Annotated in this window: 209 protein-coding genes, 13 tRNA genes, 1 rRNA gene, 4 pseudogenes and 1 riboswitch (1 of these 228 cut by a window edge); of the genes and pseudogenes, 82 read left to right on the top strand and 145 right to left on the bottom strand. The window is 53.0% G+C overall.

Annotated features, from left to right (window positions below; genetic code table 11):
- Positions 1-52 precede the first annotated feature (52 nt).
- The gene (locus tag ACTID9_RS06025) at positions 53-313 is read right to left on the bottom strand and encodes a metal-sensitive transcriptional regulator (RefSeq protein WP_441072433.1); all 261 of its coding nucleotides are present in this window, start codon (positions 311-313) and stop codon (positions 53-55) included.
- Positions 314-372: 59 nt separating this feature from the next.
- The gene (locus ACTID9_RS06020; RefSeq protein ID WP_441070337.1) at positions 373-2046 is read right to left on the bottom strand and encodes a CoA-disulfide reductase; all 1674 of its coding nucleotides are present in this window, start codon (positions 2044-2046) and stop codon (positions 373-375) included.
- 222 nt (positions 2047-2268) lie between these two features.
- On the opposite strand from ACTID9_RS06020, the gene ACTID9_RS06015 reads away from it, so the two are divergent.
- On the top strand, positions 2269-2505 hold the full coding sequence (locus ACTID9_RS06015) for a hypothetical protein (RefSeq protein WP_441070336.1): 237 nt from the start codon (positions 2269-2271) through the stop codon (positions 2503-2505).
- 63 nt (positions 2506-2568) lie between these two features.
- Here the strand turns inward: ACTID9_RS06015 and ACTID9_RS06010 are convergent, their stop codons facing one another.
- A complete protein-coding gene (locus tag ACTID9_RS06010) occupies positions 2569-3195 on the bottom strand; it encodes an HD-GYP domain-containing protein (RefSeq protein WP_441070335.1) in 627 nt (208 codons plus the stop codon).
- Between the two features lie 103 nt (positions 3196-3298).
- Between ACTID9_RS06010 and ACTID9_RS06005 the strand changes: the two genes are divergently transcribed.
- Both ACTID9_RS06005 and ACTID9_RS06000 read left to right on the top strand, forming a co-directional pair.
- Positions 3299-3520, top strand: a complete 222-nt coding sequence (locus ACTID9_RS06005; RefSeq protein ID WP_441070334.1) for a hypothetical protein — start codon at positions 3299-3301, stop codon at positions 3518-3520.
- A 125-nt stretch (positions 3521-3645) separates the two neighbouring features.
- Positions 3646-3795 (top strand): annotated as a pseudogene (locus tag ACTID9_RS06000) (type II toxin-antitoxin system RelE/ParE family toxin); the annotation flags it as partial.
- Between the two features lie 186 nt (positions 3796-3981).
- On the opposite strand, the gene ACTID9_RS05995 reads toward ACTID9_RS06000, so the two are convergent.
- The 3 genes from ACTID9_RS05995 to ACTID9_RS05985 all read right to left on the bottom strand — a co-directional run bounded on the left by ACTID9_RS05995 (position 3982) and on the right by ACTID9_RS05985 (position 6717).
- Entirely contained in the window at positions 3982-4329 is a 348-nt protein-coding gene (locus ACTID9_RS05995; protein ID WP_441070333.1) for a hypothetical protein, read from the bottom strand.
- Positions 4330-4421: 92 nt separating this feature from the next.
- On the bottom strand, positions 4422-5894 hold the full coding sequence (locus tag ACTID9_RS05990) for an aldehyde dehydrogenase family protein (protein WP_441070332.1): 1473 nt from the start codon (positions 5892-5894) through the stop codon (positions 4422-4424).
- A 1-nt stretch (position 5895) separates the two neighbouring features.
- Positions 5896-6717 carry a carbon-nitrogen hydrolase family protein gene (locus tag ACTID9_RS05985; RefSeq protein ID WP_441070331.1) on the bottom strand — a complete coding sequence of 274 codons (822 nt, stop codon included), beginning with the start codon at positions 6715-6717 and terminating at the stop codon, positions 5896-5898.
- A 270-nt stretch (positions 6718-6987) separates the two neighbouring features.
- Here ACTID9_RS05985 and ACTID9_RS05980 point away from each other — a divergent pair, with 270 nt between their 5' ends.
- The 3 genes from ACTID9_RS05980 (at position 6988) to ACTID9_RS05970 (ending at position 9913) form a co-directional block, all read left to right on the top strand.
- The gene (locus tag ACTID9_RS05980; RefSeq protein ID WP_441070330.1) at positions 6988-8295 is read left to right on the top strand and encodes a sigma-54 interaction domain-containing protein; all 1308 of its coding nucleotides are present in this window, start codon (positions 6988-6990) and stop codon (positions 8293-8295) included.
- Positions 8296-8309: 14 nt separating this feature from the next.
- Complete coding sequence (locus tag ACTID9_RS05975; protein WP_441070329.1) at positions 8310-9086, top strand: carbon-nitrogen hydrolase family protein; 777 nt, start codon at positions 8310-8312, stop codon at positions 9084-9086.
- 167 nt (positions 9087-9253) lie between these two features.
- Positions 9254-9913, top strand: a complete 660-nt coding sequence (locus tag ACTID9_RS05970) for a hypothetical protein (RefSeq protein ID WP_441070328.1) — start codon at positions 9254-9256, stop codon at positions 9911-9913.
- Between the two features lie 69 nt (positions 9914-9982).
- Here ACTID9_RS05970 and ACTID9_RS05965 read toward each other — a convergent pair whose 3' ends face one another.
- Positions 9983-11203 carry a M20 metallopeptidase family protein gene (locus ACTID9_RS05965; RefSeq protein ID WP_441070327.1) on the bottom strand — a complete coding sequence of 407 codons (1221 nt, stop codon included), beginning with the start codon at positions 11201-11203 and terminating at the stop codon, positions 9983-9985.
- Between the two features lie 138 nt (positions 11204-11341).
- Here ACTID9_RS05965 and ACTID9_RS05960 point away from each other — a divergent pair, with 138 nt between their 5' ends.
- A complete protein-coding gene (locus tag ACTID9_RS05960) occupies positions 11342-11662 on the top strand; it encodes a hypothetical protein (protein ID WP_441070326.1) in 321 nt (106 codons plus the stop codon).
- A gap of 167 nt (positions 11663-11829) precedes the next feature.
- Positions 11830-12387, top strand: coding sequence for a DUF3267 domain-containing protein (locus ACTID9_RS05955; protein ID WP_441070325.1), 558 nt, complete (start codon positions 11830-11832; stop codon positions 12385-12387).
- Between the two features lie 68 nt (positions 12388-12455).
- On the opposite strand, the gene ACTID9_RS05950 is transcribed toward ACTID9_RS05955, so the two are convergent.
- Entirely contained in the window at positions 12456-13739 is a 1284-nt protein-coding gene (locus tag ACTID9_RS05950; protein WP_441070324.1) for a transcriptional regulator, read from the bottom strand.
- Positions 13740-13962: 223 nt separating this feature from the next.
- Between ACTID9_RS05950 and ACTID9_RS05945 the strand changes: the two genes are divergently transcribed.
- The 10 genes from ACTID9_RS05945 to ACTID9_RS05900 all read left to right on the top strand — a co-directional run bounded on the left by ACTID9_RS05945 (position 13963) and on the right by ACTID9_RS05900 (position 23467).
- Positions 13963-15177, top strand: coding sequence for an MFS transporter (locus tag ACTID9_RS05945; RefSeq protein WP_441070323.1), 1215 nt, complete (start codon positions 13963-13965; stop codon positions 15175-15177).
- Positions 15174-16604 carry a M20 family metallopeptidase gene (locus ACTID9_RS05940; RefSeq protein ID WP_441070322.1) on the top strand — a complete coding sequence of 477 codons (1431 nt, stop codon included), beginning with the start codon at positions 15174-15176 and terminating at the stop codon, positions 16602-16604. Before ACTID9_RS05945 ends, ACTID9_RS05940 begins: the two co-directional genes overlap by 4 nt.
- A 498-nt stretch (positions 16605-17102) precedes the next feature.
- A complete protein-coding gene (gene deoD / locus ACTID9_RS05935; RefSeq protein ID WP_122918026.1) occupies positions 17103-17807 on the top strand; it encodes a purine-nucleoside phosphorylase in 705 nt (234 codons plus the stop codon).
- A gap of 165 nt (positions 17808-17972) precedes the next feature.
- Entirely contained in the window at positions 17973-18587 is a 615-nt protein-coding gene (locus ACTID9_RS05930; RefSeq protein WP_441070321.1) for a TetR/AcrR family transcriptional regulator, read from the top strand.
- Positions 18584-18895, top strand: a complete 312-nt coding sequence (locus tag ACTID9_RS05925) for an EthD family reductase (protein WP_441070320.1) — start codon at positions 18584-18586, stop codon at positions 18893-18895. Before ACTID9_RS05930 ends, ACTID9_RS05925 begins: the two co-directional genes overlap by 4 nt.
- A 365-nt stretch (positions 18896-19260) precedes the next feature.
- Positions 19261-20346, top strand: coding sequence for an endospore germination permease (locus ACTID9_RS05920; RefSeq protein ID WP_441070319.1), 1086 nt, complete (start codon positions 19261-19263; stop codon positions 20344-20346).
- Positions 20343-21761, top strand: coding sequence for a spore germination protein (locus ACTID9_RS05915; protein WP_441070318.1), 1419 nt, complete (start codon positions 20343-20345; stop codon positions 21759-21761). The genes ACTID9_RS05920 and ACTID9_RS05915 overlap by 4 nt, the downstream gene beginning before the upstream one ends.
- Complete coding sequence (locus ACTID9_RS05910) at positions 21758-22912, top strand: Ger(x)C family spore germination protein (RefSeq protein ID WP_441070317.1); 1155 nt, start codon at positions 21758-21760, stop codon at positions 22910-22912. Before ACTID9_RS05915 ends, ACTID9_RS05910 begins: the two co-directional genes overlap by 4 nt.
- A gap of 137 nt (positions 22913-23049) precedes the next feature.
- Positions 23050-23175, top strand: coding sequence for a DUF1731 domain-containing protein (locus ACTID9_RS05905; RefSeq protein WP_441070316.1), 126 nt, complete (start codon positions 23050-23052; stop codon positions 23173-23175).
- A 67-nt stretch (positions 23176-23242) separates the two neighbouring features.
- Entirely contained in the window at positions 23243-23467 is a 225-nt protein-coding gene (locus ACTID9_RS05900) for a hypothetical protein (protein WP_441070315.1), read from the top strand.
- Positions 23468-23508: 41 nt separating this feature from the next.
- Here the strand turns inward: ACTID9_RS05900 and ACTID9_RS05895 are convergent, their stop codons facing one another.
- Together ACTID9_RS05895 and ACTID9_RS05890 are read right to left on the bottom strand one after the other, a co-directional pair.
- Positions 23509-23673 carry a hypothetical protein gene (locus ACTID9_RS05895; protein ID WP_441070314.1) on the bottom strand — a complete coding sequence of 55 codons (165 nt, stop codon included), beginning with the start codon at positions 23671-23673 and terminating at the stop codon, positions 23509-23511.
- 36 nt (positions 23674-23709) lie between these two features.
- Positions 23710-24606, bottom strand: a complete 897-nt coding sequence (locus ACTID9_RS05890) for a DMT family transporter (RefSeq protein WP_441070313.1) — start codon at positions 24604-24606, stop codon at positions 23710-23712.
- Between the two features lie 116 nt (positions 24607-24722).
- On the opposite strand from ACTID9_RS05890, the gene ACTID9_RS05885 reads away from it, so the two are divergent.
- Together ACTID9_RS05885 and ACTID9_RS05880 are read left to right on the top strand one after the other, a co-directional pair.
- The gene (locus tag ACTID9_RS05885; protein WP_441070312.1) at positions 24723-25589 is read left to right on the top strand and encodes a LysR family transcriptional regulator; all 867 of its coding nucleotides are present in this window, start codon (positions 24723-24725) and stop codon (positions 25587-25589) included.
- A 69-nt stretch (positions 25590-25658) separates the two neighbouring features.
- Positions 25659-25991 carry a DUF2834 domain-containing protein gene (locus ACTID9_RS05880; RefSeq protein WP_441070311.1) on the top strand — a complete coding sequence of 111 codons (333 nt, stop codon included), beginning with the start codon at positions 25659-25661 and terminating at the stop codon, positions 25989-25991.
- 59 nt (positions 25992-26050) lie between these two features.
- On the opposite strand, the gene ACTID9_RS05875 is transcribed toward ACTID9_RS05880, so the two are convergent.
- The 6 genes and pseudogenes from ACTID9_RS05875 to mdcH form a co-directional block, all read right to left on the bottom strand.
- Complete coding sequence (locus tag ACTID9_RS05875) at positions 26051-26680, bottom strand: malonate decarboxylase holo-ACP synthase (protein WP_441070310.1); 630 nt, start codon at positions 26678-26680, stop codon at positions 26051-26053.
- On the bottom strand, positions 26671-28368 hold the full coding sequence (mdcD, locus tag ACTID9_RS05870; RefSeq protein ID WP_441070309.1) for a biotin-independent malonate decarboxylase subunit beta: 1698 nt from the start codon (positions 28366-28368) through the stop codon (positions 26671-26673). The genes ACTID9_RS05875 and mdcD overlap by 10 nt, the downstream gene beginning before the upstream one ends.
- On the bottom strand, positions 28355-28657 hold the full coding sequence (locus ACTID9_RS05865) for a malonate decarboxylase subunit delta (RefSeq protein WP_441070308.1): 303 nt from the start codon (positions 28655-28657) through the stop codon (positions 28355-28357). The genes mdcD and ACTID9_RS05865 overlap by 14 nt, the downstream gene beginning before the upstream one ends.
- Position 28658: 1 nt before the next feature.
- Entirely contained in the window at positions 28659-29522 is an 864-nt protein-coding gene (locus tag ACTID9_RS05860; protein ID WP_441070307.1) for a triphosphoribosyl-dephospho-CoA synthase, read from the bottom strand.
- Positions 29523-29524: 2 nt separating this feature from the next.
- Positions 29525-31187 (bottom strand): annotated as a pseudogene (mdcA, locus tag ACTID9_RS05855) (malonate decarboxylase subunit alpha).
- Between the two features lie 36 nt (positions 31188-31223).
- Positions 31224-32156, bottom strand: coding sequence for a malonate decarboxylase subunit epsilon (mdcH, locus tag ACTID9_RS05850; RefSeq protein ID WP_441070306.1), 933 nt, complete (start codon positions 32154-32156; stop codon positions 31224-31226).
- A gap of 921 nt (positions 32157-33077) precedes the next feature.
- Between mdcH and ACTID9_RS05845 the strand changes: the two genes are divergently transcribed.
- Entirely contained in the window at positions 33078-34061 is a 984-nt protein-coding gene (locus ACTID9_RS05845; protein WP_441070305.1) for a DUF4855 domain-containing protein, read from the top strand.
- Positions 34062-34105: 44 nt separating this feature from the next.
- Here ACTID9_RS05845 and ACTID9_RS05840 read toward each other — a convergent pair whose 3' ends face one another.
- The 4 genes and pseudogenes from ACTID9_RS05840 to ACTID9_RS05825 all read right to left on the bottom strand — a co-directional run bounded on the left by ACTID9_RS05840 (position 34106) and on the right by ACTID9_RS05825 (position 38836).
- Positions 34106-34771 (bottom strand): hypothetical protein, encoded by a 666-nt coding sequence (locus ACTID9_RS05840; RefSeq protein ID WP_441070304.1) that lies wholly within the window; start codon positions 34769-34771, stop codon positions 34106-34108.
- 642 nt (positions 34772-35413) lie between these two features.
- Positions 35414-36418, bottom strand: a pseudogene (locus tag ACTID9_RS05835) (APC family permease); the annotation flags it as partial.
- A 528-nt stretch (positions 36419-36946) separates the two neighbouring features.
- Positions 36947-37612 (bottom strand): GntR family transcriptional regulator, encoded by a 666-nt coding sequence (locus tag ACTID9_RS05830; protein ID WP_441070303.1) that lies wholly within the window; start codon positions 37610-37612, stop codon positions 36947-36949.
- 90 nt (positions 37613-37702) lie between these two features.
- Positions 37703-38836: a M42 family metallopeptidase gene (locus ACTID9_RS05825; protein ID WP_441070302.1), complete on the bottom strand. Its 1134-nt coding sequence runs from the start codon at positions 38834-38836 to the stop codon at positions 37703-37705.
- 242 nt (positions 38837-39078) lie between these two features.
- Here ACTID9_RS05825 and ACTID9_RS05820 point away from each other — a divergent pair, with 242 nt between their 5' ends.
- Positions 39079-39564: a hypothetical protein gene (locus tag ACTID9_RS05820; RefSeq protein WP_441070301.1), complete on the top strand. Its 486-nt coding sequence runs from the start codon at positions 39079-39081 to the stop codon at positions 39562-39564.
- A 59-nt stretch (positions 39565-39623) separates the two neighbouring features.
- Here ACTID9_RS05820 and ACTID9_RS05815 read toward each other — a convergent pair whose 3' ends face one another.
- Positions 39624-40250 carry a type 1 glutamine amidotransferase family protein gene (locus ACTID9_RS05815; protein ID WP_441070300.1) on the bottom strand — a complete coding sequence of 209 codons (627 nt, stop codon included), beginning with the start codon at positions 40248-40250 and terminating at the stop codon, positions 39624-39626.
- Positions 40251-40461: 211 nt separating this feature from the next.
- On the opposite strand from ACTID9_RS05815, the gene ACTID9_RS05810 reads away from it, so the two are divergent.
- Entirely contained in the window at positions 40462-40953 is a 492-nt protein-coding gene (locus ACTID9_RS05810) for a hypothetical protein (RefSeq protein WP_441070299.1), read from the top strand.
- 69 nt (positions 40954-41022) lie between these two features.
- On the opposite strand, the gene ACTID9_RS05805 is transcribed toward ACTID9_RS05810, so the two are convergent.
- The 4 genes from ACTID9_RS05805 to ACTID9_RS05790 all read right to left on the bottom strand — a co-directional run bounded on the left by ACTID9_RS05805 (position 41023) and on the right by ACTID9_RS05790 (position 48466).
- Entirely contained in the window at positions 41023-43575 is a 2553-nt protein-coding gene (locus ACTID9_RS05805; RefSeq protein ID WP_441070298.1) for an Ig-like domain-containing protein, read from the bottom strand.
- A gap of 146 nt (positions 43576-43721) precedes the next feature.
- Complete coding sequence (locus tag ACTID9_RS05800) at positions 43722-46244, bottom strand: LuxR C-terminal-related transcriptional regulator (RefSeq protein WP_441070297.1); 2523 nt, start codon at positions 46242-46244, stop codon at positions 43722-43724.
- Between the two features lie 388 nt (positions 46245-46632).
- Positions 46633-47106, bottom strand: a complete 474-nt coding sequence (locus ACTID9_RS05795; protein ID WP_441070296.1) for an SRPBCC family protein — start codon at positions 47104-47106, stop codon at positions 46633-46635.
- 40 nt (positions 47107-47146) lie between these two features.
- On the bottom strand, positions 47147-48466 hold the full coding sequence (locus ACTID9_RS05790; protein WP_441070295.1) for a GNAT family N-acetyltransferase: 1320 nt from the start codon (positions 48464-48466) through the stop codon (positions 47147-47149).
- A 266-nt stretch (positions 48467-48732) separates the two neighbouring features.
- Here ACTID9_RS05790 and ACTID9_RS05785 point away from each other — a divergent pair, with 266 nt between their 5' ends.
- From ACTID9_RS05785 to ACTID9_RS05775, 3 genes are all read left to right on the top strand, one after another.
- Positions 48733-49284: an MOSC domain-containing protein gene (locus ACTID9_RS05785; protein ID WP_441070294.1), complete on the top strand. Its 552-nt coding sequence runs from the start codon at positions 48733-48735 to the stop codon at positions 49282-49284.
- 171 nt (positions 49285-49455) lie between these two features.
- The gene (locus tag ACTID9_RS05780; RefSeq protein ID WP_441070293.1) at positions 49456-50271 is read left to right on the top strand and encodes a hypothetical protein; all 816 of its coding nucleotides are present in this window, start codon (positions 49456-49458) and stop codon (positions 50269-50271) included.
- Positions 50272-50298: 27 nt separating this feature from the next.
- Positions 50299-51222 carry an ADP-ribosylglycohydrolase family protein gene (locus tag ACTID9_RS05775; RefSeq protein ID WP_441070292.1) on the top strand — a complete coding sequence of 308 codons (924 nt, stop codon included), beginning with the start codon at positions 50299-50301 and terminating at the stop codon, positions 51220-51222.
- 46 nt (positions 51223-51268) lie between these two features.
- On the opposite strand, the gene ACTID9_RS05770 is transcribed toward ACTID9_RS05775, so the two are convergent.
- Positions 51269-52693 (bottom strand): SpoVR family protein, encoded by a 1425-nt coding sequence (locus ACTID9_RS05770; protein ID WP_441070291.1) that lies wholly within the window; start codon positions 52691-52693, stop codon positions 51269-51271.
- A 156-nt stretch (positions 52694-52849) separates the two neighbouring features.
- On the opposite strand from ACTID9_RS05770, the gene ACTID9_RS05765 reads away from it, so the two are divergent.
- Positions 52850-53233: a VOC family protein gene (locus ACTID9_RS05765; protein ID WP_441072431.1), complete on the top strand. Its 384-nt coding sequence runs from the start codon at positions 52850-52852 to the stop codon at positions 53231-53233.
- Positions 53234-53323: 90 nt separating this feature from the next.
- Here the strand turns inward: ACTID9_RS05765 and ACTID9_RS05760 are convergent, their stop codons facing one another.
- From ACTID9_RS05760 to ACTID9_RS05735, 6 genes are all read right to left on the bottom strand, one after another.
- Positions 53324-53980, bottom strand: a complete 657-nt coding sequence (locus ACTID9_RS05760; RefSeq protein WP_441070290.1) for a response regulator — start codon at positions 53978-53980, stop codon at positions 53324-53326.
- On the bottom strand, positions 53955-55046 hold the full coding sequence (locus ACTID9_RS05755; RefSeq protein WP_441070289.1) for an ATP-binding protein: 1092 nt from the start codon (positions 55044-55046) through the stop codon (positions 53955-53957). The genes ACTID9_RS05760 and ACTID9_RS05755 overlap by 26 nt, the downstream gene beginning before the upstream one ends.
- Before the next feature lie 81 nt (positions 55047-55127).
- The gene (locus ACTID9_RS05750; RefSeq protein WP_441070288.1) at positions 55128-55556 is read right to left on the bottom strand and encodes a GAF domain-containing protein; all 429 of its coding nucleotides are present in this window, start codon (positions 55554-55556) and stop codon (positions 55128-55130) included.
- Positions 55557-55667: 111 nt separating this feature from the next.
- Positions 55668-57338, bottom strand: coding sequence for a b(o/a)3-type cytochrome-c oxidase subunit 1 (locus ACTID9_RS05745; RefSeq protein WP_441070287.1), 1671 nt, complete (start codon positions 57336-57338; stop codon positions 55668-55670).
- Between the two features lie 19 nt (positions 57339-57357).
- Complete coding sequence (locus ACTID9_RS05740; RefSeq protein ID WP_441070286.1) at positions 57358-57825, bottom strand: cytochrome c oxidase subunit II; 468 nt, start codon at positions 57823-57825, stop codon at positions 57358-57360.
- A gap of 42 nt (positions 57826-57867) precedes the next feature.
- The gene (locus tag ACTID9_RS05735) at positions 57868-58008 is read right to left on the bottom strand and encodes a cytochrome c oxidase subunit 2A (RefSeq protein WP_122918073.1); all 141 of its coding nucleotides are present in this window, start codon (positions 58006-58008) and stop codon (positions 57868-57870) included.
- Between the two features lie 262 nt (positions 58009-58270).
- Between ACTID9_RS05735 and ACTID9_RS05730 the strand changes: the two genes are divergently transcribed.
- Positions 58271-59878, top strand: coding sequence for an MDR family MFS transporter (locus ACTID9_RS05730; RefSeq protein WP_441070285.1), 1608 nt, complete (start codon positions 58271-58273; stop codon positions 59876-59878).
- A gap of 78 nt (positions 59879-59956) precedes the next feature.
- On the opposite strand, the gene ACTID9_RS05725 is transcribed toward ACTID9_RS05730, so the two are convergent.
- From ACTID9_RS05725 to ACTID9_RS05680, 10 genes are all read right to left on the bottom strand, one after another.
- Positions 59957-60277 carry a GRAM domain-containing protein gene (locus tag ACTID9_RS05725; protein ID WP_441070284.1) on the bottom strand — a complete coding sequence of 107 codons (321 nt, stop codon included), beginning with the start codon at positions 60275-60277 and terminating at the stop codon, positions 59957-59959.
- Positions 60247-60459 (bottom strand): hypothetical protein, encoded by a 213-nt coding sequence (locus ACTID9_RS05720; protein WP_441070283.1) that lies wholly within the window; start codon positions 60457-60459, stop codon positions 60247-60249. Before ACTID9_RS05720 ends, ACTID9_RS05725 begins: the two co-directional genes overlap by 31 nt.
- A 382-nt stretch (positions 60460-60841) precedes the next feature.
- A complete protein-coding gene (locus tag ACTID9_RS05715) occupies positions 60842-61066 on the bottom strand; it encodes a hypothetical protein (RefSeq protein WP_441070282.1) in 225 nt (74 codons plus the stop codon).
- A complete protein-coding gene (locus ACTID9_RS05710) occupies positions 61047-61538 on the bottom strand; it encodes a dihydrofolate reductase (protein WP_441070281.1) in 492 nt (163 codons plus the stop codon). The genes ACTID9_RS05715 and ACTID9_RS05710 overlap by 20 nt, the downstream gene beginning before the upstream one ends.
- 143 nt (positions 61539-61681) lie before the next feature.
- Positions 61682-62563, bottom strand: a complete 882-nt coding sequence (locus ACTID9_RS05705) for an AraC family transcriptional regulator (RefSeq protein ID WP_441070280.1) — start codon at positions 62561-62563, stop codon at positions 61682-61684.
- Between the two features lie 142 nt (positions 62564-62705).
- Complete coding sequence (locus ACTID9_RS05700; protein WP_441070279.1) at positions 62706-64496, bottom strand: M3 family oligoendopeptidase; 1791 nt, start codon at positions 64494-64496, stop codon at positions 62706-62708.
- 24 nt (positions 64497-64520) lie between these two features.
- The gene (locus ACTID9_RS05695) at positions 64521-66245 is read right to left on the bottom strand and encodes a methyl-accepting chemotaxis protein (protein WP_441070278.1); all 1725 of its coding nucleotides are present in this window, start codon (positions 66243-66245) and stop codon (positions 64521-64523) included.
- A 50-nt stretch (positions 66246-66295) separates the two neighbouring features.
- Positions 66296-66670 carry a hypothetical protein gene (locus ACTID9_RS05690; RefSeq protein ID WP_441070277.1) on the bottom strand — a complete coding sequence of 125 codons (375 nt, stop codon included), beginning with the start codon at positions 66668-66670 and terminating at the stop codon, positions 66296-66298.
- A gap of 69 nt (positions 66671-66739) precedes the next feature.
- Positions 66740-67402 carry a LysE family translocator gene (locus tag ACTID9_RS05685; RefSeq protein WP_441070276.1) on the bottom strand — a complete coding sequence of 221 codons (663 nt, stop codon included), beginning with the start codon at positions 67400-67402 and terminating at the stop codon, positions 66740-66742.
- Positions 67403-67406: 4 nt separating this feature from the next.
- Positions 67407-67958, bottom strand: a complete 552-nt coding sequence (locus ACTID9_RS05680) for a cysteine hydrolase family protein (RefSeq protein ID WP_441070275.1) — start codon at positions 67956-67958, stop codon at positions 67407-67409.
- Between the two features lie 139 nt (positions 67959-68097).
- On the opposite strand from ACTID9_RS05680, the gene ACTID9_RS05675 reads away from it, so the two are divergent.
- The gene (locus ACTID9_RS05675; protein WP_441070274.1) at positions 68098-68976 is read left to right on the top strand and encodes a LysR family transcriptional regulator; all 879 of its coding nucleotides are present in this window, start codon (positions 68098-68100) and stop codon (positions 68974-68976) included.
- A 372-nt stretch (positions 68977-69348) separates the two neighbouring features.
- On the opposite strand, the gene ACTID9_RS05670 is transcribed toward ACTID9_RS05675, so the two are convergent.
- The gene (locus tag ACTID9_RS05670; RefSeq protein WP_441070273.1) at positions 69349-73374 is read right to left on the bottom strand and encodes a S8 family serine peptidase; all 4026 of its coding nucleotides are present in this window, start codon (positions 73372-73374) and stop codon (positions 69349-69351) included.
- A 69-nt stretch (positions 73375-73443) separates the two neighbouring features.
- The gene (locus ACTID9_RS05665) at positions 73444-73923 is read right to left on the bottom strand and encodes a GNAT family N-acetyltransferase (RefSeq protein WP_441070272.1); all 480 of its coding nucleotides are present in this window, start codon (positions 73921-73923) and stop codon (positions 73444-73446) included.
- A 130-nt stretch (positions 73924-74053) separates the two neighbouring features.
- Between ACTID9_RS05665 and pdxR the strand changes: the two genes are divergently transcribed.
- The 4 genes from pdxR (at position 74054) to ACTID9_RS05645 (ending at position 77679) form a co-directional block, all read left to right on the top strand.
- A complete protein-coding gene (pdxR, locus tag ACTID9_RS05660) occupies positions 74054-75481 on the top strand; it encodes a MocR-like pyridoxine biosynthesis transcription factor PdxR (RefSeq protein WP_441070271.1) in 1428 nt (475 codons plus the stop codon).
- 42 nt (positions 75482-75523) lie between these two features.
- Positions 75524-76393 (top strand): leucine-rich repeat domain-containing protein, encoded by an 870-nt coding sequence (locus ACTID9_RS05655; protein ID WP_441070270.1) that lies wholly within the window; start codon positions 75524-75526, stop codon positions 76391-76393.
- A 120-nt stretch (positions 76394-76513) separates the two neighbouring features.
- Complete coding sequence (locus ACTID9_RS05650; protein ID WP_441070269.1) at positions 76514-77158, top strand: hypothetical protein; 645 nt, start codon at positions 76514-76516, stop codon at positions 77156-77158.
- Between the two features lie 32 nt (positions 77159-77190).
- Entirely contained in the window at positions 77191-77679 is a 489-nt protein-coding gene (locus tag ACTID9_RS05645) for a DUF4365 domain-containing protein (RefSeq protein ID WP_441070268.1), read from the top strand.
- A 104-nt stretch (positions 77680-77783) separates the two neighbouring features.
- Here ACTID9_RS05645 and ACTID9_RS05640 read toward each other — a convergent pair whose 3' ends face one another.
- Positions 77784-77921, bottom strand: coding sequence for a hypothetical protein (locus tag ACTID9_RS05640; RefSeq protein ID WP_441070267.1), 138 nt, complete (start codon positions 77919-77921; stop codon positions 77784-77786).
- A 14-nt stretch (positions 77922-77935) separates the two neighbouring features.
- Positions 77936-79270: an Nramp family divalent metal transporter gene (locus ACTID9_RS05635; RefSeq protein ID WP_441070266.1), complete on the bottom strand. Its 1335-nt coding sequence runs from the start codon at positions 79268-79270 to the stop codon at positions 77936-77938.
- A 434-nt stretch (positions 79271-79704) separates the two neighbouring features.
- Here ACTID9_RS05635 and ACTID9_RS05630 point away from each other — a divergent pair, with 434 nt between their 5' ends.
- Positions 79705-80382, top strand: a complete 678-nt coding sequence (locus ACTID9_RS05630) for an MBL fold metallo-hydrolase (protein WP_441070265.1) — start codon at positions 79705-79707, stop codon at positions 80380-80382.
- A 185-nt stretch (positions 80383-80567) separates the two neighbouring features.
- On the opposite strand, the gene deoC is transcribed toward ACTID9_RS05630, so the two are convergent.
- From deoC to ACTID9_RS05550, 16 genes are all read right to left on the bottom strand, one after another.
- Positions 80568-81209, bottom strand: coding sequence for a deoxyribose-phosphate aldolase (gene deoC, locus ACTID9_RS05625; protein WP_441070264.1), 642 nt, complete (start codon positions 81207-81209; stop codon positions 80568-80570).
- 15 nt (positions 81210-81224) lie between these two features.
- Entirely contained in the window at positions 81225-82232 is a 1008-nt protein-coding gene (locus ACTID9_RS05620; RefSeq protein WP_441070263.1) for a substrate-binding domain-containing protein, read from the bottom strand.
- Positions 82233-82283: 51 nt separating this feature from the next.
- Positions 82284-83276: an ABC transporter permease gene (locus tag ACTID9_RS05615; RefSeq protein WP_441070262.1), complete on the bottom strand. Its 993-nt coding sequence runs from the start codon at positions 83274-83276 to the stop codon at positions 82284-82286.
- Positions 83264-84766 carry a sugar ABC transporter ATP-binding protein gene (locus tag ACTID9_RS05610; protein ID WP_441070261.1) on the bottom strand — a complete coding sequence of 501 codons (1503 nt, stop codon included), beginning with the start codon at positions 84764-84766 and terminating at the stop codon, positions 83264-83266. The genes ACTID9_RS05615 and ACTID9_RS05610 overlap by 13 nt, the downstream gene beginning before the upstream one ends.
- Positions 84767-84786: 20 nt before the next feature.
- The gene (locus tag ACTID9_RS05605) at positions 84787-86313 is read right to left on the bottom strand and encodes an FGGY-family carbohydrate kinase (protein ID WP_441070260.1); all 1527 of its coding nucleotides are present in this window, start codon (positions 86311-86313) and stop codon (positions 84787-84789) included.
- Positions 86314-86328: 15 nt separating this feature from the next.
- A complete protein-coding gene (locus tag ACTID9_RS05600; protein WP_441070259.1) occupies positions 86329-87366 on the bottom strand; it encodes a galactitol-1-phosphate 5-dehydrogenase in 1038 nt (345 codons plus the stop codon).
- Positions 87363-88334, bottom strand: coding sequence for a sugar-binding transcriptional regulator (locus ACTID9_RS05595; protein WP_441070258.1), 972 nt, complete (start codon positions 88332-88334; stop codon positions 87363-87365). Before ACTID9_RS05595 ends, ACTID9_RS05600 begins: the two co-directional genes overlap by 4 nt.
- A gap of 219 nt (positions 88335-88553) precedes the next feature.
- Entirely contained in the window at positions 88554-89978 is a 1425-nt protein-coding gene (locus ACTID9_RS05590; protein WP_441070257.1) for an aldehyde dehydrogenase family protein, read from the bottom strand.
- A gap of 22 nt (positions 89979-90000) precedes the next feature.
- Positions 90001-91350 carry a 4-aminobutyrate--2-oxoglutarate transaminase gene (gene gabT / locus ACTID9_RS05585; protein WP_441070256.1) on the bottom strand — a complete coding sequence of 450 codons (1350 nt, stop codon included), beginning with the start codon at positions 91348-91350 and terminating at the stop codon, positions 90001-90003.
- 212 nt (positions 91351-91562) lie between these two features.
- Positions 91563-92963, bottom strand: coding sequence for a sigma-54 interaction domain-containing protein (locus ACTID9_RS05580; protein ID WP_441070255.1), 1401 nt, complete (start codon positions 92961-92963; stop codon positions 91563-91565).
- 158 nt (positions 92964-93121) lie between these two features.
- Positions 93122-94816 carry a methyl-accepting chemotaxis protein gene (locus ACTID9_RS05575; protein ID WP_441070254.1) on the bottom strand — a complete coding sequence of 565 codons (1695 nt, stop codon included), beginning with the start codon at positions 94814-94816 and terminating at the stop codon, positions 93122-93124.
- Positions 94817-94951: 135 nt separating this feature from the next.
- Positions 94952-96025 (bottom strand): M42 family metallopeptidase, encoded by a 1074-nt coding sequence (locus ACTID9_RS05570; RefSeq protein ID WP_441070253.1) that lies wholly within the window; start codon positions 96023-96025, stop codon positions 94952-94954.
- 239 nt (positions 96026-96264) lie between these two features.
- Positions 96265-96720, bottom strand: coding sequence for a MarR family winged helix-turn-helix transcriptional regulator (locus ACTID9_RS05565; RefSeq protein ID WP_441070252.1), 456 nt, complete (start codon positions 96718-96720; stop codon positions 96265-96267).
- Complete coding sequence (locus ACTID9_RS05560; RefSeq protein WP_441070251.1) at positions 96720-97211, bottom strand: glutathione peroxidase; 492 nt, start codon at positions 97209-97211, stop codon at positions 96720-96722. Before ACTID9_RS05560 ends, ACTID9_RS05565 begins: the two co-directional genes overlap by 1 nt.
- Positions 97212-97453: 242 nt before the next feature.
- Positions 97454-97630: a hypothetical protein gene (locus ACTID9_RS05555; RefSeq protein WP_441070250.1), complete on the bottom strand. Its 177-nt coding sequence runs from the start codon at positions 97628-97630 to the stop codon at positions 97454-97456.
- A 167-nt stretch (positions 97631-97797) separates the two neighbouring features.
- Entirely contained in the window at positions 97798-98649 is an 852-nt protein-coding gene (locus ACTID9_RS05550; RefSeq protein WP_441070249.1) for an aldo/keto reductase, read from the bottom strand.
- 500 nt (positions 98650-99149) lie between these two features.
- Between ACTID9_RS05550 and ACTID9_RS05545 the strand changes: the two genes are divergently transcribed.
- Positions 99150-100043 (top strand): AraC family transcriptional regulator N-terminal domain-containing protein, encoded by an 894-nt coding sequence (locus tag ACTID9_RS05545; protein ID WP_441070248.1) that lies wholly within the window; start codon positions 99150-99152, stop codon positions 100041-100043.
- A 228-nt stretch (positions 100044-100271) separates the two neighbouring features.
- Here the strand turns inward: ACTID9_RS05545 and ACTID9_RS05540 are convergent, their stop codons facing one another.
- The gene (locus ACTID9_RS05540; RefSeq protein WP_441070247.1) at positions 100272-101024 is read right to left on the bottom strand and encodes an alpha/beta fold hydrolase; all 753 of its coding nucleotides are present in this window, start codon (positions 101022-101024) and stop codon (positions 100272-100274) included.
- Positions 101025-101168: 144 nt separating this feature from the next.
- Here ACTID9_RS05540 and ACTID9_RS05535 point away from each other — a divergent pair, with 144 nt between their 5' ends.
- Positions 101169-102077, top strand: a complete 909-nt coding sequence (locus ACTID9_RS05535) for a LysR family transcriptional regulator (protein WP_441070246.1) — start codon at positions 101169-101171, stop codon at positions 102075-102077.
- Between the two features lie 123 nt (positions 102078-102200).
- Positions 102201-104006 carry an oligoendopeptidase F gene (gene pepF / locus ACTID9_RS05530; RefSeq protein WP_441070245.1) on the top strand — a complete coding sequence of 602 codons (1806 nt, stop codon included), beginning with the start codon at positions 102201-102203 and terminating at the stop codon, positions 104004-104006.
- Positions 104007-104064: 58 nt separating this feature from the next.
- On the opposite strand, the gene ACTID9_RS05525 is transcribed toward pepF, so the two are convergent.
- Positions 104065-105636 carry a glutamate synthase-related protein gene (locus tag ACTID9_RS05525; protein ID WP_441070244.1) on the bottom strand — a complete coding sequence of 524 codons (1572 nt, stop codon included), beginning with the start codon at positions 105634-105636 and terminating at the stop codon, positions 104065-104067.
- Between the two features lie 166 nt (positions 105637-105802).
- The gene (locus ACTID9_RS05520) at positions 105803-106600 is read right to left on the bottom strand and encodes a glycosyltransferase family 2 protein (protein WP_441070243.1); all 798 of its coding nucleotides are present in this window, start codon (positions 106598-106600) and stop codon (positions 105803-105805) included.
- 255 nt (positions 106601-106855) lie between these two features.
- Here ACTID9_RS05520 and ACTID9_RS05515 point away from each other — a divergent pair, with 255 nt between their 5' ends.
- On the top strand, positions 106856-107215 hold the full coding sequence (locus tag ACTID9_RS05515) for an STAS/SEC14 domain-containing protein (protein WP_441070242.1): 360 nt from the start codon (positions 106856-106858) through the stop codon (positions 107213-107215).
- A gap of 133 nt (positions 107216-107348) precedes the next feature.
- Here ACTID9_RS05515 and ACTID9_RS05510 read toward each other — a convergent pair whose 3' ends face one another.
- The gene (locus ACTID9_RS05510) at positions 107349-108200 is read right to left on the bottom strand and encodes an alpha/beta hydrolase (protein ID WP_441070241.1); all 852 of its coding nucleotides are present in this window, start codon (positions 108198-108200) and stop codon (positions 107349-107351) included.
- Positions 108201-108354: 154 nt separating this feature from the next.
- Here ACTID9_RS05510 and ACTID9_RS05505 point away from each other — a divergent pair, with 154 nt between their 5' ends.
- A complete protein-coding gene (locus ACTID9_RS05505; protein WP_441070240.1) occupies positions 108355-108921 on the top strand; it encodes a GNAT family N-acetyltransferase in 567 nt (188 codons plus the stop codon).
- Between the two features lie 317 nt (positions 108922-109238).
- On the opposite strand, the gene ACTID9_RS05500 is transcribed toward ACTID9_RS05505, so the two are convergent.
- The 16 genes from ACTID9_RS05500 to ACTID9_RS05425 all read right to left on the bottom strand — a co-directional run bounded on the left by ACTID9_RS05500 (position 109239) and on the right by ACTID9_RS05425 (position 127278).
- Positions 109239-110270: a fatty acid desaturase gene (locus ACTID9_RS05500; RefSeq protein WP_441070239.1), complete on the bottom strand. Its 1032-nt coding sequence runs from the start codon at positions 110268-110270 to the stop codon at positions 109239-109241.
- A 335-nt stretch (positions 110271-110605) separates the two neighbouring features.
- Positions 110606-111679, bottom strand: a complete 1074-nt coding sequence (locus tag ACTID9_RS05495) for a M42 family metallopeptidase (RefSeq protein WP_441070238.1) — start codon at positions 111677-111679, stop codon at positions 110606-110608.
- Between the two features lie 25 nt (positions 111680-111704).
- Positions 111705-112601, bottom strand: a complete 897-nt coding sequence (locus ACTID9_RS05490) for an acetamidase/formamidase family protein (protein WP_441070237.1) — start codon at positions 112599-112601, stop codon at positions 111705-111707.
- Positions 112602-112618: 17 nt separating this feature from the next.
- Positions 112619-113590, bottom strand: coding sequence for an ABC transporter ATP-binding protein (locus ACTID9_RS05485; protein ID WP_441070236.1), 972 nt, complete (start codon positions 113588-113590; stop codon positions 112619-112621).
- Positions 113568-114581, bottom strand: a complete 1014-nt coding sequence (locus ACTID9_RS05480; protein WP_354094136.1) for an ABC transporter ATP-binding protein — start codon at positions 114579-114581, stop codon at positions 113568-113570. The genes ACTID9_RS05485 and ACTID9_RS05480 overlap by 23 nt, the downstream gene beginning before the upstream one ends.
- Positions 114574-115839, bottom strand: a complete 1266-nt coding sequence (locus tag ACTID9_RS05475; protein WP_441070235.1) for a hypothetical protein — start codon at positions 115837-115839, stop codon at positions 114574-114576. Before ACTID9_RS05475 ends, ACTID9_RS05480 begins: the two co-directional genes overlap by 8 nt.
- Positions 115840-115845: 6 nt before the next feature.
- On the bottom strand, positions 115846-116973 hold the full coding sequence (locus tag ACTID9_RS05470; protein ID WP_441070234.1) for a response regulator transcription factor: 1128 nt from the start codon (positions 116971-116973) through the stop codon (positions 115846-115848).
- A complete protein-coding gene (locus ACTID9_RS05465; protein ID WP_441070233.1) occupies positions 116970-117758 on the bottom strand; it encodes a sensor histidine kinase in 789 nt (262 codons plus the stop codon). Before ACTID9_RS05465 ends, ACTID9_RS05470 begins: the two co-directional genes overlap by 4 nt.
- Before the next feature lie 58 nt (positions 117759-117816).
- Complete coding sequence (locus ACTID9_RS05460) at positions 117817-118707, bottom strand: ABC transporter permease (protein ID WP_441070232.1); 891 nt, start codon at positions 118705-118707, stop codon at positions 117817-117819.
- 19 nt (positions 118708-118726) lie between these two features.
- Positions 118727-119665 (bottom strand): ABC transporter permease, encoded by a 939-nt coding sequence (locus ACTID9_RS05455; RefSeq protein ID WP_441070231.1) that lies wholly within the window; start codon positions 119663-119665, stop codon positions 118727-118729.
- Between the two features lie 114 nt (positions 119666-119779).
- The gene (locus ACTID9_RS05450) at positions 119780-121435 is read right to left on the bottom strand and encodes an ABC transporter substrate-binding protein (protein ID WP_441070230.1); all 1656 of its coding nucleotides are present in this window, start codon (positions 121433-121435) and stop codon (positions 119780-119782) included.
- A gap of 134 nt (positions 121436-121569) precedes the next feature.
- Positions 121570-122421 (bottom strand): carbon-nitrogen hydrolase family protein, encoded by an 852-nt coding sequence (locus ACTID9_RS05445; protein ID WP_441070229.1) that lies wholly within the window; start codon positions 122419-122421, stop codon positions 121570-121572.
- Positions 122422-122688: 267 nt separating this feature from the next.
- Positions 122689-123159, bottom strand: coding sequence for an IS200/IS605 family transposase (tnpA, locus tag ACTID9_RS05440; protein WP_441065058.1), 471 nt, complete (start codon positions 123157-123159; stop codon positions 122689-122691).
- 206 nt (positions 123160-123365) lie between these two features.
- Positions 123366-124151 carry a 3-hydroxybutyrate dehydrogenase gene (locus ACTID9_RS05435; protein WP_441070228.1) on the bottom strand — a complete coding sequence of 262 codons (786 nt, stop codon included), beginning with the start codon at positions 124149-124151 and terminating at the stop codon, positions 123366-123368.
- A 54-nt stretch (positions 124152-124205) separates the two neighbouring features.
- The gene (locus tag ACTID9_RS05430) at positions 124206-125594 is read right to left on the bottom strand and encodes a GntP family permease (protein ID WP_441070227.1); all 1389 of its coding nucleotides are present in this window, start codon (positions 125592-125594) and stop codon (positions 124206-124208) included.
- A 250-nt stretch (positions 125595-125844) separates the two neighbouring features.
- A complete protein-coding gene (locus tag ACTID9_RS05425) occupies positions 125845-127278 on the bottom strand; it encodes a sigma-54 interaction domain-containing protein (protein WP_441070226.1) in 1434 nt (477 codons plus the stop codon).
- Positions 127279-127630: 352 nt separating this feature from the next.
- Here ACTID9_RS05425 and ACTID9_RS05420 point away from each other — a divergent pair, with 352 nt between their 5' ends.
- From ACTID9_RS05420 to ACTID9_RS05410, 3 genes are all read left to right on the top strand, one after another.
- Positions 127631-128428, top strand: a complete 798-nt coding sequence (locus ACTID9_RS05420) for a helix-turn-helix domain-containing protein (protein WP_441070225.1) — start codon at positions 127631-127633, stop codon at positions 128426-128428.
- Positions 128429-128565: 137 nt separating this feature from the next.
- Positions 128566-128997: a VOC family protein gene (locus ACTID9_RS05415; protein ID WP_441070224.1), complete on the top strand. Its 432-nt coding sequence runs from the start codon at positions 128566-128568 to the stop codon at positions 128995-128997.
- A 212-nt stretch (positions 128998-129209) separates the two neighbouring features.
- Complete coding sequence (locus ACTID9_RS05410; RefSeq protein WP_441070223.1) at positions 129210-130115, top strand: EamA family transporter; 906 nt, start codon at positions 129210-129212, stop codon at positions 130113-130115.
- Between the two features lie 50 nt (positions 130116-130165).
- On the opposite strand, the gene ACTID9_RS05405 is transcribed toward ACTID9_RS05410, so the two are convergent.
- On the bottom strand, positions 130166-130714 hold the full coding sequence (locus tag ACTID9_RS05405) for a TetR/AcrR family transcriptional regulator (protein ID WP_441070222.1): 549 nt from the start codon (positions 130712-130714) through the stop codon (positions 130166-130168).
- Positions 130715-130955: 241 nt separating this feature from the next.
- On the opposite strand from ACTID9_RS05405, the gene ACTID9_RS05400 reads away from it, so the two are divergent.
- The 8 genes from ACTID9_RS05400 to ACTID9_RS05365 all read left to right on the top strand — a co-directional run bounded on the left by ACTID9_RS05400 (position 130956) and on the right by ACTID9_RS05365 (position 137738).
- Positions 130956-132005 carry an NAD(P)-dependent alcohol dehydrogenase gene (locus ACTID9_RS05400; protein ID WP_441070221.1) on the top strand — a complete coding sequence of 350 codons (1050 nt, stop codon included), beginning with the start codon at positions 130956-130958 and terminating at the stop codon, positions 132003-132005.
- A gap of 108 nt (positions 132006-132113) precedes the next feature.
- Positions 132114-132821 carry an SDR family oxidoreductase gene (locus ACTID9_RS05395; RefSeq protein WP_441070220.1) on the top strand — a complete coding sequence of 236 codons (708 nt, stop codon included), beginning with the start codon at positions 132114-132116 and terminating at the stop codon, positions 132819-132821.
- 76 nt (positions 132822-132897) lie between these two features.
- On the top strand, positions 132898-133293 hold the full coding sequence (locus ACTID9_RS05390; protein WP_354094120.1) for a (R)-mandelonitrile lyase: 396 nt from the start codon (positions 132898-132900) through the stop codon (positions 133291-133293).
- 291 nt (positions 133294-133584) lie between these two features.
- Positions 133585-134688 (top strand): DmpA family aminopeptidase, encoded by a 1104-nt coding sequence (locus ACTID9_RS05385; protein WP_441070219.1) that lies wholly within the window; start codon positions 133585-133587, stop codon positions 134686-134688.
- 21 nt (positions 134689-134709) lie between these two features.
- On the top strand, positions 134710-135009 hold the full coding sequence (locus ACTID9_RS05380; RefSeq protein ID WP_441070218.1) for an amino acid permease: 300 nt from the start codon (positions 134710-134712) through the stop codon (positions 135007-135009).
- Positions 135010-135095: 86 nt separating this feature from the next.
- Positions 135096-136472, top strand: a complete 1377-nt coding sequence (locus ACTID9_RS05375) for a sigma-54 interaction domain-containing protein (protein ID WP_441070217.1) — start codon at positions 135096-135098, stop codon at positions 136470-136472.
- Between the two features lie 144 nt (positions 136473-136616).
- Entirely contained in the window at positions 136617-137177 is a 561-nt protein-coding gene (locus ACTID9_RS05370) for a GNAT family N-acetyltransferase (RefSeq protein WP_441070216.1), read from the top strand.
- 15 nt (positions 137178-137192) lie between these two features.
- Complete coding sequence (locus ACTID9_RS05365; RefSeq protein WP_441070215.1) at positions 137193-137738, top strand: GNAT family N-acetyltransferase; 546 nt, start codon at positions 137193-137195, stop codon at positions 137736-137738.
- Between the two features lie 232 nt (positions 137739-137970).
- Here the strand turns inward: ACTID9_RS05365 and ACTID9_RS05360 are convergent, their stop codons facing one another.
- Positions 137971-138906 (bottom strand): cation diffusion facilitator family transporter, encoded by a 936-nt coding sequence (locus tag ACTID9_RS05360; RefSeq protein ID WP_441070214.1) that lies wholly within the window; start codon positions 138904-138906, stop codon positions 137971-137973.
- Positions 138907-139255: 349 nt separating this feature from the next.
- Between ACTID9_RS05360 and ACTID9_RS05355 the strand changes: the two genes are divergently transcribed.
- The 6 genes from ACTID9_RS05355 to ACTID9_RS05330 all read left to right on the top strand — a co-directional run bounded on the left by ACTID9_RS05355 (position 139256) and on the right by ACTID9_RS05330 (position 143149).
- The gene (locus tag ACTID9_RS05355) at positions 139256-139483 is read left to right on the top strand and encodes a DUF1450 domain-containing protein (RefSeq protein ID WP_441070213.1); all 228 of its coding nucleotides are present in this window, start codon (positions 139256-139258) and stop codon (positions 139481-139483) included.
- Positions 139484-139644: 161 nt separating this feature from the next.
- Positions 139645-140454, top strand: a complete 810-nt coding sequence (locus tag ACTID9_RS05350; protein WP_441070212.1) for a TrmB family transcriptional regulator — start codon at positions 139645-139647, stop codon at positions 140452-140454.
- A gap of 67 nt (positions 140455-140521) precedes the next feature.
- Positions 140522-141259 carry an AzlC family ABC transporter permease gene (locus tag ACTID9_RS05345; RefSeq protein ID WP_441070211.1) on the top strand — a complete coding sequence of 246 codons (738 nt, stop codon included), beginning with the start codon at positions 140522-140524 and terminating at the stop codon, positions 141257-141259.
- Positions 141250-141582, top strand: a complete 333-nt coding sequence (locus ACTID9_RS05340) for an AzlD domain-containing protein (RefSeq protein ID WP_441070210.1) — start codon at positions 141250-141252, stop codon at positions 141580-141582. The genes ACTID9_RS05345 and ACTID9_RS05340 overlap by 10 nt, the downstream gene beginning before the upstream one ends.
- 208 nt (positions 141583-141790) lie before the next feature.
- A complete protein-coding gene (locus tag ACTID9_RS05335; protein ID WP_441070209.1) occupies positions 141791-142246 on the top strand; it encodes an N-acetyltransferase family protein in 456 nt (151 codons plus the stop codon).
- A gap of 6 nt (positions 142247-142252) precedes the next feature.
- Positions 142253-143149: a DMT family transporter gene (locus ACTID9_RS05330; RefSeq protein WP_441070208.1), complete on the top strand. Its 897-nt coding sequence runs from the start codon at positions 142253-142255 to the stop codon at positions 143147-143149.
- A gap of 51 nt (positions 143150-143200) precedes the next feature.
- On the opposite strand, the gene ACTID9_RS05325 is transcribed toward ACTID9_RS05330, so the two are convergent.
- Positions 143201-144625, bottom strand: a complete 1425-nt coding sequence (locus ACTID9_RS05325) for a sigma-54 interaction domain-containing protein (RefSeq protein WP_441070207.1) — start codon at positions 144623-144625, stop codon at positions 143201-143203.
- Between the two features lie 211 nt (positions 144626-144836).
- On the opposite strand from ACTID9_RS05325, the gene ACTID9_RS05320 reads away from it, so the two are divergent.
- A complete protein-coding gene (locus tag ACTID9_RS05320) occupies positions 144837-146030 on the top strand; it encodes an ornithine--oxo-acid transaminase (protein ID WP_441070206.1) in 1194 nt (397 codons plus the stop codon).
- Between the two features lie 144 nt (positions 146031-146174).
- Here ACTID9_RS05320 and ACTID9_RS05315 read toward each other — a convergent pair whose 3' ends face one another.
- The 9 genes from ACTID9_RS05315 to ACTID9_RS05275 form a co-directional block, all read right to left on the bottom strand.
- Complete coding sequence (locus ACTID9_RS05315; protein ID WP_441070205.1) at positions 146175-146738, bottom strand: NADPH-dependent FMN reductase; 564 nt, start codon at positions 146736-146738, stop codon at positions 146175-146177.
- A gap of 38 nt (positions 146739-146776) precedes the next feature.
- Complete coding sequence (locus ACTID9_RS05310; protein ID WP_441070204.1) at positions 146777-147949, bottom strand: hypothetical protein; 1173 nt, start codon at positions 147947-147949, stop codon at positions 146777-146779.
- A 106-nt stretch (positions 147950-148055) separates the two neighbouring features.
- The gene (locus ACTID9_RS05305) at positions 148056-149519 is read right to left on the bottom strand and encodes an amidohydrolase family protein (protein ID WP_441070203.1); all 1464 of its coding nucleotides are present in this window, start codon (positions 149517-149519) and stop codon (positions 148056-148058) included.
- Positions 149520-149610: 91 nt separating this feature from the next.
- A complete protein-coding gene (locus ACTID9_RS05300; protein WP_441070202.1) occupies positions 149611-150435 on the bottom strand; it encodes an alpha/beta fold hydrolase in 825 nt (274 codons plus the stop codon).
- A gap of 915 nt (positions 150436-151350) precedes the next feature.
- On the bottom strand, positions 151351-151701 hold the full coding sequence (locus tag ACTID9_RS05295) for a Na-translocating system protein MpsC family protein (RefSeq protein ID WP_441070201.1): 351 nt from the start codon (positions 151699-151701) through the stop codon (positions 151351-151353).
- Between the two features lie 261 nt (positions 151702-151962).
- On the bottom strand, positions 151963-154005 hold the full coding sequence (locus ACTID9_RS05290) for a methyl-accepting chemotaxis protein (protein WP_441070200.1): 2043 nt from the start codon (positions 154003-154005) through the stop codon (positions 151963-151965).
- A gap of 201 nt (positions 154006-154206) precedes the next feature.
- Positions 154207-154626: an Rpn family recombination-promoting nuclease/putative transposase gene (locus ACTID9_RS05285; RefSeq protein WP_441072429.1), complete on the bottom strand. Its 420-nt coding sequence runs from the start codon at positions 154624-154626 to the stop codon at positions 154207-154209.
- A 156-nt stretch (positions 154627-154782) separates the two neighbouring features.
- A complete protein-coding gene (locus tag ACTID9_RS05280) occupies positions 154783-155751 on the bottom strand; it encodes an acetylxylan esterase (protein ID WP_441070199.1) in 969 nt (322 codons plus the stop codon).
- A 28-nt stretch (positions 155752-155779) separates the two neighbouring features.
- Positions 155780-156718 (bottom strand): NAD(P)-dependent oxidoreductase, encoded by a 939-nt coding sequence (locus ACTID9_RS05275; protein WP_441072427.1) that lies wholly within the window; start codon positions 156716-156718, stop codon positions 155780-155782.
- Between the two features lie 333 nt (positions 156719-157051).
- Here ACTID9_RS05275 and ACTID9_RS05270 point away from each other — a divergent pair, with 333 nt between their 5' ends.
- Entirely contained in the window at positions 157052-157687 is a 636-nt protein-coding gene (locus tag ACTID9_RS05270) for a flavin reductase family protein (RefSeq protein ID WP_441070198.1), read from the top strand.
- Positions 157688-157728: 41 nt separating this feature from the next.
- Here ACTID9_RS05270 and ligD read toward each other — a convergent pair whose 3' ends face one another.
- Positions 157729-158649, bottom strand: a complete 921-nt coding sequence (ligD, locus tag ACTID9_RS05265) for a non-homologous end-joining DNA ligase (protein ID WP_441070197.1) — start codon at positions 158647-158649, stop codon at positions 157729-157731.
- A 267-nt stretch (positions 158650-158916) separates the two neighbouring features.
- Between ligD and ACTID9_RS05260 the strand changes: the two genes are divergently transcribed.
- The 6 genes from ACTID9_RS05260 (at position 158917) to ACTID9_RS05235 (ending at position 166117) form a co-directional block, all read left to right on the top strand.
- A complete protein-coding gene (locus ACTID9_RS05260) occupies positions 158917-159456 on the top strand; it encodes a DUF2642 domain-containing protein (protein ID WP_441070196.1) in 540 nt (179 codons plus the stop codon).
- Between the two features lie 223 nt (positions 159457-159679).
- Complete coding sequence (locus ACTID9_RS05255) at positions 159680-161209, top strand: glycosyltransferase (protein ID WP_441070195.1); 1530 nt, start codon at positions 159680-159682, stop codon at positions 161207-161209.
- Positions 161210-162460, top strand: a complete 1251-nt coding sequence (locus tag ACTID9_RS05250; protein WP_441070194.1) for a nucleotide sugar dehydrogenase — start codon at positions 161210-161212, stop codon at positions 162458-162460.
- The gene (locus ACTID9_RS05245) at positions 162457-163437 is read left to right on the top strand and encodes an NAD-dependent epimerase/dehydratase family protein (protein ID WP_441070193.1); all 981 of its coding nucleotides are present in this window, start codon (positions 162457-162459) and stop codon (positions 163435-163437) included. Before ACTID9_RS05250 ends, ACTID9_RS05245 begins: the two co-directional genes overlap by 4 nt.
- A 4-nt stretch (positions 163438-163441) precedes the next feature.
- Positions 163442-165025, top strand: coding sequence for a glycosyltransferase family 2 protein (locus ACTID9_RS05240; RefSeq protein WP_441070192.1), 1584 nt, complete (start codon positions 163442-163444; stop codon positions 165023-165025).
- 123 nt (positions 165026-165148) lie between these two features.
- Positions 165149-166117, top strand: coding sequence for an ATP-dependent DNA ligase (locus ACTID9_RS05235; protein ID WP_441070191.1), 969 nt, complete (start codon positions 165149-165151; stop codon positions 166115-166117).
- Here ACTID9_RS05235 and ACTID9_RS05230 read toward each other — a convergent pair.
- The 3 genes from ACTID9_RS05230 to ACTID9_RS05220 are packed head-to-tail and all read right to left on the bottom strand — an operon-like array spanning position 166095 to position 169368.
- Positions 166095-167207 (bottom strand): SEC-C metal-binding domain-containing protein, encoded by a 1113-nt coding sequence (locus tag ACTID9_RS05230; protein WP_441070190.1) that lies wholly within the window; start codon positions 167205-167207, stop codon positions 166095-166097. The genes ACTID9_RS05235 and ACTID9_RS05230 overlap by 23 nt on opposite strands.
- A 50-nt stretch (positions 167208-167257) precedes the next feature.
- Entirely contained in the window at positions 167258-168052 is a 795-nt protein-coding gene (locus ACTID9_RS05225) for a carbon-nitrogen hydrolase family protein (RefSeq protein ID WP_441070189.1), read from the bottom strand.
- Positions 168049-169368, bottom strand: coding sequence for a sigma-54 interaction domain-containing protein (locus ACTID9_RS05220; protein WP_441072425.1), 1320 nt, complete (start codon positions 169366-169368; stop codon positions 168049-168051). The genes ACTID9_RS05225 and ACTID9_RS05220 overlap by 4 nt, the downstream gene beginning before the upstream one ends.
- A gap of 279 nt (positions 169369-169647) precedes the next feature.
- Between ACTID9_RS05220 and ACTID9_RS05215 the strand changes: the two genes are divergently transcribed.
- The 3 genes from ACTID9_RS05215 (at position 169648) to ACTID9_RS05205 (ending at position 173745) form a co-directional block, all read left to right on the top strand.
- Positions 169648-170442: a carbon-nitrogen hydrolase family protein gene (locus ACTID9_RS05215; RefSeq protein WP_441070188.1), complete on the top strand. Its 795-nt coding sequence runs from the start codon at positions 169648-169650 to the stop codon at positions 170440-170442.
- 21 nt (positions 170443-170463) lie between these two features.
- On the top strand, positions 170464-171810 hold the full coding sequence (locus ACTID9_RS05210; RefSeq protein WP_441070187.1) for an APC family permease: 1347 nt from the start codon (positions 170464-170466) through the stop codon (positions 171808-171810).
- A gap of 150 nt (positions 171811-171960) precedes the next feature.
- A riboswitch (Lysine riboswitch) is annotated at positions 171961-172155 on the top strand.
- Between the two features lie 117 nt (positions 172156-172272).
- Positions 172273-173745, top strand: coding sequence for an amino acid permease (locus ACTID9_RS05205; protein WP_441070186.1), 1473 nt, complete (start codon positions 172273-172275; stop codon positions 173743-173745).
- 72 nt (positions 173746-173817) lie between these two features.
- Here the strand turns inward: ACTID9_RS05205 and ACTID9_RS05200 are convergent, their stop codons facing one another.
- Positions 173818-175200, bottom strand: coding sequence for a putative bifunctional diguanylate cyclase/phosphodiesterase (locus ACTID9_RS05200; protein ID WP_441070185.1), 1383 nt, complete (start codon positions 175198-175200; stop codon positions 173818-173820).
- A 198-nt stretch (positions 175201-175398) separates the two neighbouring features.
- On the opposite strand from ACTID9_RS05200, the gene ACTID9_RS05195 reads away from it, so the two are divergent.
- Positions 175399-175788 carry a hypothetical protein gene (locus ACTID9_RS05195; RefSeq protein WP_441070184.1) on the top strand — a complete coding sequence of 130 codons (390 nt, stop codon included), beginning with the start codon at positions 175399-175401 and terminating at the stop codon, positions 175786-175788.
- Between the two features lie 70 nt (positions 175789-175858).
- Here ACTID9_RS05195 and pstB read toward each other — a convergent pair whose 3' ends face one another.
- The 6 genes from pstB to ACTID9_RS05165 form a co-directional block, all read right to left on the bottom strand.
- Positions 175859-176611: a phosphate ABC transporter ATP-binding protein PstB gene (pstB, locus tag ACTID9_RS05190; RefSeq protein ID WP_441070183.1), complete on the bottom strand. Its 753-nt coding sequence runs from the start codon at positions 176609-176611 to the stop codon at positions 175859-175861.
- Between the two features lie 15 nt (positions 176612-176626).
- The gene (gene pstA / locus ACTID9_RS05185) at positions 176627-177511 is read right to left on the bottom strand and encodes a phosphate ABC transporter permease PstA (RefSeq protein ID WP_441070182.1); all 885 of its coding nucleotides are present in this window, start codon (positions 177509-177511) and stop codon (positions 176627-176629) included.
- Positions 177512-178468 (bottom strand): phosphate ABC transporter permease subunit PstC, encoded by a 957-nt coding sequence (pstC, locus tag ACTID9_RS05180; RefSeq protein ID WP_441070181.1) that lies wholly within the window; start codon positions 178466-178468, stop codon positions 177512-177514.
- Positions 178469-178573: 105 nt separating this feature from the next.
- On the bottom strand, positions 178574-179434 hold the full coding sequence (locus ACTID9_RS05175; protein WP_441070180.1) for a phosphate ABC transporter substrate-binding protein: 861 nt from the start codon (positions 179432-179434) through the stop codon (positions 178574-178576).
- A 27-nt stretch (positions 179435-179461) separates the two neighbouring features.
- A complete protein-coding gene (locus ACTID9_RS05170) occupies positions 179462-180610 on the bottom strand; it encodes a TolB family protein (protein WP_441070179.1) in 1149 nt (382 codons plus the stop codon).
- A 135-nt stretch (positions 180611-180745) separates the two neighbouring features.
- Positions 180746-181408 carry a response regulator transcription factor gene (locus ACTID9_RS05165; protein ID WP_441070178.1) on the bottom strand — a complete coding sequence of 221 codons (663 nt, stop codon included), beginning with the start codon at positions 181406-181408 and terminating at the stop codon, positions 180746-180748.
- A gap of 426 nt (positions 181409-181834) precedes the next feature.
- On the opposite strand from ACTID9_RS05165, the gene ACTID9_RS05160 reads away from it, so the two are divergent.
- Positions 181835-185032: an Ig-like domain-containing protein gene (locus tag ACTID9_RS05160; RefSeq protein WP_441072423.1), complete on the top strand. Its 3198-nt coding sequence runs from the start codon at positions 181835-181837 to the stop codon at positions 185030-185032.
- An 80-nt stretch (positions 185033-185112) separates the two neighbouring features.
- On the opposite strand, the gene ACTID9_RS05155 is transcribed toward ACTID9_RS05160, so the two are convergent.
- From ACTID9_RS05155 to ACTID9_RS05145, 3 genes are read right to left on the bottom strand one after another with little or no spacing between them, the layout of a single operon-like run.
- Entirely contained in the window at positions 185113-186330 is a 1218-nt protein-coding gene (locus tag ACTID9_RS05155) for an ABC transporter permease (protein ID WP_441070177.1), read from the bottom strand.
- A complete protein-coding gene (locus ACTID9_RS05150; protein WP_122918205.1) occupies positions 186327-187049 on the bottom strand; it encodes an ABC transporter ATP-binding protein in 723 nt (240 codons plus the stop codon). The genes ACTID9_RS05155 and ACTID9_RS05150 overlap by 4 nt, the downstream gene beginning before the upstream one ends.
- Position 187050: 1 nt before the next feature.
- Positions 187051-188676 (bottom strand): efflux RND transporter periplasmic adaptor subunit, encoded by a 1626-nt coding sequence (locus tag ACTID9_RS05145; protein ID WP_441070176.1) that lies wholly within the window; start codon positions 188674-188676, stop codon positions 187051-187053.
- A 123-nt stretch (positions 188677-188799) separates the two neighbouring features.
- Between ACTID9_RS05145 and ACTID9_RS05140 the strand changes: the two genes are divergently transcribed.
- On the top strand, positions 188800-189519 hold the full coding sequence (locus ACTID9_RS05140) for a hypothetical protein (RefSeq protein ID WP_441070175.1): 720 nt from the start codon (positions 188800-188802) through the stop codon (positions 189517-189519).
- Here ACTID9_RS05140 and ACTID9_RS05135 read toward each other — a convergent pair.
- The 4 genes from ACTID9_RS05135 to ACTID9_RS05120 all read right to left on the bottom strand — a co-directional run bounded on the left by ACTID9_RS05135 (position 189427) and on the right by ACTID9_RS05120 (position 193659).
- On the bottom strand, positions 189427-190842 hold the full coding sequence (locus ACTID9_RS05135; protein ID WP_441072421.1) for a HAMP domain-containing sensor histidine kinase: 1416 nt from the start codon (positions 190840-190842) through the stop codon (positions 189427-189429). The two genes, ACTID9_RS05140 and ACTID9_RS05135, sit on opposite strands and share 93 nt — an antisense overlap.
- Positions 190835-191518, bottom strand: a complete 684-nt coding sequence (locus ACTID9_RS05130) for a response regulator transcription factor (RefSeq protein ID WP_441070174.1) — start codon at positions 191516-191518, stop codon at positions 190835-190837. The genes ACTID9_RS05135 and ACTID9_RS05130 overlap by 8 nt, the downstream gene beginning before the upstream one ends.
- A gap of 114 nt (positions 191519-191632) precedes the next feature.
- Entirely contained in the window at positions 191633-192466 is an 834-nt protein-coding gene (locus ACTID9_RS05125; RefSeq protein WP_441070173.1) for a hypothetical protein, read from the bottom strand.
- A gap of 170 nt (positions 192467-192636) precedes the next feature.
- Positions 192637-193659, bottom strand: a complete 1023-nt coding sequence (locus ACTID9_RS05120) for a LacI family DNA-binding transcriptional regulator (RefSeq protein ID WP_441070172.1) — start codon at positions 193657-193659, stop codon at positions 192637-192639.
- Positions 193660-193860: 201 nt separating this feature from the next.
- Between ACTID9_RS05120 and ACTID9_RS05115 the strand changes: the two genes are divergently transcribed.
- Entirely contained in the window at positions 193861-194214 is a 354-nt protein-coding gene (locus ACTID9_RS05115) for a hypothetical protein (RefSeq protein ID WP_441070171.1), read from the top strand.
- Between the two features lie 36 nt (positions 194215-194250).
- On the opposite strand, the gene ACTID9_RS05110 is transcribed toward ACTID9_RS05115, so the two are convergent.
- Both ACTID9_RS05110 and ACTID9_RS05105 read right to left on the bottom strand, forming a co-directional pair.
- The gene (locus ACTID9_RS05110) at positions 194251-195951 is read right to left on the bottom strand and encodes a methyl-accepting chemotaxis protein (RefSeq protein ID WP_441070170.1); all 1701 of its coding nucleotides are present in this window, start codon (positions 195949-195951) and stop codon (positions 194251-194253) included.
- Between the two features lie 179 nt (positions 195952-196130).
- Complete coding sequence (locus ACTID9_RS05105) at positions 196131-197312, bottom strand: response regulator (RefSeq protein WP_441070169.1); 1182 nt, start codon at positions 197310-197312, stop codon at positions 196131-196133.
- Positions 197313-197570: 258 nt separating this feature from the next.
- On the opposite strand from ACTID9_RS05105, the gene ACTID9_RS05100 reads away from it, so the two are divergent.
- From ACTID9_RS05100 to ACTID9_RS05085, 4 genes are all read left to right on the top strand, one after another.
- The gene (locus ACTID9_RS05100) at positions 197571-198410 is read left to right on the top strand and encodes an MBL fold metallo-hydrolase (RefSeq protein WP_441070168.1); all 840 of its coding nucleotides are present in this window, start codon (positions 197571-197573) and stop codon (positions 198408-198410) included.
- Between the two features lie 132 nt (positions 198411-198542).
- A complete protein-coding gene (locus tag ACTID9_RS05095) occupies positions 198543-199016 on the top strand; it encodes a DinB family protein (RefSeq protein ID WP_441070167.1) in 474 nt (157 codons plus the stop codon).
- A 58-nt stretch (positions 199017-199074) separates the two neighbouring features.
- Positions 199075-199467 (top strand): VOC family protein, encoded by a 393-nt coding sequence (locus ACTID9_RS05090; protein ID WP_441070166.1) that lies wholly within the window; start codon positions 199075-199077, stop codon positions 199465-199467.
- Between the two features lie 221 nt (positions 199468-199688).
- The gene (locus tag ACTID9_RS05085) at positions 199689-201065 is read left to right on the top strand and encodes an IS110 family transposase (protein WP_441070165.1); all 1377 of its coding nucleotides are present in this window, start codon (positions 199689-199691) and stop codon (positions 201063-201065) included.
- Positions 201066-201453: 388 nt separating this feature from the next.
- Here the strand turns inward: ACTID9_RS05085 and ACTID9_RS05080 are convergent, their stop codons facing one another.
- The 3 genes from ACTID9_RS05080 to ACTID9_RS05070 all read right to left on the bottom strand — a co-directional run bounded on the left by ACTID9_RS05080 (position 201454) and on the right by ACTID9_RS05070 (position 205969).
- Positions 201454-202731, bottom strand: a complete 1278-nt coding sequence (locus tag ACTID9_RS05080; RefSeq protein WP_441070164.1) for an MFS transporter — start codon at positions 202729-202731, stop codon at positions 201454-201456.
- 53 nt (positions 202732-202784) lie between these two features.
- Positions 202785-203213: a MarR family winged helix-turn-helix transcriptional regulator gene (locus ACTID9_RS05075; protein ID WP_441070163.1), complete on the bottom strand. Its 429-nt coding sequence runs from the start codon at positions 203211-203213 to the stop codon at positions 202785-202787.
- A gap of 89 nt (positions 203214-203302) precedes the next feature.
- Complete coding sequence (locus tag ACTID9_RS05070) at positions 203303-205969, bottom strand: bifunctional diguanylate cyclase/phosphodiesterase (RefSeq protein ID WP_441070162.1); 2667 nt, start codon at positions 205967-205969, stop codon at positions 203303-203305.
- 348 nt (positions 205970-206317) lie between these two features.
- On the opposite strand from ACTID9_RS05070, the gene ACTID9_RS05065 reads away from it, so the two are divergent.
- Positions 206318-206824: a hypothetical protein gene (locus tag ACTID9_RS05065; protein ID WP_441070161.1), complete on the top strand. Its 507-nt coding sequence runs from the start codon at positions 206318-206320 to the stop codon at positions 206822-206824.
- Here ACTID9_RS05065 and ACTID9_RS05060 read toward each other — a convergent pair.
- The gene (locus tag ACTID9_RS05060; RefSeq protein WP_441070160.1) at positions 206789-207685 is read right to left on the bottom strand and encodes a cation diffusion facilitator family transporter; all 897 of its coding nucleotides are present in this window, start codon (positions 207683-207685) and stop codon (positions 206789-206791) included. The genes ACTID9_RS05065 and ACTID9_RS05060 overlap by 36 nt on opposite strands.
- A gap of 380 nt (positions 207686-208065) precedes the next feature.
- Here ACTID9_RS05060 and ACTID9_RS05055 point away from each other — a divergent pair, with 380 nt between their 5' ends.
- A complete protein-coding gene (locus ACTID9_RS05055) occupies positions 208066-208857 on the top strand; it encodes a DUF2935 domain-containing protein (protein ID WP_441072419.1) in 792 nt (263 codons plus the stop codon).
- 25 nt (positions 208858-208882) lie between these two features.
- Here ACTID9_RS05055 and ACTID9_RS05050 read toward each other — a convergent pair whose 3' ends face one another.
- Positions 208883-209221: a YmaF family protein gene (locus ACTID9_RS05050; protein ID WP_441070159.1), complete on the bottom strand. Its 339-nt coding sequence runs from the start codon at positions 209219-209221 to the stop codon at positions 208883-208885.
- A 538-nt stretch (positions 209222-209759) separates the two neighbouring features.
- A complete protein-coding gene (locus ACTID9_RS05045; RefSeq protein ID WP_441070158.1) occupies positions 209760-211139 on the bottom strand; it encodes a DJ-1/PfpI family protein in 1380 nt (459 codons plus the stop codon).
- A gap of 99 nt (positions 211140-211238) precedes the next feature.
- Here ACTID9_RS05045 and ACTID9_RS05040 point away from each other — a divergent pair, with 99 nt between their 5' ends.
- A complete protein-coding gene (locus tag ACTID9_RS05040) occupies positions 211239-211616 on the top strand; it encodes a hypothetical protein (RefSeq protein WP_441070157.1) in 378 nt (125 codons plus the stop codon).
- Positions 211617-211755: 139 nt separating this feature from the next.
- Here the strand turns inward: ACTID9_RS05040 and ACTID9_RS05035 are convergent, their stop codons facing one another.
- On the bottom strand, positions 211756-211890 hold the full coding sequence (locus tag ACTID9_RS05035) for a DUF4023 domain-containing protein (protein ID WP_354094059.1): 135 nt from the start codon (positions 211888-211890) through the stop codon (positions 211756-211758).
- Positions 211891-212359: 469 nt separating this feature from the next.
- On the opposite strand from ACTID9_RS05035, the gene ACTID9_RS05030 reads away from it, so the two are divergent.
- On the top strand, positions 212360-214303 hold the full coding sequence (locus ACTID9_RS05030) for a clostripain-related cysteine peptidase (protein ID WP_441070156.1): 1944 nt from the start codon (positions 212360-212362) through the stop codon (positions 214301-214303).
- A 182-nt stretch (positions 214304-214485) separates the two neighbouring features.
- On the opposite strand, the gene yhbH is transcribed toward ACTID9_RS05030, so the two are convergent.
- Positions 214486-215643, bottom strand: coding sequence for a sporulation protein YhbH (gene yhbH / locus ACTID9_RS05025; RefSeq protein WP_441070155.1), 1158 nt, complete (start codon positions 215641-215643; stop codon positions 214486-214488).
- 12 nt (positions 215644-215655) lie between these two features.
- Positions 215656-217554 (bottom strand): PrkA family serine protein kinase, encoded by a 1899-nt coding sequence (locus ACTID9_RS05020; RefSeq protein ID WP_441070154.1) that lies wholly within the window; start codon positions 217552-217554, stop codon positions 215656-215658.
- Positions 217555-217742: 188 nt separating this feature from the next.
- Between ACTID9_RS05020 and ACTID9_RS05015 the strand changes: the two genes are divergently transcribed.
- Complete coding sequence (locus ACTID9_RS05015) at positions 217743-218054, top strand: hypothetical protein (protein WP_441070153.1); 312 nt, start codon at positions 217743-217745, stop codon at positions 218052-218054.
- On the opposite strand, the gene ACTID9_RS05010 is transcribed toward ACTID9_RS05015, so the two are convergent.
- The 6 genes from ACTID9_RS05010 to rnhA all read right to left on the bottom strand — a co-directional run bounded on the left by ACTID9_RS05010 (position 218051) and on the right by rnhA (position 222719).
- Positions 218051-218776: an HAD family hydrolase gene (locus ACTID9_RS05010; protein WP_441070152.1), complete on the bottom strand. Its 726-nt coding sequence runs from the start codon at positions 218774-218776 to the stop codon at positions 218051-218053. The two genes, ACTID9_RS05015 and ACTID9_RS05010, sit on opposite strands and share 4 nt — an antisense overlap.
- A 76-nt stretch (positions 218777-218852) precedes the next feature.
- A complete protein-coding gene (locus tag ACTID9_RS05005) occupies positions 218853-219323 on the bottom strand; it encodes a tRNA (cytidine(34)-2'-O)-methyltransferase (RefSeq protein WP_441070151.1) in 471 nt (156 codons plus the stop codon).
- A gap of 131 nt (positions 219324-219454) precedes the next feature.
- Entirely contained in the window at positions 219455-220480 is a 1026-nt protein-coding gene (locus ACTID9_RS05000) for an amidase domain-containing protein (protein ID WP_441070150.1), read from the bottom strand.
- A 65-nt stretch (positions 220481-220545) separates the two neighbouring features.
- Complete coding sequence (locus ACTID9_RS04995) at positions 220546-221094, bottom strand: methylated-DNA--[protein]-cysteine S-methyltransferase (RefSeq protein ID WP_441070149.1); 549 nt, start codon at positions 221092-221094, stop codon at positions 220546-220548.
- Positions 221095-221127: 33 nt separating this feature from the next.
- Positions 221128-222243, bottom strand: coding sequence for a tRNA epoxyqueuosine(34) reductase QueG (queG, locus tag ACTID9_RS04990; RefSeq protein WP_441072417.1), 1116 nt, complete (start codon positions 222241-222243; stop codon positions 221128-221130).
- A gap of 41 nt (positions 222244-222284) precedes the next feature.
- A complete protein-coding gene (gene rnhA / locus ACTID9_RS04985; RefSeq protein WP_441070148.1) occupies positions 222285-222719 on the bottom strand; it encodes a ribonuclease HI in 435 nt (144 codons plus the stop codon).
- A 176-nt stretch (positions 222720-222895) separates the two neighbouring features.
- Between rnhA and ACTID9_RS04980 the strand changes: the two genes are divergently transcribed.
- Positions 222896-223567 carry a B3/B4 domain-containing protein gene (locus tag ACTID9_RS04980; RefSeq protein WP_441070147.1) on the top strand — a complete coding sequence of 224 codons (672 nt, stop codon included), beginning with the start codon at positions 222896-222898 and terminating at the stop codon, positions 223565-223567.
- Positions 223568-223709: 142 nt separating this feature from the next.
- Complete coding sequence (locus tag ACTID9_RS04975) at positions 223710-224225, top strand: stalk domain-containing protein (protein WP_441070146.1); 516 nt, start codon at positions 223710-223712, stop codon at positions 224223-224225.
- A gap of 63 nt (positions 224226-224288) precedes the next feature.
- On the opposite strand, the gene ACTID9_RS04970 is transcribed toward ACTID9_RS04975, so the two are convergent.
- The 16 genes and pseudogenes from ACTID9_RS04970 to ACTID9_RS04895 form a co-directional block, all read right to left on the bottom strand.
- Positions 224289-225185: a purine/pyrimidine permease gene (locus tag ACTID9_RS04970; protein ID WP_441070145.1), complete on the bottom strand. Its 897-nt coding sequence runs from the start codon at positions 225183-225185 to the stop codon at positions 224289-224291.
- A gap of 88 nt (positions 225186-225273) precedes the next feature.
- Positions 225274-225612: pseudogene (locus ACTID9_RS04965) on the bottom strand (purine/pyrimidine permease); the annotation flags it as partial.
- A gap of 238 nt (positions 225613-225850) precedes the next feature.
- Positions 225851-225932, bottom strand: a tRNA-Leu gene (locus ACTID9_RS04960).
- A gap of 9 nt (positions 225933-225941) precedes the next feature.
- Positions 225942-226015 (bottom strand) — tRNA-Cys (locus ACTID9_RS04955).
- A 34-nt stretch (positions 226016-226049) separates the two neighbouring features.
- Positions 226050-226125 (bottom strand) — tRNA-Gly (locus ACTID9_RS04950).
- A gap of 13 nt (positions 226126-226138) precedes the next feature.
- A tRNA-Gln gene (locus ACTID9_RS04945) sits at positions 226139-226213 on the bottom strand.
- A gap of 10 nt (positions 226214-226223) precedes the next feature.
- Positions 226224-226299, bottom strand: a tRNA-His gene (locus tag ACTID9_RS04940).
- Positions 226300-226322: 23 nt separating this feature from the next.
- Positions 226323-226396, bottom strand: a tRNA-Trp gene (locus tag ACTID9_RS04935).
- 12 nt (positions 226397-226408) lie between these two features.
- Positions 226409-226484, bottom strand: a tRNA-Phe gene (locus ACTID9_RS04930).
- 184 nt (positions 226485-226668) lie between these two features.
- Positions 226669-226745, bottom strand: a tRNA-Asp gene (locus ACTID9_RS04925).
- Positions 226746-226821: 76 nt separating this feature from the next.
- A tRNA-Met gene (locus tag ACTID9_RS04920) sits at positions 226822-226898 on the bottom strand.
- 176 nt (positions 226899-227074) lie between these two features.
- A tRNA-Val gene (locus ACTID9_RS04915) sits at positions 227075-227150 on the bottom strand.
- Between the two features lie 8 nt (positions 227151-227158).
- Positions 227159-227235: transfer RNA gene (locus ACTID9_RS04910), tRNA-Glu, on the bottom strand.
- Positions 227236-227239: 4 nt separating this feature from the next.
- Positions 227240-227332: transfer RNA gene (locus tag ACTID9_RS04905), tRNA-Ser, on the bottom strand.
- Positions 227333-227336: 4 nt separating this feature from the next.
- Positions 227337-227411 (bottom strand) — tRNA-Asn (locus tag ACTID9_RS04900).
- Between the two features lie 62 nt (positions 227412-227473).
- Positions 227474-229868 (bottom strand): 23S ribosomal RNA (locus tag ACTID9_RS04895); it runs 534 nt beyond the window's last position.

Raw genomic sequence — 229868 nt, 5'->3', positions numbered from 1 at the left:
ATCCGGCAGTTTTGCGCCTGATTTCCGGCACCAAACCACTCCCACCAAACGACTATCTGCTCTTTACCAGCAGCTCGACGGCTTCCTTGATCACCTGGTCAGGATCATTGCCCTTTTCCAGTTCTTCGCGAATGCACGCTTGCAGATGGTTGGCGATCACAAGCCCGATGGACCGGTCGATCGCGGTGCGGATTGCGGACAGTTGTGCGACGACCTCCCGGCATTCTTTGCCTTCCTCCATCATTTTCAGGACACCGCGTACTTGTCCTTCTGCGCGACGCAATCGATTTTTTACATCCGTACCATATTCAATCATCAGCAGCCCCACCTTTTTTACAGACTTTACGCTCTACTCCTCTTCTGCCTAGCTGTCTAGTCAACTTTGGCCAAGAGCGCCTTCTCCCGTGCAGCGGCAGCATATGTCTTGTAACCGCCATCGACATTTTTGACAGCAAAGCCGTTCTCAGCCAAAATTCGCGCGGCCTGGTATCCGCGCAGCCCTACCTGGCAGGAGACATGGACGGTTTGGTCTTTGGGCAGATCGCGCAAACGTTCGCGAATCTCGCCCAGCGGAATATTGACCGTGCCCGGGATGAATCCGGCCTCGCGCTCATGCGGCTCGCGCACATCGATCACCAGACCGCCGGCCCCGATGATCGCATCGATTTCGTGCCACTGGACGATGTCGACCAAGCCGTCGGCGACATTGGACGCGACATACCCTGCCAGGTTGACCGGATCTTTTGCCGAGGAATAGGGCGGCGCATACGCCAGCTCCAAATCCGGCAGATCGAAAACGGTCAGGCCGCCCTTGATCGCCGTCGCGATCACATCGATCCGCTTGTCTGCGCCATCTCCTGCAATGGCCTGTGCGCCCAAAATCTTGCCGCTGTCACGATCAAACAGCAGTTTCAGGGCGATCGGCGCCGCCCCCGGATAATACCCGGCATGAGAGACGGGATGGACGTGGATCGCTTCATACGGGATACCCAATCGCTGCAACGTTTTCTCATTGTTGCCCGTCACCGCAGCGGTCAGATCGAAAACCTTGGCGATTGCGGTGCCAAGAGCCCCGTTGTAGCGAACATCCCGCCCGTTGATATGGTCCGCTGCCAGCCTGCCCTGGCGATTGGCTCCCCATGCGAGCGGCACCACCGTGGGCTGGCCGTTGATCCAGTCGATGACCTCGATCGCATCGCCGACCGCATAAATGGACGGATCGCTTGTCTGCAAGGTCGGGGAAACCTTGATCGCGCCGCGCACTCCCAGCTCAAGCCCGGCTTCCCGCGCCAGATTGCTCTCCGGCTGTACGCCGATGGCGAGGATGATCATGTCGGCCGCGATTTGCCGGCCGCTGTTCAGCGTAATTATTGTTCCTTCTTCCTCAAATGACTCGACGCCGTCTGCTAGAATCAGCTCCACGCCTTTTTGACGCATATGCTGGTGGACAATCGCTGCCATTTCGTAATCAAGCGGCGCCATCACTTGGTTGGACATCTCGACCAAAGTGACTTCCAGACCTTGATCACGCAGGTTTTCCGCCATCTCGACGCCGATGAACCCACCGCCGATCACGACGGCCCGCTGCGGCTTTGCTTGTTCCAAATATTGTTTGATCGCATCGGTATCCGGGATGTTGCGCAAGGTGAACAGCGCTTTTGCCGTCTCGATCCCTTTGATCGGCGGCACAATCGGCTTGGCTCCTGGCGAGAGCAGCAAAATATCATACGATTCCACGTACGATTCGCCAGTCGTCACGCTTTGGATCGTGACGGTCTTGTTTTCGCGATCGATCGCGGTCACCTCGCTCAAATTGCGGATGTCCATGTTGAATTTTTTGGCCATGCCGTCCACCGTTTGGACGAACAGCTTTTTGCGGTCCGCGATCGTTCCGCCAATATAGTAAGGCAGGCCGCAGTTTGCGAACGAAATGTACGCGCCGCGCTCCACCATGATGATCTGGTCTTGTTCAGAAAGGCGGCGCAAGCGGGCAGCAGCACTGGCTCCGCCTGCAACGCCACCGACGATGACGATTTTTTTGCCCATCCGGTTCTCCCCCTCTTCGATTCTCTGCTCTATTCAAATACCCCTAAGGGTATTATCGAGAGGACAGGAAGAAAAGTCAAGAAACGATCTGGATTGTTCCGGCGATTCGACGAATGTGACGGGTATACACCACGGACGGATGCAGGTAGACTGGAGAGGAATCGCTTCACCCAGGTGAACGCAAGAAAATCGAACGGACATGCGAGGAAAAGAGGGGATCTTATGAAAAAACGCATCGGATTGATCGGGCTTGGCGATACTGCCCAAAAGGTGTACCTGCCGATATTGGCGCAGCATGAAGCCGGACAGCTCCTTCAGGCCTCCGGCACCTTGTCATCCGCCGCCGCTTCCGCGCAAACGCCGGAATCGTGCAGCATCCGCGCCGATCTCGTGCTCCCTTCCCACGCGCTGATCGAGCAGTTGCTCTCAAGCCGCATCAACGGCCCCAGGATGCTGTGAGGCAGGATTTTGTTGTTCCCCGTCCACAGCCATGCGACCATCCGGACGATCGTGCAAACATCTTCAACCAGGCTGCATTTTGCCATAATTCAGCACCCTCTCGCAAAACATCGTTACCAATGCGGGATCAAACTGGGTATGTGCGTGCAAATAAAGCTGTTGGACAGCCCTGTCGACCGTCATGCTTTCGCGATAGGCGCGGTTCGTGGTCATAGCCGAAAAAGCGTCGACGACTTGCAAGATCCGCCCGATCAGCCGGATGTCGGAATTGGGCAAGGCGAACGGGTATCCTTTGCCATCCATTCGCTCGTGATGGGTCAAGATTCCTTCCAGCACGTGCGGCGAGTAGCCTTCCTGATGGATCAGGGCGGCGGAGTGGATCGGGTGCAGCTTGATGGCGGCGAATTCGCTGTCCGCAAGCTTCGTCGTCTTTTGCAAAATTTCCACCGGGATGCGTAACTTTCCGAGATCATGCAACCATCCGGCGACATACAGATCAGCGAGCGTCCGCTCGTTTGCCCCCCACGCTTTTCCCAGCTCGACGGCATAGCATGCAACCTGATGGGAATGCATGTATGTGTCGTGATCCCATTGTTTCAGCTCCTGCAGCAGCCGGATGCTTCGCTGCGAGAGGCGCTCATCCGGCTGGACGTCTGTTTCATACTCATTTGCGTTTAAATGAAGCTCCAATCCGACTCACCCTCTTCTCCGTAATCAGATGTCTCCCGCGCCTATGCAAAACGCATCCCCATCATAGGAAAGATAATGGCTGGCAAGCTAGGGGATTTTGTTCATGACGAAAAGCCAGAGTGCCGTGATTGCCGGTTCTTTTCACCCATGTCCTCCCTCTTTTGTGCGAGAAAATACGACCTTCCTCTCCATTCGCGCGTTTCGAGCAAAAACAAACGTCCATAACCAACGCATCGTCAGCACAGAAAAAAATACTCGATGGTCGAATGTGCCGAAAAATCGGCACATCTTCACCCAACGATTCACCTACGCTGCAGAATGGTAGCTGGGCTGATAGCTTGATCCCGCGGCGACAAGGGCGCTTTCTCCAAGAATGTGCTTTTCGATTGGGATTAGCCGGTGAAACAAGTTGTACGTTTTATGCCGAATATGGTATAGGAACTCCGCCCGGATGATCATCGAGTGATGTTCTTCCAAGTCAAAGGTGGAAAGTTTGTTCTCTTAAACCACTTTAGAAAAGAGACGAAAAAAACGCCACCCAAAGAAATCAAGAAGGCCATCAAGATGAGAGATGACTGGAATGCTCGAAACCCGCAATAAGGCGAGGCGGAAGCTGCTGCAACAGCAGAACCAACATTGGCACCCGCCTAACGTCTCTTTTCCCAATCTTGTACACTGTATGTAACCAAAAGGAGCCTACCGGTTCCTTTTTTCTTTCGCGACCCCATGAAATGGCCGTACGACCCGCAGCAGATCAAGCGTCAAATGTATGTACCCAACCGCACGCTAAAAAACAGTGCCCCCTTCTCCTACCGAATGGGCACTGTTTTTTACTCGCGACGCTATGCAGGCAGCAATCCCCATGCACTCCCTCCCGCGCGATCGCGCCAGGCTCGCCTGGCGTGTCGAGCAGGTTGCTGGGTTCAGCGCCTTCGCCACATCGCTCGACACGATGATCCGATCGTAAACCGAGCCCCCGCCGCCTTTTGTTTTCGCGATGATTTCATCGGTGGAACCGGCATACGTGGCGCTGACTTCGACGTTGTATTTCGCTTCAAAATCTTTGATGAAGGACGGATCAGCATAACCTTCCCAGCCAAGCAGGCCAATCCCCCACTTGCGCTGTGCTTTCATGTGAACGCTCCCTTATCGGTTACGCTGATCCGCCTCTATTTCCGCCTTCTCGGCTTTCTCTCTATCTGGTAACTGATGTCTGTCTCGCTCTCTTATCCTTCAAACCAGCCTACTGGGCCCACTTGCAGGTTGATGTTGATCTGTTTGATCTCCATGAACTCGTCCAGACCGTATGTGCCCAGCCCGCGACCGATTCCGCTTTGCTTGTAGCCGCCCCACGGCGCTTCGTTGTAGGTTGGATGGTAGGCGTTGATCCACGTGATCCCGGCGCGCAGCTTTTTGATCACGCGCATCGCTTTGGCGCCGTCCTGTGTGAACACGCCGCCGGCCAGACCGTAGACGGTGCCGTTTGCAAGCTCGATCGCTTGCGCTTCGTCCCTGAATTTTTGGATCACGCACACAGGACCGAAGATCTCTTCCTGCACGATGCGCATGTCTTGCTTCACATCGACGAAAGCGGTCGGTTCAACGAAGAAGCCGTTCGCATGCGCTTCGTCTGTCAAGCGGTTGCCGCCAAACAGCAGACGCGCGCCCTCTTGCTTGCCGATCTCGATGTAGCCGAGGATTTTTTCCATGTGGGCTTGGCTGACCACAGGGCCCATTTCGGATTGCGCATCAAGCCCGTTGCCGACGCGGATTTTTTGTGCGCGCTCCGCAAACGCTTCCACAAATCGGTCGTAAATGCTCTCTTCCACCAAGATGCGGGAGCCTGCCGAGCAGACTTGGCCGGCGCCGCAATAGATGCCGAACAGGGCATAATCGACAGCTGCCTCGAAATCAGCATCGGCAAAAATGATGTTCGGCGATTTGCCGCCCAGCTCCAGGGAGATTTTTTTGATGTTGCCCGCAGCCGCACGCATGATGTTGCGGCCGGTTGTCGTTCCGCCTGTGAAGGAAACCAGATCGACGTCCTGGCTTTCTGCCAGCTCGTTGCCCACTGTCGCGCCAGGTCCCATGACCAGGTTGACGACGCCTTTTGGCACGCCTGCTTCCTCGATGATTTCCACCAGCTTGGTGCAGGTGATCGGCGTAATTTCCGATGGCTTGATGACGACCGTATTGCCCGCAGCCAAAGCAGGAGCCACTTTCCACACCACCATCAGCATCGGGAAGTTCCACGGCGTGATCAAGCCGCATACGCCGACAGGCTCGCGGACCACCATCGCCTGCATCGGATCAGCGACGCCATAGGTTTGGCCGTGCGGCTTGGTTACCGCACCAGCATAGTAACGGAAGCAGGCAGCCGCATCCGCGATATCGAAGCCGGACTCGCGCAGCGTTTTGCCGTTGTCCATCGTTTCCAGGCGGGACAGCTCTTCATGGCGGGCTTCGATCAGATCGGCGATCTTGAACAGCACGCGCGCGCGCTCCGCTCCTGGCAGCTCGGACCATACGCCGCTCTCAAAAGCTTCCTTCGCGGCCGCAATCGCGCGCCTGGCATCCTCTACGTCACCTTCTGCCGCTTTTGCGATAACCTCGCCTGTCGCCGGATTGATGACGTCGCGGGTTTTGCCGCTTTGCGCCTGCTGCCATTCACCATTCACATACATGTTCAGTTCCAACATTTCACATCAAGCCTCCTGCAGTTTGATTTGATGACCGTTTTGTTTGATGCAACAGCTGCTCGAACAAGCCCGCTTCCCCGTTCAGGATGCGGCGAATCTTGGGGTCCGTGCCGCGAAACAGCAGGACCGGAAAGGTGACGATCTCCTCTTTGTCACAAAGAAAAGCGTGCGTTTTACCGTAGCCGTCCACGAAGGTGCTTTCCCCGATAAACGCTATCTCGCCTTCGAATCCGATGCGATTGCACAAGGCGACGGGAATCTCGTTTTCCATTGCCCGGCACTGCGTGTAGATGAGCTGATATTCCTTGTACGGCTGCATGTTGGACGTCGGGATCAGGATCATGCTGGCCCCTTTCAGCCGCAGGATGCGCGCCACCTCGGGAAACTCCAGATCGAAGCAGCTCATGATGCCGATCGTGCCGAACCTGGTTTCAAACACCGGCAGCTCGGACCCGCTGCTGAAAAACACCCGCTCCTCATCAAACAGATGGGTTTTGCGGTAGATGCCAAGCACCTCGCCACGGTCATTGATCAAGGCCGTCGTGACAAAGTAGCGCTCCTGCTCCCGTTCGGGAAACGAATAGAGCACATGGATGCCCTCTTCCCGACACAGCGCTTTCATATAGCACATGCACGGGCCGTCCAGACTCTCCGCCGCTTCTGCAAGCCAGGGACCGATCGAGTAGCCGGTGAGGCACAGTTCGGGAAATACGACCAGATCCGACTGCTGCCTGCGGGCTTCACGCACATAGCGCGTGATTTTTTCCAGATTGAAAAACTTTTGATTCAATTTGGTCTCGATCTGGGCAATGGATAATCGCATCGGTTTCTCCTTTCCACTGAAAGTGATTTCGCCATTCATACTTGCAAGCGTTGTGCCAATTCCAAAAACTTTGATTTTTCAAGAAAAATGTAGTATTTTAGCTTCACATCCGCCGAAAACCAATGAATTTTTTCATCGTTGATCGAGTTGAATTGCGTTCAGTAGACTTTGAATACAGGTTCGGTGGAAACGGATGGAAGGTACTCACAGTGATGATGAAATTTTTCATCGGGATGCATTTTTTCATCCCCTTCGAGGAGGCGTTTTTCATTGACTGAAAACGATTGGATGAGCAGAGAGGCCGTTTGCTTTCTACTCTTTGTATCCTCTACTTATCAAATCAATCTGGCTATCGGCGACTTTCATCGGGTGTTCCAGACCAAACGGCCTTGCATCTTTCGCTCGCAGGCTTCCATCACGGAGCTGGGCTGGTCCGAGCTGTTCACCGATGAGCCGCGGCTTGATTTGGAACAACAGATTCTGTATACACATGACCAGCAAAAAATGCTGTTATCGATTACGAAAGTGAATGAAAAGGAATATGAATTCGTGCTCGGCTTCACGAATTTGACCCGTTCCTCCAAAGAGCTGCTGGTGCGCGGCCAGCATCATCCTCCGCTCCCCCAGCATGAGCTGGTGTGGCATTCGGATAAAATGAAGCAAATTCTCTATATCATCGAGCAGGTGACACACGTTGATTCGACCGTGCTCTTGCTCGGCGAATCCGGGGTCGGCAAAAGCGCGATCGCCAAGGCGATCCATCAGATGAGCCTGCGCAAGGACAAGCCGTTTCTCACGGTCAACTGTGGCGCCCTGCCGGAAAACCTGATCGAGTCCGAGCTGTTCGGCTATGAATCCGGTTCGTTCACCGGCGGCAAAAAAGGCGGGCAAGCGGGGCTGTTTGAAGCAGCCCACACCGGCACGCTGTTTCTCGACGAAATCGCCGAGCTTCCGTACAACGCCCAGTCCAAGCTGCTGGAAGTGCTGCAGGAAAACACGTTCCGGCGAGTCGGCGGCGTCAAGAAAGTGGAGGTCGACGTCCGCGTCATCGCCGCCACCAACAAGGTCCTTCCGACCATGATCAAGCAGAACCGCTTTCGCGAGGACTTGTTTTACCGCCTGAACGTCGTCCCGCTGGAAATCCCGCCGCTGCGCGAGCGCAAGGAAGACATCCCGCTTTTGCTCCGCTATTTCCTCAACAAGTTCAATTTGAAATACAAAAAGGCAAAACGGCTTTCTGACGAGACGGTGCAGCGCTTTACCCAGCACCAGTGGCCGGGAAACATCCGCGAGCTGGAAAATCTGGTCGAACGGATCGTCGTTACGGATCAGGCGGAGGACGTGACGTTTGCCGACGCGACGTCGCCAGCCCCGCAGCCGCCAGATGCACCTGAGCTGGTAATCAAAGGCATCATGCCGCTCAAACAGGCCAAACGCCAGCTGGAGCGGGAACTCGTCACCCGCGCCTACAACCAACTGGGCAGCACCTACAAGGCGGCAAAGGTGCTGGAGGTCGACCAATCCACGATCGTCAAAAAGCTGAAGGACTACAATCTTGTCCAAGAAACCGAAGAATAAAGGGGAAAACCGAGATGGGGACGCTGCGTGTAGCCATAGCCCAAATCAGAGGCAGCAAGGATGATGTGACGCAAAACAAAAAACGGATGATGGAAATGATCGAGCGCGCGTGCAATCTGCAGGCAGATTATCTTGTTTTTCCTGAGTGCTTTTTGAGCGGCATCGAGCAGATGCCCTCGGCCGACCTGCTGTCCGACATATGCGCACATGCAAAGCACTATAGCGTCGGCGTCATCATCGGGATGGTCGAATCGGACGGCGAGCAGCTGTACAATGCAGCCGTCCTGATCGGCAAAGACGGCCGCATCGCAGGGTCATACCGCAAGATCCACCTGTTTGAATACGAGCAGAGCCGATTTTCGCCGGGGCGCGAGCTGCCTGTATTCGAGCTGCCGGAAGTCCGCATGGGCATCATGATCAACCACGACATGGAGTTTCCCGAGGCCGCCCGCATTTTGGCGATTCGCGGTGCGCAGCTGCTCGTTGTTTTGTCGTCCGGCACCATCCTCGACGCCGAACGCGATACGCTTTACTTGCGCGGGCGGGCCATGGAGAACCATCTGTTCGTCGTCGTCGCCAACAAGGTCGGTTTGGAAGACAACCAGCTGTTTGCCGGCAACAGCAAATGGATCGGCCCCACCGGGAACATTATCTTTGCCTGCAGCCAAAACGAAGAAGTGTCGGTGCAGGACATCGATCTGAATGAAATCGAGCAAACGAAAGGAGCGCTCGATTACTTGAAAAATCGCCGCCCCGATGTTTATGCCAAGGAAGGGTACCAGCCGATGTAGAATTTGCGCGACAACAGGAGAAAAGCGTCACTGGACAAACCGGCGCCCACAGAACTATACTAGCTCCATACGTCCAACCGGACATAACGAATCGGAGCAATCGATACCGCAAAAACGCGCGCATGCGAAAAACAGGAGAATCCGATCGAATCGGGAGGTGAATCGATGTGGAGACAAGACTCATGGAAGAAGCGTATTTGTACACCGTGATGCAGCTGCTGCCCCACGGAATCAACAAGGAGCATGTCCTGCAGGAGCTTCGTTCCCAAATCGGCGAATCGGTGAAACGAAAGCAGGCAAAAGGGCTTTCCGAGCGCGACGCGATGCTCGAAACGTTCAAGCAGCTCGGCTCTCCCCGCGAAATCGCCAATCAATATGCTGGCACCCATAATGTGACACGGCTTCAGCTCGCAGTTCGGCTGTTTGCGATGAACGTCCTGCTGTTCCTGGTCGGCTCGGCTATCGTCATTTTGCAGGCGTATTTGTCTTCCCCGGCCAAGCAGCAGTTTTGGCTGTTGGCGCAAGAGCACAAGTACCAGATTCTCGGGGTGTACAGCCTGCTTTGGCTCGTCTGCGGCTACGTGATCGGCAAGCTGTACGGCTTTTCCTTGCGGCGCTGGCTGGGCCGGATCATTCACGTGCCGCTCAGCCTCAATTACGTGTTCATGCTGCTCATCCTGTTTCGCTTCATCCCGGCCGACTGGTTCGGCGGCGTGTTGAATACCGATTTCGTCATCATCTCCGTCGTCGTCACCGCCTTGCTGTCGGTCTTCTCATTGGTCGGGTTCCACGTGGGCGCCCGTTCCAAGTCGGTGCGAAAAGACTGAGCACATAAAAAACCTGCCCCAGCGCCGCCGCGTGGGAGCAGGTTTTTTTCGTATTTTTGGGGAGATTGCTTAAAAAACGCCCGCCTCGGTTCCGACCCGTGCAGGCACGACCTCGCCGTCGGTCAAATAGTGCAGCACGGCCGCGATGAACAGCTGGCCAATGCCGCGCATGGAGCGCTCGTCCACATCGAATTTGGGATGGTGGTGCGGATAGGTCGCTTGAATGTCCGGGTTCATCCCGCCCACATTGAAGAACGTGCCCGGCACTTTTTGCACATAGTAGGCGAAATCCTCCATCCCCATCGCCGGCGGCAGCTGCATCACGTTTTCCTCGCCGTACATCGCTTTGGCCAGCTCCTCGACGCGCTTCGTCTCTTTTTCATGGTTGAACAGCGCCGGATAGCCGCGCGTATACGTGTAGCGTACCGTCGCACCGGCCCCTTCGCATGTGGCGGCCGCCACCTGGCCGATCGCTTCCTCGATCAGATCGCGGACATCTTCATGGAAAGTCCGCACGGTTCCTGTAATTTTGGCTGTTTCAGGGATGACGTTGTAGGCTTGTCCGCTCGTAAAGGTTCCGCATGTAATGACCGCAGGCTTGAGCGGGTCGACACGTCTGCTGACGATTTGCTGCAGATTGACGACAAGCTGACTGCCGAGCACAAGCGGATCGACGGACAGATGCGGATAAGCACCGTGCGCCCCTTTGCCGATCAGCTCGATTTCAAACGAATCGCCCGCTGCCATCATGTACCCTTCGCCCACGCCGATCTGCCCCACCGGAATGCTGGACGCCACATGCGCACCGAAAATGACATCAACCCCGTCGAGGCAGCCGTCTTCGATCATCGGTTTGGCGCCGCCGGGGATCACTTCCTCTGCAAACTGGTGGATAAAGACCACATTGCCGGGGAGTTCGTCGCGAAATTCGCTCAAAACCTTTGCCACGCTGAGCAGCGCTGCTGTGTGAATATCGTGTCCGCACGCATGCATGACGCCGGGAATCCGCGATTTGTAGGGGACGTCTTTTTCGTCCTGAATCGGCAGCGCATCAAAATCTGCGCGCAAGGCTACGGTTTTGCCCGATTTGCCGCCAGTAAGCAGCCCGACCACACCTCTGCCGCCGACGCCCGTGCGCACGTCCAGCCCCAGGCTGCGCAGCGTATCCGCGACTTTTTCCGGCGTATTCACCTCATGAAAGGACAGCTCCGGATACATATGCAAGTCCCGGCGAAACTGCACGGCTTCCGGATACAACTCTTCCAATCTGGCAAAAAGCTTGGCAATCATGTTCATCTTCCTCCCCGTTTCTCGCAAGATATGGTGCCGTCAACTTCGTAAAAACGCTTTCATCCAACTATTTCTCCAGTTCTTCCCTTATTCCTGTCATCGGGATGACGCCTGAAGAAGTCGCACAAAAGAACCGCCATGCGGATGACCAGCACGGCGGTTCTTTTCGCTTTCCAGCCCTTTTTACCCGTGTTTCCGGCGGCGTTTGAAAACAAGCACATTATTTTTGTGCAAGATCAAACGGAAGCCATGGTTAAGCAAGCAGCGCTGCGCTGCACGTACACGACCGCCAACGACCAGGAATCGACGGCATGGAAAAGCCGTGCCGATTACCCGAAACGACGTGATGATCCTGAAGCCATACCTGTTGCGGCGAAAGATGATCGTAACCACATCTGTTTTAAAGCGAAACCGACGCATCCCAAACACCTCACTTCCTTTTGCGATATTGCCAGATAATGCAGCAGAGGAAAAAGAGGAAACGGACAACGATCGACGCTTGGCAAAATATGCGAATCGACCATGTGAGAGCGGGGGAATTGGCCCATTTCGGCAGAAATCAGTCTTTACACCCTCGGGACGCCATGCTAATGTTTTCCACATCGAGGAAAGATTGGAGGAATTTCATGCTGGACCAGTCATACGAAAAAGTGCCGGTGGAGCTGAAGCCATTGCGGGCCAACGTGTTTAGCCTGGTGTTTTCCGTCGTGTTTTTTCTGGCGGCCCTGCTCTTCTACGGAAGCGGTCGCGCCATTTCGTTTTCAGTGGACATTTCCGATGTGCTCTTGTTTTTCCTGCTCATGATCGCAGGCATCATCGTGCATGAAGCGCTGCATGGGATCGGGTTCTGGTGCGGGGGAAAGTCGGCCTGGAAGGACCTCCGCTTCGGCGTCGTGTGGAGCAAGCTGATCGTTTTCGCCAGCTGCGTGAAGCCCATTTCCGTCGCGCATTACCGGTTTGCAGCGGTGCTGCCCGCAATCGCGCTCGGACTGATCCCCTTTTTGCTCGCCTATTTCGCGCAGTCTCTCTTCTGGTATTTGTGGGGCAGCTTCATGATCATCGGCAGCTGCGGCGACTTTATCATTCTCTGGACGCTGCGCCGCTACAAGAAAGGGACGCTGATCGCGGATTCGCCCGATCGAATCGGCTACGATGCGTATATCCTGCGCGAGCGCACCGTGTAACAAGAAACACAAAAAAACCGACAGGCGATCATTCCGATGCCTGTCGGTTTTTTTCGTTGTCTGTAAAACTAGAACGTGCCGAAATCGATATGATAGACCTTTTTCGGGCGTCCTTTCAGCTTCTCCTGCTTCTTGTACGACACTTTGGCCGCTCCGGTCTCTTCCAGCTTGTTTAGGATGCGGTTCGCCTGCCGCAGCGTCAGCCCCAGATGGTACGCCAAATCTTCTCCCGTCAGCTCGCTGCTTTTCATTTTGGCGAGGACGGCGAGAATCTTTTGAATCTGCAGCACAGAAACGCCGTACGTTTCACTCAGTCGTTCATAGTGCGGCTCGACTGTATTGGTGAAATGGATGCAGGTCTCATCCCCGAGCGGCCCGATCACATCCTGGTTTTCCGTGATCACATAGGAACAGTCGAGCTCGTGGGCAATCGCGGCTTTGCTGGCATTTTGCGCAGATGTTTTCGCCTGATACAGCGTGGAGCCGACCCCCCAGCCGATATTGACCGGAAACGGCAGCACCTGATCAAGATACGCATGAATCGCGCAATGGGTAAACTGATCGGTCATCTGCTTCAATTCGCCAAACGTCGTAATCACTTCAAAATGTCCGTTTTTCTTTTGGATGACCGACAGCGTTTTTTGCGCCTGATTGAATTCCAAAAGCGCCTTGTGCAGCAAAATCTCCTTGAAATCATCCGTTTCAGCCAGCGTGATGATGCCCATGGCCCATTGGTTTTCCAAGAGGCTCGTGATGCGCAGCTCGTTTGCAATCTGATTGATCCGCTCCACGATTGATTCTGTCGACGGCAGCAGCAGTACATTGGGAATCCCGGCTTCATTCAGCCGTTCGACGACGTTGCCCAAGCGGGTGATCGACAGGTCGATTTTTCCCTGCTGCCACAGCGACAGATGCTTCTCGAACATCCGGTCATAGATCCCGTACGTGTAGTCGATTTCCATGTAGTGCGGGAATTCGTGCTCGGGCAGCGCTTCCTTCAATCCCAAAAAGTTGTTTTGCTCGTTGATGAAATCGATGAAAACGCGGGAAAAATCAAGCGTTTTATTCGCATTGCTGATGGCAAACAGCCGTTTATAGAAATCCCCTTCCGTCATGTCCAAAAAATACGTCGGGGTATCGAATTCTACTTCTTTTTGGGCGATCAGATAGCCCAGCGGTCCGCTGAACAAAATCCCGTGCACAAACGGGCGATGCCGCTCGTACAGCTCCTTGATCTCGTTTAATTGGTAGTAGGGAATCGGAACGAGCTCGCACTGTCCTTGCAGAAACGGCTCTGCTTCTTTTATTCGCTGCATCGAATAATTGGCTGCAATGACACCAATCTTTATCATTTTTCCTGGTTTCCTTTCTGAAACGCTCGAATCTAGCTTTTATTATACATCGAAATGCGGACGAACCAAGTTGCGAAAATTTCTTGCAATGGCGAATCGTTCGTTTTATAATCCATTTTAAGAAATGTCCCAAATAAGTCCAAAAATAAAAAAGGAGGGTGACGACGACGCTGCACAGCTGCTACTTTCGGTTCTTCACCAAAGACGAGGAGGTTTTACTTACATGATTGAAAGCGCATACAACAAAAAGTCGAAAACCATTGTCTTGACTCTTCTGTTCTTAACCTGGATCGTCAACTATCTCGACAAAAACTCGATGAACATTGCCATCGTGACGATCTCCAAACAATTTCAGCTTACGCCTACCCAATCGGGCATGGTCATCAGCAGCTTTTTCCTCGCGTACGCCATCATGCAGCTGATCGGCGGGTATTTAACCGACAAGCATGGCTCGCGCAAAGTCATCCTGACCTCGCTTTTGGTCTGGTCCGTCTTCACCGTCTTCACCGGCTTCGCCTGGTCATTCGCGTCGCTGCTCGTCATCCGCTTCCTCTTTGGGCTCGGCGAAGGCAGCTTTCCATCCGCCAGCTCTGTCGCCTTGGCCGAAACGTTTCCGAAAGAAGAGCGCGCACGGGCAAAAGGCGTGCTGACCTCGGCTACTGCAATCGGTGCCATCGTCGCTTCCCTCTTGGCCGCCCTCATGATCAAAAGCGTCGGCTGGAATGTGATGTTTTATTTGTTTGGCGCAGTCGGGTTCGTTTTCTCCCTCCTCTTGTGGAAATATTTGCGCCCTGCCGGACAAAGCGTGCAGCGCGACCGCCCGAACGTATCGATGGCAAAGGTGTTGAAAAACCCGCTCGCGTGGAAGCTGATGCTGATCTATTTCGGAATCAGCATGGTCAACTGGGGCCTCAGCTCCTGGATGCCTTCGTACTGGGTCAATGTCCGCCATATCGAACTGGTGAAAACCGGCATGATCTCCATCATTCCCGTCGTCTTTTCCCTGCTGGCCATCAACTGCAGCTCCTGGCTTATGGACAAAATCGGCGCTGGCAAAGAGCGCTTCATCATTATTGCAGGTTCGCTAATCGGCATCATTTCTCTTTTCCTGATGATGAACGCAGGCTCTGTCGCGATGGCCGTTACCTATCTGTGCATCGCCAATCTGGGCGTGGGCCTGACAACAGTCGTGCTCGCCATGCCGCTCAAATATTTTTCGCAGGATTCGATGGGCTCCACAGTCGGCATCATGTATTTCGGCGGGCAGATGGCCGGAACGATCGCGCCCACGCTGATGGGCTACATGATCACGCTGTTTGGCGGCTCGTATGATGCAGCATTCACTTTGCTGATCGTGGCGCTGGTCATCCCGATCATCACCTGCTTTTTCCTCCGCCTGAACCAATCACACCTTGACGAAAGGACGAAAGCCGCATGAACGATTTGCAAAAGATCATTCAATTCATTGAAAACAAACAGGAAAAGCTGATTCGTATCAGCGACCAAATCTGGAGCTACGCGGAAACCCGCTTTGAGGAAACCCAGTCCGCTGCGCTGCTCTGCCAAGCGCTTGAAGAAGAAGGCTTCACCGTGGAAAAAGGGATCGCCAACATGCCGACCGCCTTCGTGGCGAGCTACGGTTCCGGCAGCCCGGTCGTCGCGATCCTTGGAGAATACGATGCTCTCTCCGGACTGAGCCAGGAAAAAGGGCTCCCGACCGAACAAGCGATCGAGGCTGGCGGCAACGGGCATGGCTGCGGGCACAATTTGCTGGGAACCGGTTCGCTTGCAGCAGCCATCGCCCTCAAAGACATGATGGAGCAGGAAGGGCTTGAAGGAACGGTCCGCTACTACGGCTGTCCGGCCGAGGAAGGCGGCTCCGGCAAAACATACATGGCCCGCGAAGGCTGCTTTGACGACATCGATTTCGCCTTGTGCTGGCACCCGATGACCGTCAATGGCGTCATGCCGGGAAGCTCGCTCGCCAACTATCAAGTCTATTTCAAATTCAAAGGCAAAAGCTCGCATGCGGCCGCTTCTCCGCATTTGGGCAGAAGCGCGCTCGATGCGGTCGAGCTGATGAATATCGGCGTCAACTACTTGCGTGAGCACATCATCCAGGATGCCCGCGTTCATTACGCGATCACGAATTCCGGCGGCTTTTCGCCAAACGTGGTGCAGGCGTACGCAGAGGTGCTCTATCTGATCCGCGCTCCGAAAACGCCGCAGGTTCACGAGATTTACGAGCGGGTCTGCAACATCGCCAAAGGCGCCGCGCTCATGACCGGAACGGAAGTGGAGATCGTCTTTGACAAAGCCTGCTCCAATCTGGTGCCGAACAATACGCTTGAATCGACGCTGCACGGCGTGCTCAGCGAAATCGGCGTGCCGACATTCACGGAAGACGAGCTGGCATTCGCCAAAGAGCTGCAAGCGACACTGGCTGCGGCAGACATCGCCGACGAACTGTCCAGGTTCCCGAAAGAACTCGCCGCCGCGCTGAAAGAAAAACCGCTGTCCGAGATCATCATGCCGTACTCGCCAGCCCTTTCAAACCGCCCGATCGGCGGCTCCACCGATGTCGGCGACGTCAGCTGGCTCGCCCCGACCGCCCAATTCGTCGGCGCATGCTGGGTACTCGGCACCCCGGCGCACACCTGGCAAGTCGTCACCATCGGCGCAACCTCCATCGCGCACAAAGGCATGCTCCAGGCAGGCAAAGTCCTCGCCGGCACCGCCCTGCGAGTGATGAAAAACCCCGAGCTTTTGGCAAAAGCCAAACAAGAACTCAAAGACCGCCTGGGCGACGACACGTACCAATGCCCGATCCCGGCGGACGTCATGCCCGCACGCCATCGGGGGTAATTATGCAAAAGCCGCAAGGGAGTTTTTCCCTTAGCGGTTTTTGTTATTTGTTTTTGCCTTTTTGCCTTTTTGTCTTTTTATCCCCCAAGACGTCCAGCTGACGGGGCTTCCAGAGCAGCCAGGGATTTTCGCAAGAAAGTGGAACAACAGCTTTTGCAATGCCAACCAGGCGCGGGCAAAAAATTGGAAACGCCTTTGCGCCACATCCGCTTCCCCGAGATACACCCGCCGCGCAGCGTGTGGCTTTGGGGCGCAGTTTCCGATTTTTTGGCCGCGCCGTTCACCCCGCCCCCCAGCAGGCATTGCAACGCTTTTGTGGAACTTTCTTGCGAAAATCCCCTCGCCTCCACCAAAACCCAAAGCAAAGCCCCAAAAGCAGGACTTCCCTCCCCCCAACCCGAATACTTCTAACGTTGAAGTCATGCATAAAGTTCGTCGCAATGTGCAACGATTTTAGGATGCTTCTGCCACCAAATCTACTTATTGGAGGAGTTACACATGAGTGTTCATATCGAAGCCAAGCAAGGAGAAATTGCCGAGATCGTCTTGATGCCGGGAGACCCTTTGCGCGCCAAGTACATTGCAGAAACTTTTCTTGAAAACGCGCAATGCTACAACAACGTGCGCGGCATGCTCGGTTTTACCGGAACGTACAAAGGGCACCGCATTTCTGTGCAAGGATCAGGCATGGGGATTCCGTCCTTTTCCATCTATGCAACCGAATTGATTAAAGATTACGGTGCGAAAAAGCTGATTCGCGTCGGCACATGCGGTGCGATCCAGGAAAGCGTAAAAATTCGCGACGTGCTGATCGCCCAAGCGGTCTGCACCGATTCTTCCTTTAACGACCGGACATTCCCCGGCTACACGTTCGCACCGATCGGCGATTTCGAGCTGATCCGCACCGCTTACGAAATCGGGACATCCAAAAACATGAACATCCGCGTCGGCAACATTTTCTCGTCGGATGTGTTCTATTCCGAAGATCAAGAAATGACTTTCAAGCTTGGCCGCTACGGCGTCATGGCCGTAGAGATGGAAGCGGCTGCGCTGTACACGCTCGCTGCCAAATACGGCATTCAAGGCTTGACGATCCTCACCGTCAGCGACCATCTGGTTACAGGCGAGCTGACGACCTCCGAAGAGCGCCAAACAACGTTCAACGACATGATCGAAGTCGCATTGGAAACCGCGATTCGCTAGTGTATGAACCCGAAACCAGCCCTGCCGTCAAGGCATGAGGCTGGTTTTTTGATGGGTTCGCCTTCCAGTCCAACTACCACGCCACTTTCCCTCTTGATAAATTTCCCAACAATAATTATAATACGTTACGTATCGTATTATTAATAAACACAAGCGAGGTTCCACATGTCCCAGGATCGCATTCATTCACAAAAACCATCGCCCGGCCGCCCGCGGAGTCAAGAAGTAACCAATGCCATTCTTTCAACAACGATTCGCTTGATGGAGCAGCATGGCTACAAAAAGTTATCGATGGAATCGATTGCCAAAGCTTCGGGAGCCGGCAAACAAACCTTGTATCGGTGGTGGCCGACGAAAGCGGCGCTTGTTCTGGAAGCCATGAAATCGCAATGTGAACTGGAAATTCCCGTTCCTGATCACGGAACTGTCAGGCAGGACCTATCGGAATACATCCAAAATACATGCAACCTCTTAAACGGGCCAACAGGCAAAATGATTGCCGCATTAATTGTTGAATCGCAGTTTGATGAAGATTTCTCTCAGATGTTCCATAAAGAGTTCATTTCTTCCCGGAGAGAAGCGCTTGCAAGCATTTTGCAGAAAGGGGTGGAACGTGGGGAAATCCATTCATCACAGACATTGGATTTTCTCGCCGATCTTTGCTACGGGCCCATTTGGTACCGGCTCTTGAATCGCCATGCTCCATTGGACGAAACGTTTACGCAAGAGATTGTAACCACGATACTCTCATTAAAAAATGGAAAGGTGTGTATGAAATGATCGTTCTATCCTTCTATTACAAGCACGGGGTACCTTTTGACGCAGATTATTATATGAACAAGCATGTCCCTATGGTAAAAGAGGCGATTGTGGACATGGGGGCGACGAAATGCGAGGTGAAAAAGTTTCTGACGGCACCGGATGGTTCAACCCCGCTCTATCAATACTCATTCAGCATATTTTTCGAATCGCGCGAGGCGCTGGATCTCTTTTTCGCCCATCCGAAACTGCCCGCGTTTCAGGCAGACGTTCCGAACTACTATGAAGGCAATCCAGACGTGTATATCGAAAAACTGCTTCAAGCGTAAACTCCCCCGGATAAAACCACAAAACAGCCCTGCCGCCAAATGGTCGCGCGGGCTGTTTTTGCAGACTCACCTGTTAATCCACCTGCCGGTCCAGCTGCAAAACCGCCTGCAAAAAGAAATTGGCAACCGGCTCGATGTCCTCGGGCAAAAATCGAGGATTCGCGTGCCGCCCGGGGTGATGAGATATTTTTAATAGACCCGGTACTGCGCAATCCACCTTGCGAACGTTCGTAAATTTGATTAAAAAGAGGTCTCGAATTAAACGAAGCAATTTTCCGAAAGTTGATACGACGCTTGAGCCAGAATAAGGTTTTTCCTCCCAGCGCACGATATGGATATTACATGCAACCAAAAGGAACCAATTTATGAACTATCGCATGATCTCAGTTCTGCAACTCGGGATGCTGCTCATAACCGGAACCGGCTTGTTGAATCACGTGACGATCATTCCTGTTTTGCTCAATGTGGCTGGCAAAGACGCTTGGCTCTCCGTCTGCTTTACAGCCATCTGCAGCCTCCTCTGGCTCGTCCTGCTCCACCGTTTGATCAAGGCGACTGATGGACGCCCTTTTGTTCAATGGCTTTGGGAACGTTGGGGCGGTTGGGCATGGCTCGTGCTCCTTCCCCTGCTTGTCGCCTTATTGGGGGTGGGGGCCACCACGCTAAAGGAAACGACAGACTGGACGCATGTGAATTATTTGCCTTCCACGCCGGTCGTTGTGGTGGCCAGCACCTTTGTTCTCGCCTGCTTGGCGACCGCTCGATCCGGGATTAAAGTGCTCGCTATCACCAACGGCATCCTCCTCCCGTTCATCGTGGTTTTCGGCTACTTCGTGGCGATCGGCAATTTCCCGCACAAAGACTATTTGCTGCTGCTGCCCGTTATGGAAAACGGGGTCGGGCCAGTCCTGACAGGCATGATTTACGCAGGGAGCGGGTTTTGTGAGCTGTTTTTTGTACTGCTTTTGGGCCATACCGTCAGCGGGCGAGTGCGCTATCGGACGCTCCTGCTGCTGCTCGTCATACTGGTTGGCTTGACCCTCGGTCCGCTGACCGGCGCGATCGCCGAATTCGGAACGGTGGAAGCGAGCAAACAGCGCTATCCGGCCTATGAACAGTGGAGAATTTTGCAGCTCGGACGCTTCATCGAGCATGTGGACTTCTTTTCGATCTATCAATGGCTGTCCGGCGCTTTTGTGCGCATTTCCCTTGCGCTTTGGCTCATCGCTGATTGCCTGTCCGTTTTTTGCCAAAATCGGCGGGGCACCGTGCTGCTCGTGAGCGGTGCTGCCATGGCTGCATTCGCATTGGTGCCGATTCCCGATTCCATTCTTTTCGAACTGCAGCTCACTTCATTTTTGCCTGCGCACCTTGCGATTTTCGCAGGCATTTCACTCATCGTTTCTATCGCTTGGCTATTCTTTCATCGTCACGGAGGTATACAGCCATGACCGATGTCGATTTCGGCAAATGGTTTGCCGATTGTCCCGATGTGAAGGTGGATCAACACGTCTTGCCAGCAAACCGCACAATCACCCTGATTTATTGCGTCAACCTGTGCGATCTCCAGCAACTCAACGAAACCGTGCTTCCCGTCTTGCATCGGATGTCCCCGGAGCTGGATATGCGGACGCTTCCGCTCCAGATGCTCCCGTACACAGCCCCGGTCACGGCAACTGCCTTCGCTCGTGAAATTTTTGCAGGGATGCTGCTCGTGGTGATTGGGGATGTGCAGCAAATCTACATGGTCCCCCTCGCCAAATCACCCAACCGTAACATCGAGGAGTCGGCGATCGATATTTCGATCTATGGGCCGCGCGATGGCTTCGTCGAGGATTACGGCATGAATCTGGCCCTGATCCGCAAGCGATTCCGCTCCCAGTCGCTTGCGGTTGAAGAATATCTCGTAGGAAAACGCAGTGCGACAAAAGTGGGCTTACTGTACGTGCAGGATATTGTGAATCCGGTTTTTGTGCAAAAAGTCCGCAGCCGTCTGTCGGCGATCGATATCGATTCGTTGATCAGTGCGGCACAGTTGCAGGACCTGCTTGGCGAGCGCCGGTTTTCATTTTTTCCGCTGTTCATTTTTTCCGGACGTCCGGATTTCGCCGTCGATTGCCTGAGCCGGGGCCGGTTTCTGCTGCTTGTGGAGGGATCGCCGCTTGTGATCATCGCGCCGGCGAATCTGTTTCTCGTACTCAAAACGCCTGAGGATTCGCATTTCCCGTTTTGGATTACCTCGGTGAGCCGCGTGCTTCGCATTTTCGGCTTGCTGATTTCGATATTGCTGCCGGGGTTCTGGATCGCCCTCACCCAATACAACCAGGATCAGCTGCCTTTTCCACTGCTGGCGACGATTACCCAAACACGGATCGGGCTGCCTTTGCCTGCATCGATGGAGCTGTTTCTCATGCTGTTTCTGCTGGACTTGTTCCGTGAAGCAGGGTCGCGCTTGCCGCGATCGATCAGCCAAACATTAACCGTGGTCGGCGGCATCGTCATCGGGGATGCGTCGATTCGCGCGGCGCTCATCTCGCCGTCCTTGCTGATCGTCGCCGCTCTCTCGTCTGTCGCGAACTATACGCTATCGAATCAAGCGTTGGCCGGGGCTGTCAGCATGCTGCGGATTGCGATTTTTCTCGCTTCTTCCATTCTCGGCATGTACGGGTTTGTTCTGTCCGTCATCGTGCTGATCCAGCATCTCGCGGCGCAGCAATCGTTCGGACTCCCTTATTTGACGCCCATCTCGCCCTTGTCTGTCCGCGACGCCGTGTTCGGCATCGTCGCCAAAAACTGGCGCTTGCTCCGCAGACGCCCGGACTTTCTCGACACGATCGATTCCACGAAGGAAGATGGACGGCGATGAAAAAGAAGCGAATGCTCGCTGCCGCGCTTGCCTTCGTCAGTCTCTTCTCCCTTGCCGGCTGTTGGGATGCGAAAGAGATCCAGCATATCAGTTACGTCACGGCGATCGGTATCGATTATGAGAAAAACAGGTTTATCGTGTACGCCCAGATGCTCGATTTCACAAGCGTTGCGAAGCAGGAAGGCGGCAAGCCGAGCGAAGTCGCACATGTATGGGTCAGCAAGACATCCGGCATTTCGCTCAACGAGGCGATTGACAAGCTGTATCGAAGTGCACAGCAGCTCTTTTACTACAGCCATATCAACGCGATCATCTACAGTGAAAACGCCTTGCGGAACGCAGGGGATGCCCTGTTCGACCTGACCAACCGGTACCGGGAAATCCGCTACACCAAATGGGCATTCGGCAGCCGGGCGCCGATGGAGCAGCTGTTGAGCACGACTCCGTTTTTTAACGAATCGCCGCTCTCCTCGGTCCTCCACGAGCCAAAAGAGTCGTATCGGCAAAATTCCTATATCATGCCCCTTCAGTTTCAGCGCTTTATCTCGTATTACTATGAAAAAGGCAAAACAAGCTATTTGCCCACGCTCGCCTTAAACCGCTCCACCTGGAAGGATAATCGGAAAAAGCACACGCTCCTTGAAGTGAATGGCAGCTTTTTCATGGATCATCAAGGGAAAATGAAAGGCTTTTTATCGCACGAAGATTTGATCGGTCTGCGCTGGTTCAATCCAGATACGGTACGCACGCCGCTATTCCTGTCCAAAAACGGCAAATTCGCCGCCACCATCGTGCTCCGCAAGCCAAAGGTAAGCATTGAGCCTGTCAAGGATGGCGGCAAATTGACCTTTCGCGTTCATATTCGCTTAACCGGGAGCGTGAACGAGCTGGGACAAACGATTGCGGAAGCCGAGCTGCAGGAGCTTGCCCAAAAACAGGTCATCAAGGAAATCAAGGATACCTATGCGAATGGACTCAAGCACCAAATCGACTTGTACCAGCTCGGCTACGCGCTGTATTTGCATGATCCGGCGACCTGGAAGACGTATTTCGGTCCCAAACAGGCTTTTCCCCTGCAGGCAGACTCGCTTGAACCATTGACGGTAACGGTCACGATCGAAAATACCGGCAAATATCATTTGCGCAAATGACAACAGGCCAAAAACCGATCGGCATAATGCGACTGGACCTAAATCGCGAATTCATGGCCACGCTCCGGCGGGTGATGAACAAAGGCTGGGCCCCTGCCGCACCTGCTCCGCTTGTCTAGCTCGACGCCTGCCTGTTCATGTGCACGGAGCCAGACCTTGCCTTGACGGGGAGAAATTGCGTGCTACAGCGCTTGCTGGACTATGGATTTGCTTTCCGGCATACGAATTTGGAAGAAACGTTGCGGGATTTGTTGCGGGAGTAAGCTTTGGCAAGACGAGTTTTCATCCGCACCAGCCTTCCAGCCAAAAAACGTGCAGGTGGTGGGAGTCATGTGGAAATATGTGCAGTTTCTGGTCGGGCTCGTGAACCTCGGGTTAGCGTTCTGGTGCCTGTACGCGCCGTACGCCCCGCGGGTCGGCCCGATCGGAAACGGCCCGAACGAAAAAGTCGTGTGGTTTCAGTTCTCTCTCTATCTGCTCGCCGCCCTGTGCTTCATCGGCCTTGCCTTCATCACGTTTTGGCACGAAAAACGGCGCGAAAGCGAAAACGATTAGCATCTCGACGCCGCGTCACATCCAAAAAGGCACAACCGCTTTTAACGCAATCGGTTGTGCCCCTCGCTCATGGAACTGTCCGCATTCTTTTCAACATAGTCGTGCCGGATCGCTTCCTCGAACACGATCAGGAACAGGTCATCCGACTGCTTCCTGCTCCCCACCTCATCCCCGATATTCGCCAGTGGCGGCCTCGATCGCGCCAAAGATACGATTCCCTTGGCCTCTTCTTGTTTTCTTTTTTATCCGCACTCGACAGATGCCCCGCGCTTCCGTTTCCGCAGCATTTTGGCCCAGTCAAGCTCCGCCACCAAGACGCCTGCGAGCACGGTCGCGGCCCCGACATAGCTTCGTAGCGTAAGCGTCTCGCCAAGGAACAGGATGGCGAACAGCGCAGCGAAAATGGGTTCGAGCGAAAAAATCAGTCCGGTATGCGTAGGCGTCGTAAATTTTTGCGCCGTCGTCTGCACGATGAAGCCTACGCCGCTGCACAAAATGCTCAACGCCATCACCGCCGTCCACGATGCAGGTGTTGACGGGAGCTGCGGCGTCTCGACGCAGAAGGAAAACGCCAGCGCGATTGCAGCCGTAACGCCCAATTGCCAAACGCCCAGCGCGATCGAGTCGACGTGCTTGGTCAAAGCGCCCGTGGTCAAAATATGCAAAGCGTAGCAAACAGCAGTCACGATGCAAAGCATATCGCCCGTTCCGATTGCAAGCGAGCTGGTGACGGTCATAAGCCCGATCCCGACGATGGCCAGAATCACCCCGACGATCACCTTTCCCTCCGGAATTTTGCGACCGACAATCGACGAAAGAATCGGAACAATGATGACGGTGAGGCTGACGAGAAACCCGGCGTTTGCGGTCGTCGTCATTTTCACCCCGAACGTCACGCTGGCAAACACCCCGAACAAGATCGTGCCCAAAACAAGTGCCGAGCGAATCGTCTTCCAATCGCTTTGCAGCATGCGCCGGTAAAAGATCAGCCCGGCCAACAGGAAGGCAATCCCGAACCGGAGTGCGATCAGATTGAATTCCTGCAGGGCGGTGAGCCCCATTTTCATGAATAAATACGATGACCCCCAAAACAGCGTCACGATGACCAGCATTCCGTCCGCTTTTGCCTGTGTCCTCATCCCGTATCTGCCTCTTTTCCGCTTGCTTACTGCTAAGTATACGAGTAGGATTTAGACAAGAAAAATGAATGTTTATCATGGCATGTTTTAAAAAAATTCATGTGTTGGTGATAGGAATGTCTTTGACCAAATTCGAGGTATTCAGCACGATCGTTGAGCTAGGGAGCCTGACCAAAGCCGCAGATACGCTCGGGTTGACCCAGTCGGCTGTGAGTCACGCGATTGCGAGCTTGGAGTCGGAGTGGGGCTTCTCCCTTCTCGTTCGTGGACGCTCGGGTATCAGCCTGACAGCCAATGGCGAGCGCGTGCTGCGGCATGTCCGCGAAATTTTGCGCTGGCGGGAGCAGTTGGCGCAGGAAATCGCCACGATCAACGGACTGGAGAGCGGGACCGTGCGCATCGGGACGTTTTCCAGCGTCTCCGTCCAGTGGCTGCCTGAGATCATGAAGCAGTTCCAGCTGAACCACCCGGCCATCGAAATCAAGCTGCTGGAGGGGGATTACGAGGATATCGATCATTGGGTCAGCAGCGGCGCCGTTGATTTCGGCTTCGTCTCCCTGCCTGTGGCCAAAGCGTTCGACATTTTGCCGCTGCGTAAAGACCGGATGCTCTGCATGGTGCCGGCCGGACATCCGCTTGAGCAGCAAACGCAAGTCCAAATCGAGCAGCTTGCCCACGAATGGTTCATCATGCCAACGGAAAGCTGCGATAACGACGTTCGGCGCATTTTCCAAAAGCACAAGATCGTCCCGCGCATCCGCTTTGAGCTGGCGGATGACCAGGCGATCATCTCCATGGTACAGAACGGATTGGGCGTCAGCATTTTGCCGGAGATGGTGCTGTTCCGCATCCCGGACAACGTGCGCATTCTCCCGCTTGCGGGCGAGCCGTATCGTTCCATCGGGATCGCGGCGCAAAATTTGGAGACGATTTCACCGGCGGCCAAAACGTTCATCCGCAGCATCCAGTCTTGGCTGGCGTAAAAACATTCGATCTTGCTCCATTTTCCGCAAATTGTATAATTGTGTAAAAAAGACAAGGTGGATGCTGACATGAAAAGCGTGTATTTGCTTCTGGCTGCTGCCGGAGCCGTTTTGCCTTACCGGCATTTCATCCCGTTCCTTCGCGCAAACGGACTCGACTTCAAGGAATTTGCCGCCGAATTGTTCGCAAACAACATTTCCACGTTTTTCGCCACCGATTTCCTCATCTGCTGTCTCGTCTTCTTTGTGTTTCTGGTTCAGGAAGCGAGGAGGTTGCAGATGCAGCATTGGTGGCTTTATATCGTGGCGACGGTAACGGTCGGGTTGTCTTTTGCCCTTCCTCTGTTTCTCTTTTTCAGGCAAAAAGCGTGCGAACGCGCGAAAACGTCCTCGCTTTTTTAGGAGGGGCATGGACGTGAAAAAAAACACAGCCGACTCGCGTGTGTTTTTTTTTGTGTGTGTCAAACCGCCGCGTCCCACGGATCAGCAGTCAAACGTGGACCGTGAAAAGTTTTTAGCAGCATCGGACGAACGGAGCTGGCATATTCGGCGAGCGCGATGGCGCCAAGCGGCGTCTCAAGCTGCACATCCACCCGTGCTGGCGTGTGGCCAAGCTCGGCGTACAGCTCCGCTGCGATGTTCCTGTCCAGCGGCTCCGGCACACGTACGACAACATCCAGATCGCTGGCGGCTTTCGCGGTCACAAGCCCGCTCGCCAGCTCAAACCCGACGCTGCCAACAGGCCCCCATGCCAGCGCATAATCAGCGAACAGCCGGGCGATGAAGGGAAGCGACCGCAGCGCGCCGATTTGGCGAGTCCGGTCCAGCCTGTTCCACGCTTGCTGCATGGCAAGCTGTTCAGGCGTAATGATTTCGGCGATATTGGCATCGTCCGCAAAGGCCGCGAAGCGTTCCGAGCGCGCCTCGCCGCGCACGCCGACGGGGACCATCCCCGGCATGAGGGGAACGCGGCGAATGACAGCATACGGAGCGCGCCCAAGCGACGGGGCCACCCATTCCGGCTGCTGGCCATGGCAAATGAGGGCTTCGGGGCGAGCCAGCCTGACCAGATCGTGGGGCCTCATTCCCATTGGGCCGCAAGCTTGCTGCGCACCGCGATGGATGCGGATCGTCCGCCTGCAATGGCGGCTTCTGCGGCAAGCCTGCTGCTCAAATCGCGCGGGCCGCTGCGCGCATCCGCGATCGCCTCACGCAGTTTGGCTTGCATCGTTCGAATATCCGCTGCTGTCGGCATCTCCGCGTTGATGCCCTCGATCAGCTCGTGCAGTGCGCCCAGGCTGGCAAAAGAACGAATATCATACGCCATCGCTGGCACCTTTTTCGTCGCTTCTTCCAGCTCCCCGATGGTCCGGCGGGTGATGCGGCTGGCCGACTGCCTGGACATCGCCTGCACGCTGACGCCAGGGTCATCCAGCGCCAGCAAGCGGTTTGCCTGGAAGCCGTGGGCGAGGAAAGCGCCGGAAATGGCGTTGCCGACCAAAAGCGCGATGACCGGATGACCTGCCATTCTGGCGCTTGCATACGCATCTGCCGCTGCCGCCAGCGCATAATGAATTCCGAGCAGCTCTTCGCGATAGCCATAGGCCTGGCTCGGCACATCGACGATCGCCACGATGGCACGCGGCTCTTTCCCCTGATCCTCTGCGATGGCTTGACGTACTGCGCGAGCGATGGCCCAGCCTTCCTCAAGCCCCACTTCCCCTTCGCTCGCCCGTGGAAAGCGCGCTTGCGGATTGGGGACAACCGCAATATAGCGCACCCGCTGATCGTCGAGCTGCGCGTCTGCCATCAGCACGGATGCGTTGGGGCTGTCCGTGCCAGCATGCCCTGCCAATGCCTGAAACCACGTTCTCCCCCGGCTTTTCACCGCATCGCTAACCGCCGCTATACGATTTGGCTGCGGTGTGGTTGCCAGCTCGCCTGCCTGCGCTTTTGCCCACAGCTCGCGGAAACCAGCGGGATTGAGCGGCGCTTGCGGATCGATGGACTGCAACAAGGCCGTATATCGCTCGACCTGTTGCGTGCGGTGCGTCGCCGGGATGCCTTTTTCAAAGGCTGCCTGCACCCTTGCCCGGATCAATGACTCGCTGTCTTCCACCATCTCATCGACAAAGCCGGTCGCTTGACGCTGGGCGCCGCCGATCGTCTGCCAGATGAGCATCCGGTCGCTGGCATCAAATTCTTCAATCCCCGCCTCCTGCTCGATCACCTCCGGCCCGTTCAGGCCAAAGCGCCCTTCTTTCGTCATCAGCAGGTAGCTGAACAGCGCCGCCGTGATGCCCATGCCGCCAAAGCAGCCGATTTTGCCCGGGATCACCCCGACGACAGGCGTATGCTCGCGCAGCGCGACGACCGCAGCCCCGATCTCGGCAATCGATAATAGCCCGTAGTTCGCCTCTTGCAAACGCACGCCTCCCGTATCAAACAAGACGACGGGGCGCGTCGGGATGCCTTTTTTCCAGTCGGCCAGCGCGAGTTCAAGCGCCCCGGCGATCTTGGCTCCGGACACCTCACCGATCCCGCCGCCTTGAAACGCTCCCTCTATCGAGATGACAACGGCCGGAACGCCTGCGATCAAGCCGCGTCCGACCACTACGCCGTCATCGCTCTGCGGCACGATGCCCTGCGGTGCCAAATGGGGCGACTCCATCCTGTCAAATGGCCCGAGCAGCTCGCGAAACGTACCCGCGTCCAATACGGCTTTGGCCCGATCCCGCGCATTCAGCTCGGCAAAGCTCATATCTCTAGTTTCCCTCATACCAGCCCACCTCCAACGCTTGTGCGAGGCGCATCGAGACAACGCCCGGCGTCGCGCCAAAATCGTTGATCGTCACCTTCGCCGCCACATCGTTCACGGTGAAAAAACGATCCAGCACCGCCTTCCACGTCTCGCCGAAGCCAACGGCTCCCGTCCGCACCACGACATGTGTCTGCGGTTCTGCAGAAGGCTCGAACAAAATCTCCAGGTCGCCGGAACCGACCACACCCACGTGTGCGCACCGCGTCATCGGTTTGGTCGCTTTATACAAAAAAGTCAATGTCTCCATCTCAAACCCCTCCAGTCACATTATGCAAGCGATCGAGAAACAAAGTGGCTGCAAGCAAATCGGCGCTTCCCCCCGGGGATGCGTTGCTGCTTGTCAGCAGTCCATCCAATCGTACGAGGGCACGCCGCCCTGCTTCCGTTGAAGTGCCGCCAGCCTGCAGCACTGCGCGGGCGCCTTTTTTCGCCTCCCGCAGCGCCTCCTCACCGCCCCGATGCAAAATGCACGTGTCATCGACGGAAGCGATCAGGGCGACCAGCGCATCGAGCCTCGCCTCCGCCTCCGCTGCCCCTCGCGCGCGGGCTTCCTGCAATGCAGGCAAGCCGAGCGAAATCACGTGCGGAAACCCTTGCTGCGCTTCTTCGGCGGCTCCCCGCACTCCGTACCGCTGCCGCACCCGCGCTCCGTTTGTGATGCCAGCCGGGGTAAAGCGATCGGGAAAGCGAGCGATCTCGCCAGCCGTTTTGGCAATCTGCCCGGGAGCGGCATCCTCTCCTTCGATGGCGGCGCCAGCGGTCAGCAAGCCGAGCGCCCAGATCGCTCCTTTGTGCGTATTGACACCGCCGGTCGCCTGCATCATCACGCTCTCCCCGGCTCGCCCGATTGCCGCGAGCCGCTCGCGAAGCCACTGGCTCGGCGCTTGCGAAAAGGCGGCCTCCGCCATCTCCCGAAACGCCTGCGCCAATGACCAAGCGGAACGCCGCATCAAATCGATGTCCATATCCGCATGGGAGCCGCTGCTCGCCAGATCGACCAGGCCCGGCTTCGGCGTCAGCTCCGCTTCTTCGATCAAGGCGCTTACCGCCGCTTGCGACAGCCTTTCACCACAGCGCTCTGCTGGCAGCCATACGTTTTGCCGACTCATCATGCTCACCAACTGCGGAATTTGGCCGGGGGCTGGTACAAGCCGCCCGACCATTCCACCAAATCATCCACACTTTTGGCCGCAAGCAAGGAACGCTTGGCTTCCGTCCGGCGAATGCCCAAATCTTCCGGCAGCGCTACCAGCCCATCGCGGCGCAGCGATTCGGTCAGACGCGGATCATGCTGCAAGCCGATCGGGGTCACCCCGGCGATTGCCGCGATCGCCTGTCTGCGCTCCTCCAAGCTTTGCGCTTTATAGAGATACGCGATTCCTTCTTCCGTCACCACGTGTGTCACATCGTCTCCATAGATCATCACGGGCGTCGTCGCCAGCTTGGCATCGCGGCCCACCTGGATCGCGTCGAGCGACTCCACGAACACGGGCGCATTGCCAGCCTGGAACGTTTCCACCATCTGCACCACCAGCTTTTTGCCGCGCGCGAGCGGATCGTCCGCCGTCATCATGTCAAGCCATGCCGGTGTGGAATGGCGGCGGCCGCGCGGGTCATGCCCCATATTCGGCGCCCCGCCGAAACCGGATAGACGCCCTGCCGTCACGGTGGATGAATTGCCGTCCCCATCCATTTGCAGCGTCGAGCCGATGAACAGGTCCACCGCATATTGGCCGGCTACCTGTGACAAAGCCCGATTGGAACGAAGGCTCCCATCCCGCCCCGTGAAGAAGACATCCGGCCGGGCCGCCACATACTGCTCCATGCCGACCTCGCCGCCAAAACAGTGCACACTGTCCACCCACCCGCTTTCAATCGCAGGAATTAAGGTCGGATGCGGATTGAGCGCCCAATACTTGCAAATTTTCCCCTTAAGCCCAAGCTGCTCGCCGTATGTCGGCAGCAAAAGCTCGATTGCGGACGTGTTGTAGCCGATCCCGTGGTTCAGCGATTGGACGTTGTGCCGCTCGTAAATGCCCCGAATCGTCATCATCGCCATCAAAATCTGCAGCTCGGTGATGTGGCGCGGATCTCTTGTAAAAAGAGCTTCAAGCTGATAGGGCTTGTCGGCCACCACGACGAAATCGATCCAGGAGCCCGGGATGTCAACGCGCGGCAGCTCATCCGTCAGCTCATTGACCTGCGCGATGACGATTCCGTCTTTAAACGCCGTCGCCTCGACGATCGCAGGCGTCTCCTCCGTATTGGGACCGGTGTACAAATTGCCTGCGGCATCGGCCTTATCCGCCGCGACCAGCGCCACATTGGGAATCAGGTCGATAAACAGCCGGCCGAACAATTCGAGATACGTATGGATTTCTCCCATTTTCAAGAATGCCGTCCTCCAACATTTGCGCCACCCGCAAGCTTTGCGTTCCCGCGTAGGAGAAATCGATTTTCTCGGCGATCCCTTTTTCAAAAATGTCGAGATGCTCCCGACGGGAAATGCTGGACATGATCATGTGCAGCTTGTTCACTTTGCCTGCATCGACTTGCGCAAGCGCCATCGATAAAAAAGAGGCTTGCTTTTGATTGTTTCCTTCCAAAACGACCCGATCGCCGGGGGCCAGCAGCACCTCGAGCGCCTCCACGATCCGGTCAGTCGGGATGCGATTCCCCACCGTGAAGCGCTGTGCACGCTGAAGCCTTCGCGCCTTCTCGTCACGGCGGCGCGTCCAGCTTCGCCCGGCTGACGTGCTTTCCTTGCTGCTCTGCATCATGCGGATTACTCCCTTCCTATCGTTGTAGCGTTTCTATCCGTTTTCGCTCATTCGCCTTGTGAACAAAACCGCTGCCTTGACACCGCGCTCCGCGATGGCGACACAGCGCGCATCAGGGAACGCATACGCAGCCAGATCCGTCAATACGTGCCCTGGCGGCATCTCTACAAAAAGCCGGGCGCCCAACTCGTACAAAAGGGAAGTAGCGTCATGCCAACGAACCGCTGCCGCCACGCTCGCCGCCAAATCCTCGCGAATCGCTTCCGCTGTGCGCAAAAGCCTCGCCGTACGGTTGCCTGCATAAGGAATGCGCGGCGTATGTAAGGGGATCCGTTCCAAAGCCGCTTCCAGCTGTCGGGCGACGCCTTCCATCAGAACACAGTGAGACGGCACGCTCACATGCAAAAGCTGCGCCTTGCGCGCTCCTGCCACCCGCGCATGCGCAAGCACGCTGTCCAATCCTGCAAGCACACCGGAAACGGTAATCTGGTCAGGTGCGTTCAGGTTGGCAACATAGACGGGCGAGTCGGCTGTAGAACAGCGTTCGATCTGTTCGTGTACACGCCGTTCGCTCAATCCCAAGATGACACCCATTCCATACCCGTTCGGATAAGCCTGCTCCATCAGCTCCCCGCGCAGCTTGACCAGCGCGATCGCATCCTGAAAAGCCAATGATCCGGCCGCAACCGCAGCCCCAAATGCCCCCACAGAATGTCCGGCGACCATGTCGGGGATCGCCCCCTCCGCTTGCAAGGCACGGGAAACTGCGACACCGGCGACGAGCAGACTAAGCTGAACAAACCGGGTGGATTGTAACTTCTCTGCCGTATCATAGGTGAGAATATCCTCACCCAACACCTCGCTCGCTTCTTGAAGCGTCCGCGAAGCATCTGAATGTTCAGGCAAATCATGCAGCATGTTGGGACGCTGCGAACCTTGACCGGGAAAAAGGAATGCCGTGTTCATCGGATTCTCCTCTGGATTTTATCGTTTATAGCAACCTTAATGTCGATTGTCGACAATTTTACATTACAATATGTTTGGGTAATTTTCAAGAGGGGGGCTTTCTTTTTGGGAGGGAGGTTGTGGTAGTGGAGGCGAGGAAATCGGAACATGCCATGCTCTTGGTCATGATGTGATTTACACGTTCTATTTGCTGAGTGCATTCGCTCGTTCCGGTATTCCGGCAACTGCCGAATTGTTTGATGCCATGAAGAAAATGATGAGGGTTTCGCGGCATCAGATCCTGGTTTTGTTACTGTGAACGGGAAGAATATCGTCTTTGATCCTGACGGCTTACCAATTTCATATTTACGATTGCAGTTGACTCCGGAGACTGTGCTTGACTTACTCGATACCTTTCAGCGACCGCTGCAAATGGAAAAGTCGATATGCAATTGGGGCATATCCTAACGCATAGGCACCCTATTGTAGAAATGAAACAAGCTTATCGCAATGATGTATAAGACAAGCTTGATCCGGCATTTTATGCACGACTCAACATTTTGACCTATGCAAATACACTCGAGAAAAAACGGGTTGAATCCGATCTGGCGGTTACGAAAACCGAGTTGAGTCGCAAATGGAACGTTTTCTGACCGCTCGCGACGATCGCTGATAGCCTAGGGTGTGCTGTGTCCAGTTTGAAGAACGCCCTCGCAGACATGCGACGCGTGGACGTAACGGTCCACTTCCATTACGCTGATCGAGCAAGCCCATGAGGCGTTTATGCTGGAAGCAGCAGCTGCGAAAAGTACCGGCCAAGAAATCTTTTGAAAAAATTTTTGTATCTGGTTGTTAAATCCCCCAATTTTTCTCCTTTATTGATGAAACGACGAAATGACCGGTCAAATCAGTCGTTATCATACATTATTGGAGGAATGAAATATGCCAGCTGGTACATTACCTGGTCAAACTTCTGGTCTCTTGGTGTACATTGGAAGTGGTTATGAAACAGTTACAAAGGATCAAATCACTGCTCTTTCCGATATGGGCGTTCGCGATTATGTGCTTGTAATAGGTAATCAAAAATTTAGGTACGGTGATAGCGCTGGGCAGAAACAAATCATCAATGATTGCGCTACTGCAATGGACACATTTTGGAAAAACTGGCTCGCATCAGGTACTGGCAGAAAAGTGTGGGTTGGAGTACCTCTTCTTGATAGCACTAAAACTGCCTATGACAATGCTAGTGCTTTCATCGGTGTATATAAAAACTACATCGATAAAATGATGGAGGTTGCGATTAGCAACGGGGCGAACAAGTCTAATTTTTGTGGGTTTTACTATACCATGGAAGCTGTGCAACCTCTTGATACCGTAGTCGACCCCTCAAATCCGACAGCAACCCAGACTGTAAAGTTAATGAGTGATGTTTCAACATACATTCGCTCGTTAAATAAGCAGTTTATGTGGTGCCCATACTATGGTTTTGGCGCTAACGCGAAAAACATCATCAAGAACTTGGGTATTATTGCCAACCGGACAAACATCTTTGACCACATTTTGATCCAACCCGCTTATTACTTCCATGCTGGTGATAACTGTGATGCAAGAACTATCACCGCTGTTAAGAAATCACTTTCTATTCGGGATGATTTCAATATTAATGGCGCTGTTGTTGATTTAGACTACAAACCAGTTGCTGGCGGACGAGCATCCAACGCTACGGCGATCATCGGTGCGGTTATGGAAATGGATTCAAACGTACTGAATAGTAAAAGTTCGCTGTATCAGCAATACGAAGACGCTTTTATTGACCTCTCTAATACTCACACGAGTGACTTCGTATTTTATGCCAACACTACGTCGTTAATTTTGTCTCTTTCCGGCATGAGAGACCGGATCAAGAAATTTTACGAATACGTCTAATAAAAAAAGCGGCGTTGGTCATCCAAACGCCGCTTTTTCTCTTTTCAATTCGTTTTAAATTTTGTTGGAACTGCAAAAATGTCTTCACTGGAAGTTGTAATTTCATCATAATAATACAGTTTGGTCAAAACTGGCGTGATATAGTTTCCTCCCGCGAACATTTCTACTTTACTGGGTATACATGTAACTGGATCAAGATAGGCTATTTCTACATTAGGATCACTTTTTATTGCTACAATTCGTTTGACCTTTTTAACTTCCTTCCCGTTTAATACTGTACTTCCTACATAACTCCAGTCCTTTGTTTGATAACCACTAGCGATAGTTTTAAACATGGAATGAGTAAGTGAATATGGGTTATTTACGTATTTAACCGTTTGTGTTTCTTCGGTCACTGTTCCTTTTATATTCTTCAATTCATATCTTAATTTTCCACCCTGCGTTTCAATCCTCTTCCAACTCTCTACCTTGTTACTATTTAAAAATGGTAGATAAACGTAATCGATTCGAATATCAGAGTTTTGCGGGTTATACCATGTTTCTTCCAGTGTAATAGTATTATCTATAGCTTTAGACAATACAACCATGTGTTGAATAGCGGGCTTTGTTTGGACAGTAACGTTACTTGCTGCAATTACATTCGCTGCTAGACCACTCCACATGACACACATGAGTACCAGAAGTTTGAATGAAAGTAGTTTTTGTATCAATTGAATCCCTCCAATGTTGATCAAATATAATCTTGAATTTTTTCCCATCCGACATTAATTATGACGAGACGAAAATGGAATTTGTTGCATAAACGAAAAATGGAGAAAACAGAAGCTAGGACGAGATATTGATTTTTGGGTGTAACAGCCAGTTTGTCCACTCTTCATGGACACTGGCTGTTACTGTTTTAGTGAAAGGTTGTGGAAATCAGGGGAACCCTAGATTGCATCCATTCTTCCTCCCCGTTTTGGACGGAACGCTTGGGATTTTGAATAATTGAATATTAAGGAGATGTTCGCTTTGAAATGTCCAGTGTGTAGTAGCGAGATGCATTTTAAAGAAACGATGGTCCAGCGCCTAATCAACAGCAAACGAATTTTGTGATGAGCCGGTAGCGGTGTATCCGGAGGCTGTCGATGTCATGGATCATGTCGTCGAGAAATGTGTAAGAGAAAATGTTGAGCCGGTGCATTCCGTTTTTAACTTCCAAGACGCTGATGAGTTTTTGACTGCATAGCAGCTACGATGGGCGTCCGAATTGGCCCCATTCTGGGCAATTCGTGCGTAAGTGCAGGATATTAAGTAGGTTACTGCCTACCTGAAAGTCGCGCTGCGACTTGGTTTGTGAAGGCTACTGCAATTTATGGAAAAAGATAAAGGCTACATTTCGCTAGTAGAACGCATAGAGGGGGAGGGTTTTGATGAGTAGGCAGATCCGGATTACTGAAACTATGAGAATGGCAAAAGCTTAGCTGGAGATCGAGGGGATAGCGGCCACCGAATCGGATGAAGAACTGGTCCGTATGAGCTTGAACGGAGAAATCACACATGAAGAATTTTTGAGAAGAGCGATGGAACGGGCGGAGAACCAGCGCGAGCAAGGAGAATGCGCTGACGAGAAGAATATTGATGGTCGGCGTTTTGTACGTCGGATGCAGATAGCCGAACACCTTTTTCGGCAAAACGCGATCTCGGCCCATCGCATACAACAAGCAGGAGGCGCCCATATGCGCGGCTGAACCGGAGCCCAATGTGCCCATGACCGTTTTCCCCAGGACAAATGCGACGAACCATTCCCCTCCGACGCTAGCGGCGATTTCCAAGGCGGCCGAATCCGGATTTTTAAACGATAGATAGTCAGGATGAGCGATCTGCATCGCATAGGAGACAAGGACGAACAGCACGCCAACCAAGAGAACGACGATCATTATCGCTTTTGGAATCGTGTTTTTGGCATCGACGGTCTCCTCCGTCAGCGTGGCGATCAAATCGAATCCGAGGAACGAAAAGCAAAGCAAGGATGCGCCCGCCACGACAATTGACAGCGATACGTCGGGATTGAAGAATGGCAGCGACGTGATCACCTGAACCGTTCCCACCCCGCTGATCGCGCTTTTAAAAGAAAGAATCGTGAAGAAAAAGACCGTGAGTACGCCATAGATGCTGGTGCTCATATTCATGCTGGTCGCCAGCTTGACGCCTCTGATGTTGATAAAAGTCACCAAGATGATCAGGGCAAGCGCCCACACATAAAACAGGATCGACGGGAACCACGCGGAAAGAAAGATGCCAAAAATCAGATAGTTCACCATCGGCATGAACAAATAATCGGATGGAAGTCCCCAGCCTACGATAAAGCCGAGATGAGGGTTGAGCGCCTTTTACATGTACGTATAGGCTGAGCCTGCCGCCGGATACATCTTGACAATCCGGCCGTAGCTGTAAACCGTAAACAGCAGGACCGCCAGCGCGATCAGATAGGATGCCGGAACCATGCCGTGTGAAGTTTGTGCGGCAATGCCGAATGTGGTTAAAACTGTCCCTGGAGAAATCGCAGCGAGACCAACAAAAATCAGAGGCCATAAGGTGAACCGTTGCTACAAAGTTGTTTTTTCGCTGTTCATGAAATCCTCCTCGCAAATCGGAAAAGTGAAGTTTGGACATGCTGGTTTCTTTGGTAGCTGCAAAACAAAAGAAGAAATGGCTTTCATAAAGGAACGTTGTATCAGTCTTTATCACTGTATAATGTCGATCGTCGACATTCATTAGAAATAAGAAACGTTAGAGCACTTACCGGAGCAGATAGCCAAGAGACCTTTGTCTCTTGGCCTATCATCCTCATCGTGCACAAGTTCGTCGGTAGCGGGCTAAGCGGGCTAAGCGGGCTAAACGGGCTACTTCGCGCCGCTCCCCTTTTTCTCCAGATACTTTTCAATGCGGGGAAACACGGCTTTGTTATGCGTATCGAGCAGCTGCTTTGCCTCCGCGAAATTTTTCTCCCGCAGCAAACGGACAATCTGCTTGTGCTCAGCCAGCGACTGCTTCATGTTTTGTCCCTCCATGAACGCGATCGTTTGCACGGAAAGCAAAGGCACCCCCAGCTTGGCATACATATTTTCCAGCACGTCGCTGCGGCTTGCGGTCACCAGCCGGGAATGGAAATCGTAGTTCAGCTTGGCGTATTCCTTCTCGCTGCCCCTCGCCTCCATCGCGGTAAGAAGCTGCTCCATTTTGACCAAGTCTTGCGAAATGTCCTGGTGCTCCAGCTTCTCGATCGCCAGATTTTCCAAAAAGCAGCGGATCATCAGCAAGTCCTTGATCTCTTCAGCGGAGTAGCCTCTGACCACCGTTCCTTTGCGCGGGATCTTCTCCACGAAGCCTTCTAGCGACAACAGGTAAAACGCTTCGCGAATCGGCGCCCTGCTCGTCCCGAACGCTTCCGCATACTTGGTCTCGATAAGCTTCTCGCCGGGCAAGATTTTGCCCATGATGATATCTTCCGTGATGTTGTTTTTAATGAGGTTCGACAACGCATTATTATCAATCAAAGCTCTATTCATTTGCTTTATTCTCCTGCATTGAAATAGGTATCGTTTGGCAGAAACAATCCTATTATATCATTTGCCGCTTCCACGCACGAAGCGCGCAGATCAGACGAAAGAAAAATCCTTCTCCCCGTTCGCCCTGACGATCGCCTTGACGATGCGCAAGACTTGCGCGGCATCGTTCAGGTTGACCAGCTCCACCGGCGAATGCGAGTAGCGTCGCGGCGTAGCGATGATACCGACGGGAAGGCCGCCGTTCGCCAAGGCAAAGCCAGCCGCATCTGTCGTGTAATAGTTGCCGACCAGCGTCAAATACTGCAAAGGTACGCCAGCTGCTTCCGACTGCGCTTCAATGATTTCCCTCACCTTCGGATGGATAAAGGTGAAAAAGCCTTCCGGCGTGCCGTCCGCGATCGGGCAAGCCGGCCCCTTGCCAAGGTAGACGGGCAGCATCCGCTCCGTATCGATGTCAGGCACATCTCCCGCCGGAATCGTATCGAGCACGATCGCATAATCCGGATCAATGGCATTGCGCAGCATCGCGGCACCGTGCAATCCCACTTCCTCGCGAACCGTTACGACGCCATATAACGTGCCGGCAAAATCCTCGTCTTTCAGCTGATGGAACAGCTCGATGAGAATCGCGCAGCTGATCCGGTTGTCGACGGATTTGGTCGAGATCAGGTCCGGATTGAACATCTCGGTGAAATCGCTTTGGAACACGATCGTATCGCCGATGCGGATGCCCATCTCCTCCGCTTCCTGCTTCGACGATGCCCCTACATCAAGGTAAGCATCGCGGATCGTCAGCTTCTTGTGCGCTTCTTCTGCCGTCTGCATATGCCCTGCCTTGACGCCGATGATGCCGGTGATTTTGCGGCCGTTTCGGGTGCTGATCCATACCTTTCGCCCCGGAAGCAGCGCGTCCGCCCCGTCGCCGATCTGGTCAAACGCCAAAAAGCCGTTCGGTAAAATGTTTTTTACGCAAAAGCCGACCTCATCCGCATGAGCAGCTACCATCAGCTTGGGTCCCGGCTTCGTCCCGTACTTGATCGCCGTCACATTGCCGTTGCGGTCGATCTTCACCTCATCTGCTCCCGCTGCGAGCTGATCGCGCAAATATCTCACGACTTCCTGCTCAGCACCCGACACGCCGATCAGTCCGGTCAACTCCCGAAAAAACGACTTGATCCGCTCTTTTGCGTATGTAAGCTCTTTCAACAAATTGTCTGTTGTCATGATTTCCCCTCCTTGTTAGAGTGTTTGAAAGCTGTTCGGACTTGCCTTTTCATCAATCGATTCATGTCGATTGTCGACATTTCGTATTATACGGATTATGCCAATTATCGTAAACATTTATTTTTCTTCTCCCTTTCCCGAAAGACGTATGCACGGATCAGCCCTTAGACGGATCATCTCCTGCCATTCATGTGGTAGATTTATACAGAAATGATGAATTGGATTGAAGGGAGAACCATTCAATGCGACAACTTTTGGGCTATATTCTCACCGGAATCGGCATACTCTTCGTGCTCGCCACTTACAGCGGGATGGAGTTTGGCATCGACAAGCTCTGGCCTGCCTTCCTCTTGATTCCGGCCATCGGCTTCCATTTGTTTTATTTTTTGAAGCCAAGCCCCGCCCGCTCCGGCGTCCTTGTTCCCGGCGGCATTTTGCTTGTATACGCCCTGCTTTTTTTCTTCAGCGAGATCGTCCTTGACGGCGACATGAGCAAAACGTGGCCGATTTTTTTGCTTGGTCCAGCGTTCGGACTGTGGGAGCTGTACTATTTCGGTTTCCGCAAAATCGGGCTTTTGATCCCGATCATGCTGCTCACCGCCATCGCCTTCATTTTCCTCGCCTGTTCCTTTTTATCCACGCAGATCGGCGGCATTTTCGGAGTCGTCCTGGTTGCGATCGGCGGCTCGATCCTGTCGCGGAAGAAAAAGCACGATTATATGTTTTAAGAAACGCGGCAGTCCGGGATGCGAACCTATCGTCCTCGACTGCCGCTTCGCTTATCTCCTCATCGAATGGAATTCATCAACGCATAAAAATGTTCAGGTTCACGCGTCCGATACAGATTGTACCACGCATCCAATGTTTGGGAAGAAAACACATCCAACGCTCTCAAGACATGCAGCGAAAATTCCAATGGCGCTATGCCGGAAGCCGTTATCAGTTTTCCATCCGTTACGGCTGGCTCCTTCATATAATATTCTTCTCCCGCATAGGCAGGGCAGATCATTTTAAGGAATTCCAGGTCATTGCTTGTATGGTATCTCGAATCCAGCCATCCTTTTTGAGCAAGAGCGGTTGTCGCACCACAAATCGCTGCTACCAGAATCCCTTCCTCCAGACATTGCTCTACCTTACTCAAGATCGGTTCATGAATGATGTCTGTCCACGTATCTCCTCCGGGCAGAATCAACGCATCTGCGTTTCTCATGTGGCACTCGGCAAGTTCCATATCCGGTACGATTTGTAAGCCTCCTAACGTCCTAATCGGAGTCTTATCGATTGCCACCGTAACGATTTTTGATGCGGGTACTCCTTCCTTATAATATCTTCCCGAGTTTAGTTCAGCGGTTACATATCCTACTTCCCAATCCGCCATCGTATCGAATACATAAAGGTATACCGTATGATTCATTTGCAAGTCCTCCAATGGTTGTTTTATCTCCATCATAAAACGACTTCACTGACAACTGCTGTCAGTGAGGCTAGCGCACGTAATGAAAAAGAACAAGCCATGCGAAATGATGATAATCACCGCTCCCGGTACTTTCACATAACTTGACGATAAGATGGGCAAAAGTGCGAGGGCTTACGCTCATCTGCCTTAACGCAATGGAGGTATATGCATGATTAATTTCTATGCTTTTCAGGGGACCGTTACGATGATCAGCGATTTTCATACAGGGCAAACCGGTGAAGGGGAAGGCTGCTATCAATTACTTTCTGTCGAAAACAGTTCAGGAGCAGTAGCGAATTTCGTCGTATCGCCTGCCACTTACTTTGTCGACCACGTCATGGTGGCAATCGGCGACCGGGTAACCGGATATTATGACGGGAATGCGCCTGTTCCTTTTATTTACCCTCCTCAATATCAAGCGCTTGTCATGGTAAAAGATAACTCCATTCAAAATGTCAAAGTCAGTTATTTTAATAGTCAGCTGGTTAGCAGCGACGGGCAATTACAACTAACGATCTCTCCGTACACCCAAATCGTGTTAACAAATGGGCAATCCTTTTCCAAAAGCCCCGCGAACCGCGATCTGATTGTCATTTATGGACCTTCCACCAGAAGCATCCCCGCCCAAACCGTACCCTATCGAATCATCGTTTTGTGTTAGCGGTTTTTCTCATGGATTGCGCCCCCTAAAAAAGCTCACACCTCCTATGAGATGTGAGCTTTTTCCGCTTTATTCCGTAACCGTAACCGTAATGGTCACGGACTTCCCTTGGTACGTCGCCTCGATTGTCACCGTTCCTTTGACGTTCCCGTGAATCTTACCGTTTTCAACGGTCGCAATGATCTCATCATCACTCGACCACTCTGCCTGCTCCGTCACGGTTTGCTTCGAGCCATCCACATAATAGGCGGTCAGTCTGACGGCTTGATCTTTTCCGGCAGCTACCGTCAGCTTCTTTTTAGAAGCAAGAAGGCGTCTCACCTGTATCGACTCGCTGATGGTTACGGACAGTTCCGCCGTTTGGCCGCCATAGGTGGCTGTGATGACAGCCGTACCGGGAGCAACCGCTCTCAACTTGCCATTCTGATCGATGGTTGCCACCTCCGGGTCACTTGACGACCATGTAGCCTGTTCCGTTACATTTTCTTTTTCCTTGTTTGAAAGCGTTGCTGTCAGTTGTAGCTGCTTCACTTCACCTGTGCCGATTTCCAGTTCGGTCGGCTGCACCTCTAGCTTTGCCACGTCCACCTTCGAGATTTGCACCGGGATTGTTAGCTTTTGACTTTGATACATCAGGGTAATGGTTGCCTTCCCTTCTTTTTTCCCCGCTTTGATAACGCCTTGCGCGGCGGTTACCACCGTTCTCGAGCTGGAACGATACGCAACGTCTTTCATATTGGTGATGTCTTCTTTGGTGCCGTTGGAATAGACGGCATACAAGGTTATGGATTTCGATTCATTCGGTTTCAACAAAATCGTTTTTTCGGACGCTTCCAGACCGACCAGCTTCTTCTCTTCACTGACAGTCACGGTGCTTGTCGCGGTTTTGCCTTGGTCTACCGTGGTAACCGTAATCGTTGCGGTGCCGGGAGAAAGCGGCGTCACAACACCATTGCTACTGACTGTCGCCACTTGCGGATTGCTGCTGCTCCACATCACGCTTTGATTGGTAGCGTAAGATGGATGGATCGTGGTGTGCAAAACTGCACTGTCCCCTCCTGCCTGTAAGCCAAGCACCGCCTGATCAAGGCTTACGCCCGTTACCGGATAGAAAGCGGGAAGAGGAGGAAGGGAGGGGTGCGCTCTTGTCACATCGATGGTGTACGTTTTGGTGGTCAGATCCGGTGCAGTCACGACGATGGCAATGAAAGTCGTTCCCTCTCTGAGCGAGATCGCCCTGCTTGGTTGACCGCTCCGAAGCGCGTTTCCGTCAACCGTCAGTGTGGCATCGCTATCCTCGGCGCTTGCAGTGATCGTAATGGCCGATACGTCGTTCGGTACGCTTGCTGTATATGCCGTCTGCCCCGCAGCGAAAGCAGGGCTAAGCGTTCCGCTCGATAGTGTCAGTCTGTTCAAGTTGGCATTGCTGCTCGGTGCCTGTGCGCGGTTCACCGTAAGCAGGTACGTATTGTGCTGTGCCCGATTTTCCGAGTCTACCGTAATCTGAATCGGATTCGGCCCGTCAACCAGGTTGGCTTGATAGGTGTATACGTTTCCGGTTGCAGATTGGTATGTCGCCCCCGTAACTGTAATCGTTTGGTTCGGATCGCCTTTGGTCAAGGAAAAAGTAAAACTCGAAACGCTGTGATTCACATTGGCATCATACCGAACGTTCGCTGCCGAAAACGCCGGTTCCAAAGTGCCTTGTTCCACTGATAAGCCTGACAGCGCCGCATTCACGGATTCCCATTTTGCGTACAGCGTCGTATTCTCCCTGAGCGGAGTGTTGAAATCGAACAGTCTCGTCAAGCCGGTGTCGCTGTACCACCCGCCAAATGTATACCCGTTCTTCGTCGGGGCGGCCGGCTGGGTCACCGTACCGTAATGACTCACCGTTTCGCTGCTCACCTCAGACCCCCCATTACTGTCGAAAGAAACGGTAACCGGCCTTTCCGAATCATAGAGCAATTTTTGACCAGAGTACAAAGCGAGCGGCGGCAAAGAGAAATCAGCGTTTGGCCGAAGCACAAATGTAACGCTTCCATTCGTGGTATAGGAGGAGAAACCTTCCAACACGGTATCGGTTTTCGTGTAAAAAGAACCAACCGTTTGCTCCTTGTCATCGTTGTTCCAAAAAGTTACATCTGGATTGGAGTGCGCGAAAACTTCCGCTTGGCCCGTCACAAGCTGGTTGTCTGCATCATAAACCGCAAATTTTGCATCGACATAGCCTGGGTTAGCTTGATTGGGTAATGCGGATAGCAGTTGAACGTGGTCTGCAGGCTTGGACGGTTTCTGACTTGAAGCCGCGCTCACATGAACGCTATGAATGCTATCGAAATTGTAAGAATAGTCAGGCACCCAACTGACCGTGCCATCCGTCAGAAAGCCTCCAACAACTGGTTTCCCGCTGGTTGCTACCGTTATTTCCTTCTGTAAACTATCGTTTGTTTCGCCCTTTGAAACATTACCATCAGCATGCCGAACGTATAAGTCCTGTGGATACACCCCAGCATCATCAAATTGAAAAGTAACGCTGCTTTGTGAAGTTACACATCCACTCAACAAGAGAACGATCAACGCCAAAGCAAAAACCAAACCTTTCGAATAAAAAACTCTCATGAAATCTGTCCTTTCTCCTCCATCGCTTTTGCAACCAAGGAACTCGTATTTTCGGATTCTCTTACTCTCGCACTATTCTAAAGTGATTCTGGTCATAAAAAAATCCCCCGATCGGGGGAGAAACAAGAGGCAATGTTCAACATGCCCTACAGTAAATTCAATTCTCTTCCTTTCCTCAACGCTTGCAATCTGTTGTTCACATCGAGTTTTCTGTACACGCTTTTCAGATGGCTCTTAACCGTTTCCGAAGTGATATGGAGCTGCCTTGCGATCTGTTTATTCGTCAAGCCCATGTCAATCATCTGCAAGATTTTTCGTTCCTGCCTGGTGAGCAACGATGCCTGAATGACCGGTTCCCCCATATGCTCCTTCATCATGTGCAACAATTCGCTGGCGTAGGCCAAAGTTGTGCCGGCAGTCTTGTGGCTTGCGCGATGCTGTCTTTTCCGGAGAAATTCGCGCAGCAGCTCGGCCATCTTGGGCCCCTCATCCATGAAGCTGCGAATGTATCTCCCCGGTTTTGCCCATTGGAGTGCGGCTTCCAGCTTCAACTCCGCCTCTGCCGTATCTCCCTTTATAAAAAGAGCCATGCTTTGCAGAATGGACACCTTGATTTTCTCCCAAAGTCGATCATTCTCATCGACGAGTCGATACAACCTGGCAAGTAGCTGCAGGGCTTCCTCCATCTTCCCGCACGCCATCAGCGCCCTGGCCAGGACGAGATACTCCTTTTCAAAGCCCAGCGGAATTGTATCGGTATGCTTGATGCCGCATGTTTGCAGCCAGCTCTCGTCAAAGGAACCGTCTAACAGTGACAAATACGCTTTTTCCGCCTCGATCTTTCTCATGAAAATGTTACGATCTGCTGAATGAATCCTGGATTTGACCCCTTCCAGCAGCTCAACTGCTTTTGTCAAATTTCCCTGGGCCTGATAAATTTGCGCAGCAAACGTAGTGGCAATCACAATGAGAAGGGAATAGGGCTGCATGCACGGTTCCCGCAGTACCCTTTCCGTATACACGGCTGCCTCTTCCAACCGGTTCCATTCATACAGCAGCGAACTGTACGAATTGTAAAAAAATCCGTTATACGGGTAATTCTCCCGCTCCTCCCATGTCTTGATCCATCGGGAAAAGAAACGTTCGGCCTCATGCAAATCATCAAAAAAGCTTAATAGCGAAGCAAACGTGATCGAATACGAATTCGCTTCGATCATCTGAATGTAGCTGCCCTCCGGCAACAACCGATCGAACTTTTCCAAATAATCATTCGTTCGCCCAAAGTCCTTCCGGTAAAAAGAAACAACCGCGGACAAGTACAGAATCGTTCCTGCATAAGGCTCCCACTCCGGCTCCAGCAGCTTGTCCCTCATGAGGCGAAGCCTTGATTCAGCAGCCTCCAGTTCACCCGCTTCCACCATCACTTTTACATAAAGGAATTGAATCCCCGGCTTGCCGGCAAAACAGGGCTCTGGCAGCGCGCGCAACCAGCGATGAAGCACGCCTCTTTTCACATGGAGATTTTGCAGCTGCTTTTCGAGGAAAGCACTCGCTTCATGATGGTGCCCATCCATCAGCAACTGCTCCATCGCTTCTTCCAAAAACCCGTGCTCCTCCAACCAATTGGCTGCCATGACATGCACGCGCTTCGACTCTGCCGCATGCTTCTGCCGAAAGCGTCTCCGTAAAAAATCGGAAAACAAATGATGATACCGGAACCACTGTCGCTCTTCATCCAAGGGGACGATAAACAAATTTTTCTGGTCCAGCGTCTCCAGCAGCGCCTGGCCATGTGCCTGACCGGTAACCCTTTCGCACAAGGAGCCGTTCATCCTGTTGAGAATGGACGTTTTCAATAAAAAGGACTGAATGTCCTCAGGCTGAAGCCGAAATGCTTCCTGAAACAAATAATCGGATATGCTGCGGTGTTCCCCGCTGAAGTCGCGAATGAATGCAGGATAATCGCCGCTTTTTTTCAGCGAGATGGCTGCAAGGTGCATCCCGCTGATCCAGCCCTCCGTGCGGCTGACCAGATTCTCGATTTCTTCCCCGGATAATGGCAACTCCATGGAATCCTGAAAGTAGCGAACCCCTTCATCAAGCTGGAACCTCAGCTCCGCAGCCGTGATTCGCACCATCTGGTTGGTAGCCTGCAGTCTCGCCGTAGGAAAGGGCATTTCGAAACGACTCGTGATATAAAGGTGAATATGAGCAGGCAAATACGCGAGGAAATGAGCCACCGAAGCGTGAATGAGAGGCAGTTCAATCGAATGGTAATCGTCAAAAATGATCACCAATTCCTCCTCATGCGCATTCAGCTCGTTGATCATGGCGGTAAGAAAAAACTCAACCGCGCCGGATTGAAGGTAGGATAAAAACGGGCTGACCGCTTCGGCAAAAGAGGGAATTCTGCTGTTGACAGCAGCGATCGCATAGCTCCAAAACAAGGTGAGATCGTTATCATAGGAATCCAGGGATACCCATGCGGCGTGCACATCGCTCTGCTGCAGCCATTGACTCAGGGCGGTTGTTTTGCCGTATCCCCCTGAAGCCGTTACGACGGTTAGCTTGCTTGCTCGCCCTTGATTCAGCAGCGCAAAGATCGCTGCCCGATCAATCAGGCCATTCTGACGCGTTTGCGGTATGTGAAGTTTGGTACGCAGTATCATTGGTTGGCACCCCGAATCTAGCTGTAGCATCCACCCTACTTTATATCGGATTGTATCACGTCCGGAATACTGGCCGCTCTTGATTTCATCCAAAAGCTGGCGGTTCGCTTTTTATTTTGTCCGCTGCACATTTCGCACACTATCAATTGTAACTTTTTGTAAATTTTTTCGTCAAAAACTATGTCTCCTGTTTTATGCAGCCTGGGTTATGACTCACGCACCGACTATTTACATACTTGAGGAGGGTTTCGTCTTATGTCCAGCATTGGGATTCCCGGTCTTATTTTATTGCTTCTTATGGCTACACCGATCTTGCTCGTGTTTTACTTTTTGCTGAACCGAAAAATGGATTGACTCCCCGGCAGCACACGCAGTCCCCATCGAACGGCTAACAATCCCGCTGGCTCTCCCACGCTTTTTCGGCGGCTTGCTTGATTACGTGATTGCGCTGAACGAGGAAATTTTTCATATATGCCTCCAAAAACAGCCAGTCCGCCAGCTTGCCCAGCCAGCCGAGCGGTGACGTGTAGCGAAACGTGTCCTTCATCCAGGTGCCATCTGCAGTGGCCGTGAATTCGTGGGTGTGATGAAAGCTTTGGAAAGCCCCTTGGACCATCTCATCCACGAATCGCGCCGGTCGGTCGAACTCCGTGATTTTTGCCGTCAATCGCTGCTTGATCCCGAAATGGACCGCTTCCCAGGTGACGGTTTCGCCAAGCTCGATCAAGCCGGACGTGCGTCCTGCGATCGCCCGCTCCCGCGTTTGCGCCGTCGATTCCATATGCAGCTCGATGCTGCGCGAACAGTCAAAACAGATTTCCGGCGGTGCCTGAATGAACAGGTCGGTTTCAATCGTCGGCATGTTCTCGCCTCCTTTTCTCTCGCTGCAGAAGAATTGAAGATCAACGATCCGCTCTCCTGCCAACATAGTAATCATATCCGTCAAACTCCATCAGCTCTTTGGGAAGGTTGCACAGCTTATCAACGTACCGAAATCCAACCTTTTCCAAAATCCGTACCGAGGCACGGTTCTCGGGATGGACGGTCGTGACGATTTCCTCCAATTCTAGCACTTCGAAGCCGAAATTCACCAAGGCACGGGCTGCTTCCGTCGCGATCCCCTGACCTGAGCGGCTCTCCGCAATCCCGTAGTACAGTTCGGTTTGGGCAGGGTCCACATCATAGGGGCCCAGGCCGCAATACCCGATGACCTGCTTCGTTTCTTTCTCGATGATCGCCAGGTTGAACTTTACGATTTTTTCCTTCGTATTTCTCTCGCAGCATGACACCGACCATTTGATTACGTTTTCGATTTCTTCCAGCGTAGGGGTACACTCCCCTGGAATAAACGCATAAAAATCAGGGCTGGAAACAGCAGCCCACAGCTCCCGGGCATCTTCGGGCTTGTACGGGCGGATGATCAGCCGCTCCGTTTCCAGACGGGCATCCCGGAATAAATGGTGGGCCGACCTTTCTCCCAAAGCCGGAAATCCGGCCCGGCTCCATAGCCACAGCGGGGTATGGATGTCAATCGGCGCCCATCCGCTGCCTGCGAGCGCCCGCTCCCACGCATCCGCAGCCGCCTGCCTGTCCTCCGCAGCGCCGCGCAAAATGTCCGGGGAACACAGCCCCAGCTGGACGGTCGCCTTTAAAATATGCGTATCGGGCGCGACCGTGATCAACTCCCGCGACTTCCAGCGAACGCCGGCGTACGTCTCCAGCACATAAAGCCAATAGTTGAAAATTTTCGGCCCCGACAAATATGGAAAGTCACGCTTTCGTTCTTGTTGCATGACGGTTTTTAACCGGGCAATGTCGCTGTCAGCAGATTCAATCAGCCCCACCACGTTCCCGCGCGCGGATGAACGCGCGATTCCTTGCGCCACACGCTGCCATATGTCCGGGTGACGGTTCGGCTGCAGCGCGACCCGATGGCGGAGCAGCGCTTCGCGCAGCACATCCCGCCCGGCTTTTGCAGCTTCTTTCGGAACGAACACCCAGCGCGCGCCTTCGTCGCAATACGTATCCGCGATCGACTGCCACAGCGCATAGGCGTTTCTTTGATAGTTCAATGACATGCCCAACGTCAAAACATCAGGCAGCTCGTCTTGGGGGACCAAGCCGCACAGCACATCCTCAGGCATGACCTCGCCGCCGAGCGCCCCTTCTTCATGCGCCTGGATGAGCGCCTTGATCCGATGCAAAAACGTATCCTGTTCCATGCTTTCCTCCCCTGATTTCGGCTACTCTTTGGCCCGATACCAATAGCGGTACGATTCGGCAAAACCGATGCTGGCATACAGTTTGAGCGCGGGCTCATTATTCGCCAGGACAGCATACCTAATTTTGCTTGAAGTTTCAATTCTTTCATACAATACGGTGCCATTACTCCGGCCTGCTTGCGATCAATCCGTCGACAACGGAAGCATTGACACCTTTCCAGCCTCTGGGTAAGGTAAAGCTATCTTGAAAAACGGGCGGTGGAAACATGGAAGGAACAACAGGAACGGTTGTGGCCGTTAGCGTGAGCGGAACGCATACGTTCAGCAAGCAGAATCAGGAAAGCATCCGGCTTGTGGCGGGGCTTGGGGTCGAAGGCGATGCGCATGCCGGCGCAACGGTCAAGCATCGCTCGCGGGTAGCACAGGACCCGACGCAGCCGAATTTGCGGCAGGTCCATCTGATCCATGCCGAGCTGCTGGATGGATTGCAGGCAGCCGGCTTTCACGTCTTTGCAGGCCAATTGGGGGAAAATGTGACGACCCGTGGTATCGATCTGCTCGGGCTGCCGACCGGTGCGCGGCTGTATGTGGGCGATGAAGCTGTCGTGGAAATCACCGGCCTGCGCAATCCTTGCCCGCAGATCGATAACTTTCAGCCGGGCCTTTTGGCTGAAGTCTTGAGTCGCAATGAAGATGGCACCCTCACCCGCAAAGCCGGAATCATGGGAATCGTCCTGGCCGGCGGCGACATTCGCCCCGGTGATTCCATCCGCGTCGAGCTGCCCCCCTTGCCGCACAAACCGCTCGAACGGGTGTAACGCCGCTTCCATCGTTTTGCTGCACAGCCGAGTTCCTTGCTTCGCGGGGAATTCGGCCTTTTTCTGATCCGAAACCATTGTCTTTTTCACTCGTATATGTGGAAAGGAACCATTTTTTTCTACCCGATGTTTACTGTGATTACACTTTGTTCTGCAAGAAGGAGCTTTGCAATGAATTGGTACGAGCTGCAAAAGAGAAATGCCAAAGTCACAGGATGGGTGGCGGCCTTTGTCCTATTGCTCGGCATCGGAGCAGGCGGTTATGAATTGTGGAAAAATCATGCCGATCCGACACGCGCTTTTCTTTCGGCTGGAGAACTCATGCTGCTTTCGCTTATTTTGTTCGTCGTGGCATGGCGATTCAACCAAAAAGCGAAATGGAAAGAAGACGTGAGCGCTCGGGAGGAAAAGGCTGCTTTCTTCAGTGACGGTCAAGAACTGATGCTGAAAAAAGCTGCCGGCATCGATCTGTGCTACCTGTACTATACCGTGGATGGCGTGCCGCTGCTGACCTTTGCCGAGGAGAGAAGACTTCTCAACAAGACGCTCGACTTTCTCGTGGACATCGGCCCTTTTTTGAACCGGTCCTTTTTCGTGACGGACAGCGACGGCCATGTGCGATTGAAGCTTTCGCAGCGCTTTGGGCTCAATTCGCCCGTGGATGTCTTTTTGCCCAGCGGCGAGAAGCTCGCACGCTATCGCATGAGCCTGAAAAAATTCGAACTGGTTGTCGAAGGGGCGGATGGCTCCACGCTTGCTGTGGCAAAAAGTGAATTCCTGTCCTCGACCTTCACTGTACGCACGGCGGATGGAGCACCTTTGCTGGAATTTTGCAAACGGAGCATGCCCGCGAGAAATCAGGAATATTTTTCCTCAAGCAATGATTTGATTCGCTTCACTTGGCAAAACCGTCCCGATGAGCGGCTTTACCAGCAAATCATCCTGGTGCCGGCCCTGCTGAAAATGATGTACTGGAATTACTCGTAAAGCCATTTGACGAAAGGAACGAGTGCCATGAATCGCCTTGAACAATACACAGGAAGCTTGTTGGGCCTTGCGATCGGGGATGCCCTCGGTGGAACGGTGGAGTTTTGCACCCCCGGTACGTTCCCGCCTGTTACCGACATCGTCGGCGGCGGGGTGCATGAGCTTGCGCCGGGTGAATGGACCGATGATACATCGATGGCGCTGTGTCTGGCCGAAAGCCTGCTCGCATGCAACGGCTTCGACGCCCGCGACCAGATGACCCGCTATGTCAGATGGTATCGCGAAGGGTATCATAGCAGTAAAGGCTATTGCTTTGACATCGGCAATGCAACGCGGGAAGCCTTGCTGCGCTTCGAGCGAACCGGCGATCCTTACAGCGGCTCCGCGAACCCGATGGCGGCAGGGAACGGCTCCATCATGCGGCTTGCCCCCGTCCCGCTGTTTTACGCGGATGATCCGTCCGCAGCGATCCAGATGAGCGGCAAAAGCTCCGCCACCACCCACGCTGCGACTGAAGCCGTCGATGCTTGCCGCTATCTCGGCGGCTTGATTGCCGGAGCCGTACGGGGCGCAGAGAAAGAGGACTTGCTGTCGAGCCTCTATTCGCCTTTGCATGACGGCTGGACGACAGAGCCGCTTGCCCCGAACATTGCCGCCATTGCCAAAGGGTCCTACAAGCAAAAAAGCGCCAGCCACATCAAAGGCAGCGGCTATGTCGTCGATTCCCTCGAAGCGGCGCTGTGGGCATTTTACCACGCCCAGTCGTTCGAAGAAGGCGTTCTGCTCGCCGTCAACCTGGGCGATGACGCCGATACGACGGGAGCGGTTTACGGTCAGCTGGCCGGTGCCTATTACGGCTTGTCCGGCTTGCCTCCGCGCATGGTCGAAAAAATCGTCCAGCAGGACTTCATCATCTCTTTGGCCGAGCAGCTGTTTGCACAGAAAGCGTAAAGGCGGAGAGCTGCGCTCATGCAGCCTCCGCCTTTTCTCATTCCGTTTATAAAAACCGCCGGTGCACTTTCTTTCCGTCAAACGTAAACAGCACCGCCCGATCCTCGATCATCGTTTCCAGATGGACCGACTTGCCCCACAGCTGCTGCACGTACGGAAGCGTCTTTTCGATGTATTTCACGTCCAGCTCCATGCCGTCGTACCAATGCTTGATATACAGCTCGCCGGTGCGCAAATAATCGCCGTCCATGACCGTCATGTAAGGGAAGCCGCCGTTCACCCGCGTGTTGGCCAAGCCGTCCCGCACCTGTTCCCACGCTTTTTCCGTCACAACCCAGTCGTTCCCCTGCTTGCCGAACATGTACATGTCGAGATCATTGACCAAATCTTTGGTCAAATAGTTGCGGATAAACGAAATATCGGATTCGATCTCCCGTACCTCAAAAATTTTCTCGCGCCCTTTCCCCGGCTTGCGGCCAAAGCGCTCCTGCTCTTCCTTGGTCGGATTATCATAGCGGCGTTCGATGTCCTCAAAAATTTTCAGCCCCAAATGGTACGGATTGATGCTGGTCGGAGACGGCTGGATGACGGACGCGTGCAGCTTGGCGAAATCGATCGTTTCATCCTCTGTCAAATCCATCTCGCGCAGGATGCGGCTGTGCCAGTAGGACGCCCAGCCTTCGTTCATGATCTTGGTCTCGATCTGCGGCCAAAAATACAGCATTTCCTCGCGCAGGATCGTCATGATGTCGCGCTGCCACTCTTCAAGCTGCGGGCTGAACTGCTGAATGAACAGCATGATGTCCTTCTCCGGCTGCGGCGGGAATTTACGGACCTGCTGCTTGGGCTCCTCGGTGTTAGCCGTTTTATCCAATTTCCACAAATCGTCGTACGGCCCCAGCTTCCTCGCCGCCCCTTGGGTGGAATCGCCCTGCTCATCCGCTGCCTTTTTCCAGCTCAGCTTCGGGCGCATCAGGCTCGGATCGATGTGCTCCTGAATCGCCAGGCACGCATCCAGCAGGTTTTCCACCGCTTCCTTGCCGTGGGCGATTTCATACTGGCGGATGCGTTCCGAGCTGGCCGCCATGCTCTCCACCATGTCCCGTTTCGTATTGGAGAAGCGGATGTTGTTTTTGAAAAAGTCACAGTGCCCGAGCACGTGCGCGACGATCAGCTTGTTTTGGATCAGGCTGTTGCCGTCCAGCAAAAAGGCGTAGCACGGGTCGGAGTTGATGACCAGCTCATAGATTTTGCTCAGGCCCAGCTCATATTGCAGCCGCATCCGGTAAAAGCTTTTGCCGAAGCTCCAGTGCGAAAACCGCGTCGGCATCCCGTAGGCACCAAACGTATAAATGATGTCTGAGGGACAAATCTCATAGCGCATCGGATAAAAATCAAGGCCGAATCCTTTCGCGATCTCTGTAATTTCATCAATGGCATATTCCAGCGCCTTCTGCTCGTCGATTCTCATGTCTTCCCCCTCGCTTTCCCACTCGCTTACTTTATGTATATGGAAGTCAAAGCCCGATTGAGCACTATTTCTTGCAGTTCGGTAATCCTCACTTGACAAGTCGGATTAATCGGCCGGAAAATGGAAGAAATCATGAAAAGGGCTGGTGAACGCAGCATGGCGAAAAAACGGCTTGACCACGTAGGGCTGGCAGTCAAAGATTTTGAGAAAGCGATTGAATTTTACCAAAAGATCGTCGGCTTCGAGCTGAAAGGCACGCTGACGCACACGAATGGCGTCATTCGCCTGGCATTCCTCGGATTCCACAATTCCGACGAGACGGAGCTGGAGATCATCCACGGCTACAACGATCACCTGCCGGCTGAAGGCAAGGTGCACCACTTTGCCATCCATGTGGACAATCTGGAGGAAGAATACGAGCGGGTCAAACAGTTGGGGGCACAGTTCGTCGATCCCGAGATCGTGATGCTGCCCAATGGCTTCCGCTACTTTTTCATCTATGGGCCAGAAGGCGAATGGGTGGAATTTTTCCAGCGATAACTTTGTTGTCCCTGCGCAAAAAGAAAAAACGGCATCCTCCCTTCGACAGGTATGGTGCCGTTTTCTGCTAGATACAAGTATAAGTGCGAATCATTCAAACTCCAGCAGACCTTTTTTGGCTGCATAGCGAACCAGCTCGGGCCGCGTTTTGAGATGCAGCTTCTCCATGATCTTCGTTTTGTGCGTTTCGATCGTTTTCACCGACAGGATCAGTTGCTCGGCGATTTCTTTGTTGGAATAGCCCCGCGCGATCAGCGACAGGATTTCCCGCTCCCGATCGGTCAGCACATCGAATTTGCCCTGGTCTTCCCCGTTTTGCACGCGCTGCAAAAATTCCTGGATCAATGATTTGGTTGCCGACGGATACAGGTAAGCGGCTCCGCTGTGCACCTGGCGGATCGCGGTGATCAGGTCGAAATCAGGAGCGCTTTTCAAAATATAGCCGGAAGCCCCGGCTTGCAGCACACGGAACAAATACTCCTCGTCATCATGCATCGTGAGGATCAGGATGTGGACATCCGGCGCGGCTTCCTTGATGCGGGCGGTAGCGGACAGCCCGCTTTCCCCGGGCGGCATGCTGATGTCCATCACGACGATATCCGGCTTGATGGCGAGTGTCTTGTCGAACGCCTCCCTGCCGTCTGCCGCCGACTCGACGACTTCCATGTCCGGCTGCGCGTTGATCAGCATGGAGAGGCCGGAGCGAACCACGGCGTGGTCATCAGCGATTAGTACGCGGATCGACATGTATGGGCTCTCCTTTCTCATCCAGCGGAATGCTGACCAGTATCATGGTTCCTTTTTCCAGCTCGGATGTGATTGTAAGCTGACCGCCCAAGAGGCTGGCCCGCTCCTGCATGCCATAAAGTCCGAGGCCTGTGCCGGAAGCCTCCACCTGATCGAGGCGGAATCCTTTGCCTTGGTCGGCGACGCACATCGCGATCTTGTCGCCAGAATCGTGGATGGATACCGTCAGCTTGTCGGTATCGGCATATTTGGCCGCATTGGTCATCGCTTCCTGACAGATCCGATACAGCGTCGTCTCCACCACCGGCGCATAGCGGCGGCGCGTTCCTTTGCTGTCCAGCTCTACCTCGATGCCGAAAATTTGCTCGAACCGCTTCATGTACGAACGGATCGCCGGAACGAGGCCAAGGTCATCCAGTGCAGACGGCCGCAGCTCGACCGCGAGGCTTTTCACTTCCTCCAGCGCCCGCGCCGTCATTTGCTGCACGGTCGCGAGATGGTTCGACATCTGCTCATCCATCTTGACTTGGTTGATTACGTTCAATCCGACGAGAATGCTGTACAGCGCCTGCCCCACGCCATCGTGGAGTTCACGCGAAATGCGTTTCCGCTCTTCCTCCTGGGCCTGAATCACATAGTTGGTCATCAGGAGCAGATTGCGCTCGCGCTCCGCTTTCTGCTGTTCCGACATATCGCGCAGCACGACTACCAACGCCGTGGATGAGCGGTGCGGCAGCTGCGTCGAGCTTGCTGCAACGGGAAATTCTTTTCCTGATTTGGTCAACACCTTCATTTCAAACGACGGCGCCATCATTTTTTTCGTAAAGCAATCCATGCAGGTCGCTTCGGCCGTGCACGTCGCAACTCCCCTGCAAATCTGGCAAAAGTGAATTTTGCCCGCCATTTCTTGGCTGCTCCATTCTGTTAGCTGTTCGGCTGCGGGATTGGCCGTGATCACGAATCCATCTTGATCCAACACCAGAATCGCATCGGTGAGATGCTGGAAAATCGACCGGAGAAGCAAGGAAGTCTCCTTGTCCGCATCAATGTTCTCCAACCATGTCATCAGCCCGTTCCCTCCTCTACACACTGTTCCTTCTATGATAACCGATCCTAAGGAAGGAAAACAGCGTTGCCGGCAACAGGATTATGAACGAAGCGTGTCACCCAGCCACTCTGCAGCGCTCACAATTTTGGATAACTCTTCTGTGAAAACCCGGATTTGGCGGCACCCGACCAACAGCACGCCGCAAATCGACTCCTCGCGCATGACAGGCACCGCCACGGCTGACTTCAGCCCTTCCGCCAGGAGTATCGCGTATTCGCTCGGATCATCGCCGCTTTTCGGAAAAAACGACGGGATCATCATCAGGCGACCGGAGCGCAGGACGTTGCCGATCATGCCCTTGCGACTGAAGATGATTTTTTTGTAGCGCTCATTCCGATTGCCTGACGCATATTGCCAGCGCATTCGCTGTTCATGCTCTTCCATCAAAGCGATTGCGGCAAAATCCGCATTTGTTTCATCCCGCAGCCAGCTGAGCATTCCGCTGATAGACCATGCACCGTTCTCCATGCTTTCCCCTCCCCTGCAACGAACCTGATACGCCAGAAAAGAGAGGAAATCTCCTCTCTTTTCTCCCGCGCTAGCGTATGTCAAACATCCAACCCGATACCGCCCCTGGTTTTACCACGTACGAATCGGAGGCGAACCTGGAGGTGCATTCACCAGCAGCTCATAAATCGGATACCCGTAAGCGAGCACGAGCAAGAGGACGGTCAGCGTCAACCAGACGCTCCAGCGCTCCAGAATCGCAGGCGCAACCTCTTTCGGATCAGCCGTTTCGGCGATCGGATATGCAGTTTCGCCTTTTGGCGCAAAGAATACCAGATTGATCACGATGCCGATCATCAGGACTGCCGCAAAGAACAGCAGGTAGCCACCGACTGCGGCGATTTTGTTATACGACAGCCATTCCAGTGGCACTTGGCTCGTGCCGTACTCGGCGAATGCCGTGCGGCGAGGCGCGCCTAGCAGACCGACGTAGTGCATCGCGCCGGACATCAGAATCATCCCCACCGTCCACAATCCGGTTTGGAACATACCGATGCGATTGACTCTCGGTGTCAGCACGCGTCCGGTCAGCTGCGGAATCAGCCAGTAGCTCACCCCGAAAAACGTAAGCGCAACGGTGGTCGCAACGGTCAAGTGGAAGTGACCGGTTACCCAGATGGTGTTATGCACGACGGCATTGAGCTGGTTACTTGCATTGATGATCCCGCCCGCACCGCCAGGGATGAAGGCAGCCATCCCGATAAACGGAGCCACAAAACGGACATCTTTCCACGGCAGCTTGGTAAACCACCCGAACAGCGCTTTGCCGCCCAGTTCGCGGCCGCGGCGCTCAAACACGGCAAACATCGAGAACGCGGTCATCATCGACGGCAACGCAACCGTCAACGTCAAGATGACGTGGATAAATTTCCAATGTGCCGAAATCCCTGGCTCCATCAGTTGATGGTGGAACCCGACCGGCGTGGAGAACAGCAGGAACAAGATAAAGGAGAGACGTGCCAGCGTATCGCTGAACACCTTGCCTCCAATGATTTTCGGAATGCACACGTACCAAACGACATAAGCAGGCATCAGCCAGAAGTACACCAGCGGATGGCCGAAATACCAGAACAGCGTGCGGCTCAGAACAACGTCGATCGTCGGCACCCAGCCGAGCGACCACGGAATCAGTTGGAACAGAACTTCTGCCGCTACGCCAAGCGTCGCGACTTGCCAAAGCGCCATCGTAGTGACCGCCATGAATGCGAGCAGCGGAGAGCGCTGTCCTTTGTGCGCTTTGCGCCATCTTGCATACGCGGCAAACATCGCATAGCCGCCAAACCAGGAGCCGACCACGATCAACGCAGCCGCGATATAGAAGAACGGCGATGCTTTCAACGGTGCATAAAAGGTGTAGAGAACCGTCGCATTGTTTTGCAAAATGGTGATCGTTCCCATTACGGTCCCGATCGTCATCAAAATCCAGCAAATCCAGGCCAGCTTCCGTTCAAGCGCAGTCAAGCCGCCTGTCGTTTTCGCCACGCCGGAAAGCAGGAATCCGACGATGAAATACGTGGTGAACACCAACCCCATCAGCACGCCATGCGCCGTCAGGATTTGGTAATAGTTGATGCCGCTGGGCAGCGTCAGCATGCCGGCGCGCACCAGCCCTTGTATCACACCAGCCAGAGCAGCGATTCCAAAGGCGATGAACGCCACCAGAATATGGTACAGGCTGACGCGGGCCGTAGCCGGGTCCAAACGCCCTTCTTGCTGCAAGCCGGGGAAGAACTGATTCATCATGGTATGTCACATCCTTTCACTACTTCACGATAATCTGCGTACCCATCTTTTCATGCGCGATCCCGCAATACTCGTTGCAAAGGATCAGGTACTCGCCCGGTTTGTCAAAGGTGTGTGTCACCGTACTGATATGCCCCGGCAAAATCATCGTGTTGACCGCCGTTCCCGGAATCTCGAATCCGTGCACAACATCCTTGCTGGTCACGTGAAAGTTAATCTTGGCGCCCGCCGGTATTTCCACATTAGACGGAGCATAGCCGAAGGCAAACGAGGTCATGTTCAGGTCGTACTCGTTGTCGCCCACTTTCACCAAACCCGGTTTATCAAAAGGTGGTGTCTGATCCACCTTGGTTGGATCAATCGTATTCAGATCACTCGGTGGCATCATTCCGGAGTGATACGCGTTGATACCCAGCAAAACAATGAACAGAATAAGGACACCGCCGCCAAACAGCAGCCAAATCTTTTCAAAACGATGCAAATGCATTCCTAACCCTCCAATCGCACTCTACCTGCCAAACCTTTCGCGCTATGACCTCTCCAGGAAGAGATAAAAAACCGCCAGCCAGGTTACCACGATAAAAGCTCCCAATAAAAGAACCGACACCAGCGTTCCTTTGAGAGAGTCCGTTTCGTTCTCATTGCGCTTCGGCGCTCCTGGTCTTCCCATCCCGATCCCCTCCTTTTTGCTTCAATGACGACTTAGGTTACGTGTGTCGTAACCAGGCAGCAAATTTACAGTTTCATTGTAATGCGGGCCAGGCAGTTGCGTATGTAGGGGAACTCCCTGAACCTCGGGCAGGAAATCCCTGAATTTCGCTCCTCCATCCCCTGACAGATGCGCAAAAATCGCATGGAATAGGCCGGATGGGAAAGGCTAGGAAACAGGAAAAACTGACGAAACCCGCTTGCGGGGACCTGGGGGATACGGAATGGAGCACCTTTCAACCAAACGAAAAGTAACGATTATGATCGCGGTGATGGCCGCCATGCTGTTTGCCTCCATCAACCAGACGATCGTCGGAACGGCGCTGCCGCGCATCATCGCCAAGTTGGGCGGGATGGAGTTCTACAGCTGGGTGTTCACGATTTACATGCTGACCTCCAGCGTGACGACCATTCTGGCGGGACGCCTCTCTGACTTGTACGGCCGCAAGCCCTTTCTGCTTTTCGGCGTAGGGATTTTCCTGATCGGGGCCTTCCTGTCGGGCACCTCGACCACCATCATTCAGCTGATTTTGTACCGGGGCATTCAGGGAATCGGGAGCGGTCTCATCATGTCTGCCGCCTTTTCAGCGGTCGGCGACCTTTTCGCGCCTCGCGAACGAGGGCGCTGGACAGGCTACATGAGCGCGATCTTCGGCTTTTCGAGCGTGCTCGGTCCGGTCATGGGCGGCTATATCGTGGACAGGCTCGACTGGCATTGGATCTTCTGGATTTTCCTGCCGCTCGGCATCGTGGCATTCGTGATGATCTGGATGATGTTTCCTTCGGTGCCGCACAGCGAATCCGAGCACGTCGATTATTGGGGCTCGCTCCTGCTGACCGTGACCGTCGTGCCGCTTCTGCTCGTGCTCAGCTGGGGCGGTTCCCAGTATGCGTGGAGCTCACCGCCGATCCTCGGCATGATCGCCATCGCGCTGATCGCGCTGCTTTTGTTTCTGTTCGTCGAAAACCGGGCGGAAAATCCCGTCATCCCTTTGCAGCTGTTCAAAAGCAGCGTCTTCACCATCTCCAACATGTCTGCCTTCACCATGAGCGTCGGGATGTTCGGCGCGATCATGTACATGCCGTTTTTCGTGCAAGGGGTACTGGGCCAGACCGCAACCCACTCCAGCTTCATCATGATTCCGCTGACGCTGTCGCTGGTTATCGGCAGCATGGTGAGCGGCCAGCTCATCACCCGCACCGGCTCGTACAAATGGCTCGCCTTGACCGGATTGTTTTTGACCGTCGCCGGCATCTGGCTGATGTCGCGCATGACACCGGAAACAACGACTGCGCACATCGTCTGGAACAATATTCTCACAGGCGTCGGGCTGGGGCTGGGAACGCCGGTGTTTTCGCTCACCGTCCAAAATGCGGTCAAACAAAGCTTGCTGGGCGTCGCCACCGCATCCACGCAGTTTTTCCGCTCGCTCGGCGGTACCGTCGGCGTGTCGGTGATGGGTACCGTGATGGCCCACCGGATGTCCTCGAAGGCGATGGAGCTGTTTGCCGGGCTGGGCGACTTGCGGACGTCCCAAGTCATGCAAACGGCGCAGGTCCGCTTGATGGGCGTCAACCCCGAGCTGGACAAATACATGAGCCAGCTGCAAAATCCGCAGGTGCTGCTTGACGCCGCCAAGCTGGAGCAGCTGCGCAGCTCGCTGCCGCCTGAGCTGCGGGGCATGTTTTCCGAGTTGATCGCGATCTTGCGCGAATCGCTCAGCTACTCGCTTTCCGGCGTCTTTTTGACCGGGGCGCTGGTTGTGTTCTTTGCTTTCCTGCTGACGTTTTTCTTGAAAGAGGTGCCGCTTAGAGGAAGCGCGACGAAATAGCGGTGAAACGAAAAAAGGCAGACGCGGATAGCCGTGTTTGCCTGTTTCTTACTGTTTTGTGCAGAGGCTTTGGGAATGTTATCGATGAGCAATGCCGATCGCGCCACGAATCAACCCGATCAATTCCTCCCGCTTCCAAACTACGAATTTATATGCCTGTCCATGCTTCACTACGATTTTGATGCCGTTCGGAACGATGAACAGGGAGTTCCGCTTCTCAACCGCCGTAATTTCATGAATGCCGATCTCCAGCGGCTTTGTTTGAATATTGAGGACGTGCGGCGTAAAGATAATCCGTTCATTGGTGATGGTCATTTTGCCGCCTACTGCTTCGATTCCTCGCATCAAGTTGGCTGGAATGTTTTCTTTTAACGTTGTTTCGATTTCAAATAGCCCCATCGATTTCTTCCCCCATTGAATCGGATTGGTTGTTCCAGCGCTTTTCGCAAAAACGCCGAACAAACCGGGTAAAACTCCTCATAATCGACTGAATGTTGCGGATTTTCTTCCTGCGAAAAATCCCATCGCATGCGAACCAAATCACTTATGTCCTCTACTGTTGCCAGACGAATCGCCGGCATATTGGCCGCCCTCCTTCACGCTCCGATTTTTTCCAATTTCTATCATTAACCATTTTCGTTCGAACAGCAAGTCCCAGTCACTAACAAAAACTTCTTTCAGAAGTCCTTTCAAGAAGCTGGCTCTTCGGTCAAAGGAAGTTTTTACCGATGCTTATGCTAGAAGTAACGCTGAGGTACTCCGTCTTCCGCTCCAGAATTTATAAGCGCGAGCACTTATTAATACTGATTAGAAAACCTGGCTACGCCATGCTTTTGGCTTACGCTGGTTGACTTATACAGGTCGATCAAACACGCCACATCGGTCTGCACAACACACAAACGGCGAAAACAACAAAAGCAGTCTGCGACGATTCGATGTCGTCACGGACTGCTTTCTTTTTAGTCAATGATACTGGCCGGAAATGTGTTCATCCGTATCTTTCCTCAGTTTGAAGAGGATGACGATTTGCCCCGCTTTCGGTTTCGCCCTCGCCCAAACCAGCTCATCATCAAGCGGCTCGATGCTTTTGACGATACGAGCGAGCGATTTGTTCATGTCTTCCCGCACATGCTTGATCAAGCCTGCCTGCCACAGCGGACATCCCCTCTCATTTTTCCACACGCTCATAGACACGGAACACATAAGCATACGGATTCTCCTCGTCGGTGACCCCCTCTACCGCTGAAACCTCTTTCCACGCTTCCGGATCATACGCAGGAAAGTGCGTATCGCCCTCGAACTCATGATCGATCGTCGTGATGTAGAGCTTGTCGGCAAGCGGCAAAAACAAGCGGTAAATCTCTTCCCCGCCGATCACGAAAGCCTCCTGCTCGCCCCCCACCAGAGCCAGCGCTTCCTGCGCGGTATGCACGATTTCGCAGCCGGTAGCTTCATAGCTTTTGTCCCGGGTCAAAACGATATTTCGCCTGCCTGGCAGAGGCCTGCCGATCGACTCATGGTTTTTTCTGCCCATGATAATCGGGTGCCCCATGGTGACCTCCCGAAAATACACCTGGTCGCGCGGCAGCTTCCAGGGAATATCGTTGTCCTTGCCGATTACACGGTTCTTGTCGAATGCGACAATCATTGACAGTTTCATTAGCGATCCTCCTCTCACATGACGTACGTTCCGCTTTGTTTTCATTTGATTTGATTGTACACGTTTTGGGGCTGGCAAGATATGCCGACCGACAAACTCGATACCAAATCCAGGCTGGCCGCGCCGTAAAGCACGGGTTCAAATCATTCCGCTTTCTGTTTCACAACCGGAATCCAAATCTCGCTTTTGAACACGGGCGAGGTTACGTCTTTTCCCTCATTCCACAATAGCTCCGGTCCTTGTGCCGCCTCATAGCCTGACGAAGGGAACCATTCGGCGTAGATGCGCCCCCACACGTTTTGCAGCGTTTCGGGAAACGGCCCGACCGACTCAAATACCGCCCATGTGCCGGACGCAACCTCAAGCTGTGCCAGATGCTCCGGACACGCTTTGGTTGTAGCCGCCCCGATATAGTGGTCGAGTTCACCCTTTTCTTCCATTCGGCCCTCCGCAAAGTTCGTCGAGGCGCTGATCAGGCCCGACGGCTCGATGTCGGACAGCTGCTTCAGCTGCGCGATCGCGGCCTCGTCGAGCGATTGCCACATGGCGGCGATGTCCGAGTTCACCCCGTTGAAGATGATCGGGACTCTTTTTTTGATCCCGACGATCCGAAATGCGTCTTTTTCAACAATCCGATAGTTCATTTCACTGCCTCCTTTGATGGCGAGCTGAAAGGTCATGGGCGGATACGCTTTGAGCGGACGGCCGCTTGTTCTTGCCATTGCCGGCGTCACATTGTGCAGCTGTTGAAAGGCCCGGGCAAACGAGTCGGCCGAGTTGTAGCCGTATTTGACGGCGATGTCAATCACCCGCAGGCCGGTATGCTGCAGATCGAATGCCGCCAGTGTCAACCGTCTGCGGCGGACATACTCCCCGAGCGTGATGCCGGCTAAAAAGGAAAACATCCGGTTAAAATGATGCTCGGAGCACTGAGCGAGCCTCGCGAGCACGTTCCCCTCGATCTCTCCCGCAAGATTTTCTTCGATATAGCGCATGGCCCGATTCATGTTTGCCAGCGAATCCATGTCCATCCCCCTTTCCTCATCCATAGCGTAGCAGAAGTGAAAGGAACCGATCCGACAGTTCCCGCACCATTTTTGCAGGGTCCTCTGTCAAAGAAAAAGAACACCGGGAAGGCGACTCCTCCGATGCTCTTTTCATTGGATGCTATTCGGTCAGCTGCAGGAACTCTTCGACATCCTGAACCGTCAGCTTGACGGCAGCGCGCCAAAAATCCGGCTTGGTGATGTCGACATCCAGATGCTTCTGCGCCAGCTCTTCGACCGTCATGCGGGCGGTGTCGCGCAAAAGGTCGATGTATTTTTGTTCGAAGGAAGCTCCTTCGGACAGCGCGCGGGCATAAATGCTCAGGCTGAACAAATAGCCGAACGTGTACGGGAAGTTGTAGAACGGATACGTCGTAATGTAGAAATGCAGCTTGGATGCCCAAAAATGCGGATGGTACTCGGACAGCGCGTCGTTGAACGCTTCCTTCTGCGCATCTTCCATCAACTGGTTGAGCTTGGCTTTGCTGACGAGGCCTTTTTTGCGCTCGGCATAAAAGTTTTTTTCAAAAATTACCCGCGCCTGGATGTTCATGAAGAAGGCGACGGTTTGCTGGATTTTGTCCTCGAGGAGCGCGATCTTCTCTTCACGGCTTTCCGCAAGCTTCACGGCCGCATCGGAGACGATCATTTCCGCGAAAGTCGAAGCGGTTTCCGCGACGTTCATCGCATAGCCTTGCACCATTTGCGGCAAGTCGTTCATCACGTGCTGATGGTAGGCATGGCCCAGCTCGTGCGCCAATGTCGACACGTTGGAAGCGTTTCCTGCATAAGTCATGAAAATGCGCGACTGCTTGCTCACCGGGAAGCTGGTGCAGAATCCGCCCGGACGCTTGCCTGCGCGATCCTCCGCCTCGATCCAGCGCTGTTCGAATGCTTTGCGGGCGAAATCCGCCATTTTCGGGCTGAATCGGCCGAACTGCTCGATGATGAAAGCGGCGCCTTCATCATAGCTGACCGTTTTCGTGACTTTGCCGACAGGCGCGGCGACGTCTACCCAGCCGAGCTTGGTCATGCCCAGCAGCTTCGCCTTGCGGTTGAGGTATTGAACCAGCTTGTCTTTGCTTTCATTGATGGCGCTCCACATCGCATCCAGCGTCTGCTCGCTCATCCGGTTGATGTCAAGCGGCTCCTTCATGATCGAATCCCAGCCGCGGTGACGGTACAGATTGAGGCGGAAGCCGCCGAGGTGGTTGAGCGCATGGGCGCACAGATCAGCTTCCTTGCCCCACGCCGCTTCCCATTTCGCAAACATCTCCTGGCGCACCGACATATCAGGGGAATGCATGACGTTGTCCGCTTGCCCGACCGACAGCTGCTTCACTTTGCCGTCCACTTCATGCGGGATGGTGATGCGGCCGACTACCGTGTTGTACAGATCCTGCCATGCATGATAGCCGTCGATAGCCAGATCGTTTGCCAAAATCTCCTGCTCGACCGGCAGCTTTTCCTTCGCGCGGCGGCGGCGTTCATTCAGCGGGAACGCGAGCGGCTTGATCGCTTCGTCTTCCACCAGCTTGTTCCATGCGTCTTCCGACAAGGCGAGCAGCTGCTCTTCCCAGATGTTGATCACTGCGCCAAGCGCAGCCGACAGATTTTTGACCTGTCCGGAAAGCAGCTTGGCATTCTCGTCATGCACGTTCTGCGCTGTCAGACAACTGATAAATGCGCCTGCCTCGCGCAATTGCGCCGAAGTGTTCTGGATCGCGGCCAACAGCTCGCGCCAAACCGGCAGCAAGTCTTGCTCCGCTGCTTCTTTTGCTTTATGTACTTGATCGCCCAACAGACCGATGTTTTTTTCCAGCTGTGTTAAAAAAGCGGCGAATTCGGCTGATTCACTGCCCCCCGGGAAAACGGAGTCCATGTTCCAGACGGGATTGTAGTGCGCTTGCATGAGCATTCCTCCTTTTGGTATCTCTTAGATTTTAAACCGATCGACCACCTCGCGTAAATCCAAAGCCATCTGGTTCAGCGATTCCGCCGATGCGGAGATCTCATCCATCGACTGATTCAGCATTTTTCCGGCATCGTCCACCTGCGCGGCATATGCGGAGGCGTTTTGGGCGATCCCCTCCATCTGCTGGATGCAGGCCGCCACCTCCGACGAGCCGTCCGATAAGCTGGCGGTTACGGCGGTCACTTCCTCGATCTGCAGGCTCACCTGCCGCGATGCCTGCACGATGCTGGAAAAAGCCCCGCCTGCCTCACTCACAGCCAGCTTGCCCAACTGGATTTCCTGCGATACGAACTCCATTTCTTCGCTGGCGCTGAAAGCGGTCTCATTCATTTCCAGCATCAAACGCGAGATTTGCGCGGAAAACAGCTTCGATTGCTCCGCCAGCTTGCGCACCTCATCCGCAACGACGGCAAAGCCCCGGCCGTGCTCGCCTGCCCGCACCGCTTCAATCGCCGCATTCAAGGCGAGCATGTTGGTCTGCGCCGCAATCCCCGCGATTCGCTCCAAAAACTGCGTGATTTCCTGCGAACGCGCATGCAGCTGTGCAATAACCTGTGCGGTACGCGTCGCCGATTGGCCAATCGACTCCATCTGCTGCGCTGCTTTGCCGACCGACTCCGCCCCTCGCTCCGCTTCTTGCGCCGACTGCCGCGAAGTGGTCAGCACGAGCTTTGTCTGTGCATCGATCTGCGTGATGCCGTCCACCAGCTGCGTGATGAAGCGACTGCTCTCTTCTGCCATCTGCACCTGCTGCCTGGCCCCTTCCGCCATCGATTCGATCATCATCGCGACTTCTGCGGACGCCTCTGCCGATTGTTCGACGGTCGTCTCCAGCTCCTGGGAAGCGCCTGACACTTGCAGGGCGCTGTCGTTTACCTGGTGGACGATCTCGCGCAGATTGGCAATCATCTCACCATAATGGCGGGTCAGCTCGCCGATCTCATCATTCGATTTAGCGATGAGCTGCTCGCGCAAATCGCCGGTCGCTACCGTGCGGGTAGACTGGCTCAATCGTTTTAGCGGATTGGTGACGGATCGGATGATCAAATAGAGGATAACGGTAAACAAGAGAAGCAGCAAGATGGCGAGTATGAGAATCGAAGGCATTTGCTCCTGTGTTACAGCCGACACGATCTCCTGAATCTTGTCCGCAGGCATATCGATACAGAAGACGCCGATCACTTTCCCTTCCTTATCGATGATCGGAGAGCCTGCCGTCAGGAAGTCGCCGTACTTTTCATCATGCATGATTTCCGTACTTTCGCTGTTTCCCTTGAGAACGGATGTCACAAAAGAAGCAGGCGTCACATCGGTTGTCTCCCCGATCGGCGAGGCGACATCCGAACCATTGGGCTGCCCATCGACGAGCAAAACCGGCTTTCCTTCCGAATTGAGCCCCATCGTATACACATAAAGCGCACCCGTTTGCTGACGGAATTGATTCAGCTGATTGCGCAGCTGCCAATAGGTTTGGCTCTCGCTCATTTCCTGCAAAAACGTCGCATACGCGTCGGCATCGAACTGCTTGCTCAGATGGGCACTCAAATCTTTACTGTAATTTTCCACGGTCCGTTGTGCTGCATTGGCGTTGCTTTTCATGATGGCATACACGTTAACCGCCATCAGAATGGTCATCATCGCTAGAATGGATACGATCAATTTCATCGCCAAACTTTTTCTCTTCACGAACAAACCCCCGCCATTCGATTTTTTGGTAGTAAGCAAACGCGGCCCCATCATGCATGTAAATAGAAAAAAAGCCAAAGGGGAAGGGCAATCCCGCTTTGGTTCTCACAGTCACTGCTATTCTTTTCAAGCAATTCGCATGCCAATCGAATATTTCGCAAAAAGAACCGAAATTCGCTTTTTTCCAAATTTACATTATGCAATACTGGATAATTCCTGCAATCTTGCATACTCAGATTCATTTTTTTCCAGCAAAGGTCCTCGACTTCATTTTCCATATTTGCAGCATGAAACTTTCGCACCAGTTGCGGGATGGCTTCGAGCGGGGCAACGCCCAAAACACGAGTGCGATGCCACTGACCGCCGCGCCCAGCAGCGAAACTACGCCCCAACCGGTCTTTCATCGAGCATTCGGCAGCTGTCATCCTTACCTTGCTCGACTGAGCGGAAAAAAACTGCCATAGACGATTGCACCCCATGACAGCTTGATGAAATTATGCCCCTGGCAAAAACGTATGGACGACACCCGCGAATTTGGACGACACGGTAGAATAACCGATCCAGCAGCCGTACCCGATCAAGACAATGCCGGATGCCACGGAGATGAACCGCAGTCCGGCTGGCTTCACGAATGATTTGCCCAGTGACGACAGCCCTGCGACAAACAGGTTCGCGATCGCGATCCCGATAAAAATGAAAACGAGTAACACCGAAGGCGTGATCGTCTGCGACTGACTACCGCTGGGCAGCGAGCTGTAAATACCAGCCCAGAACACCAGGTTCAGCGGATTGGCAATCGCCAGAAGAAAGCCTGTCACAAAAGATCGCTTCTCCTTCCGGTGGCCCGCCTCACTTGCCGCAGAGACCGTATCTATCTGCGGCGGTTTGGTGCGAGCATTTTGGATGCCGATCATTATCAGCATCAATGCACCGATGACACCAAACACAAGCTGGGCAAGATCGGCGGCGAGGTACGTGCCCACGCCGACGTAGACGATGCTGAGAATGAGGAAATCGGCTGTCATGCCGCCAATCCCGACCAGCCATGAGGACAAGAAGCCTTTCGTCACGCCTCGCTTGATCAGCTCGATGTTGACCGGCCCGATCGAGATCGCCAGCGTGACGCCGAAAATCAAATATTGCAGCAGCAGCCCCATGTCTTTACCCTTCCAGCAATTCCAGAATGCCTTTCGTATCGATGACGGTAGCGAATTCCTCGTGCAGGCTGACCAGCGCCAGGCGATGGATGTCTTCTGCCGCATGCTGTTTTCCGTCAAAGCTGACTCGCTCAAAAGTGGCCGTCGCGTCAGACACGATGTACGGGGTGAAGCCGAGATTTTTTGCCATCCGGGTTGTCGTGGAAACGCAATGATCGGTTGTCAGCCCGACGATGACCAGCGTCTCGATCCCCGCTTCCCGCAGATGGCGTTCGAGGTCGGTCCCGATAAACGCGCTGTTCACATTTTTCACCATGACCGGCTCACCGGGGAGCGGCGCGACGATGTCTTTGATATCACGGCCGGGATGATGCGGCAAGGAAGGGTTGCTGATATGCTGGATGTGAATGACCGGACGATTCGTCTCTCTCCATCTGTGCAGCAATGTCGCCATATTTTCTTCCGCGTGCGGATTGTTTCGGTTTCCTAACGACGGATCGTCGAAATGGTTTTGCACATCGATCAAGAGCAAACCGGTATTGGCTGTGAGTTTCATCTATATTCCTCCTGTTTGTGGTGAAGGCGGCTTGCTTCGCGCTACCTCCTTGCTACGATCATATGGTAGAATAAAGCATTCGTAAAATTGAATTAACTGAAACTAACATTCAGTTTTTCTGAATAACCTACCGAACGGAGTGAGTCCTATCGAAATCCGTCAATTCCAATCGTTTAAAGCGGTTGTCGACCTGAACAGCTTCACGAAGGCAGCCAATGCCCTTCAATATTCGCAGGCTTCGATCACCTCGCATATTCAGCAGCTGGAAGAGGAGCTGGGCGTTCCCTTGTTCGACCGGTTGGGCAAACAGATTCAGTTGACGGCGGCCGGGCAAGAGCTGTACCAGTACGTCGTCGAGCTTTTGACGTCCTATGCCAAAATCAAGCATATTTCCGCCACAGACGAGACGCTGAAAGGCGAGATTCGCATCGGGGCGTCCGAAACGATGACCGTCTACAAGCTGGGGGCCGTGCTCGCCGCGTATAAAAAACGGTACCCGGATGTCACCTTTTCTTTGGTCGATGACTACTGCCAGCAGCTGCGCGAACGGCTTCATACCGGTGAGCTGGACTTTGCGATCACGCTGGAGCCGAAAGTCAGCGACCCTCAGCTCACGACAGAAGTCATCGCCGAGGTACCGCTGGTCTTCATTGGCGAAAAGAACCATTCGTTTCAATCGATCGATGACATCAAGGACGAGTGCATCATTTTCAGCGAGGGAAACTGCGCGCTGCGGCGATTTTTCCAGGGGTATTTGACGGAAAAAGGCATTCCGACCGGCAACTACCTGGAGTTCAGCAGCATGGAGGCGATGAAGCGATGCGTGGCCAGCGGTTTGGGGATCAGCCTGATGCCTTCCATCAGCGTGAATGCGCTCGTTTTGGAGCAACAGCTGAAGGTCATCGAGCCCGCTGCTGATGATGATCTGCTGTTTTTTGGGCAGATTTCTTATCATAAAAACAAATGGCTGTCGAAGGCTCATTTGAAGTTTTTGGAGATGGTGTTGACGGGGGCATAATCGGGGAAGCGCGTTGTACGCTGCTGCTCGGGAGGATTTTTGCAAGAAAGTTCCACGAAAGGCATGACTATGCCTGCTGGGGGTCGGGGTGAACGGCTTTCCCCCAAAAATGAAAACTGCGCCCCAATGCCACACGCTGCGCGGCGGGAGTATCTCAGGGGGGTATGTGGCGCAAAAGCGTTTTCATTTTTGGGCGAAAGCCTGGCTGGCATTGTCAGAGCCTTTCGTTCCACTTTCTTGCAAAAATCCTGTGTGGCTGCTTGGCAAAGCGCTTTTCTTCGATTATTTGGGATGGGATGGGAACGATTTTGAAAGAAAAAGCAGGATGCCTTTTTTGGGCAGCCTGCTTTTTTCATATGTGCGTTGCTCTTTTTACTCCTCTTGTTTGATCGCTAGTTCGGCTTTCCGTTCATACGGAAAGCTGAGCGACCAGAGGAGGGTGTATTCGGTTGGTTCTGTCACGTCTGGGAGGTCGTAGTGGTATTCGGTCCAGTTTTCCATTTGCTTCACAGAATCTAATTTTTCTCCGTCTTTTTGCAGCTGGATGCGCGGGTAAATTTCGTTGGACTCGATGGTCTGATACGCCCCTGCTTGCCAGTCATAGCGCAGGATGGCGGTTTGGCCGTTTTCGTTCTTCACGACTCGCTGGCGCACGATTTGGCCCCGGCTTGTTTTTTGGCTCTGCTTGCTTTGGCTGGCTTCCGGTGAGTTGAACATGGCGGTGATCTTGTTGCCGTGGTCGTCGGTCACATCGATGGACACGCCCAGCGTATCTCCGTTATGGTACGTCTCTTTGTCTGTTGCCAACGAGAGCGTCGGCTCGGTTGTTTTGTCAAACTGGATCACGTACCCGTCATCCGTCGGCGCGAGCGCTGGACTCCATTGGATCGTCACGCTGTTGCCATCGATTTGTTCTGTGCGCGAAATGTCCATCGGGAGCGCCTTGATCATCTCTTCGGACATGTACAGCTCGGCGTCGCCTTTCATCAGAACGAGGATTGTCCCTGACCCGAAACCGAACGGATGCTCGATGTCGTAGGTAAAGCTAAGGGTGTATTCTTCCTTTTGACTCGGCATGTCGATCGCGATTTTTTTCAGCTGGCTGTAGTCCGGCTCGGCATCGATCTGATACTCGCCGCCGTCCACCTCGATCGTGTCCTCGAAAAAGTAAGGCTTGTCCGCATCCAGATTGCCGAGTGTCACCTGATAGGTTCCCGGCTGCAGCCAGAAGTAGCCGTCTGCGCCCGCTTCTTCCATGAACGGCAGCGCTTTTTCCCCCCGCTTGATGCCAAGGATGAAGTCCGAATCGGACCCGAGCGATACTTTGGTCAGCCCCGCTTCCTTGCTCGATAGATCGATGCTGACAGCGGAATCTGTGACGCGAATCGTCTGCTCGGAAAACAGCGGAATATGCTCCTTCGTCAGTGCCGCCAGTTGGAAGCGGTATGTTTTGCCCGTTGCCACATCCTCGAGCTTGAAATGAAGCGGCTCGCCTTCCTTTGTTCCATTCCCGCCGAACAGATCGCCATAATAAGGCTCTTCCGCTACGAGGTTGCCCGTCTTGTCGTCATACACGCGCAGCAGCGCTTGCGAAAAGCCGACGCCCTCGGGATCGGTGTAGCTCACATCCACCATGCTGCTGGCACGCTTCAGCAAAATGTCCCGCACGCCGAGCGTCTGCGGCCTGACCGCAAACGGATACCCGGTGAAATCGAGGCTAAGCTTGTAACGGCCGCTGGTGAGCGCAGGATCGTCCGGCACGATGAACGGCCGCGATTGTGCACCCGTCCAAACTTCCTTGCCCTCTTGATCCGTGATTTTCACCTGCGGCGTGATTTCCTGTACGGCAGGCTGTTCGCCTGTCGCAGCAGCCCTTGGCAGCAAAAGCTGACCGGACACGCCGTTTGGCTTCACCGGGGCACCCGCCGCATTTTGCTCCGCGAGGCCGAGCACGCCGAGCATATGCCTGTCATTGTAGCGAAGCGTATAGTCGAGATCCAGCCAGTCGCCGGGTTTCACGGTCTCGACGTCAGCATCTTGGTCATCCGTCTGTGCCTTTGCCCGGGCAAGCAGCGAGATGCTTTTCGTTTCCGTCCAGTCTAGCGGCTTGTCTGCTTTCAGCTCGTAATAGTACCGTTTTTTGCCTACGGTTTGCCCAAAGCTGACGCTGTAGTTCGCAAGCTCTTCGGCGGGCGTGACCAAAATCGGCTGCTTCGCCTTGAAGTACACGCCATATTGGTTCAGCGCAAGCTTGCTCTCCGGCGTCCAGATCCCGCCATTCGCTCCTTTTGGAAGCGTAAAGCGGACAGGAACCGCCTTGTCCAGATCGAACGTCAGCTTCTGTGCCTCATCGGCTACCGTGACGTCTTGCTCGACATAGTAGTTTTGGCCGGAAGCGGCATGGCGCAACGCGTATGCCGTATACGTCCCATCCGGCAGATGGATGTCGAACTGCCCTTTTTGGTTCGGCTCGAACAGCAATTCGATCGGCTCCGCCTCCATTCCGGCCGCGTGCGGCACGAGCACGAGGGATGTGTCGGCTAACGGCTGGGCCTTGCCGTTTGACAGGACGTTGACCGACAGCGGATGGGTTTCGCCAAATGCGAGCGCCACGTCATTTTGGCTGCCCACATCAGACAGTCGCTGGTAAAACGTAAACGGATTGCCTGTATCCCAATCAAAGTAGTTGGCTACGACTACGTACTGCTCGTCCGGGTTGCGCACCGATTTGGGCAGGTAGCAATACCCTTGTTCGTTGGCAAAATAGCGGGCGACCTCTTCGTAGCCTTTGCCCGGTCCGTCTGTGCTGTAGAGCACAACCTGCGCACCGTCAGCCGGTCTGCCTTCTGCATCGGTGACGGTCACGCGCAAGCCGCCGTCTGCGCCCTGATGAACCGTGACCGGCCAGCTGAGTTCCTCGCCGACTGTGCGAGCATGCGCATCATACGCCTGCAGACGCAGCGTTTGCTTGCCTGTGCCAAGCGAACCGCTATCGATGCGCCCGCTGATTTTGCCGCCTTCAACCGGCAAGGTGACCAGCTCATGGCCAGCATTGTCGGCAATCCGCACCGATACCGCCTCCCGGTTGATGACCGCCGCCTCGATGGCGAACGTCCCCCACAGATCGCTGCTGCGGCCAGGTGACACAACTCGCATTACAGGTGTGGCGTCATAAGCGAGCGCTTTGTCCACCTGCAGCAGCCCATGCCCGGTCGTGGCATCGACGCCCGGCTTGCCGAGATCCGCTGCGGTTTGCTCCAGGGCAGCCCTGATTTCTTCCGGCCCCCAGCTCGGATGGGTCATCTTGACCAATGCGGCAGCTGCGGCCACATGCGGCGTCGCCATCGAGGTACCGTCATACGAATCGTATTCCCCGCCTGGCACCGTGCTCAAAATGTTTTCGCCGGGCGCAGCCACATCAATCGGGCTGCCGTAATTGCTGAAATACGAGGGCTGGTTCTGCTTGTCGACAGACGCGACCGTCACAACGTCCGCAAACGATGCCGGCGCATAGCCTTCCGCATCGTCGGTTTCATTGCCCGCCGCTACGATGACAAGCACGCCTTTTTGCGTCGCGTTGTGAATCGATTCTTCCAGCAGACGGCTTCTTCCCAAGCCGCCGAGACTCATATTGATGATATCGGCGCCCAGTTCGACCGCCTTGTCCACACCCTGGGCGATTTGCAGCGCCGTGCCTTCGCCCTTGTCATCGAGCACCTTGATCGGCAAGATGCGAACGTTCGCCGAGCCGGCTACGCCCGTGACGCCTATGCCGTTATTGGCGACTGCGGCGATCGTACCGGAGACGTGCGTGCCGTGTCCGTCGTCATCAAACGTGTTCGTGTTGCCTGCGACGGTGTTGTAGCCGTTCGCAAGCACGCGCCCCGCCAGATCGGGATGGCTCGCGTCCACCCCGGTGTCCACGACGGCAACCGTCACCTGCCCCATTTTCCGCCCTTGCCAAGAGGCGAGCGTATCCCAGGCTTGCGGCGCATCGATTGCCCGAAGCCCCCACAAATCGTCATAGTGCGGATCGTCGACAACCGATGAGCCTGCACCGCCGCCGGATGATCCGGAAGCATGGTAAATATAGTTGGGCTCCACGAACGCGACGTCCGGATCTTTGGCGATCGTCGCTGCCGTCTCTTCCATCGTGTCTGCATCCGTTTTCAGCAAAACGGTCTTTCCGTCGATGCTCGTGGTGCGGGATGCTGCGTGCAGCGCGTGAATTTGCTGCTTTTTTGGCTGTTTATATCGAACGATCAGCTCTCCGTCTGCTGCCTTTGGAGAAGCTGCCTTCCTCGGAGCCGCCTGCGCGGCGGGTACCGGTGAAATGCCGGTCACCAACAGTGCGGTGATCAAAGATCCAAGAAAAAAGGAATGACCTCGCTTCATCATGCTGCCACACACCTTACCAAAATTTTAGTTCCATTCTGGTATGGTAACGAATTTGGAATAGTCTGTCCATCACCGTTCTGGCAATGTGGCCTGACTGCGCGAAATCGCCATATAACGTTCGGGCGCTGCCAACGGTTCGAAGCCGTATTGGGCGTACAGCCCATGCGCGTCGCGCGTCGCCAGAAGGAAGCGCCGCACACCGCTAGTCGGCGGATACTGCGTGATCACTTCCATCAGCCATTTGCCCAACCCGCCGCCACTATGCTCAGGCAAAATAAATACATCGCACAGATAGGCGAACGTGGCGCAGTCGGAAATCACCCGGGCAAAGCCGACCTGTCTGCAATCCGCCGCTCCCGGCTCCCCCTGAAAGACGCCGAAGCAAAACGCCGAGTGCTCGATGGAACGTCGGACCACTTCCCGATCGATCCCGTTGCTCCAATACGACTTTTCATGCAAATAGCCGTAAATCACGTCCTCCTGCAAAAATCGCTTGTCAGTCGAGATCGTATAAGTGCCTTTCCTCCACATGTCCTTGCTGGTCGTCATCGGATTCGTTCTCCTTTTCCCTTGTCTTTCTGCCATTGTAGCAAACGATTTTTTGGGCGCGCACAACCAATTGGTGACTTTTTTGTCCAGCCAATTTATCATGAAAAAAACGATCGCAAGGGGGATTTCGATGGACTGGATGCTCGACCCGACGAGCGATGAGCCGCTGTTTCGCCAAATCGTCCGTCATTTTGAAGAATGCATTTTTACCGGCACGTACCCGCCCGGCTCCCCGCTGCCTACCGAACGGCTGCTCGCGGCGCAGCTGCAAGTGAACCGCAGCACGATCACGGAGGCATATGCTGAGCTGCGCGCCTCGGGATTGATCCATTCCCGCCAGGGCAGCGGCACACGGGTCAGCGAGCACCTGTGGGGCGTGGCCCAACGGCAGCCCAACTGGTTCGCCTACACGAACGGCGGAACCTTTATCCCGACGCAGCCGCTGGTCAAACGGATTCGTGAGGCGACCGCCCGTCCCGGCATCATCGCGTTCAACGGCGGCGAAATGAATCCCGAGCTGTTTCCCCATCACGAGCTGCAAGAGACGATGCATACGCTGCCGCTTACCCGCCTGCTCGGCTACCTGCCGCCCGAGGGCGATCCAGCGCTGCGCCTCTCCCTCTGCGACTACATGCGCGAGGAACACGGGATTGTCGCCACTCCCGATCAAATCCTGATCACATCCGGCGCCCAGCAAGCGCTGCATCTGATTACGCAGTGCCTGCTCCGCCCCGGGGACGCGATTGCGCTGGAGGGACCTTCCTATATGTATTCGCTGGGAGTCTTCCCCTCCGCCGGGCTGCGCCTGTTCCGTCTGCCGGTCGATGCCGACGGGCTCGAACCGGAACAGGTCATCCAGCTGTATCGCAAACACAAGATCAAACTCGTCATCACCAATCCGACCTACCAAAACCCGACCGGGACCGTCCTGTCCCTGAAGCGGCGGAAGCGACTATTGGCCATTTGCGAGGAAATCCGCATCCCGGTCATCGAGGATGAAGCATACGGCGCGCTCCGCCTGGATGATGCGCCGCCGCCGCTGCCAACGCTGGTCAGCCTGAACAAAGGAAACGGGCTTGTCGTGCACATCGGCAGCTTTTCCAAAACCGTCGCACCGGGCCTGCGGATCGGCTGGGTCGTCGCGCCGCCTTCCGTCATCTCGCGGATGGCCGATGCGAAAAAAGAGATCGATCACGGCACAAGCACACTGTCCCAGCAGCTGTTGACCGCCTATTTGCAAAAAGCCGACTGGCGTGGACACGTGCAGCAGCTGAAGACCGCGCTGACGAGACGACGCGATCTCATGAGACAGGCGCTCAGCGAGCATGTCGGCGACAAAGCCTCCTGGAATCATCCCAAAGGCGGTTATTCCATCTGGTGCCAGCTGAAAAAGCCGATTGCGGATCAAGATTTGATCGAAAAAGCAATCGCTCACGGTGTGCTGTTCATGCCTGGCACCATTTACGGAGCAGAGCCCGGGTTCATCCGGCTGTCCTATGCATGTCCGGCGGAGAGTGAAATTGTCGAAGGGATCAGGCGGTTGGGGCGGATGCTGTAAAAGCCTGAAAGAAAAACACGGTAGATGGGGAGCGGAACGCGAATGACTGGAACGAACGAAACCAAACGCAACTTAGACGGACAAAACTTGACGGAAACGCCAGATGAGATTTTTGCGCTGGACCATTTGATCGAGCTGAGCCTGTACAACAACCGGATCAAGCAAATCCCGGAGGATGTTTACCGCCTGTCCGATTTGCAAGTGTTGAATTATGCAGGGAATGAAATCGAGACGCTGTCGCCGAGCATCCAACACTTGCAAAACTTGCGGATGCTCGACCTGGGACACAATCGGATGCGGGAGCTGCCGAAAGAAATCGGCGCCTTGCAAAAGCTCGATTCCTTCCTTTATTTGAGCAACAATCAATTCGAGCGCATCCCGGCGGAATTATGCCAGCTCCGCCGACTCAAGTATTTGAACGTCACAGACAACATGCTGACCGAACTGCCCGCCAATCTGGGCGATTTGCAAAGCCTCGTTGAACTGCGCCTCTACAACAACCAGATTGAAGCCTTGCCCGAGTCGATCTCGTCGATCCGCTGCCTGCGGGAGATTCATGTGTACGGCAATCGCCTGACACGTTTGCCTGAAACGATTGGCGATGTAACCGATCTGCGCATTCTCGATGTGAGCAACAACCGGATCGCGGAACTGCCGCAATCGATTGGAGGCTTGAAAAAGCTGCATCGACTCAACCTGCGTACCAACCGGCTGACAGAGCTGCCGGAGCAAATCGGCGATGCGGCCAATCTCATTGAGCTGGATTTGCGTGACAACGATTTGAAGGTGATCCCGGATGCCATCCTTAAGCTGGAACGACTTGAAAAGCTGGACCTTCGCTGGAACCATCACCTGCAGGTTACACCATGCTTGTTTGAGCTGGAAAAGAGAGGATGCCTGATCTATCGGTAAAAAAGGCAGCACCAATACAAAGAGAGACGGTTTCCACGCGAAGCCGCCTCCTTTTGGGTAAATTGGGTAACAGACTTTGCTATAATAGATTCAAAGAAATGTTGTTTGAGGAGGGCTTAAATGACGAATAAAGATAAGATCCTTTCTTCCTTACTACATGCTACTCTATGTGACGATTGTTTATCTCTCTCCTCCAATGTGGTACCGAGACAAACTGTCTACTCTATTTGCCGCTCACTCAGTGAATCGTCAATAATCTATCGGTATCAAGGAATTTGCGATCATTGTCACAAAACAAAAACGACTAGTCGGTTACCCGATGGAAATGAATCAAAAACAGTTAAAATCATAAATCCACCAAAAATAGATTCAGCAAAATCTGCTTGGTACTGGGAAGGAAACATTCAGAGTAAGGTTGTAAATCATCTCGTATTCAATGGCTTCACAATTCGAAGCGTCGCGGATACAGCCTCGCGTACATCTGGAAAAGACATTGTTGCTTCAAAAGACGGCAATGACTTATGGATAAGCGTTAAGGGATATCCTGAAAAGAGCCAGCACACCCAAGCTCGTCACTGGTTTTCTGAGGTAATCTTCGATCTGATCCTTTACCATGGAGAAAACGCAGCGATACAACTTGGCATAGCCCTCCCGGATGGTTTCACTACATACGAAAATTTAGCCCCACGTATTAGATGGCTCAAAGATTCCTTGCCGTTTCAAATCTATTGGGTAAACGAATCCGGAACTGTCCGAGTAGAATAAAAATTTAATGCCATGAAGAAAGGTGATTATGAATGCCAAATATGAATTGGGCTGTACTCAACTCATTACAACTAGGAAAGTATGCTGAATATTTCGCCAAGATGGAATTCGCATCTTACGGACTAGAGGTATTTTCGTCGGAGGTCGACGATCGAGGAATTGACTTCATTATAAAAGACAGACTGGGACGGTTCTCTGAAATTCAGGTCAAATCATTGAGGGGAACGGGATACGTTTTTGCTCAAAAGAGCAAGTTCAATATTTGCAATCCCAACTTGTACATGGCTCTTCTGATATTCAAAGAGGGCCAGATGCCAGATTTCTTCTTAATCCCCTCTCAAGCGTGGAAAGCCCCTAACGAAGTTTTTGTGGATCGAAATTATGACAAGCCTGGACAAACGAGCAAGCCCGAATACGGAATCAACATTTCAATCAAAAACTATCACATCCTAGAGCTTTTTACATTTGAAGAAACGATCAAAGGCTTTTTAACCACTCCAGTAGACGAACGCATCGTTTAAAGAACCCTTACCTATAACGTCCCAAAACATTTGCGGAGGCCCCTGCTGCGCAAGCTTGCCCTCAGGGATCTCACTCCTGATTCGAGAATTCGTTCACTGCTTACTCATGCGCCCATATTGGAAAAGCCTATCAATCTTACCTTCTCGAAGCCATTGCGCTCCATAGCGCACTCATCGAGCTTGTCGGCTGTATGCAAAAAGCCGAAGCCCTTTTTTGCAAAAAGCCCCGGCTCTTTCTTCACGGCCCCCCCGCTTCCTACGAAAAGAAAGTCCCGTACAATAAATATGCATTCAACACCGCGATGATAACCGCGACGATCCAGGAGAGGACAGCCACCCATTTCGGTGCGACGAGCGCGCCCATCTTGCGCTTGTCGGTGGTGAACATCACGAGCGGAATGACGGCAAACGAAAGCTGCAGCGACAGAACCACCTGGCTTAAAATCAGCAGATCGCCGGTCCCTTTCTCTCCCGTGACGGCAACGACGATGACTGCCGGAACAATCGCGATCAGTCGTGTGATGAGCCTGCGAATCCACGGCTTCAGCCGGATGTTCAGGAAGCCTTCCATCACGATCTGACCTGCCAGCGTGCCGGTCAACGTCGAGTTCTGACCCGCAGCCAGCAGCGCCACAGCAAACAGAACGCTGGCCAACCCCGTTCCCAGCAAAGGCGTGAGCAATTGGTAGGCATCCTGGATTTCGGCGACTTCCGTGTGGCCCGTCGTATGGAAGGTAGCCGCCGACAAAATCAGAATGGCCGCATTGATGAACAAAGCGATGGTCAGCGCGACAGTCGAGTCGATGGTCGCGAATTTGATCGCGGAGCGCTTCCCTTCCTCCGTCTCCTCATAATTGCGCGTCTGCACGATCGAGGAGTGCAGGTAGAGATTATGCGGCATGACGGTGGCGCCGAGAATGCCCAAGGCGATGTAGAGCATTTCCGGGTTTTGCAAAATTTCTGCACGCGGGACGAAACCGCCAAAGATCCCGCCGATATCGGGTTTCGAGAAGATCATTTCCGCACCGAAGCAGATCAGGATAATGACAATCAGCGAAATGACAATCGACTCGATGTAGCGGAAGCCTTTGTTTTGCAAAAACAGCACGAGCATGACATCGAGCGAGGTTAGCAGCACGCCGTAAATCAGCGGCAGCCCGAACAACAACTGCAGCGCAATCGCCGAACCGATCACTTCCGCCAGGTCGCACGCCGCAATCGCCAGCTCGCACAGCAGCCAGAGGACGAAATTGACCGGCTTGCTGTAGTGGTCCCGGCACGCCTGTGCCAGATCGCGCCCAGTCGCAATGCCGAGACGCGCCGTGAGCGACTGGAGCAAAATCGCCATCATATTCGAAATCAAAATGACGGAGAGCAAGGAATAATTGAACATCGCCCCTCCAGCCAAATCCGTCGCCCAGTTCCCCGGGTCCATATACCCGACCGCCACCAAATAGCCCGGGCCCGCAAAGGCGAGGAACTTGCGGAATGAGCTGCCCAGCGTCGGAACAGCCATCGATTTGTACACTTCCTGCAAGCTCGGCGTGCTCCTCTCCCGTTTCCACCCTTCTTTTGTTTTCACCGCTTCCATGTTTACCACCCTTCTTTCATTCGGACAAATATGTTTCCCCATGGAAACTTTTTGACTAAAAAAAATAACCTCCACTCCGTATATGCTATTAGCCTACTACAAAAAAGATGCATGAACAACATATTTTTGCACAAAGGAAACTTTTTTGTTGTCAGGTCAACCTTATGAACCGCAAAGCTGCTTCGCCTGTTTGCTCCCGCACAGCTCGATGCGAAACGGGCGGAATTCCGGATTTTGGAACAGCCATGCAGGACAAGATCGATCGATTGCTCGATGATCATCAGTGCTTTGCTTCCCTCAAGCCCGCTGGTTCCACACAATCTAGCCTTGGGTACGCAAACCTGCGATTTCCGCATCGGCATGGAGGAATTGCGTATATACAGATGGAATGTTACCGTGTTCGAAATCGCTACATCGTGGAGGTGCACGTTTTGATGCAAACGCAAGGAATCAAAGTGATCAAACTGGAGATGAACATCGGTGCGGACTCTCCATTCATCGTCCATACGGCTGCGCTGTGGGATGAACAGGAGACGGTGCTGGTGGATACCGGTGTCGCCGGACAGCTGGAGCTTATCCGCTCTGTCCTCGCCCGGGAGTCGCTCCCTTTTGAAAAGCTGACCAAAATCATCATTACCCATCAAGACCGCGACCATATCGGCAGCTTGCCTGATCTTGTCGCAGTCTCCGATGGAAGGGTGCAAGTCCTTGCCCATGAGGTGGCTATCCCTTACCTCGCCGGTGAAATTCCGCTGCTCAAAAGCGGAGCCATCGCCCCGGCCGTGAAGGTGGACAAAGCTCTCCAGGACGGCGACATCTTGCCGTACGCCGGGGGGATTCAGGTCATTTACACGCCTGGCCATACCCCGGACCACATTTCGCTGTACCATATCCCGAGCAAAACGCTGATCTCGGGCGATGCCCTGACAGCACAGGACGGCGTGTTGATGCCGTTCGATCCTCAGTTTACGCTGGATCAAGCGGCGGCCCTGCAATCGATCATCAAGCTGCTTGATCTCGACATCGAAACGGTGATCGCGTACCATGGCGGCGTCTGCACAGGAGACATCAAGGCGCGTTTGAAGGAAATTGCCGAAAACCTTTCCGTTTAGTCCGCGTCACGACTCACATGCAAAAAACAGCCGAAAAAAACGGCTGTTTTTTTGTCTGCTTACGCATGGAACCGGGCCACAATCGCTTTCAGCTGTTCTGCCCTGGCACCGATCGATTGGGCGACCACGCCAAAAACGGATGGGGAGCATGCTCTCCCATCCGTTTTCACCAAATCCCGATTGCCTTAGCTATTGACGATCACGACGCCGTTGCTCGAACCAATGCGGGTCGCTCCTGCCGCGATCATTTGCTGGGCCGTGGCCAGATCGCGGATACCGCCGGACGCCTTCACTTCCAGTCGATCGCCCACCGTTTCTTTCATCAGCGCCACATCATCAACCGTCGCGCCACCTGTGGAAAAACCGGTGGATGTTTTGACGAATTGGGCGCCTGCTTTTTCGGACAATTGGCAGGCGAGAATTTTTTCCTCGCGGGTCAGCAGGCACGCTTCGATGATCACTTTGACCAGCTTGCCTTCCGCCGCTTCGACGACCGCGCGGATGTCATCCTCGACTTGCTGGGCGTCGCCCGCTTTCAAGGCGCCGATGTTGATCACCATGTCGATTTCTTCCGCGCCTTCGCGGACCGCCTGCCTGGTTTCCGCCACTTTGATCGCGGTGGCGTTAGCCCCCAGCGGGAAGCCCACGACCGTGCACACTTTCACGCCGGAATCTTTGAGCAGCGAATGTGCCAGCTCTACGAACACAGGGTTGATGCACACCGAGAAGAAACCGTGCTCGCGCGCTTCGGCGCACAGCTTGATGATTTGCTCTTTCGTCGTTTCTGGTTTCAATACCGTATGGTCAATGTACGATGCGAGCGTCATGAGTGGTGAACCTCCTTATTTCATTTGGGCGAATACGGCTTTGTCGCTGTAAACATCTTTTGCGTTGGAAGCGTCGATCAAGCCTGTGCCAGCGTCCACATACTCGGGAACTTGCTCTCCTTTCGCCACTTTCAGCGCGGTATCCACCACGATGGAGCCGAGTTTCGCCGGGTCGTTGAATACGGTTGCGCTGTATTTGCCGTCGATGATGGCTTTCACTGCTTCCGACAGGCCGTCGATGCCGACGATTTTGACTTTATCCAGCATTTTCGCTTGCTCCAGCACTTGCAGTGCGCCCAGAGCCATGTCGTCGTTGTGCGCATAGACGAGGTTCACGTCCGGGTTGGCTTGCAGCAAGTCCTGGAATGCTTTGACCGCTTTGGAACGGACGTAATCGGAATATGGGCCTTCGATGATTTTCACGCCAGACTCCTTGCCAACGATCTCATGGAAGCCGTCGTGGCGGTCCATCATGACTTTTCCGCCCGCGTCGCCTTGCAGCTCGATTACTTTTCCTGTCGCCTTGCCTTCGCCGCCCAAAAGGGAAACGGCTTGTTTGCCGGCGATGCGGCCCATTTCTTTGTTATCGCGTCCAACGAATGCAGCTACTTTTTCTTCTGTTGGACGGTCGACGGTGACGACCTGAATATTTGCCTGCTTTGCCGCTTGCAGCGCTGGTGCGACCGCTGTCGGGTTGGTCGGGTTCAAAATCAGCACGTTGATGCCTTTGGTGATCATGTCTTGCACGTCGGCGTTTTGCTTTTCGATGTCATTTTGTGCATCCATGACGACGATGTCCGCGCCCTGTTTCTGCGCTTCCGCCTTCGCGCCGTCAACCAGTGCCGTATAGAACGGCGATTCGGACGTTACCTGTGAGAAGCCGATGACGATTTTTTTGTCGCCGCCGGAAGCAGCGGCATTCCCTCCGCCGCCATCTGCAGCAGGCTGCGACTGGGAGCATCCGGCGAACATCAGGCTGGTCAAAAGCGCGGAGACGACAAACAGGTTGTTTCTCTTCTTCATGTGTAAATCCCCCTTGATTTATGTGTAAAAAATAGAAGCCACAGGTTACGGTTACGCCTTTTTGGTCTGCTTGGAGATGACAAACCGGTTCAGCACCAGGGCGAGCACGATGATCACGCCCATGAAGATGGACTGGTAGTACGACGACAGGCCGAGCAGGTTGAAAATGTTGGTGATGATGCTCATGAGCAGTACGCCGACGAACGTGCCGCCGACACCGCCCACGCCGCCGAACAGGCTCGTTCCGCCCAACACCACCGCTGCGATCGCGTCCAGCTCGATGCTTTTGCCTGCGGTCGGCTGGCCGACGGTGAGCCATGACGCGAGGACGATTCCCGCCAATGCGGACAAGGCGCCGCAGATGACATAGGTATAGGTGATGTAGCGGTTGACCTCAATGCCGGACAGATGTGCAGATTGAGGGTTGCCGCCGATGGCGTACAGCTTGCGCCCGAATGTGGTATAGCGGAGTACCAGAACAGCCAGAATCGTCAGCACGATCCAGACGATGCCCGAGACCGGGATGCGGTCGAACAGGTTTTGGCCGAAAAAGCGCATCGCTGGCGGCAGGTTGTAAACCGGCTTGCCGTCGGTGAACAGCAAGGCCAGCCCGCGAGCCGCGACCATCATCGCCATCGTCGCGATGAACGCCGGCACTTTGAGCTTGGTGGTGACCCACCCGTTGATGAAGCCCATCGCGACGCCTGCGACAATTCCCAGGAGAATGGCGACGAAAACGCCGGTGTATGGAATCGCAAGCGCGGTGACCATGCCGGCCAGCGCGAGCACGGAGCCGACCGACAAATCGATTCCGGCCACGATGATGACAAAGGTCATCCCGATGCTGATGATTCCCACGACTGCGGACTGCTGCAGCAAGTTCAGGAAATTTTGCACGGAGAAAAATTTCGGCGACAGCGCTGAGCCGATCGCGACAAAGACGGCCAGCAAAAGAAAGAGATTGTACTTGCGCAAAAATTTGCCAAGGTCAAATGAGGGCGCTGTCTTTTTTGCAGTGGTGCCAGCTTCTCTTATGTGTTCCATAACGATGTCCCCCCTGTCACTGCATGATTGAGGATGTCTTCCTTCTGCCGCTGCGGATCGCGGAATTCGCCGACGATTTTGCCGCGGAACATGACGAGAATGCGGTTGCATATCTCCTGAAGCTCGCCGATTTCCGAAGAGGCGACGATGACGCTCGCTCCTTCTGCCACGAGCTTTTGAATAATTTTGTAAATTTCTTGCTTGGCTCCGATATCCACCCCTTGGGTCGGCTCGTCAAACAAGATGATTTTGGACTGGCGGATCAGCCATTTGGAGATGATCACCTTTTGCTGGTTTCCGCCGCTCAGGTTGCCCATCAACGTCTGCGCATCCGGCGTTTTCACGTTCAGCTCGCGGATTTTCTCCGCGATTTCGCTGCGAATGCGCCCCGGCTTGATCACGCCGCCGCTTGCAAAGCGGTCGTAAGCGGGCAAGACCGCGTTCTCTTCGACAGACAGGCCGAGGATCGCGCCTTCGGTCTTGCGGTTTTCCGGCACCAGCCCCATGCCGAGGCGGATCGCTTTGCTCGGGCTGTCGATTTTGACCTGCTGGCCATCGAGTCGAATTACCCCCGCCGTAAGCGGATCGACGCCGTACAGCGCTTTCAACAGTTCCGTCCGGCCGGCGCCAACCAGCCCGTACAGGCCGAGGATTTCTCCCTTCCCGAGCGAAAAGGAAACAGCGGAAATGTGGCGGGTACTAAGCGACTCCGCCCGCAGCAGCTCTGGAAAATGAAGCTGCTCGCTGGTGCGCTCCTGTTTTTCCACCTTGTAGCCGATGATCAGCTCGGTCAGGCTGGCTTGATCCAGCTCGCTCAGCTCACGTGTCGCCACCCATTTGCCGTCGCGCAGGACGGTGACCCGATCACCGATCGCGAACAGCTCCTCGAGCTTGTGGGAAATGTAGATGATCGTGATTCCTTGCCTGATCAGCTCTTCGATGATCGTAAACAGCGTACGAATCTCGCGCTCCGACAAGGTGGTGGACGGTTCATCCATGATGATGATTTTGGCGTTCCCTTCGAGTGCCTTCGCCAGCTCCACAATCTGCTTGTGGCCCATGCTCAGCTCCGCAACCGGCATATCGACATCGATCGCGATGCCCAACCGGTCGATCAACGCCTGCGCCTGCTGCCGCAAACGCTTCCATGAAACGAAGCCAAACCGCGGATTGGCGTAGGAGCCGAGGTAAATGTTTTCTGCCACGGTCAAATGCTCAACCAGCGACAGTTCCTGATGGATCGTGATGACGCCGAGCCGTTTGGCGTCTGCCGGGTTGTTGATTTGCACCTTCTCCCCTTGCAGATAAATCTCGCCGTCGTCTTTCGGGTAGACGCCCGCCAAAATTTTCATCAAGGTCGATTTCCCGGCCCCGTTCGCGCCGATCAAGCAGTGGATTTCGCCTTTTTTTACGGAAAAATCAACGTTTTGCAGCGCTTTCACACCGGGAAACGACTTGTTTATGTTTTGCATGCTCAGTATCTCGCTCATCGCATCTCCATCCCCCTTTCTCAGGTGACGATTAACTCCTTCATGATTGGAAAGAGCGCTTTATGCAAGTCCAGATAGGTTGTAAAGTAGCGGTCATACGCGCGGTGCGCATCCGGCTGCGGCGTATAGACATGGCCTTTTTCAGCCAGCGCCTTGGCTGCATCCGCCAGCGTCGGATAGTGGCCCAATCCGTAGGAAGCGAGAATGGCGGCTCCCTTGCTGCCTGCTTCCGTCTCCTCCAGCGTCTCGATGACAAGCCCGGTCACATCGCTTAAAATCTGCATCCACAACGCGTTTTTGGTTCCGCCGCCGCACGCGATGATCCGCGTGATCGGCACATCGGTCTCTTCAAAGGTCGCAATGATATTTCGTGTTCCATACGCCGTCGCTTCCAAAATCGCGCGGAAAATATGATAGCGGGTATGCGCCAGTGTCAAGCCGACGAGCGAGCCTGTCGCGTGCGGGTTGCGGTAGGGCGTCCGATTTCCTTGCCAGCTGTCCATCATGACCAACCCCTCGCTGCCCGGTGCGATCCGCGCGGCTTCCGCCAGCAGCTCGTCATACACCCCGCCCAGCTCTTCCGCTGGCACATGCGGGTAAAACTGCTGCAAAAACCATGTCGTCAACGAGCCGCAGGAAAGCTGCCCGCCTTCGATCAGCCATTTGTCGGGGAGAATCGGGTTTTCATACGGCCCCCATAACCCTTCATGGAAAACCGGCTCTTCCGAATGGACCAGATGGACAAAGCTCGTGCCCATCACGAGGCTCATGATGCCCGGATCGACTGCTCCGACTCCCAGCATGCCGATGTGCGCATCGATTCCTCCCTGGAAGACGGGAATGCCTGCGCAAACCCCCAGCTCCGCAGCAGCTTCCTCCGTGACCACACCGACCTGACTGCCGACGGGAATCACTTCTTCCGGCCAAAACTCGCGGTACTCCGGCCAGCCGATCGCCTCGAAAAATGCGGGCGAAAATCCTTCGCCATCCCGATAGTTCCATTTGCAGACGGCATTGCATTGCGACGCTACCCAGCGGTTGGTCAGCTTGAAATTGATCCAGTCCAGCTGCTCCACCACTTTGCGCCCCGGAAGCAAATACCCGTTTTCCTTGAGATAAAGCGCTTTGGCGACCATCCATTCCTCCGATACCTTGCCACCCGAGTAGCGGAGAATGTCTTTGACGATCGGTGCTTCGTTTTCGTTGATCGCTTGCGCCTGTGCCACCGCGCGTTTATCCATCCACATCAGCGCAGGCGTTTGCGGTGCGCCCGCTTCATCTGCCACCAGCACAGTGGAAGAGGTCGCGCATACGCCGATCCCCTCAATCTGCGAAAGTGGAAGCACGCTCGCTGCCTCTGCCAGCACCTCGCGCAGCGCCTGCCACCAATGCTGCGGGTTCTGCTCCGCCCGGCCTGCCTGCGGATAAACGGTGGGGTAGGAGCGCTCACCCTTCCAGACGAGCTTGCCCGCTATCGTAAACAGGCCAACCTTCAAGCCTTGCGTGCCAAAATCAATGCCTGCAACAATCGCTTGCTTCACGGTCATGTTCCCCCTCCTTGCTCAGTTGGGCAAAAACATGATTTTGTTAAAGAGTAACTCTCGATTTTTAATCTTCTGAAAAACTTCTGGCGCTTGTTCCAATGCGTAGCGATGGGAGATCAGCGGTTCCGCTTTCAGCTTGCCCTCCGCCATCAGCTCCGCCGTGAACGACCATTCGCGGCCCGGAAACGGATTGGAGAACGAGTTCCATGATCCGTACAGCGCCAGCTCGTAACGCAATACATTGTTGACCGCTTCTTTGCTCAACGTCAGCTCGCTGTTGGAGATGCCGAGGAAGACGATGCGCCCTTGCTTGGCCGCTGCGCATACCGCCTGGTTTTGCGCGATCGGCGATCCCGACGTATCGAGGATGAAATCGGCTCCGCCCACCTGTGCGTTGATTTCTTTGGCCGGATCGCACTTCATCGAGTTCACCACGATGTCCGCGCCCAGCTCTTTGGCCAGCTCCAGCTTTTCCTCATGAATATCGACCGCGATCACTTGCTTGGCACCCAGCACTTTGGCGAATTGGATCGCGAACAAACCGATTGCGCCGAGTCCGAACACCGCTACCGTATCGCCTTCTTTGCAATCGCCGCGCCACAGGCCGTGAATCGCGTTGGCTGCCGGATCGATCATCGCCCCTGCCTCATACGAGACCTGATCGCCGAGACGAACCAGATTCTCCGGCGTCACTTTGATGAAGTGCGCCATCGCGCCATCCGTGCGTGAACCGTAGTAGCTGTAATCCTCGCAGAGCGAGTAGTCGCCCTGGCGGCAATATTTGCAGCTGTTGCATGGAATCAGGGGTGCGACCGAAACCCGGTCGCCCGCTTGCCAGTCAGTTACATTCACACCGACCTTGGCGATTTGGCCGGAAAACTCATGTCCAAGCGTCAGCCCTTGGTAGTACGCTCCTTTATACAAAGCCCGCGGAATGTCGGAACCGCACACCCCGACCGCCTTTACTTCAACCAGCACCTCGTCCGCGCCGATTTCGGGAACCTCGATTTCTTCCACTTGCAAATTTCCTGGTTCGTACAATTTAACCGCTTTCATTTTTGCTGCACCTCCGCTGTTTTTGCGATGTCGTGTTGTTTGATCAATTCTCGCGCTGTGACTTCATCTGTGAATAAGGTATTGAAATAGTTGCCGCGCACCGCCCCGAGTATGGCCGGCACTTTATCCTCGCCGCAGGCGATTGCAATCGTATGCTTCTTTCGGCGCAAATCGTCGAGGTGAAGCCCGATGGTCCGGTCGTTCAGCTGTTCATCGCTGACATGGCCATCGATCGAGTAAAACCGGGAGCAGATGTCTCCGACCGCCCCTTTTTGCAAAAGCTTGTCGTACTCGTCCTGTTTGAAATAGCCCGCCAGGTTGAGCACCGATTGATAAGACGTTCGGCCGATCCCGAAAACGGCGATGTTGGCTTCCCTTCCGAGCGACACCATCTCGCGAATGCCGGAGTCGCGCAGGAGTGCGGAGGCAATTTCGGCAGAATCGAGTATCGTCGGTACGGACAGCGCGTACGGCTGGGCATCGAACGCTTTGGCAAACTGATCGAGGATGTTCATTGCCCCTGTCGAAAAAGCCGTTGTTGCCACACCGCCGTTGAGCTGTACCACACGCACGTTTTTGCGCTTCACCGGCTTCAACTGCTTGGCCGCATAGGTGAGGCTGTTTCCCCAGGAGATCCCGATCGTATCTCCATCGGCAACCAGGTCGTGCAAGTAATCGCCGAGCAGCTTCCCCACATCCGTCAAGATGAAGGAGGGCTCCGGGATGATGACAGGAGCGACAAACACTTTCATCAGATCAAAACGCTTCTTCAGTTCATCTTCCAGATCATCGACCGATTCGATCGGATATTGAATGGAGAAGGTGACAATCCCCTCCTGGAGCGCTGCATCCAGAATGCGGCTGACAGTCGGGCGCGAGATATTTTCCAGCGCAGCGATTTCCTGCTGCGTCAGCCCTTTTTCGTAGTACAGTTTGGCGACTCGGATCATTTCCCTTTGGGTGTACATCTTGCCCCTCCTCTCGTGAAATTTTGTTCAGTCATAGCACGTAATTTCATTTCTTGGCTTTATTATAGCGAGCGAAAATCCGGGATGCTACAAAATTTTATCATTTGTGAAAAACTTGAACAAAGGTTCAATTTTGACTAAAGGCAACTTTTAGAAAAACAAAAAAAGTGCCAAGCAAAGGATTTCCCCTCTGCTTGACACCTCCAAATATGCACGCAATTACAGCTTGATCGCGATCAATTTCAATTCTGTCATTTCTTCAACCGCGTATTTGATCCCCTCTTTGCCCACGCCGCTGTCTTTCACGCCGCCATATGGCATGTGGTCAACGCGGAATGTTGGCACGTCATTGATCATGACGCCGCCTGCTTCAAGCTCATCCGCAGCTTTCATCGCTTTGTTAATATCGTTGGTGTAAATACCTGCTTGCAAGCCGTATCGGGAATCGTTGACTTGTGCAATCCCCTCTTCGACCGAGGAAATTTTGGTTACGACAACGATTGGACCGAATATTTCCTGGCAAGAGCACTTTACGGTGCTTGCTACGTTTGTCAGGATGGTTGGCGCAAACAGACGGTCGCTGACCGCTTTGCCGCCGGTAACGATGTTGGCGCCATTTGCTACCGCGTCTGCTACCCACTCGCCCATACGTGCATGGTCTTTCGGGGAGATGACGGAAGACATGTCTGTCGCTTCGTCCATTGGGTTGCCCAGAACAATCTTCTCAGTTGCTGCCTTGAACTTCTCGAGGAACTCCTCGTATTTGCTTTCATGCACATACACGCGCTGCAAGGAGATGCACACCTGTCCGGAGAACGCGAATGCGCCCATGACGCAGCGGTCGATCAGCGCTTGGCTGATTTCCACGTTTTCGTCGATGATCAGGCCCGCGTTGGAACCAAGCTCCAGCGTTACGCGTTTCAGACCTGCTTTGTTACGCATTGCGATACCGACTTCAGGGCTGCCGGTGAACGTGATTTTCGCTACGCGATCGTCTTTCACCAGTTTTTCTCCGACGACGGAGCCTTTTCCTGGCAAAATGTTCAGCGCGCCTGCTGGCAAGCCAGCTTCTGCAAAAATTTCAGCCAGAACCAAAGACGACAACGGTGTTTGGCTCGCTGGCTTCAACACAACGGTGTTACCTGCCGCGAATGCAGGTCCCAGTTTGTGTGCAACCAGGTTGAACGGGAAGTTGAACGGCGTGATCGCGCCGACTACACCGATCGGCTTGCGCACGGTGAAGGCAATGCGGCCTTCGCCGCCTGGTGCCGCATCGAGCGGAACGGTTTCGCCGTGGATGCGTTTTGCTTCCTCAGCTGCGAATTTGTATGTTTGAATGGTACGGGCAATTTCGCCGCGACCGGTTTTGATCGGTTTTGCTGCTTCTGTCGCGAGGATTTGCGCCAGCTCTTCCTTGCGCGCTTCCATGATCGCTACGACTTTTTCCAAAATGGCTGCGCGTTGGCTAGCCGGATATTTGCTGAATGCTTTCCCTGCTTCTTTCGCAGCTTGGATCGCTTCATCTACATCAGCTTCGTCCGCTTGGCCGATTTCTGCGATGAGTTCGCCGGAGAAAGGGGAGTACAGCGGTGCGTACTCCTTAGCCTCTTTCCATTGACCGTTGATATAGAGATGTTTTTTCACGAAAGAGTCCCTCCTGCCAAAATTAGTTGGTTACGTAGATGCTTTTCAGCACGTCGGTCATGATGTCCAGACCTTCTTGCAATTGTTCGTCAGTGATGACAAGTGGAGACAGGAAGCGGATGATGTTTCCGTTCACGCCAGCGGACAGGCAGATTACGCCAGACTCGTAGCAGCCTTTGATGAGTTTGCCTACCAGTTCTTTTGCAGGAGCGCCTGTTGCAGGATCTACGAATTCTACTGCGCACATAGCGCCCAATCCGCGAACATCGCCGATCACAGGGAACTCAGCTTGCAGAGCGGAGAAGTGGTTGCGGATGGTTTCGCCGATTTTTTGGGAACGGCTAGCCAAGTCTTCGCGCTCCATTTTTTCGATAACAGCCAATGCTGCCACGCAAGCGAGCGGGGAACCGTTGTACGTACCGCCGATTTCGCCCGGGTTTGGTGCATCCATGACTTCTGCACGGCCAGTAACCGCACTGATTGGTAGACCTGCTGCAATCGATTTGGACATGGTCATGAGGTCAGGTACAACGTCGAATTGAGAGATGGCGAACATGGAACCTGTGCGGCAGAAACCGGTTTGGATCTCGTCTGCGATGAACAGGATGCCGTTCTTTTTGCAGAATTCGACAACGCCTTGGACGAATTTTTTCGGAGGAACGATGAATCCGCCTTCGCCTTGTACCGGCTCCATGATGACAGCAGCCACTTCTTCAGCAGCAACTTCAGTCAGGAAGAATTCTTCGAATTGCTTCAGGCAGAAATCGACGTACTCATCATCTGTCATGGAAGCTGGTTTGTGGAACGGATATGGGAATGGAGCTTTGTATGTCGCTGGTGCGAATGGCCCCATTTGGAATTTGTATGGTTTTACTTTGCTTGTCAGGGACATACCGAGCAAGGTACGGCCATGGAACGCGCGGGTAAAGGAAACGATTCCAGGGCGGCCTGTAAATTTGCGAGCGATTTTCACTGCGTTCTCAACCGCTTCCGCACCGGAGTTCGCAAACATCGTTTTCTTTTCATGTGTACCAGGCGTGATTTGGTTCAGCTTTTCAGCCAGTTGGATGTAGGATTCGTACATCGCAACGTTGAAGCCTGGGTGGATCAATTTGTCGAGCTGCGCTTTAACCGCTGCCACAACTTCGTCCGGACAATGACCTGCGTTCACAGTACCGATTGCAGCTGCAAAGTCGATGAAGGTGTTGCCGTCTACGTCAGTCAGCAGCGCGCCTTTACCGGATTCAGCGACAACTGGAGTCAGGTTGCTGATCCCTTTTGCTACGTTTTGTTGTCTTCTTTCGGTGATCGCTTTTGCTTTTGGTCCCGGTACGCCAGCGGATACGTTTACGAATTTACGTTGTTTCGACATGTTAACTTTCCTCTCCTCTATGGCAAAGTGTTTTGAAAACAATGAAAGATGGTTGGTGCGACCTCACTCTTTTATATTAGCAAAAAGCGTGCCAAACTAACCAAGCCTGGTTTTACGCATTTTTGCATAACGCTTTCATTGATATTATTCAAATATGAATTAAAACCCGATAGATGCTCGATTCAATTTTGAATTGACGTTTCACTTTTGAATTACTGCCGCACGCGGTACTTTTGCAGCTTGCGTACGACCGACGGCTGGCTGATTCCGAGCAAATCCGCCATCTCCGCTGTCGTGCGGCACCGTTCCGCTGCATAGCGCACCCATTTTTCCTCGACCTGCTCGATCGCTTCCTTCAACGACACGCCCGAAACGCTCGGATCGATGTTCACCTGATGATCGGACACGGCGCGAATTTCCGGCGGCAGATGGGCCACCGCGATGACATCTTCATCGGCTGTTACGACCATCCGCTCCAGCACGTTTTCCAGCTCGCGCACATTGCCCGGCCAGTCATAATGCAAAAGTGCCGCAGTCGTTTGCGCATCGAGCCGCTTGTTCATCCCGTACCGCTCATTCAGCGTGCGAATGATCACCTTCAAGAGAGCCGCGATATCTTCCGGCCGATTACGTAAAGGCGGGACCTGGATCGGCACGACATTCAGGCGGAAGTACAAATCTTGCCGGAACTTCCCTTCCTTCACCATCTTGCCGAGGTCGCGGTTGGTCGCCGCGATCAGGCGGAAATCGACGTCGCGGTACGTGGTGCTGCCGATCCGCTGCAGCCGTTTTTCCTGGATGACCTTGAGCAGCTTGGCCTGCAGCGTCAAAGGCAGCTCGCCCAGCTCATCCAAAAAGAGCGTGCCTTCATTGGCAAGCTCGATGATCCCCGGTTTGCCCGATTTGCCCGCGCCTGTAAACGCACCCGCTTCATACCCGAACAGCTCCGACTCCAAAAGCCCTTCCGGAATCGAGCCGCAGTTGATCTCGACGAACTGCCCGGCCTGCCGCCGGCTGTTCCGGTGAATCTCCTTGGCGATGACGTTTTTGCCGACGCCCGACTCGCCCAGCACAAGCACGTTGGAATCGACCACAGCCACTTTCTTGATCAGGCGATCGATCGCTTTCATCGGTTCGCTCACGGCGACGAAGCCTTCATTGTTCTTTTCACGCAGCTCCTCGATCTCGCTCTCGAACTGCTTCAGCTGCTCGGTCATGCTCTCATACCGCCGCTTCAGCTCAAGAATTTCCGTCAAATCATGCGAATAGTTCACAACGGCTTCAAGCGTGCCATCCGGTGCAAAAATCGGGTGGGCGGATACCATCAGCTTTTGCCCCTTGTTCGTTTCCTGCAAAATCGTTCGCGGCGCTCCGTCATCGATCACCATCCGGGTGACGGAAGGGGAGAAAATCTTTTCCCGCTCCATCTCGATGACGTTTTTGCCCAATAAATCTTCTTTATCCATGCCGTACATCTCTTTGCAAGATGCGCCGATCAGGCGGATGTAGCCCTCGCCGTCTGTAATCAGCAAATGGTCGCGGGACGTGTCCACAATTCCTTCGAGGACGAATCGCCCCCAGCGTCCAGCCAGCTCAATCTCTTTGTCTTTCACTCGCAACACCACCTTCGATGCGCTGCGCACGCGATCCTTTTTCTTCATTATACCGCATTAACGGCATCTCTTCTGAAATCTCTTTATGGAAAAGTGACAGCCGTTCCCATTGCAAACAGGAACGGCTGCGGTTCTTGATCATGTCCTCGACGTGTAGCCTAGACTTTGAATTTTCCTACAAGCGCTTGAAGCTCTTCGGCCATTTTGGCAAGTGATGCGGCTGATGACGTAATTTCTTCCATCGAAGCCAGCTGCTCCTGTGAGGCTGCGGAAACGTTTTGTGTTCCCGATGCAGCAGCTTCTGCAACACCTTGAATCTGTGCAATCGATTGGACAACCTGATCCGTGCCGGTCGATACTCCCCTCGATAAAGTTGTAACATGGCTGCTTTTTTCCGCGACGGAACGGACCGAGCTTTGGATATGTGCGAAAGATTGACCTGCGGCGTTCACCACCTTGATTCCCTCCGCTACTTCCTTTGTCCCTTTCTCCATGGCATGGACCACTTTAGCCGTTTCGGTTTGGATCGTTGTAATCAAGGCGGAAATTTGCTGTGACGAGCTTGCAGATTGCTCTGCCAGCTTGCGCACCTCATTGGCAACGACTGCGAATCCTCGTCCGTGTTCACCAGCGCGCGCAGCCTCAATCGCGGCATTCAAGGCCAACAGATTTGTCTCGGCAGCGATGCTCGTAATAACATCAATGATGTTTCCGATTTCCCCGGATTTTTCTCCGAGACCTGTTACCACAGCCGCCAATCCCTGAATCGTCGTATGAATCTCATTCATTTGGGTTACCGCTTGTCCGATCGACTGGTTTCCTGCTATCGAAGCGTCGGTTGTCTCTTTTGCCAATTCGGATACGTCCTCGGCCAAGCGAGAGATTTCCTTGACGCCGCCTGCCATCTCCCTGATTGTGCTTGCCCCTCGATGGACGCTTTCCGCCTGCTGTTCGGAGCCAGACGCCATTTCCTGGATCGTGGTGCTGATGTCCTCGGTCGCCTGACTGGTTTGTTCAGCGCTTGCCGTCAACTGTTCCGCGGAAGAAGCGATTTGGAAAACCGCCGCATTTATTTTTTGAATCATCATTTGCAAGTTTTGCAAAAATGAATTGAACCCTTGTGCCAGTTGCGCGATTTCATCCTTGCCTTGCACATGCAGGCGAGCCGTTAGATCCCCTTCATTGCTGGATAGCTCCTCCATGCGTTTGGCGACAACCAGAAGCGGCTTCAATTTTTTAAAGAGCACGGCGATTGAAACGAACAGAGTCACGGCGATTATGCCAACCAGGACGCTTAGTACGATGAGGTACAGACCTGTTTGTTGTTTCGCTTGATCGGCCTCTGCTTGTGCACGGCTGTTCATCTTTTGCTGAAATTCTTCGATCGGCTTCATGATGATGCTTTTTTTCTGGTCGTACTGATCGTCAAACATCAACTGCCGGGCTTTGTCCAGCTCGTTTCGTTCGACAGCCTTCATCGCCGCATCTTCAATGGACACGAGACTATCGGAGTTTTGTTTTGCCTGTTCAATCAAGTCAAGCTCATTCTGAGGGGTTTGCAATTCTTTCAGCCTTTCCACGACCCGGTCCCGTGTTTTTGTTTCCTTTACCTCCCGCCAATAGTTGTCCACGTACTGTTTTTCCCCGGTTACGGCATATCTTCGCGCCTGTTCGGTCAGGTAATCGGAAGCATTGGCTAGATCAATGCCCAATTGCTTCAATTCCGCCTGTCGCGATAGTGCGGCACGTTCTTTTTCATAACTGGAATTCAACAGCAACACGCAAGCTACGATGCTGATAATGACGGAGACAAACACGCAGGCAATTGTTTTTAGCATAGCTGAAATTCTCATCGTTTTTTCCCCCAGCGAACTGTCATTATGTATCCAGGATTCTTTTTCCCGCTGGGGGTGAATGTGAAACAGGGGGAAATGTAAATGTTTTTCTAATAAAACCACCTCGTGGGTGGTTTTCGTCCTTTCTCAAAACTACAATTTCTCGTGCAGCTGCTCGATAAACGCGACGATCAGCTGAATGGTCAGCTCCATATCGTCGGTGCGCACGCAGCTGATGGCCGAGTGGATGTAGCGTGTCGGAATCGAGATGATGCCGGTCACCGCTCCTTCTCCGGTCAGGCTGATCGTCCAGGCATCGGTGCCGCCGTTCAGCACAACCTCGCGCTGGTACGGAATCTGGCTTGCTTCCGCTACTTGGGCAAGCTTTCGCGTCAGTTTTTTCGGCACATTGTTGCCGTGCGAGGTGCTGGGCGTCCAGTCATAATAGACGAGCGCCGGCCCTTTGCCCAGCTCGACATCGACGACTTTTTCATCCATGCCCGGTGTACCGCCCGCAAACGTCACGTCGATTGCCAGCGCGACATCCGGCTCGATGGCGAAAGCGGCGGGACCTGCGCCGCGCAACCCGACCTCCTCTTGGACCGAAGCGACGCCATAGACGGTCGGACTGATGTTTTTGGCGGCGAGCCGCTTCATCACCTCGATCAAAACCGCGCAGCCGGAGCGGTTGTCCACCGCTTTTCCGGTAAACAGGTTGCTGCCGTTGAGGAACTGCCCCGCTCTGTCAAAGGCGATATAGTCGCCAACCTGTACGCCAAGCGCAAGCGTCTCTTCCTTGCTGCCCGTTCCCAAGTCGAGATACAGCTCCTCGATCGGAATGGATCGCTTGGCTTCCTCAGGCGTGACGATATGCGCCGGTTTGCCGCCGGTCAAGCCTTTCACCGGGCCTTTTTCCGTCTGGATCACCAGCACCTGGTTGAGCGCCATCCGGTCATCGTGGTAGCCGACGGGATAAAACCAGACGAAGCCTTTCTTGTCGATATGACGGACGATGAACCCGATCTCGTCCATATGCGCCGCGAGCATCAGCTTCAAGTCGGGATGGCTGCCTTTCTTCACGAAAATCTGGTTGCCGAGCGCATCCTCGTAATGCTCGTCTACGTAAGGTGCGATCTGCTCTTTCATGTAGGCAGCCACTCGCTCCTCATCACCCGATACGCCGTGAATCGCATCGAGCTGAATCAAGTATTCCTGTATCGTTGGCATGTTCCATCCTCCTTGGGTTATCAAACGGTCTGATTTTTTTGTCTATTTTTATTATAAAGAACAAACCGGGCGCGGATTTTCGTTTTCCCAGCACAAAATCTGCACGATTTTATCGTTTTTGATTTTTGCGCGAAAAAAAAGCGCCGGCGCTTTCGAGAAGCGCAGACGCTTTTTTCGTTGTTGTCTTTCGGGCAACGATCAGGTATCCCGCCTCTCGTGACGGGATCTGCCTTTGATCTTCATGGATTTGTTTCCTCATTGCTCTGATGAATCCGGGTAAGCAGCTGCCGGAACTGGCTCAGCATGCCCGCGAACTCGCCTTCGGATATGCCGCTTTTGGCAAGCAGCGATTCGGGAATACAGTAAGCGCGCGCTTTCAGCGCCTGGCCCTGCTCGGTTAAGCGGACAACAACCACCCGCTCATCGGTCTGCGAACGCTGCCGAGTGATCAGACCTGCTGCTTCCATACGCTTCAGCATCGGCGTCAGCGTGCCGGAGTCCAAAAACAGCCGTTCCCCCAGCTCCTTCACATTGCATACCTCCTGCTCCCAGAGGACGAGCAAAACCAAATACTGCGGATACGTCAAGCCGAGTTCATCCAAAACCGGCCGGTACAGACGGCTGATCTCCCGCGAGCAGGCGTAGATGGAGAAGCAGAGCTGGTTGTCCAGCAAAAGCAGGTTCTCTTTCTCCATTACACCGGTTCACCAGCCAGCGTTTTCTCGATGTCCGGTGCGATCGCTTCCGGTTCGGTGCGTGCGCTGTATTGCTTGACGATCTGTCCATTCCCGTCCACGAGGAACTTGACGAAATTCCATTCGATATCCCCTGTTTTGTACGGCTCCGGCGTATTTTCGACCAGATAGCGATACAGCGGGTGGGCATTCTCGCCTTTGACATTGATTTTGGCAAAAAGCGGGAAGCTGACATTGTAGTTCAATTCGCAAAACGACTGGATTTCTTCTTCCGTTCCCGGCTCCTGGTTCATGAACTGGTTGCAAGGGAAGCCTAAAACGACCAAGCCCTTCTCGCGATATGTTTCGTACAGCTCCTGCAATCCTTTGTAATGCGGCGTCAGCCCGCATTTGCTGGCGGTATTGACGATCAGCAGCGTCTTTCCTTTGTAGTCAGCCAAAGATTTTTCCTCGTTTTTGATGGTTTTAACAGTGAAATCATGAACGGACATGGTTATTCCTCCTTTTTTATTAACGCGCAATTAGATTGTAAACAATTTATTTGCATATAAATATACCGCTAAACATGGCACGCGTCAACCTGCATGCTGCACATCTAGCGGCACATAGAAGCTGCTCAGCTTTTTTTCGCATCCACAAGCACCCATGACCGCAGGATAGTGTAGACTCAGAAAATTGAAAGACTTGTTGCTGCTCCTGAAGTTGTAAGCTCTAAACCTTATTGACCCGTTTCTCATTGCACCGTTTCGACAGGCACCGCATCAAATCCGGCTTCATTCATCATTTTTGCACGTGCCTTGGCATTATCTAGGTATTTATCACCCACAATCATTTTCTTACCAAAGCCGATTCTTCTTGCTATCGCCGTACCGATCTGTCCAGCACCGGTCCGAAGTATAACATCTTTCATTATATCTCCTCCTTATATTTACCCAGGCTCATTAATGTTTTTCAACAGCCCATTTCTGACGGCAAACGAAATGGGAGCAGATTGAATAAGTGCGTCTGCTCCACATTTTTAGTGCGAATAATCATACTATCGATTATTTAAGCTTCAATTTTTTTGCGTGAATTCGATTAGATATCAAGTTTCCTAGTACCGAGCCATTTCACCATTTCAGGATCACGATGTGAAAAGAACAGGCTCTGTTTCGTATCTAACGCAGCAATCGACTCCATGTCTTTTCTGCTTAATTCAAAGTCGAAGATATTGAAGTTCTCGATCATTCTTTCTTTACGTACAGACTTTGGAATCACAACGACTCCTCTTTGTGTTAACCAACGTAAAACGACCTGAGCAACGGATTTATTATACTTTTCACCTATGGATGCCAATACCTCGTTTTGGAACAGGTTATTTTTCCCCTCCGCAAAAGGCGCCCAGGATTCGATCTGAACACTATTCTCTTTCATAAATTTTGCATTCTCGATTTGTTGGTTAAAAGGGTGCGTTTCAACCTGGTTCACGGCAGGAGTAACTTCATTATGGATAATTAAATCGATCAGACGATCCTCATGGAAGTTGCTAACGCCAATTGCACGGACCTTCCCTTCACGATACAATTCCTCCATAGCCCGCCAAGAGCCAAACACGTCTCCATAAGGCTGATGAATTAGGTATAAATCCAAATAATCCAATTGCAGTCTTTGCAGCGATTTTTCAAATGCCTTCTTTGTCTTCTCATAACCTGTATCTTGAACCCAGAGTTTTGTAGTAATAAAAAGTTCCTCTCTTCGGATACCACTTCGTTTAATCGCTTTGCCAACTGCTTCTTCATTCAGATAAGAGGCAGCTGTATCAATCAGTCGATAGCCCGCCATAATAGCGTTAAAGACACTCTGTTCACACTCATTTTGATCTGTCATCTGAAAAACACCGAAACCGAGTATAGGCATCTCAACACCGTTGTTCAAAATTACTTTTTGCACGTAAAATCCTCCTGTTATTTAGCACGATTTGTATTTGCATTTGATTATCCCTGTATCGATAGCAGGCTCAATCCGTGGCCGCTTGTTTCGAGAACGTACGGGTAAGCCCGAAGAAAACGGACGCCGTGACGACCCGCAGCTGCTCCAATCCAGAAAACCAAGAATATCGACGATCCTCCCACCGCAAGTCCTCACCCCAAGCGGAAGTGCTTGTATACGTATTAACCACCGAGTATCCGATAACTACGAAGAATGTCATGCCGAGCGCTGTTGAGTTCTCAGGATTTTTCAACAGGGCAAGTAAAATTACGGTAACCGCCAGCAGCAGCTGCCTAAGTATTGTATTTGTCCCCCTTTCACATCCTTATTATGCCTTGGATGATCAGGCGACCGTTATCCCATTCGTGCCAAATGTTTGCCTAATCCTCTCACTTTCTCTTATGCATTAGACAAATACGGTCTATAATCGAATAGTAAGAATGACGGGACAGGAGGATCAAATGTCTGAAACGACCAAGAGACAGTATAACGAGCTAGTAAAAATCATTGAGCGTTATGCAGAAACGGACGGCGTTCACCCAACCGCTATTCCATCCTTGTTTTTCATGCGCAATTCAAATGCGTCCGTACCCAAACACGGAGTTTATAAACCTTCCTTTTGTATAGTAGTCCAAGGGGCGAAGGAAGTATGGCTTGGCCAGGAACGGTTTAGGTACAGTCCTTCCGATTACCTTGTTGCATCCGTTCATTTGCCAGTTACCGCTCAAGTGACAGAAGCTACCCCTGATGTTCCTTATCTAGGGTTTAAACTTGAATTTACGAGTAAGCAAATTCTGGAGGTTTTGGCTCATTCAGAAATCGTTATGAGTCCGAGAGAGAATGCTAAACGTGGTATGTTTGTGAGTCGGATGGAGATGCCATTGTTGGATGTAGTTATCAGGTTAGCTCGTTTGCTGGATGCCCCAAAGGATATCCCAATACTTGCGCCGCTGTTTACGAAAGAAATTCTGTATAGGATACTTCAAGGACAGCATGGCGTTACGCTCGCGCAAATTGCAGTAGAAGGCAGCTCCGCTAATCAAATCAAAGATGTTATCGAACATATCACCAATCACTATGCCCGTTCATTTCGGATTGAAGAACTTGCAGAGATAGCGAATATGAGTGTTTCCTCGCTCCATCGGCATTTTAAAGAAGTAACTGCAATGAGTCCGATTCAGTTCCAAAAACAACTGAGGCTTCAGGAAGCCCGGCGTCTATTATTAACCGAGTCAGCAGATGCCACAGATGTGGCATTTCGAGTAGGCTATGAAAGTCCCTCGCAATTCAGCCGTGAGTATGCTCGAATGTTTGGCTTTCCGCCTAGACAGGATATTAAGCGTATGAAGGCATAAAGAAAAAAAGTTGACCAGGCAAGCCGTCGTAAAAATCGGGCTGCCAAACGGCGAGAGGGGCAGCATCGGATCGTCAAATCGTCTCTGTCGCCACAGAAAAAGGCTAAAGAACAGAGCAAAGCCCGCCAATGCACCGACAATCGTCACCGAACCCCAGCCCGCCGCATTCCCTTCAATCAAGGCATAGGTCAGCTTAAAAACAGCCGCAATAAAGAGGAGCTGGCCCGTTCATTTGCCAGCTCCCTCTCGCCCCTCTGTCATCCGGATCACCGCTCTGATCGCATCTGCGATCGCTGACGGCTCATCCCGCTGCATGCTGTGACCGCTCGATTCGACAATGAGATGGCGGCTGTTATGCGAAAGTGCCGTGATGTCGGCATGAAGGCGGCGCCACATCGCAAACGATGCATCCGAATGGAATTCCTTGCGTCCGGCGGAGAGGACAATCAGCGGCAGGCTGCCGAAATGCCGTCGCTCCGCTTTCACCTGATCCAGACTCTGCAAAAAGTCGTCGTACGTCCCTTCGATCGTAAACTGCGCCAAAAAGGTTTGGCGAAAATCTTCCGCTACAAGCGGCAGCCATTTTTCATGCTGCTCCTCGTGCGACGGTTCCGCCAATACCAGCCCTGCCACTTCCCCGGGAAATCGGTGCGCGTACAGACGAACGTTGAGCGCACCGAATGAATGCCCCACCATGATATAGGGCGGCGCAATTTTTTCAGCAGCCAGCAAACGGTGCAGGTTCTCCACGATCTGCCGACTGTGCATCGGATGCGTTCCCCGCTCGCTTTGGCCAATCCCTGCCCTGTCATAGCGAAACACATTCGCGCTGCCGCCGATTTCGCCGCACACCTTTGACCATGTACGCAGAGGGGCGCCGTATCCCGATTCAAAAATGACAGTCGGAACATTCGGACCTGCCTCCTCGTACACACAAAACAGCGCGCCGCCGTCGATCGCTACTTTCTTTTCCATTGTCATCTTGTTCCCGAGCCTCCATTCCCGCTTCCATATCGCTTCTCCCTATAGCAAGTATAATCCACTCCAAAAAATTCCATCAATCGCGTGTTTCCGACTATAATGAGTAGTGCGAGCGATAACCGGCGTATTTGAGAGGAGAATCCCATGGAACTGAGGCAATTGGAATATTTCATGGCTGTCTGTGACGAGCTGCATTTTTCCCGCGCCGCCGAAAAAATGTGCACGACACAGTCGAATTTGAGCCAGCAGATCAAGCTTTTGGAAGGCGAACTCGGGGTGTTGCTGTTTGACCGGCTGGGCAAGCGCATCGCGGTTACGGAAGCGGGCCGTTTGCTGTATGAGCAAAGCCGGCAAGTTTTTTCTCATCTGCAGTATGCGCGCGACGCGATTGCAGCATTGCAGACCGCCCAGGGCGGAACGTTGACCATCGGCGTGCTCCCCGGCGATGCCGACCTGTTGTTCAACGCCCTGCTCGTCGAATTCCACAAAACGTATCCGCAGCTCTCCTTATCCGTGCTGGAAACGACCAAAATTACAGAGCAAATTCTCCAGGGGACGCTCGACATCGGCGTGACCACAACGCCGCCGCCCGATGAGCGGATCACCCGCATCCCGCTGATGCATGAAGAATTCGCACTGGCGATTTGCACCGACGACCTTTTTGCGAAAAAAAGCAAAATGTCGTTTGCACAGCTGCAGCACCTCAAATTGGCGATGTTCCCTCCGGACCATCAAGTGCGGCAGGTCATCGACCATTATTGTGCAGAAGCCGGGTTCCGCCTCCAGCCGGGGATTGAAACGACAACCGTTTCCACGCTGCTTTCGCTGGTGGAGCAAGGGATCGGGGCGAGCATCTTGCCTCGCCTGCTGCTGGAAAATTTGGGCAACAAGAAGATCGCAACCATCCCGCTCGTCGATCCGACCCCCAGTCAGGACATTTGCATCATTTACCGCTCCGACCGCTATATGAGCTTCGCTGCGCAAGCCTTCATCGAGACGCTGCAAGCCTATATCCAAAACGCCATCCAACATGCGGCCCAAGCCCAGGCATAGCGTCCGCAGCAAACGGTCAAACGTGTTACACTGAGAAGGGGATTTCGCGTTTTCATCGTGCGAAAACGACTGACAGATAGAGAAAAATCGGAACATTTCACAAATAGAGGAGGAATCGCAAATATGAAAGAGAGAGTGACGCGCGAACAGGTTCCGGTCGAACAAACCTGGGATTTGACTGAACTGTTCGCAGACGTGGACGCATGGGAGAGCGAGCTGCAAGCGATCGTCGCGGATTTGCCGGCCATTACCCAATTCAAAGGACAGCTGCACACCGGTGCGGAACTGCTGCTCGCCACATTGGAAGCGGAGGAGACCATTGCCATCCGGCTCCAGCGGCTCTCCTCCTATGCGCGCCTTCGCACATCCGAGGATGGAACCAATCCGGTCAATCAAGCGAATTCCGCTCGCGTAGGGGATGTCGTTTCACAGGTCAATGCTGCACTGTCGTTTATCAGCTCGGAAATTTTGGCGCTGCCGGACGGTACCGTCGAGCGCTATTTGCAAGAAGAACCGGAATTGGCGCCGTTCCGCAAAAATCTCGAGGAATTGCTTGAAACAAAGCCGCATCGTCTGTCGCCGGAAACCGAATCGGCGCTTGCCTCGTTGGGCGAGGTGCTGGGCTCCCCTTACACGGTCTATCAGCGCAGCAAGCTGACGGACATGACGTTTGCTTCCGTGGAAGACAGCGAAGGTGTGACGCGCCCGGTTTCATTCGCACTGTTCGAAACCAACTACGAAATGTCGCCAGACACGACACTGCGCCGCGCTGCCTATGAATCTTTCAGCAAAACGCTCCATGCCTACCAAAACACGTTTGCCGCCGCTTACGCCACAGAAGTCAAGCGTCAAACCGTGCTGTCCCGCCTGCGCGGCTATGAATCGGTCACCCATATGCTCCTCGCCCCGCAGCACGTGACGATCGACATGTATGAAAACGTGCTGGGGATCATTTTCAAAGAGCTGGCGCCGCACATGCGCCGTTATGCCAGCTTGAAAAAACGGGTGCTTGGCCTCGAACAGATGCGTTTCTGCGATCTGAAGGCGCCGCTTGATCCTGCGTTCAGTCCCGCCGTTACTACGGAAGAAGCGGGCAAGCAAATTTTGGCCGCTGTTCAAATCATGGGTCCTGAATATGTGGAGATCATCGAACAAGCCTTGGCCAATCGCTGGATCGATTACGCCGACAACGTGGGCAAATCGACGGGGGCCTTCTGTTCAAGCTCCTATGGCATCCACTCCTACATACTGATCACGTGGGCAAACAATATGCGCAGTACGTTCACGCTGGCACATGAACTCGGCCATGCCGGACATTTGATGCTCGCGGCACGCAACCAGCGCTATGCCAACTATCGTCCGTCGCTTTCGTTCATCGAGGCGCCGTCCACGATGAACGAACTGCTGCTGGCCCAGCACATCACATCACAGTCCGACGATCCGCGCCTGAAGCGCTGGGTGATTCTGCAGCTGTTGAACACGTATTACCACAATTTCGTCACTCATCTGCTGGAAGGCGAGATGCAGCGCAGAGTGTATGCCGCGGCTGAAGCGAATGAACCGCTCACCGCGAAAAAGCTGTCCGAGCTGAAAGGCCAGGTGCTCGGCGAATTTTGGGGCGATGCCGTGGAATTGGATGCCGGAGCGAGCTTGACCTGGATGCGGCAGCCGCATTACTACATGGGGCTTTATCCGTACACATACGCAGCAGGCTTGACGACCTCGACTGCGGTCGCCGCGCGCATTCGCGAGGAAGGCCAGCCTGCAGTCGACCGCTGGCTGGAGGTATTGAAAGCGGGCGGATCGTTGAAACCGCTTGAACTGATGAAGCTGGCTGGCGTCGATATGTCGACACCCGAACCGATTCGTACGGCTGTCGCCTATGTCGGCCAGCTGATCGACGAACTGGAGAAGCTGTTTAACGAGTAACAGGTAACATGCAAAAAGGCTGCCGACCTTGGCAGCCTTTTTCACGTGTGCGGCCTGATTACCGCGTAGCTTCCGGATAAGGAAACAGATCCACTACCCGGATGCTTTGTCCGCTCTCATTCGTGAAAACTACATGCTCCCGGTTTAGCCCGCGCGGACTCTCCAGGCCGCAGGCCGCCGCCAGCGAAAACACGCCTTCCCGCAGCTGCAAAATATAGTTCATCACGCGCCACTGCTTCTCCTCGGGCGCCAGCGCCTCCTGGTATTTGGAATCCGTTGTCGTAATCCCGGTCGGGCATTTGCCGGTGTGGCATTGCATCGCCATGATGCAGCCATTTGCCATCATGAAGCCGCGCGCGGAATTGACCAAATCCGCGCCCATCGCCATGGCGATCGCCACTTTATCTGGGGTAATCAATTTGCCGGACGCAAAAATCTTGATACGGTCGCGCACGCCGTATTTCCGCGCCGTGTCGTCGAGAATGAGCAGTGCGGGATACAGCGGCAGCCCCATCCCGTCCGCCATCGCTTTGAACGTCGCACCCGAGCCGCCTTCAGAGCCGTCCACGGTGATGAAATCGGGGCAAATGTCCAAGTCGACCATCGCCTGAAAAAACGGCTCAAGCCGCTTTGGATCGCCGACGACAATCTTCACGCCGACAGGCTTGCCCCCCGCTTCCTGCAGCGTGCCGATAAAGCGAAGCGCCTCCTCCGGATTGGTGAGGAACTCGAACCGGTTCGGCGAATTCACCGTTTTGCCTACCGGAACCAAGCGGGCTGCCGCGACTTTTTCCGTCACTTTGGTGCCCTCGAGATGCCCGCCGCGGATTTTGGCGCCCTGATGGAATTTCAGTTCGAACGCCTTGATAGTCGGCATGCTTGCTTTGCGCTTGTACTCTTCAATGGAAAAATGACCGGAATCGTCGCGGAAGCCGAACATGCCCGGTCCGATCTGGGAGATGATGTCGACCCCTGTTTCCAGGTGGACTTCCGCGACCCCGCCCTCGCCCGTATTGATCCAGGAGCCGCCCGCCATCCGTGCGCCATTCCCCGTCGACAGGATATAATGCTCCCCCACGGCCCCGTAGGAGGTCGCGGAGGCGCCGAACATCCCTTTCACCCGCCACGGATGCGCGCGCCGTTCTCCAACGACGATCACATCGTCATCATGCAGCAGCCACGGCTTCACCTGGTCGTCGATGAATTTTTCCCGTCTGGTAAACAGCCCTTCATCGGTAATTTCATACTTCTTCCCCTTGAGCAGCGTGTTATTATCGACCCGAAGCTCGCTCGTCAATCGCGGGAACATGGCATTGGACAAGTAGAAGCCCGGCTCGTCAAAATCCCGCTTGCCCCCAAATGAAATCAAATCGGTGCGGTATTTCGCTGCAAGCACGAGCCCGACGAAATCGTCCCGCGAAAACGGCTTGCTTTCCGTATCGCTGTCAAACCAATACTGGCGCAGCTCCGGCCCGAGTTTTTCCAGCAAATAGCGCACCCAGCCGAGGAACGGATGCGAGCGAATGATCGAATGCTTGGGCTGCTTGGATAGCGCGTACATATAGCCGAAAAAAACAAGCGGCGGTACCAGGACGACCACCAGCACAATGACCAACAGGACATGAACCATCTTGCCTTACCTCCCGAAGCGCATCAATCGAATGGAAATCTCGCTATAGCATCCCACAAACTGCCAATTCCCATTCGAGGCAACCAAAAACGGCGGCCACGCCATCTGGTGGCGCAGCCGCCGTCTCCAGCGTTGCGTTCGTATCCGTCCTGTTTCGGCAGCTCCTCTACGCTTTCACTCTTGCTGCGCGCCACACATACATGTGCGGAAGCGGACCGACTCGTGATCTCGGTTGCAGCCGTCTTCTCGCAATCGCCTTGTATTTCGTCGTATGCCCGATGACGATGTGCTTCCGGTTCATCAGTTCACGGTCCGCGACTTTCCATGTATGGCTGTTCTTGTTCGGCCTTCTGATATACACATAGTCGAAATGGTCGGAAGCGTAGATCCGCAGCCCTCTCGCTCGGCATTTCCGTAGGAAACCGACATCCTCGCCAAGCGATCGATCCGGGAAAGGAACCTGCAAAAACAAGCTGCGCCGTGCCATAATCGTGCCTCCGGCAATCCAGTTGACGAACCGGTTCCCCTGATGGGGCAGTTGGAGCACCAGCAGCTGCCTCCCTTTCAAATACAGGAAATGCGCCAGTTTGCCGACGACGTGCGCTTTCGTTACGACCAGCGCACGCAGCTGCCTGACCAAATAGTGCGGCCCATAATAATCATCGTCATCAAACTTGGCGACGAACGGGTAGCGCGCCTGCCTGACGCCGAAATTGAGGCATCTGCCGAGAGAGAAAGATTGGGGCAATTGGTACACGCTCACGTTTTTCATCGGCCCCACCAGCGCCCGGTACTGCCTGAGGTTCATGCGATCGTTATTTAAAATGATGATCAGTTCTTTATGCGGCAACATTTGATTCTGATAGTTTTCCAGCAGCCTTCTGAAAAATTGGGGACGATTCGTGCAGGTCACGACCGAGACGCCTACCCTGCTGCCTTGCCCGCCAACGCTAGTTTTCGCCATCGCGCTTCCCCTCTGTCCCAAGCTTGACATCTGCCGCTTCGGTTCGCAGCACCTTCATTTTTTATCAACCCTCGCCTTTCGATAAGCAGCTATCGTTCATGCTATTCACGAGAAGGTGGATGTGCGTAGATGGATGAACAAGCGGGAGAGCGGAAAGTGATAGAGAAAACCACCATCCCATACCTTTTTTTGTGAAAATTGTACGATTCATTTACAATCTTATTAAGAAGTTCATTAAGAAAGGGAATGGTCTACATGTTAAGGTTAATGGAAAGCCGTAACGACGATGTTTTAGCAGTAGAGATTAGTGAAAAGGTAACAAGAAAAGATTATCAAGAAATTGAAGGTGCTTTTCAAAATTTAGTTGATCGATATGGAAAAATAAAAGTGCTTCTCACGTTAGGCGACTATACCGGTTTTTCTATGGATGTATTTTTAGCTAAACTTGATTTTATTAAAAAATTCTATCGATATTGTGATCGAATTGCGTTTGTCAGTGATCGTAAGTGGTTAGCGCATATCGTTGATATTGAAAAGCATTTTATCAAAGCTGATGTCAAGCATTTCGACCCAGCTCAGCAAGATGAAGCCTGGACATGGTTAGCAGAAAAATAATGAATCTTGCTAGAAAACAGAGAAGGTAAATCGAACGAACATGCTAGGAGTAGACAGTACAGGCTCCTCCTGCTGGGACCACTCCAGAGCTTCAAAAAGGATCGAAACAAGGGTGAGGACTGTGGAAATGCCATCAGGAACCTCTGCACGTCTCCCTGAGCCACTCCCTCACACGTGAGAACGCCTCCTCTGTTTTTACGATCGAGTCGTGATTGTGACCTGCGATGACGCGGACTTCCGCCCTGCAATGTTTTTCATAGAGCGGTTGATACGCACTTGCGTCGAAAACCTCATCATCAGCCCCGATCATGACAAAGGTAGGCTGGGTCAACCTCGCCAAATAGCTGCCATAGTCGTTCCCTACCATGCGCGACAAGGCAAGCCGATAGCTCAGTTGGCACGATTCCGTTCCGTGCAGCTTTTCAGCCGGGGTCAGCCTTCGGTAAACGACAGCATGGTTGAAACGGCGAATGCCAAGCGCATTGAGCAGCATCAATGACAGGTAGCGCGGAATGCTCACCTTGGATTCATTGCCGGAACCGCCCTTTCGATCAAGCGGTGCATGGGGGTTCAATGCCGGTGCAAGCAGCAAATAGGCAAAAATCTCTTGGTGGATCGGGCGCATGGTTTGCCTGATCGCGGTTGCCCCTCCCGCAGAATGTCCCCCTACGATGATCTTCGCGCCGGGGTGACGTTTTTGCACGAGCCGGAACAAGTCCTCCAAATCATCATCCAGCTGCCCGATGTAATCGATGTCGCCACGTCGAACAGGCTGATTCCCATACCCGCGCAAATCGGGAAGATACACGGTGGCAAGCTTTTGCCGGGCGATCCATTGGCCAAACTCTCGTAAATACAGGCTCGGTTCGGTGATGCCGTGCAAAAAGATCAGAACGATGTCAGAATGTCCTGCAAAAAAACGGTACGGAAGCTGCGCCCCATCGCGAGCGGTATAGGTTTGAAAGTCTTCCTGGTATGTATGCATAGTGAATGCCCCCTCTCTGAAACTATCATACAAGAGGCAGACTGCGATCGAAAGAAGGTTTCTCTCGCTGCTTGGCCGCGATACGCAGGAAATTTTCCAAACGCTGGCGAACCATGTACATAAATTGCAATTTATGGAAAGGATCGTTTGATTCGTGGATATTCGCGTTGTTTTTGATGGTTTCCCAGTGATCGAGAGCCAAAATCTCGTCCTGAACAAGATTGACGTCACACACCTTGAAGAAGTTTTTGACGTGTACCGCAATGACAACGTATTTACCTATTGCGGGATCATCCCCAAACATAAGAAAGAGACGGTCAAAACGATGATCGGTCATTTCGACCGGGATTTTCAAAAAAAGTCACGGATCAAATGGGGCATTTTCACCAAGGAAGCCCCCGGCAAGCTGGTCGGGATCATGGAAGCATTTGATTTTAATCAAAAAGTGGATATGGTGACAATCGGTTATTTTTTGGCTGAATCGCATTGGGGAAAAGGCATTGCGACGGAAGCGGTACAGGCATGCATCGGGTTTTTGTTTAACCAAGCCAAGGTCAATCGCATTCAGGCGGAAGTCATGCCTCCCAACGAACAGTCAAAGAAGGTCTTGCTTAAAAATGGCTTCTTGAAGGAAGGCACATTGCGCCAGGCCGCGCTTTGGTCCGGAAAAGGCATTGTCGATCTGGAGATATACGGCATGCTCAAGCACGATTACCAATAACGGTACGTCTCCAACAATAAAACCGTAAGCGCTTTGGCAAGCAGCACTTACGGTTTTGCGCGTTTAACGACTGTTTTTGCAGGATGAACGGGAAGATCGGAATGAGACAGCCGCAATACATGCCGCAATCGCGACGGATGCAGCCCCGATCCAGCTGAGTGTTAACAGCGATGAGCCTTTCGCAGCAATCCCCCCGATACCGTAGAGGTCGTGGAATGGTGGTTCAAGTTCTGGCTGAACAACCGGGGACATTGCTGGAACGGGTTATTTGATTGGAAAAGGAGCAGCTTGCCCCAGGCAGCTGCTCCTTGTTGTTGCTAGCTTGTTTTCCGTTTCTTCACCGGCTGTTCGTTCCCCCTGGCATCCTGCTCAATCTCCCCGAATCCGACAAACTCCTTCCGTTTCTCGCTCCACAGACGGTAGCGCAATGCCTTCAAGCTGGAGAGGATCGTCACGCTGGGAACGTCCTGAAACAGCTCGCTTTGTGCATGAACGGACGGCAAATAGTAGTTCGGTACACGCGGGCTCAAGTGGTGGATATGGTGAAAGCCGATGTTGCCGGTAATCCAGTGCAGCACCTTGGGCAGCTTGTAATACGAGCTTCCTTGTAGCGCCGCTTTGACATAGTCCCACTTTTCTTCGTTTTCAAAGTACGTCCCTTCAAACTGATGCTGAACGTAAAACAGCCAAATGCCTGCCGCACCGGAAATCAGGAAGATCGGCCCCTGCACCAGCAAAAACTGCTGCCAGCCAATCAGCATGCTGATCCCGCCCGCCGCTGCGACGATCCCGAGGTTGGTCAAGTACGTATTGAACCGCTCCTTGCGCGAAACGCGTCTGCGGTTGAAGCGATAATCGATCAAAAAGATGTAGACCGGCCCGATCACAAACATGACGAACGGATTGCGGTAAATTCGGTAGTACATGCGCTTCCAAAGCGGCAGCGCGACATATTCGTCGACCGTCAACGTCCAGACGTCGCCGACGCCTCTTTTGTTCAAATTGCTGCTCGTCGCATGGTGGACCGAATGCGTATGCTTCCATTGCTCATACGGGCAGCATGTCATGACGCCGGTGAAATAGCCGACGATCGCATTCGCCCGCCTGTTTTTGAAAAAAGACTGGTGGCAGCAATCGTGGAAAATGATGAAGATACGGACGAGAAATCCTCCGGCCGGGATCGCCAGCGCAAGTGTCAGCCAATAGGAGACAGACAAGCATAAATAAGCTCCGTACCAGAGCAAAAAAAACGGCACGAGCGTATTGAACAGCTGCCAGATACTGTGCCTCAGGTTTGATTTTTCGTAAGGAGCGACTTTTTTGCGCCAGTTCGCTTGTTGGTGGGGCATGCTAATGATGATCTTCCTCTCTTCGATTACTTTTTCCGTACGTGACACATGGATTCCGAATCAAAGGAGAAGGACCTTCCGATTCATGCCCATATCGTGCAAGTTTGTGTTGATCGGCACATAAGCCGCTGCGCATATTTAATCGTGTGCTTCCACGAGTCTATCACGTTCCGCTGCCTGCTCGAAAGATGTTTTTCGCATTTTTGTCGAAAAATGAAAAAATTTTGGCGAATTTTTGATTTTTTCCTGTTCACGGAGGCCATTGATCAAAAGAAAAAGGAGATGAGCGGAAACCAATCGTTCCGTCCATCTCCTCGCTTTGTTCCCCTTATCGTTTACAGCCGCTCGGCCAAATCCTCGACAAACGCCACGATCAGGTTCACAGCATTTTCCAGGTCGTCCAGATGCACCACGCCGGTGGCGGAGTGGATGTAGCGGGACGGCAGCGAAATGCAGCCGGAAACCGCGCCGCGGCCTGCGAGCGAAATCGACCACGCATCGGTACCGCCGTTTAGGACGACTTCGCGCTGATACGGGATGCTGTTCTTTTCTGCCACCTGGATCAGGCGGCGGGTCAGTTTTTTCGGAACGTTGTTGCCATGTCCGTTGCTTGGCGTCCAGTCGTACATCTTGATCGCAGGGCCGCCGCCAAGTACGATCGGCGCGACTTTTTCATCCATGCCTGGCGTGCCCCCGGCAAAAATCACGTCGATCGCCAATCCCACATCCGGCTGGATGTCAAACGCAGCGGTCGAGGCGCCGCGCAGCCCGACTTCCTCCTGGACGGACGCGACACCGTAGACGGTCGGTACCAGCTGTTTGCCTTGCAGCCGCTTCATGACCTCGATCAGCACCGCACAGCTTGAGCGGTTGTCGACCGCCTTGCCGGAATAAACCTTCGTCCCGTTGAGGAACTGTCCCACCCGGTCAAATGTGATGTAGTCGCCGACCTGTACGCCCAGCGCCAGCGTCTCTTCGCGACTCTTAGTCCCGAGGTCGAGGTGCAGCTCTTCGAGCGGAATCGCCTGCTTCGCTTCCTCCGCCGTCACGATATGTGCGGGCTTGCCGCCTGTGATCCCTTGCACCAGGCCGGTTTCCGTCTGGATCACCAGCACCTGGTTCATCACCATCCGGCTGTCATGATAGCCGACCGGAAAGAAGTACACGAACCCGCGCTCATCGATATGGCGGACGATGAAGCCGATCTCGTCCATATGCGCGGACAGCATGATCTTGAGGTCGGGATTGCTGCCTTTTTTCACATAAATCTGGTTGCCGAGCGGATCGGCATAATGTTCGTCCACCACCGGGACGATGTATTCGTTCATGTACCGGGCGACACGCTCTTCGTCTCCGGAAACCCCGTGGATCGCGTCCAGTTCGACAAGGTGTTGTTTCAAGGTGCTCATGTGCTTTCCTCCCCTTCTTCCTGTATCAAAATAACGCAGCGTCCAGCTGGTTCAAGATGCGTTTCGGTACGACGAAGCGCGCGGTCATCAGCGGGTCGACCACCTGGCAGATTTGGGTCTGGCCGACCGCGCTCATCAGCATGGTCAGCTCAGCCAGCGGCAAACCAGTTGTCGGCAACAGCCGGTCGACCATCTGCTCCACCGCTGTCTTCACGGCTTCGTCCAGCGTCGGCGCTGACACGATGGAGACGACCGAATCTGCATTTTCCAAAAACGGATGCGCGATCGAAAGCCCTTTGATCACTTCCAGTGTGACCGTCACTTTGCCGGGGATCTCGATGCCGGACACGCCAACCTCGCCATCCCCCATCGCGGCGTGCAAATCGCCCAGGCCGAACAGCGCGCCTTCAACCCCGACAGGGAAGTAAAGCGTTGCGCCCGCCGTGATCATCGTGTTGTCCATATTGCCGCCGTGCGCCCCCGGCGTTCCGCAGGATACCTCGCCTTCCGCCGGAGCGACGCCGATGACGCCGATCATCGGATTGAGCGGAATTTTGATCTGATTGAACAGGGCATGACCGTCCTCGATCGGAATCAGCTTCACCTCGAACTTCTCGATGCGATGGCCCATCACGCCAAGCCCCGGGCCCGTGGCCATTACGCCCTGGTCCCCTAGCTCGATTCGCTCGATATGCACCTTCAAAACATCGCCCGGCAGCGCGCCTTCGACGAAAATCGGCCCCGTCGCCGGATTGATCCGGTTCCAGTCGATGGAGTCGATCGCCGTCGCTTCCGATTGGATCTGGTTTGTAAAGCAGTCATACGTTTCGATCGTCAGCCGCGTGCCCGATGCGATCCGCAACACCGGTTCATGTTTGCCGCTAAACGCATAGATGGAATCTTTGCACAAGACTTGGCTCATCACAATCATCCTCTCCGCTATTGGTCATATAAATGACAGGCAACGAAATGGCCTGGCGTTACTTCCTTCAACACAGGAGATTCTTCGGTGCAGCGCGCGAAGCATTTTTGGCAGCGCGAGGCAAATCGGCAGCCAGCCGGCGGGTCGATCGGGCTCGGGATGTCCCCTTCGAGCAAAATCTCGGTCTTTTTCCGCTTCGGGTCCGCCACCGGAATCGCCGCCATCAGCGCTTGCGTGTACGGATGGCGCGTATCGTTGAACAGCTGCTCCACGTCGCCCATCTCGACGATTTGGCCCAAATACATCACGCCGACGCGATCGCTGATATGCTCGACCACGCTCAGATCATGCGCCACGAACAGCATCGTCAGCCCCAGCTCATCGCGCAGCTTTGCCATCAGATTGAGGATTTGCGCCTGAACCGACACGTCGAGCGCCGATACCGGCTCATCGGCAAAAATGAAGCTCGGCTCCACGGACAGCGCGCGTGCGATCCCGATCCGCTGCAGCTGCCCGCCGCTGAACTCGTGCGGGTGGCGGTCCATTGCATCCGCTGGCAGCCCGACCAGCTCCAACAGCTCGGCGATGCGCTCCGTAGCCTTTTGCCCGGTGGCGATGCCGTGCACAGCCAGCACCTCTTCCAGCGTCTGGCGGATCGTCATGCGCGGATTGAGCGAGGAGTACGGATTTTGAAACACCATCTGCATCTCGCGGCGCAGCTCTTGCAGCTCTTTGGGCGAAAATTCCGTAACTTCGCGGCCCGCAAACTGCACGCTGCCGCTCGTCGGATCGTTCACGCGCAAAATGCAGCGGCCTGTGGTCGACTTTCCGCAGCCGCTCTCGCCGACCAGCCCGAAAATCTCCCCTTTGTTGATCGTAAACGAAACATCATCCACCGCTTTCAGCAGCTGCTGATGCTTGCCGAAGAAATTGGTTTTGCCTGCGGGGAAATACTTTTTCAGATGTTCAACCTTTAGCAGCGCTTGCATAGCTGTTCCCCCTCTCTCTCACAAGCTCATCGGCATGGTGGCACGAAACATAATGGCTTGGGCGCAGCTCGGTCAATGCCGGCTTTTCGCGGTCGCACAGCTCCGTGCGATACTTGCAGCGCTTCGCGAACGCGCAGCCCTGGATTTTCTCCGCCAGATTGGGCGGTTGCCCTTCGATCGGCTTGAGGCTGCCTTTTCGTTCGCCAAGCTTGGGGATCGATTCGATCAGGCCCCATGTGTACGGATGGAGCGGCTCTTCGAAAATGCTTGCGACATCCGTGCTCTCCACGATTTCACCGGCATACATGACCGACACTTTGTCGCACACTTCCGCCACCACGCCCAAATCGTGCGTAATCAGGAGGATCGCCATGTTGTATTGATCCTGCAGCTGCTTCATCAGGCGCAAAATCTGCGCCTGGATCGTCACATCTAGCGCCGTCGTCGGCTCGTCGGCGATCAGCAGCTTGGGCTTGCAGGCGAGCGAGATCGCGATCATCAGCCGCTGCAGCATCCCGCCGCTGAACTCGTGCGGATATTGGTCATACCGTTTTTCCGCCGATGGAATCGACATGTCTTTCATGATTTTGATCGTCTCTTCTTTTGCCTGCTGCTTGGAGTATTTCTTGTGGTAGCGCAGCACCTCAGCGATTTGCTCCCCCACCTTGATCAGCGGGTTGAGCGAGGTCATCGGGTCCTGGAAAATCATCGAAATGATGTTCCCGCGAATCGCGCGCATCTCTTTCTCGGATTTTTTGATCAGGTCATCGCCCTCGAGCAAAATTTCGCCCGAGCTGATGCGGCCGCCCTGGTTTTCGATGATGCGCAAAATCGAGCGGGCCGTCACGCTTTTGCCGCTGCCGCTCTCGCCGACGATGCCCATCGTTTCGCCCGGCTCCAACGAAAAATTGACCTGGCGCACAGCGTGGGCGATGCCGCGTTCCGTTTTGAACTGCGTCGACAAATTTTTCACTTCCAGCAGTTTACTCAAGCCAAAATCCCCCTTTCTCGCGTTTCATAAAGATGCTGAGCAGTCCCATTATGCTAAACGAGACGGCAAAGTCGATGATGATGCCAAGAGCCAAGCTTGCATGAATCGTATAGTAAATCCCCGTGCCAAGTCCGATCGCAGCCGTCACAAGCGCGCTGATTCCGTTCAGCTCTCTGCCCCACAGGACAGCCGGTGCGACCGCTGCCCAGATCAGGGCAAACACGAGCATTGTATCGAGAATCGTCAGGTGCGGGAAAAGAAGTGCGACGAACGCCGACACCAGGATAATCAGCGCCCGCGTCAGCAAATCGGTCGCCTGCGCCGCTTCCGTTCCTTCCGAAAGGTAACGTGCCATCGTCACCAGCAGGATCAAGATCAGCGTAACCGTAAACAGCACGATGCCCAGTTGGCCGCCAAAGTGGCTGACGATCAGGATGCTCACCTCGTCGGCGAATACCGGCCAAACCGCTTCTGCCTTCGCGACGAATGACAGCGTGCCGATGGACAGCGGCAGAAACGCCCAAATGAGCGGTGCGAGGCTGAAGCTGAGCCCGCGGCGCGTTTCCTTGATCTGGCGGTAGATCGTGCGGATGTGGGGATTGACCAGACTGTGCGAGGTGAACCGGATCAGGAGCGCCGCTGTAAGCACCCAGCTCGTCGGGCTATCGAGCCGCAACATGTCCGTCGCCAAAAATTTGACCCCGGAATAGACGGTCGGGACGCTCACCTTCAGATAGACCAGCGTCGGCAAAAGCACGGTGGAAGCCATCGACAAAATTACGATGACAAACGACGTCCGGTTCGGCTTATTGAAGCGAATCAGCAAGATCAGCCAGAAAAAGACCGTCACGAGCCCGATGGATAGCAGCGTGTTGACCTCGTAGACCAGATGCAAAATCATTTTGCCCGCCATCAAGGCGACGAGCGTGCCTTCCAGCCGATACAGGATCGTAAGCAACTGCGGAGACTGAACCCGCCGCTTTTTCTCCTTGCCGATCCACAGGTAGACGAACAGAAAACTGACGATCCCCGCTGCGCTGTAGCCAACCATGCCGATGATCCCGTACTGGTACGACACTTGCGAGGAGGCGAGGAAGGCGTACAGCCCGATCCACTGGCCGAGCAAAGCGACGCCCCCTTTGCCGAGACCGAGCGATTCCTCCTCCCATTTGGCACGGTTCCGTTCGGTCACATAGATGACCAAGAGACAAGCAACAAGCGAAAATAGCGTGAGCCATTGGATGTTGTCAAGATTCATAGCCGCCTACACGCCTTTTGCCAGACGGTATTCGCGCGGCGACTGGCCTTCCAGTTTGCGAAACGTGACGGCGAAATAGTTGGGGCTGCTGAACCCGACGCGGTGGGAAATGACCTCGACCGACAGCATCGGATTGTCCAGCAGTTCCTTCGCCTTTTCGATGCGCGTCTTCGTCAACACATCGACGAATGTCAGCCCCAGCTTCTTTTTGAAGACTCGGCTGAGATGGGATGGGCTCAAATGGACCTCGACCGCCAGATCATGCAGGGTCACCGCATTGGCGTAGTTGCTTTCGATATAGTCGAGACATTGCTGCATCAGCGCTTCTTCCTTGTTTTGCGCCGCATTGACCGCTGCATAAAACGATTTGCGCAGCGCCGTCAACGAATCCACCCGCTCTCCGATACCATAGGACAGGTTGAGCTTTGGCGTGGACCGCTTCCCTTGGAGCTTCAGGCGGGAAAAGACCTCCCGGATTTTGTCGAGTTCTCCGTCGCTTTTCACCTCGACCAAATACACCCAATACCCTTCCACAGGCTGCGGGGCGATGATGCCGCCGGTGATCACCTCGGATACGGCCGCAGCGCATTGGGAGAAATCAAGCGGATTCCCCAGACTGTCCTCCGCCTTTGCCACCACGACCAGATTCGGTTCAAAGGCAATGTCCGCTTTCCAGGTCGCCTCCAGCACGTCATCGCTCAACGCTTCCAGACCCAGCCACTTTTCAATCACCGCCTGCAGCAGCAACGGCTTCACGTTTCGCTTCGCTTCCAGTTCCTTGCCCATTTTTTGATACATTTTAATCAGTTCTTCCGGGACGACCGGCTTCAAAATATAACCCGATACGCCAAGCTCCATCGCAGCCTTGGCATAATGGAACTCCCCGTAAGCGGAGACGAGCGCCACTTTCAAATCGGGCCATCGCTCTCTGATCCGTTCCAGGGTTTCGATGCCGTTTAGGCCAGGCATGGAAATATCCAGACAGACGATGTCCGCCATTTCCTGCGCGAGCAAGTCCAGCGCTTCCATGCCGTTTTCCGCGAATCGAATTTGCATCGTTTTGTCGTGCCCAAGCAAGATGCTTTGCAAATTCAACAGCTCCAACGGTTCGTCGTCTACAAGCAACACTTTCATGCCTCCACCTCCCTGTAGCAGATTTTGATTTGGCTGAGCGTTCCGCTTTGCAATCGCCTGATCGTCAGGCCGCTGGCATGGCCGAATTGATGAATCAGGCGGGAATGCACATTGCGGATGCCGATGCGCTGCATTTCTTCCGATTCCTGCCGCGTTTCCTTCCACGCCTCGAAACGGTCAATCACCTGCTCGCTCACGCCTTGCCCGTTGTCCGTCACCTCGATCAAAAGCGTATGCTGCGAGTAGCCGACCCACACCTTGATCTCGCCCCCCGCAACGGAAGGCTCGATCCCATGAATGCAGGCGTTTTCCACCAGCGGCTGGATGGTCAGAAGCGGAATCAGCATGGTCAGCGCTTCCTCGGATGTGTGGAAACTCCACTGCAGCCGCTTGCCGAACCGCAGCTTCTGGATCGTCAAGTAATGCTTGACGTACTCCAGCTCCTCTTGCAGCGTGACCAGCGGCTCGCCCTCCTTCAGGTGATAGCGCAGCAGCGACGCGATCGCAAAGGTTGCCTGCTCCGCTTCTTTCTTCATATCCAGGCGAATGAGCGTCGAAATCACGTTCAATGTATTGAATAAAAAATGCGGCCTGATCTGGGACGACAGATGCAAAAACTTCGACTCGTTCAGCAGCACTTCCAATTCGGCACGCTTTTTTTCCACTTCCAAATAATCAATCTCTTTTTCCGTGATCAAAATAACGACGACCGCCGTCAGTCCGATCACCCCGCCGACGATCCCGAGCACAATGAAAAACGTAAACAAATTTAACGATAGCAGCATGATTCCTCCACAAGGTTAAGCACTTTGCTCCATTATAGAAGGAAAATCAGGGAAACGGCTATTTCTTCCGCTGCTTCGGATCGAGATAATCTTGCAGACAGTCGCCGAACACGTTGAACGAAATGACCGTGATCATGATGGCGAAGCCGGAAGCAAGCGCTGCGTTCGCCGAAATCAGCATGTACTCGCGCCCCTCGGAGAGCATGTAGCCCCAGTCAGCTGTCGGCGGCTGCACGCCGAGACCGAGGAAGCTGAGCGCGGCCAGATCGAGAATCGCATAGGCCAAATCCATCGTCGAGTTGACCAAAATCGCCGAGTAGCAGTTCGGCAAAATATGGCGGAAAATGATGCGCGTATGGGAGAGCCCCAATGTCCGTGCAGCCTCGACATATGATTGCGATTTTTCCACCAGCGTGACCGAGCGGACGATCCGCGAGATCATCGGCACATAGACGATCCCGAGCGAGATGATCGCATTTTCAAAGCCGCGCCCGAACGTCGCCACGATGATGAAGGCGAGCAGCAGCGACGGAAATGCCAGCAGGACATCCCAAATGCGGTTGATCGTACTGTCGATCCGCCCGCCGAAATAACCGGAAATCAGCCCGAGCGGCACGCCGATCAGCACGGAGATCAGCACCACGAAAACGCCGCCCAGCAAGGTGGTCTGTGCCCCGTACAGGACACGGCTGAACAAATCGCGCCCCTGTTTGTCTGTCCCGAACCAATGATCGCCCGAGGCCGGCTGCATCGATTTGGCCAAATCTTGCGCATCCGGATCGTACGGCGCGAGAAACGGCGCGAACAAGGCGATGAAAATGATGATGAGAATCATGATTCCCGATGCCACCGCCATCTTGTTGCGGAAAAACGGTGAGGCCAAGAGACTTTTTTTCTTTCTCACTGCGGGGGCGATACTGCCCGTCGCGGTTTGTGTAGGAGCGCTCATCCTCTTTCTCCTCTCTTATCTATTGGTAGCGAATCCGCGGGTCGATCACGGCATACAGGACATCCACGAGCAGGTTCAGCACCAGGAAAACGATGACCATGAACAGGGTCGTTCCTTGCACAACCGGATAATCGCTGGTCTGCACGCCATTGATGATCAGGCTGCCCAGTCCGCCAAGCCCGAACGTGTACTCCACCAGCACGGTCCCGACCATCAAAAAGCCCACCTGCAAGCCGGTCACCGTCAAAAGCGGAATCAGGGCGTTGCGCAGGCCGTGCTTCAAAATGATGATGTGGCGCGGCAACCCTTTGGCGATCGCGGTTTGCATATAGTTGGTGTTCAGCACGTCGATCATCCCGGTGCGGGTAATCCGCGAGCTGAGCGCGATCATGTTGACTGCAAGCGCGAACGATGGCAGCAGCAGGTGCACCAGATTATCCACGAATCCGGTTCCCGCCCCGAATGCCGGGAGCCAGTTGAGCTTGAAGGAAAAGAGCAGAACCATCAGCACGCCGGTGAAAAAGACGGGCGATGATACGCCGGCAAGCGCAAAGAGAGATGCCGTGTAATCGACCCATGTCTGCTTTTTGATGGCCGACATGATCCCGAGCGGAATGGCCAAAATCAGCGTCATGATGGTGCTCATCACGACCAGCTGGAGCGTCAGCGGCAGTCGTTCCTTGATCATCCCTGTCACGGATTGCTTCATTTTGAAGCTCTCGCCCAAATTCCCGCCCAGCGCGTCTTTGAGCCAATAGCCGTACTGCGTCCAGACCGGCTCGTTCAAATGGTACTTGACCCGGATGTTTTCCAGCACCTCCGGCGTCGTCTGGTGACCGCCCACCATGATCAGTACCGGATCGCCCGGCGCCAACCGGGAGATGCCGAATATCAGCACCGACACAAAAAACATGATCGGGATAAGCAGGAGCAATCGCCTTACCACATAGTTGAACACGTCAGTGCACACCACCTTTATCGTCGTATTGTGCTGCTACAGGCTTCGCCGCGACAGGCGATGCCTTCATGCTTACTGGAAAGGGCAGGGACGTCCCCTGCCCTCGTGCCTTGTCTATTGCTGCGTCAGCTTGACATCCTTCATGAAGCCTTCCCAGAAGTACAGCGGGTCGATGTCGTACCCTTCGACATTTTTGCTCATTGCCAGAAAGTTTTTCTGATGGCTGACCACGATCCATGGCGCATCGTTGGCGATCAGCTTTTCGGCCTGGATCATCAACTCGGTCCGCTTCGCCGGATCGGTCAGGCGGTTCTGCTCTTCAAGCAGCTTGTCAACTTCCGGATTTTTGTAGTTGGCGAAATTGGAGCCTCCGTCAGCCGCGTTGGCCGAAAGGAACAGCGGCACCATGTTTCCTGCCGGGTCCGGGAAGTCGGAACTCCAGTTTTGCACGACGATGTCGTAGTCGCGCGCGCCGCCCCATGCCCGCGTATTCAGCTCTTCACCGGTGACTTTTTCGATCTCCAGATTGATGCCGAGCGGTTTTACGGCGGCTTGCAGCGCCAGGGCGATGTTCATCCGCAAGCTGTCGCTGTCCGTCAAGATTTTGCCGCTGAAGCCTGTCGGAACGCTCGATTCGGACAGGAGTTGCTTCGCCTTGTCGGTATCGAAGGTGTAGTCCGGGATTTCGCTGTACGCTTTTTCCCACTTGTCTTTCTCAAACGTCCACAGCGCCGGCGGGATCGGCACGGTTTTCCCCGCGATGCCCGCATCCTTGATCAGCTCGGTGACGATTTTTTGCCGGTCCAGCGCATGGCTGATCGCCTGGCGCACCTTCACATCGTTAAACGGCTTGCGCTGTGTATTGAACGCGATGAAATCGCTCAGGAAGCTGTCGGAACGGCTGACTTTCACATTGTCCATCTTCGCGACCACTTCCTGCAGATCGAGCGGCAGGTTCAACGCCATGTTGATCTGGCCCGTTTTCAGGCCGGTGATCCGGGTCATGCCCTCCGGAATGACTTTGTAGACGATTTTGTCCAAATAAGGGCCGCCTTCTTTGTTCCAGTAATTCGGATTCTTTTCCAGCACCAATTCGGAGCCTGTCTGCCAACTGACGAACTTGAACGGACCCGTTCCCATCGTGCCGCCGTCCGGCTTGCCGAAATTGGCTTTATGCGCTTCATAATACGCTTTGCTGATCACGTGCCCCGCAGAGGTCGCCATTGCGTACTGCCAGTTGGCATCCGGTTCTTTCAAGGTCACTTTGACCGTCCAGTCGCCAGCTTTTTCGATCTTGTCCACATTCGAGAACATCCAGCCTACATAAGAAGCCGTTTTCGGATCGCGCGTCCGCTCCAGCGAGAAAATCACGTCATCCGCCGTCATCGGCGTGCCGTCCGAGAACGTCACCCCTTGGCGGATCGTGTACACATACGTTTTCGGATCGGGATTTTCGACTTTCTCAGCTAGATTCGGCACCACGCTCTTGCCTTTTTCAAAGCGCATCAGCGGCTCTGTGATCTGGTTCACGACTGGCCCAGTGGAAAAGTCATAGGAAAACGCCGGGTCGAGCGAAACGACCTCATGCTCCAGTGCAAACGTGACGGTGCCGCCCGCCTGCGCTTTTGCCTCGCCCCCTGCATTGGACTCCGAACCTTTTGCGCTCTCTCCACCGCTTTGTGTGGCAGGCGAGCCCGAACAGCCTGCGGCCAGGACGGACAGCGAAACGCCGATTGACAGCAGCGCCTTTGTAAGCCTTTTCTTTTTCATTTGTCATACCCCCCGTTGGCAATGAAGCTCTTGATGTCCAAATTATAAATAATATTCAAACAAATTAGCGTTGGAATTCTATCAACTTATCTTTAAAATATGATCTTTTTTTTGAAATGAGAGAATAATGAAGATTAATCCTCCCACTTGCGGAACAGCGGGGCCGCATCCAGATTCGATGCGTATGGCATCGCAGGCTTGAACAGGCGCAGATGCTTCAGCAAGTGGTCTTTGTACATCGTCCCGTGCTCGCGGCTGCGGCGGACAAGGCCGAGATCGAGCGGAACGGTGACAAAGCTGTCTTCCTTCCCGGCTTCCCACAGGAAATGGGCCTCGGGATCGACAATGGCGGAATGTCCGTAGTTCGTGGAGCTGCCGTAGATGCCGCACGCATTGACGGACAGGTAGTACGCCTGGTTTTCCACCGCGCGTGCCGCAATGACATGGCGGTACATGCGATACAGCGGCTCCGGGTCCATCGCCGGCCTGATGATCACTTCAGCTCCCATGAGCGCCAGATTGCGCGAGATTTCCGGAAAACTCAAATCGTAGCAGTTGGACACGCCGATGACCGTATTTTTTTCCGGGATCTCGAACACTACGTATTCGTGGCCGGGCGTCGAGGTTTCCTCCGGGTACCACGGGCAAATTTTGCGGTACACGGCGATGATCTCCCCCTGCGGATTGATAACCGGAATCGAGTTGTACCACTCGCCTGGCCCCAGCTTCTCATCCGTTTCGGACATGCTCCCCGGCACCAGGTAAATGCCATGCTTTTTGGCGATGGTACAGAGGCGTTCGGTCGTCGGGCCGGGGATCGGTTCCATGACGTTGTAGCCGATGCCCCCCTCCACCCCGATCACCAGCTCCGGCTTGTGGAAGCTTTTCATCAAGGCATCGACGTAATGCTCGAACCGTTCGATGTTGGTCGCAGTATCTTTTGATACCGCCATTTGGACCACGCCTACATGCAAAATCTCTTTCATTCGTACACGCTCCTTTTCCCTGGGCGAATGCGATGCGCGCTTGCAACGACCTCATTATACATAATTTTCTGAAAGTAAAGGGCGAGGATCTTGGCTTTTCGTCTTTAAAATTCTTGCATGGCAGATGATTTCGCAAAGTCATAACCACCGGCTTAGCCGGTGGCTTCCATTAGCCCTATAAGGGCATGTTGCAAGCGGGCGCCTCCAAGGCGCACTGAAAGTCTGCCAACCGCGTGCTACCACAGGCTGGCCCTTAAAAGGGCTACTTTACCTGCCCTTTTTTACCGACTCACCCGTAAACGGGTCAATCATCTCTTTCATCGTTAATTGTTCATAATTCTTGTCCTCCACCATTTGGTTTCGAATGTATTCTTCAATCACTTTTTTGTTTCGACCTACCGTGTCCACATAGTATCCTCTGCACCAAAATTGTCGGCTTCCGTATCGATACTTCATGTTTGCAAACTTATCAAAAATCATAAGTGAGCTTTTCCCCTTTAAATAGCCCATGAATTCCGACACACTTAGTTTGGGAGGGATGCTTACCAGCATGTGGATATGATCCACGCAGGCCTCCGCTTCAACAATTTCTACTCCTTTTCGTTCACATAGTTCCCGAAGGATTTTTCCTATTTCTCGTTTTAGTTTGCCGTAAATTACTTGTCTACGGTATTTTGGAGCAAATACAATATGGTATTTGCAGTTCCATTTTGTGTGTGCTAAACTGCTGTTGTCCATCCTTTGTCCTCCTTGATTTCATGTGAGCGGTTGGCAGACCAGTTCTCATGGTATCATCGAGTTCAAAGGATCACCACTTATAGCTATAAGCTTTCTGGAACCCCCAGTCGAACTGGGGGTTTTCATTATACAAAAAAACCGCCAGCACAAAGGCTGACGGCGAATGGTTCAAACAGTAAATCTCTATTATGCACAAGCGCTTACGGTTACTGCGCCGTATAGCCGCCATCGATCACGATCGCCTGGCCGGTCACGCCCTGCGCCTTGTCGCTCGCCAAAAATACGGCATAATTGGCGATCTCCTGCACAGCGAGCAGCCGCTTTTGCGGCACGAGCGGATAAATGACCTCTTCGAGCACTTTTTCCAGCGGGACATTGCGCGTTTTCGCCAAATCGGCCAGCTGATTGCGCACGAGCGGTGTATCCACATACCCCGGGCAGATCGCATTGACGGTGATCCCGTCTGCAGCCCCCTCGAGCGCCGCAACCTTTGTCAGGCCGATGACGCCATGCTTCGCGCTGTTGTACGCGGCTTTGCCGGCGAAGCCGATCAGCCCGTTGATCGAAGCCATGTTGAGGACGCGGCCAAAGCCTTGCTGTTTCATCAGCGGAAAGGCATGCTTGATGCCGATGAACGGCGCGGTCAGCATGATTTTGATCATCTGCTCGAATTTTTCCGTCGGGAACTCCTCGATCGGCGACACATGCTGCAAACCGGCGTTGTTGATCAAAATATCCAGCCTGCCGAACGACTGTGCCGCCATGTCGATGCTTGCCTTGAACTGAGCCTCGTTGGTCACGTCGCATGGGACGCCGAGCACGTCATGTCCCGCATTTTGCAGCGCTGCCGCCGCTTTCTCCAATGAGTCGCGGTTCAGATCGGTCAGCACCACCTTTGCCCCTTCTTCCGCGAAGGTGCTTGCGATTTCCAAGCCGATTCCGCTTGCTGCTCCTGTGACCAAGGCTACTTTGTTGTATAGAATCTTCTCCACTTCTATCCCTCCGTTTGTTGCTTCCAGCGTACGTCTACCGTTGTTCCTTCACCGTTATGCGAAGATCGAAGCGGCGAAAGCGAGAATGAAGACGGTGAGCGTTTTGATGACGGTCACGGCGAAAATGTCTTTATACGCCTGGCGGTGCGTCAAACCGGTGATCGCGAGCAGCGTAATGACAGCGCCGTTATGCGGCAGCGTATCCATCCCGCCGGACGCCATCGAGGCGATCCGGTGCAACAGCTCGGGCGAAATCCCGGCTGCTTGTGCCAGCTCCAGGTATTGCTTGCCCATGACCTCCAAGGCGATGGACAAACCGCCGGAAGCAGAACCGGTAACCCCGGCAAGCACGTTGACGGCCAACGCTTCCGAGACGAGCGGATGGCTGCTTGCCCCGAGAATCCAGCCTTGAATCAGCTTGAAGCCTGGCAATGTTTTCACGACGTTTCCGAAGCCAACCTCTGAAGCGGTGTTGAAAATGGCGAGCAAAGCGCCTGCTGCTGCAGTCGTCAAGCCGGCAGCGAGCTTGTTTTTGACCTGATTCACATTGATCAGAAGCGCAGCGATGACCCCGATCGTCAGCGCGATGATCAACGACCACGAGGACACGACCGTTTTTACTTTATCGATTTTAAACGTATCTTTCAGCATTTGCGGATCATACCAGGTTTCGACGGTCAAAAAGCCTCTGCTGAACAAATAGTTGCAGATCAGGACAAGCACCAACGGAATCAGCGAAATCCAGATATTCGGAAACTTCTGTTCAGCCGAAGCGCTCTCCGGCTCGTTGCGGTGTCCCTCGCCATATCCTTCGCCAAGCGCTGCCGCTTTGCGCCGTGCGCGCTCCAGCCAGTACAGCCCCGCCGCCAATACCATGATCGCGCCGATCGTACCGACAACTGGTGCCGCATACGCGTCTGTGCCGAAATAAGTAGTAGGGATGATGTTTTGAATCTGTGGCGTTCCTGGAAGCGCATCCATGGTAAAGGTGAAAGCGCCCAAGGCGATCGTACCCGGGATCAGTCGCTTCGGAATGTTCGCTTCGCGGAAAATCGCAGCCGCAAACGGATAGACGGCAAACGCTACGACAAACAAGGAAACCCCGCCATAGGTCAAAATCGCACAAGCGAGCACGACAGCCAAAATCGCCCGATTGGAGCCAAGCGCCCGGACGATACTATGGGCGATGGAGGCGGCTGCGCCGTTCAACTCCATCGCTTTGCCGAATACGGCTCCCAGCAGGAAGATCGGGAAGAACGACTTCACGTAGTTGGCAGCGTTGGTCATGTAGATTTCCGTATAACTTGGCATGAGTGCGAGGCCGGACAAAACGGCTGCAAGAAGCGTAAAAATAGGGGCAAATACGATGACCGGATAACCCCGATACGCAAAAAACATCAAAAGACCGAGCGCCACAATAATGGCTAAAACCTCAATAATCATACTTTTCCTCCTCCTTCAATTGTTTGGTGACACCGCGTGTGTCGCACACGCATTCCTTACATGAGCCCCTGGTATAAGTAAGCGCTTTCTTTAATTGCATGGATCGTGCCAACCGAACCTGAAACAGGAAACCCGCGCCGCTTCACACTTTTGCAAGCACTTCCATCGCCTTCTCTTCCACAATCCCGGAATTTCCGTCCAGAATTCTGGAAAACGGTAAAAACAAAGGACCGAAACCACGCCTGCCGTTTCAGTCCTTGCCGATGTAGTATTTCTCCAGCTTCGCGTACAAACTGGACTTGCTGATGCCGAGCCGCTGGGCGGCAGCAAGCTTGTTGCCTTTTTCCTCCTTGAGCGCTTTGCGGATCGCTTCTTCCTCCGCCTCGTGCAAAATGTGCTGCAGCGTTTTTTGATGGAAGGCGGCAGGGCTGGCTCCCGGATTGCGCGTCACATACGCCCGCAGTTCCTGCTCCGTAATCATGTCGCCCGATTTCACATACATCGCGCGCTCCAGCACATTACGCAATTCGCGCACATTCCCTGGCCATTCATACGCGAGCAGCATCTCCAATGCCGCAGGTTCGATCCCGCCGACCGGAATCCCCGTCTCGATCTCCAGCTGCTGGATGAGATGCTCTGCCAAAACAGGAATGTCTTCTTTCCGCTCGCGGAGCGCCGGAATGTGCAGCGCCACCACATTGAGGCGATAAAACAGGTCTTTGCGGAATGTCCCCTGCTCCACCAGCTCCTCCAGGCTCTTGTTCGATGCGGCAACGATCCGCACATCGATCGGCTCGGGCATTTCGGCACCGACCGGCTCGATCTCCTTCTCCTGGAGCACGCGCAGCAGCTTCACTTGCATCGACATCGGAAGCTCGCTGATTTCATCAAGAAAGATCGTGCCGTTGTTGGCGAGCGAAAATTTGCCCTTTTGTCCGGATTTTTTTGCCCCTGTAAACGAGCCCTCCTTGTAGCCGAACAGCTCGGATTCAAACAGCGATTCCGGAATCGCGGAACAATTGACCCGGATCAGCGGCCCATTTTTGCGGTGGCTTTCCAGATGGATGGAATGGGCGAACAGCTCTTTGCCCGTACCGCTCTCCCCGTTCAGCAAAATGGTTGAATCGCTCTTGGCCACTTTTTTGGCGAGCGCCTTCACATCCTCAATGACTTTGCTCGTCCCGATGATGCTGTCAAATGAATATTTGGCGCCAAGCCGCTTGTTCAATTCCTGCTTGTAAAGCTCCAGCTCCTTTTTCAGCTTCTCGTATTTGGCATTCAGCTCAAACAGCTTGCTGACGTCCTGAAACATGATTTTTCCCACGACTGCAACCAGCTCTCCATCGGAGAAAATCGGAATGCGGCTGGCAATCATTTGGTGTCCGTTGATTTTTTGCAGTTGGGCGATCTCCGCCTTTTCCGTCTTGGCGACGATGTGCATCCGCGTGTTTTCCACAACCTCGGTGACGTGCCGCCCGATCATCTGGTCGAGCGTGGTGCCGATGAAGGTGGCATACGACTGGTTGGCAGAAGTGATGTACCCTTGCGCATCCACAATGATGACTCCTTCATAAGCCTGATCCATCGCTGTCTTGACGATATGCATTTCCTTGGTAACTTTCGCTTCATTGTTCACTGCCCTCCGCAGCAACCGATGAACCCAGGACCCTTTGCGGATTCGCATGGCTGAACGCTCCCTCGTATTTTTTTCAGAACATATCTACTTTTTTTAATCGTACAGGAAAATGGACAAAATCACTAGAGGGCATGATCGGCGTGAAGCGTTGTCCCAAGCCATGTCAGCAGCGTTGTCCAGCTTTCCGGAAAAAATTTTTTGCCTTGAACCATTCCATTCCTTTCCATTATGTGCTATGATGATATACGAACAAAGGTTCTCATTCTCTCATCATGCGGACGTGCAGGAATTTTTGGAAGAGTTGTATAAACTATTCAGAATGTGGCTGCAAAATAGTATTGTGCGCTGGCCGCTATTTTTTGCCCGAATCAATCGTTAGTCGAAAGAAGGTGTGCGAGTTGTGATGGACCGGTACGCTGAAATCGATGCGGTGGTCGCCTATATTCATGAAAACCTGTACGAACCGCTGCCTCTGGCCCGATTGGCGAATTACGTGGCCTACAGCCCCTATCATTTTACCCGAATTTTCAAGGAACGCATCGGTCTTTCACCACTCTACTATGTATCATCGCTTCGTTTGCAAAAAGCGAAAGATTTGCTGCTGAACACCAGCCTGAGCGTCCGCGATATCGGCCTCGAAATCGGCCAGCAAAGCATGGGGACCTTCTCGACCCGCTTTACCGAGCGCGTCGGGATGACGCCGACTGACTTCCGCAATTCGGCGGAGCAGGCAGACCAGCACTTCCGTACACTAAAAACGCTGACCGACTGGCGCATGTCCCAACCTCTGCTCCGTCACGACCCGTTTGCTACTGTGGAAGGGACCGTCCAAACCGAGCATCCATTCCAGGGGATCATCCTGATCGGCTTGTTTGCCAAACCGATACCGGAAGGCATGCCGCTTCATGGCACCCTGCTCTCGTCGCTCGGCCATTTCAGCTTTACGGGCGTCAAGCCAGGCATTTACTATCTGATGGCTACCTCGGTGTCGTGGGGGATGCAGACGATCGATTTCCTGCTGCCGCACACGACGCTGCGGACACGTTCGCGGGAACCGATCGTCGTCGAATCGGGCAAGCCTGTGCCTTATCAGCACGTCACCTTGCACCCGCCGCGATTGGATGATCCGCCGATTCTCATTTCCCTGCCCGTATTGATGGACAATTTCCTCAATCGGGTCAAACAACATAGCAATTGATAAGAAGCGTGCCAACTTGGGTGCTGCTAGAATTGAGATTGTCAGATTGAATGATTCAACCGCGTCTATTGCGCAGGCGAAAATGGGCATGATAGACACGGATGACTATATAAACTTTTTTGAGGAGCTGATTTGACATGGCAATGAATTTGACCCCTTATTTGATGATGAACGACGGTAAAGCAAAGGATGCGATCGCCTATTACGAAAAAGTGTTGGAAGGCAAGGTTCTTTTCCAACAATCGTTCGGCGAAATGCCGGCAAATCCTGAATTCCCATTGCCAGAAGCAGCCAAAGACCTGGTCGCGCACGCGATGATGCAAATCGGCGAATCGACACTGATGTTCTCTGACACGTTCCCTGGCCAAACCGTGCCACAAGGCGGTAACGTGACCATCTGTATCACAATCCCGACCAAGGAGAAAGCGGAGCAAATTTTTGCTGCCCTGCAAGATGGCGGTCAAGTGATCATGCCGTTTCAAGAAACGCATTTCAGCCCAGGCTACGGCATCGTGACGGACAAATTCGGCGTTCCGTTCCAGATTTTCACCGAATCCCAACAAGGATAGGCTCTCCTTGCCGAACGGGAAGTTAAGCATTCCGTTTTAAAACAAACATGCATCCCTGATCGAGACAGCGGGAAAACACATTGTGTTCGCCCTGTTCCCCGGGGGATGCATGTTTTGGCTTCGGCACCCATCATGCGATTCACTTGAATCAAACCGCTTCCACCCCCTATACTGAGTGAGGACTTTCTCACGTTCAGGCAAGGAGGACAATCATGTTGCGCTGGATGTTACTCGTGTTTTTCGGTGCATGCAGTTATGGGATTTTATCCACATTCGTCAAATTGGCCTACGGTGAAGGCTTTGTTGTGCAAGACGTGGTTGGCAGCCAAATGTTTTTGGGAGCGGTCATGCTTTGGGCTCTCGCCTTGTTTGCGCTGCGCCAAAAGCGGCAGTTAAACGGCAAGACCGGTCTGTATTTGCTGATCGCCGGCGTTCCTGCCGGACTAACCGGTGTTTTGTACTATGTGTCGCTTCAATACATTCCCGCGTCGCTTGCCATTGTGCTGCTGTTTCAATTTACATGGATGGGCGTGCTGATCGATGCGGTACTGGAACGGAAGTGGCCGGGCAAGGAGAAGCTGCTGGCGCTTTTGCTCTTGGTGATCGGGACGCTGCTCGCCGGCGGCGTGTTCGAGCAAGATTTGCACGAGCTGCCGCTGATGGGCCTGCTTTTCGGCTTCCTTTCCGCGATTTCGTACTCGATGACGATATATTTCAGCGGCAAGGCAGCGCCGCACGTGAACTTTTGGGTGCGCAGCGCTGTGATGACCACAGGCTCGATGCTGATCGTCTTTTTGATCTTCCCGCCCGCCTTTTTCGTTAACGGTTCGCTTACACATGGACTGCTTCCGTACAGTCTGCTGCTTTCCATTTTCGGGGCTGTCATCCCGCCGCTGCTGTTCAATCTGGGCATTCCGCGCATCGGGGTCGGCTTGGGCACCATTCTCGGCGCAGCAGAGCTGCCTACAGCCGTTATCATGTCCAGCCTGCTCCTTCGCGAACACGTAAGCCTGCTGCAGTGGATCGGGGTCGTTATCATTCTGCTGGGAGTCGCCATTCCGGAGATGATGAGCCGTTGGCAGAACCGGAGGAAAAACGCAGGATCACACGAATCATGATGCATGAGAGCGTCCTCGCAATTACGCAGGACGCTCTTGTTACACATGAATTATAAACTTCTCTCCAGCAATGCCCCGACTTGCTTGGCCATATCTTTCGGCGGATACGGCATCCCACTCCGAATCCACCACTCAATTACCCCTACATAGGCGTTCCCGGCAAATTGCAGCATAACATCTTCACGTAAATCAGTATTCCTGCCGCTCTCCCTGTCAATCTCACCTTTGAACCCTTCAATAAAAGAAGCAAAGAGCCGCGTTCGGAAAGATGACGGGGTCCCTTTACTCGCCAACATGGTCGAAAAAAATAAATAGTTCTCCGCAAAATATTCAAAATAAGGCACAAGCGCATCGGTCCATTCCATCTCGCATGCCCACTTGTCCATCTCTCCTAATTCGTTAATGTGTGTTTCGATGAGTTTGTCCAATAAATCATATTTGTCCTGATAATGAAGATAAATGGTTCCACGGTTTACATTTGCCCGGTCCGCAATATCCTGAATGGTAATATGGTCGAAGCTTTTTTCACTCATCAGTTCAATGACAGCTTTTTTCAAGGATTCTTGCGTTTTCAAAATTCTCCGATCCACTTTGGTCATCGAAAACATCACCCAGCCTTCTGCGAAAATGAACATTTTTGATTAATCTGTTGATATATCAACAGTTTGCACTTTTTTAACCATTGATTGTACTCATCTAGCACATATAATAATAGACACATGTTGATTAAACAACTTATTTTGTTTACCGATTCTGAAATACAGGAACCAGTAGGAGTTGTCCCACATTTCATCCACCCCTTACGAACACACTAATACAAGAATTGCAGGAGGTTACACTATGATTTCGGTACAAGCACGTGCAACATTCAGTCCAGAAGGTCCGTTCAAACTGACCACGATCGAGCGCAGGGATCTCCAGCCGCATGACGTCCTCATTGAGATTAAGTACGCTGGTATTTGCCACTCCGATATTCATACAGCTCGCGGCGAGTGGGGACCGGTAAACTATCCTATCGTTCCAGGGCATGAGATCGCCGGAATTGTTACCCAGGTTGGTTCGGAAGTCACCAGGTTTGCCGTTGGCGATCGGGTAGGCGTAGGCTGCATGGTTGACTCCTGCGGAGAGTGCGTGAACTGTCATAAGGGAGAGGAGCAGTATTGTCTAAGTGGTAATACGGGTACCTATGGAGCCATCGACAGGTACGGACAATATACGCAAGGTGGTTATTCCACCCACATCGTCGTAACCGAAGACTTCGTGGTTCGAATTCCTGACGGGATGGAGCTTGATGTTGCAGCTCCACTTTTATGTGCTGGCATCACGACTTATTCGCCGCTGCGCCATTGGGGAGCCGCTCCCGGCAAGAAGATAGCTGTTGTTGGACTTGGCGGACTTGGACACATGGCGGTGAAGATTGCTCATGCCATGGGAGCAGAGGTTACGGTTTTATCACAAACGGTAAAGAAAAAAGAAGACGGTTTGCAGCTTGGCGCGGACCATTTTTATGCCACGAGTGATCCGGAGACGTTTACGACACTGGCTGGTTCGTTCGACCTCATTGTGAATACAGTGAGCGCGAAGATCGATATTAGTGCCTACCTTTCGTTACTGTCACTGGACGGTACTTTAGTTAATGTCGGTGCGCCGGCTGAGCCTCTGTCCGTTAACGTATTCTCACTGATCGGTCATCGCCGGTCGTTTGCCGGATCGATGATCGGCGGTATCCGCGAAACACAGGAAATGCTGGATTTTTGCGCGGAACACTCTATTACGCCAGAGATCGAGGTTATTTCTGCTAACCAGATTGATGAAGCCTGGGAGCGCGTGCTCGCTTCAGACGTCCGGTATCGCTTTGTGATCGACATCAGCACAATGGAGAAAGAATAACGGTTCATCCTTTCAAAATCGCAGGGGGCACGCCAACAAAGTGTGCCTCTTTCCATAGTGGATACTCTGCCTCAGTCCATGATTAAACCGAAAAATGGAGGGTTTTACATGTCAGTGAATAGAAAGATTGCACTTGTCACTGGCGGGAATCGAGGAGTCGGCTATGAGCTGTGCAAGCAATTGGCTTTGCGTGGATATACCGTCATTTTGACTAGCCGGGATGCAGAGAAGGGTCATGAAGCTGCACAAAAACTGAATGATTCAGCATTGGACGTTTCATTTGTGCAGATGGATGTCGATACTCCGGAAAGTATCCGCCAAGCAGCAATCACAGTCAATGAGCGGTATGGAAGAGTAGACGTATTGATTAATAATGCCGGTGTGTATTTGGATGAGAATGAAGGAATGTTAACGATGGACCCTTCCATTCTGAAGCAAACGATGACAACGAATTTCTTCGGCGCTTACCATGTGATCCGCTCCTTTATCCCCCTCATGCAAAAACAGGGCTATGGGAGAGTGATCAATGTTTCCTCCGAGTATGGGGCGCTAAGTGAAATGTCCGATCAAGGGGCAGGGGCATACAAGTTGTCCAAGTTTGCCCTGAACGGACTGACACAATTGGTCGCAGCAGAAATCAAAGGTGACATCAAAATAAATGCGGTTGATCCGGGATGGGTACGCACAGATATGGGTGGCCCCTCTGCTCCCAGAACTCCCAAGCAAGCTGCCGAGTCGATCCTTTGGTTAGCGACGATTGGACCTGAGGGATCGAACGGGGAATTCTTCAGAGACGGAAAACGTATCGATTGGTAATGATATGGGATACACGGATATTTTATTGGAAAACGACAGGTGTAGATCAAAAACTTAAAATGGAGGTATTGGAGAAATGGAAATCAAAAGAATCGGCTCGCAACCTTCCGGCAAGGGGCCGTCTGAATATTTTACAGGAATGGTTCGTATTGATCCCCTGTTTGGACCAACCGTCCCTGCTCGCGCTGCTGGAGCGACCGTTACGTTTGAGCCTGGTGCACGGACGGCATGGCATACTCATCCACTAGGTCAAACTTTGATTGTAACCGCGGGCAGTGGACGGGTTCAACGCTGGGGAGGTCCGATTGAGGAGATTCGTCCCGGTGACGTGGTCTGGTTCCCGCCGGGTGAGAAACATTGGCATGGTGCTTCTCCAACCACCGCTATGACTCACATTGCCATTCAAGAACATCTTGACGGTAAGGCGGTCGATTGGATGGAGAAAGTCAGTGACGATCAATACCAAGCCTGATCGGACTTGAAATGGGTGTCATCGGTATATTACACGTGAAGCGAACCAGCTTCACGTGTTCACTCATGCTTACACTGTCAGTACAGACTGACACAATACGATCATGACGCACAGCTACGGCTCCCAAAAGCGGGTGAGTCATGCTGGCCAGCTCATGCATGTAAGTATAGACTTACAGTAGCATGAGCTTTTTTTTATGATAGAATCGCATGTCGCACGGCTGGCATGGTTGTTGCTATTTTTAGTGGGCAAACAACCATTCAAGCCGTTCGATACAGGAGGAGACAAAGCATGAGTCGTAAAAAACGTGGACGCGAGTTAGGACTGCCGTTTCCCGGCACACCGGGTGCCTTCAACGCCATCACCGATATTCCAGGCGTGGAGGTTGGCTTCACGACCTTAATCGAAGGAGACGGACCGGTCGAAATCGGCAAAGGTCCGGTGCGCACCGGCGTGACGGCGATCCTGCCTCGCGGAAAAGAGGACCGCCTGCAGCCGGTCTGGGCAGGTTTCTACAGCCTGAACGGCAATGGCGAAATGACGGGGACGCATTGGATCAACGATGCCGGTTACTTTGCCAGCCCGATTTGCATCACCAATACGCATGGTGTCGGGATCGCCCATCACGCAACGACCAAATGGATGATCCGTCATTACCGCGAGCAGTTCGCCAACCAACATCTGTGGGCAATGCCGGTTATCGCCGAGACCTATGACGGCTCGCTAAATGACATCAATGGCCTGCACGTCAAAGAAGAGCATGTCATCGCCGCGATTGAGTCCGCATCGTCGGGACCGGTAGCGGAAGGCAACGTTGGCGGCGGCACCGGCATGATTTGCTATGAATTCAAGGGCGGTACCGGCACATCCTCACGGCAGGTCGAAATCGACGGTACCACCTACACCATCGGTGCATTGGTGCAGGCGAATCACGGCATCCGCGAATGGCTGACTGTTCTGGGCGTGCCGGTCGGCAAGCATTTGACCGAAGGCGCGCACATGAAGCAGGATCGCGGCTCCATCATCGTGATCATCGGCACCGATCTCCCCATGCTGCCGCACCAGCTGAAACGGGTGGCCAAACGCGCAGCGATCGGGATCGGCCGCAGCGGGACGCCCGGCGGCAACAATTCCGGCGACATTTTCCTGGCCTTCTCCACAGCCAATCCGATGGAACTGCCGCAAAACGCTCCGGCCCGGCTCGCGATGGACTATGTGAATGACGAAGTGTTTGACCCCATCTATGAAGCCGCCTGCCAAGCCGTCGATGAATCGGTCATCAATGCGATGCTGGCGGCAGAATCAATGACCTGCATCAAGCCGTATGGAACGACAATGGAAGCGATCGACCACGACCAGCTTCTGGCTGTCATGCGTCAGTACAATCGCGTGTAGTACCCGGAACGGACACCGGCCTTGCAACCGACGACGGGGCCGGACGCTTCCTTTGAAATCGTGCAGGCGATCGGCGGAACGCTGCTGTCCGCCATTTTTACCGCCGGCATCATTACCTCTACCTTTGCCGCTTCGCTTTCGTCACATGCTACTGCCGCCCGCCTGCTTTACGCGATGGGACGGGAGGGGGTGCTGATGCGCAGCTTGTTCGACTATCTGCATCCCCGGTGGAAAACCCCGGTTTTCAACGTGCTGGTCATCGGGGTGTTCTGTCTGCTCGCGCTCTTCCTGGAATTCGCCACCGCTGCTTTTTCCGAGTGATGCGGCATCGCAGACAGGCTCCGCACAGCCTCGGCACCTGTGATACAATGAATCAACATCACAATTCGGGAGTGGATTCGCCTGATATGTTGACCGCAGAAGAATACAAAACCATCCTCGAACATATCGAAGGGCTGATCGTCGTGGACGCCGACGCCCGCATCACCTACATCAACAAGCGGCTCGCCCAGCTGGTCGGCATCGATCCGGAAGAAGCGGTTGGCCGGCATGTCCGCGACGTGATCCCGACGACCAAAGTGCACAAAACCGTCGAAACGCGCGAGCCTTCGCCAGCCGATTTTTACTTTTTAAAAGACCACACGATCGTCAGCAGCCGGTACCCGATTTACGTGAACAACCAGTTCAGCGGCGTCGTCGAGTACGACCTGTTTGATAATTACACGGCCTTGAAAGATTTTTTGAAAAAAGTCGACAGCCTGTCCAACGAACTGAACTACTACAAGCAGGAGCTGAAGCGGCTGCAAGGGAACAAATACTCCATCGACAACATCGTGGGAGAAAGCCCCGCAATCCGGCAACTGCGCCAAGACATCCATACCGCCGCCCGTTCCAATTCAACCGTGCTGATCACCGGCGAATCCGGCTGCGGCAAAGAATTGGTCGCCCACTCCATCCACGCGCTTGGCGAACGCAGCAAAGGCAGCTTTGTGCGGCTCAACTGCTCGGCGATCCCGCTGGAGCTGTTTGAGTCAGAATTGTTCGGCTTCGAGGAAGGCACGTTCACCAACGCGCGCAAAGGCGGCCAGACGGGCAAATTCCAGCTGGCCAACAACGGCACCCTGTTTCTCGACGAAATCAATCAAATGCCGCTCAAGCTCCAGCCCAAAATCTTGCGCGCCCTGCAAGAAAAAGAGATCGACAAAATCGGGGCCAAATTCCCCATTCCGGTCAACGTGCGGGTCATCGCCGCCGCGAACCAGGATTTGCGCGAGCTGGTGGCTGGCGGCGCGTTTCGCGAGGATTTGTATTATCGCCTGAATGTGATCCCGATCCGCATCCCGCCGCTGCGCGAGCGCAAGGAAGACATTCCGCTCCTCGTGCTGGCCTGTATCGAAAACTTGAACCACTTTTTGCAGCGTTCCGTCACCGAAGTGGCGGATGACGTGTTTGGGCTTTTGCAAAGCTACGACTGGCCCGGCAATGTGCGCGAGCTGCAAAACACGCTCGAACGCGTCTTGAACAGCATCGCCGTTGATGTCACCCGGCTGGAGGCGCACCATTTCGAACGCTTTGCCACCGAGATGCTGGCGGCAACCACCCTCTCGCCGCTCCCCTCCGCTCACCAAAATCCGCTGGAGGAAGTAAAGCGGCAGGCGGAACGGCAAGCGATCCTGCAGGCGCTCACCCTATGCGGCGGCAACAAGTCGGAAACGGCCAAGCTGCTGAAAATCCCCCGCCCGCTGCTCTATCAAAAAATGAAGCGGCTTGGGATCGAGCAATGACCGGCTGAAAAACATGACCCAGCTGGAAGGATTTTGCACAAAACGAGAAGAATGTAGGTCCTTCAACGCAAACATTCGGGCTGCGCCAAAGAAAGCGCAGCCTTGGTTGTATGCAGACGAAAAAGCCCAAAGGAGCGTCGAACCATGAACCCATTGCTGATCGATTTCCCCACCCAATTCACTACCGACCGCTTGCTGATTCGCATGCCGCAGCCAGGTGACGGCACAGTTGTCCATCAAGCGATCAAGGCCTCGCAGGCTGAGCTGAAGCCATGGATGCCCTTTGCCCAAAAGGAGCAAACGCCAGAGGATGTCGAGATCAACATCCGGGAAGCCCATATCCAATTTCTCAAACGGGAAGATTTGCGACTGCTTGTCTTTTTGCAGGAAACGGGCGAGCTTGTCGCCTCATCCGGCTTGCATCGCATCGATTGGGATGTGCGCAAGTTCGAGATCGGCTATTGGATCGACACCCGCCACAGCGGCAAAGGCTATATGACCGAGGCGGTCGAAGGGATCACCCGGTTTGCATTTGAACAGTTGCAGGCGCGCCGCGTGGAGATTCGCTGCGATGCCCGAAATGTGAAAAGTCGGGCGATTCCGGAACGATTGGGGTTTGATCTGGAAGGGATTTTGAAGCACGATGATCTGGCAATGGATGGAGTCGAACTGCGGGACACTTGCATTTTTGCCAAAGTCCGATAAACCAGGGGGAGAATAATGAGCATCGAGCCTGTGATCCTATACAAGCGATTGGCGCCGGAAGAAATCGGTCCCGATCTGCTGCAGCACTTTACCCGCCATCAGGTGACGACCGAGGTTTGGGTGAAAGAAAACGACCAGTACAAAACGAAAGCCGATTCGTTCATCGATCATTGGGACGATGCCAAAAAGCAGCAGGTCATCCGGGACTTGCAGTTGTGTGCGCTAGCCGGCGGGCGGGTCGTCGCCGCCATCGCCGCTGGTCGCGTCATCGGCTTCGCCAATGTGGAAAGCACCCGATTCGGCAGCAGCCAGGAGTATGTCGAACTCCCGTACATCCATGTTTCAAACGAATTTCGCAAACGCGGGATCGGGGCTCAGCTGTTTGCCCGCGCCTGTGCGGAAGCGCGCGGACTCCAAGCCAAAAAGCTGTACATCGCGGCACACCCCTCCGTCGAAACCCAGCATTTTTACCGGGCTGTCGGCTGCACGTATGCAGCGGAAGTCAATCAGCAGATTTACGAAAGAGAGCCGCTCGACATTCAGATGGAATACGTGTTGTAAGTTCCCCCCTCCTGTTATGCAGCGAGGGGAAAGCAGCTCTGGGCGTCCTTTTCTCAATCGAAAAGTTCGATCACTCGATCAATTTCTCTATCGCCCTGCGCATTGAAGATGGCAATTGACGATGATACCGTAGAGGAAGAATAATCTGCTCCTGGTGTACGACCGATAAACGAAAAAAGATGGTGAAGCGGCGGAGGGAAACTGCTCGCTTGCACCATCTTTTTTGTTTTTCTTACGCTTGCGCCTGGGACTCCAGGAACTTCCGCCCATATTCGCCGTGATTATGGAACGATGCGTGCTCCGTCTGAATCGTCGCATGGGTAATCCCGTATTTTTCTTTCAGCATTTCATTAATCGCCAGAACAACGCAAAACGTCTGGATGTTTTGATGGACGAACACGTGCGCCGTCAGCGAATAATGCTCGGTCGAGATGGCCCACAGATGCATTTCATGTACGTCCTCGACCCCTTCGATCTTGGCGATTTCGGCGCGAATTTCATCGAGGTCGAATTGCTGCGGCACCGATTCCATCAGGATCAGGTACGACTCGCGAATGATTTTTGCTCCCCCGATAAAAATGATGACGGCAATCACCATACTGATCAAAGGGTCGAAGAAATACATCCCGGTGAAGTAAATCAGAACCGACGAAATAATGACGCCGATTGAGCTGAGCAAATCGCCGATAAAATGCCACAAAGCGCTTTGGACGTTCAAATTCTCCTCTTCCTTCATGCTGCGGGACAGCACGATCGTCAGCACGAGGTTGACGATGAGGCCGATGGAGGAAATGATCAGCATCAGCTTGAAATCGATCGATTGCGGCTGGATAAAACGATGGACCCCTTCAATCAAGATTCCGATCGCGATGATCGCAAGCGCAAGCCCGTTCAAGAAAGAAGCGATGATCTCAAACCGCAAATAGCCAAACGTATGGCGGGCATCCGGTTCGCGGGTCGCCATATAGATGGCCAGCATGCTGAGGCCCAGTGCCAGCACGTCGGAAATCATGTGAGCCGAGTCCGACAGAAGTGCGAGCGAGTTGGAGGCGATCCCTCCGATAATTTCAACAATCGTGAAAAACAGCGTCAGGAAAAGCGTAATCCACAGCGTTTTTTTCGATTTTGATTGTTCCTTTTTGTGTGGGAGATGATGATAATCGTACATGGCGCACCTTCTTTCCATTTTCTGCTTGAAAAATGAACGAATTCGCAGAGAATGATTCTTAATTAGAATAATTTTAATCAAATATTTATTTTTATTATATGCGCTCGCGCCATGTTTTACAATTGGACATTTTGTGGATTTTTATAGTGAAAATCATTATCTGTCAAGAGGTTTCGAGAATTATTATCGACAAAAATGTTAACAGAAAATAAGCACAGCTCGGCGCTCCCCCAGCGCTTGCATGCGTCAACGCGTTGTGACAGTTATGCGCGGACTTGCAGGGTTTGATTGTTTTCATTATTATCTGAACAATCAAACCTAACGGAACGGATGCAAAGGAGTGGAACGCGTGACAGACGTAATCAAATTTTGCCCCTGCAATTTTCCCGACGAGACCGCCGATGTTCGCGAGCAGTTGAAACGGCTGCCCGATCTGACTGTGGTCGATGATTTTTGCGTGCTTTACTGCGGTCAATGTCTGGTTCAGCCCTTCGCCTTGGTGAACAAGAAAAACGTCGCAGGCGACACGCCGCAGGAGTTGCTGGACAATATTTGGGCAGCGCTTGGGCGGGGGTGATTGGCTGTGCGATAGCTCATGTTCCATCTATCTAATGATTCCGTACACTCTTCCCTATGGTGGAGTGTTTTTTCGTGCATCCTGCATTTCAACTCTATACAGGCAGGCATCAATCCCTTATAGTGAGTATTAAGCTAACTACTAACAAGCGAGGTCCCATAATGGAGGATATTTTCAAAGAATTGCAAAAGCTCGGTTTCTCCCCATATGAATGCAAAGCGTACACGACCTTGTTGAAAACGTCCCCGATCACCGGGTATGAGATCAGCAAGCGTTCCGGCGTCCCTCGTTCCATGATCTACGAGGTGCTAGGCAAGCTGCTGGACAAAGGTGCTGTCAATACGGTTCCGTCCGATCCGATTACCTATGTGCCGTTAGCCGCCAAAGAGCTGGTACAGCGGCTTCGCGCCAGCTTTGAACAGTCCTTTTCCTTTCTTGAGCAAAATCTGTCTGCACTCGAAGGCGAGCGTGAAGCCGATGTCATCCGCCGGATTCAAAGCGATGGCGCCGTCATGGACGAAATGCTGCAAATGATCGCGGGTGCCTCGGAAGAGATTTGGCTGTCGATCTGGGAACCGCAGGCGCAGGCGCTCAGCAGCGCGATCTCCAGACGCGAGGCGGAAGGTGTGCTGGTCTACTCGATCCTGTTCGGCGATGCCCGGACCCGCGTCGGCGTCACGTTCCATCATGACTACATGGTTCCGGAAGTGGTCGAGGAGCGGATGGGCGGGCGTTTGACCATTTTGGTGCGCGATCAACAGGAGGTTCTGATCGCCAATTTTTCGGCGCAAGCTGCGGCGTGGGCTGTGAAAACGGAAGACCCTGCGCTGGTTTTGGTCGCGCTGGAGTACATTCGCCATGACATCATGCTCGGCGAGGTGACCAAAGCGCTTGGCCCCGATAAAGTTGAGGCGATGTGGAGAACGAAACCGGATTTGTTTCATATCGTGACAGGCCGACGGTTCAACTAGCTCGAACCGTATTTTTCCCCACATTTTCATAGTCGTTAGTGCCATAACATCCAGGGAGGGAATTCGAATGGGGCAGGAACAAGCCCAGTACAAAACCATTGTCGCCGCTCCTGAAAAGGAGAACCATTTCTTTCGCGGGGTCAAAGATTGTATCCCGACATTATTAGGGTATTTAAGCATCGGATTCGCCGCTGGTGTCGTGGAAAAAACCGCGGGACTCAGCGTGCTTGAAATCGCTCTGCTCAGCTTGATTCTTTATGCCGGCTCTGCACAGTTCATCGCAGCCGGCATGATCGCCGCGAACAGTTCGCCTACCGGCATCATCGTCACGATTTTATTCGTCAATTTGCGGCACATTTTGTTGAGCGCGGCGCTCTCCCCGCATTTTCGCCACCTCACGCCGATGCGCAACATGCTGGTCGGCTCCCTTTTGACCGATGAAACGTTTGGCGTGGCGATCAATGAAGCCGCGCGTCGTAAACATCTGGATGAGAAATGGATGCACGGCTTGAACGTTACGGCTTATCTCAACTGGTTCATCGCCAATCTGGCCGGCGCTTTTTTGGGCCAGTGGATTGCCAGCCCGGAGACATTCGGCCTTGATTTTGCCTTGCCGGCCATGTTTATCGGCCTCTTGATTTTGGCCATGCTCAGCCGAAACACGATCCGGCTCGATGTCATCGTCGCCGTTAGCGCCGTAGTGATCGGTGTGGCGGTCAGCTGCATCGCCTCGGGCAGCCTCGGCGTCATCGTCGCGACGCTCGTCGCCTCTATGATCGGAATGGTGGTGGAAAAATGGAAGTAAGATGGGAGATTTTCCTCATTATTATCGGCTCCGCCCTGGTTACGTTTCTGCCGCGGGTCATTCCGCTGATGGTGCTGAGCCGCTTCGAACTGCCCGGCTGGGCAATGCGCTGGCTGCATTACGTGCCGATCTCGGTCATGGCTGCGCTGATCGGCCAGGAACTGTTGCTCCATGACGGTCAACTTGCCGGTCTGCGCAACAACATCGAGCTGTTCGCCGCCTTGCCGACCTTTTTCGTCGCGATCAAAACGCGCAGCCTGCTGGGGACTGTCGTGGTCGGCGTGATTTCTACAATGGTTTTACGCTTTTGCTTCGCGCTATAGCTTTGTACATAAAGCTGCCGCCGGATTTTTTCTGGCGGTTTTTTGCGCATCCCGCTATTCATTTTCCCATAAATGATTCAATTTGGAATAAACAAACAGTTTTTAATTGGAGTTTTATCCATGTTTTATCGTTTTTTCACCAACTCCAGCATTGGCATATTACTTGCTGAATCGATTATGCAGAAACGATTCATTGGAGGAGATTTTTATGGAAGCCGTGTTGATCCGCCCTGCAACCCAATCCGATTTGCCCCAGCTGCTCGATTTGCTCCATCAGTACATCGTCGATTTTTACCAATCGCCCGATCCAGGAAAAGAAGCGCTCACGAATCTGGTGAATCATCTCCTCGCCGATCCCTCGGCAGGAATCCAGTTCGTCGCTGAAGCAGATGGACAGCGGCTTGTCGGGTTCGCCACCTTGTACTTCACCTTCAACACCCTTGAAGCCAAACGGATGGCCTTCCTCTATGACTTGTTCGTCGTGCCGGGTACCCGTGGACAAAAAATCGGCGAGCGGCTGTTCCAAACTTGCCTGTCCCACATCAGGGAAAACGGCTATTCCCACATGATTTGGGAAACCGCGCACGACAACCATACGGCACAGGCGCTGTATGACAAAATGGGTGCCCAGAAGCAAGTTTGGCTCAACTATGAAATCAAGTAACCGCATATGGTAAAAGGATATTTGTACGCACTTCTTTCCACCTTTTGCTTTGCGCTGCCGACCGTGTTCACCGTTTTTGCCTACCGGGACGGCTTGACCCCGCAAAGCCTGGTTTTCAACCAAACGTTGATCGCCGCTATCTTGCTTATGCTCTATATCAAATGGATCGGCGTCCCGTTTCCCCGGCTGACCATGCGAAGCGCAGCCGATTTCTTCCTGGCGGGCGCAGGCAAAGCGATCACCGTTATGGCCATGTTTATGGCAATCAGCGTGATGGACGTTTCGTTAGTGATGACGCTGATTTTCATGTATCCCGCATCTGTCGTGCTGCTGGAGCTGTTCATCGACAAAAAACGGCTGAATCCCCAGCAAATCGCCGGTCTGTTCTGCACGCTCGCTGGGGAGCTGTTCGTTTTGGAGGTGTTCCAAGGCGACTTTTCCCAGCTCTCGGTCATCGGCATCCTGCTCGGCCTGCTCTCCGGGCTTGCCTGGGGTTGGATGATCTATTGGAGCAACAAACGGCTAGGTGCATTTCCGCCGCTCATCGTCACCGGGTTTACCACCATTGTCAGCGTTGTTCTTTATTTGATTATGATGCCGCCGCTTTACCTGTTTACAACGCCGATCACGTTGCCAATGATTGGCTGGTCACTCTTTTTCGGGGTCATTGCCCAGGTGGTTGCGCTGTTGTTTATGTTTACCGGAATCAATCGGATCGGCGCCGCACGGTTTTCCATCATCAGCGTCTGCGAGCTGCCGATTACCGTGCTGCTCGCCTTTCTTCTGCTGGGCGAGCAGATGGATGCATGGCAGCTCCTCGGCGGCGGGCTTATTTTATCAGGGATCGTGCTGTTCGACTGGGCGCAATTCCGGGCTGCACTCGTATCGCGCGAGGTAGTGTAAGCGTGAAAAAATCCGCCGGCTTCCCGTTGGCGGATTTCCCCCTTTTCCTTCTCACTCTTCCGTCTCCCTCATGCCGTGCTTGCGAATCCGGTACTGCAGGCTTTGCCTGCTGATACCCAGCTCGCGTGCCGCTTTGGAGACGTTCCCTTTATGCTTCTCCAGCACTTTTTCCACATAATACTGCTCGAACTCGTCCATCTTGCTTTTCAAATCCATCTTGCCATTATCGCTCGCGGCATCGAACTGGACAGGCATTACGTTCGGCTGCGGCGCCTGCTGCTCTTCCTTCCATTGCGATTTGCGGCGGAACTGATACGGCAGATGCGAAAACGTGATTTGCGGCTCATCTGTCATCATGTTCATCGCGCCTTCCACAACATGCTCCAGCTCGCGCACGTTGCCCAGCCATTCGTAATCGAAAAAGCAGCGACGCACTTCTTCGGACATCGACTCCACCGACATTTGGAACAGCCGGTTGTATTTGTGGATGAATTTTTGCACCAGCTGCGGGATGTCGCTTTTCCGTTCGCGCAGCGGCGGAATGTACAGCGCGACTACGCTCAGGCGGTAGTACAAGTCTTTGCGCATCCGGTTTTCGTTGATCGCATCGATTGGGTCTTCGTTGATCGTCGCGATGATGCGCACATCCACATCGATGTCTTTCGTATCGCCGACCCGGCGCACCTTTTTCTCCTGCAGCACGCGCAGCAGCTTGGCCTGCAAATGCGGGCTGAGCGAGTTGATCTCATCGAGCAGCAGCGTGCCCTTATTGGCGAGTTCGAACAACCCTGGACGCTCGATCGCCCCGGTGAATGCCCCGCGCTTCGTCCCGAACAGAATCCCTTCGATGAGCGTATCCGGCAGCGCTGCACAGTTTTGCGCGATAAACGGCTCGGCTGCACGGGAGCTTTCATTGTGGATGCTCTGGGCAAACAGCTCCTTGCCTGTCCCCGTTTCCCCGATGATCAGCACGGAGGACGATGTGCGTGAAGCGCGCTTCGCGTTTTCGATCACTTCCTGGAATGCTGGGCTTTGCCCGATGATTTCATCAAACGTAAAACGGGTGTCTCCCTTCAGGATGTTCCCGCGTAAAATTTGCTCCATCTTGGTAATATCATTGGCGATTTCCATCGCGCCGATAATTTCGCCGTCGCCATCTGTAATGGGAAAGGAATTGGTCACGATCGTAATCTCTTTCCCTTTGTCATTGAAGTAGGTTTGCTTGACGTTTTTGGTTACCAGGCCTTCCTGGAGTGCCGACAGCAGCGTGCTTTCCTCATTTTCAAGAAACTGGAACACTTCATGAATATTTTTGTTCAGCACCACATCCCTGCTCATGGATTCAATCTCCGCCATTTTGCGGTTATAGATGATTGATTTGCCATTTTCATCGATGACATGGACGCCCTCGTTGATCTCGTCCAAAATGTACTCGAAAATTTTGCGAAACCGTTTTTCTTCCATCATCTCAGCCATGTTTTCGTCTCCATTTTCCCTGCCAAAAATTTTTGCCATTCAGCGCCTTGCAAAGTGACTTAGCACCTACCTGCAAAATTAATTACCCATTCATCACAAAATGTAAACGGAAAAACTTGATTTTGCAAGGATTTTTAGTTTGGCATCAGATTTGCAATACTAATACAGCATAACAGCGCGAAAGTCTTTTACCTAGAAAGGGGAAGCTAACATGGCAGATACAAAATCCATTATCCAAAAAGCAGAGAAATTCGGTGCACATAACTATCATCCATTGCCGATCGTTATTGCGAAAGCAGAAGGCGTATGGGTTTACGATCCGGAAGGAAACAAGTATTTGGACATGCTGAGCGCATACTCCGCTCTCAACCAGGGCCACCGCCATCCACGCATCATCCAAGCGTTGAAAGACCAAGCGGACAAGGTGACGCTCTCCTCCCGCGCGTTCCACAATGAGCAGCTGGGTGAGTTCTACGAAAAACTGTCCAACCTGACTGGCAAGGAAATGATCCTGCCGATGAACACCGGTGCGGAAGCAGTTGAAACCGCAATCAAAGCGGCTCGCCGTTGGGCATACGACAAAAAAGGCGTTGCCGAAAACAGCGCGGAAATCATTGTTTGCGAAGGCAACTTCCACGGACGCACAACGACCATCACATCGTTCTCTTCCGACCCTGACTATCGCCGCGGCTTTGGCCCATTCACGCCAGGCTTCAAAATCATTCCTTACGGCGATGTCGAAGCGCTGCGCGCAGCGATCACGCCAAACACCGCTGCGTTCATGTGCGAGCCGATTCAAGGTGAGGCAGGCATCCTGATCCCAACCGACGGCTTCCTCAAAGCGGCAAGCGAACTGTGCAAAGAAAACAACGTGCTGTTCATCGCTGACGAAATCCAAACGGGCTTTGGCCGTACAGGCAAAATGTTCGCTTGCGATTGGGAAGGCGTAACGCCTGATATGTACGTAATGGGGAAAGCGCTGGGCGGCGGCGTACTGCCAGTGTCCGCAGTTGCTGCGAGCGAAGAAATTCTTGGCGTGTTCGAACCAGGCTCCCATGGCTCCACCTTCGGCGGAAACCCGCTGGCGTGTGCAGTAGCCGTTGCCGCTATGGACGTATTGAAGGATGAAAACCTGGCTGAGCGTTCCCAAGAGCTGGGCAGCTACTTCAAAGAGCAATTGCAGCAAATCAACCACCCTGACATCAAAGAAATTCGCGGTCGCGGTTTGTTCATCGGCCTCGAATTGAAAGGCAAAGCTCGTCCATACTGCGAGCAACTGAAAGATCTCGGCCTGCTGTGCAAAGAAACGCATGAAACAACCATCCGTTTCGCACCGCCGCTCGTGATCAGCAAAGAAGATCTGGATTGGGCAATCGCGCAAATCAAAAAAGTGTTTGCGCAATAAGTTTTTGCACTTATGGGTTTCATCAGCCGCCAATCATTTTTGCGGATGGTGGTTCATAGCAAAGAACCGTCGGGCTTTCCTGACGGTTTTTTTGCTGTCTTTATCAAATTTTTTCATACACCACCGCCCCCAGATTGGGCCCTCTCAATGATTAGCAGCAGCCACGTCACTGGCAGTCTTTAAAGCCACTTGCAACTGTATCAATTCTTTTGCTAGATTCGTGATTCTGTTCCCTACTTCTTCATCCACGACTTCGTTTTGCTGATTAAAATGGTCGTTGTGTGCGTAAACATAACCTGGTGCGACATATGCCCGAAAGTATCCTGCAATGGGCTTCAATTGGTTTTCAATCACCAAATAATGCTGATAGGTTCCGCCATTCGCCACAAATCCCATCACTTTATTTCGCAGCACCTGCGGCTGAATATGATCAAGCAGGTTTTTCAGTGATCCGGTCATTGATCCCTGAAAGATTGGCGTTCCAATAACATAAAAGTCTGCCGAAGAGACGATATCTATCACCTTTTTTGTATCATCCGTATAGGCGGACGGATCGCGCCCGTCACACAGGGAGACCTGGTAATTACGGAGATCAAGAAGTTCTACTTCTATATCAGGCCTAGCTTTTTTTACTTCGTCCAAAACTCGGTTTACGAGAATGCTGGTTTTTGCCCCAATAATCGTGCCGGATATGCCTAGCAGCTTCAACCGAAATCCCCCTTCCCAATGAACACTTCTGTCAGCAGCTATTGGTTGTTCCCAAGCTCATAAGAACCGAATACGTCACTCGCAGCATCAAAGTTCAAATATCCATGCATGGACATCACCTTCACATCTCTCCAATAAACCTGCATGACGTTCCAATCGTAAACAGCAGATGAACCACTGAACTGAAACAATTCGTCCACAACACTACTGCAGCTTCGTGCGAGATAGGAATAATTGCGGTGTAATCTTGCCCGTTGCCCTTGGTCAAATTCTCCACCAGGACGAATCACATCGAGTGCTTTTCTTAGCAGCGCTTCTGCCGCATCAATCTGTGCAGACAATTCTGTCACTCTCTGTTTGAGATGGGAGGGTATTTTTGATTCGTTATTTGAATTTTTAGACACTCTTTCACGAATCGTTTTGATAAAAAACTCGTAAGCTCCTAATGAGGCTCCTACGATGGCGGAAGTCAGGCAAGTTGGCAATGCACAAAACAGAGGGACGTTATACTGGGCTCCACGATTGATGGCCATACCCGGCGTGACTCCTGGGCCAGCCCACTGAGACAGGTTGATCACCCGATGTTCGGGAACAAATACATCCGATATCCGGAATCCATTGCTGCCACTGGCTTTTAGTCCTGCCACCTGCCATTCGTTCACAATCGTATAATCGCTTCTAGGTACCAAAAACATGTATCGCTGCGGATCTTCTCCTGCAAAGGGCTTTTCCGTACTACTCGCCATGACCCATTCCGAATGCTCGATCCCGGATGAGAATGACCACTCTCCACTAAGCTGATATCCGCCCTCGACACGAACGATCTTTTCGTTTCGAGGAAAAGCCAATGCGGTAGCAATGTTCACATTTGGATTTTCTGACCACACTTCCTGCTGAGCTTGTTCCGGCCAAGCCGCCAGCATCCATTGGTGGGCGACGATAAACGTATAGCACCAGCCTGCGGCAGGATTTACTTTTGCCACTTCGATCGTGGTATCCACGAGCGCATCCAGCGTTAATTCGTGACCGCCAAAGCGGGCAGGCTTTAAAATCGTTGCCAGTCCGGAATCCATAATATCCTGAATCGTTTCATCTGGCTGTCGATATAGCAGCTCGCCCTCCTTCATTCGTCCACGAAGCTTTGCCGCCAATGCTTTCGCCCGGGCAACAGCCTCATCATGAGTCATCCTTTTCGTAGTTTTTGTTTCCATTCTTGTCTCCCCCTGTTTTTTTTCTTGTAAAAGCTATTCCACGTATCTTGCCAACTTCCTCAGCTGCCAGCCAGAATAAAGGTTCACCCGAAAACTAGTGAGTTGATTATTTTTTTGCTGGAATACCGTTCGCATATGCTCCCGCGAAGTTTCCAGTCGCCATGCGCTCGCCCATTGCGAACCATTGTGCAACTTCTTCAGGGCCTTTTCTTCTGAGAGTAGCTGCTGCTGCCTTCTGAATACGTTCCAGTGCCTGATTGGCACGCGTGCGAACCGTGGCCAGATCGTAGCCAACCAGCTGCCCGTGACGCTTGCGGATGACTCCATCCAAAATCACCGTGTCTACGTCTGCGGCCGTTGTCTGCAGGACAACGGAGCCCGCGGGGTAACTGGATGGAACAAATGCCCGCCTTTGAGAAACAATGATGAGATCCGCCTTCTTTCCTGGCGTTAGTGAGCCGATCTCGGAAGCCAGTCCAAGTGCTTCCGCTCCGCCGTGGGTAGCCCATTTGAGCGCGTCGCGAACACTTAGATCGATTTTGCTTGGCATGTGTCCGCGCTGATGGACGTAATTGTTGTCTATGCAGCGCTGAAACTGCAGTCCAAGGCGCATTTGTGAAAAGAGATCACCGGAGCCTACGCAGACGATATCTGTGCTAAATGATGGCAGGATTCCATGTTCGAGCGCTGCCCGGAAAGGTGGGTACCCCATCCCCATCTGCATCTCGGTCTCGGGAGAAATGGAAACTTTCGCCCCTGTTGCAGCAAGAAGCTCCCACTCTGGATGAGTCAATCCGTTGCAATGAATATGAAGATGGCCTGGGCGCAGCAAGCTATGGTCGTTTAACTCCCGCAATCCCTTTAACAGGATAGAGGTGGACGCCGCACCCGTGTGTGATGCGACCAGCAAGCCCAAATCCCTGGAAACCAAGATCTCAGATGCCGTTTCGGAAAAGGGGAGCGTACCAAAATCACTCAGCAGCATGCCCATTCGCAAGCGGGAGTCTTCGCTTGAAAAAGCTTCCTTGCGAAGTCTTACAGCATCTTTTAAGCGCTGTGTATGAGCGGTAAAAGCAGGCGGCTGGAAGTCATACGCTTGCATACCGTAAGCATAAACACCGCGAATACCGGATGCACGCAGAGATTCTACTGCTGCCGTAGCATGATCCGGACTGTTGACGCAATCACAACAGTCCATAATAGTAGTGACTCCTGAGTCGATCGCTTCCAGTGCACCAACCATGGTGGCAGCACCGATGTCCTCGGCTTTGACCAAAGCTCCCAGGCCGTAAAAGGTGTTTGCGAGAAACTCCAGCAAAGACTCATCCGCGGAGATCGAGCGCAGCAGCGACATCCAGGTATGACGGTGGCTGTCAACCATACCAGGCAGGATGATCCCGCCCTGTGCATCAATGACTTGGGCGTCAACGCCGGCAAATTCCTCCGCATTTCTCGATACGGCAACAATGCGATTGTCCTCGATTAGGACGGCACCACCCTGAATATCCCCCAGGTTGTCATCAATAGAGATAATGTAGCCATTGGTAACAATTGTCCGATTCATGCTCATGCTTGATCTCCTCCTCTTCATTGAAAAGCAGAAAGTAAGAAGCGCATTGCTGCAGGACCAAGATGGAGTCCCGCTCAGTTGCAAGATCGTATTACGAAATATCAGAAACGAATTCGCTGATGACTTTCACAGTTTGCTCCGGAGACTCCAGCGTAGGGAAATGCGTCTTGCCGTTGATCACTCGGTAACCGAACCACTGGTTTTTCTTCATGAAATTTTCCTGGATCTCTTCGTATCCAGCTACAGGCGCTTGGGAGTATACGTGGATAATCGGGCGTTTTTCCTTTAATGCAGCCATGCGCTTGAGTGGCGATCCCCACACCTCGTAAGCGTTTTCAATTACACGGCAGGAGCGCGCCCACATATCGAAGCCAAAGCTGGCCATCTCTTTCTCGATATGATCGATCACAGAGCGGTTGTCGCTCGCGCCGATCCAAAAATCAAAGAGATGTTGGCGTCCTGCCTTCCAGCTTTCCGGTTTTTGGCTTTCCCTCAGGTCTTTGATGAAGTCCTCCCCCGCCTCGTTCATAATCCAGTCGATCACGATGGTGCGCGGGACTCTTCTCGTACCAAAACGATCGGAAATCTCTATATTTGCCCATCCGCCATGTGAGGTCGAGACAGGAACCACTTGTTCAATGCCCAGTGCGTCTAGAACCTCAATAACATCGTCTGCCTGCTCTTTTACACCAAAGTCAGCTACCGGACGCTCCGGGTGGGTATGACCGCGCCAGTTCATTCGAATGACCTTGTGCTTCTTCGCCAGAGGCTCCACGATATCGTTGAACAGTCTGTAATCTTGGCACCACCCGCTCAGTAGCAGGATTGCTGGCCCAGCAGCATCACCTTGGATATCATAGGTAATTTCGTGGCCGTTAACTGTAATGGATTGTAATTGACTTGTTTGGTTGCTCATGTCATACATCTCCTTCTCTTTGGCTTTCGATCATTCGAAATTAGTAACGCAGTAGGTTAAATACTGCCTCTTTAATAATAGACCACTCGTCTGGCTCAGGATCAATCAGTTTAAAATGTTCTGCTGTCGAAATTGATTTACATACAACAGAATCCCGACTGAAATGGCCGCTTTCACGAAGTGCTCGCTGTCACCGACAGGCACATTGACATCCAGTGAACCCTGAATCAGTACAAGCGGAACACCAATTGGAAAAGCGCAATTGGCGAGCCTTCCGCATAACGACTTTGGAGATCCGTTGGTATCCCTCCAATAAAATCCTCTGTCGGATTGTCGTGGACGCCCGTTATCGATTCTTTCCATTTATGAATGTCATGCATGAGTTCAAGGTCGGAGACACCCGCCAAACTGATCGCTCCTTTTAGACGCAGTCTTAAATCCTCAAACTGGTTTTCATCCCACCCCGTACGATATTCAGTGCGCACACTTCGACATTTTTTCTGCGAAAGAATTAATAGACTTCACCTCCTTCATCTAAATCTCGCATCTATTGAACGTGAATAGGGGGATTTGAATTATGAGCATGCCCTGTCTACTTACGGCATGACAGCGAAACGCTGCCCAGCCCGTCGACAACCACAGAAATGCGCTTCCGTCTATGCGCCGCTTAGGACAATTTGTCCTTTTTTCATGCCCTTTCCTTGCTCGCCCTCACCTGCCTTTTTGTTCAAATCAAAAAGGACAGACCTTGACCATTAAAACTAAATGAATAGTTTTAATAAGCCATGGTCTGTCCTTGATTTATCCAAGAACCACCCAATGCTTTTCCATATCTAACAAAGATTCGTCATCTTTGCTTTGATGATTTAGTTGTAAATTCACTATAAAACAAATTTTCTGATAACGCAATCTTTTTTATTTTTCGTAAACGACTACACCAACTGCTGAATCTTTGTCCAAATCCCACCCGATATAATGGTCGATTACCTTGGCGCTTAAAATTTTCTCGAAAGCAGCGATACGTTCTTCTTTAATATTTTCGACATACAAACGTCTCGCTTCAAAAATTGTGCTTTTTCCCTGAGGGGACTGCAAGATGTATTTCTCCATCGGCGACAGGATTCCCTCGATGAAATAGAGCATTAAGTTGTCAACCATTTTCACTTTGATATCCCGAGGTCCTCTTCCGTTCGTTTTTTTTATAAATGCACTCACAAACGTCGTAATTTCCTGCTCCAAAGAACCTTGTTCCATTTTTTTCATCATTCGTCCCCCTTATCTGATCTAGATTTACATCTTTATTATACTGGATAGGGGTATATGTAGATAGAATTAGTTTGACAATAAGAACCAAGTGACTGTGTGAACATGAAAAAACAGCGGTAGATTCGGACGCGAAATCCGGTCTACTGCTGCTCTCTTTGCAATTTCTATAAGGGTGAACACTATCTTGCTTTCAGACATGTATGTCCCTTGTTATGGGTTTTCTCCTTTTGCTGCAGTAGCCCTCATGCCTTTTCCACTCGTTCACACGCGAAATTTGCTGACGGTTTCTCGCAGCTCTTTGGCCAAGTCACTCAAGCCTGTGGCCGAATGGGAGAGTTCGCGCATGGAGTCCAGCTGCTTGCCTGCGGAGGCTGCGGCGTTCGAGGCGCTGGAAGCGGACGCTTTGGAAATCGTCGAAAGCTCGACAATCGAGGCCGTCACCTGCTCGGTCGCGGCCGACATCTCTTCCGCAACCGCGGTGATCTCCTGAATCTGATCAGCCACAAATCGCGTTGACGCCTCGATTCTTCGGAACGTTTCACCGGTGTCTTGCGCAACGCTGATGCCGGTATGTACCTCTCGCGACCCTTCATCCATCGCGCTTACGGCCGATGCTGTTTCTGTCTGGATTTCCGCAATCAGCCGCGCGATCTGGCTTGCTTGCGCATTGGACTGCTCCGCGAGCTTCCTCACCTCGTCTGCGACGACGGCAAACCCTCTTCCTTGCTCGCCGGCCCGGGCCGCTTCAATCGCCGCATTGAGGGCGAGAAGATTGGTTTGCGATGCGATGCTGGCAATCACTTCCGCGATGTGCGAAATTTCTTGGGAGCGGCTGTACAGTGAATTCACGATCTGCGTCGAATGGCTGACGGAATGATGGATCGCATTCATTTGTGCCATCATCTTTTGGATGGACCCATTCCCCGCCGCCGTGTATTCCGCCATCTCGGTAGAGGACTCCGCCAACGTCGAGGAAGCTTCGGCCACCCGCTGGATTCCGATCGCCATTTCTTCCATCGCCCGCGCGCTTTCTTCCGCCGAATGCTGCTGGTTGTCCATTCCGCTGGCGACATCCTGGAATGAAGCGGCCACCTGGTTGAATGCCGCTTTCGCTTCGCTTGCTTTCTCGGACGACTGCCGGGACACGTCATCGACATGCAGCGCGCCCGCGTTAATCGTGCGGATGATCCCGAGCAATTCTGCAATAAAACGATTGAGGGCGGATGCCACGCTACCGATCTCGTCTTTTCGGTGAATGGCAATCTGTTTAGTCAAATCCCGCTCCTCTACCAGCTTGTCAATGCCTTGTTTCAACTGCAGCAATGGCTTGGCCACTTGCCGGTTGATGAACCAGTAGAGCACGATGAGAAAAACAACAATGCTGACCGCGAAAATGATCAGACTCGTTGAAAACAGGCGATCGATCGGACCCATCATTTCCGCTGTCGGCAAAACGGTGACCAGCGTCAATCCTGTATCTCCGATTGGCGAGTAGGTAACCAAATTTTCGTTTCCGCCAATCGTGGCAGTAGACATCCCCGGCTCTTTCGCCTCGAGAATGGTCTTGCCGAGCTGATTGAGCCCTTCTTCTGACGGGTCGGTAATTTTGGCCGCCATGTTTTTGGCGTTATCTCGATGCGAAACGTACGTCCCGGACGCCGACACGATAAATCCGTAGCCCGTCTGGCCCACTTTCATCTCCTGGATCCGTTTGCTCAAGTCCGACAAGGCCACATCCATCGTGGTTACGCCGATGATTTTTCCGTTTTGGCGAATCGCGCTGACCGCTGTGGTCATCGGCACCTTGGAGACAGCGTCGACATAAGGCTCCGTCCAGACATATTTCTTGTCTACGAGTCCTGCCTTGTACCAATCCTGGTCGAGATAATTGTACGTGCCATTGCTGTATTGAGGGTCGATCTTGATGTCACCGTTGTTGTTGAAGGCATAACGGGCAAGCAGCCGTTTTGTCGGGTCAAGCGCATTCGGCTCCATCCAGAAGCCGCCGCCCACGATCAGCGAATCCGATCCGACAATTCCAGTGACGGCCCCTTCCATCTTGACGATATCACCCGGCGCTGCAAACGCGATCGGATACGTCAACGTTTCCGTCAATTTCCCGATGCGGTCCAACGTTCCGTAAAACCGGGCCGCTTCCTTCTCCACCTGCAGCCGCAATTTGCTCTGCTCCTCGTCAAGCACGATGCGTTTCATTTGCGTGAAGCTGAAAGCGGATTGGGCAACAAAAATAATGATCGTGATAAGGGCTAAAAGCAAAACAAGGACGCTTTTGATGCTTTTCATTCTTCCGTCACCTCTTTTCGTAGTTTCATAGGAATCGTTTGACTCCGTTCTAGCTGTCATATATCGAGTACCCGCAAATTGGAAATGATAAACACGGATTGATCGACAGCTTACATTGCCGGTATTGTCATAAACACGAAAAAGCACCCGGCTGTTTGGCCCGAGCACTTTCCTATTTATCTGCTCATGCTTTTCAAAACTCTATCGTTCCTGGCTGTTCCGGTCTGTTGCTCGCATTAGCTGCTCGATTTCTGCTGCGGGGAAGCCTGTGAGTTTTGCAATCAGTTCTACGCTCATGCCTGTGGCGATCATGTTCATTGCTACTTCCAGCTTTCCAGACATCTTCCCCTCTTCCTTAGCCCCTTCCATCATGCTCGCCTCGTCCCGTAAGGCTTTGACACACATCTCATACAGCTTGCGTGCCTCGTCGTTCTGGTTCAAAAACTCCAGCACCGTCTTTGCTTTGCGAATCGCAGGTTCATGCTTGGCCAACTCCTCCACCGTCCTTTCATCCTTCGCTCCTACAAAAAGCAACCAATTGACCAACAGATCGCCCATAGTCACATCATTTTGCCGCAGCTTAGGTAATTCGAGAAAGTGAATTTCCAAATCGTTCGTCAGCTGGCCACATCATCAGCTCCCCGATTCATCTTCTTCTCTCCTTTCAGTTTACCATTACAAAGAGAATAGAAAAAGACAGCGGGTCGTGCAAACAATCTTGCAAACAACAAAACCCCACAAGCCAGCCAAAAGCAGCTTGTGGGCCCTATTCGTTAGTTATTCCTTCCCTTTCAAATGCTTCCGCAAATACTTCAGCTTTTCCAGATGGAATGCCGGGATGGTCTCATGCCCGAAATAACGATATACTTTGATTTCTTTTTCTTCCGTTTGCAAGTGGTTATACGCCGCAAAGACGGTCGACGGCGGCGTGATGTCATCGATGAGCCCGATGGAAATAAGCACGGGGCAGGTGATCGCTGGCACATGGTTGATCAGGTCGAAATAGCTGAGCGTCTCCATCGCTTTTTCCTCGACCTCCGGAGCCGTATTGCGGCGGAAATACTCATTGATCTCCAGGTACGGCCCGGTTGGCGTAATGTCGATCGCTCGGCGGAAATCGCTGAGGTATGGATAGTCGGCTACCGCAACGTGCGGGATGTCGGACAGCGCCGCTGCAGCAAGGGTTAACGCACCGCCTTGGCTGCCGCCGATCACGCCAATGCGGGTAGAATCCACTTCCTCGCGTGCTGCCACCACGTCGAGCGCGCGGATCGCATCCATGTAAACGCCGCGATAGTAGTACGTTTCTTTTGACAGAATCCCTTTGGTCATCCAGCCTGTCGTATTGCCATGCGGCGCGATGCTGTTGTCCTCGCTGAGCTGTTGACCGCGCACAAGCATGCCGTAGGTGGCATAACCGTGCAGCGCCCAATTGACCACGTCGTGAATCTGCCCATCGTGGCTCCAGTTGTAGCCGTGATACATGACCAGCGCGGGATGCGGTCCAGCCGTATCAGGAACGGCATAATAGCCGCAGATGCGCGCTCCGCCAAAGCCTGCGAAACTGAGTTCATAGAGCTTGACGCCATCTGCAGGGTAATCGAGCGGCTTCAACTCGGCATTGATCGGCGTTTCCGCCAGTATCCGCTTGCTTTCATCCCAAAATGCGGCAAAATCATCGCGGCGCGTCGGCTCCGGCCGATAGACGCGGAGCTGTTCCAACGGCAAATCATAAGGCTGTCCCATGGTTTCCCCTCCTGCTCAAGCTCTGTTTTTACTTGCTTGCCAAAAGCGTGATCAGCGCCTGTGTCCCTTTGTTTTCTCCGCCCTGCGCCGCCAGCTCGTCATAGAGCTGCTTGGACAGTGCGAGCCCCGGTGTCATCAGACCCATTTCTTGCGCGGCTTCCAGCGCAATCGTCATGTCCTTGATAAAATGCTTCACATAAAAGCCCGGTTCAAAATTGCCTGCGATCATCCGGCGGCCCAGATTGGACAACGACCAGCTGCCTGCCGCTCCCGCTTCAATGCTCGTCAGCACGCGCTCAGGATCGAGGCCGGCTTTTTGCGCGTACAAAATCGCTTCGCATACGCCGATCATATTGGTGGCGATGGCGATCTGGTTGCACATTTTCGTATGCTGCCCCGCGCCCGCCGCGCCTTGCAGCACAATGTTGGTTCCCATGACGGCAAGGATCGGCTTCACCGCTTCAAACGCTTCCTCGTCGCCGCCGACCATGATCGTGAGCCGTGCCTCACGCGCGCCTACGTCCCCGCCCGATACCGGCGCATCGAGCGCATGCATGCCGTGCGCTTTCGCCTGCGCGTAAATTTTTTGAGCCAGCAACGGTGACGATGTCGTCATGTCAATGAAGTGGCTGCCTGGTTTGGCATGGGCGATAATGCCTCCCTCACCCAAATAAACTTCCTCGACATCCGACGGATAGCCCACCATCGTAATGACCACGTTCGCTTCCTGCGCAAGCTCTGCCACTGTTTCCTTCCAGATTGCTCCCGCTGCCAATAGCTCGTCTGCCTTTTGCCGCGTGCGCGTATAAACCAGCACGGAATAGCCTGCCTTCAGCAGATGCGACGCCATGCTTTTTCCCATCACGCCAATTCCGATAAAACCGATGACTGTTTTCTCCTGTATGCTCATGTATGCGTTCTCCCTCTCTTTACTGACTGTTTCCCGTTCTGCTCGGATACAGGCCATTTCATACCAATGGATCGGGTCCGCCTCTGCGCCCGTTGCCTGAATGTTCGCCAAACGGATGGCAGGCGAGCCCTTCGGCATGTAAACGGCCGCTTTCTGCCCAAGCTGCTGCAAACCAGGAAACAATCGCTTTTGGACGTGCTTCGCGTGCTCTTCCATTATACTTCCATTTGATCGCATCCATCCATACCTTACCTTTCGCACACTGCACGCTTGCGACCCTTCGGCTGCGAGCAGTACCAAGCGGGGAACGGCGCTGTTCATTTACAGTTCGATCCAAACCGAATCGTTGGCGATGTACACTTATGGCAACCAAAAAAGGAGGTCTTCCCTATGAAACAACTTCAATCCGAACCAACGGTCATCCGCGAGATTTTTCCGAGCATCTTGTATTACGGCACGCCTGTCATTCTGCTGTCGACGAGAAATGCGGATGGCACCACCAATCTAACGCCGCTTTCCTCCTCCTGGGCATTGGGCAAAATGATCGTGCTTGGCGTTTCGACCAGCGGCCAGGCGCTGGAAAATATGCAGCGCCACCCGGAATGCGTCATCAACGTGCCTGCTCCGACGCAATGGGAGCAAGTCGAACGGCTCGCTCCGACAACGGGCCGGTTCCCGGTTCCTGCGCAAAAAGCTGCGATGGGGTTTCGCCATGAGCCTGATAAATTCGCTGCAGCCGGCTTCACGCCGCAAGCTGCCACCGCCGTACAAGTCGAGCGCATTCGCGAATGCCCGCTGCAAATCGAAGCGCGCGTCGAGCAAATCAATCTGCGTGAAGACGGCTTTGCCATCGTGGAAACGACCGCGCTTCACGTGTTTGCCCATGACCAAATCATGCTGGAGCAAGGCGCACAAGTCAGCGACCGCTATGTCGATCCGCTGAAATGGAGCCCGCTGATCTATAACTTCCGCCATTATTTCGGATTGGGCGAGCGGGTCGGGAAAACGTTCCGCGCCGAAACCTGACTCCGCTTTTCTGAAATCGCGCTATCCCTTGCACACCCGGTTTAGCCCTGCGCCGCAATCCAATTCATGACCGGTTCCAAAGGCTGCTTCTGCTTGGCGTCCATAAAACCGGCAAACGGACAGCCAACCGTTGCCAACCGCTCCTTGATCGTCTCCAGTGGAAATTGCGTGGGGCGCAGCGAACGGGTGACCTCATGCCAAAACAGCGGCGCTGCGACGAGCGCTTCTTCATTGCCCCGCAGCGAGTAGGGGGAGACGACCGTTTTTCCGCGCGCATGCTGGACGTAATCGACATACAGCCGATTGCCCCTGCTCGCTTTGAAACGCTCGATTGTAAACCAGTCCGGCTCCCTCGCCACCAAATAATTGGCGAAAAACTGCGTGAAGCGGCGCGTATCCTCATAGCTGAACGTGCCAGCCGCAAGCGGGATATAGAGCTGCAAGCCTTTGTTTCCCGATGTTTTGACGAAGCTTTTGAGCCCGAGCCGATCAAACATCTCCTTGAGAATCAGTGCGGCTTCCACTGCCATCACGAATTCGTCGCGCGAGGGCGGGTCGAGATCGAAGACGATTTCGGCCGGCCCTTGCTCGTCAATCCGATTAAACGGAATATGAAATTCTACCGCAGCCTGATTTCCCAGCCACAGAAGCGTCGGCAGATCGCCGCACACCACATGCTCATTTCCGTCATGCAGTGTGGTGCGGACAAATTCCGGCGCTTGCTGTGGCACATTTTTTTGGTAAAACGATTTTTTGCCTCCGACTCCATCCGGAAAGCGGATCACCGTCAGCGCACGCTCCGCCAAAAAAGGCAGCATATGCGGCGCGATCATGCTGAGGTAGTGCAAATAGTCAATTTTGCGGATGCCTTTTTTGGCCCACAGCTCTTTTTCCGGATGCGTAATCAGCACCGTTTTCCCTTCCACCTGAAGCTCATGACGATCCGCTACCCCCACTCCCATTTCCATCTCTCCCATTCCGCCTGTGATTCTTCCCTTACTATCGTTTGGCAATCCACGCAATCCTATGTCGACGTCGCGCGATTATTTTTTGCTGGCAACACGGGGGCGTGTCCCATGAAATAAAACTATGAAAATGGATGGTTTTCCTAGCAGTTTTCGTCTATTTTTTGCCACTTTCCATGTCTGTCCCTGACAAAATGATGCTTCGTTCAATAAATTGATTACGGTTATGAAACAAAATTAATAGGAAAGGATGGGAGTTGCCGTATGAAATTTTGCTTATCTGGCAAAGCTCGGCTGTCTTTTTCAGGAGGCAAGTCGAAAGGTGCTGCCCATAATCGATTGAAGGGGCACAAATGCAAATGCATCGAAAGAGTGGTAAAAAGAGAGATTCGTGAAGGATTTGAGGAACTCGAATATCGCCTGCGCAAAACGTTGGTTCGCGCCGTTCGCGAAGAAATCTTTGAGTCGCAGAAGGAGTTGCTGCCAGTCATCGCAGCCGAGGTTCGCAGCGCAGTCCAGCAAGCGATCAACCAGACCGTACCGCAAATTGTAAGAACCGAATTGGAGAGTGTCTTGTATTCTCCCCAATTCGCGGAATATTTGACCGGTATCCTTTCGCCTGGCGCCGGATTCGGTCAAATCGCCAGAGAATATCTCGGACAAGAGGTTGAAATCACCACGACTGGAGGAACGGTGACCGGCACATTGACGGAAGTCAACGTGGATTACGTCGTGGTCGAGGAATCGCCGAACTCACAGGTGATCGTGCCATTCAGCGGCGCCATCTCCATTGGTGCCGCCTAAAATCAACAATATGGGGAGTGATATACATGACGTTTTTACAAGCATTACGCCAGATAATTGGCAGACAAGTTCAAATTGTCGCTGGTTCCGCGGTTTACGCGGGTATCCTCACACAAGTGTCGAGCGGGAGCATTGTGATTACGACAGCGCCACAGTATGGTCCGCCCGAGCAACAATCCATTGCGGTCGGTTCCATCAGCCACGTCCGGGTTTTCTCGTTCTAATGAGAGACCTTTCTGTTATTATTCCCGCTCAGAATGAGGCAGAGACGATTCAGCAGGTTATCTTGGAAGCGAAGAAATTGGAGCCAGCGGAAATCATCGTTGTTTTGAACGGCTCGACAGACGAGACAAAAACGCTGCTCGATTCGCTGGGGTGCATTACGATTCTTTTTCCGCAAAGCTTGGGGAACGATGTCGGCAGAGCGATCGGTGCCTTCCACGCCAAACATAACGGTTTGCTGTTTTTGGACGGGGATATCCCGATCCCGCACGATCAGCTTCTGCCTTTTGTGGAAGCCATTGAACGCGGCATGCACGTCGCGCTGAACGATTTGAACTGGTCGGCCCATTTGCCCATACGCCCTCATACCACGACGGTGGCAAAGGTTGCGTTCAATTGGATCACCAAGCGGCTGATTTCCGTCAATTCTCTTCTCGCCATCCCTCATGCAATGAGCAAGAGCGCGGTGGAAGCGATCGGCTGGTGGAATCTCGCCGATCCTGTACTGGCGCAAGCATTGATTTCGGAAAAGAAACTGTCATGGACTGCGCCCGCATCCGTGGATGTGATCACACGCAATCGCGTTCGTCCCATACACATGCAAAAAAGGCCAGGCTCCCCTTTTCCGGTAACCACCGACCGCATCATGGGTGACCATCTGCTTGGCATCCAACGCGTCATCAGCCAAAAAGGGCCGCGCGGCGGCTATGCCGACAAAACGCGAAACCGCCTGTTTTTGCAGCATTACCAGCCACCAAATAAAACGCAGCGGCAAAAAGCAAAAAGAAGCGCCGTCATTCCGGTCATGGAAGAAAAGGAAACGATCGCCGGGGTCATCGAGTCACTGCAACTGGCTGGAATCGACGAGATCATCGTCGTTGCCAACGGTGCCGACGGCGAAACGATCCAGCGTGCGATCCATGCAGGCGCGATCGTATTGCCATTCGCGTCCCCGCTCGGCCACAATGTCGGACGGGCGATTGGGGCAGCCTACAGCACCGGGGACATCTGTTTGTTTGTTGATGGTGATTTTGTCCTTCCCCCGAAAGAGCTTGTCCCTTTCATTGAAGCTGTCGAGAACGGCGTGGATGTCGCCCTGAATGACCTGCAGCATTTGCTCGATGCCTTTCATCCGCTTGATGCCATCAGCTCGCTGAAATATTTTTTGAACCTTTCACTCAAACGACCCGACCTGTTGAATAATTCGCTGACGGCGGTGCCGCATGCGATGCACCGCAGAGTCATCGATACGATCGGGTTTGACAAACTGATGATTCCTCCTTTGGCGCAAGCACATGCCCAGTTAGCCGGTTTTACGATAAAAGCTGTGCATGGTGTCGATGTCATTCATCCAAACCGCGTCCGCGAAGATCATCAAATGGATGACACGCTGACATCGGCTTTTGATCGGATTACCGGGGATCACCTGGAAGCACTGCATTATTTATTGCAAATGACAAATAGCCGGGGAGGTTTTTCTGACGGTGAACGTGACCGTCAAATCATAGCTACTCTAAGGAGGGGAACCTAGTTGACTGTACAGCATGACACCGTTGCGATCATTGGCCTTGGTTACGTAGGTTTGCCGCTGGCGCTTCTCATGGGTAGCAAGGGATGTGACGTTCTGGGAATTGATAAAGATCAGAAAAAAATCGACCTCCTTGCGAAAAAAACCAGCTACATTCCGGATGTATCCTCAGCTGAACTTGCCGCACTCATGGAACAGCAGCTGTTTTCGGCATCCTTGCCGACTGATGCAATCAAAAAGGCGGACACGATCATCGTCACCGTCCCCACACCCGTTACCGAACACGACCGAAAACCGGATTTGAGCGCCCTGATCAGCGCGACGGAATATATCTGCACCCACTTGCGAAAAGGGCAAACGGTGATTTATGAAAGCTCTACATTCCCCGGCACGCTGGAGGATGTGATCTTGCCCATTCTGCTGAAAGCAGGGCTGCAGCTTGGCGTTGATTTTTATCTCGGTTATTCGCCCGAGCGGATTGACCCGGGCAATACGCAGTATCGTCTCGAACAGATTCCAAAAGTTGTGAGCGGGCAAACCGTTCACTGCTTGCAAAAGGTCGCCTCTTTTTACGGCCGGATTTTCGATACCATCGTTCCCGTCAGTTCGCCAAAGGTCGCTGAAATGACCAAAATATTCGAAAATGTCCAGCGGCTGGTGAACATCTCGCTCGTAAACGAGATTCACCTGATCTGCCGCCACATGAATATCGATTTCCGCGAAGCGCTTGCAGCTGCAGCAAGCAAACCGTTCGGCTTTACCATGTATACGCCGGGACCTGGGATCGGGGGGCATTGCATCCCGGTCGACCCGCTCTATTTTCAGTGGAAAGCGAAAGAATTCGGCCTCTTCAGCACATTGATCGAAGAGGCGGACAAAATCAACCGCAGCATGCCAGCCGAAATCGTCAAACAAGTGAAGGCCGTGGCTGAACATTCGTCGGTCCTGCTCATCGGTTTGGCATACAAACGCGATGTGAACGATGTTCGCGAGTCTCCCGCCCTGGAAATTTATCGATTGCTGCTGAAAGAAGGCATCCAGGTCAGCTATCACGACCCGTACGTTGCCTCGGTTGCAATCGAGGACCAAAACCACAACTCCCGGCCCCTCACCGATGACCTCATTCGCAAGGCAGACGTAGTGATTATTCTGACCGACCATAGCGTCATCGATTGGCAGATGGTCCAAAAACACGCCAAATATGTCATCGACACCCGAGGGATTCTTAACGCGAAAGAGAGTGATACACCATGAAGGAGCAGAAGCGTTGTTTGGTGACAGGCGGAGCTGGCTTTATCGGTTCTCACCTTTCCGACCGGTTGCGCGAACTCGGTCATCAAGTGACCGTGCTCGACAATTATTACCGCGGCAAACGTTCCTACTGGGATCAAAATACGGAAGGAATCACCTATGTGGAAGGAAGCATCGTCGACGAAGCGCTGATTGCCAAACTGGTGGCAGAGCATGACGTAGTCTTTCACATGGCAGCCATTCTCGGCGTAAAGACAACCGTGACCCGGCCGCTCGAGATGATGGAAACCAATCTTCACGGAACGATGAACATTTTGAAGCATGCGTCTGCCCATGGGACAAAAGTGATCTTTGCCTCGACCTCTGAAGTTTATGGAAAAGGAACGCCGCCATTTTCTGAAGAGATGGACCGCGTTTATGGAGCTGCCTCCAAAATGCGCTGGACCTATGCGGTGGAAAAGACATTTGAGGAATCGATTTGCCTGGCGTATGGCCTTCGCGGTTTGCCGGTTACCGTCGTCCGCTACTTCAATGTGTATGGCCCGCGCGCCAAGGAAGGTCCTTATGGCGGCGTCGTCCCCCGCTTCATCCGGGCAGCCTTGGAACAGAAGCCGCTCTTGGTCTACGGCGATGGCACGCAAACCCGTTCCTTCACCTATATATCCGATGCGATCGATGCCACGATCGCCGCGATGCGCCCGGAAGCGAATCAGGAAATCATCAACATCGGCTCGACGCATGAAGTGACGATCAGCGATCTGGCATTGCTGGTCAAATCGCTGGCGCAGTCTTCGTCAGAAATCCGTTACGTCCCTTTCGAGCAGATTTACCCTGCTGGTTTCGAGGAAATTCCGAAACGGGTCGCTGATTTGACCAAGGCGAAGCAGATGCTTGGCTACGATCCAGCCGTGCCGTTTGAGGAAGGACTCCGCCAGACCATCTCCTGGTTTGCAAACGACTTGCACAGGAAGGCGGACTGAAGAGATGCCATCTCCAGCTGATCGGACAAAAACGGTCTCCATCATCATCCCGGTTTGCAATGAGGCGGCGACGCTGCCGGCTGTGCTCGCCTCCTGCGCTTCCTTGCAGCCCTTCGAAATCATTGTGGTGGCGAACGGTTGCACCGACGGCACGGAAGAGATTGCCAGGCGATTCGGATGCACGCTCATCAGCGACCCGGAGCCGCTCGGCAACGATGTCGGCCGAGCGGTAGGCGCAGCTGCGGCAAAAGGGGACATCCTGCTGTTTCTGGATGCCGATTTTGCCATCGCAGCTGATACATTGGCAGCTTTCCTCGCCCCGCTTCACCAAGGTGCGGCTGACGTGGTGTTAAATGACTTCAATGCGTTTTTTCACAAAAAGCACTGCCCACATACCATTACCGTCTGGCGGCAAGTGTTCAATGAAATACTGGGGCGGCAAGATTTGGTTATCGATTGCATTTTGTCGGTGCCGCACGCCATGACGCGGGAGGCGCTTGCGCAAATCGGTGTTCAATCGCTTGCCAACCCGCTGCTTGCGCAAGCCCTGCTCATGAAAAGCCCGCTGCGGATCGCCCACGAGATGAGTATCGATGTGATTACGCCCAATCGCTTCCGTCCATTGGAGCACGGTCATACCGAACCGGGATTGCCCCGTGCCGAAAAGCGCATGATCGGCGATCACGTTGCCGCTTTGGCCGCGGTGCTGGAGGACCCACGCGGAGGCTTCATGGACGGCGGACGACGCAGAGACTTGATGCAGCGCCTTGCCGCCGGACTCGATGACATCCCGGTTACGTCCGCAGGCTGGGGCGTTACCTCCAGCCTCTATCATGGCAAACAGCTCTCGGTGATCATTCCGGTGCAAAACGAGCAGAAGACGATCGGAGAGGTCATCCGCCAAGCGAGAAAAATCGAGCCACTGGAAATCATCGTGGTCGTGAACGGCTCCACCGATGCCACCGCCCAAATCGCCTCCTCGCTCGGCGCAAAGACCGTCGTCTATCCGGATGCACTTGGCAACGACGTCGGCAGGGCTGTCGGAGCCAAAATGGCGCAAGGCGAGATTCTCCTCTTTCTTGACGGCGATTTCGCCTTGCCACCAAAAGACTTGTTCCCTTTTTGCCACGCGATCGCGACGGGGACAGATATTGCCCTGAACGATCTCGATTATTACCTCAATCTCCGCTTTCCCTTGCATATCGTGACCGCACTGAAATACGCCGTCAATCTGGCGCTCGACCGCAAAGACTTGGGTGTCGGCTCCATGGTCGCCGTCCCGCATGCACTCAGCCGTCGCGCGGTGGATACCATCGGGTGGCTGCCACTGCTCTCCCCGACGATGGCGCAGGTGAAAGGCACGCTGGCTGGCCTTTATGTCCGCAACGTCCATCGGGTCGATGTCGATCTGCTCAACCGGATTCGCCCTGACCAGCATTTTTCCTCTGCTGGCTATGCACCGGCGGTCGCGCGCATCATTGGCGACCATGTCGAAGGAATTTCCCAGCTGATCGCCGAACGCGGTGAGCGGGGCGGCCTGTATGACGGCAACCGCAACTGGGAACGCGTCCGTGATCTGCGCATGTGACGACGTGTGACAAAATATCGCCCGCTTCCTTTGCAAAATAAGGGGAGCGGGCGATTTGGCGTGTTTTTTCCTCGCTGTTCGGGAACCATGACGAGAGCGAAGCGATTGCGGAGGCGAAAGTGTATGGAACTAAAGCCTGTCATTCCGTTTGAACCGGTAACCGTCAGTGCGCTGCCGACAAGCTCTGACTGGGTGGCGCAAATCAAGTGGGACGGCGTCAGGATGATGACTTATTTTGATGGAAAGGAAGTGCGGCTGGTCAACCGCAAATTAAACGACCGCACCATGCAGTACCCCGAATTTCTGGACATCTCCCGGTATTGCCGCGCATCCTCGGTCATTCTCGACGGCGAATTCATTGCGTTTGCCAGCGACCGCCCTTCTTTTCACGAAATCATGAAGCGGGACAGTCTGCGCAAGGAACAGAGAATCCCGCTGGCGGTCAGGCAAACGCCCGTCACGTATATGATCTTTGACCTCTTGTACGCAAATGGCGTCTGGGTGACGGAAAAGCCGCTGAAAGAGCGGCAGCAGCTGCTTGCAGACATCATTATCCCTCAGCCGAATGTCCAGATCGTGCAAAACGTGACAGATGCAGATGCGCTTTACTCGGTGATGAAACAGCATCGGATGGAAGGAATCGTCTGCAAAGATTTGAACAGCACATACGCGATCAACGGGAAGGATAAGCGCTGGCAAAAGAAAAAAATCTTTTTGGACCATTATGCCGCGATCGGCGGATTCACCAGGCGCAATGGCATGATGAACGCGCTCCTGCTCGGGCTGTTTGACGCAAAAGGAGATTTTCGTTATATCGGCAATGCGGGGATCGGAAAAATCGGCAAAGACGAGTGGCGCAAGCTGGAGCAAAACATGGCCCCCCTGCCCGACAAGCCGTTTGTCAACCAGCCGGAACAAAGCCGGGACGCCGTCTGGACAAAGCCTCGGTTCGTGGTAAAGGTGGAATTTGCGGAGTGGACGCCGACCGTCACGATGCGGCAGCCCGTCATCCAGGCAATCGTGCAGATGCCTGCGGCCGATTGCCGGTTTGACCAGCATCCGGAAGGGATCATGCCTGACAGCATTTCTTGAATTTTTTGCCGCTGCCGCATGGGCACGGATCATTTCGCCCGACCTTCCGGGAAGACAGTGCGGTAGCTGCGCTGTGTCGAGGCTGGTGCGAGGAAAGCTCGTTCGGTGTATATCCTTTGAGCGCCCATTGTCTCGTATCATTGTTCAATGCCGCCAGTTGGCCCATGAAGCCATGCAGGAGCCCGATATCATCGATTTCCAATTGTGACTGGAGCACAGCCATAATGTCGTTCACAGCAACGCCCAGCTGGATGTCGTACACGCACTCCCCAACCAGCTCTTCTGCCTCCAGAGTCGTTACCTGATAATTCGCCTTGATAAACTGGACAAAAGACCGGAAGCTGGCATTGCGGTCCTCATATCCCGGCTCCCCGGCTTGCAGCAGCTGCGCCTTGCTAAACGGATAATAGTCAAGATCAGGCCTCGCTCGATGTTGTGCCAGAACATCTTGCGGACGATCTACAAGCACGTTTGAAACGGTAGTGCCTTCAATCTGGATTTCATCGTATAAAATTTCCGCCCCCTTCAAAAGCACGGAGCAATCTTCCATGGACAACTGCATTCCGCTATACCGCTGAACCATCTCGATCAGATGGCTTGTTTCCAGACAGCCATAGTAAAAAACCAAGCCCTGCGCCAGCTTGATCCATTCCGTATTCGCGCGGATTTTTTCCCGATAGGCTGCAGAATCCCCCGCTTTGAAGCAAGCGATCGCTTCCGTCGGCATCACGAGCGCCATTTTGTCACCGTGCCGCTGCCAAAATAACAATCCCCTCTCCGCAAAAAAGTCGACTCGCGCTGGCGACAAATGATTGATGGTGATTCTTCCACGCTCCGCCGCTCTTTTGAGCAACCTGTAGCCCGTTTCGTCCAGCGTGTTGAATTGGGCTGGCAGCGCATCCGGCAGCGCTTGGCAGAGCGCCGCGACCAGCTCGTCCTTTTTCAGTGAGCTTGCGCCTTTCAGCCCCCAGTTCATGCGTATTTTCGTCAATTCATGCTTGGTCAGTTGCCCAAGACAAGCGGCTGCTGCAATGCTTCGTTCAGCGGTCGTCATTGTCGGTTGTTTGGATTTGGTCAGTTGTTTCCCCACTGGCTTCCCATCCTTATCATTCATTTTCTCATCTACTCACAGATCGTCTACTAACGCTGTTCCTTTTGATACACCTCTGTGCGCCGGTTGTTCAAATAATCAAGCAGCGGCTGCTCCTGGTTGATCTCCTCCAGATTGAGCATGCAAACGGGAATGCTTTCGTTGTTGCCCGCTTTGTAAACGGTGAAACCGCTCGGGTTTACGATCTGGCTTTCGCCAAAAAAGACGTTTTCGGTGTCCAGACCGACCATGTTTGCCGCTGCCGTGAACAGGTGGTTTTCCAATGCCCGCGCATGCAGATAAATGTCTTGATAGTGCTGGTATGGAATCATGTTGGCGGCAAGCACCAGGATCAGGTCGGCCTCCCCGAGCGCAAGCACCCGCGCCGCCTCCGGAAATTCCATGTCATAGGTGATCATGAGGCCGATTTTTCCCTCCGGTAAAGAAAAAACCGGCAGGGTGTCGCCTGGCGCAAACCATTCCTTCTCTTTGTGGTACAAATGAACTTTGCGGTATTTGCCGACGATTTCTCCATGTTTTCCGATGAACAGAGCGCAGTTGTACAGCTTTTCTCCTTCCCGCTCGGGGAAGCCGACGATCGCACCCACCCGAAATCGTTTCGCATGCTCGCGAATCCGCATGATGCTGGGCCCGTCTTCGCTTTCCGCCATCAGCGGCAGCTGGTCGCTCATATCATAACCGGTCAAATAAAGCTCGGGAAAAAGGACGTAGTCCGCTTTTTTCTCGGCAGCCTCCTCCAATGCCTGCAAAATCCGCTGCAAGTTCAGCTCCTTGTTCCGCAGTTCGCAGCGCAGCTGGGCCAGCGCAATCGAGATTGTGCTCATCGTTTTTTACTCCTTTTACTCGCGCCAGTAGCGTCCTCCCGGCGGTATTCCTTCAGTTTTTTGGCGATGGTCGACTGATCCACCTGCAGTGCCTCTGCGGCGCGGTACGTATTTTCGTACAAATCGTAGGCGCGCAAGATCAACTCTTTCTCCAACTGCTTCTTGGCTTCCTTCAAGGATGGCAGCTGCTTGCCTGGCAATTCAAGGGAAAAGCCCGAATCGCAAGACCCGATTGTCTCCACGATTGTCTCCTTCCACAGCTCTGCTGTATCTTCACTGTACGTAACGACCATTCGCTCGATCATGTTTTCCAGCTCGCGAACATTGCCTGGCCACCCATGCGCAAGCAAAGACTCCTGCACCTGCTGCGAGAGGAAAAACTGGCGGCCGTACCGTCGGTTGAACGTGTCCACAAACAGCTGGGCCAGCGGTACGATTTCCTCCCGGCGCTCGCGCAGCGGCGGAATGGTAAGCGGCACCACATGCAGGCGGTAATACAAGTCTTCGCGGAAGCTTTTTTGCGCGACCAGCTGCTTGAGATCCTTGTTCGTCGCGGCCACGATACGAACATTCGCCTTTTTCACTTCCACGCTGCCGACTTTGCGAAACGTGTTCTCCTGCAGCACCTCCAACAGCTTCGACTGCACATGATAGGGCAGCTCGGCGATTTCATCGAGAAAAATCGTGCCGCCTTCGGCTGTCTCCAAAAGCCCCCGTTTCCCCTCAGCCTTGCCGCCGGTAAAAGTGCCCGCCTCATAGCCAAACAGCTCCGCTTCGATCAGGCTGTCGGGCAGCGTCCCGCAATTCACTGCCACAAACGGCCGCTCGCTCCGGGAGCTAACATGGTGGATCATCCGCGCCAGCATGGTCTTGCCGACACCCGATTCGCCTAGCAAAAGCACGGTCGAATCAACATTGGCGATCTTGTGTATAATATCAATGATTTTTTTCATTTTTGGCGAGCGAATCAGCGCATGATGTTCAAGCTGAAGTCGCTCTTCTTCATTCGGCTCGATCCGGATCGTGTCCAGCCTGCTGATGACCAGCAAATAATCAAGCGTCATCACCTGCCGGGGAAGCTTGACGATGGACAAGAGAAGCGTGCGTCCGCTCGGCGTGTGCATAACCGTCAAAGCGTTGTTCAAATTGGGAGCAGCCTCGACGACGCGCTCCCACGGCAGCTCCATGACATGCATGCCGGGTGCTGCGAACGGCTCCGGCGAAATCCCGAACACATCTGCCGCTTCCCCTTGGCAGCTCAGCACGTGATTGTGATGGTCGACGTAAATCACCATCAGATTGGTTGAATGGACCATTGGCACTCCTGCCCTCTTCTCTCCTGCAAGAATTGATGATTTTTTTCATCTTTGATGATAATTTTCATGAATGTTCGCGTAGTTATTGATATTAAAGCCAACAAACGCAATCAAGTTACAATTTGATGATTTTTTTCATCAAATGATATGTTCATTGTAGCAAAAAACGTGATGAAATCAATCCTTCCGCTTTTGGCATAGCGCTTGCATTTATGCAAGACAAGCACGATAGACGCAAAAACACTTGCGTTTCATTCCCACCAAGAAGGAGGTCCATCCATGCGCATCGCCATGGCTCAATTTGCCCCGCACCTCGGGGACAAAGAAGCGAACATTCATCTCATGACCCATTACCTGAACCAAGCCAAAACGCAGCAAGCCGACCTCGTCATTTTTCCTGAACTCGCTCTTACCGGCTATTCGGTCGGCGAGCAGCTGGAAACGATTGCGGAAACGACGGAAGGCCCGTCGCTTGCAACGTTTAAGGAACGGTGCAAAGAACTGGGCATCGCCGCGCTGGTCTCCTTTCCTGAGCGAAATGGCAACCGCTTTCATATTTCGAGCGCCTACATTGACGAGGACGGGACGATCGCGGGCGTTTATCGCAAAACCCATCTCTTCAGCTCCGAACTGGATTATTTCACGCCGGGCGACGAGTGGCCCGTCTTTTCAACCAGGCACGGAAAAATCGGCATGATGATCTGCTACGATCTGGAGTTCCCGGAGGTAGCCCGGCTCTTGCGCTTGAACGGTGCGGAGCTGATCCTGGTCAGCACCGCAAACATGGTGCCGTATCAAAACTACCAAAACATCTACATGCAAAGCCGCGCGATGGAGAATGAAGTTCCCCTCGCGATTTGCAACCGGCTGGGCACGGAAGGTGATCTGATCTTTTTCGGCCACAGCATGGCGGTAGACCATGAAGGCAGAATCGTCCTGCACATGGGGGATAAAGAAGATGTACAGACGACAGAACTTTCCCTCAACAGCGAGAAAGATACGAAGCTGAACTATGCGGGCAACCTGCACCCGACGATTCGGCAATCATTGTTGACCTCTTTGAAGCGCACCTAATCTCGGAAAGGATGAGCCTTGATGGAACAGAATCATTCTTCTTCACTCAAGCGGACATTGACCTTGACTCCGCTTGTCTTGTTTGGACTGGCCTATATGGCCCCGATGATCGTTTTTGGCATTTATGGCGTGCTGGCTGAAGCAACGCACGGCCTGGTTGCCACCGCCTATGTGATCGCGCTGATCGCGATGCTGGTGACGGCCTACAGCTATGGGCAGATGGTACGAGCCTATCCGGTATCCGGCTCCGCTTACACCTATACGCGCAAGTCAATCCATCCCAATCTCGGCTTTTTGGTCGGCTGGTCCGTCCTGCTCGATTACGTCTTTTTGCCGATGGTCATCTGGCTGATCGGCAGCGTCTATTTGCAGGCCGCGTTTCCTACGGTACCGACCTGGATTTGGATCATCGCCTTCATTATCATCACCACGGCCATCAATATGATCGGGATTCAAGTCACGGCCAATGTCAACTTTCTCATGATGCTGTTTCAATTTCTCGTTATTTTGCTGTTCCTGATTTTCTCGATTTACAGCTTGCTGCACGGAAAAGGAATGGGCACGCTGTTTTCGGCAGATCCGTTCTTCAACGGACAGGTTCCAATTACGACCGTGCTCGCGGGTGCGGCGGTCGCCTGCTATTCCTTCCTCGGCTTTGACGCGGTCTCCACGCTGTCCGAGGAAACGATCGATCCGGAAAAAACCATCCCGCGCGCCATCATGCTGATCGCACTCTTCGGCGGGGCCATCTTTATCGTCGCCTCGTATTTCAGCTATCTGGTGTTCCCGGACTACACCAAATTCGCCGATATCGATTCAGCCGGCTTCGAGATCGCCCGATTTATCGGCGGCAACTTGTTCAGCGCGCTTTTCATCGCCGGGCTGATCACCGCCCAATTCGCCTCCGGCTTGTCGGCGCAAGCCAGCGCGGCACGCATGCTGTTTGCCATGGGACGCGACTCGGTGCTGCCAAAACGGATTTTCGGGTTTATTTATGAGAAATACAAAACCCCGCTCTTCAATTTGTTCATCATTGCGATCATCGGGCTGCTGGCTTTGGTCATGGACGTCTCCACTTCCACATCCTTCATCAATTTCGGTGCGTTCGTGACGTTTACGTTCGTCAATTTTTCGGTCATCGGACATTATTATGTGAAGGAGCGCCAGCGCGGCGGCGGCAACTTTTTCCGCTATCTGTTGATCCCGCTGATCGGCGGCTTGCTCGATTTGTGGCTTTTGGTCAACCTCGATATTCATGCCATCACGCTCGGCTGCATCTGGGCGGTCATCGGAATCGTGTACTTGTTCTTTCTGACCGATTTCTTCCGGAAAGAACCGCCGGAGCTTTCGTTTGAAGAAGAAAAGTAAAAGCTGCCCTCCTGGTAGACAAGCAGGAGGGCTTTACCATGTTCATCATGAATCGGCAGCAGCCAGCATCCTAATTATTTCTATTGAAAAATATTTTAATTCGGATATACTTTTTTACATACAAATGCATAGCTTTATCCTCATCACGTTCGATGAGGTAGAGGTCGCGGCTTTTATCAGTATGTTGCACGAGGTCCAGAGAAAGATCAGAGACTGCAATAGAAAGGAAACGCCGCCGAAGTCTTGCTTGTCGCTCTGGACAAGCGGGCTGGGGCTGCACTCGAAAGGGGCAGAACTGTCACGTTTGCTTTACGCCTGAAGCAGACGTGTTGTGCTATCTTCAGTGAAGGTTTGGTGGGGATTTGTAACGATACCGTTCTATCCTTTGATAACGGTATTTTTTATTGCTCCGGCCTCCTTCTCAGCAACAAAATCTATTTGAGAGGTTGTGACCGTACTCACATGGCAACACCGCAAGCACCACGACACACTACTGGCACCGCACCGCAGCTGAAACGCGGTCTGCAGGCGCGCCACCTGACGATGATTTCGCTGGGCGGCTCCATTGGAACCGGCTTGTTTTTGGCAAGCGGCGCTTCCATTCACGACGCGGGACCGGGCGGCGCGCTCGTCGCGTATCTGGCCATCAGCGTCATGGTTTACTTTTTGATGACGAGCCTGGGCGAAATGGCGACCTTCATGCCGGTAGCCGGCTCTTTCTCCACCTATGCCACCAAATTCGTCGATCCGTCGCTCGGATTTGCACTTGGCTGGAATTATTGGTACAACTGGGCGATTACGATCGCCGTCGAAATATCAGCAGGCGCACTCATCATGAAATTCTGGTTTCCGTCTGTCCCTTCACTTGTCTGGAGCGCCTTGTTTTTGCTTCTGATGTTTGCTTTGAACTACATGTCCGTCAAGGCGTACGGCGAGGCCGAATATTGGTTTGCCCTGATTAAAGTGGTTACTGTCATTGTCTTTATCGTACTGGGCGTGCTGATGATTTTCGGCATCATGGGCGGCGAAGCGGTCGGCTTCAAAAACTTCACCGTTGGCGATGCGCCGTTCAACGGCGGCTTTATGGCAATTCTCGGCATCTTCATGGTGGCAGGCTTCTCGTTCCAGGGAACCGAGCTGGTCGGGATCGCCGCAGGGGAAAGCGAAAACCCGCGCAAAAACGTGCCGAAAGCGATTCGCCAAATCTTCTGGCGCATCTTGCTCTTCTATATTTTCGCCATTCTCGTCATCGGTCTTTTGATTCCGTATACGACGGAAAACCTGGTGAACGGAAACATTGAGGACGTGGCGATGAGCCCGTTCACGCTTGTCTTCCAGAAAGCCGGACTCGCGTTCGCCGCTTCCGCCATGAACGCGGTCATTCTTACCTCCGTCCTGTCGGCAGGGAACTCGGGCATGTACGCATCGACTCGCATGCTGTTCGAACTGGCCAAAGACGGCAAAGCTCCGAAATGGTTCATGAAGCTGAACCGCGGCGGTGTTCCGATCAACGCGCTTCTCGTCACCACCGTAATCGGCATGGCAGCGTTTCTCGCTTCCTTGTTCGGTGACGGCACGGTTTACATCTGGCTTTTGAATGCGTCCGGGATGTCCGGCTTCATCGCTTGGCTCGGCATCGCGGTCAGCCACTACCGGTTTCGCAAGGCGTATCAGCTGCAAGGACGCGATTTGTCGGCGCTGCCATACCGGGCGAAATGGTTCCCGTTCGGACCGATCTTTGCGTTTATCGTCTGCTGCATCGTCATCATCGGCCAAAACTACACCGCTTTTACCGGCAGTGAAATCGATTGGAACGGCGTCCTGGTTTCCTATATCGGACTTCCGCTGTTCCTCTTGACCTGGCTGATTTACAAATGGGTGAAAAAGACGAAAGTGGTCCGCTTGGAAGACTGCGAATTTCGCGAAATGGAATAACGATTCAATGGAAAGAAGACGGCCTGCCTTAAGGTCGTCTTTTTTGTGCAGGGCGTTGTCAGCCCCTGCTTTTTACCCGTTTTCAGATGCTTGTGATTTGAGCGCGTGCGGCTTGTATCGAAGGATGGCGAACAAATGCGGCAGCTCTTCATACGGGAGCGGCTTGCTCACCAGGCTTCCCTGCATGTAATCGCAGCCGAGCGCGCGCAAATAATGGAGCTGCTCATACGTTTCCACACCAGCGGCGATCACGGGCAACCCGAGCTTGTGCCCCAGTGCGATCAGCGACTGGACGATCGTTTTGCCGGTTTTGTCTGCGCCGATTTCCCCGATGAAGAGCGGATCGATTTTGAGCAGATGAAGAGGCAGCAGCTTCAATGAATGAAGCGATGCATAGCCTTTGCCAAAATCGGCCAGGCAAAGCGTCACGCCGATCGCGCGCAGCTCCTCCCCCAGCTCGCTGTGAACGTCTCCATCCGCGCACAGCTCATGCTCCCTCACTTCCAACACGAGCGAATCGGGCGTCATCCCGGTTGCCCGCAGCACACGCTTCACTTCTTCCCAAAAAGCCGGCTGCTTGAGTGAGTGGAGCGAGATCGGGATGGCGATGACGGAGTTCGGAAGATGCAGCTTCCGGATTTCTCTGTTTTTTTCACATGCCTCTTTGAGCATCCACGCCTCAATCTCCCGCATCAACCCGGCACCGGCTGCGAGCGGGAGAAGCTCATCGGCCAATACCGCACCTGCCTGCGGGTGTTCCCACCGGATCGATGCTGCAAAGCCACGGATGTCTCCGCCAGGCAGCGCAAATTGCGGCTGGAAGGATAAAACAAATTCGTTCCGCTGCAAGGCGCCGCCGATGTGTTCCTCCAGCATCGCTCTGCGCTTGACCGCCTCGTTCATTTCCTCGGAGTAGTGCAGCGCATGATTTCTCCCCGTTTCTTTCGCCTGCAGCAGCGCCGTGTCCGCATTCTTCAACAGCTCGAGGCCATTGTCGCCATTGTATGGATAAAGCGCTGTTCCCGCGCTGAACGTCACGTTCACCGGTATTCCCTTGACGAAAAATCCTTTTGAAAAAAGCCCGTAAATGCGTTCCACCTGTCGGGCCAGCTCGTTTTTGCTCGCGACATCTTCAAAGATGATGCCGAAGCGGTCCGCGCCGATCCGGCTGACGGTTCCCGCCTCTTTAACATATCGCTGCAAGATATAGCTGATTTTGCGTAGCAGTTCATCTCCAAACAAGCTGCCTCGCGCTTCGTTGATACGATCAAAATGGTCCAAATCCAGCATGACGACAGCAATGCCCGCATCTTTTCGCCTTGCTTTATGAACCAGTTTGTTTAACTGCTTGATCAGCCGGGTGCGATTCGGCAATCCCGTCAAAGAATCGCACTGTCCCACGACCTGACAGATTGCATACAAAATGACACCTGGTACAAGAATGCTCTCGATCATTGTTGCGCCCCCTGAATGTATAACTCCCGGCATCATTATGCATAAGAGGCATTAGAAAAGTTCTGCAACGAATGTAAGGAATCTATGAAGTTCCTTAACATTTTCCCCGCACGTTTTTGTCCCGCAAATTTTACAATGAAGTCCTCTGTCTTATGCTATGCTGATAATGGATATGACTATTGGACAGGAGGATGGCTGATGTCCGAAACGATGCTTGCCCTCATTCTCAAACGGCTTGAAGTCTTGGACGAGCTAAAACAGATCGTCTGCTCACTGCGAGATGGCCAGGAAGAGATCCGGGCGGAAATGGAAGTTTTATCACGTACGGTAGCGAAAATCGAGGGGAGAGTGACTGCGATTGAGGTTGACATGCGCGCAATGAAAGCAGATATTGCCGAGCTGAAAACCGATGTGGCGCAGCTTAAACAAGATGTCGCTATTTTGAAAACCGAAGTTGCCGAGCTTAAACAAGACGTCGCTGAGCTGAAAACCGGTCAACTCCGGCAGAACGACATGCTCGCCACCCTTTCCTATCGTACCCTGGATCATGAATCACAGCTGCGCAATCTGCGCCGAACCGCAAACTGAACCATTCATTCCATGCAATAAAAAAAGCGCAGCCATCACCGCATATTCCCGATGACCGCTGCGCTTTTTCTTATCCGAATCGCCCAGAAATATAATCTTCCGTGCGTCTGTCGACAGGGTTTTGATAGATGCTGGAAGTCCGATCATACTCAACCAGCTCGCCGTTCAAAAAGAAACCGGTGGAATGCGAGATGCGTGCCGCCTGCTGCATGTTATGCGTGACAATCACGATCGTATATGCCTTTTGCAATTCGCCGAGCAGCTCCTCAATTTTGGCGGTCGAAATCGGGTCCAAAGCGGACGTCGGTTCATCCATCAGCAAAATTTCCGGGTTGATCGACAAAGCCCTGGCGATGCACAGCCGCTGCTGCTGCCCGCCCGATAAGCCGTACGCCGGTTTTTTCAACATATCTTTTACCTCATCCCACAGCGCGCCTTTTCTCAGGCTGGTCTCGACGATTTCATCGAGTGTGGAACGCTTCGTAATCCCATGCAGCCGCGGTCCGTAGGCGACATTGTCATAGATGCTTTTCGGAAATGGATTAGGCTGCTGGAACACCATGCCCACATTTCTCCGCAGCAGTTCGGTGCCGATCTCGGTTTGGTAAATATCCACGCCGGAAATTTTCACCTGACCGCTGATCGTAACCCCGGCGATCATGTCGTTCATCCGGTTCAATGTCCGTAAAAATGTCGACTTTCCGCATCCCGACGGCCCGATCAAGGCCACGATGCTCCGCTCCTCGATGTCCATCCGGATTTTTTTCAACGCGTGATGCTTTCCATAATGCAAGTCCAAATCTCTCACTTCTATGATTGGCACAGTACAAGTCGCTCCTTAGCGCATTTTGAATTTGCGTTCGCTGATCCACACCGGAATTCGCAAGAGGAAATTAAGCAACAGCACGACAAACACCAGAACGGCGGCCGATTTGTCCGCGATTTCCCGCGCGTCCTCGACGATCGCTTCCGATTGGACATACCACAGATGGACCGCCAGCGTCTCCCCTGGCGAAAACAGGGAGAAATCCCACATCGCCCCAGATGTCGTCGTTCCCGCTGTCAAGATAATCACGGCAGACTCCCCGTACGCGCGCCCGGCCACAAGGGAAATCCCTGTGATGATGCCGCTAAGCGCCGCTGGCAGGACGACCGTGCGGATGCATTGAAATTTGGTGGCTCCCATCGCATAGGAAGCCTCGCGCAGTTCTTTGGGCACCGCGCGGATCGATTCTTCCGTCACCCGCGTCAGCACGGGCAAATTGAGAAACGCCAGGCTGACAGCACCGCCGATGATAGTGAGGCCGACCTGGAAGTAGCCGACGAACAGCGCCAAGCCGAACAAGCCGAAGACGATCGACGGCACCGATGCGAGGCTTTCCACGCACATGCGGATGAAGCCCGTTAACCGATTGGCAGGCGCGTATTCCGCCAGGTAAATCCCCGCCCCGATGCCGATTGGCAGCGAAAACAGCAAGGATAGCGCCAGGACATAAAAAGAGTTGAACAAGACAGGCCCGATACCGCCGCCGGCATCAATCTCTTCCGGCAGCTTGATCAAGAAATCCCACGTGATCGCAGGCAAGCCTTTGCTCAAAATCGTATAAAGCAGCCAGCCGACCAGCGTGATCGCCCCGATCCCCATCCCCCAGAACAAGAGGGTCGCCATGCGGTCAAGAAAGCGGGAAAAGCCGTTTTTGCGAGAAAGCACTTGTTTGCTCATTTACGCAGTCTCTCCTTTGGGGCGAATCAGACGAATGATGGCAATCAACACGAGAGAAAGGAACAAGAGCAAAAAGGCCATCATGTACAACGAATAGTTCCACGTGGAATCAAACGGCACATTGGAAATCTGCATGACAATGTTGCTCGTCAAGACCGATGTCGGCACAAACAAACCTGTCGCCAGCTGCGCCGTATTGCCGATCACCATAACCACCGCCATCGTCTCGCCCAGCGCGCGCGCCATCCCCAGGATGATTGCCGTTACGATCCCTTTTCGCGCCGCAGGCAGGACGACGCCAAAAATCATTTGCGTGCGCGTTGCGCCGAGCGCATAGGCCGCGTGACGATATTTCCCGGGAACGAAGCTGATTGAATCGTCGCTAATCCGTGTGATCGTGGGCAAAACCATGATCGCCAAAACGAGCGCTGCTGCCAAAATCCCGTCCCCCATCTCTTGCCCCGTCACTTCACGGATGAACGGAATCAAGACGGTCAAGCCCAAATAGCCATATACGACCGACGGAATCCCGACCAACAGATCGAGTACGGGACGCAGAATGCGTTTGACCCAGGCCGGTGCGATTTCCGACAAAAAGATGGCGATCCCGAGCGATAGCGGCGTCGCGATCAACAAGGTCAGCGCCGTCAGCACCAGCGTGCCGAAAATGAAGAGAAATGCACCGAACTGATTGTTTTCCGGCACCCATTCGGAGGAAAACAAAAAGGTCGTGAGCGGTACTTCCTGAAAGGTGAGAAATCCTGTTTTGCCGACGAAATAAATGATTGTAAAAAGAACGACGCAAAGGATGAATCCGCTCCCCAGGCAAAAGAGCTTGAACAGCCGATCCGAAATGCGGGTGCGAACGGTGCGATCCAGCCACGATGTCTTCTTGCCCTGCTCCAGGGACAAGGACGATCGCGGTTTGACCGGCGCTTTTTCAACTACTTTCTCCATGACACCTACCTCCTGCTATGTAACCACGCGGGTGACCGCTTGACTTGGAAACGCGATCAGCCCCATGTGCACTACAGGGGCTGATCGTGAACAAGCGATTTTTGCTTATTTCATGCTGGCAATCGGGATGAATTTCATTTTTTTCAAAGAGCCTTGTTGGAAGGCAGCGCTTTGTACGTAATCGATAAATGCTTTTGTTGCACCTGTTGGCTGGCCTTTTGTCATGTAGTAGCCATAAGCCCAGATTGGGTATTTTTTGTTGATAACGTTATCGACGGTTGGATCGATGCCGTTGAATTTCAGCGCTTTTACATCCGCCTTTACATACACCAGGTCGATGTAGCCAATTGCGTTTGGCGTTGTGCTGACCGCTGTGAACATGTCACCGCTGGATTTCACTTCTTTGTAGTTCGCGCCGCTCTTCATGAACTCTTTGTTGTTCAGCGCTTTGATTTGGTAGTTAACGCGTGTGCCGGAACCGAAAGCGCGGTTTACGACGACGATCGGTGCATTGTCGCCGCCGACCTCTTTCCAGTTGGTGATTTTGCCGGAGAAGATGCCTTGCAGCTGCTCGCTGGTCAAGTTGCTGACCGATACGTTTTTATTGACGATCGTGGCAAATGGGATAACAGCTACTTTGTGGGCAACCAACCCGGGGAACTTCTTGAAGCCAGGTACGTCTGTCGACGCATCCCAGTCGCACGCCCCGATGTCTGCGATGCCTTTTTGCACGGATTGCGGCCCTGTGACCGAACCTGCGCCGGAAGCCGGAATCGAAACTGCCGGGTTGAGCTTTTTGAATTCAAGCGCCGCCTGTTTGGTCAAAGGCAAGAGAGCTGTCGAGCCAGCCACAACCACTTTGCCTGTAGCAGCCGCGTTCGCTTCAGTTGGAGCCAAACCGCCTGCGGAACCGATCAAGAGGGCTGCCGTAACAGCCAAAAACGTAAGCTTTTTAAACATTTTCATGGACAATAACTCCCTTTCTCACACCTATTATTTCGTTACGTCAACAAATTTGCCGCCAGACAAAACTGCTACTTTTTCCCCTGTTGCGGTTGCTTGGGTTACCGCGATTTGCTTGGCATCGGCAGAAACGACAACCTGGATCGTTGCATCCGGTACATCCCACTTCTTCACTTTTACGCCGCTTGCGCCATCCACTTGGTACACCGCTTTTTTGCCCGCTTTATCGGCAGCCAGGACAAACAGGTGGCCATCTGGCGTTCCGGTGCTTTGCAGCACGTTCAAGTCAGTCAAAAGGTCTTTTGTTTCTTTTCCGTCCGTCGTGACCACTTTCAATACAGAAGGCTGGTTTTCTTTTTCCACATCCGCGCTCACATAAGCAACGCGCCCATTGTGCAGCAGCGTGACGAACGATTTGTTATCGGATTTGCTTGTCAGCTGTAACGCTTTGCCATCCTTAACCGTCGTATCAAATACGAAGAGCTGCGGCTCTGTGCCAGCGAGGTCAAGTTCCACCTTCGCCTGCTCGACGGATTCCACATTGTTTTCCTTGACCGAATCAGCCGTCAGCGTGCCGTCTTTCTCAACGATGTACACCAATTTGCTGCCATCCTCGGAAACCTGCAGATCGGATTTGTAATTGACTTTGTCATCAAGCACGGCGCTCACTTTACCGTCGGCAACCGTCATCTGTGCAATTACGTTTGCTTTATCCCCTTGGATAAAGTAGAGCTTGCTTCCGTCCTTGGACCATTGCAGATCAGCCTTGTAGCTTTTGTCCTCGCTCGCTTGCTTTGCCGTGTGGGCAGCCAAATCGACGATGAACACCAGGTTGGCGTCATTGGTATATGCCGCGTATTTTCCGTCCGGGGAAATCACCAGATCAGCTGCATCGCTTGTGCCGCCAACGACCGGCGCGTATGTACCTGCTGGAACCTGGACCGTGAAGTCCTGTTTGCCCTCTTCGGTGATGTGTGTGACCAGAATCGTGCTGGCACCGATCCAGCGAGGCGTACTGCTGAAGCCCGCTAACACATTGACAGGCGCTGCAGCCGCTGTTTTCGCGTTGACAGCAGCTGGTTTGGCCGCTTCGGCAGCATGAACCAATCCCGGGGTGACAACTGGCAAAGAGACTGCCAGTGCAGACGTAAGAATGACTCCAGTGACAAAACGTTTCATCGATTCTCCTCCATATGAACAAGCATCATGATTCCATGGCTTTACTGTACAGCGCGAATATTAATGAAAATATTGGTATTTGTTAATCATTGTTAGAATTGTGTAAATCATTTACTGGGAAAAAATGCACTTTCTTTAGTCGCCCTTCATATCAGAACCGCTCAGATAAAAGCCCTTGTTCGTCACGGTCTTGATCCAAAGCTGTCCGTTCGATGCCTCCCCCAGCTTTTTGCGCAAATTGCAAATGTGCACATCGATGACCTTGCTGGTTGCTTGGATGCGATTGTCCCAAACGGAATGAATGATTTGCTCCCGGCTTGTGATCTTCTTTTGGCTTTTGACCAAGAGTTCCAACAGCTTGCTCTCAATCCGGGTCAACTGCAAGGAGTACCCTCCCCATTCAAAGGAACGCGCTTCCATATCCAAATGAATGTAAGGGCCTGGAACATGGCGGGCTGCCTCCTTACGCTTGAGGATGACACGAATGCGGGTCGCCAGCTCCCGCTCGGAACACGGCTTCACCTGATAGTCATCCGCTCCGAAGGCCAAGGCATTGACCAGATCCTGCTCATCCCGCGAGTTCGTCAGCACCACAATGGAGGCATGCGGATATGCGCGCCGGTAACGAATGACCATGGGAGCTGATGTGGCACCCTGGCTGTCGATAATAATGAAGACGACCTCTGATCTGCTCGCGGAACCTCTCTCCTTCAGCAGATGAAGGGAGTGTACTTTGAACTGCTCACGAAGCCGTTTGTACGTATTTGCTTGTCCGTCAACATAGATTCCCCTTCTCATCGAGTCCCTCCGAAATATCTTTGCATCAAAGTAAGAGTGTACCGAGAAAAGGTTAAGGTTTTTTAAACGCAGTGTGTAAAGTTTCCATCTTTTTGTTAAGATGTCATTCACAGAATCGGGCCGCTTCATGAAATGACTGGTGTTTCCTTCATTCGGCCTATTTCTGTCGCATCAATGCCACCTTTGGCAAACAATGGTATAATGGCTTATTAGCGGGAGGTGATATGTGGGGAAAGGATCGACTGCAAAAGAAGAAATGACACGTTCCCATACCGTGAACGAACGGCATTCATGCATAAATCGGCTCATTGGATCGCATCGTGCTCCTACCGTACGATCCGATCGCATGTTTTTGAGGGGAACGCCGCATGTCTGGCAAGACCAGCGGCGGGGAAAATGAAAATGGCAGGTGAGATTTACGTGAAAATGATCAGAATCATAGCACTGTTCGTATGTATGTGTTTATTGGCGCAGCAAGCGGTATCTGCGTATCCTGTGCTTGTACCGGCTAGCGGGGCAAAGGCTGCCGTTTCCTGGGGGAAGGGGCTGGTTGCTGATACTGCGGCTTCTGTGACGCTCACAAGTATACAAATAAAAGGAGCGTTCGCCGGTACGTCTGAGGTCCAGTTCACTGTGGAAGGGAAATACAGTGACTCAACCACCGCGACCATTGATAATGCCGCAGTTACCTGGAGTTCGAGCGATTCGAACGTCGCAACGGTTTCCAGTGGAAAAGTGACGTTTACTGGAAAAAATGGCACCGTGAAGATTACCGCGTCCTACCAGGGCCAAACGGATGAAATCTCGACCACGATCGCAGACAAATCCGTGCTCACATCCATCGAAATCAACACAGGTGGAAAAGGATTCGCTTTTGATCCAATGCCTGTCCAGCTGTCCGTGAAAGGATTTTATGACAACGACCTGGCAAATCCCGTACCATTGACAAATGTCTCATGGTCGACGAGCGATCCCAACATCGCCACCGTCAGCTCGTCCGGTTTGGTCACGTTTACAAAAATAAACGGGACCGTCACGATCACAGCCGAATACCAAGGGAAACGCCATTCCGTGACGACAACCGTGACGGGACAAAACGACTTGACCGCCATTTCGTTTAACGAAGCGTTAGCCTATAGCACAACGCCCGTCCAATTGACGGTAAAAGGAACATATTCGAACGGGACGACAGCTGTGCTCGGCAGCGTATCCTGGACAACAAACGCACCAGATGTCGCGACGGTTGATAAAGGGAAAGTCACCTTCACCGGAAAAAGCGGGACAGTGACAATCACGGCCTCTTATCAGGGGAAAACAGCGACTGCCACCGTTACCGTCCCCGTCACCGTAACAGCAATCACAATCAACGAGTCGCTAGCCTACAGCACGACGCCTGTCCAGCTGACGGTCCGCGCTACCTACAACAACGGCACGGCACAAAACGTGAGCGGCGCAACGTGGACATCGAGCAATCCGAGCGTTGCTTCGGTGGATGGCAATGGCAGAGTCACCTTCACCGGTTTGAACGGGGCCGCCACGATCACCGCTTCCTATCAAGGAAAAACGCATAGCGTATCGACAACGGTGAACAACTCGCTTTCGCTCATTTCCATCGCGATTGTGCAATCGTTGTCTTACAGCACCACACCGGTCGCGCTCAGCGTTAACGGCTACTATGCCAATGGCAGCACGCAGCCGCTGGCAGGAGCCACATGGACATCGAGCAATCCATCTGTGGCGACAGTGAACGCACTGGGGCAGGTCACCTTTACAGGAGCAAACGGCGCGGTCACCATCACCGCCTCCTATAACGGGCTGACGAATTCCGTCTCCACCATCGTGGATCGCCCCACGACCGTGCAGCTCGTTTCATTGGCGATCAATACGCCATTCGCCTATAGCAACTATCCGGTTCAATTGACGCTGACCGGCGTGTATTCGGATCGTTCCACCCAAACGCTAACCAATGCGTCGTGGGCATCAAGCAGTACCGCTGTCGCCACCGTCGATGCCAACGGACTCGTCACCTTTACCGGCGCGAACGGCTCCGTCACCATCACGGCGACCTACAACGGTCTGAACACTTCCGTTTCGACGACGGTCAACCGCAATACGGTCAATCTGACCAAAGTGACGATTTTTGGCTCGATTTCCTACAGCACAACGCCTGAAAAACTGGTTGCGCTCGGACATTATTCCAACAACACGACCGAGATTTTGCAAAATGCCAACTGGAGTTCCAGCAACACGGATGTGGCGACCGTCAACAACAAGGGGGAGGTCACCTTCACCGGTAAGGACGGCTCCGTCACCATCACAGCGGAATACCAAGGCTTCAAGGACTCTGTCAGCACAGTGGTCACCTCGGGGGAAAAGCCAACCTCCATCTCGATCACGACGTATTTTGAGTACGACGAAGATCCTTATCCATTAAAGCTGTACGCGACCTATAAAAACGGCAACCGCGTATTGGTCGACAACAATGCGGTCACGTGGAGTTCGGACAATACGAGTGTCGCAAAGGTAAGCACAAACGGGACGGTGACCTTTACCGGAAAAACGGGCCGTGTCACGATTACCGCTTCCTACAAAGGTTTGACAGACTCGGTCACCACCAAGGTTGATTCGGATACGGTGGAAAGCATCTCCATCCGGGAAAATCTCGAATACGACACCGATACTGTGGAGCTTACGGTTCGCGTCAGATACAACGATGGTTCTACGAAGGTGGTCAACTCATCGAAAGTGGAATGGTCCTCCGACAACACGCGCGTAGCGAAAGTGAACTCCAAAGGGGTCGTCACCTTTACGGACAAAGAAGGAAAAGTCACCATTACCGCAAAATACGAGGGAAAAACCGATAAAGTCAAAACGACCGTGACCGCCTCCGACATCCGGGACAAGGAACGGTCCAGCTCCAGCAAAGGAAGCAGCGGCTCCAGCTCCGGTTCGGGCTCAAGCTCCAGCAATTCGAGCCGCAAACCTTTTGCCAGCTCGGTCATTGACGCCTCCTCTGTGGAATGGAACATTTCTACGCTTGCGAAAAACATGAACGCGATGCGCGTAAGCGACTTTTCTGACACCGCCTATCACTGGGCACGCAAGGAGATCAAACTGGCTCGCGGCTTGAATTTGACAAAAGGCGAGCCGAACGGCACCTTCAAGCCGGACGCATTCATTACCCGTGAAGAATTCGTTGCGTTGATCTGCCGTGCCTTCCAGATCAATCCCGCATCGTACGGCAATACGTTCCACGACACCCAAAACAGTTGGGCGAAAGGCTACATCGCCGCATTGGCAGCCAAGGGCGTGGTCAAAGGCAACCAGGACGGCACCTTCAAGCCGGAGAGCAACATCACCCGCGCCGAAATGGTCACCATCATTTCCCGCTTGCTCAACTCGCGGGAGCTGCCTGATTACGGCAGCGTCTATTTCTCCGATACGCAAAATCATTGGGCGAAAGATACGATTTCACAAATCAGCCGCGCTGGCCTGGTGAAAGGAACCGACTACAATCGGTTCGCCCCTGAAGCAAATACGACCCGCGCAGAAGCGATCGTCATCTTGCTGCGGACGCTGCGTTTAAGCCCGTCGATCAATTCCGCGATCTCGTCTGTTCTGTAAATCCGACAAGTCCCCGCATTGGGGGCTTGTTTTTTTTGCGTCGAACAAAATCAGCCGCCTCCTGCGAGACGGCTCCCTTCTTACTCATAGCGCAATGCATCGATCGGCTTGAGCTGCGCCGCTTTTCTTGCCGGATACACCCCGAACACGACGCCGACGATCATGGATGACATGAACGCGTAAAAGACGGGTGCAAAGCTGATAGCAATCGTCATGCTGGCCAGCTTCCCAACCAAATACGCCGCTCCGATTCCCACCAGGATGCCCACAATGCCGCCCAACAGGCTCAACGTCACCGATTCAATCAAAAACTGCCGCAAAATATCGCTCCGCTTGGCCCCAATCGCTTTGCGAATCCCGATTTCTCGCGTCCGTTCCGTCACGGAGACGAGCATGATGTTCATGATCCCGATGCCGCCAACCACGAGGGAAATCGCTGCGATCCCCGACAACAGCGCCGTCATGACACTGCTCACGCCTTGCGCAGTCGTCAAAATATCCGTCTGCGACCGGATCTGGAAGTCATCTTCCTGGCGAGGACGCAAATTGTGCGCGACACGCAGCGTATTTTGAATGTCGTACTGCGCTTTCTGCATCATGTCGGAAGACGATGCCGAGACATAGAGGGTACTGATGTTTCTGCCTCCGGTCACACGGCTCATGGCTGTCGTAATCGGAATAATCACCTTGTCGTCATTGTTTGTCATGCCTGAGCTGCCCTGGCTTTTCAAGACGCCGATGATCTCAAACGGAATCTTGTTGATCTGGATCGTTTGGCCGATCGGATTGACGCTGCTGTCTCCGAACAGATTGGTAACGATTTCCGATCCGATCACCGCCACATTGGCGAGGCCCTTCACTTCAAAATGGTTAAAAAATCTCCCCTGCTGCACCTCGGCATTGCGCACCTGTGGAAACGATTCGTTGGTTCCTTCCAGGGACGTCGAATAGTTTTTGCTTTTCCACACGAGCTGGCCCCGGCCATTCACGCTTGGCGCCACGCCTGCGATCGACTCGTTTTTCTCCAATGCTTCAACGTCCGCGAGCTTGAGCGTGTTCATCGAGCCTTGGCCCAAGCTGACTCCGCCCTGCTTCGCCTGACCAGGCATGACGATCAACAGGTTGCTGCCCAGCCCGTTGATCTGCGAGGCGACGTTTGCCTGTGCGCCTTGCCCGATGGAAACCATCGCGATCACGGCGGAAACCCCGATGATAATGCCCAGCATAGTCAAAAATGCGCGCAATTTATTCGTTCTGATGCTTCGCAAGGAAACCCGTATGCTTTCCGCGAAATTCATGTGCTCACTTCCTCAAGATGGGCCCATCGTCTCTGGGTAACCAATTCATTTGCAATAATCTGTCCGTCGCGGAACCGCACGATTCGTTTGGCATATTCCGCAATATCCGGCTCATGGGTGACGAGAATAATCGTTTTCCCCGCTTCATTCAGCTGCTGGAATATGTTCATGATTTCGATGCTGGTTCGCGTATCGAGCGCCCCTGTCGGCTCATCCGCGAGCAGGATCACCGGATTGTTGACCAGCGCCCGCGCGATCGATACCCGTTGCTGCTGACCGCCTGACAGTTCGTTCGGCTTGTTGTGCAGCCGATTGCCCAGCCCCACGCTGACCAGCGAAGCGATCGCCCGCTCGCGCCGCTCCTTTGCGGAGACGCCCCCGTACAGCAGGGGCAGCTCCACATTTTCCACAGCGGACGTACGCGGAAGCAGATTGAAATTTTGAAAGACGAATCCGATTTTCTGATTGCGGATGACCGCCAAATCATCATCATGCGCCTCGGAGACCGGAAAACCGTCCAGGTAAAACTCTCCCGATGTCGGCTTATCCAGACAGCCGATTACGTTCATCATCGAGGATTTCCCGGAGCCGGACGGCCCCATGATCGCGACGAAATCGCCTTCTTCAATGGTCAGATTCACGCCGCGCAGCGCCTGGATTTCCTGATCGCCAATCGTATAGATTTTTTTCAGCTCTTCGATTTCGATAACCGTCTTCATTCTAGTTCCTTCCTCTCGAGCTGCCCCCGCCGCCAAAGTTGCCACCTCCGCTGAAGCCGCCTCCGCCAAAGCCTCCTCCGCCAAAACCGCCCATTCCAGGCATTCCGCCCTGGTTTTGGCGCGAGCTTGAGCCAGATGAACCCGAGGTGTTTTCCATCGTCAGCACGACTTGCTGGCCTTCTTCCAGCCCTGAGGTGATTTCTACCATATTGGAGCTGTAGTACCCGATTTTCACTTCCTTGAAGCGATACGGGAAGTTGCCGATTCTGCTGCTTCTGGACTTCCCATTCTCCTGCTGCGTTCCTGTTGTTGATCCAGTATTTCCTGAGGCCGTCGTTCCCGTTGACGTAGTGGAAAGGTAGACCCCGTCTTTGCCGCCCTGCGTTTTCAATGCGGCTGCCGGAACATACAGCACGTCTTTGTGCGTGCCGACCACAATCGTCACATTTGTTGTCATGCCGGTTTTCAGCAAGCCTTCTTTATTGTCGACCGTCAGCAGCACTTTGTAGGTCGTGACGTTCGATTCCGTGCTCGCCTCCGGATAAACCAGCGAGACTTTTCCTGTGAACGTCTTGTCCTCATAGGTGCTGGATGTAAACGTCGCGTCCAATCCTTCCTTCACTTTGCCGATGTCGCTTTCGCTGATTTGCGCCAGCACTTCCATGCTGCCGGAATTGGAGTTGTCCATGATGATGAACGGTTTCGACGGAGCTTCGCCCATGTTTCCGTTCACTTGCACGATGACGCCGTCCATCGGTGCAACGATCGACAGCGACTTGAGGGTCGTTTTCTCCTCCTGCAAATTCGCTTCCGCCTGTTCGACCGCTGCTTGCGCCGTCTGAATCGCCGACACTTCCGGACCTTGTTTGGCGTCGTTTAATTCCTGTACCGCCGTCTCGTAATTCGCTTGCGCTTCCTGCAGGCTGCTCTTCGCCTGCGCCTGGGTCTGCGTGCTTTGCAACATCGTGTTGTCATAATCGATTTTGGCTTGATCCAGGCTTTTCACGGCCTGATCGTATTCGCTTTTGGAAATGATCCCTGCGTCATACAGCTTTTTCTGCGTGTCAAAATTGTTTTGCGCATCTTGCAGGTTCGCTTTTGACTTGGTCACATCATTTTGCGCTTTTTTGATGTCAAAGCCGCTCTTCGCCGAATCGAGTGCCGCTTGCGCTTTGGTGACATTCGCTTGCAGCGCGGCCATTTCGGCAGCGGTTTTGGTTTTTTTGGCGTCATCGAGCTTCGCCTTTGCCGAGAGCAGGTTCGCCTCCGCCGCCTTTACCTTCACCTTGCTGTTCGTATCATCCAGCGTCGCGAGAACTTGGCCCGCTTTTACATGGTCGCCAACTTTGACGTTGATCGCCGTGAGGGTTGCCGTCTCATCGGATGGCGAAAGAGAGATCCGCTTGGATGCCTGCACCGTACCGGATGAAGTGACCGATTCCGTCACATCTCCCCGCTTCACCGTGGCCAGCTGCATAAACGTATTGGTCGTTGTAGTCGTCATGATTCGATAGACATAATAGCTCCCCGCCAGAAACAGGGCGACGCAAATCAGACTGATGATCAGCCTTTTTCGTTTTTTCGATTGTAAAATGGTAGGTAGGTTCCCCCTAATTGCTTCAGCCATTTTTGCTTTCTCCTTCCAACACGCATCGGGTGTATGAATCGTTCTTGATGTAACTGTACGTCAGATTTGTTTCAGGAGAATGTCAAAAGGGGGAAGGGGGGGATTTCCAAAGCAGGGGGTGGGGTGAGTTTGATTGGTGGAGGCGAGGGGATTCGGGAAAAAAGCGTCGCTCCGCCGTTAGCATGCCTGCTGGGGGGCGGGGTGTCCGGCTCTGCAGAAAAAAAGGAACCGCGCATCAATGCCACTCGCTGCGCGGCGGGTGTATCTCAGGAAGTATGCTGCGCGAAAGACGTTCCTTTTTTTCTGCACAGCCTGGGTCGCATGCTAAAGGCTGCGCGCCGCTTTTTTCCCGAATCCCTGGCTGCTGTCCCCTCCTTTGGAATTTTGGGGATCAAGATAGAAAAACAAAAAAATAGTAGATTCAAAGAAGGAAAAAGCGTCGCTCCGCCGTTAGCATGCCTGCTGGGGGGCGGGGTGTCCGGCTCTGCAGAAAAAAAGGAACCGCGCATCAATGCCACTCGCTGCGCGGCGGAAGTATCTCAGGAGGTATGCTGCGCGAAAGACGTTCCTTTTTTTCTGCACAGCCTGGGTCGCATGCTAAAGGCTGCGCGCCGCTTTTTTCCCGAATCCCTGGCTGCTGTCCCTGCTTTGGAATTTTTGGGGATCAAGATAGAAAAACAAAAAAATAGTAGATTCAAAGAAAGAAAAAAGACAATATGGGTATCATTGCTTCATATTGTCTCACTTGCTTTATTCTTCTTTTGGCAGGCGCAGCGTGAATGTCGTGCCTGCTGGGGAGCTTTCCTTCAATGCGAGTGTGCCGCCCAGCGCTTGGGCCATTAATCTGCTGAAGGGGAGGCCCAAGCCGAGGCCGCGGACTTTGTGTTTTTTTTCCTCGCCGCGGTAAAACTTTTCGAAGATCATCGTTTGTTCTTCGGGCGGGATGCCGGAGCCGTTGTCCTGCACATCGATGCAGATTTGCCCATCTGCTTCGTAGAGGCGGACCTCGATCTTGCCGTCGTCTTTTATCGCCTGCTTGGCGTTGTTCAGCAAGTTATACAAAATTTGCTGAACCCGCAGCGCATCGGTTGCCGCTGTGATGGTTACGGCCGGAATCGTTTTTTCCAGCTGAATCGCATTGTCGTCCTGCATGATGTGCCACTGGTACGTGATCTCCTGCACCAGTGAGTTGATGTTCAGCGTTTCTTTGTGAATGGTGATTTCACCGACTGCAAATGTGTTGAATTCCAGCAAATCTTCGACCATTTTGCGCAGCTTGTTGGTTTCCTTGGAACATATATCGAGGAATTCCTTTGCCTCATCCCCGGTGACGATCTCGTCGCGCACCGCCTGAACCAAGCCGCTGATCGAGGTGACCGGCGTCTTCAGTTCATGTGTCACGCCAGCCAAAAGCTCGGTCCGCATCATTTCCAGATGCCCCAGTCGATCGGCCATTTCTTTAAAGGAGTGGACAAGCTCAAACAGTTCCTTTTCCTTGCTGTCTTTGTCCAGATGAATGTCATAGTTTCCCGCCACAATCTGCTTGGCGGCGTTGACCACTTCCTTGATCGGCTTGGCCAGCTTGCGCGTCAAGAGGTAAATGACGACCCACCCGAGCAAAGCAAGCGCCCCGAGCATGACAAAAAGCAGCTGATAATCGCCGAGATTGCGCTTGATGTCTTTTTCCGGCGACATCAGCACGACCCAGCCGATCGTCTGGTTGTTGCTTTCGATTTTACGCTTCACCACGTACATTTGCTCGCCATGGTGCATCGTGATTTGATCGACAGTCTGGTCGTTTTGCAGCAGCTTGTCGATGTTGCCGATCAATTCGTCAGGAAACTTGCGCGGCGGATTGGTCAGCACGACCTGATTATTTTTATCAAGAACCATCAAAAAGGGCTGTCCATCGAATTGCAAAAAGGCTCGCTGCCTGTCAAAAATCGGCTTTAAAAACGGCCCGACTTCGATTCGGCCGTTTTCGTCAACGATCCGTTCCGAGATTTCGGCTGCCATAAACCGCATGACATCGAGGCGCCGCTGTTTTTCGCTATAATTGATCCATAAGGTCGCGACGACGCCAAACACAACCAATCCGATGACCAGTGTGATGAGGTAGCGGGTCGTCCAATAGTTTAAGAGAGATGTGCGCTTTTGTTTACTCATAGACACAAAATTTATACCCCAATCCCCGATACGTGCGAATTTCCCCTTCAGAGACGGGCCAGTTTTGCAGCGTTCGTCTGATTCGTGTGATCGCCAAGTCTACGGCGCGGTCGCTACCCTCGTAATCCATGCCCCATACATTTTCGATCAGCTGCTCGCGGGAAAACATTTGATTTTGATTTTGCGCAAGGAACAAAAACAGCGACAGCTCGCGCGGATTAAAATTCAACTCGATTCCGTGCAGCGTTACCGTGTGTGCGACGAAATCGACCTTCAAGCTGCCGAAATACTTGGTTTCATCGGCCTCCATCACTTGGGTGGAGCGGCGCAGCACGGCTTTTACCCGTGCGACCACCTCTTCTGCGATGAAAGGCTTGGTCATGTAATCGTCGGCCCCTTGGTTCAGCCCGTTCAGCTTTTGGTTAATCTGGCCGAGCGCCGTCAGCATGATGACGGGACAGGCGCTTTTTTCGCGGATGTATTGCAAAATGCTCCAGCCGTTTTGCCCGGGGAGCATGACATCGAGCAGCACGAGGCTCGGGTTGATCGCATCGAACTTTTGCAAGGCTTCATCACCGGTGAAAGCTTGCTCCACGTGAAAATCGGCCTTTTCCAAATATGCTTTCAGCACACGCGAAATCGTCAGTTCATCTTCGACGATCAAGATGCTTTTCATTGGCTCTCCCCTCATTTCTTACCGCCATTATACACGAAAATCCCCGATGTCAATCGAGGATTTCCGGGTGTGTGGTTTCTGTCGCTTTCGTCCTGCCGTTGGACCGCTTGCTGATTATTCAGCAGCTTGGTCTTGTGCTGGCGGTTGTGGAATGCTTTGCAGTTTGGTCAACAGTTCAGTCAGCAGTTCCTTCACTTTGTCTGCGTCATCCGCAGCCGCCGCATCTTTCACTTGTTTCTCCAGATCGCCGATGCCATTGCCTTTGTGCTCAGGGAATGTGATCCCGAGTTTCTCGATTTCGGCTTTTGCTTCCTCTTTTGTCAGCGTGCCGGCTTTTTCTTGGGCTTTGATCTCTTCCAATTTTTGTTTCGTCGCGTCATCGAGCTGTTGGCCGCCGAAATCGCCGTCTTTGCGATCATGGAACGTCAAACCAAGTTTTTCCAGCTCGGCTTTCGCTTCTTCTTTTGTCAACGTACCAGCTTTTTCTTGCGCTTTGATGTCTTCTACTTTTTGTTTCGTCGCGTCATCAAGCTGTTTGCCGCCGAAATCGCCGCCTCTATGACCAAAGAATTTGATGCCCAATTTTTCGATTTCTGCCTGTGCTTCCTCTTTCGTCAGCGTGCCCGCTTCTACCTGCGCCTTGATCTCATCCAGCTTCTGCTTGGTTGCATCGTCCAGCTCCGGACCTTTGCGATCTTTCAGGCTGTCCATTTTTTCAAAAATCGCCTGGAAGTCTTCCGTCAAATCCGGGCTGTATTTCGCGATGATTTTCAAGAGTTCTTCTTGATTCGCTTTTCGATCTTCAGCGGTTTGTCCGAATTTTTGATGCACAGCTTTCGCTTGTGTGGTTGTCGTTGTATCGTTCGTTGCCGCAAAAGAAGATGCGGTTGGTGCCAACGCGGTTAATACGATTGCTGCTGCCATAATTTTCGAAACTACTTTTTTCATTCTGACCAAACTCCTTTAAGTATTTTTCAGGAGAAGTGATCTCCCTTACAATTCATAGCCTACAGGAGAAATATTTCAGGAGAATGTCAAGGGAAAATTTGAATTTTATTTGTGAGAAAACATGGTTGGATGAATCGAAAAACCCGCATCCCCAACCGGGAAAACGGGTTTTATTCCAAGCGCTTTACAGACTCTCGGATGCGCAGCTCAGGCACAAGCACGCTCTGATCCGGCAATCGGTCCGTCCCTTCCAATGTTCCAATGATCTTCTTCGCAGCCAATCGACCGATTTCGGCAAACGGAATGGCGATGGTCGTCAAGGGAACCCGCAGCAAATGCAAATTCGGGATATTATCGCAGCCGATGAGCGATACATCCTCCGGTATGCGGAGCCCTTCCTGTCTGAGCGCCTCCATCGCGCCGAGCGCCATCAAATCATTGGCGGCAAAAATGGCTGTTGGTCGACGCGGTGATTGCCGCAGCAACTGCCGCACGCCATTCAAGCCTGATTGCTGATCGTATTCGCCCTCTACCACCAGCGATTCGTCGAAAGCAATGCCCGCCTCCGCCAAAGCATCCCGATAGCCGTTCAGTCGTTCCTCCGCCAAGCCCAGACCGGGAGTAGCGCCGACAAAGCCGATGCGGATATGCCCCATCTCGAGCAAATAACGCGTCGCCATGTATCCGCACAGATGGTTATCAATCGATACCGCGAAGGCATGGTCACCGGCAATCCCGCGAATGACGACAAGCGAGGGAATGGCGCTCGCTTCGAGCAGGCGGGCCAAATCAGCGTCACTTCGCTGTGTGCCGATCAAAATCAAAGCGTCGGCCGAGCGGCTCAGAATAATTCTGCTGACCGCTTCCTCCTCTTCCTCCATGCGCACGATCGAAAGCATCGCGTGATAGCCGCGCCCCCCGAGCTCGGTGGCGATCGCGGTCATTACGTCAAACGTAACGGGGTTCGCGATCAGCTCGCAAGCAGATGGCCCGCAGACGACGATGCTGACATTGCGCGTGCTGTTGGTCACCAAGCCTTTTGCGATCGGACTTGGAAAATAATTCAGCTGTCTGGCGGCTTCCATCACGCGCCTCTGCGTCTCGGGCTTTACGCCATATTTGCCGTTTAGCGCATTGGATGCGGTCGAAACAGCAACTCCCGCTAACTTTGCCACATCTTTGATCGTTACCACTCGGTCCTCCCCAAAACAGCCACTCTATTTTTTTCCGTACCTGCGAATCGTTCCATATAAACCGATTATAGCACCCTCCCCCGGACCGTCAAACCTCCCTCGCGCTTGGTCGCATTTCCCATTTTTTCAAAACTAGTTCATCGCACTGTCCAAGCCAGCACCCTCTGCATCTAATAGAGAAGCAACAATGAGGAGGTGATTATGATGGCAGTTCGTCCTCGCCCCACTCGATTGAAAGGACCCGTGAAACGGATCAGTGTCGCCAGGCTGAAAAACCTGGTCCGTCCTACCCAACGCTTCAGACGGTTCACCGTCGTATGGTGCAATGGGAATGGCGTTCCTTTTGACACGACCGGCTTTTTTGCGGTCGCGCGCTTTTTGGATGGAACCTTCATCCAGGCCACTCGTTTTGACAGCTTCGGTGTAGCGGTATTCTCCCGCCTCCGCACGCCGCTCCGTTCGCCGATCGTCATTACTACGTTTAACAGCGCTGGCGTTTTGTTCCGTACGAGAACCTCTCCAGCAGGTGAAGCAGCATTCGTCATCATCGGCTAAAAAAAGCCGGGGTTTAGCGGCCCCGGCTTTTTTCTATTATTGAACCACAAATTTGCTGACTTCCGCCCGCAGCTTGCCCGCCAGTTCTTTGAATTCCAGCGCGTTATGGAATATCGCATCCATGGTGAGGAGCTGTTCATCCGTAATCGTTGCGATTTGCTGGGAACCCGCAGCGGCCTGCTCCATAATGCCCGAAATTTCCTCGACCTGATCCAGCACCATGCGCGAATCGTGATTCAATTCGGCATAGATGGCACGCATTTGCTCGGCGTCCCGCTCTGTTTGCTCCACATGGCGGACGATTTGATGCAGTGCCTCCCCGCCTTTTTCAATCATCTTCACCTGATCGTCAATCGAATGGATATTTTCCTCCATCGCGAAAACGGTTGTGCTGATCTCGTCTTGCATCGTATGGATGAGTCTGGCGATCTGTTCGGCCGCCTGTTTCGTCTCCTCTGCCAGGTTGCGCACCTCGTCTGCGACCACAGCAAAGCCTTTGCCATGCGATCCGGCCCGTGCCGCCTCGATCGCTGCGTTTAAGGCGAGAAGATTCGTTTGCTTGGAAATCTCCTTGATCGTCGTCACGATGCCACCGATTTCATTGGACCGCGCCTCAAGCAGCCGGATCGACCGGGAGGACCCGGCGTTCATCTGGTTGATCACCATCAAATGGTCGATCGCCACCTTCATCGACCGCATCCCTTCCGTCGCGACAAAGGTGGAGGTTTGCGCGCTTGTTACCGTATCCTCCGCTTTTTGAAAACCGGCCATCACCTTTTGCTGTGTGCCCTCCATTTTGCTGTATATGTCTGTCGCATGCTCCGATAGCTTGACGGACCCTGCTGCCATTTCATTCAATGTATAGGCAATTTGCTTGCCCGTTTCATGGGAGTAGCTCGCCCGATCAGACAAAAACGTGGCGAGATCGACGATGCGTCCTTCCTGCGCCAAAATGTGCGATACGATGACGCGGAGATTCGCCAAAAAGTCGTTGACGGCTCTCGCCAACGCCCCCAGTTCATCCTTGCTGTTGATCTGAATCTGGCGGGTGAGGTCGCCGCCGTTAGCGGCAAGCTCGCCCAACTCCCGCTGCAGCTTTTTCAGCGGACGGGTAATTTGCCAGGAGAGCAGGAGGGCCAGGGCTACTCCCACCAAGATCGCCGTCACGGACAAGACGCCGATCCAAACCACCGCTGATTTGGCGGAAGCAACGGATGAACGCGTCGAAGCGTATGCTCCTTTTTCGTTGATGTCGACCAGCTTTTGCACAATTTGGCTGGCTTCCTCCCATTTCGGATGGATTGTGAGGTAATCGAGATTGGCAAAAAGCGTATCCCCCAGCTGCGATTTATCAATAATTTCCGGCACTTTGGCGCTGAACTCCGCCCAGTTTTCCCCGAATGCCTGATAGAGTTTCTTTTGTTCTGCCGTATCCATCATCGCTTCATACTGTTTGCGGTACTTGTCCAGCTGCGTCATGGAAGCCTGAAGAAGCTCCTTTTTGGCGTCAATATGGTCAGGCTGCGATTCGAGCGTGATTTCCAGCACGATGCGGGCGATGTTGGAGACTTCCGTTTGAATTTTCCCGAGCACCGACACGCCAGGCATCCATTTCCCTTCGATCACTTCCGCTTGTTCCCCTGCCTTGGCGAGAATCAGATACGAGAGGCTGCTAATCAGAATCAACAGCAGCAAAACAGTGGCAAATCCGAAAATGAGCTTGCTCTTTATACTCAAGCGACATGGCCCCCCTTATGTCGAATGCCGGAAGATTTGACTCTCTCCTAAACTTTACGCAATGAACGCTAGTTTTCTTGTGGAGAGTACGTAAATCTATGGTAAATTTTTCACAAGTCGATGAGCCGCCGACATGCAAACCAAAAAACGACGCCCGAATGCCAGGCGCCGCTTTGCCGCTATTCTCTTTCTTCATGGACCGCACCTTGCGCAAGCTTCCATTGTGCGTACCATTTCTTGATCTCCTCATTCACTGCCGAATCCAGCTCCGATTGCCACCTGCTCGCAAGCAGTGAATACTGTTCGTCTACAGCCGCTCTGTTGCCCGTCGCATCATACAGCTTCATCAGCGTCATGTAGCTCTCCTCATCGAAAGGGTGCAATTGCTGAATGCGCAGCTGGATGCCGATTGCCTCCTGCAGCATCCTGTGCTCGCGATAAAATCGGCCCAGCTGTTGGGCAAGCTGCAGCCACAGCCGCCGCAATCGTTCCCGTTCATGCTCGGCCCATATATACTCATAGTCACCGTAGTAATCGCCCGTATATCGCTCCAGCAGCTGTTCGAAAACATGCCGGTTGCCCGACCTGAGGGTGCCTGCCTGTTTGACCGAGTGTTCCCATTCTTCCGTTTCGAAACGTGCCGCATCGACCGACAGCTTGTAGCCGGTCTCGAGATTTTCGCGATTGATCGAAAGGAAGGACGCCAACCCGCACCGCTTGAGCGTTTGCCGAATCAAATAGATCGTCGTGTACAGCTGCGTCATGCCTTTTGCCGCATCACAATCGGTCCAGAACCGTTCGAGCAGCGTGTCATGTGCGACCATCCGATTCCGGTGATGGAGCAAGTAGGCGAACAGCTCCCGCGCTTTGGCCGTCCGCCATTTGATGGATTGCGGCTTCGTTCCTGGTATCTGCAGTTCAATGCGGGTGAAACAGTTGATGCGAAGCAGCGGTTCTGGTTCAGCAGGCTTGATTTCCGCCGGTTTCGGCTGCGTGCCTTTGATGCGTTCTTTGAGCCGCTGTATCGTTTTTTGCAAACGTGTCAGCTGAACCGGCTTCATGACATAATCGAGCGCGCAAAGATCGAAGGCGTCCACCGCATATTTATCGTAGCCGGTCACGAACACAATCTCAGCCGCAGGTAGCACCGCCTGAAGACGCTCCCCCACTTCCAGGCCATTCATCTGAGGCATGTTGATGTCCAAAAATACGACATCCGGCTGCAGCGCTTTTGCCCGCTCAAGCGCCTTTGAAGGGTCGGTGAACGTTTCGATCACATCGATTTCATCCATGTCGCACTCCAACATTTTTTTCAAATGAAGCAACGGCATTTGCTCGTCATCTACCAGCATCGCTCTCATCCAGAATCCCTGCCTCGCTCATCAAGTCATTTCCCCGCGCTATCGTCTTTTTCTCCTATCCGATCGAGCGCCATTCCTCTCAGTGTACCATCAATTGGCAGTTGCCTCCACCATTCCCTTTTGTAATTGTTCGTCGCAATCCGGCAGAATATGGAATACAGAAAGAATCGACAGATTGAAAGACCAACATATTCCACTCGCTTTTTGCAAAAAGTAGGAAGGTGCCAACATGCTAAAAATGAAATGGGAGGTCACCTTGTGGAAATCGACGATTATATCCCCGTCACCTCGGTATCGAGCGGCCAGGGGGAAGAGGTCGGTCATGATCTATATTGCTTTTGCATCCAGGTGGTAAACGTCTGCTTTGTCGGTACCCCTGGCAAACCTGATGGATGGGTTCTCGTGGATGCCGGCATGCCGAAATCGGCCGACCTGATCCGTTCCGCAGCGGAAGCGCGGTTCGGCCCAAATGCCCGGCCACGGGCGATCATTCTCACACATGGTCATTTCGATCATATCGGGGCTGTTCGCGAGTTGGCCCGGCACTGGGACGTTTCGGTGTATGCGCATGAGCTGGAGCTGCCGTACCTCACGGGAAAAGCGGATTATCCGGAACCAGATCCAACCGTTGAGGGCGGCCTTGTCGCCAAGATGTCGTCCTTCTTCCCGCACGAAGGCATCGACATCTCCGACCGTTTGCAAAAACTGCCGTCCGACGGCTGCATCCCGCATATGCCTGAATGGAGCTGGCTTCATACCCCAGGGCATGCACCCGGCCACATCTCCCTGTTCCGCGAGAAGGACCGCATGCTCATTGCCGGCGACGCCTTCATCACCGTCAGGCAAGACGCGCTGTTCAAGGTGATTACACAAATGCAGGAAATCAGCGGACCACCGCGATACTTTACAACCGACTGGCATGCCGCCAAAGAGTCGGTCCGGAAACTGCAAGCGCTGCAGCCGTCCGCCGCGGTGACAGGACACGGCCACCCCGTTTCCGGCACGACACTTCGCGACGGTTTGACCGCATTGGCAAACGATTTCGACCGCGTCGCCGTTCCCGATTACGGCCGCTATGTCGAATCGACCCACAGCTGAGACATCGTTCATGGATGTCTCTTTTTTTATGCCTCTACCGCTATCGTTTGCCTTACATCCATCATTCGATCCAGAGCGAATATTCGCCATGCTATAGTGAAACAATCTGGCGAATAAACAGGGGGCACTGTCATGAAACCAACCGATTTGATCATACTGAACTTGCGCGAAACAAGAAGGCGCTCCATCAAGCTATGGCGCAGCCTTCCCGATGAATGGCTGTCCTGGCGCCCCGATCAAGGCGCACTGTCGTTCGGCGAAATGATCCGCCACGTGTGGACAGGCACCTATCACTACCATCTGCTCGTGAAAAACAATGGCATCGCAGTCGAACAGGAAGCACCTCACTTTAAAAAGGAACCGATCGTCTCCGTTGAAGCCGAAATCGAGCAGTCACAGCGCTATTTTGACGACTTCATCGCGTATGTGGAAACATTGGACGATGCTGAATTGGAAACGAGACTGATCGACCGGTCGGATGTAGGATATACTAGATTCATGGGAGACATGCTGCTGCGGATCGCCTACCACGATTCCGTCCATGCCGGACAATTTTTGCAATACATGAGAATGGCCGGTTTGGAGCGCCCGCAAATTTGGGACTGAACGGTCCCCCCATTGATTGTGAAACCAACGAAATCATCCGAAAAGGAGCCGATTACCGATGGGACCATCCACGCAAAAAATGACTCCCTTCTTCCTGTTTTCCGGCCAGGCGGAAGAAGCGATGAATTTTTACACATCGATATTTGATGATTCCGAAATCAATCATATTTCCCACCATGCCGACGGAAAAGTCTTGCAAGCAAGCTTTACCTTGAAAGGCCAGCAATTCATGTGCATCGATAACACGAATGGCGACCACCACGCCTTCACACCGGCACTCTCCATCTTTGTGACATGCGACACGGACGACGAAATTGAACATGTTTTTGCGAAATTGTCACAGGACGGCTTTGTGATGATGCCGCTCGCTTCCTACCCGTTCAGCGAAAAATTCGCTTGGGTGGCGGATCGATTCGGTGTCTCCTGGCAATTGAACCTGGCCAAACAATAAGAAAAACTTCTTTCAGAAGTTCTTTCAAGAAGCAGGTTCTTCGAGCTATGGAAGTTTTACTTCCGCTCCAGAATTTATAAGCGCGAGCACTTATAAATTCTGGTGTATGAAATAATGTCCTTAAACAAAAGGAAAATCCCCAGCGACTACGAAAGAAAGAAGTACCTGACAGGGAACTTCAATCAAACACACCTATCACCACAATAGGAGGTTGGAGTCGCATGGGGAAATCCTCACATATTCAAGGGCGTAAAGGGAACAAGTTCAGTCAACATCTTAGAGGTGTCAACCTGGAGCAGGTGCTCATCGTCGCAATTGACGCCGCAAAGCTCCACCAAAAGGCCCTCATATGCAATTATTTCGGCGACATCATTGTAAAACCCTTTTTCTTCTCCGTCAATAGGGACGGGATTCAATCGCTATGTGACAGAATCAAGCAGGCCGAAAAGGATTGCAACGCGGTTCGCATTTTCCTCGGCATCGAAGCGACAGGACATTATTATGAGGACATCGTTCGAATTCTTGGTCAGCACGGGTATGACGTTCAAATCATCAACCCCTATACGACAAAAGAAGAACGTGCAAGCGCCTTGAATTGGTGCAAAACCGACGATCTCGACTTAGTCGCCATTGCTCATGCCATTGTAGGCAACAAAGCAACGGAAACAAAACTTCCAGAGGGGAAGTACCGTGAGCTTCTTACCCTTACGCGGGCAAGAAGGTCAGAAGTACGCAAACGCTCCTCCTTGCGAATGGAAATCAGGGGGATTATGGACGTCATTTGGAGGGAATTTCAAGGCTTCTCCCCCGATGACCACCACAAGCCAATCAAGACGAAAATCTTCAGTGATATGTGGGGCAAATCCTCGCTCTTTTTCATGAAATACTCCCCTCATCCGTCTATGGTGTTGGCGTTAGGGGAACAGGGAATTCGGGAAAGCTCACGGAAGCACAATCTTAAAATTCGTTCCTCCACCATCCAAAAGCTGCTTCATGCCGCAAATCAAGCGTTGTCACGCCCTAAGGAGGAACTGGCCGCTGAGTTGCTTCTCCTCTCCATGAAGCTGGAGGATTTAGAACGATACGACCAAAAGATCTGTCGCCTTGAATGTGAAATTGAATCAGTCCTGCTTCAAACCGATGGAAAACTGCTGCTTTCCATCCCTGGAATCGCCGTTGTAACGGCAGCAGAAGCATATGCCGAAATGGGCGATGTTTCTCAGTACGAGAACCCTCATCAGATCATAAAAAAGGCAGGGACAAATCCTGTTGTCATCCAATCTGGTGGAGGGAAAGGGTATTACGGATCCATCTCCAAACAAGGAAATGATCACCTTCGGTTTGTTGTGTATACGGCAGGAAAAAGCTTGTCATTACACAACACTGACCTTCACCCCTTCTACGAACGACTGAAGGAAAAAGGAAAGCACGCACGAAAGATTCACATTGCGATGGGTAACAAGTTCCTCAAGATCGCCTTTGCCATGCTACGTGACAAAAAACCATTTTTGTCCCAAAACGTTCAGAAGCAATATGCAGATGAGATGAACAAGAAACTGAAATACCATAGCATAGCGAATCACTTAATGGCTTCTTAACATCAAAAACAAATGTATTTGTCAGTCCCTCTTGGACCAAGGGGAGATCGAATCAAATTCTGGAGGCATAGACCTCGGTGATAAGCCTTATCCCCCTCGTCCTGTAAATGCGAATTGTACGTTGGAAAAGAACCCGTACTCGTGCCAGAATGCATCCATGCAGGTTTGTAAGCGAGGGCTACACCCATCTTAGTGTCAAGAAGGGCTGACAAATACCATACAGCTTCCTTGTCAGTTGCTGATTGTAATTTTTTTACAAACAATACGTTAGGTGTATTTGCTATACCCAAACGGAGTAAAAAAGTATTTGACATAGTACGCTTACACGATAAAAAACACCGGCAGCCATGGACGTTGCGCACATCGTCCCGAGCTGCCGGTTCCTTTTTTATTTTTGCAGCTGCACCATCGCCGCACTCGCATGTACTCTGGAGATGCGCATCGCCATCGCCGCTGCGACCACGCAAACCACACCCGCCGCAACGAACGGAATCGTGTAGCTGCCGAACCATTCGCGCATCAAACCCGCACCGTACGCCGCGAAAGATGCGCCTACCTGGTGAGCCACCACGACCCAGCCAAAAATCATCCCTGCCTGTTCTTTGCCGAATTCCTGTGCGGCCAGCTTGACAGTCGGCGGAACGGTCGCGATCCAATCGAGACCATAAAAGATCGAGAAAATGAGCAAGGTTGTCGGTCCCGCATCGAGCGCGTATGGCAGGAAGATCAGGGACAAGCCGCGAAGGCCGTAGTAGACAAACAGCAGCTTGCGGCTGTCATACCGGTCGGAAAGCCAGCCGGACAGCGTCGTCCCGACCAGGTCGAACAGCCCCATCAACGCAAGCAAGCCAGCTGCGGTCACCTCAGGGATGCCATGATCCCCGCACGCCGGAATGAGGTGCGTCCCGATCAAGCCATTCGTCGAAAATCCGCAGAAAAAGAACGTGCCGGCGAGCAGCCAAAATGTCGTGTTTTTCAGTGCGGAACGCAGCGCGCGCAGCGGCGCCAAAAAGATGTTTCCTGTAAACGGAACCGGCTTGACGACCTCGTCGGTGCCGTACGGAGCCAAGTCCATTTCGGACGGATGATTGCGAAACCAGATGGCGACGATCGCAAGCACGATTACCAATGCTGCGACGGCCGTATAAATCGCGTAGCGCCAGCCCACGTCCACGGTTATTTTGGCCAACAGCGGCAAAAACAGCAGCTGTCCGGTAGCCGCGCTTGCAGTGAGCAGCCCGACCACAAGTCCTTTGCGCTCCACAAACCATTGGTTGCTGACCGTCACACCCAGCACGTTCGCCATCATCCCGGTGGCAAGCCCGGACACCAAGCCCCACAAAATCTCAAACTGCCACAGCGCAGTCATCCACGGCGTAATCGCCAGACTCAGCGCCAAAACCCCCAACGATATGACGACAACGCGGCGAATTCCGAATTTTTGCAGCAATGCGGCCGAAAAGGGCCCTGTCAGCCCATACAGGAAAATCCCGATGGAAATGACGCTGGAAATCCCGCCACGGCTCCAGCCGTATTCATATTCAAACGGCATCATGAGGATACTTGGCATCGAGCGGATTCCCGCAGAAACGAGCAGCGTCAGAAAAGTAAGGAAGACAACGATCCAGCCGTAATGAATGCCGGTTGCTTTCGCTTTCACACTCATGTTTTACTCTCCCTTTTGTTTGTTGTACATACATATATTTTTCGGGAAAAAGCTTACCGCTTCTCCAACTGCTCACTCATCGCTTCCATGTCCTTGGCTATTTGGACGGAGCTTTCCACGCCAAGAATTTCTTGATAACGACGGTAAAAGTTATTGGACGCGGTCCGAATCGTTTGCTCAAGCTCCTTCCCTTTTTCCGTAGGATACAAATAGACATGCTTTCCTTGCACTTGCCGCTCAACCAGCTGCTTGCTCTCCAGCTTATCGACGAATCGGGTTAACGTGGAAGGGGTAATATACAGTTTTTCTGCGAGGTCTTTATGCGGAATGCCCGGATTCCCGTTCACCAGACGAATCAAATACCCATACATCGGGGTCAGCCCCGTCATTGCGAACTCTTCCTCCGCCATCTTCGTAATGGCGCGGCTCAAGCGGTTTGTCGTAAAAAACAAGCAGTTGTGCAAAAAACTCTCATCGCTCATCAAGCTTCACCTCTCTGCTTTTGTTGTATGTACAACAAATATAAAGTAACTTCCTTCTTTTGTCAATAAAAAAACAAAGCCGATTTTCCTTACGAAAAGAAAATCGGCTTCTCGTTTTCGCGCAAACGCGCGTTCAGCTGGTGAACCACCCGCGGAATGTCAGCTGGATCGACTGGCTTGCTGATGTAATAGCCTTGAATTTCATCGCACTGTTTTTCCTGCAAAAATTGCAGCTGTTCCATCGTCTCGACGCCTTCCGCAATTACTTTTTTCTTGAGCGTATGCCCCATCGCGATGATCGTGGCGACGATGTCTTGGTCATTGGACGTAATGGAAATGTCCCGAACAAACGATTGATCGATCTTGAGATGATCTGTGGGGAGCCGTTTCAAATAATTGAGCGAGCTGTAGCCCATGCCAAAATCATCGATCGCGATTTTCACACCTAACGCTTTCAGTTGATGCAGGATTTGTTCGGCCGAATCCATGTTCATCATCATCGACTCTGTAATTTCCAATTCAAGATATTCGGGCTCAAGCCCAGTCTCAACCAAAATCGCCGAGATCATCTCGATTAAGTCAGGTTGGAAAAATTGACGGACGGAAAGGTTGACGGAGATGACCATCGGCGGAAGTCCCATCTCCTGCCACTTCTTGTTTTGTCCGCATGCGGTCCGCAACACCCATTCCCCGATCGCGACGATCAGCCCTGTTTCTTCCGCCAAAGGAATGAACTTGTCCGGCGCCATCATCCCTTCCTTCGCATTGTGCCACCGGATCAACGACTCCACTCCGGTAATCCTTCTGGCTTTTACATCTGCCTGCGGCTGATAATGCAGCACAAATTCGCCGCGCTCCAATGCTTTGCGCAGCATCATTTCGGTTTCCAGGTTCGCCTTGGACAGCTGATCGATTTGCTTGCTGTACAGCTGAACATTGTTTTTGCCTTGCCGTTTCGCATGGTACATCGAATTGACGGCTCGCTTCATCAAGATTTTGACATTGTCACCATGGGGCGGATACAGGCTAACCCCGATGCTCGCAGTCATGACCAATTCAAGCCCGTTCATGGCAAACGGCTGTGAAAGCACATCCATCAAGGTTTGCGCCATCCGCTCCGCCCGCTTCTCATTTGTATCGTCGAGCAGGATGATGAACTCGTCTCCGCCATGACGATAAACCGCTCCTTCACCTCCAACCGCTTCCCGCAACCTCGCAGACACCATCTGCAACAGCACGTCACCGGCATCGTGCCCCAAAGAATCATTGATTTGCTTAAACCGGTCCAGATCCAGAAACAGGATCGCAACCTGCCTTCTGGCGTTTTTGGCCTCCGCCACCACAAGGTTGATCTGCTCCTGGAAAAAACGGAAATTGGGCAGACCGGTAAGGGAATCATGGTAGGCCAAATAGTGAATTTTGGCGTTTGATTTGCAGTGCTGGATCGCCAGCATGGCCAAGTATGTCGCCCGGTCGATCAAGTCCAGATCGCTTTTAGTGGGAAAACGCGGCGTTCGGTAATACATGCCGAATGTGCCTAACAGGTTGTTGTGCGAATCAAGGATCGGCGTCGACCAACACGCTTCCAACCCGTGCTGGATCGCCAGGTTGCGATAGTTCTTCCACAAGGGATCATAGGCGATATCGGTGACGATCACTTGTTTTTTCGAATAGGCGGCAGCCCCGCACGATCCGGAGCCAGGCCCGATTGCAAGGCCCTCAACTTGCTGATTGAAATGATCAGGCAAACTTGGGGCAGCGCCATTGATCAAATGAGTCTGATCATCATCAGCGAGCAGGATCGAGCAAAGCCCGCCGTCTGACAGCTTCTCAATCCATGTGGCGATTTCCGTCAGCACGTGCTGCAGCGGGCTGTCTTTCGCAATCATCTCCAAAATGCTGTACTGGCCATCAAGCAAACATTCCGCGCGTTTTTTTGCGGTCATATCTTTGGAAATACAGTGAATTCCGATGATCTGATTTTCAACGACGATGGGAAGCAACGTACCGAATACTTCGATCCGTTCACCTTGCTTGTTGAAAACGATCGTTTCGCTATGCAGCGATTCCCCACGTTTCACCTTTTCAAAATTCTCCCGCGCGGCCTCGCGTCGTTCGGGAACGATCAGCGACAGAAAAGACATACCGATCAGCTCGTCGGAAGTGAATCCCGAGAAGCGCTCGAGCGCATGATTCACATATTCGAAGCGGCCTTCCAAATCAAAGGATGCAATCGGGTCGATATTTTGCTCAAACAGTGACTTATAGCGCTTCTGGCTTTCATGCAGGCGCCTTTCGGTTTCTTTTTGCCGTGCACGTTCAGCGGTGCATCCGGTTCGTTCTGAGATGGTGCGCACAATCGCCACGAGATATTTACGCTTTTCCCCCAATGTCAAAAGCCGGCCGCAGAACTCGAGCGGGATTTCTCCCCCCGCTTGCTCTACCGCCGATTTCACAATCACTGGTGCGTCTTCCGAAGATTCTCGCAGCTTGTCCGATAATGCTTTTAGAAACAATGAGTCATTCAACTGAAAAGTAGATAGCCCCAAAAGCTCTTCACGCCTGTACCCCGCCATTTTGCACCATGCCTCATTCGCATCCGCATAACGCTCGGGCTTCATCTCCTCCGTCAATGCGAGTACAAACAGGGGGCTTTCCTTTCGGCGATAAAGCTCGCAAAAATCGTGTTCCCGCGGGTCTCGAACGGGATTTTCAATTACATCGTCTGGATCGCGATGGTCTTCTGGATGCTGCATCATTCTCCTCCTACACTCTCATGGAACCTAAAACAGGAATATTCATCCATTTTTATTTCCCATTATAGTTTGATAGAGGAGTATATTCTACAAAATAATACATTCTTCGTAACTTTCGCCAAAATTCCAGGATTGCTCCGATAAGAAAAACCGGCTACGCCATGCTTTCTGGCGGAGCCGCGGTTATTCAAATTGATCGTTTTGGTGTCGAAACATGTTATTTTGTCAGAATTTGTTTAGAACGGTCAAGTAAGCTAGAGATAGGTCTTCTTCACTATATCAAGGATAAAAAATCAAAAGAAAGGCGGATGGTCGTGTAAAACTCGACATTTACAGGTAGTAATACCTATGATAAATAGTCAAAACCAACCTTTCCGCAGCATCGAACCCGTTACATTTTACCTACATAACTATTACCAGCATTGTTGGAATGAACAGATTCGTTCGATTCCAAAATACATAATTCGACATTTCAATCGTGGTGCCGAGCATACGGACAAGCGTGGATCGAGCGCGCACGAATCTCAACAAAACACAAATGGATTGCAAAGGAGAGCTTACGATGAACATCACATTGTCGGATATTTCGTTAGGTTGCTCACTTCTTCTCTATATCATGGTGGGAATCGTCTACATGCAGACAAACATGAGATACGTCAGGAAATCGCGAAAACGAATCCGCCGGAAAAAAAACATGCCGGTCTCCCGACGGAAACCGGCAATGTAATGCGTTTGGAGGTGACCCACCCCCGTCCACTCTTGACGCAAAAAAGCCTGTTATTTACCAGCGCGGCAGACAGCACCGAACTCGTTGACGGCTTAGTCTGCCGCGCCCTCTTCAAACCACGGATTTAGATGCACCAAAACTTCTTCGACCCCTTGATGTTCGTTCATGATCGATTTTTTGATCAATCGGCTAATATCGTGGCCTTCTTTTACTGTCAATTCATTTGGTACACTTACGCGAATATCCACGATCACATAATGCCCATGCTCTCTTGCACGAATTCGGTCGATACGTTTTACTTGCGGGATCGTTGAAACAATATGTTTAAAAAGTAAAAGCTGGTCCTCCGGCAAGTTTTTTTCCATCAGGATTCCGATTGACTCCTTCCCCATCTCATAAGCCAGCTTCACAACAAAATAAGAAACAATGATTCCCGCGATCGGATCGCCATAATCGGTGAGTGGAATCCCGTAATGCTCACCGATCAAGGTCGCCCCAATCCCTGTCACAGCAGCGATAGATGCATACACATCGGCCAGATGATCATTGGCTGTGGCAATCAAACTTTTGCTGTTTTGGGCTTTTCCAAGTCGAATGCAATAAACATAGAGGACTTGTTTCCAAACCAAAGAGATAAACGCCGCATACAAAGCGATCAGGCTAGCCTCAGCAGCCGGCTCAAAAAGCGCTTCTATTGATTTATACACCATTAGCAGGGCAGCAAAGACTAAAATGATCGAAACAATGGCGGAAGCAATCACCTCTGCCTTTCCATGACCATAAGGATGATCTTCATCCGCTGGCTTTTTTGAAACCAGTGAGGACGTAAGCGCCGCAAACGTGGCAATCACATCGCCTGCATTGTGAATCCCGTCCGCGATGAGAACCTGGCTATTAAACAAATAGCCAACGATTATTTTAACAGCAGTCAGCACGATATTGCTAAAAAGGCTAATCCATAGTGCTATGACTGATTTTGAATTCTGCATGTTCGCTTGTGCCTCCCAAGTACAAAAATCACTTTTGCCATTGTACTTGATCAAGTTTAAGTGGGTCTAGAGAAACAGTTTTGACGGATTCTCTAAATGTAAGACATGGGGAAAAGCATTAGACTGTGCAAACTAAGTTGCATTCGTGCAAAACGATCTTTCATCCCACAACGATAAGAAAAAATCATGCACACCACACGGCATGCATGATTTCTCTTATTTCGCAGCACCTGACCATTTTTAGGCTTATCTATTTGCTTTACATATAGGCCATAGCCTAAACAACTCCATGGGTAAACGCATAGAAATATCCCGATACCTTCATTGGGGGAGTTCATGTGCATAGTCCAGATTTCTTTTGTTCCTCTGACGACGGCAAAATGGCTGACCATTTTGTGGAACGTTCATTGGAAGAAATTCGTTTTTGGTCACGAATCATGAAGGAACACTCGCTTTTTTTGAAGCTGGGATTCAATTATGACGATACAAAACTGATTCGGGAAGCAGATCGTTTTTACGCCATTTTCGAGGATATTGAAAACAAGTCACATGCTTTGACGTCAAATACGGACCCCGAGTACATGTACAACTTCAACAACCTCGTATATACGGCGGTTTCCCATATCTGGGCGTTTAAAAGAAACCTTCTTGGCCTGATTATTCAATGCAAGACCGGGGGCAACAACTTTCCGTTATTAGTGGACCACATCAGTCGGGAAGCCAACTACTTTCGCAATCGCCTGAAACAACTCAATACCGGCACATTAGACCCATTGCCGGATGCAATTGTCAATGAGAACGTATTCTTCCTCCGCATCATGGCTGACCACGCGAAATTTATCAATCATTTGCTGGACCCGTCGGAACGGAAGCTTGTCGAGCAGGCAAGAGAGTTCAGCCACGATTTTGACCAATTGCTCTTCCAGGCGATCGATCTCGATTCCATGCGCCCGCAATCGCAAACGGTTCCACTTCTGGAACAGTTTGTCGATCAGAACAGGGTCTCGGTTCGTCAGCTGCGCGATTTTAAAAAGGCGGCGCGTGATCTGATCGAAGCCTGCAAGATCAAAAGCATCATTCCCCCGCTTCTCGCGGATCACGTCTTCCGGGAAGCGTCCCATTTCCTTGAAATTCTCGACTCGTTTGAAGCTGCTTTAACGAATGCCAGGTAGCCTTGCAAGCGATCAACCTTTTCGGTTATCGATAAGCCTCGGTGGTTATTCCGGAATAAGAGTGGATGTGCCCATCATCAAAACTGGTTTGCCCTGAAAATTCGTGGTAGTGGCTTCCGTTTGGCAATAAGATCGGCGGACCCGTCCAGCCGCTGAAGTGATGCACATGTCCATCAGCAAACGTAGTCGCGCCTTCGTAATAATGAACATGCTGACTTTCGGCGCCCTGCTGTGTTGACGTTCTTCCCCGTACGCGATGTCTGTGGCCTTGATTAACCGTGGTGGGAGTGTCATAACCGTGAATATGGGCAGAGGATTGGCCAAATCTGACAAAGCGTACTGAATGGTTGTGATTGTCCTTCATCCTGACACGCTCCTTTTTTCCTTTTCCACAACAGATGCAACACAACTGGTGTTAGAAAGACTACCCCTGATCGAATGGAGTAGTCTTTTTCCACCTTCCCTAAGATGATGCCCTTTCCTTGGCACATCTGCATTTGCAGCGATTACGAGGCAATGACCTTCCCCCGTTCTATCTATGATCAATCATATGTGTAATTTTGCATTGTGCTTTAGATAGATGACCCATTAAGGTAACGTCATCGTCTTGAAAGAAAAACGCCGGCACTCTGCCGACGCTCTCGCTTCCCCCTCGTTTTTTCACCCATTGATTGCAAAAAGTCCCGGCGTTCCTCCTGTATAACAAAACAACACCTTTTCCCCGGCTTTGCCTATTTTTTGCGGATATAATCGATACAGCCCGCCATCGCTTTTGCTGTAGAGACGTGATTCAACAAAATCGCTTCCTTGCTCGCCAACAAATGAAGCGCTGCCATTCCTCCGTCAGTTTTTGCCGCTTGCAGTGAATTTCCACTATTGTGTGGTATGGCAGTTTTGGCGTATCACCTTGAATCGCTTCTATCGATGGACGATCCTTTTTTCCTGTGAATGAAACGCCGGTCGACGAAAAAAGCTGCGAGCAGGGACAATACCGTGAGCAAAACTGGTATACCAAACGCTTCAAATGAGAAGGAGCTGCCTTCCAGCTTCAGGTGGTCGGTGGCTCGATATTCGAGCCGCTTGGCAGCAAATCTCGCCGTCAGAATATCCTCCTGCCGAGCTAAATCCTCGAATGCGGGCCCCATTGCAAAACGCCCCGCCGCTTCGCGATGCAGGAACAGCAATTGCGAGCTGTTGCCGCTGTCGTTCCATTGGTTGATCTCTTTGGCAGCTGTAGACTCGGCATCGGTCCCGACGACAATCATCTTCGCCAGCTTTGGCACGTTATTGATCTGGTAACGCGCGACCAGGTTCAGGCCGTGCTTCGTCACGACCGGTTCGTTTCCACTGGAAACGGTCAACGTCGTCGTCGTACCCGAAGCAGCGTACGTATCGAATGCGGCGGACAAATCCAGTTCATCGACGCCGTTATAGAGCAGCACGCCCGCCTTCACTTTGCTCCATTGATAAGCATTGTTCAGTATATACGTAATATCGCTCAATCTGGCAGTGAACGGTTGCATTTGCGGGTTTTTCACATAATCGTAAGAGGGAGCGTTCATCTCTTCAGCCACTTTCTTCGCCACCCCCTCTCCCAGCTGCTGGGAAATGACGTATAGCGTAGCGTCGATTCCTGATGTCAACCCCGCCGAAGATACGATATGGCCTTGGGGGACATAGCGCTGATTTTTCACCCACTGGACTTCCGGATATTGTTTCATGAGCCGATCGATGTCACCCCAGTGCGTCGCGGCCGATTTGCCGTTCAATAGACCGGTATCCGCCAGATTTTCTGCCCCGTTGCAGATGGAGAGCAATGTCGTCTTGTCGCCCGAATGCTTCCGAATCCATTCCCGGACAGGCGCATATTTTTTCTCGTCCAGCATCGGCATAAACGGAATGACGATAATGTCCGGGCTTTTGCCGAGCATTGCGTCCATTTCGTCAAATGAATAATGTGGAACGACATCAAGTCCACCGGTTAATGATTTGATTTCGCGATCGGGGGCAACGCCGTATACATTGTACGCTTTCGTCATCGCAAACATCTCGTACGGAACAAGAAAATCGAACACTTCCGTCGATTCGTTCGCCAACAGCACCGCCACCGTCGGTTTGTTCGCGTCATATTTCGGCACCTGCACATTCGTCAATGCAGGGGTGGCTTTATCGTAACCCGACATTACTTCATTCATTGTGTGAACGAATCCGATTGTGCCTGCCCCTCCTACCACAACGACAACCGCGATGAAGTAAAAGATGATGCGCAATACCGTTTTCACGATCTCACTCTCCTTTAGCAAAATTCCTTACCATAAAATGTAACAGAGCGAGATGAATGTATCGTCAGTCTGTGGCCCGATGGAAGGGCACGCCTAACGTTGGAACGGCTACCGACCTCTAGTCTGGACAAACAGCAGCCCCTCCCCCAAAATGATCGGGAAGAGGGGCTGTTGCTGTTACTTTGCGGTTTTGGCAACAAGGCGCAGCGCATCGGCAGCAGAGTGAGCGGCATCGCAAGCGGCATCCTGAACAGTTTTGTTTCCGGTGTTGGCCGTCCAAATCTCGCCGGGTCGAGCGATCACCTTATCTGCTGCGGCTTTGTCTCATTTCTCCAGAGATTTATCCACATCGTGCTGTGCGAGTCCGTTTTGCTAAATCAATTTGATGCGCTTCTTCGGATATTCCGGATCGATTGCATAACCGCCGTCCTTGATGGCATAACAAGCCGTTTCGTATTCTGCTTCCAGTCGTGGTGAAAAAGAAATAGGAGCCACGTTCGCGGCTCCTCCCATCCTGCAATGTTGTCGGTCGTCATACGGTTTGCCACTGGATATTTCAAACGGGATCAGCAGCTGGCATCGCCCTCTTCCAAAGCGAGCCCCACTACTATGATGCCTAAATTCCCTGCTTGCTCGGCAGCCGCTTCTCCGGATGTCCATATCCTTGATGCTCTTTGTTTTTCTCATCTTTGCGCTGATCGTCCTTGATCTTATCCACAAATTCCTTTGTGCTCATTTTTTCCAAATCCATTCCCAAGTCCTCCTGTCATTTGAAAGTTCCTCTTTATTGTGTCCCACCATCAGCGTTGCATCCCCTGCTGGTAACTGGAAACGGCAGCATCCTCCTATTTAAGGATTACAAAAACGCCGGCATTTTCTGCCGACGTGATAGTATCCTCTTTTAGGAGACAGTGGAAAAAACAAAGTTTAAAACGAGTTGTTTGTAGGTCCCTTCTTCGCTGCATCATAAAGCAATTTTTTCATTGGCTTTGTAGGAACGCCTTTTATCCCGTTGTAATAATCCGAGTAAGCCACACGTACTCGATCGCTTGGCAGCCCTTTTTTGCGCCTCGATTCCTATCTCTTTTGATAGATTGCTCAAATGGAAGGTAAATTTGGGGTAGGGAGAAAAAACCTATCAAAAGTTGGTTTTTATCCTATTCCATTTTGTGTAATCTGAATGTCGTATTCTGTCATAAAAAGAAAGGGAGAGAATTTGGATGAAATTATTTCAAAGTGTGCTTGCCTTGTCGCTGATGACGGCAAGTTTAAGTGGATGTTCAGATGGGCAAACGGCTTCACCAGGCAGTAAGGCTCCGGCAAATGCAACTTCAGTAGCGGATGGTCAAGCGGAATATACCGTGCTGGTCTATATGAACGGCTCCGATCTTGAAAGTGAAGGCGGTGCAGCGTCATCTGACCTCGAAGAGATGATGAATGTTGGCTCGTCTGACAATGTGAATATTGTCGTCGAAACCGGTGGCACGAACAAATGGGGATTTGAAAAAATCAGCAACGAAAAAAACCAGCGCTGGCTGGTCAAAGCCGGAGATATGGAATTGGTTCAAGATGCAGACAAACGCAGCATGGGTGAAGCCAATACGTTAACCGACTTCATTACATGGGGCGTCGAGCACTACCCGGCAAAAAAGTACGCGCTTGTCATGTGGGACCACGGCGCTGGCTCTGTTCACGGCTTCGGTTCCGACGAGCTGTTCGAAGGCGATTCGTTGACGCTGGACGAGATGACAACCGCATTCGCCAAAGCTTTCGAAAAAACTAAAACCAAGTTCGAGGTGGTCGGTTTTGACGCATGCTTGATGGCAAACCTGGAAACCGCCAAAGTCGTTTCGCCTTTCGCTAACTATCTGGTTGCATCCGAGGAATTGGAACCGGGTCACGGCTGGAACTATACCCCCGTCCTGCAGGAGCTGACAGCCAATCCGGCGATGACCGGCGATGCGCTGGGCAAATCGATTGCTGACCACTTCAAGGAGCAGGCGAAACAAGAAGGAACAGCGGACAGCATCACCCTGTCTGTCGTAAATCTCGCAAAAGTCGGAGAAGTCGAAACAGCGCTTGATGGAATGGTGGCCAATCTGTCGCCAGGCATCAACGACGTCGAAACCGTCAAATGGGTCTCCAACGCTCGCTACAAGTCCGAAGATTACGGCAGCGCAGGCGCGCATGGCGGCAACACGGACATGGCAGACCTGGCCGATCTGGCGAAGCATTTGGAGCCGAAATACCAGCAGCAAGCGACCAACCTGTCGAACGCCATCCAGCAGGCAGTCGTCTACAATATCACAAGTAAATCGAAGCCGCACGCCAAAGGGCTTTCCATCTACTTCCCTTCCAAAGACAAGGAAAATTTCGCAAGCAATCTGGAAATTTACAAAAAGAACAAATTCTCTCCTGCTTACCAGGAGTATATTGCGGCGTACGCCTCAAGGCTGCTTGGCAACACAAAGCCAATTGCATTCGTTGCCGCCAAGCCGAAGGAACTCCCTGCTCAGCAGAAACCAACCGATTCACCGACATCGGGAGATAATGCTGAACAACCTATGTATGAAGTGCAGATCAATCCTGAGGACGTTTCCAGCATTACGGAGCTGTATAGCATTGTCGGCCGTTATGCTCCCGGTTCTGAAACCAAGGTGCAAATTCTTGGCATTGACAACTACGATGTTGAACTCGATGAGAAAACCGGTACGATCAAAGGATATTTTGCCGGGGAAGGCGCCATGCTCAACGGCCAGTATGTCTCCCTATTCCTCGCTGACCAGAATGAGGAATATACCGAATACTCGATCCCTGTTGTGTTAAACGGCAAGGAAGTGGATATCATGGTGCTGTACAGTCACGATTCTGGAGAAACAGAAATTCTTGGCGCTTGGCCGGGCATTAATAAAGAAACAAACATACCTGACAAAGATTTGATCCGCCTGAAGGCTGGAGACAAAATTACACCTCTTTACTACTACTATGATGAGAGCACGGATGCAGAAGGGTATGACAAAGGGACAGAATTCGTCGTGGGAGAAGAATTGAAAATGGATTTCGAACATCTTCCCAAAGGGGATTATGTTTACGGTTTCTACACCGTGGATTACGCCCAAAACGAAAATTACTCCGATATGGTGGAGATCTCCATCGATGAATAAATCTGTTTCATGAATTGAACATACCGGGTACGCGGCCAATGGGACTGCCCCCGTAATGTGAGACAAATCAAATCACCTTTAAGAGAACACAACCATGTCGCATAAAAAAGCCGCTTTTGTCAATTGTGACAAAGCGGCTTTGTATAGCACCTGATATTTTGTTGTTTGCATCAATAATTGCCTTAATTCAACTCTTCCCTCTTCCCAAAAAACGTCTTCAACGCTTTGAACACTTCACCTTTTTCCCGGATGACGGAATACATGAACTTCGGATCTTTGACATGCCGGTAGGCGGACATCAAGGTGCTGTGCCTATTATACTGATTAACCTCGCCGTATCCGAACATATTGCACCGCTCCATCAGTTCCTTTACCAGCTTGACGCAGCGCTCATTGTCAGAGGTCAAATTATCGCCATCGGAGAAATGGAACGGGTAAATGTTGTACATGGACGGCGGATACCGTGCATCGATGATCTCCAGCGCTTTTCGATACGCGGAAGAGCAAATCGTTCCGCCGCTCTCGCCTTTGGAAAAGAAGGCGTCCTCGCTCACTTCCTTGGCGTCCGTATGATGAGCGATGAAGGCGATCTCCACCTTCTCATACTTGGTGCGCAGGAAACGCAGCATCCAGAAGAAGAAGCTGCGGGCGATATACTTTTCAAATACCCCCATCGAGCCTGACGTATCCATCATCGCGATGATCACCGCATTGGAATGCGGCTTGATGATATCCTCCCACGTCTTAAAGCGCAAATCGTCATTGGTGATGCCGGTCTCCATGTCACTATAGCCGGCCAGTGCGTTGCGGCGGATGGCCGCGAGCAGCGTGCGCCGCTTGTCGATGTTGCCCATCAGCCCTTTTTTGCGCACATCGGTGAACCGTGACTCCTCAATGGTGATCTCATTTTCATCCTTGCGTTGCAGGTTGGGCAGCTCCAGCTCCTCGAACAGCATTGCCTGAAGCTCTTCGACCGTGATTTCAACTTCATAATAATCCTGGCCGGGTTGGTCGCCGGCGCCTTGCCCTTTCCCTGCCCCTTGGGCCGGGTCTCCGTCTTTGGCAATGACGTCGCCGACTTTCGAGTTGCCTTTCCCCTGTCCGCCGTGCTGGCCTTTTTGAAAATTATAGCGGAATCTGTATTCGTCCAACGAACGAATCGGAATTTTCACAACATCCCGTCCGTTCGACATGATGATACTTTCCTCACTGACCAAATCAGGCAGATTTTTTTTAATCGCCTCTTTTACTTTTTCCTGATGTCGATTCTGGTCTTGGTGTCCTTTACGATGAAGGCTCCAATCCTCCTTGGAGACGATAAAAGAGTGCGAATCCTCCATACGGTCACCCCCTTATCTGTTTAAGAGACTCCCCACGTAACGGAGCAGCTCGTTGGCGCAAATCGGGCAATAACCATGCTCATCAATCAGTCGCTTCGTGACCTCATTGATCTTTTTCAGCTGGGTTTCATCCGGTGTTTTGCTGGAGGTCGTGATTTTCACAACGTCCTTCAGGTCGGCGAACAGTTTTTTCTCGATCGCTTCGCGCAAACGGTCGTGCGTGCTGTAGTCGAACCGTTTTCCTTTGCGCGCGTAGGCCGAGATGCGGATGAGAATCTCTTCGCGGAACGCCCGCTTCGCATTTTCCGAGATACCGATCTGTTCCTCGATGGAACGCATCAGGCGCTCATCGGGGTCCATCTCCTCGCCGGTGACAGGGTCACGCATTTTTTGCATGTTGCAAAACGATTCCACATTGTCGAGATAGTTATCCATCATCGTTTTGGCCGACTCTTCAAAGCTGTAGACGAATGCTTTCTGCACTTCTTTCTTCGCCAGCTCATCATACTCTTTGCGTGCCACAGAAATGAAATTCAGGTATCGGTCCCGCTGTTCTTTGGTAATGGACGCATGCTGGTCCAGTCCTTCCTTCAAAGCACGGAGAATGTCAAGCGCATTGATGCACTCCGTATCCCGTCTGATCAGCGCGCTGGAAATCCGGTTGATGACATAGCGCGGGTCAATTCCGGACATCCCCTCATCGCTGTGCTCCGTGCGCAGCTCTTCAATATCGGCCCCTTTGAAGCCCTCCACCGATTCGCCGTCATAAAGACGCATTTTCTTGAGCAGATCGGCTCCCTGCTTTTTGGATTCCTTCAACCGCGTCAAAATGGAGAAAATCGCCGCGGCCCGGAATGCGTGCGGAGCGATATGCACATGGCCGAGATCGGACTGGCCGATCAGCTTGGAGTAAATTTTTTCCTCGTCGCTGACCTTCAGGTTGTAAGGCACAGGCATCACGATGATCCGCGATTGCAGCGCTTCGTTCTTTTTGTTCGCGATAAACGACTTGTATTCCGATTCGTTCGTATGGGCGACAATCAGCTCATCTGCCGAGATCAGCGCAAAGCGGCCGGCTTTGAAATTCCCTTCCTGCGTCAGCGACAACAGATGCCACAAAAATTTCTCATCGCATTTGAGCATTTCCTGGAATTCCATCAAGCCGCGGTTCGCTTTGTTCAATTCCCCGTCAAAACGGTAGGCGCGTGGATCGGACTCGGAGCCATACTTGGTGATGGTGGCAAAGTCGATGCTGCCCGTCAAATCGGCAATGTCCTGCGATTTCGGGTCTGACGGACTGAACGTCCCGATTCCGACACGTTCTGCTTCCGAGAACAAAATGCGACGGACAGGGAAATCCTCAATCCGCCCGCCATATTCCGTCTCCAGCCGCATCCGGTTGTACGGGGTCAGCTCGCCTTCGATTTTGATGCCCAGTTCAGCCTCCACTTCAGGACGCAGCTCGCGGGGAATGAGATGGAGCGGCTCCTCCTGCATCGGGCAACCGTCCAACGCATAGACGGCCCCATCATCCGTACGGCTGTAGTCCTCCAAACCGCGTTTGAGCATCGTCACAATCGTTGATTTACCACCGCTGACCGGCCCCATCAACAGGAGAATCCGCTTGCGCACATCAAGCCTTCTCGCCGCAGAGTGGAAATACTCCTCCACCAAGCGTTCAACCGCTCGATCGAGCCCATAGATCTCCCGGCTAAAAAATGTATACGAACGACTTCCATCCTCATTCTCTTCAATCCCTGCGTTCCGAATCATGTTATAGACCCGGGAATGTGCAGTTTGTGCAATGGTTGGGTTTTTTCTGACCAGCTCCAGGTATTCCGCAAACGTGCCTTTCCACGCCAATTTTTCTTCACGTGTGCGGTGTTCCGAAATTCTTCTCAAGATATCCATGCTGCTCACTCCTCCCTGTACCGCCGCTTTCTTTCGCACGACAATGTACTATCATGTTTATGTTCTGCCTTGAACCTGCATGCCCAAAACAGCCAGTTTACCAAAGGAAACATGCGTGACAACTGATACCTTTCCATATTTTTATGCAGAAACCTAAAACATGTATACCAGCTCGGCGGGAAAAGATTATGGAACGTGAAACCGGGTTGCAACAAAACTGTCATGGATACGCGGTTTGCAAAACGGGGAGGCTAGTTTATAATAAAAACATTATGGTGGAAAAGGGGCGTACATATGGGTACTTTTATCGTCGGACTTGTATTTGCATTATTCGTTTTCTTCATCCTGACCGCCGGATACAACGAGGACAAAACCTGGAATCTGTAAGAGCGGCGAAAAAAGAGCAAAGGCAGGAGCCATCGGGCTTCCTGCCTTTTTCTTATCAGCTTTTTGCTTGGGATTGGGTTAGCCCCGGCTCGATCACTCTGCCTATGCCTTAAGCGAAAATGCCTTCCCGATTCGCCAATGCCTGGTAAAGCTCTTCAATCGTACCGGTCTGATCGATCGGATACAACGGTTCCCCGCGATTTTCCACGTAATTGGTAACCAAATACGTTTTCATCCCGATTCTGCTCGCCGCCATATCTTCCTGCATATGATTTCCGATCATGATGCATGCGGAAGGCGATACGCCCAGCTTTTCGCAAATTTCGCGGTAATACCCCTCATGCGGCTTTGTATAGTGGGATTCCTCATACACCGTAACCAACTCAAAATCATCGGGAGACAGCCCGATCCAGCTCAAACGGCTATGGATCGCCTCTCGCGGAAACACCGGATTCGTTGCGACAGCCAGCCGGTACCCCGCTTGCTTCGCGGCCTCCACGATTTTTTTGGCCCATGGGGAAGGATAGGTGTAATGGGACAGCTCGGGAAACACCTCTTTATAAAAGGCATCAAAGATCGGCCAAATGTCTTCCTTTGTGACGCCGCTCTTTGCCAAAAACCGTTCGATGAACACCTGTTCATTGGTTTTATGCGGCTCATCGCTTGTAATCATCGCCTTTGTCGCATCCCACACCAGTGCAACCAGCGTTTCGGCATCAAAGCGATCGCCGACATACTTGCTCAATTCTTTCAGGTATGCCTTCACGAACGCTTCCGTATGCATTTCCAGCAGCGTCCCATCCAGGTCAAACAATAGGGTACTTCTCTTTTCCATCGCTTCTCATCCTCGCTTTTGTCAGGAACATGTTTTGACAGCTTGTCCATACAAGCTTTGTTCGGTTGCGGGCAAGCTAGTCCAAATCGGGAAATCCAAGCTGCCGAAATGCCTCGAACACGACGATCGCGGCGCAGTTGGACAAATTGATGGAACGCGTCGCTCCCCCCATTGGGATGCGGATCCCGTTTTCCCGATATTCCTCGACGAGTTCGGGAGGCAAACCGGTTGTCTCTTTCCCAAGGATGATGAAGTCGCCATCCTGAAATTGCACATCGGTATATCGCTTTTCCCCTGTCGTTTCAACAAGATAAAAACGGCCCGGTCCATTTCCGTGAACCTGCTTGAAATGGGCAAAATCATCATAATGATGGACCGTGACAGCATGCCAATAATCAAGCCCGGCTCGTTTCAAATAACGGTCGTCTGTGGAAAAGCCCAACGGATGAATTAAATGCAAATGAGCCCCAGTCGCTGCGCATGTCCGGGCGATATTGCCCGTATTGGCAGGAATGAGCGGCTCATGCAGCACGATATGTAGCGGCATCTTTTGTAACTCCTTCAATTTCTCTGATGGTAAAATATTTATTTGTACCTTGGCACGTGCAAACGTACAAGCAGCAGGGCGCGAACCATCCGAAAGACGACAGCTCGCGTCGACCCCCATGCCGGTTTTTCTTACACGGTTCCCCGGATATGAAAAAAATCATACTTGATGTTATCCGTATAGGCAGTGGAATCCTTGTACTCCCAGTAACGTTTGCTGCTGTTTGTCGTATGGGCATTGACAAGCGGCATGCCGTTGCTGTCCTTGCCGGTGACGATTGTGTTATGCTGCCAATGACCGTCTCCGTCAAAGTCATAGCAGATAACATCCCCCAGCTCCAGCTCCTCGGGACTGCTCTTTCGCACGGCATGCATCGGGGCCTTCCCTGAAGCAAGCAGCCTGTGCAAGCTGTTGGCCACGGCCCAGCTATAGCTCCAGTTTTCATGCCAGCCGCGAAACCACCAGCCTGAGCTTTTGTTGCCCGTGCCGATCATGGGAATCCCGCCCGCGTACAGACATTGCGAAATAAAGTTGGTGCAATCCACTTCCAGATAAGGATAGGCGGGATTCGGATTGTCCCAATGCGTATCCGCATAAAGTACCGCGCGCAACCGGTCGTAACCGCCGCCTTGCCCCTTAACGACGGGAATCGCTGGCTGAACGTGTTCCGTATGCTGTTCTTCCTTGCCAGACTGCAAAGCGAAACCTTCGGTATATGCAATCTGGCCAGTTTGCCCGCCATCGTGCGCAGCCGTTCCACGTGGCGACAAATTGCTCGGCTCCCATTGCTTTTGGAACCCCCACTTTCCGTTGATTCGCTGCAAAGAAACCTTTTTGGTGAGGCTCACTTGTTGCTGTAACGGCTGATCTCCATGCCGATAGTGAAGCTGTTGGTACAGCTTCAGCACCACATCAACCTGATTCGGCCCCCGTTCCTGCGTCTGGAGCGGCCTGGCGCTGATTTTGGCTGTGAGCGGAACGGCTCGGCGGCTTTTCAGCTGGGCAAATTCCCTTTGCCACCGAACGGCCTCTTGCCGCCTGTCCTCCGCATCCCAAAACGCTCGTGTCAACTCATCCAACTTTCCCGTAACCATAGCACGGTTTACCTGCTCGATATAAGATTTCAGAAAAGCTCTCCATTCGCCATATGCACGCATGACCGGCACCCCCATCGTTTTGGTGAGAGTATATGTCAGAATGCGTACAGACAGCACATATCGGTCTACTCAGCCGCGAATAAGCTGATTTGTTCTGTGGCCGGCGGCAAGACACCTTCCAGCCGCAGCAAATGCTCCTTGATCGATAAGCCACCGCCATAGCCCACCATAGAGCCGCCAGCCCCGATGACACGGTGGCACGGGATAATCAGCGGGATCGGGTTTTTGTTGTTTGCTCCGCCGACCGCTCGCACGGCTTTGCTTGAACCGATGAATTCGGCGATATCTTTATAAGAACGCGTCTCTCCATATGGAATGTGCGTTAACGCAGTCCAAACCGTTTGTTGGAACGGTGTGCCGTACAAATCAAGGGCCACCGTAAAATCCCGCCTGATTCCGGCAAAATATTGTTCAAGCTCCGCGACCGCTTGGCCATTGCGCTCATCGTCGGGAACAGGCAGCTGCAGCCCGTGCTTCTGACACCAGACGGCAAGCGACCGGACCGCGTCTTCATCGGCACTAAAATGGATGTAACATAGCCCCTTTTCTGTCGATGCAACCAATAATGATCCGATCGGCGTTTCCATTGCGGTATACCCTACTGTTCCTGCCATTCGCTCATGCCTCCTGTCCCTTATGATCGTTGTTCAGACTGTCGCCGCCTGCTGCCAAAGCGCCAATCCTTTGTTGATTTCTGCCAGCGCCTCCTCATCTTTCTCTGCGGAAAGCGCCTCCTGCAAAGCTTCTTTCGCCTGTGCGCCGCCAATTTTCCCAAGCGCCCACGCGGCAGTGCCACGGATGACCGGGCGCGGGTCTTTTTGGAGCAAGCGGATCAAATCGGGCACGGCGCTTTGGTCTTTAAAGTGAGCAAGCGCCAAAATTGCGTTGCGCTGAATCGGCTTGCGGCCTCGCCAAGCGGACGATGATTTTCCGAATACATCCTTGAACTCACGGTTCCCCATGGACAAGATGGGCACCAACAGCGGCTTGGCCACCTCCGGGTCAGGCGTAAACTCGGGATGGAATTCAAAATGCTTTCCTTTATTTTTGGGACAAACAGTCTGGCATGTGTCACAGCCATACAACCTGTTGCCGATTTTGGAACGGAATTCGTCAGGGATAAAATCTTTCACCTGTGTCAAAAATGCAACACAACGCTGCGAATTCAGCTGCCCTCCCTGAACGAGCGCACCGGTTGGACATGCATCCACGCAAATGTTGCAATCACCACAGCCCTCCTCGATCGGTGCGTCTGGCGGGAGCGGGAGACTCGTGACCAACTCGCCGAGGTAGACCCATGAGCCGAATTCCGGTGTAATGATCGCGCAGTTTTTTCCGGACCAGCCGATGCCTGCGCGCTCTGCTACGGCCCGATCGGACAAAACCCCGGTATCGACCATCGATTCGATCATCGCTCCTGGCTCCAGCTCACGGATAAACGCGGTCAGCTTCTCCATCTTCTCGCGCAGCACATGATGGTAATCCGTTCCCCATGCCGAACGGCTCAAAATCCCGCGGTATGCACCGGGAACCGATTTGGGTGGATTTTTCATTTTGGAAGGGTAAGCTAACGCGACGGCGATCAGGGAACGAGCCTCGGGAATGGTTAATGCTGGATCTGTTCGCTTTTCCAGATCAGGCTCTTCAAAGCCGGATTCGAACCCGCTCTCACGGTGCACCTGAAGCCGTTCTTTCAAGTCCAGGAACGGATCAGCGGTGGCAAACCCGATTTTGTCGATTCCAATCTCGCCGGCATACTGCATGATCGCCTCTTTTGTCTGCTGCCAATAGGTTTGTTCGCTGGTCACGCCCGCTTGATCGCTCCTGTCGCCAGCTCATCGCAACGGTTGTTCCACTCGTTGTCCGCATGCCCTTTCACTTTGACGAATGTCACCTTATGCGTTCCTGTCAGCTGGAGAATTTCCTTCCAAAGATCCTGATTTTCCACCGGCTGGTTTTTGCTGTTTTTCCAGCCGTTGCGCTGCCATCCCTTATACCACCCTTGTTGAAAACAATTGATCAAATAGGCGCTGTCGCTATACAGCGTGACATTGCAAGGTTCCTTTAGCAAGGACATCGCTTCGATCGCTGCCTGCAGCTCCATTCGGTTGTTGGTTGTATTTTGTGCTGAACCGGAAATCTCTTTTTTGTGAGCACCGTAAAAAAGCACGGCCCCCCAGCCGCCCGGTCCTGGATTCCCGGAACAAGCGCCATCCGTATAAATCGTTACATCCTTCATCGGCGGTGTTCCTCCCTTTTCATCATAGTTTCATTGTACAAAAGGACAGAGCGTTACACAAAGAATTTAGCGGCATTTCCGCATAGAAAGATTGTCTGTTCATGTGAAAGGCCCCACCCCCCTCATTGTGATATACTACCAAAAGGTACCATTTTCGTTTGGAAAGGAGCATTTTCATGAACATCACCATCGACGCTGCGGTCAGTCAGAAGCTGCCCGGCTTTTCGTTAGGCATTATCGAGTATGAAGGCGCTTCTGTCAGCGATTCGCCCAAAATGCTGCAAGGACGTATCAATTTTTTTGTCGAGATGCTCCGTCTCGACCGGTCTATCGAAACCATCACGGACATACCGGGCGTGCAAGGATGGCGGGCTGCGTTCAAAAAACTGGGCATCGATCCTTCCCGCTATCGCCCCTCTTCAGAGGCTTTGCTGCGCCGCCTGCTTCAAGGCAATCCGTTTTTTTGGGTAAATTCGGCTGTGGACGTAAACAATTTTCTTTCTGTCCATCATGCGCTTCCGTTTGGGATTTATGATAAAAGCACCCTGCAAGGCGATATTGTGTGCCGAATCGGACAAGATACCGATCGCTATCCCGGTCTGAATGGACGAGAGATGGATATGACGAGCAAGCTGCTGCTGGCAGATGAGCTGGGCGCGTTCGGCAGTCCCATCGTTGATTCGGTCCGCTCGAAAGTAACGGAAGCATCCGCGGACCTCATCCAGTTCCTGTTTTTCCATGAGGAGATTCCGGCGGAAGAGGCCGAACAAGCCCTCGGCTCCGCTGCCCGGATGTTCACCGAAGTGAACGGCGGCACCGTGTCCAACCAGCGCATCCTGCATACCTGAAAAGGGCAAAAGGCCTACTGGCTGTGCAGGTTGCGCCCCTCTTAGTTATCCGTTCCTATTACCGATGATTGATACCGCTCCTTCATGTTTTTTGGCATAATATCCCTAGAGTAACTACAACAAGAATGGGGCTAATTATGCAATGAAGTGGGATCTGAAATCATTTGTCGGCGGCATCCTCATCGGTTCCGCTCTATTTTCCGGCTTGGCCTGGGCTTCATCTAGCAATGATGTCGCATTGGAAGCAAGCAAAATTCCTTATACGTACTATTTTGATGGCATTCCTAAATCTCCTACCCTTGATGTGCAAGGCATTTTGCACAAAAACACCGTTTACGTCCCCATCCGTTTTGTGGCCGAGAGCGTAGGCAAAACTGTGATGTACGACGGCAAATCCAAGTCCATTTATATCGGGAAGCTTCCTGCTTCCAAGATGTTTTCCAAGACAGAAGCGGTCGAATTGGTCAAGAAAAAGTACGGCCAAAACATTCCTGCCAATTATCAGGTTGAGTACGACCATGACGACGAAAACGGGCACTATGTTGTCCACGTTTACCAGCAGGTCGTCAACAACTTCCAGACTGGGGACGGCTACACGAATACATATGGCTGGTTTACCATCAACCCGAACACAGGAGATGTCAAATCCTTGTTCTAATGAAGGAAAAGTAAGCGGGCTGCCGCACTCATGTTGAAGAAGCAACAGCAAGCAGAATGGCTATCAATCCTTGCCATCTGCTTGCTGTTTTGTTTTGTCCCGCATGATAACATGTTCGAACAGGAGCGCAACCAATACGCCTAATAGCAGGCCATTTCCCAGCAAAAAGCTGAGCAACGGATGCAGGCTTTTCCATGCATCGGTCGGCACAAACATCACGCCTACCCCAACCAGCAACGCGCTGCCGAGCACAATGATACCGCGCTCGTCCAGCCGTGCCCGGGCGAAATCTTTCAAGCCAAACCCCAGCAGTTGCGTATAGGACACAAACATCGCCGCATAGGCGACAGGCGTAGGGATTGAGGTGAGAAATGCCGAGATCGTGGGAAAGACGCCGATGATCATCATCAAGACCATCGCCACGATAAAAGGAAGACGCGAGGCCAGCTTGGTGGTTTGAATGACCGCAGCAGCGAGTGAGATGGGGATCATCCCCACGACACCGGTTGAACCTGCGATGAGATGGGAGACCCTGGTAAAAATTCCACCGCGATTATACACTTCCTTCTCAGCTTTCACCCCTACACTAGCCCCGACTACCGCCAGACTGGTAATCAGATTGGTCAGCAGGACAAATCCCGTGAGCAAGCTGGTCAAAACGATTCCGGCATCCCAGCGCGGCGGCCCCCAGAAGAAAAACGTCGGCCAAGCAAAAATCTCCCCGGAAGCTCGTACCGGCTGTGTCCATCCTAAACCTGCGCAAATCAACCATCCGATGACGATGCCGAGCAGCACGGCAAAGCTGGCGATCTTCCTGATTCGCAAAAACCAGATGACCAACCCCATCACAACCAGCGACAAGATCGCAATGCCCGGCTGGACTTGAATGGAACCGTTGTACCCGACTCCAAGCATCCCTTTGATAAAATTGCTGCACAGCGAAATGGACAGCAACGTCATATACGTTCCCGTAATCGCCGGGGGTAAACCATTCCTGAATTTTTCCGATCCAGCCCTTCAACCCTAAAAACAGAAACATTGCTCCACACAACAGCAACCCAAGTTCAAACGACTGCCCGATCTGGCTTGGCGCCACCCCGATGCTCATTCCGATCTGCGCCAAAATGATGAAAATCCCCCACCAGAGGCCAGCTGGCCCCTCCATCAGCGGATAACGGTGGCCCAACCATACTTGCAGCAGCGATGCGACCCCGACAAAAAAGATCGTCTGCTGCATAAAGCTATGGCTTTGCGCTGTGTCCAGCCCGTAAATTTGGCTGATCATCAATGGGACGACAAATGTGTTTGCCAATGTCACAATCAGCCATTGAAGTGCCCCAACGATCGTGACCCCGATCGGCGGCGTTTCGTGTAAGCCGTACCTCATCTTCTCCCTCCATTCTTGTACATGTATATGCCCGTACAGTGGAAAAAGCCTCTCTCTGAAGTTTTCGTGTTCCCCTTCCTGCTATACATCCCGTTAGTAGGGACTATTATCCATTCTGATTCATTCCCCTGCTTATTCAAGAAAACTTCTCCTGGTGAACCTGTTGATCGAAAAGTGTCCATCATAACAAAAAAACCCTTTCGATCCATTTGATCAAAAGAGCTTGTGTGTGATTGTATGGTGCCGGTGAAGGGACTTGAACCCCCACGGTTTCCCTCACGATTTTGAGTCGCGCGCGTCTGCCATTCCGCCACACCGGCATATTACATTGGAGGAGGTACCCGGATTTGAACCGGGGGTGAGGGTTTTGCAGACCCGTGCCTTACCACTTGGCTATACCTCCATATAATAAAAACAAACCATTTCAGATAAAGAAATGGAGCGGACGAAGGGTCTCGAACCCTCGACCTTCGCCTTGGCAAGGCGACGCTCTACCAATTGAGCTACGTCCGCATAATGGTGAATATGGCTGGGGTACTAGGATTCGAACCTAGGAATGACGGAGTCAAAGTCCGTTGCCTTACCGCTTGGCTATACCCCAAAATTGAAAATGGGGCGATCGATGGGACTTGAACCCACGAGTGCCGGAGCCACAATCCGGTGCGTTAACCCCTTCGCCACGACCGCCATATGGATCAAATGAAATTGATTGGCAGGGGCAGTAGGAATCGAACCCACACCAAAGGTTTTGGAGACCTTCGTTCTACCTTTAAACTATGCCCCTATTATTTTTTAATGGTGGTTCGGGACGGAATCGAACCGCCGACACGAGGATTTTCAGTCCTCTGCTCTACCGACTGAGCTACCGAACCGCACTCGTGTGAGTAATGTGCCATAAATGGCGGAGCTGACGGGACTCGCTACCTACTGGCGACACTGCGTCGAATTGCTTCTTTGCGTAGCCAGATGAGTTGTACCCGAGCAAATACCACCTAGAAATCACTGCGAGGGTAAACCCGGAACGGGTGAGAGACCCGTCTCACAGCTTCTTTGAAATGGCGGAGCTGACGGGACTCGAACCCGCGACCTCCGGTGTGACAGACCGGCGTGAACTCCAACTTCACCACAGCTCCATATTTGATTGACCCTACGTGTACTACGATTCTACTTGAGCAGGATGTTATTTCGAGGTCGTGCAAGTAGAAAATTTGGTTGCGGGGACAGGATTTGAACCTGTGACCTTCGGGTTATGAGCCCGACGAGCTACCGAGCTGCTCCACCCCGCGACGGTAATATATTTATATGGTGGAGGCTGACGGGATCGCTGCCTACTGGCGATACTGCGTCGAATTACTTCTATGCGCAGCCAGATCAGTTGTACCCGAGCAATTCTCCTGGATTCACTACAAAGGGTGAACCGCTTGCGGTGAGATCCACAGCTTACACCGATGAGTGAAACGAATGGTGGAGGCTGACGGGATCGAACCGCCGACCCTCTGCTTGTAAGGCAGATGCTCTCCCAGCTGAGCTAAGCCTCCGTGAAATATGGTGACCCGTAGGGGATTCGAACCCCTGTATGACAGCGTGAAAGGCTGCTGTGTTAAACCGCTTCACCAACGGGCCATGATGGCGGATGGAGTGGGATTTGAACCCACGAGACGAGTTGTCCCCGCCTACACGATTTCCAATCGTGCTCCTTCGGCCGCTCGGACATCCATCCATACTGGCTCCTCAGGACGGACTCGAACCGCCAGCCTACCGGTTAACAGCCGGTTGCTCCACCATTGAGCTACTGAGGAATATTCGGTTGAAGGACTTGTTCCTTCAAAACCGGATACGCAAGTCATTGCTATGGATTGTTGTGGATAAGCCCTCGACCGATTAGTATTCGTCAGCTCCACGCGTTACCGCGCTTCCACACCGAACCTATCAACCTCATCGTCTATGAGGGGTCTTACCAGATTAACTCTGTGGGAAATCTCATCTCAAGGGGGGCTTCACGCTTAGATGCTTTCAGCGCTTATCCCGTCCATACATAGCTACCCAGCTGTGCTCCTGGCGGAACAACTGGTGCACCAGCGGTATGTCCACCCCGGTCCTCTCGTACTAAGGGCAGCTCCTTTCAAATTTCCTACGCCCGCGACAGATAGGGACCGAACTGTCTCACGACGTTCTGAACCCAGCTCGCGTACCGCTTTAATGGGCGAACAGCCCAACCCTTGGGACCTACTTCAGCCCCAGGATGCGATGAGCCGACATCGAGGTGCCAAACCTCCCCGTCGATGTGGACTCTTGGGGGAGATAAGCCTGTTATCCCCAGGGTAGCTTTTATCCGTTGAGCGATGGCCCTTCCATGCGGAACCACCGGATCACTAAGCCCGACTTTCGTCCCTGCTCGACTTGTAGGTCTCGCAGTCAAGCTCCCTTGTGCCTTTACACTCTACGAATGATTTCCGACCATTCTGAGGGAACCTTTGGGCGCCTCCGTTACTTTTTAGGAGGCGACCGCCCCAGTCAAACTGCCCACCTGGCATGGTCCTCGCACCCGATAAGGGTGCCGAGTTAGAAACTCCGTACATCAAGGGTGGTATCCCACCGACAGCTCCACAGAGGCTGGCGCCCCTGCTTCTCAGCTTCCCACCTATCCTGTACATGATGCACAAAGTTCCAATACCAGGCTACAGTAAAGCTCCATGGGGTCTTTCCGTCTTGTCGCGGGTAACCTGCATCTTCACAGGTATTATGATTTCACCGGGTCTCTTGCCGAGACAGCGCCCAAGTCGTTACGCCTTTCGTGCGGGTCGGAACTTACCCGACAAGGAATTTCGCTACCTTAGGACCGTTATAGTTACGGCCGCCGTTTACTGGGGCTTCGGTTCAAAGCTTCGCTTGCGCTAACCCATCCCCTTAACCTTCCAGCACCGGGCAGGCGTCAGCCCCTATACTTCGCCTTGCGGCTTCGCAGAGACCTGTGTTTTTGCTAAACAGTCGCTTGGGCCTTTTCACTGCGGCCCCCTCGGGCTTTAACACCCTACCGAGGCGCCCCTTCTCCCGAAGTTACGGGGCCATTTTGCCGAGTTCCTTAGCAAGAGTTATCCCGCGCACCTTAGGATTCTCTCCTCGCCTACCTGTGTCGGTTTGCGGTACGGGCACCAGATTGCTCACTAGACGCTTTTCTTGGCAGTGTGAAATCAGGGACTTCGGTACTAAAATTTCCCTCGCCATCACGGCTTGCCCTTATGATGTGCGGATTTGCCTACACATCAGGCTTACTGCTTAGACGGCCATCCAATAGGCCGCTCACCCTATCCTCCTGCGTCACGCCATCGCTCAAACGCAATCACGGTGGTACTGGAATATCAACCAGTTGTCCATCGCCTACGCCTTTCGGCCTCAGCTTAGGTCCCGACTAACCCTGGGAGGACGAGCCTTCCCCAGGAACCCTTAGGCTTTCGGTGGACAAGATTCTCACTTGTCTTTTCGCTACTTACACCAGCATTCTCACTTCCAAGCGCTCCACCGCTCTTTCCAGTACGGCTTCACTGCTGCTTGGAACGCTCCCCTACCCAGTCCGTTAGGACTGCCATAGCTTCGGTGGTATGTTTAGCCCCGTTACATTTTCCGCGCAGAGTCACTCGACCAGTGAGCTATTACGCACTCTTTAAATGGTGGCTGCTTCTAAGCCAACATCCTGGTTGTCTGGGCAACTCCACATCGTTTCCCACTTAACATACACTTGGGGACCTTAGCTGATGGTCTGGGCTGTTTCCCTTTTGACGACGGATCTTAGCACTCGCCGTCTGACTCCCGGACATAAGTTTTTGGCATTCGGAGTTTGACTGAGTTCGGTAACCCGATGAGGGCCCCTAGCCCAATCAGTGCTCTACCTCCAAAACTCTAAGTCCGAGGCTAGCCCTAAAGCTATTTCGGGGAGAACCAGCTATCTCCGAGTTCGATTGGAATTTCACCGCTAGCCACACCTCATCCCCGCACTTTTCAACGTGCGTGGGTTCGGGCCTCCAGTAGGTGTTACCCTACCTTCACCCTGGACATGGCTAGATCACACGGTTTCGGGTCTACGGCAACGTACTTGCGCCCTGTTCAGACTCGCTTTCGCTGCGGCTCCGTCTCTTCGACTTAACCTCGCACGTTACCGTAACTCGCCGGTTCATTCTACAAAAGGCACGCCGTCACACATAAACAGTGCTCCGACTATTTGTAAGCACACGGTTTCAGGTACTCTTTCACTCCCCTCC

Source organism: Brevibacillus fluminis (assembly GCF_052072235.1).
In the GTDB taxonomy this organism is placed as follows: Bacteria; Bacillota; Bacilli; order Brevibacillales; family Brevibacillaceae; genus Brevibacillus_D; species Brevibacillus_D fluminis_A.
Note: the sequence above shows the minus strand (reverse complement) of the source record. Positions and strands in the feature narration are given on the sequence as shown.

What these genes read in the sequence shown, in the direction of transcription:
- ACTID9_RS06020 (WP_441070337.1), bottom strand. Translation starts at nt 2,046, where the DNA reads ATGGGCAAAAAAATCGTCATCGTCGGTGGCGTTGCAGGCGGAGCCAGT.
- ACTID9_RS06015 (WP_441070336.1), top strand. Translation starts at nt 2,269, where the DNA reads ATGAAAAAACGCATCGGATTGATCGGGCTTGGCGATACTGCCCAAAAG.
- ACTID9_RS06005 (WP_441070334.1), top strand. Translation starts at nt 3,299, where the DNA reads ATGACGAAAAGCCAGAGTGCCGTGATTGCCGGTTCTTTTCACCCATGT.
- ACTID9_RS05995 (WP_441070333.1), bottom strand. Translation starts at nt 4,329, where the DNA reads ATGAAAGCACAGCGCAAGTGGGGGATTGGCCTGCTTGGCTGGGAAGGT.
- ACTID9_RS05990 (WP_441070332.1), bottom strand. Translation starts at nt 5,894, where the DNA reads ATGTTGGAACTGAACATGTATGTGAATGGTGAATGGCAGCAGGCGCAA.
- ACTID9_RS05985 (WP_441070331.1), bottom strand. Translation starts at nt 6,717, where the DNA reads ATGCGATTATCCATTGCCCAGATCGAGACCAAATTGAATCAAAAGTTT.
- ACTID9_RS05975 (WP_441070329.1), top strand. Translation starts at nt 8,310, where the DNA reads ATGGGGACGCTGCGTGTAGCCATAGCCCAAATCAGAGGCAGCAAGGAT.
- ACTID9_RS05965 (WP_441070327.1), bottom strand. Translation starts at nt 11,203, where the DNA reads ATGATTGCCAAGCTTTTTGCCAGATTGGAAGAGTTGTATCCGGAAGCC.
- ACTID9_RS05960 (WP_441070326.1), top strand. Translation starts at nt 11,342, where the DNA reads ATGCGGATGACCAGCACGGCGGTTCTTTTCGCTTTCCAGCCCTTTTTA.
- ACTID9_RS05955 (WP_441070325.1), top strand. Translation starts at nt 11,830, where the DNA reads ATGCTGGACCAGTCATACGAAAAAGTGCCGGTGGAGCTGAAGCCATTG.
- ACTID9_RS05950 (WP_441070324.1), bottom strand. Translation starts at nt 13,739, where the DNA reads ATGATAAAGATTGGTGTCATTGCAGCCAATTATTCGATGCAGCGAATA.
- ACTID9_RS05945 (WP_441070323.1), top strand. Translation starts at nt 13,963, where the DNA reads ATGATTGAAAGCGCATACAACAAAAAGTCGAAAACCATTGTCTTGACT.
- ACTID9_RS05940 (WP_441070322.1), top strand. Translation starts at nt 15,174, where the DNA reads ATGAACGATTTGCAAAAGATCATTCAATTCATTGAAAACAAACAGGAA.
- deoD (WP_122918026.1), top strand. Translation starts at nt 17,103, where the DNA reads ATGAGTGTTCATATCGAAGCCAAGCAAGGAGAAATTGCCGAGATCGTC.
- ACTID9_RS05930 (WP_441070321.1), top strand. Translation starts at nt 17,973, where the DNA reads ATGTCCCAGGATCGCATTCATTCACAAAAACCATCGCCCGGCCGCCCG.
- ACTID9_RS05925 (WP_441070320.1), top strand. Translation starts at nt 18,584, where the DNA reads ATGATCGTTCTATCCTTCTATTACAAGCACGGGGTACCTTTTGACGCA.
- ACTID9_RS05920 (WP_441070319.1), top strand. Translation starts at nt 19,261, where the DNA reads ATGAACTATCGCATGATCTCAGTTCTGCAACTCGGGATGCTGCTCATA.
- ACTID9_RS05915 (WP_441070318.1), top strand. Translation starts at nt 20,343, where the DNA reads ATGACCGATGTCGATTTCGGCAAATGGTTTGCCGATTGTCCCGATGTG.
- ACTID9_RS05910 (WP_441070317.1), top strand. Translation starts at nt 21,758, where the DNA reads ATGAAAAAGAAGCGAATGCTCGCTGCCGCGCTTGCCTTCGTCAGTCTC.
- ACTID9_RS05905 (WP_441070316.1), top strand. Translation starts at nt 23,050, where the DNA reads ATGTGCACGGAGCCAGACCTTGCCTTGACGGGGAGAAATTGCGTGCTA.
- ACTID9_RS05900 (WP_441070315.1), top strand. Translation starts at nt 23,243, where the DNA reads ATGTGGAAATATGTGCAGTTTCTGGTCGGGCTCGTGAACCTCGGGTTA.
- ACTID9_RS05890 (WP_441070313.1), bottom strand. Translation starts at nt 24,606, where the DNA reads ATGAGGACACAGGCAAAAGCGGACGGAATGCTGGTCATCGTGACGCTG.
- ACTID9_RS05885 (WP_441070312.1), top strand. Translation starts at nt 24,723, where the DNA reads ATGTCTTTGACCAAATTCGAGGTATTCAGCACGATCGTTGAGCTAGGG.
- ACTID9_RS05880 (WP_441070311.1), top strand. Translation starts at nt 25,659, where the DNA reads ATGAAAAGCGTGTATTTGCTTCTGGCTGCTGCCGGAGCCGTTTTGCCT.
- ACTID9_RS05875 (WP_441070310.1), bottom strand. Translation starts at nt 26,680, where the DNA reads ATGGGAATGAGGCCCCACGATCTGGTCAGGCTGGCTCGCCCCGAAGCC.
- mdcD (WP_441070309.1), bottom strand. Translation starts at nt 28,368, where the DNA reads ATGAGGGAAACTAGAGATATGAGCTTTGCCGAGCTGAATGCGCGGGAT.
- ACTID9_RS05865 (WP_441070308.1), bottom strand. Translation starts at nt 28,657, where the DNA reads ATGGAGACATTGACTTTTTTGTATAAAGCGACCAAACCGATGACGCGG.
- ACTID9_RS05860 (WP_441070307.1), bottom strand. Translation starts at nt 29,522, where the DNA reads ATGATGAGTCGGCAAAACGTATGGCTGCCAGCAGAGCGCTGTGGTGAA.
- mdcH (WP_441070306.1), bottom strand. Translation starts at nt 32,156, where the DNA reads ATGAACACGGCATTCCTTTTTCCCGGTCAAGGTTCGCAGCGTCCCAAC.
- ACTID9_RS05845 (WP_441070305.1), top strand. Translation starts at nt 33,078, where the DNA reads ATGCCAGCTGGTACATTACCTGGTCAAACTTCTGGTCTCTTGGTGTAC.
- ACTID9_RS05830 (WP_441070303.1), bottom strand. Translation starts at nt 37,612, where the DNA reads ATGAATAGAGCTTTGATTGATAATAATGCGTTGTCGAACCTCATTAAA.
- ACTID9_RS05825 (WP_441070302.1), bottom strand. Translation starts at nt 38,836, where the DNA reads ATGACAACAGACAATTTGTTGAAAGAGCTTACATACGCAAAAGAGCGG.
- ACTID9_RS05820 (WP_441070301.1), top strand. Translation starts at nt 39,079, where the DNA reads ATGCGACAACTTTTGGGCTATATTCTCACCGGAATCGGCATACTCTTC.
- ACTID9_RS05815 (WP_441070300.1), bottom strand. Translation starts at nt 40,250, where the DNA reads ATGAATCATACGGTATACCTTTATGTATTCGATACGATGGCGGATTGG.
- ACTID9_RS05810 (WP_441070299.1), top strand. Translation starts at nt 40,462, where the DNA reads ATGATTAATTTCTATGCTTTTCAGGGGACCGTTACGATGATCAGCGAT.
- ACTID9_RS05805 (WP_441070298.1), bottom strand. Translation starts at nt 43,575, where the DNA reads ATGAGAGTTTTTTATTCGAAAGGTTTGGTTTTTGCTTTGGCGTTGATC.
- ACTID9_RS05800 (WP_441070297.1), bottom strand. Translation starts at nt 46,244, where the DNA reads ATGATACTGCGTACCAAACTTCACATACCGCAAACGCGTCAGAATGGC.
- ACTID9_RS05795 (WP_441070296.1), bottom strand. Translation starts at nt 47,106, where the DNA reads ATGCCGACGATTGAAACCGACCTGTTCATTCAGGCACCGCCGGAAATC.
- ACTID9_RS05790 (WP_441070295.1), bottom strand. Translation starts at nt 48,466, where the DNA reads ATGGAACAGGATACGTTTTTGCATCGGATCAAGGCGCTCATCCAGGCG.
- ACTID9_RS05785 (WP_441070294.1), top strand. Translation starts at nt 48,733, where the DNA reads ATGGAAGGAACAACAGGAACGGTTGTGGCCGTTAGCGTGAGCGGAACG.
- ACTID9_RS05780 (WP_441070293.1), top strand. Translation starts at nt 49,456, where the DNA reads ATGAATTGGTACGAGCTGCAAAAGAGAAATGCCAAAGTCACAGGATGG.
- ACTID9_RS05775 (WP_441070292.1), top strand. Translation starts at nt 50,299, where the DNA reads ATGAATCGCCTTGAACAATACACAGGAAGCTTGTTGGGCCTTGCGATC.
- ACTID9_RS05770 (WP_441070291.1), bottom strand. Translation starts at nt 52,693, where the DNA reads ATGAGAATCGACGAGCAGAAGGCGCTGGAATATGCCATTGATGAAATT.
- ACTID9_RS05765 (WP_441072431.1), top strand. Translation starts at nt 52,850, where the DNA reads ATGGCGAAAAAACGGCTTGACCACGTAGGGCTGGCAGTCAAAGATTTT.
- ACTID9_RS05760 (WP_441070290.1), bottom strand. Translation starts at nt 53,980, where the DNA reads ATGTCGATCCGCGTACTAATCGCTGATGACCACGCCGTGGTTCGCTCC.
- ACTID9_RS05755 (WP_441070289.1), bottom strand. Translation starts at nt 55,046, where the DNA reads ATGACATGGTTGGAGAACATTGATGCGGACAAGGAGACTTCCTTGCTT.
- ACTID9_RS05750 (WP_441070288.1), bottom strand. Translation starts at nt 55,556, where the DNA reads ATGGAGAACGGTGCATGGTCTATCAGCGGAATGCTCAGCTGGCTGCGG.
- ACTID9_RS05745 (WP_441070287.1), bottom strand. Translation starts at nt 57,338, where the DNA reads ATGATGAATCAGTTCTTCCCCGGCTTGCAGCAAGAAGGGCGTTTGGAC.
- ACTID9_RS05740 (WP_441070286.1), bottom strand. Translation starts at nt 57,825, where the DNA reads ATGCATTTGCATCGTTTTGAAAAGATTTGGCTGCTGTTTGGCGGCGGT.
- ACTID9_RS05735 (WP_122918073.1), bottom strand. Translation starts at nt 58,008, where the DNA reads ATGGGAAGACCAGGAGCGCCGAAGCGCAATGAGAACGAAACGGACTCT.
- ACTID9_RS05730 (WP_441070285.1), top strand. Translation starts at nt 58,271, where the DNA reads ATGGAGCACCTTTCAACCAAACGAAAAGTAACGATTATGATCGCGGTG.
- ACTID9_RS05725 (WP_441070284.1), bottom strand. Translation starts at nt 60,277, where the DNA reads ATGGGGCTATTTGAAATCGAAACAACGTTAAAAGAAAACATTCCAGCC.
- ACTID9_RS05720 (WP_441070283.1), bottom strand. Translation starts at nt 60,459, where the DNA reads ATGCCGGCGATTCGTCTGGCAACAGTAGAGGACATAAGTGATTTGGTT.
- ACTID9_RS05715 (WP_441070282.1), bottom strand. Translation starts at nt 61,066, where the DNA reads ATGAGCGTGTGGAAAAATGAGAGGGGATGTCCGCTGTGGCAGGCAGGC.
- ACTID9_RS05710 (WP_441070281.1), bottom strand. Translation starts at nt 61,538, where the DNA reads ATGAAACTGTCAATGATTGTCGCATTCGACAAGAACCGTGTAATCGGC.
- ACTID9_RS05705 (WP_441070280.1), bottom strand. Translation starts at nt 62,563, where the DNA reads ATGGATTCGCTGGCAAACATGAATCGGGCCATGCGCTATATCGAAGAA.
- ACTID9_RS05700 (WP_441070279.1), bottom strand. Translation starts at nt 64,496, where the DNA reads ATGCAAGCGCACTACAATCCCGTCTGGAACATGGACTCCGTTTTCCCG.
- ACTID9_RS05690 (WP_441070277.1), bottom strand. Translation starts at nt 66,670, where the DNA reads ATGACAGCTGCCGAATGCTCGATGAAAGACCGGTTGGGGCGTAGTTTC.
- ACTID9_RS05685 (WP_441070276.1), bottom strand. Translation starts at nt 67,402, where the DNA reads ATGGGGCTGCTGCTGCAATATTTGATTTTCGGCGTCACGCTGGCGATC.
- ACTID9_RS05680 (WP_441070275.1), bottom strand. Translation starts at nt 67,958, where the DNA reads ATGAAACTCACAGCCAATACCGGTTTGCTCTTGATCGATGTGCAAAAC.
- ACTID9_RS05670 (WP_441070273.1), bottom strand. Translation starts at nt 73,374, where the DNA reads ATGATGAAGCGAGGTCATTCCTTTTTTCTTGGATCTTTGATCACCGCA.
- ACTID9_RS05665 (WP_441070272.1), bottom strand. Translation starts at nt 73,923, where the DNA reads ATGACGACCAGCAAGGACATGTGGAGGAAAGGCACTTATACGATCTCG.
- pdxR (WP_441070271.1), top strand. Translation starts at nt 74,054, where the DNA reads ATGGACTGGATGCTCGACCCGACGAGCGATGAGCCGCTGTTTCGCCAA.
- ACTID9_RS05655 (WP_441070270.1), top strand. Translation starts at nt 75,524, where the DNA reads ATGACTGGAACGAACGAAACCAAACGCAACTTAGACGGACAAAACTTG.
- ACTID9_RS05650 (WP_441070269.1), top strand. Translation starts at nt 76,514, where the DNA reads ATGACGAATAAAGATAAGATCCTTTCTTCCTTACTACATGCTACTCTA.
- ACTID9_RS05645 (WP_441070268.1), top strand. Translation starts at nt 77,191, where the DNA reads ATGCCAAATATGAATTGGGCTGTACTCAACTCATTACAACTAGGAAAG.
- ACTID9_RS05635 (WP_441070266.1), bottom strand. Translation starts at nt 79,270, where the DNA reads ATGGAAGCGGTGAAAACAAAAGAAGGGTGGAAACGGGAGAGGAGCACG.
- ACTID9_RS05630 (WP_441070265.1), top strand. Translation starts at nt 79,705, where the DNA reads ATGCAAACGCAAGGAATCAAAGTGATCAAACTGGAGATGAACATCGGT.
- deoC (WP_441070264.1), bottom strand. Translation starts at nt 81,209, where the DNA reads ATGACGCTCGCATCGTACATTGACCATACGGTATTGAAACCAGAAACG.
- ACTID9_RS05620 (WP_441070263.1), bottom strand. Translation starts at nt 82,232, where the DNA reads ATGAAGAAGAGAAACAACCTGTTTGTCGTCTCCGCGCTTTTGACCAGC.
- ACTID9_RS05615 (WP_441070262.1), bottom strand. Translation starts at nt 83,276, where the DNA reads ATGGAACACATAAGAGAAGCTGGCACCACTGCAAAAAAGACAGCGCCC.
- ACTID9_RS05610 (WP_441070261.1), bottom strand. Translation starts at nt 84,766, where the DNA reads ATGAGCGAGATACTGAGCATGCAAAACATAAACAAGTCGTTTCCCGGT.
- ACTID9_RS05605 (WP_441070260.1), bottom strand. Translation starts at nt 86,313, where the DNA reads ATGACCGTGAAGCAAGCGATTGTTGCAGGCATTGATTTTGGCACGCAA.
- ACTID9_RS05600 (WP_441070259.1), bottom strand. Translation starts at nt 87,366, where the DNA reads ATGAAAGCGGTTAAATTGTACGAACCAGGAAATTTGCAAGTGGAAGAA.
- ACTID9_RS05595 (WP_441070258.1), bottom strand. Translation starts at nt 88,334, where the DNA reads ATGTACACCCAAAGGGAAATGATCCGAGTCGCCAAACTGTACTACGAA.
- gabT (WP_441070256.1), bottom strand. Translation starts at nt 91,350, where the DNA reads ATGTCGAAACAACGTAAATTCGTAAACGTATCCGCTGGCGTACCGGGA.
- ACTID9_RS05575 (WP_441070254.1), bottom strand. Translation starts at nt 94,816, where the DNA reads ATGAGAATTTCAGCTATGCTAAAAACAATTGCCTGCGTGTTTGTCTCC.
- ACTID9_RS05570 (WP_441070253.1), bottom strand. Translation starts at nt 96,025, where the DNA reads ATGCCAACGATACAGGAATACTTGATTCAGCTCGATGCGATTCACGGC.
- ACTID9_RS05565 (WP_441070252.1), bottom strand. Translation starts at nt 96,720, where the DNA reads ATGGAGAAAGAGAACCTGCTTTTGCTGGACAACCAGCTCTGCTTCTCC.
- ACTID9_RS05560 (WP_441070251.1), bottom strand. Translation starts at nt 97,211, where the DNA reads ATGTCCGTTCATGATTTCACTGTTAAAACCATCAAAAACGAGGAAAAA.
- ACTID9_RS05555 (WP_441070250.1), bottom strand. Translation starts at nt 97,630, where the DNA reads ATGAAAGATGTTATACTTCGGACCGGTGCTGGACAGATCGGTACGGCG.
- ACTID9_RS05545 (WP_441070248.1), top strand. Translation starts at nt 99,150, where the DNA reads ATGTCTGAAACGACCAAGAGACAGTATAACGAGCTAGTAAAAATCATT.
- ACTID9_RS05540 (WP_441070247.1), bottom strand. Translation starts at nt 101,024, where the DNA reads ATGACAATGGAAAAGAAAGTAGCGATCGACGGCGGCGCGCTGTTTTGT.
- ACTID9_RS05535 (WP_441070246.1), top strand. Translation starts at nt 101,169, where the DNA reads ATGGAACTGAGGCAATTGGAATATTTCATGGCTGTCTGTGACGAGCTG.
- pepF (WP_441070245.1), top strand. Translation starts at nt 102,201, where the DNA reads ATGAAAGAGAGAGTGACGCGCGAACAGGTTCCGGTCGAACAAACCTGG.
- ACTID9_RS05525 (WP_441070244.1), bottom strand. Translation starts at nt 105,636, where the DNA reads ATGGTTCATGTCCTGTTGGTCATTGTGCTGGTGGTCGTCCTGGTACCG.
- ACTID9_RS05520 (WP_441070243.1), bottom strand. Translation starts at nt 106,600, where the DNA reads ATGGCGAAAACTAGCGTTGGCGGGCAAGGCAGCAGGGTAGGCGTCTCG.
- ACTID9_RS05515 (WP_441070242.1), top strand. Translation starts at nt 106,856, where the DNA reads ATGTTAAGGTTAATGGAAAGCCGTAACGACGATGTTTTAGCAGTAGAG.
- ACTID9_RS05510 (WP_441070241.1), bottom strand. Translation starts at nt 108,200, where the DNA reads ATGCATACATACCAGGAAGACTTTCAAACCTATACCGCTCGCGATGGG.
- ACTID9_RS05500 (WP_441070239.1), bottom strand. Translation starts at nt 110,270, where the DNA reads ATGCCCCACCAACAAGCGAACTGGCGCAAAAAAGTCGCTCCTTACGAA.
- ACTID9_RS05495 (WP_441070238.1), bottom strand. Translation starts at nt 111,679, where the DNA reads ATGAGCACCTTGAAACAACACCTTGTCGAACTGGACGCGATCCACGGG.
- ACTID9_RS05490 (WP_441070237.1), bottom strand. Translation starts at nt 112,601, where the DNA reads ATGAGCCAAGTCTTGTGCAAAGATTCCATCTATGCGTTTAGCGGCAAA.
- ACTID9_RS05485 (WP_441070236.1), bottom strand. Translation starts at nt 113,590, where the DNA reads ATGCAAGCGCTGCTAAAGGTTGAACATCTGAAAAAGTATTTCCCCGCA.
- ACTID9_RS05475 (WP_441070235.1), bottom strand. Translation starts at nt 115,839, where the DNA reads ATGAATCTTGACAACATCCAATGGCTCACGCTATTTTCGCTTGTTGCT.
- ACTID9_RS05470 (WP_441070234.1), bottom strand. Translation starts at nt 116,973, where the DNA reads ATGAAAGTGTTGCTTGTAGACGACGAACCGTTGGAGCTGTTGAATTTG.
- ACTID9_RS05465 (WP_441070233.1), bottom strand. Translation starts at nt 117,758, where the DNA reads ATGCTGCTATCGTTAAATTTGTTTACGTTTTTCATTGTGCTCGGGATC.
- ACTID9_RS05460 (WP_441070232.1), bottom strand. Translation starts at nt 118,707, where the DNA reads ATGAGCGCTCCTACACAAACCGCGACGGGCAGTATCGCCCCCGCAGTG.
- ACTID9_RS05450 (WP_441070230.1), bottom strand. Translation starts at nt 121,435, where the DNA reads ATGAAAAAGAAAAGGCTTACAAAGGCGCTGCTGTCAATCGGCGTTTCG.
- ACTID9_RS05445 (WP_441070229.1), bottom strand. Translation starts at nt 122,421, where the DNA reads ATGAAAGAGATTTTGCATGTAGGCGTGGTCCAAATGGCGGTATCAAAA.
- tnpA (WP_441065058.1), bottom strand. Translation starts at nt 123,159, where the DNA reads ATGGACAACAGCAGTTTAGCACACACAAAATGGAACTGCAAATACCAT.
- ACTID9_RS05430 (WP_441070227.1), bottom strand. Translation starts at nt 125,594, where the DNA reads ATGATTATTGAGGTTTTAGCCATTATTGTGGCGCTCGGTCTTTTGATG.
- ACTID9_RS05425 (WP_441070226.1), bottom strand. Translation starts at nt 127,278, where the DNA reads ATGCGAATCCGCAAAGGGTCCTGGGTTCATCGGTTGCTGCGGAGGGCA.
- ACTID9_RS05415 (WP_441070224.1), top strand. Translation starts at nt 128,566, where the DNA reads ATGGCAATGAATTTGACCCCTTATTTGATGATGAACGACGGTAAAGCA.
- ACTID9_RS05410 (WP_441070223.1), top strand. Translation starts at nt 129,210, where the DNA reads ATGTTGCGCTGGATGTTACTCGTGTTTTTCGGTGCATGCAGTTATGGG.
- ACTID9_RS05405 (WP_441070222.1), bottom strand. Translation starts at nt 130,714, where the DNA reads ATGACCAAAGTGGATCGGAGAATTTTGAAAACGCAAGAATCCTTGAAA.
- ACTID9_RS05400 (WP_441070221.1), top strand. Translation starts at nt 130,956, where the DNA reads ATGATTTCGGTACAAGCACGTGCAACATTCAGTCCAGAAGGTCCGTTC.
- ACTID9_RS05395 (WP_441070220.1), top strand. Translation starts at nt 132,114, where the DNA reads ATGTCAGTGAATAGAAAGATTGCACTTGTCACTGGCGGGAATCGAGGA.
- ACTID9_RS05390 (WP_354094120.1), top strand. Translation starts at nt 132,898, where the DNA reads ATGGAAATCAAAAGAATCGGCTCGCAACCTTCCGGCAAGGGGCCGTCT.
- ACTID9_RS05385 (WP_441070219.1), top strand. Translation starts at nt 133,585, where the DNA reads ATGAGTCGTAAAAAACGTGGACGCGAGTTAGGACTGCCGTTTCCCGGC.
- ACTID9_RS05375 (WP_441070217.1), top strand. Translation starts at nt 135,096, where the DNA reads ATGTTGACCGCAGAAGAATACAAAACCATCCTCGAACATATCGAAGGG.
- ACTID9_RS05370 (WP_441070216.1), top strand. Translation starts at nt 136,617, where the DNA reads ATGAACCCATTGCTGATCGATTTCCCCACCCAATTCACTACCGACCGC.
- ACTID9_RS05365 (WP_441070215.1), top strand. Translation starts at nt 137,193, where the DNA reads ATGAGCATCGAGCCTGTGATCCTATACAAGCGATTGGCGCCGGAAGAA.
- ACTID9_RS05360 (WP_441070214.1), bottom strand. Translation starts at nt 138,906, where the DNA reads ATGTACGATTATCATCATCTCCCACACAAAAAGGAACAATCAAAATCG.
- ACTID9_RS05350 (WP_441070212.1), top strand. Translation starts at nt 139,645, where the DNA reads ATGGAGGATATTTTCAAAGAATTGCAAAAGCTCGGTTTCTCCCCATAT.
- ACTID9_RS05345 (WP_441070211.1), top strand. Translation starts at nt 140,522, where the DNA reads ATGGGGCAGGAACAAGCCCAGTACAAAACCATTGTCGCCGCTCCTGAA.
- ACTID9_RS05340 (WP_441070210.1), top strand. Translation starts at nt 141,250, where the DNA reads ATGGAAGTAAGATGGGAGATTTTCCTCATTATTATCGGCTCCGCCCTG.
- ACTID9_RS05335 (WP_441070209.1), top strand. Translation starts at nt 141,791, where the DNA reads ATGGAAGCCGTGTTGATCCGCCCTGCAACCCAATCCGATTTGCCCCAG.
- ACTID9_RS05330 (WP_441070208.1), top strand. Translation starts at nt 142,253, where the DNA reads ATGGTAAAAGGATATTTGTACGCACTTCTTTCCACCTTTTGCTTTGCG.
- ACTID9_RS05325 (WP_441070207.1), bottom strand. Translation starts at nt 144,625, where the DNA reads ATGGCTGAGATGATGGAAGAAAAACGGTTTCGCAAAATTTTCGAGTAC.
- ACTID9_RS05320 (WP_441070206.1), top strand. Translation starts at nt 144,837, where the DNA reads ATGGCAGATACAAAATCCATTATCCAAAAAGCAGAGAAATTCGGTGCA.
- ACTID9_RS05310 (WP_441070204.1), bottom strand. Translation starts at nt 147,949, where the DNA reads ATGGAAACAAAAACTACGAAAAGGATGACTCATGATGAGGCTGTTGCC.
- ACTID9_RS05305 (WP_441070203.1), bottom strand. Translation starts at nt 149,519, where the DNA reads ATGAGCATGAATCGGACAATTGTTACCAATGGCTACATTATCTCTATT.
- ACTID9_RS05300 (WP_441070202.1), bottom strand. Translation starts at nt 150,435, where the DNA reads ATGAGCAACCAAACAAGTCAATTACAATCCATTACAGTTAACGGCCAC.
- ACTID9_RS05295 (WP_441070201.1), bottom strand. Translation starts at nt 151,701, where the DNA reads ATGATGAAAAAAATGGAACAAGGTTCTTTGGAGCAGGAAATTACGACG.
- ACTID9_RS05290 (WP_441070200.1), bottom strand. Translation starts at nt 154,005, where the DNA reads ATGAAAAGCATCAAAAGCGTCCTTGTTTTGCTTTTAGCCCTTATCACG.
- ACTID9_RS05280 (WP_441070199.1), bottom strand. Translation starts at nt 155,751, where the DNA reads ATGGGACAGCCTTATGATTTGCCGTTGGAACAGCTCCGCGTCTATCGG.
- ACTID9_RS05275 (WP_441072427.1), bottom strand. Translation starts at nt 156,718, where the DNA reads ATGGCCTGTATCCGAGCAGAACGGGAAACAGTCAGTAAAGAGAGGGAG.
- ACTID9_RS05270 (WP_441070198.1), top strand. Translation starts at nt 157,052, where the DNA reads ATGAAACAACTTCAATCCGAACCAACGGTCATCCGCGAGATTTTTCCG.
- ligD (WP_441070197.1), bottom strand. Translation starts at nt 158,649, where the DNA reads ATGGGAGTGGGGGTAGCGGATCGTCATGAGCTTCAGGTGGAAGGGAAA.
- ACTID9_RS05260 (WP_441070196.1), top strand. Translation starts at nt 158,917, where the DNA reads ATGAAATTTTGCTTATCTGGCAAAGCTCGGCTGTCTTTTTCAGGAGGC.
- ACTID9_RS05255 (WP_441070195.1), top strand. Translation starts at nt 159,680, where the DNA reads ATGAGAGACCTTTCTGTTATTATTCCCGCTCAGAATGAGGCAGAGACG.
- ACTID9_RS05245 (WP_441070193.1), top strand. Translation starts at nt 162,457, where the DNA reads ATGAAGGAGCAGAAGCGTTGTTTGGTGACAGGCGGAGCTGGCTTTATC.
- ACTID9_RS05240 (WP_441070192.1), top strand. Translation starts at nt 163,442, where the DNA reads ATGCCATCTCCAGCTGATCGGACAAAAACGGTCTCCATCATCATCCCG.
- ACTID9_RS05235 (WP_441070191.1), top strand. Translation starts at nt 165,149, where the DNA reads ATGGAACTAAAGCCTGTCATTCCGTTTGAACCGGTAACCGTCAGTGCG.
- ACTID9_RS05225 (WP_441070189.1), bottom strand. Translation starts at nt 168,052, where the DNA reads ATGAGCACAATCTCGATTGCGCTGGCCCAGCTGCGCTGCGAACTGCGG.
- ACTID9_RS05220 (WP_441072425.1), bottom strand. Translation starts at nt 169,368, where the DNA reads ATGGTCCATTCAACCAATCTGATGGTGATTTACGTCGACCATCACAAT.
- ACTID9_RS05215 (WP_441070188.1), top strand. Translation starts at nt 169,648, where the DNA reads ATGCGCATCGCCATGGCTCAATTTGCCCCGCACCTCGGGGACAAAGAA.
- ACTID9_RS05210 (WP_441070187.1), top strand. Translation starts at nt 170,464, where the DNA reads ATGGAACAGAATCATTCTTCTTCACTCAAGCGGACATTGACCTTGACT.
- ACTID9_RS05205 (WP_441070186.1), top strand. Translation starts at nt 172,273, where the DNA reads ATGGCAACACCGCAAGCACCACGACACACTACTGGCACCGCACCGCAG.
- ACTID9_RS05200 (WP_441070185.1), bottom strand. Translation starts at nt 175,200, where the DNA reads ATGATCGAGAGCATTCTTGTACCAGGTGTCATTTTGTATGCAATCTGT.
- ACTID9_RS05195 (WP_441070184.1), top strand. Translation starts at nt 175,399, where the DNA reads ATGTCCGAAACGATGCTTGCCCTCATTCTCAAACGGCTTGAAGTCTTG.
- pstA (WP_441070182.1), bottom strand. Translation starts at nt 177,511, where the DNA reads ATGAGCAAACAAGTGCTTTCTCGCAAAAACGGCTTTTCCCGCTTTCTT.
- pstC (WP_441070181.1), bottom strand. Translation starts at nt 178,468, where the DNA reads ATGGAGAAAGTAGTTGAAAAAGCGCCGGTCAAACCGCGATCGTCCTTG.
- ACTID9_RS05175 (WP_441070180.1), bottom strand. Translation starts at nt 179,434, where the DNA reads ATGAAAATGTTTAAAAAGCTTACGTTTTTGGCTGTTACGGCAGCCCTC.
- ACTID9_RS05170 (WP_441070179.1), bottom strand. Translation starts at nt 180,610, where the DNA reads ATGAAACGTTTTGTCACTGGAGTCATTCTTACGTCTGCACTGGCAGTC.
- ACTID9_RS05165 (WP_441070178.1), bottom strand. Translation starts at nt 181,408, where the DNA reads ATGAGAAGGGGAATCTATGTTGACGGACAAGCAAATACGTACAAACGG.
- ACTID9_RS05160 (WP_441072423.1), top strand. Translation starts at nt 181,835, where the DNA reads ATGATCAGAATCATAGCACTGTTCGTATGTATGTGTTTATTGGCGCAG.
- ACTID9_RS05155 (WP_441070177.1), bottom strand. Translation starts at nt 186,330, where the DNA reads ATGAATTTCGCGGAAAGCATACGGGTTTCCTTGCGAAGCATCAGAACG.
- ACTID9_RS05150 (WP_122918205.1), bottom strand. Translation starts at nt 187,049, where the DNA reads ATGAAGACGGTTATCGAAATCGAAGAGCTGAAAAAAATCTATACGATT.
- ACTID9_RS05145 (WP_441070176.1), bottom strand. Translation starts at nt 188,676, where the DNA reads ATGGCTGAAGCAATTAGGGGGAACCTACCTACCATTTTACAATCGAAA.
- ACTID9_RS05135 (WP_441072421.1), bottom strand. Translation starts at nt 190,842, where the DNA reads ATGAGTAAACAAAAGCGCACATCTCTCTTAAACTATTGGACGACCCGC.
- ACTID9_RS05130 (WP_441070174.1), bottom strand. Translation starts at nt 191,518, where the DNA reads ATGAAAAGCATCTTGATCGTCGAAGATGAACTGACGATTTCGCGTGTG.
- ACTID9_RS05125 (WP_441070173.1), bottom strand. Translation starts at nt 192,466, where the DNA reads ATGAAAAAAGTAGTTTCGAAAATTATGGCAGCAGCAATCGTATTAACC.
- ACTID9_RS05115 (WP_441070171.1), top strand. Translation starts at nt 193,861, where the DNA reads ATGATGGCAGTTCGTCCTCGCCCCACTCGATTGAAAGGACCCGTGAAA.
- ACTID9_RS05105 (WP_441070169.1), bottom strand. Translation starts at nt 197,312, where the DNA reads ATGAGAGCGATGCTGGTAGATGACGAGCAAATGCCGTTGCTTCATTTG.
- ACTID9_RS05095 (WP_441070167.1), top strand. Translation starts at nt 198,543, where the DNA reads ATGAAACCAACCGATTTGATCATACTGAACTTGCGCGAAACAAGAAGG.
- ACTID9_RS05090 (WP_441070166.1), top strand. Translation starts at nt 199,075, where the DNA reads ATGGGACCATCCACGCAAAAAATGACTCCCTTCTTCCTGTTTTCCGGC.
- ACTID9_RS05085 (WP_441070165.1), top strand. Translation starts at nt 199,689, where the DNA reads ATGGGGAAATCCTCACATATTCAAGGGCGTAAAGGGAACAAGTTCAGT.
- ACTID9_RS05080 (WP_441070164.1), bottom strand. Translation starts at nt 202,731, where the DNA reads ATGAGTGTGAAAGCGAAAGCAACCGGCATTCATTACGGCTGGATCGTT.
- ACTID9_RS05075 (WP_441070163.1), bottom strand. Translation starts at nt 203,213, where the DNA reads ATGAGCGATGAGAGTTTTTTGCACAACTGCTTGTTTTTTACGACAAAC.
- ACTID9_RS05070 (WP_441070162.1), bottom strand. Translation starts at nt 205,969, where the DNA reads ATGCAGCATCCAGAAGACCATCGCGATCCAGACGATGTAATTGAAAAT.
- ACTID9_RS05065 (WP_441070161.1), top strand. Translation starts at nt 206,318, where the DNA reads ATGATAAATAGTCAAAACCAACCTTTCCGCAGCATCGAACCCGTTACA.
- ACTID9_RS05060 (WP_441070160.1), bottom strand. Translation starts at nt 207,685, where the DNA reads ATGCAGAATTCAAAATCAGTCATAGCACTATGGATTAGCCTTTTTAGC.
- ACTID9_RS05055 (WP_441072419.1), top strand. Translation starts at nt 208,066, where the DNA reads ATGGCTGACCATTTTGTGGAACGTTCATTGGAAGAAATTCGTTTTTGG.
- ACTID9_RS05050 (WP_441070159.1), bottom strand. Translation starts at nt 209,221, where the DNA reads ATGAAGGACAATCACAACCATTCAGTACGCTTTGTCAGATTTGGCCAA.
- ACTID9_RS05035 (WP_354094059.1), bottom strand. Translation starts at nt 211,890, where the DNA reads ATGGATTTGGAAAAAATGAGCACAAAGGAATTTGTGGATAAGATCAAG.
- ACTID9_RS05030 (WP_441070156.1), top strand. Translation starts at nt 212,360, where the DNA reads ATGAAATTATTTCAAAGTGTGCTTGCCTTGTCGCTGATGACGGCAAGT.
- yhbH (WP_441070155.1), bottom strand. Translation starts at nt 215,643, where the DNA reads ATGGAGGATTCGCACTCTTTTATCGTCTCCAAGGAGGATTGGAGCCTT.
- ACTID9_RS05020 (WP_441070154.1), bottom strand. Translation starts at nt 217,554, where the DNA reads ATGGATATCTTGAGAAGAATTTCGGAACACCGCACACGTGAAGAAAAA.
- ACTID9_RS05015 (WP_441070153.1), top strand. Translation starts at nt 217,743, where the DNA reads ATGGAACGTGAAACCGGGTTGCAACAAAACTGTCATGGATACGCGGTT.
- ACTID9_RS05010 (WP_441070152.1), bottom strand. Translation starts at nt 218,776, where the DNA reads ATGGAAAAGAGAAGTACCCTATTGTTTGACCTGGATGGGACGCTGCTG.
- ACTID9_RS05005 (WP_441070151.1), bottom strand. Translation starts at nt 219,323, where the DNA reads ATGCCGCTACATATCGTGCTGCATGAGCCGCTCATTCCTGCCAATACG.
- ACTID9_RS05000 (WP_441070150.1), bottom strand. Translation starts at nt 220,480, where the DNA reads ATGCGTGCATATGGCGAATGGAGAGCTTTTCTGAAATCTTATATCGAG.
- ACTID9_RS04995 (WP_441070149.1), bottom strand. Translation starts at nt 221,094, where the DNA reads ATGGCAGGAACAGTAGGGTATACCGCAATGGAAACGCCGATCGGATCA.
- queG (WP_441072417.1), bottom strand. Translation starts at nt 222,243, where the DNA reads ATGCAGTATGCCGGCGAGATTGGAATCGACAAAATCGGGTTTGCCACC.
- rnhA (WP_441070148.1), bottom strand. Translation starts at nt 222,719, where the DNA reads ATGAAGGATGTAACGATTTATACGGATGGCGCTTGTTCCGGGAATCCA.
- ACTID9_RS04980 (WP_441070147.1), top strand. Translation starts at nt 222,896, where the DNA reads ATGAACATCACCATCGACGCTGCGGTCAGTCAGAAGCTGCCCGGCTTT.
- ACTID9_RS04975 (WP_441070146.1), top strand. Translation starts at nt 223,710, where the DNA reads ATGAAGTGGGATCTGAAATCATTTGTCGGCGGCATCCTCATCGGTTCC.
- ACTID9_RS04970 (WP_441070145.1), bottom strand. Translation starts at nt 225,185, where the DNA reads ATGACGTTGCTGTCCATTTCGCTGTGCAGCAATTTTATCAAAGGGATG.